The sequence below is a fragment of the Chelatococcus asaccharovorans genome, assembly GCF_003201475.1.
GTDB classification, from domain to species: Bacteria; Pseudomonadota; Alphaproteobacteria; order Rhizobiales; family Beijerinckiaceae; genus Chelatococcus; species Chelatococcus asaccharovorans.
In genome coordinates, this window is record NZ_QJJK01000006.1 from 55916 (window position 1) to 286601 (window position 230686).

200 protein-coding genes, 4 tRNA genes and 3 pseudogenes (1 of these 207 only partly in view) are annotated in these 230686 nt (G+C 63.6%); 109 read left to right on the forward strand and 98 right to left on the reverse strand.

Annotated elements, in window-relative coordinates; all coding sequences use genetic code 11:
• Positions 1 to 246 precede the first annotated feature (246 nt).
• From C7450_RS14690 to C7450_RS14705, 4 genes are all read left to right on the forward strand, one after another.
• Positions 247 to 477, forward strand: a complete 231-nt coding sequence (locus C7450_RS14690) for a hypothetical protein (RefSeq protein ID WP_110375223.1) — start codon at positions 247 to 249, stop codon at positions 475 to 477.
• A complete protein-coding gene (locus C7450_RS14695; RefSeq protein WP_110375224.1) occupies positions 474 to 1889 on the forward strand; it encodes an amidase in 1416 nt (471 codons plus the stop codon). Before C7450_RS14690 ends, C7450_RS14695 begins: the two co-directional genes overlap by 4 nt.
• A 135-nt stretch (positions 1890 to 2024) precedes the next feature.
• On the forward strand, positions 2025 to 2660 hold the full coding sequence (locus tag C7450_RS14700) for a helix-turn-helix domain-containing protein (RefSeq protein ID WP_110375225.1): 636 nt from the start codon (positions 2025 to 2027) through the stop codon (positions 2658 to 2660).
• Between the two features lie 23 nt (positions 2661 to 2683).
• On the forward strand, positions 2684 to 3751 hold the full coding sequence (locus C7450_RS14705; RefSeq protein ID WP_110375226.1) for a threonine aldolase family protein: 1068 nt from the start codon (positions 2684 to 2686) through the stop codon (positions 3749 to 3751).
• Here the strand turns inward: C7450_RS14705 and C7450_RS14710 are convergent.
• Together C7450_RS14710 and C7450_RS14715 are read right to left on the reverse strand one after the other, a co-directional pair.
• Positions 3748 to 4647: an NAD(P)-dependent oxidoreductase gene (locus C7450_RS14710; protein WP_170147255.1), complete on the reverse strand. Its 900-nt coding sequence runs from the start codon at positions 4645 to 4647 to the stop codon at positions 3748 to 3750. The genes C7450_RS14705 and C7450_RS14710 overlap by 4 nt on opposite strands.
• Positions 4638 to 6017, reverse strand: coding sequence for an MmgE/PrpD family protein (locus tag C7450_RS14715; protein WP_146227342.1), 1380 nt, complete (start codon positions 6015 to 6017; stop codon positions 4638 to 4640). Before C7450_RS14715 ends, C7450_RS14710 begins: the two co-directional genes overlap by 10 nt.
• Before the next feature lie 139 nt (positions 6018 to 6156).
• Here C7450_RS14715 and C7450_RS14720 point away from each other — a divergent pair, with 139 nt between their 5' ends.
• The 6 genes from C7450_RS14720 to C7450_RS14745 are packed head-to-tail and all read left to right on the forward strand — an operon-like array spanning position 6157 to position 13825.
• A complete protein-coding gene (locus C7450_RS14720; protein WP_110375229.1) occupies positions 6157 to 8331 on the forward strand; it encodes a N,N-dimethylformamidase beta subunit family domain-containing protein in 2175 nt (724 codons plus the stop codon).
• A gap of 1 nt (position 8332) precedes the next feature.
• Complete coding sequence (locus tag C7450_RS14725; RefSeq protein ID WP_170147256.1) at positions 8333 to 9892, forward strand: ABC transporter substrate-binding protein; 1560 nt, start codon at positions 8333 to 8335, stop codon at positions 9890 to 9892.
• A 31-nt stretch (positions 9893 to 9923) separates the two neighbouring features.
• Complete coding sequence (locus C7450_RS14730) at positions 9924 to 10907, forward strand: ABC transporter permease (RefSeq protein WP_110375231.1); 984 nt, start codon at positions 9924 to 9926, stop codon at positions 10905 to 10907.
• Position 10908: 1 nt separating this feature from the next.
• Positions 10909 to 11829, forward strand: coding sequence for an ABC transporter permease (locus C7450_RS14735; RefSeq protein ID WP_110375232.1), 921 nt, complete (start codon positions 10909 to 10911; stop codon positions 11827 to 11829).
• On the forward strand, positions 11802 to 12821 hold the full coding sequence (locus C7450_RS14740; protein WP_425351213.1) for an ABC transporter ATP-binding protein: 1020 nt from the start codon (positions 11802 to 11804) through the stop codon (positions 12819 to 12821). The genes C7450_RS14735 and C7450_RS14740 overlap by 28 nt, the downstream gene beginning before the upstream one ends.
• Positions 12818 to 13825, forward strand: a complete 1008-nt coding sequence (locus tag C7450_RS14745; protein ID WP_110375233.1) for an ABC transporter ATP-binding protein — start codon at positions 12818 to 12820, stop codon at positions 13823 to 13825. The genes C7450_RS14740 and C7450_RS14745 overlap by 4 nt, the downstream gene beginning before the upstream one ends.
• Here C7450_RS14745 and C7450_RS14750 read toward each other — a convergent pair.
• Both C7450_RS14750 and C7450_RS14755 read right to left on the reverse strand, forming a co-directional pair.
• Positions 13812 to 14309 (reverse strand): GNAT family N-acetyltransferase, encoded by a 498-nt coding sequence (locus tag C7450_RS14750; RefSeq protein ID WP_110375234.1) that lies wholly within the window; start codon positions 14307 to 14309, stop codon positions 13812 to 13814. The two genes, C7450_RS14745 and C7450_RS14750, sit on opposite strands and share 14 nt — an antisense overlap.
• Positions 14306 to 15424, reverse strand: coding sequence for a M24 family metallopeptidase (locus C7450_RS14755; RefSeq protein WP_110375235.1), 1119 nt, complete (start codon positions 15422 to 15424; stop codon positions 14306 to 14308). Before C7450_RS14755 ends, C7450_RS14750 begins: the two co-directional genes overlap by 4 nt.
• A gap of 325 nt (positions 15425 to 15749) precedes the next feature.
• On the opposite strand from C7450_RS14755, the pseudogene C7450_RS14760 reads away from it, so the two are divergent.
• Positions 15750 to 15902: pseudogene (locus C7450_RS14760) on the forward strand (IS5/IS1182 family transposase); the annotation flags it as partial.
• A gap of 181 nt (positions 15903 to 16083) precedes the next feature.
• On the opposite strand, the gene C7450_RS14765 reads toward C7450_RS14760, so the two are convergent.
• Positions 16084 to 17502 (reverse strand): ABC transporter ATP-binding protein, encoded by a 1419-nt coding sequence (locus C7450_RS14765; protein ID WP_245449761.1) that lies wholly within the window; start codon positions 17500 to 17502, stop codon positions 16084 to 16086.
• Between C7450_RS14765 and C7450_RS14770 the strand changes: the two genes are divergently transcribed.
• A complete protein-coding gene (locus C7450_RS14770; protein ID WP_245449763.1) occupies positions 17393 to 17851 on the forward strand; it encodes a YcnI family copper-binding membrane protein in 459 nt (152 codons plus the stop codon). The two genes, C7450_RS14765 and C7450_RS14770, sit on opposite strands and share 110 nt — an antisense overlap.
• A 71-nt stretch (positions 17852 to 17922) precedes the next feature.
• Positions 17923 to 19380, forward strand: a complete 1458-nt coding sequence (locus C7450_RS14775) for a copper resistance CopC/CopD family protein (RefSeq protein WP_245449765.1) — start codon at positions 17923 to 17925, stop codon at positions 19378 to 19380.
• 789 nt (positions 19381 to 20169) lie between these two features.
• On the opposite strand, the gene C7450_RS14780 is transcribed toward C7450_RS14775, so the two are convergent.
• The 7 genes from C7450_RS14780 to ehuB form a co-directional block, all read right to left on the reverse strand.
• Positions 20170 to 21351, reverse strand: coding sequence for a threonine synthase (locus C7450_RS14780; protein WP_110375236.1), 1182 nt, complete (start codon positions 21349 to 21351; stop codon positions 20170 to 20172).
• 8 nt (positions 21352 to 21359) lie between these two features.
• Complete coding sequence (locus C7450_RS14785; protein ID WP_110375237.1) at positions 21360 to 22376, reverse strand: succinylglutamate desuccinylase/aspartoacylase family protein; 1017 nt, start codon at positions 22374 to 22376, stop codon at positions 21360 to 21362.
• Positions 22377 to 22386: 10 nt separating this feature from the next.
• A complete protein-coding gene (locus tag C7450_RS14790) occupies positions 22387 to 23616 on the reverse strand; it encodes a M24 family metallopeptidase (RefSeq protein ID WP_210206454.1) in 1230 nt (409 codons plus the stop codon).
• Positions 23617 to 24177: 561 nt separating this feature from the next.
• On the reverse strand, positions 24178 to 24936 hold the full coding sequence (locus tag C7450_RS14795) for an amino acid ABC transporter ATP-binding protein (RefSeq protein ID WP_110375561.1): 759 nt from the start codon (positions 24934 to 24936) through the stop codon (positions 24178 to 24180).
• A gap of 65 nt (positions 24937 to 25001) precedes the next feature.
• On the reverse strand, positions 25002 to 25664 hold the full coding sequence (locus tag C7450_RS14800; protein ID WP_110375238.1) for an amino acid ABC transporter permease: 663 nt from the start codon (positions 25662 to 25664) through the stop codon (positions 25002 to 25004).
• Positions 25654 to 26313, reverse strand: a complete 660-nt coding sequence (locus tag C7450_RS14805; RefSeq protein WP_110375239.1) for an amino acid ABC transporter permease — start codon at positions 26311 to 26313, stop codon at positions 25654 to 25656. Before C7450_RS14805 ends, C7450_RS14800 begins: the two co-directional genes overlap by 11 nt.
• A 26-nt stretch (positions 26314 to 26339) precedes the next feature.
• On the reverse strand, positions 26340 to 27227 hold the full coding sequence (ehuB, locus tag C7450_RS14810; RefSeq protein WP_110375240.1) for an ectoine/hydroxyectoine ABC transporter substrate-binding protein EhuB: 888 nt from the start codon (positions 27225 to 27227) through the stop codon (positions 26340 to 26342).
• 141 nt (positions 27228 to 27368) lie between these two features.
• On the opposite strand from ehuB, the gene C7450_RS14815 reads away from it, so the two are divergent.
• The 3 genes from C7450_RS14815 (at position 27369) to C7450_RS14825 (ending at position 30897) form a co-directional block, all read left to right on the forward strand.
• Positions 27369 to 28145, forward strand: a complete 777-nt coding sequence (locus tag C7450_RS14815) for a GntR family transcriptional regulator (protein WP_210206455.1) — start codon at positions 27369 to 27371, stop codon at positions 28143 to 28145.
• A gap of 210 nt (positions 28146 to 28355) precedes the next feature.
• Complete coding sequence (locus C7450_RS34540) at positions 28356 to 28727, forward strand: hypothetical protein (protein WP_245449767.1); 372 nt, start codon at positions 28356 to 28358, stop codon at positions 28725 to 28727.
• A 712-nt stretch (positions 28728 to 29439) separates the two neighbouring features.
• Positions 29440 to 30897, forward strand: coding sequence for an MmgE/PrpD family protein (locus tag C7450_RS14825; protein WP_170147258.1), 1458 nt, complete (start codon positions 29440 to 29442; stop codon positions 30895 to 30897).
• A gap of 586 nt (positions 30898 to 31483) precedes the next feature.
• Here C7450_RS14825 and C7450_RS14830 read toward each other — a convergent pair.
• The 4 genes from C7450_RS14830 to C7450_RS14845 form a co-directional block, all read right to left on the reverse strand.
• On the reverse strand, positions 31484 to 31795 hold the full coding sequence (locus C7450_RS14830) for a helix-turn-helix transcriptional regulator (protein ID WP_342588517.1): 312 nt from the start codon (positions 31793 to 31795) through the stop codon (positions 31484 to 31486).
• Positions 31734 to 32216 carry a hypothetical protein gene (locus C7450_RS14835; protein ID WP_110375244.1) on the reverse strand — a complete coding sequence of 161 codons (483 nt, stop codon included), beginning with the start codon at positions 32214 to 32216 and terminating at the stop codon, positions 31734 to 31736. Before C7450_RS14835 ends, C7450_RS14830 begins: the two co-directional genes overlap by 62 nt.
• A gap of 27 nt (positions 32217 to 32243) precedes the next feature.
• Positions 32244 to 32447 (reverse strand): hypothetical protein, encoded by a 204-nt coding sequence (locus C7450_RS14840; RefSeq protein ID WP_110375245.1) that lies wholly within the window; start codon positions 32445 to 32447, stop codon positions 32244 to 32246.
• 265 nt (positions 32448 to 32712) lie between these two features.
• Complete coding sequence (locus C7450_RS14845; RefSeq protein ID WP_110375246.1) at positions 32713 to 33702, reverse strand: LysR family transcriptional regulator; 990 nt, start codon at positions 33700 to 33702, stop codon at positions 32713 to 32715.
• 147 nt (positions 33703 to 33849) lie between these two features.
• On the opposite strand from C7450_RS14845, the gene C7450_RS14850 reads away from it, so the two are divergent.
• The 6 genes from C7450_RS14850 to C7450_RS14875 all read left to right on the forward strand — a co-directional run bounded on the left by C7450_RS14850 (position 33850) and on the right by C7450_RS14875 (position 38989).
• Positions 33850 to 34623, forward strand: coding sequence for an SDR family oxidoreductase (locus tag C7450_RS14850; protein ID WP_110375247.1), 774 nt, complete (start codon positions 33850 to 33852; stop codon positions 34621 to 34623).
• Between the two features lie 78 nt (positions 34624 to 34701).
• Positions 34702 to 36078, forward strand: a complete 1377-nt coding sequence (locus C7450_RS14855) for an aldehyde dehydrogenase family protein (protein ID WP_110375248.1) — start codon at positions 34702 to 34704, stop codon at positions 36076 to 36078.
• A gap of 13 nt (positions 36079 to 36091) precedes the next feature.
• A complete protein-coding gene (locus C7450_RS14860; protein ID WP_110375249.1) occupies positions 36092 to 36358 on the forward strand; it encodes a hypothetical protein in 267 nt (88 codons plus the stop codon).
• A gap of 8 nt (positions 36359 to 36366) precedes the next feature.
• Positions 36367 to 37569, forward strand: coding sequence for a low temperature requirement protein A (locus C7450_RS14865; RefSeq protein WP_110375250.1), 1203 nt, complete (start codon positions 36367 to 36369; stop codon positions 37567 to 37569).
• Between the two features lie 13 nt (positions 37570 to 37582).
• Positions 37583 to 38164 (forward strand): DUF924 family protein, encoded by a 582-nt coding sequence (locus C7450_RS14870; protein ID WP_110375251.1) that lies wholly within the window; start codon positions 37583 to 37585, stop codon positions 38162 to 38164.
• A gap of 63 nt (positions 38165 to 38227) precedes the next feature.
• Positions 38228 to 38989: a type 1 glutamine amidotransferase domain-containing protein gene (locus C7450_RS14875; protein WP_110375252.1), complete on the forward strand. Its 762-nt coding sequence runs from the start codon at positions 38228 to 38230 to the stop codon at positions 38987 to 38989.
• A 625-nt stretch (positions 38990 to 39614) separates the two neighbouring features.
• Here the strand turns inward: C7450_RS14875 and C7450_RS14880 are convergent.
• From C7450_RS14880 to C7450_RS14895, 4 genes are all read right to left on the reverse strand, one after another.
• The gene (locus tag C7450_RS14880; RefSeq protein WP_110375253.1) at positions 39615 to 40949 is read right to left on the reverse strand and encodes an LLM class flavin-dependent oxidoreductase; all 1335 of its coding nucleotides are present in this window, start codon (positions 40947 to 40949) and stop codon (positions 39615 to 39617) included.
• A gap of 78 nt (positions 40950 to 41027) precedes the next feature.
• Positions 41028 to 42374, reverse strand: a complete 1347-nt coding sequence (locus C7450_RS14885; protein WP_110375254.1) for an LLM class flavin-dependent oxidoreductase — start codon at positions 42372 to 42374, stop codon at positions 41028 to 41030.
• Positions 42375 to 42395: 21 nt separating this feature from the next.
• Positions 42396 to 43490 (reverse strand): rhodanese-like domain-containing protein, encoded by a 1095-nt coding sequence (locus C7450_RS14890; RefSeq protein WP_110375255.1) that lies wholly within the window; start codon positions 43488 to 43490, stop codon positions 42396 to 42398.
• Between the two features lie 171 nt (positions 43491 to 43661).
• Positions 43662 to 45260 carry an ABC transporter substrate-binding protein gene (locus tag C7450_RS14895; RefSeq protein ID WP_110375256.1) on the reverse strand — a complete coding sequence of 533 codons (1599 nt, stop codon included), beginning with the start codon at positions 45258 to 45260 and terminating at the stop codon, positions 43662 to 43664.
• A gap of 203 nt (positions 45261 to 45463) precedes the next feature.
• Here C7450_RS14895 and C7450_RS14900 point away from each other — a divergent pair, with 203 nt between their 5' ends.
• The 18 genes from C7450_RS14900 to C7450_RS14985 all read left to right on the forward strand — a co-directional run bounded on the left by C7450_RS14900 (position 45464) and on the right by C7450_RS14985 (position 65539).
• Positions 45464 to 46798, forward strand: coding sequence for an LLM class flavin-dependent oxidoreductase (locus C7450_RS14900; RefSeq protein ID WP_110375257.1), 1335 nt, complete (start codon positions 45464 to 45466; stop codon positions 46796 to 46798).
• 23 nt (positions 46799 to 46821) lie between these two features.
• Positions 46822 to 48414 (forward strand): ABC transporter substrate-binding protein, encoded by a 1593-nt coding sequence (locus C7450_RS14905; RefSeq protein ID WP_110375258.1) that lies wholly within the window; start codon positions 46822 to 46824, stop codon positions 48412 to 48414.
• A 30-nt stretch (positions 48415 to 48444) separates the two neighbouring features.
• Positions 48445 to 49686 (forward strand): acyl-CoA dehydrogenase family protein, encoded by a 1242-nt coding sequence (locus C7450_RS14910; protein ID WP_110375259.1) that lies wholly within the window; start codon positions 48445 to 48447, stop codon positions 49684 to 49686.
• A 112-nt stretch (positions 49687 to 49798) separates the two neighbouring features.
• Positions 49799 to 51229: an NAD(P)-binding domain-containing protein gene (locus C7450_RS14915; protein WP_110375260.1), complete on the forward strand. Its 1431-nt coding sequence runs from the start codon at positions 49799 to 49801 to the stop codon at positions 51227 to 51229.
• A 146-nt stretch (positions 51230 to 51375) separates the two neighbouring features.
• Positions 51376 to 52170: an ABC transporter ATP-binding protein gene (locus C7450_RS14920; RefSeq protein WP_110375261.1), complete on the forward strand. Its 795-nt coding sequence runs from the start codon at positions 51376 to 51378 to the stop codon at positions 52168 to 52170.
• A gap of 23 nt (positions 52171 to 52193) precedes the next feature.
• Positions 52194 to 53267 (forward strand): ABC transporter substrate-binding protein, encoded by a 1074-nt coding sequence (locus C7450_RS14925; protein WP_110375262.1) that lies wholly within the window; start codon positions 52194 to 52196, stop codon positions 53265 to 53267.
• Between the two features lie 20 nt (positions 53268 to 53287).
• Positions 53288 to 54136 (forward strand): ABC transporter permease, encoded by an 849-nt coding sequence (locus tag C7450_RS14930; RefSeq protein WP_110375263.1) that lies wholly within the window; start codon positions 53288 to 53290, stop codon positions 54134 to 54136.
• A complete protein-coding gene (locus C7450_RS14935) occupies positions 54129 to 54908 on the forward strand; it encodes an ABC transporter permease (RefSeq protein ID WP_110375264.1) in 780 nt (259 codons plus the stop codon). The genes C7450_RS14930 and C7450_RS14935 overlap by 8 nt, the downstream gene beginning before the upstream one ends.
• Positions 54875 to 55291 (forward strand): DUF3088 domain-containing protein, encoded by a 417-nt coding sequence (locus tag C7450_RS14940; RefSeq protein ID WP_425351215.1) that lies wholly within the window; start codon positions 54875 to 54877, stop codon positions 55289 to 55291. Before C7450_RS14935 ends, C7450_RS14940 begins: the two co-directional genes overlap by 34 nt.
• 355 nt (positions 55292 to 55646) lie before the next feature.
• Entirely contained in the window at positions 55647 to 56648 is a 1002-nt protein-coding gene (locus tag C7450_RS14945; RefSeq protein WP_110375265.1) for an LLM class flavin-dependent oxidoreductase, read from the forward strand.
• Positions 56649 to 56670: 22 nt separating this feature from the next.
• A complete protein-coding gene (locus tag C7450_RS14950) occupies positions 56671 to 58011 on the forward strand; it encodes an LLM class flavin-dependent oxidoreductase (protein WP_110375266.1) in 1341 nt (446 codons plus the stop codon).
• Between the two features lie 7 nt (positions 58012 to 58018).
• Positions 58019 to 59194, forward strand: coding sequence for a M20 aminoacylase family protein (locus tag C7450_RS14955; RefSeq protein ID WP_110375267.1), 1176 nt, complete (start codon positions 58019 to 58021; stop codon positions 59192 to 59194).
• Positions 59195 to 59218: 24 nt separating this feature from the next.
• On the forward strand, positions 59219 to 59752 hold the full coding sequence (locus C7450_RS14960) for a GNAT family N-acetyltransferase (protein WP_110375268.1): 534 nt from the start codon (positions 59219 to 59221) through the stop codon (positions 59750 to 59752).
• A 16-nt stretch (positions 59753 to 59768) separates the two neighbouring features.
• On the forward strand, positions 59769 to 61562 hold the full coding sequence (locus tag C7450_RS34890; RefSeq protein ID WP_110375269.1) for an amino acid ABC transporter permease/ATP-binding protein: 1794 nt from the start codon (positions 59769 to 59771) through the stop codon (positions 61560 to 61562).
• Between the two features lie 73 nt (positions 61563 to 61635).
• Complete coding sequence (locus C7450_RS14970) at positions 61636 to 62577, forward strand: ABC transporter substrate-binding protein (RefSeq protein ID WP_110375270.1); 942 nt, start codon at positions 61636 to 61638, stop codon at positions 62575 to 62577.
• A 110-nt stretch (positions 62578 to 62687) separates the two neighbouring features.
• Positions 62688 to 63614: an ABC transporter substrate-binding protein gene (locus C7450_RS14975; protein WP_110375271.1), complete on the forward strand. Its 927-nt coding sequence runs from the start codon at positions 62688 to 62690 to the stop codon at positions 63612 to 63614.
• Positions 63615 to 63639: 25 nt separating this feature from the next.
• Positions 63640 to 64659, forward strand: a complete 1020-nt coding sequence (locus tag C7450_RS14980) for an LLM class flavin-dependent oxidoreductase (protein WP_110375272.1) — start codon at positions 63640 to 63642, stop codon at positions 64657 to 64659.
• 34 nt (positions 64660 to 64693) lie between these two features.
• On the forward strand, positions 64694 to 65539 hold the full coding sequence (locus C7450_RS14985) for an NADPH-dependent oxidoreductase (protein WP_110375273.1): 846 nt from the start codon (positions 64694 to 64696) through the stop codon (positions 65537 to 65539).
• Positions 65540 to 66360: 821 nt separating this feature from the next.
• Here C7450_RS14985 and C7450_RS14990 read toward each other — a convergent pair.
• Positions 66361 to 67032 (reverse strand): annotated as a pseudogene (locus C7450_RS14990) (type 1 glutamine amidotransferase domain-containing protein); the annotation flags it as partial.
• 606 nt (positions 67033 to 67638) lie between these two features.
• A complete protein-coding gene (locus C7450_RS34560) occupies positions 67639 to 67839 on the reverse strand; it encodes a hypothetical protein (RefSeq protein ID WP_245449844.1) in 201 nt (66 codons plus the stop codon).
• Here C7450_RS34560 and C7450_RS34565 point away from each other — a divergent pair.
• From C7450_RS34565 to C7450_RS34310, 5 genes are all read left to right on the forward strand, one after another.
• Positions 67771 to 67920 carry a winged helix-turn-helix domain-containing protein gene (locus tag C7450_RS34565; RefSeq protein WP_245449820.1) on the forward strand — a complete coding sequence of 50 codons (150 nt, stop codon included), beginning with the start codon at positions 67771 to 67773 and terminating at the stop codon, positions 67918 to 67920. The genes C7450_RS34560 and C7450_RS34565 overlap by 69 nt on opposite strands.
• Before the next feature lie 220 nt (positions 67921 to 68140).
• Positions 68141 to 68602 (forward strand): hypothetical protein, encoded by a 462-nt coding sequence (locus C7450_RS15000; RefSeq protein WP_210206456.1) that lies wholly within the window; start codon positions 68141 to 68143, stop codon positions 68600 to 68602.
• A gap of 2 nt (positions 68603 to 68604) precedes the next feature.
• The gene (locus tag C7450_RS15005) at positions 68605 to 69033 is read left to right on the forward strand and encodes a hypothetical protein (RefSeq protein ID WP_110375275.1); all 429 of its coding nucleotides are present in this window, start codon (positions 68605 to 68607) and stop codon (positions 69031 to 69033) included.
• 74 nt (positions 69034 to 69107) lie between these two features.
• On the forward strand, positions 69108 to 69527 hold the full coding sequence (locus C7450_RS15010) for a DUF8051 family protein (protein ID WP_483416410.1): 420 nt from the start codon (positions 69108 to 69110) through the stop codon (positions 69525 to 69527).
• A gap of 453 nt (positions 69528 to 69980) precedes the next feature.
• Complete coding sequence (locus tag C7450_RS34310; protein ID WP_210206458.1) at positions 69981 to 71939, forward strand: DUF262 domain-containing protein; 1959 nt, start codon at positions 69981 to 69983, stop codon at positions 71937 to 71939.
• A 400-nt stretch (positions 71940 to 72339) separates the two neighbouring features.
• Here C7450_RS34310 and C7450_RS15025 read toward each other — a convergent pair.
• The 3 genes and pseudogenes from C7450_RS15025 to C7450_RS15035 form a co-directional block, all read right to left on the reverse strand.
• A pseudogene (locus C7450_RS15025) lies at positions 72340 to 73108 on the reverse strand (tyrosine-type recombinase/integrase); the annotation flags it as partial.
• A gap of 111 nt (positions 73109 to 73219) precedes the next feature.
• Positions 73220 to 73309 (reverse strand) — tRNA-Ser (locus C7450_RS15030).
• 598 nt (positions 73310 to 73907) lie between these two features.
• Positions 73908 to 74291 (reverse strand): hypothetical protein, encoded by a 384-nt coding sequence (locus C7450_RS15035; RefSeq protein WP_110375277.1) that lies wholly within the window; start codon positions 74289 to 74291, stop codon positions 73908 to 73910.
• 167 nt (positions 74292 to 74458) lie between these two features.
• Here C7450_RS15035 and C7450_RS15040 point away from each other — a divergent pair, with 167 nt between their 5' ends.
• Both C7450_RS15040 and C7450_RS15045 read left to right on the forward strand, forming a co-directional pair.
• Positions 74459 to 75283: a helix-turn-helix domain-containing protein gene (locus tag C7450_RS15040; protein WP_110375278.1), complete on the forward strand. Its 825-nt coding sequence runs from the start codon at positions 74459 to 74461 to the stop codon at positions 75281 to 75283.
• 205 nt (positions 75284 to 75488) lie between these two features.
• Complete coding sequence (locus C7450_RS15045; protein ID WP_110375279.1) at positions 75489 to 76250, forward strand: sulfite exporter TauE/SafE family protein; 762 nt, start codon at positions 75489 to 75491, stop codon at positions 76248 to 76250.
• A 133-nt stretch (positions 76251 to 76383) separates the two neighbouring features.
• On the opposite strand, the gene nusB is transcribed toward C7450_RS15045, so the two are convergent.
• The 6 genes from nusB to glyA all read right to left on the reverse strand — a co-directional run bounded on the left by nusB (position 76384) and on the right by glyA (position 81244).
• The gene (gene nusB / locus C7450_RS15050) at positions 76384 to 76863 is read right to left on the reverse strand and encodes a transcription antitermination factor NusB (RefSeq protein ID WP_110375280.1); all 480 of its coding nucleotides are present in this window, start codon (positions 76861 to 76863) and stop codon (positions 76384 to 76386) included.
• Positions 76860 to 77360 carry a 6,7-dimethyl-8-ribityllumazine synthase gene (gene ribH, locus C7450_RS15055; RefSeq protein ID WP_110375281.1) on the reverse strand — a complete coding sequence of 167 codons (501 nt, stop codon included), beginning with the start codon at positions 77358 to 77360 and terminating at the stop codon, positions 76860 to 76862. Before ribH ends, nusB begins: the two co-directional genes overlap by 4 nt.
• 77 nt (positions 77361 to 77437) lie before the next feature.
• Positions 77438 to 78112, reverse strand: coding sequence for a riboflavin synthase (locus C7450_RS15060; protein ID WP_110375282.1), 675 nt, complete (start codon positions 78110 to 78112; stop codon positions 77438 to 77440).
• The gene (gene ribD / locus C7450_RS15065; RefSeq protein WP_281064272.1) at positions 78094 to 79323 is read right to left on the reverse strand and encodes a bifunctional diaminohydroxyphosphoribosylaminopyrimidine deaminase/5-amino-6-(5-phosphoribosylamino)uracil reductase RibD; all 1230 of its coding nucleotides are present in this window, start codon (positions 79321 to 79323) and stop codon (positions 78094 to 78096) included. Before ribD ends, C7450_RS15060 begins: the two co-directional genes overlap by 19 nt.
• Before the next feature lie 3 nt (positions 79324 to 79326).
• Entirely contained in the window at positions 79327 to 79851 is a 525-nt protein-coding gene (gene nrdR, locus C7450_RS15070; RefSeq protein ID WP_110375283.1) for a transcriptional regulator NrdR, read from the reverse strand.
• A gap of 85 nt (positions 79852 to 79936) precedes the next feature.
• Positions 79937 to 81244 carry a serine hydroxymethyltransferase gene (gene glyA, locus C7450_RS15075; protein WP_110375284.1) on the reverse strand — a complete coding sequence of 436 codons (1308 nt, stop codon included), beginning with the start codon at positions 81242 to 81244 and terminating at the stop codon, positions 79937 to 79939.
• 334 nt (positions 81245 to 81578) lie between these two features.
• Between glyA and C7450_RS15080 the strand changes: the two genes are divergently transcribed.
• A complete protein-coding gene (locus C7450_RS15080; protein ID WP_110375285.1) occupies positions 81579 to 82187 on the forward strand; it encodes a nucleotidyltransferase domain-containing protein in 609 nt (202 codons plus the stop codon).
• A gap of 97 nt (positions 82188 to 82284) precedes the next feature.
• Here the strand turns inward: C7450_RS15080 and C7450_RS15085 are convergent, their stop codons facing one another.
• The 3 genes from C7450_RS15085 to C7450_RS15095 all read right to left on the reverse strand — a co-directional run bounded on the left by C7450_RS15085 (position 82285) and on the right by C7450_RS15095 (position 85002).
• Positions 82285 to 83565 (reverse strand): L,D-transpeptidase family protein, encoded by a 1281-nt coding sequence (locus tag C7450_RS15085; protein WP_410369441.1) that lies wholly within the window; start codon positions 83563 to 83565, stop codon positions 82285 to 82287.
• 286 nt (positions 83566 to 83851) lie between these two features.
• Complete coding sequence (gene ldtR, locus C7450_RS15090; RefSeq protein ID WP_110375287.1) at positions 83852 to 84364, reverse strand: transcriptional regulator LdtR; 513 nt, start codon at positions 84362 to 84364, stop codon at positions 83852 to 83854.
• Positions 84365 to 84555: 191 nt separating this feature from the next.
• The gene (locus C7450_RS15095; RefSeq protein ID WP_110375288.1) at positions 84556 to 85002 is read right to left on the reverse strand and encodes a DUF6163 family protein; all 447 of its coding nucleotides are present in this window, start codon (positions 85000 to 85002) and stop codon (positions 84556 to 84558) included.
• Between the two features lie 425 nt (positions 85003 to 85427).
• On the opposite strand from C7450_RS15095, the gene hemB reads away from it, so the two are divergent.
• From hemB to C7450_RS15120, 5 genes are all read left to right on the forward strand, one after another.
• Positions 85428 to 86495, forward strand: a complete 1068-nt coding sequence (gene hemB, locus C7450_RS15100; RefSeq protein WP_110375566.1) for a porphobilinogen synthase — start codon at positions 85428 to 85430, stop codon at positions 86493 to 86495.
• Between the two features lie 123 nt (positions 86496 to 86618).
• Positions 86619 to 87971, forward strand: coding sequence for a branched-chain amino acid ABC transporter permease (locus C7450_RS15105; protein WP_110375289.1), 1353 nt, complete (start codon positions 86619 to 86621; stop codon positions 87969 to 87971).
• A gap of 241 nt (positions 87972 to 88212) precedes the next feature.
• On the forward strand, positions 88213 to 89463 hold the full coding sequence (locus tag C7450_RS15110; RefSeq protein WP_245449771.1) for a threonine ammonia-lyase: 1251 nt from the start codon (positions 88213 to 88215) through the stop codon (positions 89461 to 89463).
• A gap of 68 nt (positions 89464 to 89531) precedes the next feature.
• A complete protein-coding gene (locus tag C7450_RS15115) occupies positions 89532 to 90002 on the forward strand; it encodes an RDD family protein (protein WP_146227343.1) in 471 nt (156 codons plus the stop codon).
• 105 nt (positions 90003 to 90107) lie between these two features.
• On the forward strand, positions 90108 to 90854 hold the full coding sequence (locus tag C7450_RS15120; protein WP_110375292.1) for an arginyltransferase: 747 nt from the start codon (positions 90108 to 90110) through the stop codon (positions 90852 to 90854).
• 264 nt (positions 90855 to 91118) lie between these two features.
• On the opposite strand, the gene C7450_RS34570 is transcribed toward C7450_RS15120, so the two are convergent.
• The 6 genes from C7450_RS34570 to C7450_RS15150 form a co-directional block, all read right to left on the reverse strand.
• Complete coding sequence (locus C7450_RS34570) at positions 91119 to 91856, reverse strand: MerR family transcriptional regulator (protein WP_245449773.1); 738 nt, start codon at positions 91854 to 91856, stop codon at positions 91119 to 91121.
• A 419-nt stretch (positions 91857 to 92275) separates the two neighbouring features.
• Positions 92276 to 92587 carry an integration host factor subunit alpha gene (locus C7450_RS15130; protein WP_110375293.1) on the reverse strand — a complete coding sequence of 104 codons (312 nt, stop codon included), beginning with the start codon at positions 92585 to 92587 and terminating at the stop codon, positions 92276 to 92278.
• 173 nt (positions 92588 to 92760) lie between these two features.
• Positions 92761 to 93738, reverse strand: coding sequence for a beta-ketoacyl-ACP synthase III (locus C7450_RS15135; RefSeq protein ID WP_110375294.1), 978 nt, complete (start codon positions 93736 to 93738; stop codon positions 92761 to 92763).
• Positions 93739 to 93813: 75 nt separating this feature from the next.
• Entirely contained in the window at positions 93814 to 94854 is a 1041-nt protein-coding gene (gene plsX / locus C7450_RS15140) for a phosphate acyltransferase PlsX (protein ID WP_110375295.1), read from the reverse strand.
• Positions 94855 to 95028: 174 nt separating this feature from the next.
• Positions 95029 to 95697: a YceD family protein gene (locus C7450_RS15145; RefSeq protein ID WP_110375296.1), complete on the reverse strand. Its 669-nt coding sequence runs from the start codon at positions 95695 to 95697 to the stop codon at positions 95029 to 95031.
• A gap of 117 nt (positions 95698 to 95814) precedes the next feature.
• Positions 95815 to 96351, reverse strand: a complete 537-nt coding sequence (locus tag C7450_RS15150; protein ID WP_110375567.1) for a ubiquinol-cytochrome C chaperone family protein — start codon at positions 96349 to 96351, stop codon at positions 95815 to 95817.
• A 126-nt stretch (positions 96352 to 96477) separates the two neighbouring features.
• Between C7450_RS15150 and C7450_RS15155 the strand changes: the two genes are divergently transcribed.
• Complete coding sequence (locus tag C7450_RS15155) at positions 96478 to 96954, forward strand: outer membrane protein assembly factor BamE (protein WP_410369442.1); 477 nt, start codon at positions 96478 to 96480, stop codon at positions 96952 to 96954.
• A gap of 110 nt (positions 96955 to 97064) precedes the next feature.
• Here C7450_RS15155 and C7450_RS15160 read toward each other — a convergent pair whose 3' ends face one another.
• From C7450_RS15160 to parC, 3 genes are all read right to left on the reverse strand, one after another.
• Positions 97065 to 99188, reverse strand: coding sequence for a sodium-translocating pyrophosphatase (locus C7450_RS15160; protein ID WP_110375297.1), 2124 nt, complete (start codon positions 99186 to 99188; stop codon positions 97065 to 97067).
• Positions 99189 to 99344: 156 nt separating this feature from the next.
• A complete protein-coding gene (gene thiL / locus C7450_RS15165; RefSeq protein WP_110375298.1) occupies positions 99345 to 100355 on the reverse strand; it encodes a thiamine-phosphate kinase in 1011 nt (336 codons plus the stop codon).
• A 216-nt stretch (positions 100356 to 100571) separates the two neighbouring features.
• On the reverse strand, positions 100572 to 102818 hold the full coding sequence (gene parC, locus C7450_RS15170; protein ID WP_110375299.1) for a DNA topoisomerase IV subunit A: 2247 nt from the start codon (positions 102816 to 102818) through the stop codon (positions 100572 to 100574).
• A 484-nt stretch (positions 102819 to 103302) separates the two neighbouring features.
• Here parC and C7450_RS15175 point away from each other — a divergent pair, with 484 nt between their 5' ends.
• A complete protein-coding gene (locus C7450_RS15175; protein WP_110375300.1) occupies positions 103303 to 104937 on the forward strand; it encodes an MFS transporter in 1635 nt (544 codons plus the stop codon).
• An 18-nt stretch (positions 104938 to 104955) separates the two neighbouring features.
• Here C7450_RS15175 and recO read toward each other — a convergent pair whose 3' ends face one another.
• On the reverse strand, positions 104956 to 105678 hold the full coding sequence (recO, locus tag C7450_RS15180; RefSeq protein WP_110375301.1) for a DNA repair protein RecO: 723 nt from the start codon (positions 105676 to 105678) through the stop codon (positions 104956 to 104958).
• Between the two features lie 108 nt (positions 105679 to 105786).
• On the opposite strand from recO, the gene C7450_RS15185 reads away from it, so the two are divergent.
• Entirely contained in the window at positions 105787 to 106656 is an 870-nt protein-coding gene (locus C7450_RS15185; RefSeq protein WP_110375302.1) for a lytic murein transglycosylase, read from the forward strand.
• A gap of 22 nt (positions 106657 to 106678) precedes the next feature.
• Here C7450_RS15185 and C7450_RS15190 read toward each other — a convergent pair whose 3' ends face one another.
• The 5 genes from C7450_RS15190 to C7450_RS15210 all read right to left on the reverse strand — a co-directional run bounded on the left by C7450_RS15190 (position 106679) and on the right by C7450_RS15210 (position 112850).
• Positions 106679 to 107179, reverse strand: a complete 501-nt coding sequence (locus tag C7450_RS15190; RefSeq protein ID WP_110375303.1) for a hypothetical protein — start codon at positions 107177 to 107179, stop codon at positions 106679 to 106681.
• A 366-nt stretch (positions 107180 to 107545) separates the two neighbouring features.
• A complete protein-coding gene (locus C7450_RS15195) occupies positions 107546 to 108337 on the reverse strand; it encodes an amino acid ABC transporter ATP-binding protein (RefSeq protein WP_110375304.1) in 792 nt (263 codons plus the stop codon).
• Between the two features lie 8 nt (positions 108338 to 108345).
• Positions 108346 to 109488, reverse strand: a complete 1143-nt coding sequence (locus C7450_RS15200) for an amino acid ABC transporter permease (RefSeq protein ID WP_110375569.1) — start codon at positions 109486 to 109488, stop codon at positions 108346 to 108348.
• 13 nt (positions 109489 to 109501) lie between these two features.
• Positions 109502 to 110689: an amino acid ABC transporter permease gene (locus C7450_RS15205; RefSeq protein WP_245449775.1), complete on the reverse strand. Its 1188-nt coding sequence runs from the start codon at positions 110687 to 110689 to the stop codon at positions 109502 to 109504.
• A 1129-nt stretch (positions 110690 to 111818) separates the two neighbouring features.
• A complete protein-coding gene (locus C7450_RS15210) occupies positions 111819 to 112850 on the reverse strand; it encodes an amino acid ABC transporter substrate-binding protein (protein WP_110375305.1) in 1032 nt (343 codons plus the stop codon).
• A 253-nt stretch (positions 112851 to 113103) separates the two neighbouring features.
• Here C7450_RS15210 and metC point away from each other — a divergent pair, with 253 nt between their 5' ends.
• Positions 113104 to 114306: a cystathionine beta-lyase gene (gene metC, locus C7450_RS15215; RefSeq protein ID WP_110375306.1), complete on the forward strand. Its 1203-nt coding sequence runs from the start codon at positions 113104 to 113106 to the stop codon at positions 114304 to 114306.
• A gap of 7 nt (positions 114307 to 114313) precedes the next feature.
• Here the strand turns inward: metC and C7450_RS15220 are convergent, their stop codons facing one another.
• The 3 genes from C7450_RS15220 to C7450_RS15230 all read right to left on the reverse strand — a co-directional run bounded on the left by C7450_RS15220 (position 114314) and on the right by C7450_RS15230 (position 117224).
• The gene (locus C7450_RS15220) at positions 114314 to 114658 is read right to left on the reverse strand and encodes a lipid-A-disaccharide synthase N-terminal domain-containing protein (protein ID WP_110375307.1); all 345 of its coding nucleotides are present in this window, start codon (positions 114656 to 114658) and stop codon (positions 114314 to 114316) included.
• Positions 114652 to 115431: a glycosyltransferase family 2 protein gene (locus tag C7450_RS15225; protein WP_110375308.1), complete on the reverse strand. Its 780-nt coding sequence runs from the start codon at positions 115429 to 115431 to the stop codon at positions 114652 to 114654. Before C7450_RS15225 ends, C7450_RS15220 begins: the two co-directional genes overlap by 7 nt.
• A gap of 65 nt (positions 115432 to 115496) precedes the next feature.
• Entirely contained in the window at positions 115497 to 117224 is a 1728-nt protein-coding gene (locus C7450_RS15230; RefSeq protein WP_110375309.1) for an ArnT family glycosyltransferase, read from the reverse strand.
• 838 nt (positions 117225 to 118062) lie between these two features.
• On the opposite strand from C7450_RS15230, the gene C7450_RS15245 reads away from it, so the two are divergent.
• The 3 genes from C7450_RS15245 (at position 118063) to C7450_RS15255 (ending at position 120298) form a co-directional block, all read left to right on the forward strand.
• Positions 118063 to 118926: an outer membrane protein gene (locus C7450_RS15245; protein ID WP_110375312.1), complete on the forward strand. Its 864-nt coding sequence runs from the start codon at positions 118063 to 118065 to the stop codon at positions 118924 to 118926.
• A 665-nt stretch (positions 118927 to 119591) separates the two neighbouring features.
• The gene (locus C7450_RS33545; RefSeq protein WP_146227344.1) at positions 119592 to 119885 is read left to right on the forward strand and encodes a hypothetical protein; all 294 of its coding nucleotides are present in this window, start codon (positions 119592 to 119594) and stop codon (positions 119883 to 119885) included.
• Between the two features lie 191 nt (positions 119886 to 120076).
• Complete coding sequence (locus C7450_RS15255) at positions 120077 to 120298, forward strand: hypothetical protein (RefSeq protein WP_110375314.1); 222 nt, start codon at positions 120077 to 120079, stop codon at positions 120296 to 120298.
• Positions 120299 to 120347: 49 nt separating this feature from the next.
• Here the strand turns inward: C7450_RS15255 and C7450_RS15260 are convergent, their stop codons facing one another.
• From C7450_RS15260 to C7450_RS15310, 11 genes are all read right to left on the reverse strand, one after another.
• Complete coding sequence (locus tag C7450_RS15260) at positions 120348 to 121772, reverse strand: FAD-binding oxidoreductase (RefSeq protein WP_110375315.1); 1425 nt, start codon at positions 121770 to 121772, stop codon at positions 120348 to 120350.
• Positions 121772 to 122533, reverse strand: a complete 762-nt coding sequence (locus tag C7450_RS15265; RefSeq protein WP_110375316.1) for an SDR family NAD(P)-dependent oxidoreductase — start codon at positions 122531 to 122533, stop codon at positions 121772 to 121774. The genes C7450_RS15260 and C7450_RS15265 overlap by 1 nt, the downstream gene beginning before the upstream one ends.
• Before the next feature lie 25 nt (positions 122534 to 122558).
• The gene (locus C7450_RS15270; protein ID WP_245449777.1) at positions 122559 to 124286 is read right to left on the reverse strand and encodes an SMP-30/gluconolactonase/LRE family protein; all 1728 of its coding nucleotides are present in this window, start codon (positions 124284 to 124286) and stop codon (positions 122559 to 122561) included.
• Positions 124265 to 125245, reverse strand: a complete 981-nt coding sequence (locus C7450_RS15275) for an NAD-dependent epimerase/dehydratase family protein (protein ID WP_110375318.1) — start codon at positions 125243 to 125245, stop codon at positions 124265 to 124267. Before C7450_RS15275 ends, C7450_RS15270 begins: the two co-directional genes overlap by 22 nt.
• A gap of 275 nt (positions 125246 to 125520) precedes the next feature.
• Positions 125521 to 126651 (reverse strand): ABC transporter ATP-binding protein, encoded by a 1131-nt coding sequence (locus C7450_RS15280; RefSeq protein ID WP_110375319.1) that lies wholly within the window; start codon positions 126649 to 126651, stop codon positions 125521 to 125523.
• Positions 126652 to 126666: 15 nt separating this feature from the next.
• Positions 126667 to 127497, reverse strand: coding sequence for a carbohydrate ABC transporter permease (locus C7450_RS15285; protein WP_110375320.1), 831 nt, complete (start codon positions 127495 to 127497; stop codon positions 126667 to 126669).
• A gap of 12 nt (positions 127498 to 127509) precedes the next feature.
• Positions 127510 to 128469: a carbohydrate ABC transporter permease gene (locus C7450_RS15290; protein WP_110375321.1), complete on the reverse strand. Its 960-nt coding sequence runs from the start codon at positions 128467 to 128469 to the stop codon at positions 127510 to 127512.
• Entirely contained in the window at positions 128466 to 129518 is a 1053-nt protein-coding gene (locus C7450_RS15295) for a M14 family metallopeptidase (protein ID WP_110375322.1), read from the reverse strand. Before C7450_RS15295 ends, C7450_RS15290 begins: the two co-directional genes overlap by 4 nt.
• Before the next feature lie 227 nt (positions 129519 to 129745).
• Positions 129746 to 131038, reverse strand: coding sequence for an ABC transporter substrate-binding protein (locus tag C7450_RS15300; RefSeq protein WP_425351216.1), 1293 nt, complete (start codon positions 131036 to 131038; stop codon positions 129746 to 129748).
• A gap of 106 nt (positions 131039 to 131144) precedes the next feature.
• Entirely contained in the window at positions 131145 to 132314 is a 1170-nt protein-coding gene (locus tag C7450_RS15305; RefSeq protein ID WP_110375323.1) for a mandelate racemase/muconate lactonizing enzyme family protein, read from the reverse strand.
• Positions 132307 to 133230, reverse strand: coding sequence for a dihydrodipicolinate synthase family protein (locus C7450_RS15310; protein ID WP_425351217.1), 924 nt, complete (start codon positions 133228 to 133230; stop codon positions 132307 to 132309). The genes C7450_RS15305 and C7450_RS15310 overlap by 8 nt, the downstream gene beginning before the upstream one ends.
• 142 nt (positions 133231 to 133372) lie before the next feature.
• Here C7450_RS15310 and C7450_RS15315 point away from each other — a divergent pair, with 142 nt between their 5' ends.
• Positions 133373 to 134311: a DMT family transporter gene (locus C7450_RS15315; protein ID WP_170147259.1), complete on the forward strand. Its 939-nt coding sequence runs from the start codon at positions 133373 to 133375 to the stop codon at positions 134309 to 134311.
• Between the two features lie 196 nt (positions 134312 to 134507).
• Here the strand turns inward: C7450_RS15315 and C7450_RS15320 are convergent, their stop codons facing one another.
• Entirely contained in the window at positions 134508 to 136586 is a 2079-nt protein-coding gene (locus C7450_RS15320; RefSeq protein ID WP_110375326.1) for a M3 family metallopeptidase, read from the reverse strand.
• A gap of 938 nt (positions 136587 to 137524) precedes the next feature.
• Between C7450_RS15320 and C7450_RS15325 the strand changes: the two genes are divergently transcribed.
• The 5 genes from C7450_RS15325 (at position 137525) to xth (ending at position 141258) form a co-directional block, all read left to right on the forward strand.
• Positions 137525 to 137857: a hypothetical protein gene (locus C7450_RS15325; RefSeq protein ID WP_110375327.1), complete on the forward strand. Its 333-nt coding sequence runs from the start codon at positions 137525 to 137527 to the stop codon at positions 137855 to 137857.
• 207 nt (positions 137858 to 138064) lie between these two features.
• Entirely contained in the window at positions 138065 to 138439 is a 375-nt protein-coding gene (locus C7450_RS15330; RefSeq protein ID WP_110375328.1) for a hypothetical protein, read from the forward strand.
• A 254-nt stretch (positions 138440 to 138693) separates the two neighbouring features.
• Positions 138694 to 139791 carry an alkene reductase gene (locus C7450_RS15335; protein ID WP_110375329.1) on the forward strand — a complete coding sequence of 366 codons (1098 nt, stop codon included), beginning with the start codon at positions 138694 to 138696 and terminating at the stop codon, positions 139789 to 139791.
• A 172-nt stretch (positions 139792 to 139963) separates the two neighbouring features.
• Positions 139964 to 140320 (forward strand): hypothetical protein, encoded by a 357-nt coding sequence (locus C7450_RS15340; protein WP_210206459.1) that lies wholly within the window; start codon positions 139964 to 139966, stop codon positions 140318 to 140320.
• Positions 140321 to 140460: 140 nt separating this feature from the next.
• On the forward strand, positions 140461 to 141258 hold the full coding sequence (xth, locus tag C7450_RS15345; RefSeq protein ID WP_110375330.1) for an exodeoxyribonuclease III: 798 nt from the start codon (positions 140461 to 140463) through the stop codon (positions 141256 to 141258).
• On the opposite strand, the gene C7450_RS15350 is transcribed toward xth, so the two are convergent.
• The 7 genes from C7450_RS15350 to C7450_RS15380 form a co-directional block, all read right to left on the reverse strand.
• Positions 141248 to 141958, reverse strand: coding sequence for a ceramidase domain-containing protein (locus C7450_RS15350; protein ID WP_110375572.1), 711 nt, complete (start codon positions 141956 to 141958; stop codon positions 141248 to 141250). The genes xth and C7450_RS15350 overlap by 11 nt on opposite strands.
• Before the next feature lie 78 nt (positions 141959 to 142036).
• Positions 142037 to 142831: a tetratricopeptide repeat protein gene (locus C7450_RS15355; RefSeq protein WP_110375331.1), complete on the reverse strand. Its 795-nt coding sequence runs from the start codon at positions 142829 to 142831 to the stop codon at positions 142037 to 142039.
• A gap of 509 nt (positions 142832 to 143340) precedes the next feature.
• Positions 143341 to 146127 carry a valine--tRNA ligase gene (locus tag C7450_RS15360; RefSeq protein ID WP_110375332.1) on the reverse strand — a complete coding sequence of 929 codons (2787 nt, stop codon included), beginning with the start codon at positions 146125 to 146127 and terminating at the stop codon, positions 143341 to 143343.
• A gap of 257 nt (positions 146128 to 146384) precedes the next feature.
• Entirely contained in the window at positions 146385 to 147074 is a 690-nt protein-coding gene (locus C7450_RS15365) for a PopZ family protein (protein WP_245449779.1), read from the reverse strand.
• A 417-nt stretch (positions 147075 to 147491) separates the two neighbouring features.
• Positions 147492 to 148913, reverse strand: a complete 1422-nt coding sequence (locus C7450_RS15370; RefSeq protein ID WP_245449781.1) for a TolC family outer membrane protein — start codon at positions 148911 to 148913, stop codon at positions 147492 to 147494.
• A gap of 175 nt (positions 148914 to 149088) precedes the next feature.
• Positions 149089 to 149754 carry a protein-L-isoaspartate O-methyltransferase family protein gene (locus tag C7450_RS15375; protein ID WP_110375333.1) on the reverse strand — a complete coding sequence of 222 codons (666 nt, stop codon included), beginning with the start codon at positions 149752 to 149754 and terminating at the stop codon, positions 149089 to 149091.
• A gap of 150 nt (positions 149755 to 149904) precedes the next feature.
• Positions 149905 to 149978 (reverse strand) — tRNA-Cys (locus tag C7450_RS15380).
• 179 nt (positions 149979 to 150157) lie between these two features.
• Here C7450_RS15380 and C7450_RS15385 point away from each other — a divergent pair.
• The 4 genes from C7450_RS15385 (at position 150158) to C7450_RS15400 (ending at position 156746) form a co-directional block, all read left to right on the forward strand.
• Positions 150158 to 150233: transfer RNA gene (locus C7450_RS15385), tRNA-Asn, on the forward strand.
• Positions 150234 to 150998: 765 nt separating this feature from the next.
• Complete coding sequence (locus C7450_RS34575; protein WP_170147260.1) at positions 150999 to 151877, forward strand: ImuA family protein; 879 nt, start codon at positions 150999 to 151001, stop codon at positions 151875 to 151877.
• Positions 151846 to 153357, forward strand: a complete 1512-nt coding sequence (locus C7450_RS15395) for a Y-family DNA polymerase (protein WP_245449783.1) — start codon at positions 151846 to 151848, stop codon at positions 153355 to 153357. The genes C7450_RS34575 and C7450_RS15395 overlap by 32 nt, the downstream gene beginning before the upstream one ends.
• A gap of 122 nt (positions 153358 to 153479) precedes the next feature.
• Positions 153480 to 156746, forward strand: a complete 3267-nt coding sequence (locus C7450_RS15400) for an error-prone DNA polymerase (RefSeq protein ID WP_110375336.1) — start codon at positions 153480 to 153482, stop codon at positions 156744 to 156746.
• 678 nt (positions 156747 to 157424) lie between these two features.
• Here C7450_RS15400 and C7450_RS15405 read toward each other — a convergent pair.
• From C7450_RS15405 to ugpB, 4 genes are all read right to left on the reverse strand, one after another.
• Positions 157425 to 158513 carry a sn-glycerol-3-phosphate import ATP-binding protein UgpC gene (locus C7450_RS15405; protein ID WP_110375337.1) on the reverse strand — a complete coding sequence of 363 codons (1089 nt, stop codon included), beginning with the start codon at positions 158511 to 158513 and terminating at the stop codon, positions 157425 to 157427.
• A 1-nt stretch (position 158514) separates the two neighbouring features.
• Positions 158515 to 159387, reverse strand: coding sequence for a sn-glycerol-3-phosphate ABC transporter permease UgpE (ugpE, locus tag C7450_RS15410; protein WP_110375338.1), 873 nt, complete (start codon positions 159385 to 159387; stop codon positions 158515 to 158517).
• A complete protein-coding gene (ugpA, locus tag C7450_RS15415) occupies positions 159380 to 160264 on the reverse strand; it encodes a sn-glycerol-3-phosphate ABC transporter permease UgpA (RefSeq protein WP_110375339.1) in 885 nt (294 codons plus the stop codon). The genes ugpE and ugpA overlap by 8 nt, the downstream gene beginning before the upstream one ends.
• Positions 160265 to 160340: 76 nt before the next feature.
• Positions 160341 to 161651, reverse strand: a complete 1311-nt coding sequence (gene ugpB / locus C7450_RS15420) for a sn-glycerol-3-phosphate ABC transporter substrate-binding protein UgpB (protein ID WP_110375340.1) — start codon at positions 161649 to 161651, stop codon at positions 160341 to 160343.
• Between the two features lie 279 nt (positions 161652 to 161930).
• On the opposite strand from ugpB, the gene sseA reads away from it, so the two are divergent.
• Both sseA and C7450_RS15430 read left to right on the forward strand, forming a co-directional pair.
• Positions 161931 to 162788 carry a 3-mercaptopyruvate sulfurtransferase gene (gene sseA / locus C7450_RS15425; protein WP_110375341.1) on the forward strand — a complete coding sequence of 286 codons (858 nt, stop codon included), beginning with the start codon at positions 161931 to 161933 and terminating at the stop codon, positions 162786 to 162788.
• Between the two features lie 24 nt (positions 162789 to 162812).
• A complete protein-coding gene (locus C7450_RS15430) occupies positions 162813 to 163577 on the forward strand; it encodes a GNAT family N-acetyltransferase (protein ID WP_110375342.1) in 765 nt (254 codons plus the stop codon).
• Between the two features lie 276 nt (positions 163578 to 163853).
• Here C7450_RS15430 and era read toward each other — a convergent pair whose 3' ends face one another.
• The 6 genes from era to C7450_RS15460 all read right to left on the reverse strand — a co-directional run bounded on the left by era (position 163854) and on the right by C7450_RS15460 (position 168972).
• On the reverse strand, positions 163854 to 164771 hold the full coding sequence (era, locus tag C7450_RS15435; RefSeq protein WP_245449828.1) for a GTPase Era: 918 nt from the start codon (positions 164769 to 164771) through the stop codon (positions 163854 to 163856).
• A 52-nt stretch (positions 164772 to 164823) separates the two neighbouring features.
• Positions 164824 to 165540: a ribonuclease III gene (rnc, locus tag C7450_RS15440; RefSeq protein WP_110375344.1), complete on the reverse strand. Its 717-nt coding sequence runs from the start codon at positions 165538 to 165540 to the stop codon at positions 164824 to 164826.
• Positions 165540 to 166310, reverse strand: a complete 771-nt coding sequence (gene lepB / locus C7450_RS15445; RefSeq protein WP_110375345.1) for a signal peptidase I — start codon at positions 166308 to 166310, stop codon at positions 165540 to 165542. Before lepB ends, rnc begins: the two co-directional genes overlap by 1 nt.
• 278 nt (positions 166311 to 166588) lie before the next feature.
• Positions 166589 to 166993: a holo-ACP synthase gene (gene acpS, locus C7450_RS15450; RefSeq protein ID WP_110375346.1), complete on the reverse strand. Its 405-nt coding sequence runs from the start codon at positions 166991 to 166993 to the stop codon at positions 166589 to 166591.
• On the reverse strand, positions 166990 to 167757 hold the full coding sequence (locus C7450_RS15455; protein ID WP_110375347.1) for a pyridoxine 5'-phosphate synthase: 768 nt from the start codon (positions 167755 to 167757) through the stop codon (positions 166990 to 166992). Before C7450_RS15455 ends, acpS begins: the two co-directional genes overlap by 4 nt.
• Before the next feature lie 495 nt (positions 167758 to 168252).
• The gene (locus C7450_RS15460; protein WP_110375348.1) at positions 168253 to 168972 is read right to left on the reverse strand and encodes a DNA helicase; all 720 of its coding nucleotides are present in this window, start codon (positions 168970 to 168972) and stop codon (positions 168253 to 168255) included.
• A 411-nt stretch (positions 168973 to 169383) separates the two neighbouring features.
• Here C7450_RS15460 and rpsF point away from each other — a divergent pair, with 411 nt between their 5' ends.
• From rpsF to C7450_RS15515, 11 genes are all read left to right on the forward strand, one after another.
• Positions 169384 to 169848 (forward strand): 30S ribosomal protein S6, encoded by a 465-nt coding sequence (rpsF, locus tag C7450_RS15465; protein WP_110375349.1) that lies wholly within the window; start codon positions 169384 to 169386, stop codon positions 169846 to 169848.
• Positions 169849 to 169851: 3 nt separating this feature from the next.
• On the forward strand, positions 169852 to 170094 hold the full coding sequence (rpsR, locus tag C7450_RS15470) for a 30S ribosomal protein S18 (RefSeq protein WP_110375350.1): 243 nt from the start codon (positions 169852 to 169854) through the stop codon (positions 170092 to 170094).
• Positions 170095 to 170402: 308 nt separating this feature from the next.
• Positions 170403 to 171389, forward strand: a complete 987-nt coding sequence (locus C7450_RS15475; protein ID WP_110375351.1) for a DUF2232 domain-containing protein — start codon at positions 170403 to 170405, stop codon at positions 171387 to 171389.
• Between the two features lie 51 nt (positions 171390 to 171440).
• Complete coding sequence (rplI, locus tag C7450_RS15480) at positions 171441 to 172004, forward strand: 50S ribosomal protein L9 (RefSeq protein ID WP_110375352.1); 564 nt, start codon at positions 171441 to 171443, stop codon at positions 172002 to 172004.
• A 156-nt stretch (positions 172005 to 172160) separates the two neighbouring features.
• Positions 172161 to 173414, forward strand: a complete 1254-nt coding sequence (locus tag C7450_RS15485) for a cyclopropane fatty acid synthase (RefSeq protein WP_110375353.1) — start codon at positions 172161 to 172163, stop codon at positions 173412 to 173414.
• 212 nt (positions 173415 to 173626) lie between these two features.
• A complete protein-coding gene (locus C7450_RS15490) occupies positions 173627 to 175117 on the forward strand; it encodes a replicative DNA helicase (protein WP_110375354.1) in 1491 nt (496 codons plus the stop codon).
• A gap of 49 nt (positions 175118 to 175166) precedes the next feature.
• Complete coding sequence (gene alr, locus C7450_RS15495; protein WP_110375355.1) at positions 175167 to 176345, forward strand: alanine racemase; 1179 nt, start codon at positions 175167 to 175169, stop codon at positions 176343 to 176345.
• 244 nt (positions 176346 to 176589) lie between these two features.
• Complete coding sequence (radA, locus tag C7450_RS15500) at positions 176590 to 177999, forward strand: DNA repair protein RadA (protein ID WP_110375356.1); 1410 nt, start codon at positions 176590 to 176592, stop codon at positions 177997 to 177999.
• A gap of 120 nt (positions 178000 to 178119) precedes the next feature.
• Positions 178120 to 178773 carry a CvpA family protein gene (locus C7450_RS15505; RefSeq protein WP_110375357.1) on the forward strand — a complete coding sequence of 218 codons (654 nt, stop codon included), beginning with the start codon at positions 178120 to 178122 and terminating at the stop codon, positions 178771 to 178773.
• 41 nt (positions 178774 to 178814) lie between these two features.
• Complete coding sequence (gene purF / locus C7450_RS15510) at positions 178815 to 180287, forward strand: amidophosphoribosyltransferase (RefSeq protein ID WP_410369445.1); 1473 nt, start codon at positions 178815 to 178817, stop codon at positions 180285 to 180287.
• 31 nt (positions 180288 to 180318) lie between these two features.
• Positions 180319 to 181059 (forward strand): SDR family NAD(P)-dependent oxidoreductase, encoded by a 741-nt coding sequence (locus tag C7450_RS15515; RefSeq protein ID WP_110375359.1) that lies wholly within the window; start codon positions 180319 to 180321, stop codon positions 181057 to 181059.
• Between the two features lie 273 nt (positions 181060 to 181332).
• On the opposite strand, the gene der is transcribed toward C7450_RS15515, so the two are convergent.
• Complete coding sequence (der, locus tag C7450_RS15520) at positions 181333 to 182676, reverse strand: ribosome biogenesis GTPase Der (RefSeq protein ID WP_246573263.1); 1344 nt, start codon at positions 182674 to 182676, stop codon at positions 181333 to 181335.
• 48 nt (positions 182677 to 182724) lie between these two features.
• Positions 182725 to 183384, reverse strand: a complete 660-nt coding sequence (locus C7450_RS15525) for a tetratricopeptide repeat protein (protein WP_110375361.1) — start codon at positions 183382 to 183384, stop codon at positions 182725 to 182727.
• 495 nt (positions 183385 to 183879) lie between these two features.
• On the opposite strand from C7450_RS15525, the gene C7450_RS15530 reads away from it, so the two are divergent.
• The 3 genes from C7450_RS15530 (at position 183880) to C7450_RS15540 (ending at position 187725) form a co-directional block, all read left to right on the forward strand.
• Positions 183880 to 185412 carry a methyltransferase regulatory domain-containing protein gene (locus tag C7450_RS15530; RefSeq protein WP_110375362.1) on the forward strand — a complete coding sequence of 511 codons (1533 nt, stop codon included), beginning with the start codon at positions 183880 to 183882 and terminating at the stop codon, positions 185410 to 185412.
• Between the two features lie 58 nt (positions 185413 to 185470).
• Positions 185471 to 186433, forward strand: a complete 963-nt coding sequence (locus C7450_RS15535; protein WP_110375575.1) for a hydrogen peroxide-inducible genes activator — start codon at positions 185471 to 185473, stop codon at positions 186431 to 186433.
• A gap of 329 nt (positions 186434 to 186762) precedes the next feature.
• Positions 186763 to 187725, forward strand: coding sequence for an omptin family outer membrane protease (locus C7450_RS15540; RefSeq protein ID WP_110375363.1), 963 nt, complete (start codon positions 186763 to 186765; stop codon positions 187723 to 187725).
• Between the two features lie 169 nt (positions 187726 to 187894).
• Here the strand turns inward: C7450_RS15540 and C7450_RS15545 are convergent.
• Positions 187895 to 187971, reverse strand: a tRNA-Asp gene (locus C7450_RS15545).
• A gap of 502 nt (positions 187972 to 188473) precedes the next feature.
• Here C7450_RS15545 and C7450_RS15550 point away from each other — a divergent pair.
• From C7450_RS15550 to C7450_RS15555, 3 genes are all read left to right on the forward strand, one after another.
• Entirely contained in the window at positions 188474 to 188728 is a 255-nt protein-coding gene (locus tag C7450_RS15550) for a con-10 family general stress protein (protein WP_110375364.1), read from the forward strand.
• 145 nt (positions 188729 to 188873) lie between these two features.
• Positions 188874 to 189107: a hypothetical protein gene (locus tag C7450_RS33555; protein ID WP_146227347.1), complete on the forward strand. Its 234-nt coding sequence runs from the start codon at positions 188874 to 188876 to the stop codon at positions 189105 to 189107.
• Between the two features lie 283 nt (positions 189108 to 189390).
• Positions 189391 to 190170 (forward strand): outer membrane protein, encoded by a 780-nt coding sequence (locus C7450_RS15555; protein WP_245449785.1) that lies wholly within the window; start codon positions 189391 to 189393, stop codon positions 190168 to 190170.
• A gap of 156 nt (positions 190171 to 190326) precedes the next feature.
• Here the strand turns inward: C7450_RS15555 and gmk are convergent, their stop codons facing one another.
• From gmk to mltG, 3 genes are all read right to left on the reverse strand, one after another.
• A complete protein-coding gene (gmk, locus tag C7450_RS15560) occupies positions 190327 to 190968 on the reverse strand; it encodes a guanylate kinase (protein WP_110375366.1) in 642 nt (213 codons plus the stop codon).
• 4 nt (positions 190969 to 190972) lie between these two features.
• Complete coding sequence (locus C7450_RS15565) at positions 190973 to 191860, reverse strand: YicC/YloC family endoribonuclease (RefSeq protein ID WP_110375367.1); 888 nt, start codon at positions 191858 to 191860, stop codon at positions 190973 to 190975.
• A gap of 341 nt (positions 191861 to 192201) precedes the next feature.
• Positions 192202 to 193497 (reverse strand): endolytic transglycosylase MltG, encoded by a 1296-nt coding sequence (gene mltG / locus C7450_RS15570; RefSeq protein ID WP_110375368.1) that lies wholly within the window; start codon positions 193495 to 193497, stop codon positions 192202 to 192204.
• A 531-nt stretch (positions 193498 to 194028) separates the two neighbouring features.
• On the opposite strand from mltG, the gene C7450_RS15575 reads away from it, so the two are divergent.
• The 3 genes from C7450_RS15575 to C7450_RS35015 all read left to right on the forward strand — a co-directional run bounded on the left by C7450_RS15575 (position 194029) and on the right by C7450_RS35015 (position 197113).
• Positions 194029 to 194949, forward strand: coding sequence for an SMP-30/gluconolactonase/LRE family protein (locus tag C7450_RS15575; protein WP_110375369.1), 921 nt, complete (start codon positions 194029 to 194031; stop codon positions 194947 to 194949).
• 168 nt (positions 194950 to 195117) lie between these two features.
• A complete protein-coding gene (locus tag C7450_RS15580; protein ID WP_110375370.1) occupies positions 195118 to 195936 on the forward strand; it encodes a glucose 1-dehydrogenase in 819 nt (272 codons plus the stop codon).
• A gap of 613 nt (positions 195937 to 196549) precedes the next feature.
• The gene (locus C7450_RS35015) at positions 196550 to 197113 is read left to right on the forward strand and encodes a transcriptional regulator (protein ID WP_110375371.1); all 564 of its coding nucleotides are present in this window, start codon (positions 196550 to 196552) and stop codon (positions 197111 to 197113) included.
• 245 nt (positions 197114 to 197358) lie between these two features.
• On the opposite strand, the gene C7450_RS15590 is transcribed toward C7450_RS35015, so the two are convergent.
• From C7450_RS15590 to C7450_RS15610, 5 genes are all read right to left on the reverse strand, one after another.
• The gene (locus C7450_RS15590; protein WP_110375372.1) at positions 197359 to 198429 is read right to left on the reverse strand and encodes a BMP family ABC transporter substrate-binding protein; all 1071 of its coding nucleotides are present in this window, start codon (positions 198427 to 198429) and stop codon (positions 197359 to 197361) included.
• Positions 198430 to 198579: 150 nt separating this feature from the next.
• The gene (locus tag C7450_RS15595; RefSeq protein ID WP_110375373.1) at positions 198580 to 199497 is read right to left on the reverse strand and encodes an ABC transporter permease; all 918 of its coding nucleotides are present in this window, start codon (positions 199495 to 199497) and stop codon (positions 198580 to 198582) included.
• Positions 199494 to 200573: an ABC transporter permease gene (locus C7450_RS15600; RefSeq protein ID WP_110375374.1), complete on the reverse strand. Its 1080-nt coding sequence runs from the start codon at positions 200571 to 200573 to the stop codon at positions 199494 to 199496. Before C7450_RS15600 ends, C7450_RS15595 begins: the two co-directional genes overlap by 4 nt.
• On the reverse strand, positions 200563 to 202155 hold the full coding sequence (locus C7450_RS15605; protein WP_110375576.1) for an ABC transporter ATP-binding protein: 1593 nt from the start codon (positions 202153 to 202155) through the stop codon (positions 200563 to 200565). Before C7450_RS15605 ends, C7450_RS15600 begins: the two co-directional genes overlap by 11 nt.
• Positions 202155 to 203126 carry a quinone oxidoreductase family protein gene (locus C7450_RS15610; RefSeq protein WP_210206466.1) on the reverse strand — a complete coding sequence of 324 codons (972 nt, stop codon included), beginning with the start codon at positions 203124 to 203126 and terminating at the stop codon, positions 202155 to 202157. The genes C7450_RS15605 and C7450_RS15610 overlap by 1 nt, the downstream gene beginning before the upstream one ends.
• 108 nt (positions 203127 to 203234) lie before the next feature.
• Here C7450_RS15610 and C7450_RS15615 point away from each other — a divergent pair, with 108 nt between their 5' ends.
• The 3 genes from C7450_RS15615 to hspQ all read left to right on the forward strand — a co-directional run bounded on the left by C7450_RS15615 (position 203235) and on the right by hspQ (position 207314).
• On the forward strand, positions 203235 to 204962 hold the full coding sequence (locus C7450_RS15615) for a SulP family inorganic anion transporter (RefSeq protein WP_110375376.1): 1728 nt from the start codon (positions 203235 to 203237) through the stop codon (positions 204960 to 204962).
• A gap of 456 nt (positions 204963 to 205418) precedes the next feature.
• Positions 205419 to 206759, forward strand: coding sequence for a UbiH/UbiF family hydroxylase (locus C7450_RS15620; RefSeq protein ID WP_342588518.1), 1341 nt, complete (start codon positions 205419 to 205421; stop codon positions 206757 to 206759).
• Between the two features lie 225 nt (positions 206760 to 206984).
• Positions 206985 to 207314: a heat shock protein HspQ gene (hspQ, locus tag C7450_RS15625; protein ID WP_110375377.1), complete on the forward strand. Its 330-nt coding sequence runs from the start codon at positions 206985 to 206987 to the stop codon at positions 207312 to 207314.
• A gap of 207 nt (positions 207315 to 207521) precedes the next feature.
• On the opposite strand, the gene C7450_RS15630 is transcribed toward hspQ, so the two are convergent.
• The gene (locus tag C7450_RS15630; protein WP_110375378.1) at positions 207522 to 208322 is read right to left on the reverse strand and encodes an invasion associated locus B family protein; all 801 of its coding nucleotides are present in this window, start codon (positions 208320 to 208322) and stop codon (positions 207522 to 207524) included.
• A 419-nt stretch (positions 208323 to 208741) separates the two neighbouring features.
• Here C7450_RS15630 and C7450_RS15635 point away from each other — a divergent pair, with 419 nt between their 5' ends.
• On the forward strand, positions 208742 to 210544 hold the full coding sequence (locus tag C7450_RS15635) for an extracellular solute-binding protein (RefSeq protein WP_245449830.1): 1803 nt from the start codon (positions 208742 to 208744) through the stop codon (positions 210542 to 210544).
• Positions 210545 to 210593: 49 nt separating this feature from the next.
• On the forward strand, positions 210594 to 211874 hold the full coding sequence (locus tag C7450_RS15640; protein ID WP_146227348.1) for an AMP-binding protein: 1281 nt from the start codon (positions 210594 to 210596) through the stop codon (positions 211872 to 211874).
• A gap of 289 nt (positions 211875 to 212163) precedes the next feature.
• On the opposite strand, the gene glpK is transcribed toward C7450_RS15640, so the two are convergent.
• Complete coding sequence (gene glpK, locus C7450_RS15645) at positions 212164 to 213669, reverse strand: glycerol kinase GlpK (protein WP_110375381.1); 1506 nt, start codon at positions 213667 to 213669, stop codon at positions 212164 to 212166.
• A 440-nt stretch (positions 213670 to 214109) separates the two neighbouring features.
• Between glpK and C7450_RS15650 the strand changes: the two genes are divergently transcribed.
• The 4 genes from C7450_RS15650 (at position 214110) to C7450_RS15665 (ending at position 217139) form a co-directional block, all read left to right on the forward strand.
• Complete coding sequence (locus C7450_RS15650) at positions 214110 to 214382, forward strand: hypothetical protein (RefSeq protein ID WP_110375382.1); 273 nt, start codon at positions 214110 to 214112, stop codon at positions 214380 to 214382.
• An 848-nt stretch (positions 214383 to 215230) separates the two neighbouring features.
• On the forward strand, positions 215231 to 215971 hold the full coding sequence (locus C7450_RS15655; RefSeq protein ID WP_110375578.1) for an SIMPL domain-containing protein: 741 nt from the start codon (positions 215231 to 215233) through the stop codon (positions 215969 to 215971).
• A 590-nt stretch (positions 215972 to 216561) separates the two neighbouring features.
• On the forward strand, positions 216562 to 216717 hold the full coding sequence (locus C7450_RS15660) for a DUF3309 family protein (protein WP_210206467.1): 156 nt from the start codon (positions 216562 to 216564) through the stop codon (positions 216715 to 216717).
• A gap of 56 nt (positions 216718 to 216773) precedes the next feature.
• Positions 216774 to 217139, forward strand: a complete 366-nt coding sequence (locus tag C7450_RS15665; RefSeq protein ID WP_146227349.1) for a hypothetical protein — start codon at positions 216774 to 216776, stop codon at positions 217137 to 217139.
• 345 nt (positions 217140 to 217484) lie between these two features.
• On the opposite strand, the gene C7450_RS33980 is transcribed toward C7450_RS15665, so the two are convergent.
• Positions 217485 to 217718, reverse strand: a complete 234-nt coding sequence (locus tag C7450_RS33980) for a hypothetical protein (protein WP_170147261.1) — start codon at positions 217716 to 217718, stop codon at positions 217485 to 217487.
• Between C7450_RS33980 and C7450_RS33985 the strand changes: the two genes are divergently transcribed.
• Complete coding sequence (locus C7450_RS33985; RefSeq protein WP_170147262.1) at positions 217708 to 218238, forward strand: extensin family protein; 531 nt, start codon at positions 217708 to 217710, stop codon at positions 218236 to 218238. The genes C7450_RS33980 and C7450_RS33985 overlap by 11 nt on opposite strands.
• A 229-nt stretch (positions 218239 to 218467) precedes the next feature.
• The gene (locus C7450_RS15675; protein ID WP_110375386.1) at positions 218468 to 219391 is read left to right on the forward strand and encodes an NAD(P)-dependent oxidoreductase; all 924 of its coding nucleotides are present in this window, start codon (positions 218468 to 218470) and stop codon (positions 219389 to 219391) included.
• A gap of 245 nt (positions 219392 to 219636) precedes the next feature.
• On the opposite strand, the gene C7450_RS15680 is transcribed toward C7450_RS15675, so the two are convergent.
• Entirely contained in the window at positions 219637 to 220656 is a 1020-nt protein-coding gene (locus C7450_RS15680) for a glycosyltransferase family 4 protein (RefSeq protein ID WP_170147263.1), read from the reverse strand.
• Between the two features lie 457 nt (positions 220657 to 221113).
• Here C7450_RS15680 and C7450_RS15685 point away from each other — a divergent pair, with 457 nt between their 5' ends.
• Genes C7450_RS15685 through C7450_RS15695 form a run of 3 tightly spaced genes read left to right on the forward strand, consistent with a single transcriptional unit; the run spans position 221114 to position 225979 of the window.
• A complete protein-coding gene (locus C7450_RS15685; RefSeq protein WP_146227350.1) occupies positions 221114 to 222307 on the forward strand; it encodes a class I SAM-dependent methyltransferase in 1194 nt (397 codons plus the stop codon).
• A gap of 4 nt (positions 222308 to 222311) precedes the next feature.
• Entirely contained in the window at positions 222312 to 224669 is a 2358-nt protein-coding gene (locus C7450_RS33990) for a glycosyltransferase (RefSeq protein WP_170147264.1), read from the forward strand.
• The gene (locus tag C7450_RS15695) at positions 224669 to 225979 is read left to right on the forward strand and encodes a glycosyltransferase family protein (protein ID WP_146227351.1); all 1311 of its coding nucleotides are present in this window, start codon (positions 224669 to 224671) and stop codon (positions 225977 to 225979) included. The genes C7450_RS33990 and C7450_RS15695 overlap by 1 nt, the downstream gene beginning before the upstream one ends.
• A 186-nt stretch (positions 225980 to 226165) precedes the next feature.
• On the opposite strand, the gene gmd is transcribed toward C7450_RS15695, so the two are convergent.
• On the reverse strand, positions 226166 to 227200 hold the full coding sequence (gmd, locus tag C7450_RS15700; protein ID WP_110375390.1) for a GDP-mannose 4,6-dehydratase: 1035 nt from the start codon (positions 227198 to 227200) through the stop codon (positions 226166 to 226168).
• Between the two features lie 188 nt (positions 227201 to 227388).
• On the opposite strand from gmd, the gene C7450_RS15705 reads away from it, so the two are divergent.
• From C7450_RS15705 to C7450_RS15715, 3 genes are all read left to right on the forward strand, one after another.
• Complete coding sequence (locus C7450_RS15705) at positions 227389 to 228600, forward strand: glycosyltransferase family 4 protein (RefSeq protein WP_110375391.1); 1212 nt, start codon at positions 227389 to 227391, stop codon at positions 228598 to 228600.
• Positions 228597 to 229715, forward strand: coding sequence for a glycosyltransferase family 4 protein (locus tag C7450_RS15710; protein WP_110375392.1), 1119 nt, complete (start codon positions 228597 to 228599; stop codon positions 229713 to 229715). Before C7450_RS15705 ends, C7450_RS15710 begins: the two co-directional genes overlap by 4 nt.
• A 241-nt stretch (positions 229716 to 229956) precedes the next feature.
• Positions 229957 to 230370 carry a DUF4864 domain-containing protein gene (locus C7450_RS15715; RefSeq protein WP_110375393.1) on the forward strand — a complete coding sequence of 138 codons (414 nt, stop codon included), beginning with the start codon at positions 229957 to 229959 and terminating at the stop codon, positions 230368 to 230370.
• Here C7450_RS15715 and tgt read toward each other — a convergent pair.
• Positions 230358 to 230686 carry the 3' end of a tRNA guanosine(34) transglycosylase Tgt gene (tgt, locus tag C7450_RS15720; protein ID WP_110375394.1) on the reverse strand. The gene runs 823 nt beyond the window's last position, so the window shows 329 of its 1152 coding nt (coding positions 824-1152); its start codon lies beyond the right edge, outside the window; it ends in the stop codon at positions 230358 to 230360. The genes C7450_RS15715 and tgt overlap by 13 nt on opposite strands.

Consider the following 230686-nt stretch of genomic DNA (forward strand, 5'->3'; position numbering starts at 1 on the left):
CGCCGCAATTTCCTTCTGTCAATTAAATTTTTTAAGTGATACAAATTTTTTCAAGGGCCTATGGGGAGTCTCCCACCCCCCCAAGCGAAGGCGGGAACGCAAGGCCTCCACCTGCAGTCCATGCGAGTCCGGCGATTTGACGAGCTCCCCGATGCCCGCTCCAATCCAGTAAAGAAATCTCTTGGCAATAAAATTATTTAAGTTAGGTATTGGCGAAGCGCCAACTGCGATCACGGACAGGACAGGATGGAAAACGGTGAGGGCCACTCATGGACGGTCCAACACATTGAGGCACGCATCGAACTCGATCAGCAGCTGAATCGTGCTCAGGTCGTGGTCCCCGAGCCGATGATGTCCGCCTTGGTCGATGGCTATGTGGCGCTTCGCAGGCAGTTGCGCTCCCTTTACGCTCCGGAACCGGATCTGAAGGAACCCCTCTACAGCCTGGCCGATGCGAGCAGGTTCGAAACGAAGTGACGAAGCCTTTGCATGAACTGTCGATCGCCGAGGTCGGGACGAAACTTCGAAGCGGAGAGCTCACCTCCGAGGCTCTCACCCGCCACGCGCTCTCGCGCATCGACCAGCATGATCCGCAGGTTCGGGCATTCGTCTGCCTGACCCGCGACCTCGCCATCGCCCAGGCACGTTCTGCCGACGACGAATTGCGGCGCGGCAAAGTGCGCGGGGCGATGCATGGCGTTCCCTATGCCCTCAAGGATTTGTTCAACGTCGCCGGAGTGCCGACCACGTGCAACTCTCGTCTCCGCGAAGGCTTCGTTCCGACGACCGACAGTGCCGTTTTCGAGCGGATGTCGGAATCGGGAGCCGTGCTGCTGGGCAAGGTTCACATGCAGGAATTTGCGACCGGCGGCACCGGACCGGACCTGCCCTATCCGCCGCCCCGCAACCCATGGAATCGCGAACACATCACCGGCGGCTCCTCGTCGGGCGCGGCAGCGGCAGTCGCGGCGGGGTTCGTCAGGCTGGCGATAGGATCCGATACCGGCGGCTCGATCCGTCAGCCGGCAGCCTATTGCGGCATCGTCGGCCTCAAGCCAACATACGGTCGCGTCAGCCCTCGCGGGGCGTTTCCGTTGTCGTTCTCGCTCGACCACTGCGGTCCCATGGCGCGGTCGGTCGAGGATGCGGCCATCGCGCTGGAAGTGCTGACTGACGATACGGGCATTGATCGCCCCGCAAATGACTGTCGCGGTGCCCTGTCTGCCGGCGTAGCGGGGCTCCGTATCGGCATTCCCGCGGGCCACATGGGCCTCGAGAGCAGCTTCGACCCGGAAGTCGCGGGCTCGATGGAGGCCACGACCGAGGCCCTGCGGCGTGCTGGCGCCCACATCTCCGCCATCGCCCTGCCGGACTATGATGCGTTCTTTGCGAGCAACACGGCGATCATGCTCGCCGAAGCATTTGCACTGCATCAGCATGATCTACGGACGAAGCTCTCGAGCTATGCCGAAAATACGGCGCATCGTCTGCTGCTGGGCGCCGCAGTCAGCGGCCCCGACCTCGTGCAGGCCTTTCGTTTGCGCCGCAGCCTAACAGAGCAGCTCGATAGCTTGTTCAACACACATGACGTGATCCTGACTGCCAGCGCCATCTCCGGAGCGCCACACCTGCAGCGGGCCAACGACTTCTTCTCTACCCCCATGCAAATTCCCGCCCTGCCCTTCAACCTGACGGGTCATCCGGCAATTCACGTCCCAACGACCATGGACGGCCTCGGATTGCCGGTCGGACTGCAGCTGATTGCGTCGCGGCATGCAGAGGCCGTACTTTTGCGCTGTGCCTTCTTCATTGAGCAGGAGAGCGGCTGGGGCGAGCAGGACCTTCCGGAACTCGACCGAACTCTCGAGAGCGTGGGGCATTCCTCTTGAACGAATCGCCTCCACCAGAAAGAACTGGTAGCAAATGGATGCGTGAGATGACGCGAGGGGCGTCGGGTCCGGTAGCCACTCAGGGCGACCTGATCGCGTTACGCCTGCGCTACGACAATTGCCAGGATCGGTGACATGGAAGAAGTAGATGGCACCTCGGTGACCAAAGGCGCCGGCGGGTTAGAAGGAAGCGCTATGGTGTCCAACCTGGGCGCCATAATCCGCCGCGAACGGCAGAAGCGGGGCATGACGCTCGTTCAGCTCTGCGACGTGGCTATGATCTCGCCTGCCTTCCTGTCCCTCGTCGAACGGGGCAAATCGACACCGTCGCTCGGTACTATGGCAGGCATCGCCAAGGCGCTTGGCCTTTCCGTATCGTCGTTCCTTCAGATCGGACTGCCGCCGGAAGCCGTCACTCGCAAGGGCCATCGGGCCGCCTTCGCCGTCAGCGACTCGCGAGTGCGCTACGAGCGGATGTCGACGGTCTTCACCGGGCAGAACCTTGACGCGGTGCTGATGCACATCCCGCCAGGCTACAAGTCCAAGACGGTCACCAATATCGGCGAGGAGTGGATCTATATCCTCGAGGGTGAACTCCACCAGACCATCGACGACTCGACCGTGATCCTGAACGAAGGCGACACCTGCCATTTCCGCGGCGACAGCCCGCACTCCTACGTCAACAAGCGCAAGACGCCGGCCAAGGTGATCTGGGTCGGAACCGTATCGATCTTCGGCGACCTGCAACCAGCCGATCGACGGCGCGTCTGACGCGTCACCTAGCGGGAGCCATCATGACCTTTGCGCCCCGACCTGTGGCAACGACTGACAGACCTGCGGTCGCACTCTACTCCGACACCCTGACGCTTCCTTCGGAGGCGATGAAGCGCGCAATGTTCGACGCCGCGCTCGGCGATGAACAGGCGGGGCTCGACCCCACCGTCAACGAACTCTGCCGCCGGGTCGCCGCCCTGTTCGGCAAGGAAGACGCGGTGTTCCTGCCGAGCGGGACGATGTGCAACCAGATCGCGATGCTCGTTCATTGCCGGCCGGGCGATTTGGTGCTGGCGCACGAGGACGCGCACGTCCTTGCGCATGAGGCCGCCGCGGGCAGCGCGCTTGGGGGCGTGCTCATCGGGGGGCTACGCGGCGCGCGTGGCCAGTTCGATTCCGCGACGCTCACGGGTGCGATCCGCGCCCGCAGCCGCTACGCGCCGATACCACGTCTCCTCGTCATCGAGCAGACCTCCCACCTTGGCGGTGGCAGCGTGTGGCCGCTCGAGAGGCTCCGGGACGTCGCCGCATGCGCCAGGTCCAACGACATGGCCCTCCATATGGACGGGGCGCGCCTGATGAATGGCGTGATCAGTTCCGGCGTGTCCGCCAGCGACATGGCGCGCGATTTCGACAGCGTCTGGCTATGCTTCTCCAAGGGCCTCGGCGCACCGTTCGGAGCGGTGCTGGCCGGCTCGTCCGAATTCATCGACGTGGCATGGCGCTGGAAGCAGCGACTGGGCGGCGCGATGCGGCAGGTCGGCATGTATGCGGCAGCCTGCATCTTTGCCCTCGACCACAATGTGCAGCGATTGGTGGAGGACAACGCCAATGCGAGCCGCCTCGCGGCGGGCATCGCGGATCTCCCGGGCCTCGCCGTTCAGCAGCCCGATACGAACATCGTACTGTTCCGCACCGAAGGCACCGGCCTCACCTCCGCAGAACTGCGCGACCGGCTCGCAGCGGAGGGCGTATCGGTCACCGCCATGGACCACTTTCTCGGCCGTGCCGTCACGCATATGCACGTCGACCGCGATGGCATCGATCTCGCAATCGGTGCCTTTCGCAAGGTGCTGGGCGCGAACTAGCGCTCTGCCCGCCGCTCCAGGGTGACGCCGCCCCAGCCTTCGAACAGTTGCGCAATTGTGGTCATGTCCTCTGTCTCGCGACCGCGACGCCAGCCACGCAGGAGCTGAAGCATCTGCGTGGCGATCGGCACCGGCAGTGCCAGTTCTTCCGCGAGGCTTGCGAACAGCCCCAAATCCTTGTGACTGATCTCGTTGGTTGCGCCAAAATCGAAGTTGCGCGTGAGGACATGACTAGGAATCTTGCTGGCAGATGCCGAATTGCGGCCACTGCCAGCGTTGACTGCGGCAAGGACCCGCTCCGGATCGAGGCCGGCTGCCTTCCCCAGCACCAGTGCCTCGCTGGTCGCCGCGAGGGCCACATAGCTGAGCACGTTGTTGATGAGCTTGGCGATCTGCGCCTGCCCCGGCACGTCGCCCACGACGATGAGCTCCGCACCTATGGCCTTGAAGAACCCGCCCGCCGCCGTGAAGGCCGCCGGCGTGCCCGCGGCGATGACTGCGAGTGTACCGGCCAGCGCCTTCTCCCGCCCCCCGCTCACGGGCGCATCGATGAAATGGCCTCCGAGCTCACCGACCGCAGCGCCAAGACGCGCGGCCATCGCCGGCCCGCAGGTGGATAGATCGACGATACAAGCGGGCAAGGGCGCGCCAAGAAGGCCATCGATCGGGTGGTACACAGCATCGATTGCGGACTCGGAGCTGAGGCAGGTCACCACGATGTCGACCTCTGCCCCAACGGAGCCGACGTCACTACGCCTGCCGCCCTTACCGACGATCTCGTCAACGACGTCGGCCCGCGGATCGACCACAGCCACGCTATGTCCTGATGCCAGGAGATGCGCAGCGACGGCCCCGCCAATTGCTCCGGCACCGACGATACCAATCCTCAATTCCATTTCTCCATGAAATTCCATTTCTCCATGACGGCGCCGATGTCGACCGCCGCGCCAAATCCCGCAATGTCCGACATGATGCGTGCCGCTCTCTCCTCACCGATAACCGGGACGGCGAGGGTCACGAATTTGGCTTCCAGATCCTGCGGCGAGAGCATGCGCTGTCCGATCGCGACGTTCTTGCCGACCTCCCATTCCAGCACCCGACCATTGTGCAGCGTCACCGCGAGGCGCGCAGAATCTATGCTATGCGCCAAGTCTGCGACCAAACCGATGCGCGCGCGGAGGTCGGCCAGTCGTAGGTCGCTGATGGCGGCTTCCCCAAAGTCCTCGAGACGGGGTTGACCGTGTAGGAGAGTCGCTGCAAGCGCGTGCTGGGCGCTCAACTGTGCCTCGCCGCGAGACGAGATGTTCGGCCGGTTCGCTCGGATGAGCAGCAGAGGCGGGCCATGCGCAGCGATCGTCGCGATCTCGTCACTTCCAACCGCCTCGGCAACGGCCCTGCCGCACTCGACCAGCGGGTTGATGACGACGGCACAGGGATAGGGCTTGAGCTGCACGCTCTCCAGCTCCCAGCCCGGCCGGTCGATCCGGCGCGGCAAGTCGACGCTCGCATTCGCTCCAAACAAGTCGACGAATCCGAAAGGCGCCTCGATGGCGTTGGCCGGCGCCGTGAATCCGCGTTCAGCGAGGATCGCCGACAACAGGCCGTTACGCGCAGCACCGGCGACCGCAAGGCTCTTGGACATGGCCCCGAGGCTGACGACGAGACCACAAGCCTGAGTGGCCGCATGCGCCATCGCAACAGACGTGTGCTCTAGCGGCAGCCCCATCGCTCTCGCGGCCCCCGCAGCGGCGCCTACGACTCCCGTGGTGGCGGTGATATGCCATCCACGTGCATAATGCGCCGGCGTGAGCGACCGGCCCAGCCGGCAGGCGACCTCTACCCCAAGGATCAGCGACTGAAGCAGCACTGTCCCGCTCGTCGGACGCTGCTGCGACAGCGCCAACAGGGCAGACGCCACCGGTCCGATCGGATGCGCGACGGTCGGCAGGTGCGTGTCGTCGAAGTCGAGGACGTTCGCGCTCGCGGCGTTCAGATAGCTCGCGCTCAGCGGATTGGTCCGAATGCGGGTGCCCAGCACTGTCGATGGACCTGACTCTGCCCCAACGCCGATCGCTTCCGAGAGGATGGCCTGAGAGGGCTGTGTGCTGCCGCCGATTGCAGTTCCAACGAAGTTGAGAATTGCACGCGCCGCCGCAGCGAGAGCGGCGTCGCTGAACGCGCCGACCGGCGTTTCGGCAACCATGGCCGCAAGGCGGTTTGTAAAGCCCGACCGGGCCTCCTCCGTTACCGTAGAGCCCGCTTTCAACTGTCGTTCACCACCCAAGAAGCACACCCCGACCTCAATCGAATTTTTTTGTAGCACTTAATCTTTTTAATTGATAGGTAGGTATGAGTGGAATTCTGTACAGGCCGGAAACGGGCGGCGAACGCGTGGGGATTGGACTGTGGTTCTGCCGCTCATCGGATACGCGGACCGCTTCAGTGCGAAGCCCGGAGAAACAGTCCGGTTCATGGTGAGCAGCCTCGCCAGTGAGCCCTACGTCGCCACGCTCGTCCGCCTCGTGTGCGCGGATCCCAATCCCGACGGCCCCGGCTCGGTCGAAGTTGATCTTTCAGCAGTTTTCCGGTCACAGTTTCCATCACGTCCGCAGACGACAGACGTCGGCTCCCGCGCCAACGTAACAGCGACGACCTGCCCTTACAGCAGGGATGCAGGCGTCAGTGTGCTTGCGACTATCTGGCCAACGACGCCGCAGAAGGGCCTACAGGACATCATCAGTGTCCACGATGCCGCCGGGGGCTTTGCCCTCAGCCTCGGCGAGGGTGGCCGGCTACAGTTCCGCTGGGGGCGAGATGCCGTCGTACGTCTCCCGACAATACTGCGCCCACGGCGGTTCTACCGCGTTTGGGCGAGCTTCAGCCCGCTGCACGGTGTCCTGTCCATCGACCAACTCGATCTTGATACCGGCAAGAGCGAACACGCGGAGATCGGACTGAGAGACGCTGCCGGTGAAGCAAGCGATGGGGTCGCGATCTCCATCGCCGCGGCCGCCGGCGGCACACCGCGGCATCACTATAATGGCAAGATCGAACGCCCCGCCATCGCGTCCGGAGGACTCACCGACGCGGAGGTGGAGCACTTCTTCAACAGAGGCGAACTGCCCCCGGCCAAGACCGTCGCCTGCTGGGATTTCTCGAGGGATATCCCTGGCACCATCGCTTACGACACGGGCCCAAACGGGCTTGATGCGCAACTGGTCAACCTGCCGGCGCGCGCGATGCTGGGCTCGAACTGGTCAGGCCGCGAAATGAGCTGGCGCCACGCGCCCGACGAGTACGGCGCCATCCACTTTCACGACGACGATCTCGGCGACGCTGGGTGGGAAGCAGACTTTAGCTGGACGGTGCCGGCCGACCTGGCAAGCGGGATTTACGCCATGCGGCTCGACGGCGGCGGACATCGCGACCATTTGGTGTTCGCCATCCGCCCCGCCGCGCCGACCGCGACGCTGGCCCTGCTTCTGCCCACGCTCACCTATCAAACCTATGCGAATTTCGCGCGCCCCGAAAACCCCGAGCTGCGCGAGCGCATCAGCGTGTGGGGCGTGGCCCAGAACATCGTTGCGGAACATCCGGAATACGGCCTATCGATGTATAACAAGCACAGCGACACCAGTGGCGTGTGTCACGCATCGAGCAACAGGCCGTTGCTCGAACTGCGCCCCGGACAACTGCACACCTTCGATCCGAAGGGCTCCGGCCTGCTGCACTTCAATGCCGACCTGCACATCATCAAGTGGCTCGAAGACAACGGCATCGCCTATGACGTGCTGACCGACCACGACCTGCATCGCGAAGGCCCTGCGCTGCTCGCACCCTACCAGTGCGTGATGACGGGGTCGCACCCCGAGTATCACACGAGCGAGACGCTTGACGGGATCGAGCACTACGTGAAGGGTGGAGGCAATCTGATCTATATGGGGGCCAACGGCTTCTACTGGCGCGTGTGCTTCCACCGCGACTTGCCCGACGTCATCGAGCTGCGCCGGGCCGAGGGTGGCGTGCGCAGCTGGGCCTCAGAGCCGGGCGAGTACTATCACGCCTTCGACGGCACCTATGGCGGCCTGTGGCGTCGCCTCAACCGCCCGCCGCAACGCCTTGTTGGCGTGGGCTTCAGCAGCCAGGGCGACTACTCGAGCTCCTATTACCGCCGCTCGGGCGCCTCCTACGGCGCCGATGCTGCGTGGCTCATGGACGGCATCGAGGACGAGATCATTGGCGACTTCGGCTACTTCGCCGGTGGGGCCGCCGGGCTTGAGCTCGACCGCGCCGACCCGCTTCTCGGCACGCCCGACGGAGCCATCGTCATTGCCAGTTCAGAAGGTCATTCCGATGCCTTCAGGCCTGTCAACGAGGAGATGGAGACGCAGCATCCGCCGCGTCCGCTCCCCGAACTGATCCGTGCGGACGTCACCTACTCGCAGAATGGCGCGGGACAGGTGTTCGCCGTCGGCTCGATGAATTTCGCCGGAAGCCTGCTGTGGAATGGCGGGGACAACAACGTATCGCGGCTGCTGCTCAATGTGCTCGGCCGCTTCAATCAGGGGAAAGGACTCTGACGTGAGACTGAAGTCGCTCGTATTCGCTGTCCTACTCTGTGCCTTCAGCGGCCATTTGGCGGCCGCGCAGGACATCGCCGTCGCCGTACCGGTCGAGGCGGCATCCATCGATCCCAACTACGCCGTGCAGCCGCACACCGCCACCATCAGCCTTCATATCTTCGACGCGCTCATCCGCCGCAGCCTTGATGGCAAGCTGGAGCCGGGCCTTGCAACGTCGTGGACCTCCATCGGCGACAAGACGTGGGAATTCAAGCTGCGTGACGGCGTGACATTCCAGGATGGCTCGCCCTTAACGGCGGACGACGTTGTGGCCACGGTCAAGCGCATCGGTTCTCTGCCCTCGCCACTGCTGCGTTTCACCTTCTACACCGGCAAGATCGCCAACGCGGTCGCAGTCGATCCGACCACGGTGCGTTTCGAGACGACTGAGCCCGATCCGGTGCTGCCGACCAAGCTCAGCTTCGTGTACATCGTGAAGAAGGAATGCGAGGCGGTCCCCACCGAGGAGTTCGTCAAGAGCTGCATGGTCGGCACAGGCGCCTACTCCTTCGTCAAGCAGATCCCCGGCGAGTCCATCGAGGTTGCGCGCTACGACGGTCACTGGGCCGGCACGGGCGGCTTCGACAAGATCACCTTCCGCGTGATGGCGAACGGGTCGGCACGTACCGCGGCCATTCTGGGCGGCGACATTGATGTAAACTCCCGCCAGGACTCCATCGACATCCGGCGCGTCGAAGATGACAAGTGCTGCTCCGTGTTCACCGCGGGTGAAGACCGCAACATCTCGATCGCCTTCAACTTCTCGCCGGCGGCAACGGGCTTCGCCAAGAAGGACGGCTCGCCGCTTACCGTGAACCCGTTCCTTGACCTGCGCGTGCGTCAGGCCGTGGCCCTCGCCATCGACTCCAATGCAATCGTTTCGCGCATCCTCGACAATGTCGCGGTTCGCGAAGGTCAGCCCTACCCGTCCGAGTATCCGGGCGGCAGCGCCAATCTGCCACCAATCGAGCCCAATCTCGCCAAGGCGCGCCAACTGATGGCGGAAGCCGGATATCCCAACGGGTTTCAGACGCGCATGATCTGCACCTCGGGCGCCCAGGTTCGCGACGTCGATATCTGCCAGGCGGTAGCCTCCATGTCCGCACAGCTCGGTATCGCAGTGACCATCGAGGCCCTGCCCGCCAACCTGTACTCGGTCGAACGCGCCAAGGGCAATTTCGGCATGGCTTACTGGACGGTTGGCACGGGCATGGGAGAACTGCTGAACGCTGCTCTGTTCAGCATTCATACGCCGAACAAGGAGCGCGCGTATGGCGGTGTCAACTACACTGGCTACAGCAATCCCGACGTCGACGCTCTGCTCGAAAAGGCATCGGTGACGTTCGACGAGCAGACCCGCTACGGTCTTGTCGCCAAGGCGATCGAGACGGCCATGGCCGACCGGGTGGTTGTCCCCATTGCCCGCCAGATGATCATCTCCTCCGTACGCGGCGATCTACGTTACAGCCCCCGTGCGGATGGTATGTTCAACGCCCTCCACCTGGTCAAGGGCAAGTAACCCTCGCTTCCTCCCCAACGTCAGGGCCGAGATGATCTCGTTTCTAGCCAAACGCATCATGCAGGCCGTCGCCGTTGTTTTGGCGACGGCTAGCATGGTCTTCTTCGCAGTATTCATCATCGGCGATCCCGCCCAGCTGCTTTACAGCCAGAACGCCTCGGCGGCCGAGGTCGAGGCCGCGCGGCGGTATCTTGGTCTCGATCTGCCGCTCTATCAGCAGTACTTCAATTTCATGGGCGGGCTGCTGCACGGCGATCTTGGCCGCTCTTTCGTCTATGGGAAGCCGGCGCTGGGCGTCATCCTGCAGCGGCTTCCCGCGACTCTGGAGCTGGCCTTTGCATCCGTCGTACTCGCGGTCGTGGTGGGGCTGCCGCTGGGGCTCTATTGCGGGCTCAATCCTCGCACCATCCGCTCGCGCCTGATCATGGCAGTGTCTGCGCTTGGCGTCAGCCTTCCCACGTTCTGGATCGGCATCATCATCATGCTCGCCTTCGCGGTGAACCTTCGGCTGCTGCCGACCGGCGGTCGCGGCAACACGCTCACCGTGCTGGGCGTTCCGTGGAGCTTTCTGACGATAGACGGTCTGCGCCACCTGCTGCTGCCCGCCGCCAGCCTCGCCCTGTGGCAGGCGTCGCTGATACTCAGGCTCACGCGCGCCGGTACCGAGGAGGTGTTGCGCCAGGACTATGTCCGCTTCGCTCGGGCCAAGGGGATCGCACCCGGTCGCATCCTGTGGGTGCATGTACTCAAGAACGTATTGGCGCCCGTCGTCACCATGGTCGGCTTGTCACTGGGCGGGACGATCGCGTTTTCGATCGTCACCGAAAGCATCTTCAGTTGGCCCGGCGCGGGCAAGCTTTTGATCGACTCCATCTACGCGTTCGATCGCCCCATCGTGGTCGCTTATCTGATGCTTGCCGTCACGATCTTCGTGCTGATCAACACCTTCGTCGACCTGATCTACGCCGCGATCGACCCACGCGTCACACTGGGCGCTGCCGACTCGGGGAGCTGACATGATCGAGCAGACCGATACCGCAGCGCTCACGCTGCCGCCCAACCCGGCAAGACGGCCGGTCTACGAGGACCTGTTGGATTTCCTGAGGGACCCTGTCGCGGCCGTCGCTGCGTTCGTGTTCCTGGTGATCATCATGTTGGCGATCGCCGCGCCGTGGATCGCGCCACAGAATCCGTACGACCTCGCCTCGCTCAACATCCTCAATTCCGGCCTGCCGCCTGGCTCGAGCAGCCTGACGGGAGGCGTGTACCTGCTGGGCACGGACTCCCAGGGCCGCGATCTGCTTAGCGCAATGCTCTACGGCTTGGGGATCAGCCTGGCGGTGCCGTTCGCGAGCGTGTTGATCGCGCTCGTGGTGGGCGTAACCGTCGGCCTTGTCGCCGCCTATAGCGGTGGACGGCTCGACACGCTGCTGATGCGCCTCGTGGATTTCCAACTCGGATTTCCGCCCGTGCTGCTCGCGCTTGTCATCCTCGCTGTCTCCGGTCCTGGTCTCGGGAAGACGACACTGGCTCTCGCCACCGCGTACTGGGCGGTGTTCGCGCGGCTCGTACGGGGCGCGGCGCAGTCCGAACGACAGAAGGAGTATGTCGTTGCGGCCCGATGCCTGGCCATACCGGCGCACCGCATCATGTTCCGGCACATCCTGCCCAACGTCATCTCCCCGCTGATCGTCGTCGGCGCGCTCGAATGGGGAGCCTGCGTCTCGCTCGAGGCGACCTTGTCGTTCCTGGGGCTCGGGAGCCCCATCACGCGGCCGTCGCTCGGCATGCTCATCGCGAACGGCCTCTCCTACATCATGGCCGGGCGCTACTGGGTGAGCATCTATCCGGGGATCCTGCTCATGAGCGTGGTGCTGTGTATCAATATTCTCGGCGATCGGCTTCGCGAATGTCTCAATCCACGGTTCAAAGCGTGAGCGAACCTGATCCCATTCTGGTCGTCAGTGACCTGAATGTCTCCCTTGCCTCGGGCAAGCGGATGACCCCGATCCTGCGCGAGGTGAGCTTCGCGCTCAGGCCGGGAGAAATCCTGGGGATCGTCGGAGAGTCCGGCTCAGGCAAATCGCTGACCGCCTCCGCGATCATGGGCCTGCTCGAGCCGCCTGTCCGCATCGTTTCCGGCGCAGTCGCGTTCAAGGGGCGCGATCTTGCGGCGCTCGACGAAAAGGCTGTGCGCGCCATACGCGGCAATGAGATCGCGATGGTCTTCCAGGACCCCGCGATGTCGCTCAATCCGCTGTTGCGGATTGAAACCCAGATGGTGGAGTCGATTGTCGCGCATGATCGTGGCTGTTCCCGTCATGCAGCGCGCGAACGCGCGCGGGCCGCACTGGAGACCGTCGGCGTACCGGCCGCGGCCAAGCGGCTTCGCGCGTATCCGCATGAGCTATCGGGGGGCATGCGCCAACGTGTTTCTATCGCGATCGCCATGCTGCACAGTCCCGCCGTCATCATCGCTGACGAGCCGACGACTGCCCTCGACGTGACGATTCAGGCGCAGATCCTCGATGAGATGACGCAACTTTGCCGCAAGAACGGGACGGCATTGATCTGGATCAGCCACGACCTGTCGCTGCTGTCGAGCTTTGCCGACCGTATCTGCGTCATGTATGCGGGCCGAGTGATCGAAAGTGGGCCCTGTGGCGAGGTCATTGGCGCCCCCCGCCACCCCTACTCGCGCGGCCTCATACTCTCGGTGCCTGCAATGGCGCGCGCCGGAAAAGACATCGAGCCGATCCCTGGATATCCGCCCCGTGTGGGGATGGTCCCGTCAGGATGCGCCTTCCGGCCGCGCTGCCACCGGGCAAGCCCCGCCTGCGCGGTGCAGCCACCGCTGCAGACCGTTGCGTCGCAGCAATCTGCGGCGTGCTTTCACCCGTTCGATGACAAACTGCAGGTTCCCGCATGACGATGCAGATTTCAGCGACCGCCATCGTGAAGCGCTACGGATCGCAGCCAGGGCCCCTGACGCGTCTCGCTGGTCGCCTCAATTTTACGGTGGAGCCCAAGCTTGTGCAGGCCCTCAATGGCGTGTCGATCGACGTGCGTCCGGGAGAGGTGCTCGGCATTGTCGGCGAGTCCGGATGCGGAAAGTCTACCCTCGGCCGGGTTCTCGCCGGTCTGGAATCGCCTGATGAGGGCAGCCTCACATATGAAGGCCGGACGCTCGCCGAACTTGATCGGCGAGAACGCAAGACGGTGCAGCTGGCGAGCCAGGTGATCTTTCAGGATCCCTGGGCCAGCCTGAACCCGCGTTGGCGGATCAGACAGATCATAGGCGAGGCCCCGCTGGTGCATGGTCTGGTGGAGCGGCGCGATCTTGCGCGGCACGTCACGGCGATGCTGACACAGGTTGGCCTGACAGAGGACTACCTCGACCGCTTTCCGCATGAACTGTCGGGGGGACAGCGGCAGCGTGTCGGCATCGCACGCGCATTGGCCGTCTCGCCCCGAACGCTGATTTGCGACGAATCCGTCTCAGCGCTCGACGTTTCTATCCAGGCGCAGATCCTGAGACTGTTTCGCCGGCTGCGCAATGATTTGGGCATCTCGCTGGTCTTCATCAGTCACGACCTCAGCGTCGTGCACAATCTCTCGGATCGCATCGCGGTGATGTATCTTGGCAGGATCGTCGAGATCGGAACGGCGCAACAGATCTACGAGGCGCCCAGTCATCCGTACACGCAGGCGCTCATCGCCGACGCACCGCGACTGTCAACGCAGCGACGCTCGTTCTCGGTCATTCGCGGCGAGTTACCCTCGCCCTATGCTCCACCGAGTGGATGCGCGTTCCACACTCGCTGTCCCAAGGCGTTCGAGCGGTGCAGGCTGGACGTGCCGGCGACGATCGCCACGGAACCCGGGCGGACCGTCGCCTGCCACCTCTACGAGGAGGCCACTATTCCAGCCTGACGCGGGCCATCGTCAGCAGGTCCGCATAGGACCCGAGCTTCAGCGAGGCGGCTCGTGCCACGCCCTCGCGCTCGAAACCAAAACGCTCATAGAGTGCGATTGCGGATGGATTGTCGGTGAATACAGTCAATTCCAGGCGCACGATGTTGAGCCAGTTGTCGGTCAGTTCGAGCATGGCTGCGACAAGGGCCTTTCCGACGCCCTTGCCATGGTAATCCGAATGCACGCTGATGCCAAAACTGGCGACGTGCTTGCGTCGCGGCGAACTGTTGGTGAGGATGCCCAGGTGGCCGACCGTCCTTCCGTCGACTTCGGCTACGAGTTCGACGGAATTTGGATCGCGCTGCCGGTAGAACGTTCCCCAGAAGTTCGCCGTCCCGAACGGCAGCTGCGATGTCTGGAGGACCACGGCCGGATCGGCATAGATCTCTCCGATTGCGGGAAAGTCACTCTCGACGGGACGGCGAATGACGATGTCGCTCAACTCTTTGCCTCATGGACTGTTCGCGGCAGGGACGAGAGTATCTCCGCCCTGCCATTTCTGATGATGACGATTTCCTCCAGTCGGATGCCGAACCGATCTGGGAGATATATGCCCGGCTCGATCGAGAACACATTGCCCTCGGTCAGCACGGCGTCTGAAGTTGCAGCTATGTAAGGAGGCTCATGGAGGTCGAAGCCCATCCCATGTCCGGTGCGATGGGAAAAGTTCGGGCCGTAACCTGCCGCCTCGATGACTGCACGGGCGGCGCGATCGACATCGCGCGCCCGTGCACCGGCAACGGCCGCGTCGAGGGCTGCCCGGACTGCCCGATCTACGACAGCGTGAACATCCATGAAGCCCCGTGGTGCGGCACCGATCGTCGCAACGCGTGTCATGTCGCTGGGATACCAGTCGAGGCGGGCGCCAATGTCGATCAGGACGGCGCCGTTCGGTGCCAGCCTGCTGTGACCGGTGTAATGGTGCGGGAATGCTCCGTTGCCGTCGAAGCAGACACTGATGAATTCGGGGTGCGCTCCGTGTTCGATGAACGCTTGCCGAATGGCGTCCGCGACATCGAGTTCGCTGACCCCGACCGCCAGCGCCGCGAACCCGGCGCGCATGGCGGCGTCGTTCACGCATGCGCTGGCAACGAGCGCTGCGTATTCCGCCGCGTCTTTGACAGCCCGGAGCGCGCCCACCGTGTTGGCGGCGAATGTTCGGCGAATACCCGGCAATGCGTCGAGAACCAGCAAGGCATGATCGGCTCGCATGGACTCGTCGATCGCCATGGTCAGGCCGCAGCGCTTGGCCCCGACGTCTTCGAGAAGCGCGTTGAGCGCGTCATGCGGTCCTTCTTCGTCCGTCCATGTAAAGAACGGGAGCGATGTCTTGACGCGCGAGCTGTCGGCGTTGAGTGCCGGCATGAGAATTCCCGCACGCCTGGCCGACATGATGAGCATGACCGGCCGCTCGTCACCGTGAGGCGACAGTCCTAGTAGCCATTGCATGTGCGAGGATGGCCCGATGACGACAATGTCCGTGCCAACCTTTTCCATGCGGGCGGCAAGGCGCGCGAGCCGCGAATTAACAGGAAACGCCTCGCCCGGTGCGATCATGCGACCTTCCCTCATCAAAAGCTCGCGCTATCGCCGACCAATCAACAACCTGCGCCGCCTTGCAGCACTGGCACCTTTATAACCCACGTGGGCAGCACTTGATAGCGGCCATTTTATCCCAAGATTAAAAAATTTTACCTCCGCACGTCACTGCACCGCGTGACCGTGGCGCTCCCGTGAAGAATCTGGCCCATAGCGCATCCCTCTCTGACGGCGATAACGTTACGCCATCACACTGTGGGACTAAACACTTGCGGAAAGGGGCGGATGGGCCAACGTGAAGCCAATGCCCAATCGGAAGAACGTGCCAGCCTTCAGCCCCTTCCTCTATCGATATCGCAACCTCGTCGAGCGCTTCTTCAACAAGATCAAGCACTTTCGGGCAGTGGCAACCCGCTTCGAAAAGCACGATGCAAACTACCTCGCTCTTGTGAAGCTCGCGGCCGCCAGAATTTGGATGCGGGTTATGAGTCGATGACCTAATGCGCGAACTACTTCAAAGCCGCCGGATAAGAATCAGAATAAACCGGACCATCTCCAGCATAAGCGCTCGATAGTCCCATACTGAACTCGTTCATACAGGAAGCGTAAGTATTACGGAGAACGAATTCTTTCCGGCGACACTTTGTTCATCCAGGCGGAGGCAAAGGCCGGCCATTCTATCCCGGGGGCAGCCCTGTTCCGAGGTGGATCACCCGCGACGCAACGCGTTCGGCGAGGGCGGTTTCATGGGTCACGATCAACAGGGCAAGGCCTCGGCTGCGCACAGCATCAATGAGAATGGTGAACACATCCTGTTGGCTCACCGGGTCGAGCTGTGATGCCGCCTCGTCTGCGAACAAAAAGGCGGGGTCCAGCATCAGAGCGCGGAGTATGGCAAAGCGTTGAAGTTCGCCGCCGGACACTTCCGTGGGATACCGATCGAGCAGCACACGCTGCAACCAGAGCTGTCCCATGGTTTCTTCAGCCTGTCGCCACGGCAATCGGTGTCGCTTGAGCAGATCTTCCAGAGCCCGGCGAAAGGTCTGGTAAGGGGCGAAGGCTGCAGGCGGATCCTGATAGAGCTTCTGAAGCCGTAGTGGTGAGATATCTCGGTTCCGCTCAACAAACCCTTTATCTGGCATGATGACGCGTAGCAGAAGGTTGCCCACCGTCGTCTTTCCGCATCCGCTCGGCCCCGTAATCGCGACGACCTCACCGCGGCTGATACTGATGTCGAAGTCCGTGAAAAGTTGCTTGTCGCCAAAACGCTTGGCTAGCCCGCGGCCACGAAGCACCATGTCGGTGGGGGCCGGAAGGCCGGGTGCCGGCCAGCGGCTGGGATCTGCCGCGATCAGGGCGCGGGCATAGGTGTGCCGCGGCCTCTCGAGCACGTCCAACGCAGGCCCGAATTCAACCAATCTGCCGTCCAGCATGACACCGATCATACCGCCGAGCGCCTTGGCAACTGCGATATCATGCGTAATCGTCAGGAGCAGACGGCCTTTCTCGACCTCTTGCCGCAGTCGCGTCACGACATTGTCGCGCAGCACGGCATCCAAGCCTTTGGTCGGCTCGTCGGCGATGAGCAGCGCGGCACCGGCAGCATGCGTGACGGCGATCGCCGCGCGCTGACACATGCCGCCCGAGAGCTCGTGTGGATAGTCCTTCGTCCTATCGCCGAGACCGACCTCCTCGAGATCCGCGCGGGCGCGGGCGTAGGCATCGGTCCGACTCGCCCCATGCAGATGGCGATGGACTTCCATCACCTGACCACCGATCCGCATCGTCGGATCAAGGGCAAGCCAAGGCTCCTGCGGCAAGAGAGCGACAGTCCGCCCCCATCCCTTACGCACTGCATCAGGTCCGATGGCGAGCAGATCAGTTCCATCGAGATGTACGGAGCCAGTAACGGAAAGCCCGGCAGGGAGGCTTCCCATGATGGCATGGGCAACCAGCGATTTCCCCGACCCGCTGGCCCCGAGCAGCGTGAGCGGCAGACCCTGCGACAGCGTAAACGAGACATCGCGAACGATCGCCGTCGTCTCCGCGAAAACGTTGAGGCCGGATAAGGCGACGAACACGGTCCGCGTCCGCATCCCCGATGGCGTGATTGCGGTGAAGCCCCAGCCGAAGCCTGGCTGGAAACTCGAGAAGGTAAAGGGCAAATATGCCAAGTCCTACGACTACTACGGTACGCCGACGAGCGAAGGCGTGACCGAAGTCGTCTGGAGCGGCGGCAATCTCGCTGATGACGAATATGACGAGTTTGTCCTGCGCGGCTATCTGACTGGCGATTTGAAGGCGGACACGACACTCTATTTCCCCGTCGTCCAGGAATGCCCGGACGGCGCCGCCGCCCGTTGGATCGAGATCCCTGAGGAGGGCAAGAAGGCGGATGACTATGAAAAGCCAGCGCCCGGACTAAAGCTCGTTCCCAAGAAGTAATCGAGATCCAGGCGAGGGCGTATTGTGCCCGCGCCCCAACGTTTCCGGTAAACCCGCAGGCGAAGGCAACGATGACCCGCAACACCAGTACCCAACTATGCTTGCTCTTCGCCATGCTGCTGAGCGCTGCGGTCGGTCTGCTGATCCCGGCGGGGGAAGCCGCCGCCCACGCCTCGCTTGTACGCGTGGAGCCGGCCGACGGCGCAGTCATCGGAGCAGCGCCACCAACTATCTCGCTGACGTTCAGCGAGCCCACCTCGCCGCTCGTCCTGAAACTCATAAGGCCCGACGGCAGGACGACCAGCCTCGATCGCTTCGCGCTGCGCGATACCACCCTCGAGATCGAGGCGCCGACGGATCTGGGCAACGGGACGCATATCCTGAGCTGGCGAATTGTCTCCGAGGATGGACATCCGGTGGGCGGCTCCGCCGTATTCTCGATCGGCGGCCCGAGCCGTGGTTCGGCTCCCGTCGCGAGCGAAGCGATCGACTGGCCCGTTCGTATCGCCATCTGGACGGGCAAGGTTTTGATGTATGCCAGCCTCTTCCTTGGCATAGGCGGCATCTTCTTCATACGGTGGGTCGGTGATTGCTCTCCTGTGGCGAGGCGCGCGGCGCTCTGGGCCATTGCCGGCGCTTTGCTGGCCACCCCACTGACGGTGGGGCTGCAGGGGCTGGATGCGCTCGGCACGCCACTGACGGCCCTCGGCAACCCCATAACCTGGAAAACCGGGTTCTCCACGAGTTACGGCACGACTGTCCTCCTCGCGGTAGCGTCTGGGGGGCTTGCCCTCGTTGCGATCCTCACGCGGGGATGGGCCGGCAAGATCCTTTCGCTCCTTGCCTTTCTGGGCGTCGGAATGGCACTGGCCGCCAGCGGCCACGCAAGCGCCGCTCAACCTCAATGGCTGACGCGACCCGCGGTGTTCCTGCATGCGACGGGGATCGCCTTCTGGGCCGGTTCGCTCATTCCGCTCGTCGCGGCATTTGCCGCACGCAAGCCCGACGCCGTCCTGGCCTTGCGCCGCTTCGCGAATGCCATCCCATTCGCCGTTCTGCCGCTGGTGGCGGCGGGCATGGTCCTGGCGCTCATCCAGCTGGGCGGCCCGGCCGCTTTGTGGAGCACGGCCTATGGCCAAGTCTTGATGGCCAAGCTGCTCCTGCTCGTCATCTTGTTTTGTCTCGCGGCCTATAACCGCTTCTGGCTGACGAAGCCGACCGAGCAGGGCGATCCCGTGGCGACCCGGCAGCTCGTTCGCTCAATCCGTATTGAACTGGCGATCGTTGTCACGATCTTCGCCGTTGCCGCGTTCTGGCGATTCACACCCCCGCCCCGCGCCCTCGCCGAGGCCGCAGCGGCGCCGGCTTCCATTCATATCCATACCGCCAAGGCCATGGCGGACCTGACGGTCGCGCCGGGGCGCGTCGGCCCGTCGTTGGCGTCCATCGTCATCATGACAGGCGACTTCGGGCCCCTCGCCGCCAAGGACGTCACGCTCATCCTCGCCAACCCCTCGGCTGGCATTTAACCCATTCGCCGCCCCGCGAGGAGATCGGGCGATGGGACATGGCAGGTCGAGGCCCTGAACCTCCCGCTACCAGGTCGCTGGACCGCCCGCATCGACATTCTGATCTCGGATTTCGAGATTGTTAAACTCGAAGGCACCATAGAGATCCGACCATGAGCGAATAAGAGATGTTTGAAGCTTATAATATGTATCTCCAGATAAATTTACGATCAACGGACAACATATGAGAGATTATAGTGAACTCTAAGGAGTGGCGCATTTCATTAAAAGTACGATTTTGCGACAAACACACAGAGGCAGGTGACTAGCCCCACGGGATCAGACTAGAATAGCACCCCGGCCGACCCACTAGCCAGTCAATATAGTGTCAAGGGACGCCGGTGTTTACTGCGAAACTCTCCCCAGGTGCGCTAGTCTGAATATTGCGCATTGACCTGGATGCAGCGATATCGACCATTGACGCCCGCAATCATTATCACTAGTCTTATACACGCTCTGCGAAATCTTCACACTGGAATTCCTAGGAAGCACGATAAGCCGGAGAGGCTATCATTCAGCTTTTTCCTGCCGCTCCATGGCGAAACCCAAACCCCTGCATCAAACGAAAGCTGTCGTTGCAGCACTTCACCATCTCCTTTTGACGCACCCACGATTCAGCAGGCCGCAGAAAGCAAATGCACCCGAGGGGCCGAGCAGGGAAGCCAGCACCCACAGTTACCTGTTTCAGCTCGCGCCGCTCCAGTCTGCGCCTGCTTGAAGCCTCCGCTAGCGGACCTGTTTGATAGAAACCTAGATCTCAGTTTTACCGCCGTTTTGCAAATACAATTCGATCGGCTCCCGATACTGCTGAAATTCCTTGTAACCATGCGAAGTGGCGATACACACGATGGTTCTCGACTTGGCATCGCCCGTCAGACCAATTGAGCGAGCCGCGGTTAGAGCCGCCGCGCTCGACAGTTCTGTATAAAGACCGTTTTGGGCGAGGACTTCCTGGTCGCGCAGCACGTCCTGCTCATCAACGGGGATGGCGCTTCCGCCTGTCTTGCGGATTCCGTCAACTGCCTGAAAAGTAACTGTCGACCCGCCTAGGGATACCATGGCAGACTTGCCATCATAAATGTTCCTATAGTCCCCCTCCTCCAGTGCGCGCTTGATCCGCGCGAACGGCTCCACCGCATGAACGCGTGGGATTGCACGGATCAACCCAGCCTCGCGAAGATCCACGAATCCCTGCGCAATTCCCCAGAGAAGGTCGCCTCTGGATGTGGGGACAACGATGTCCGTAACGGACCTGTTCTTCGTCTGAAGGAACAGTTCCAATGCGATGGCCCTGAAGCCGTCGATCCCGATCGGATTGCTACCGACCGCTGGGATCATATAATTCGTCACGGGATACCACTCGCCTGACCTGGCCTTCTGTGCCACCAGCATCCATCTTTCATCGGGAGTGGGTGTGGCCACCAATCTGGCGCCATGCATCTCACAAGCGCGCCTCCAGTTCGGGCTCATTCCCGGCATCGTCACGACGACGCAGCCCAGTCCCGCATGAGCGGCATAGGCGGCGACCGAAGTTCCAGCATTGCCGCTGGATGCGACTGCTAGCGTGGGGGCGCCCGCTTCGCGCGCGCGCTGAACGATCAGCGCGCTCATACGATCCTTGTGAGACCCGGTAGGATTGGCCGCCTCATTCTTCACAAGCAAACCGGCTACACCTGCCTCATCCGCAAGCCCGGGAAAATCGACAAGTGGCGTATGCCCTTCTCCGAGACAGGGCCCTGGATATGCCAGCCAATTGTGAACGGTATCCATGCTTAGCTGGCCCGAAAAGCGGCCATAGCGCACCTTCAGACTAGCTGGCCACCCCTCCGCGAGGCAGGCGGGGCAGCCTTCGAAGAAATCATCGAAGGCGTAGTCGCGTTCGCAGCGGATGCACTGCATACCGACAATCGAAGAATTCCGGATGTTTTTCATTGTCGGTCCTAGCGAGCCGCTATCGGGCGCATGAGGTTGTAGAGGCAATCGCCACGGGTGGTCAGAGACGGATGCCGGCGGCAGGAGATCTGTCCCGACTGCGGAAAATATAGGTCCTGCGGCTTCTGCGTCGGGTTGTCGATCGTGTATAGTCGACCGGCGAACTGGCCTCTCTTGACATGATCACCGACTGCAAAGAACGGCTCGAATATTCCGTCACCGTCGGCATAGAGTGAGAATTCGCTGCCAGGATTCTCCATAAGCTCGCTGCCCGTGCTTGCCGGAACCTCTATCGTAGGTGCGATCCCGACATGTTTCAAAAGCCGCTTCGTGCCATTCTCTGCGATTTGAAGGCCTCTCAAGGAAAGGGTTGCTCCCCCGCCCATTTCCGTGGTGATGCAGGGGACGCCCATTTCTCGTGCGACCGCGTTCAGGGTGGTCGCGCCGCCGCCACTAGCTCCGCTGCTGATAAAGCTGACTGGTGCACCGAACACCTGGAGCAGTTCGAACAGCTTATTGGTCTCATCCGGTGTTCGTCCGGGTCTGATCAGCGCGCAATGAACGTAGTCGAGTGAAAACCCGCCCGAATGAAGATCAACTACGATATCCGCCATCGGCAGCATGAAATCGCTGACGTAGTGCGCGATCATCGCTGTAGGGGTTCCAAGAGCATTGCCAGGAAAGGATCGGTTGAGGTTGCCATCGTCCAACGGGGATACACGGATGCCAGCCTTGACGGCTGGATAATTTAGGGAAGGGATAATAATAACTCTTCCCTTGAGACTCTCCGGTTGAAGCTCACGTGCGATGTTCATTAACGCAAGTTGCCCCTCATATTCGTCACCGTGACTGCCTGCGATCAGGAGCGCGGTGGGGCCGTCGCCATTCTTAATGGATACGATCGGAACCGGGATCCAACCGTAGGCCGACCGGGTCGTCGAATGAGGCAATCGCAGACAATCGGCGAACTTGCCGTCCTCTGCGAAGTTGATAGGCGTCCAGATGCGTGACTGGATTCTTGTCATGTCGGTCGCCTTATTTGATTACGGGAATGGTCTCAGGCGAGACCTCGCTGAGGAATTCAACGCCATCCTCGCGAACGAAAACCACTTCTTCGAATTGGAAGACTGCGCCCTTCTTCTCAAGCTTAGGTTCAATGTGGAAGATCATTCCCGGTTTGATGAAGGTTTCATCGGTTGCTGAGATGGACGGGGGCTCGGTGACATCAAGTCCGCCGCCGTGGCCGATGCGGGTGACCCGCCCGTAAATCTCGCCGAGAGCGGCGTCAGCCCAAAGACGTTGGAATGTGTCGAAGATGTCGCAACAGCGAAGACCCGCTTTGACGGTCTTAGCCAGCTCGATAGTCAAAGAGCGGACGCCCGTGTAGGTGTCAATTTCCCACTGACTGGGATCGCCGCACCGCGCTATCCGGTTTCGATCGGCAGGATATCCGCCATAGGTCGCACGGAAGTCGGTCCAGATATAGTGGCCGCTGCGCAGCTTGCGTTCTGAGGGATGGCGCCCGTAGAAAAAATCGCCGTCCGCAAAGAGCATCGCGATCGGCGGAGCGCTTTCGGCCCCGTTGAGGTAGATCTGCGCCTGCATCATTTGGCAGAGCTCATACTCCGGAATTCCAACATAGGCCATCGCCACGGACTGGTCGAAAGCACGGTTGACGATACCGAAAGCAATCTTTTTCATCTCGGCTTCGTACTGGCTCTTGATCAGGCGCACACGCCAGAGAAGATCGACCGCGCTGACAGCCTCACCATCAGACGACAGGCGGTTGAGACTGCTGACAAGATGAAGCGAGCCGCGACCCAGCATGTCGGGCCCGTGATCGATTGAGATCCGCCGGCGAGAAGCTGGCATCGCGGCGATCTGGTCAGCGATGGCATCAATGGCTTCGGTGAGATAGCCGTCGTAGAGGATCGATGAGAACACCCGCGGTGCCGATTCGATCAGGTTGGCTTCGGTCAGACTGCCGAACACCACCAGGCGATCATGCGTGAGCATCGCGAGGATGGGACGCGCGTGATAAGCCCACGACATCGTCCTGTAGTCGGTAAAATAGTGGACGTTCTTCTGATCTGTGAGAACCATCACATCCAGACCCGCACGTTCCATCTCCGTCCGCGCCCGAGCGATACGATGTTCAAGCTCCTCAAGGGGGACTGGCGGAGCGGGCGGCAACCATCTCGCATCCATGGAAAGGTTACGGCGGCCGCGGGCATTAATCCGCGACGCGACAGATTGCTGGTTCATGATTTTCCCAATCCGCTCTATTGTACTTGCGACCCGCTTCCGCCGGCGTCGGAGACTGCTCCCATCACAGAATCCACCCGAGCTAAGCGTCCATTCAGCAATGATCTCAAATTCGCCATTACTGTCGAATAACGCTTACGACCACACGCGTCCTGACACCGATATCCTTCCAGCCTCGGATCGCGACTACGCGTCTATACGATCCCGCCGTCCTCGCCCGACGCAATCCCAGGCCAGCATATTACAGAGCGCGAAACACTGATGAGCGTTTGACTTCGCCCCAGTCTTGCCTCGAAACGAGGAGCGGAGCAACAAACCGGACTTGCCAGAGACCGCGGGACAGGCCTGACGGCTCCCGCGGGGCCATCAATCCTCTTGCAGCGATCGACCTGTCGATCAGGTCGCACAGCTATCCGCACAGCCTGCACGCGACTGCCAGGATTTTCGGGGTTCTCACGCTTCGACGCCCATCCTCCTGCAGCCACCTTTCTTACTGTCGACGTGTCCACCACACCGCCCCACGTCCGCGCCGCCTGGAGCCGGTTCTCTGCCCATCCGCAATCAATGCAGGAGCTGACTGAGGAACTGTCTCGTCCGCACCTGTACCGGATTGCTGAAGAACTCCGCCGGATTTGCCTGTTCGACAATCTCCCCGCCGTCCATGAAGATAACGCGGTCGGCCACCTCGCGGGCGAAACCCATCTCGTGCGTCACGCAGATCATCGTCATTCCTTCGTCGGCAAGACGGGTCATAACGTCGAGGACTTCCTTGATCATTTCTGGGTCGAGTGCAGATGTCGGCTCGTCAAAAAGCATGATCTTCGGTTTCATGCAAAGGGCACGTGCGATAGCGACGCGCTGCTGTTGTCCCCCTGAGAGCTGGGCTGGAAACTTCTTCGCCTGCTCCGGGATTCGGACACGCGTCAGATTCTCCATCGCAACTGCTTCGGCCGCATTTCTCGCCAGCTTCCGCGCCCGGACGAGGGCAAGGGTGCAGTTGTCGATGACGTTGAGGTGTGGAAAGAGGTTGAACTGCTGAAAAACCATCCCGACTTCGCGCCGGATCGCCGGCAGACCCTTCGTGCCAGGCCGCAGTTCGGTCCCATTCACCACAATCCTGCCTCGTTGATGCTTTTCCAATTGATTGACGCACCTGATCAAGGTCGACTTACCCGAACCCGAAGGGCCGCAGACAACGATCCGTTCACCCGTTGCGACGTGCAGATTTACATCGCGCAGCACTTGGAAGTTGCCATACCACTTCGAAACATTCTCGATGGAGACCGCCGTGCCGCCGCGCACTGTCTGGATGGAGCCCATCCCGGCCTGCTCGTCAGTTGGGTTTGAGGTCATATATTCCTCCACGAGGCTTGAGGTAATGCTGATCAGTGGGGAGGGGTCGTCACGCCGAGATACCGCTCAAGCCAGTTGACAAGGGTCACCGCAATCAGCGCAAGGCAAAGAAACAGAATGCCTGCAACAAACATCGGCTCAGCGTATCGATACGTTTCCGAAGCCACGTCAAACGCACTGCCCAGCATTTCCGGTACCGCGAGCACGGCGAGGTAAGGAGTTGCCTTAAGGATCGACACCGAGTACGCGCCCAACGGTGCCGCGACGTTTCTCAACATCTGCGGTGCGATGACGAAGATCACCGTGTGGATCCTGCTCAGCCCGAGGCTTTGCGCGGCCTCCCCCTGACCACGCGGCACCAAATCTATCCCCGCCTTGAACACCTCCGACAGGTACCCGGAGTAGTAAAAGCTCAAGCCGAACACCCCGACGACCAATGCTGGCAGCACTACGCCGTAGTACGGCAAGACGTAAAATAGAAAATACAGTTGCGCGAGGACCGGAGTCGACCGGATCGCGTCCACCACGAACTGCATCACGGGGCGGACATGCCGATTTGACCGACGCGCGATCTCCCACAGGAACCCGAGGGCGGATGCCCCCATAAAGCTGAGGATCGCGACAACCAACGTGTTTCCAATACCTTCGAGGACACGAGGAACTATCTTGAGAGCGAACGCAAAATCAAAACTCATGGGACGCTCCGCGTCCTTTGGCTGCGGACCTTTCGAGACGCCGACCAAAGATCGTCACCGGATAGCAAATGATAAGATAAGCGACCAGAAGACCGGAATAGACGCCAACCGGATTATAGCTCAGCTGCGCAATTTCTTTTGCCCTGAACGTCATGTCCGTGAGAGTCAAAAGAGAGACAAGCGATGTCCCCTTGATCAACTGAATGGCCTGGTTGATAAATGTAGGTGTCATCGCGGCGATGGCCTGCGGGAGCTCCACAAATCGGAGCACCTCGATGCGACTAAGCCCAAGAGCAAGCCCAGCCTCGCGCTGTCCCCGGTTAAGCGTCTGCAACGCCGCCCGAACCGATTGACTCCCATAGCCCCCGATGTTGAGACCGAGCACCATGGCGCCGACACTAATAGCAGAAAGATTAATTCCGAAAGCAGGCAGTGAGTAGTAGAATGCGTAAAGCAATACGATTACAGGTGAACTGCGCCAGAACTCGATGGTCGCCGTGACGACCCAGCGGGCCGCTCCGGTGGAAAAGTGCTGCAGAATACCTGCAAGAAGAGCAAATGGGATCGCATATAGAAGTCCCAGGACCGTGACGATGGCCGTTATCCCGAAGCCTTCGTATATGCCCAGGAGTATTTGAAGGAAGGTCATTCGCTCTGCTCCGCGGTCGAAAGACCTCAGCGATAATTACTCCCGCACAGATCACTCGCCTTCGCAGTATCCGGGGCGATCTCCCCATCGGAAAACCCGGACTTTGCCAAGATGGACTTGAGCTTGCCTTCCACCTTCATCTTCGCCAAGCCCTCATTATAAAGGTCCCGCAGATCGGCATCTTCGGGGCGGAACGCTATGGCGGCATAGTTGACGACAGGTTTGCCGCTGACGAGGAGGCCTGTGAAAGGCATCGCGCGCTCGATACCCCGGATATTCGGATCTTGAAGAATGCCGATTGCCGTTCCGGTGGAGAACGTAATCGCGTCGATCCTGCCGGCCATGAGCGCTGAAACGCCCGCTTGCACGTCGGGAAACTGCTGCACCCGCTCTTTCGAGATGCCTGCCTTGATGGCATTCTCCGTATTGGAACTTCCGCGTCCCCCTGCCATCCGGATGGAGGGGGTCTTGGCAATATCCTCGTAGCTATGGATGTTCAAGGGATTGCCGGCTTTTACGAGCACCCCATCGCCGATTGCCAGATCCGGCTCACTGAAGATTACCTGCTCGCAACGTTGTGGGGTGATCGCGAGGCCGGAAGCAACAGCATCTATCCGCTTGGAGATGAGGCTCGGAATGAGCGCACCAAACTCCACGACCACAAAGTCAATTTTCTTGACACCCAATGGCTCGAGCACGGCACGGATCATGTCCGGATGGACCCCTGCCACTCTGCCATCGGGAGTCTTGAAGCCCCACGGCACCTGATTGTGAATCCCGACCTTTAGCTCCGCGCCTGAAAGGACCTTTTCTTTCAGCGATAGGGCAAATGCGGCATTTGCGCCAAAGGCGCAGATAGCAACGATTGAAGCCACGAAGGCGGCCAAACGTCTGTTGGTGCCCGTTGCGGTCATGTCATTCCCCTTCCGATTGATTTTCGCATCGAAATATACTAGGTATACTAATCATGTCAACTCGTGCAGTCGCCGATTTTTCGGTAAGATTATCTGGCGGGAGAGCGACGATGGAGCACGTGGTGAGGAACGGGGTGAATCTTGAGTAACTTGCAACTGGGCGCTTCGGCGTCATCCCTGCATGAGCGCGTTCGAGAAGAGCTTATTCGGCGCGTCAAGGCGGGTGTCTACGGTCCCGGCGATCCAATTCCGTCGACGGCTCTGCTTAGCGAGGAGTTTGGCGTCAGCGCCATCACCGTCAAGCGAGCTCTGCGCGACCTGCAGGCGGCAGGAACTCTGACAGCTGTTCCGGGAAAGGGAACGTTCGTTAAGGAGCAGCGGCGCTTTCTACGAGAGCTCGATGTCTGGATGTCATCGATGGACAACGCGCGTCGACTTGGATTCATGCCAACACTCGAGCTGCTCTCGATTACGCGGGAAAAAATTACTGATCCAAGTATGGGCGTATTCAACCCGCCGGATAGCGCGATGCTGTGCGTACGCAAGACGATCTTCGCGGATGGCGTCCCTATTATGTATGACGCCGCTTATCTTTCATCAGACGTGAGCGACGATATTGTTGAAGAGTTTGGAGAACGCTTCGTAACCGATGCCCTCGAGCGCCACGCAATTATCATCAAGAACACGCGATTGGTCATTGACGCGGCTCCTGCGACTGGAAAAGCGGAGGAAATATTTGGCATCCCGAACGGTTATCCGATGCTGCGCCGCCTCTATATGATTACGACCTCCAATCCGGGAGTCACGGTCTTCGGTCTGGTCGTCTCACCCTTCGACCGCCTCGCATGTTCCATCAATCTTCCTGGGGAAGCCCAAAACCTAAACAGTTTACTCAAGAATAATGCCGCGGTCACTTGACCGAAATTGCAATTTCTCCCGGTGAACCGAGGCCGCTCCTAGAAGGAGCGGCCGCGCCCGGTTGATTTCGAAGGCAGCTTTAGTCCATTATCGAATGCTGCTTCCGCACAGTTCTTTCGCTGTCAAATCCTTTGGCGGGATACCACTATCGCTGATCGCAACGGGTGAGAATGAGACGTATAGATTCCCAGTCTTGATCTTGGTAAGCTCTTGATTAAAGAGATCGCGGAAATCGGAGTCGTCCCGACGAACGGCAATTCCGCCGTAATTGATCTTCTCACGGCCATTTGCTTCAATATGTCCTTTGAATGGCTGAGCGCGCTTAAGACCGGTGATCCGCTGGTCTCGCAAAAGTCCGTTCGCCGACGCCACGCCGAGAAAAAAGGCATCAATCCGGTCCGGCTTAAGGGCGGCAACATCAGCGCTTGTGTCAGGGAAGAGCTGGATGCGGCCCGCATCTGGGTGCAGGCTATAACGTTCGTATCTACTTCAACATCGTCGGCCAGCTTCGGGACCGCGTTCGAAATACTTGGCGGTGAGATGAATGGAGCATCGTCACCAATGAAGCCAGTGTCATTGTAAAATGCCACACAGGAAGGCATTTCGTGTCCGGACGTAACTATTTTGTCGACCATCCGCTCAGCGACAGCTCGAGGATATGGAGAGACGAAACCGATACGTCTTGCCCCGGTTACCTTGAGCGCGGCGAGGATAGCGGTGAATGGGTTCGTGACAGCGGCGCGCGGATGAACTTCGCGAACTCTCCTTTCAACTTCCATAGGCCTGATGACCATGGCCGCCGAAGTGCAACCCAGGGCAATGACGTCGGAAGAGCGCATTGCATTGATATCGCGTATCGCCACATTAAGCTTATTTGCTTGCTTTCTGAGACCTTCAACCGTCGCTGGTTAATTGCGCTTCCGCGATGTAGGAAGGCAGCTCTCGTAAAGCGCCTTCCCGGGTACCGCAAACATCGTACGCGCTTCGGCAGACAATGTCCGATCATTGGATATCACCACCATCCCGATATCGGCTCGCCATCCGATCCCGTTGTCTTTGTGATAGTTCATGCGCGACCACATGCGCGTAGGCGCCTCAGTCGATCCCTGCATCTCAATCTCCCAACGACCTTCGACAAACTCGCCCAAGCTGCCGCTTCCCTTGCCTGGCAAGCCGTGGTGCCGAGATTGGCCTCGAAATATGTTGATCACCTTCTATGGTATACCTAGTATATTTAATTGAGTCGTCAAGCGCTGGCTCTCCGGCTTTGGCGATGAGGACGAGAGGAGCGAAAATGGTTGACCGTGGAACCCAAAACGCTTGCGTAGCGCACTATGATGTGGGCATCGCGCAGCACATCCTGTTTCCGAGCGGTCCGGAACATCTCGATGCGGGGTTCCTGGCGAGATTTCTTTCCGGGCTGCGATTTGAGGTCCTCCCTCCGGAAGTTGTCCATAAAGCCAAACAGATCCTCCTCGATACGATCGGATGCATAGCTGCCGGAACAGACACTCCTTTGGGGAAACGGCTCCTCGATGCCTACAAGGCGGAAGCGTCCAACACGGGATGCGTGGTTCCTGGAAGTGGTATGGCCGCAGGTCCTTCAATAGCCACGAAATTGAATGCGTGGCTTTCCGACGTCCTCGACTACGAGGACGTCGCTGTAGGGCATCCCAGCGCAACGGTGATCCCTGCTGCGATGGCCATGGCCGAACATGTTCGTGCCACTCCCCGGCAATTTCTAACCGGAGTGGTTGGTGGGTACGAGGCGGGTATTCGGCTCCACGACTCGACCCAGGCGAGCCCAGAAGTCTACAAACGTTTCGCCGTCTATCATGCGTGGCACGGCTTTGCCGCAGGCGCCGCAGCAATGGGCGTTTCAGGTGGAACCGAGGAACAATTCAGGTCGGCCCTGGGCCATGCTGCCGCGAATACTTCCATACCGATTTGGTATGTGCAGTACGGCCGCCCCGCGCATGCTCTCAAAGCCAATTATGGTCAAATGGCCCTTGGAGGAATCGACGCCGCGCTGTGCGCTCGCCAGAATATCATCGGCCCGTTCGCGATGATCAGCGACCCCGAACGGGGCTTCGCACGTATCGTCGGTTCCGATAACTTCGACCCGTCGCGTCTCTCTCATGGCCTGGGCGATGTCTGGCGTATAAAAGAGTCTTCACTGAAGGCGTTCCCGGCCTGCGCCTTTCTCCACACAACAGCGGACGCAATAAACAATCTCATTGGGCGCAATTCGATCGACCACCGCAACGTCGAGAAGGTCTGGATAAGGTGCTTCTCGCGAATCCCGCACTGGTTTTCGGATATGGCGCCAGCGTCGGATATCGATGCTCAGCTTTCGATTCAGTATGTCTCGGCGATGGCCCTCTTGTCAGTGAAACCTGGAAGGGCGTGGTATGCGCCCTCACAGCTTGGTGACGCAACGGTGTCTGCGCTGATGAAAAGGATCCACATCGAAGTCGATCCCGTGGCTGAGCAGGGTTTCTGGAGAGAGCGAATGTATCGCTCCACCGTAACGGTGGCAACGAAGAACGGCCAATATTTTACAATGACTGTCGACTGGGCGCCAGGGCATTGGCGCAGGCCGTTCAGTGATGAGGACGTTTTAAAAAAATTCATCAACAACATTAAGGGCACCTCAATAGAAAAAAACGGGTCGCAAATCGCAGACATCATCGTTGGTATGGAGCGTTCGGATTCGCTGGAGAATCTCTGGAAATCGCTTCGAAACCGGTGAACACCCATGCAAGTCGACTAACATGGTCGGATTGAAAGACCGGCTGCCTTGCGCGGAAGAGAGGCCCCATGCGCCACTTCATGCATGCTGGGAATTACGCCAAGCCAAATCTGGGCTTGGCAGCTGAGTGAAGCGGATTGCGGCCAGGCATAGTGAGGGCATCGTAGTCGCAACGAAGTGGCTCGGTGTTTAGATGGGATATTCAGCTGGCAACTTTCATCTCGCGGCAAATTCTGACCATTTCGTCGGGAATGCACACCGAGGTATCTTTGACAGAAACATCTAATCCGGCAAAATGCGTCATCATGCGCCTCCTCTCTGAGTCCCGTGGCTGCGTCACACAGATCACGTTTGCCATCAGCTCAAAGCGCATAACCTCAACTCATCACCGCTAGATACGACGCCAGCCGAATGTCCCATCTGAACATCTAGGCTGGTCCGCCGATCGGCGGAATATGCCCTGCGTGTTAGTGTATTTTACGTAAAATGCACTGAAGCGAGATATCTTCGCCCACTACACAGGCAATATTCAATAGCGGCCCGGTATCAAGCACGGGGCTTTGAAGCCGGTTTTGCCAAGCGGGTGTCAGCGTTTTGTCTTCGTGGGCGGATTCCGCTTGTTGATGAGCTCCCAGATCTCTTCCGCACGCCAGGCTGTTGTTCCGCCCAGACGTACCGGCTGCGGAAACTCACCCGTCTTCACCTTTGCCCAAAACGTGGACTTGCTCAGGGGCAATGGGCCAGTTGGCGCCAGAATCTGCTTTAACCGGACCAAGCCAGTCCGTGGCATCTCCGTCTGCCTTGTTTGTTGGTCCGCAGTCTCGCCCGTTGGTCTCTCATCCGGAGTAAATTGAAGCGGTGCGGGCGATGCAACTGCGGTCGGCTTTTTCCCGTTCATTGCGCGCGGTGCCTTCTGCTCCCCACTTTGTCCAATCCTGCGGGCGTGGTTGCCCCTCGAAGCCTCCCAGGACGCGGCATCCCCCAGCCAATCCCAGCTTCTGCGGAATAACCATGCCGTCATGACCAACAAGGCCTATCGCCACCGCCCGACGGATTCGCTCATGCTGCTCCTTGAAGCTTCTGATCGTCGGCAACGCCTCGTCGGCTGCCAGCGATCCCTCATCGAGCAAACGTGGATCTTTGCCGAGAGACAAGGCCGCAGCCTCCGCCACTGTCCAGAACGGCATTGCCCGCCATTGGGACATATCGAACGAAGCGCCCGGTCGATTGCAGGGCAACAGTCGATCGCGGAGCTCAGGCATGGACAGCGGTTGCAACGTGGCATACAGCGCAGCGGCGGCGATGACCGCGCCCTCCACCTCGGTCCTCTCGTCGTCGCTCCACTCTTACGGATCCGAGAAAACCGCCGAGCCCGACAGAGTACGCCCTATTGCATCATCCGGCAGCGCGCCTTCAGACAGCGCACGCACGAGATCTCGCAGTTCGTTCGTGATCTGCGGAAAGCTGAGCTCCAGGATCGCCCGTGTATGGCCTTCGCGATCAGTCGCGTCAGGCTGATGCCGAAGCAGCTTCCGCAACGCGCGTGCCATACGCCCCCTTCCCCGCCCAGCAGAACCTTAGCAGGCAGGCCGGACCTTGCCGTCCTTCCATGCCACATTCCCAATGCGGGAGAGAGTATCCTTTTGATGATAGCGACCTATTGCGACTTGATCCAATAGCCGCTTAGCGCCCTCATTCCGGCCGTTCGACTGACACGCGAGACTTTCCGAAAGCCGACATTGCTTATGGAGCAGCCCAGCGCCAGCAGATTTCTTCGGCGTATGTGCTCGAATCCCTTTCGGCCCGCCAACTGGGCTAATTTTGCCATTTTAAAGAACCACTTAGCCGCCGATTTCCCTCTATTGCCGCATATGCGCTGTCGGCATTTACCTCTGTGATCGGTTCTTCCAGAAGTTTGCGCCTCAGCAGCTCTTCGAGCCAGTCGGCGAATACCTGTAACCGGCGAGACAGGTGCTGCCTGTGCGGATAGAGCAACGTCATCGGCATGGGTTCCGCACGGTGACAGGGCATCACTTCCAGGAGTTCGCCGGCGTCGAGATGACAACGCACGTCGTAAGCCGGGATCTGGATCAGGCCGAGGCCGGCGAGACAACAGGCGATGTAGGCCTCAGCACTGTTGACCGTCACGCGACCCCTTAGCGGCAGAGTGCGCAGGGCGCCGTCTTCGACCCACTCCCAATCCTCGACCCGGCCGTTGGAGGGCGACGCATAGTTGACGGCCCAATGGTCGCCCAGGTCATCCGGCGATTGTGGTGTTCCGTTCCGCTTCAGATAGGCAGGGCTTGCAACATTGATCAACGGCAACTTGCCGATGGGCCGCGCGATCAGGCCGGAATCGCTTAAGGGTCCGACGCGCAACACGCAGTCGATGCTGTCCTCGACCAGGTTGACCGCGCGGTCGGTCACGCCGAGATCGATGTCGATCTGCGGATAACGATCAAGGAACTCCGGCAACGCCGGCGCGATGATGAGCCGTCCGATCCGACCGGGGACGTCGATCCTCAGCCGGCCCGATGGTTGAGCGGCCGTCTGCCGGAACAGGTTCTCCGTATCCTCGACATCGGCAATGACCCGCTGGCAACGCGCATAAAAGGATGCGCCGTCCTGCGTCGGCGACACTTTGCGCGTGGTGCGATGAAGCAGCCGCGCGCCGACACGGCCTTCCAGTTCCTGAACTGCCGCCGAGACGGATGATCGGGGAATGCCAAGCGTGTCGGCCGCACGGGTAAAGCTCGCGCATTCCACGACGCGAGAGAAGATGCGGAACAGGTCTATGCGGTCCAAGTGGTCGACATCCCAATTGCACGGATTTTCTGACAAGTTATGTCAGAATGATCGTCTTTATCGTGCAATCCTAGACGGTATTGTCGTCTTCAGGAAGCGGTCCCGACATCGACGAGGCCGCGTAGCCGGCAAAAGGAGGCCGCCCCCATGACCGATCACAGCATCAAAGGCAAAACTGTCATCATTGCCGGTGGCGCAAAGAACCTCGGCGGGCTGATCGCTCGCGATCTCGCCGCGCATGGCGCAAAAGCGATCGCGATCCATTACAACAGTGCCGCGAGCAAAGCGGATGCCGACGCGACTGTCGCCGCGGTGAAGGCAGCCGGGGCCGAGGCCGTCGCCTTCCAGGCGAATCTGGTCACGGCTGGCGCGACCGAGAAGCTGTTCGCTGATGCCGTCGCAGCGATCGGCCGACCGGATATCGCCATCAACACCGTTGGCAAGGTGCTCAAGAAGCCGATGGTCGAGATTTCGGAAGCCGAATATGACGAGATGACCGCCGTCAATTCCAAGGTGGCTTTCTTCTTCCTCAAGGAGGCCGGCAAGCACGTCAACGACAATGGCAAGGTCTTGACCGTAGTCACCTCGCTGCTCGGCGCTTTCACGCCCTTCTACGCTGCCTATGCCGGCACCAAGGCGCCGGTCGAGCATTTCACGCGCGCGGCGTCGAAGGAGTTCGGCGAGCGCGGCATCTCGGTGACGGCGATCGGTCCCGGCCCGATGGACACGCCGTTCTTCTATCCGGCCGAGGGCGCGGATGCCGTCGCCTATCACAAGACGGCGGCAGCCTTGTCGAAATTCTCCAAGACCGGGCTGACCGACATCGAGGACATCGTCCCCTACATCCGCTTCATGGTTTCCGAAGGCTGGTGGATGACCGGTCAGACCATCCTCGTCAACGGCGGCTACACCACGAAATGAAGCTGCAGCGCCCCGGCAACGGCAGGCCTGCCATTGCCGGGGCGCTTCTCTTCACGTCGGAATTGAAGGGATGTCGCGATGACCAATCCGTTCCAGTCCATGCTCGACGCCCAGCGCGAACATTTCCTGAGCGATGCGACCAAGAGCTATGAATGGCGCATCGACCAGCTCGACCGCATGGAGCGGATGCCCACCGACAACAAGGATGCGCTCTGCGCGGCGCTTCACGAGGATTTCGGCAAGCCGCCCTTCGAGCAACTGTTCGAGATCACCGTCCCGATGGGCGTGATCCGCTATTATCGCGAGAACCTGAAGACGCTGATGGCACCGGAGCCGGTGAAGATTCCGGACGGCCTCGAGGCGACCGGCAATCGCGGCGTCATCTACAAGGAACCCTACGGCGTCACGCTGGTGATCGGCCCCTTCAACGCGCCGATCCTGCTGCTGCTCGACCCGGCGATCGCCGCGCTCGCCGCCGGCAACACGGTGATCCTGAAGCCCGCCAACACCACGCCGCGCACCGCCGCGCTGCTGGCCGATCTCGTGCCGCGCTATTTCGCGCCGGAGAACGTCAGCATCGTCACGGGCGGGCGCGAACAGATCTCGGCCCTGCTGGAATTGCCGTTCGACTTCATCTTCTTCACCGGCTCCTCGGCCGTCGGCAAGGTGGTGATGCGCGCAGCCGCCGAGCACCTGACGCCCGTCCTGCTCGAACTCGGCGGCCAGAATCCGACCATTGTCGATGCCACCGCCAATCTCGACATCGCCGCCGACCGCATCGCCTGGGGCCACAACGCGATCTCCGGCCAATGGTGCATCGCGCCGGGCTATGTCTGCGTGCATGAGAGCGTCGCCGACGCCTTCATCGCCAAGCTCAAGGCGTCGATCGTGAAGATGTATGGCGACGATCCGAGCCGGAGCCCGGATTTCGCGCGGATGATCAGCACGCATGACGCGGAGCGGGTCGCCTCCTACATCCTGCCCGAGAAGGTCGTGCATGGCGGGCGCTTCGATGTCGCGTCGCGCTATGTCGAGCCGACCATCCTCTATCCGTCCGAATGGAGCGATCCGGCGCTGCAACAGGAGGTGTTCGGCCCCGTCCTGCCAGTGCTGGTCTATTCCGACCTCAAGGCGACGATCGACATCATCAAGCGTAAGCCCAAGCCGCTCGCCGCCTATATCTTCAGCAAGGACCAGGGGACGATCGACCTGGTTCTGGCAAGCCTCTCCTTCGGCAGCGGCTGTATCAACCAGACCAACCTGCATTGCTGGATCGACAGCCTGCCCTTCGGTGGCGTCGGCAACAGCGGAATAGGCAAATATTACGGCAAGGCCGGCTTCGACGCGCTGAGCAACACCAAGGCCATGCTGATCGGCAGTCCCGATGTCGAGCTGGATGTCTTCCCGCCCTATGCGGGCAAGGACATCACGAAGAACCTGAGCGTGTTTTCCTGAGGGGGATCGATCGATGCACATGGCAATGGTGATCGGCGGCGGCATCGTCCTGCTCGGCCTGTTTCTTCTGTTCGGCAGGCTCTGGGGCGGTGTCGATCCGGATCTTGCCATGGCGGCCAAGCTCTTCATCCCGGCCTGGCTCATTGTCTCACTCGTCAATATGTGGGTGGGCGTGACGAAGGCCGGCTATTCGGTGCGCGACGAACTGCCGATCCTGCTCGTCGTTTTCCTCGTGCCGGCGGTGGTCGCCGGTCTCGCTGCCTGGCGGCTGGCGCGGTGAGGAACGCCATGTCCGATCATGCTCCCGCCCATCATCCGCTGCTGCGCCGCCGCGACGGCCATCATGCGAGAGTCAGCTTCGCCGAGCTGTTCTTCGACCTCGTCTATGTGTTCGCGGTCACCCAGCTCAGCCACGAGCTTCTGACCAACCTGACGCTGACCGGCGTCGTCGAGACGCTGATCCTGTGGTTCGCGGTCTGGCTCGGCTGGCAATATACCTGCTGGGTCACCAACTGGTTCGATCCCGAGACCCCGCGCATTCGCTCGCTGCTCTTCGCGGTGATGCTGGCGGGCCTCGTCATGGCCGCCGCCATCCCCGGTGCCTTCGGTGAAAGGGGACTCGTCTTCGCGCTCGCCTATGTCGCGATCCAGGTGGGGCGGACAGCCTATATCGTCTTCGCGCTCGGAAAGAACCATCCGCTCGCCGCCAACTATCGCCGCATGCTCGGATGGGTCACGATCGCGGCTGTGTTCTGGATCACGGGCGCCTTGCTGGAAGGCTGGTCCCGTGCGGCCCTGTGGGCGATCGCGGCGCTGTGCGAATACATCTCGCCGATGTTTGGCTTCGCACTTCCCGGTCTAGGCCGCTCCAGAACCAGCGATTGGACCATCGAGGGCGGACATCTGGCCGAACGCTGCCAGCTCTTCGTGATCGTCGCGCTCGGCGAGACCGTGCTCGCCACCGGGGCGACGCTCGCTCGAACGAACAACTGGGACGCTGCCATTCTATCCGCGACGCTCGCCACCTTCCTCGGCACGCTCGCCATGTGGTGGCTGTATTTCGGGACGTCGAGCGAGGACGCGACGGAGACCATCACGCGCTCCGACGATCCGGGACGCATCGGCGCCTATTTCCACTATCTCCATGCCATCCTGGTCGCCGGCATCATCGCCACCGCCGTCGGCAACGATCTCGTGCTCGCCCATCCGCACGATGCCGTGAAGACCTCCTATGCGCTGGTCCTGTCCGCCGGGCCGGCGATCTACCTGCTCGGCAGCGCCATCTACAAGAAGGTGGTCTACGGCGTCGTGCCCGCCTCGCATATCGCCGGCGTTGCCGTGCTGGCGGCTCTGGTTCCGCTCGCATCCCAGGTGGACCTGCTCACCATCGGCTGGGCGACCACCGTCGTCATGCTCGCGGTGAGCTTCTGGGAAGGGCGTCTGCTGCGCAAGCGCCGCGCAGACCGGGCCGAACGGCAGGTGGCGCATTGAGATGGGGAGCGTCATGCGAAACCTCGCGACCGCGGCAGGTCCGCAGTCGCTACCGGCCACCCCCGCCGATGCAAGCGCCGTCGTCGCGTTCTGGGCGGCTTCGTCGACGCACTGGTTCGACAAGGATGCCGGCTTCGATCATACGTTCCGCGAGCGTTTCCTCGGTCTGCACATGGACGTCGCGGCCCGCAAGCACGACGGCTGGATGGCGTCCTCCTACGGCGCGCTCGCTCTCCTGATCCTGACCGACCAGTACCCGCGCAACGCTTTTCGTGGCACCGGCCACATGTACGCTACCGATCCGTTGGCCCGGCTCTATGCCCATCAGGCGCTCGAAGCAGGGCATATGGACGATGTCGAGCCGAAGATGCGCTTGTTCTTCTCCCTGCCCTTCGCGCATTCGGAAGACATGGCCGATCAGGACATCTCCGTGCGCCTGAACGGACAACTCGGTCAGCCCTGGCTGGATCATGCGCAAGGCCACCGCGACATCATCCGCCGCTTCGGACGGTTTCCGCACCGCAATCCGATGCTCGGCCGTGTCACGACGCAGAAGGAGCAGGCCTTTTTGAATGGGGGCGGCTTCGCGGGGTAGCCGGCCAATCGCCGATCATGGCGCAACGACGCATCGACCCACACGAACTCAGAGGAACTACACATGCCCGCATCGGACCTGACAGTCGAAACCCGCATTGGAACGAAGCGCAAGCCGCGCCGTATCCTGTCCATCGTCTCCAACACGACCGAGCTGAAGGGCTTCCCGGTCGGCTTCTTCGCCGAGGAGATGACGCGGGCCTTCCTGATGTTCACGGAAGCCGGACATCATGTGGACCTCGCCTCGCCGAAAGGCGGCGAGGTGATGTTCGACACCCATAGCGATCCCCGCACGCCGGGCGGCGCCTATGCCGACGATCTCATCAGCCTGGGCTTCGTCCATCATGCAAAGTTCGGAGCACTGTTGAAGAACACGCTTCCGATCAGTGCAATCAATGTCGACGACTATGACGCGGTTTTGGTCGCCGGCGGTGGTGGCCCACTCCTGACCTTCAGGGATGACACCGCGCTGCATGCACTGATCGCGTCGTTTTACGAAAAGGGGAAGATCGTCACCCTGATCTGCCATGGCTCCTGCCTGTTGCTCTGGACCCGCCTTTCGGATGGAAAGCTTTTGGCCGAGGGCAAGAAATGGACCGGCTTCACCAACGAAGAGGAAGAGGCGGTGAATATCGCTTTCGGTATGACGTTGAACGAATACACCATCCAGAGCGAAGCGGCCCGAATTGAGGGCACCAGCTTCTTGTGTCGGAGTGCGAACGAACCGTTCGCCATTCGCGATGGCCGCCTTATTACGGGCCAGCAGCAGTACAGCAGCGGGCTTACTGCGGAACTCGTGCTGGAAGCGCTTGATGAATATGCGTGATCACATGGGCGGAAATGGAATGCGCGCGCTCGAATTGCCGCCCGCTTGCTCGAAAATCCCAGCGCGACCGCCGAACGTCCGAGATGGCCGCCATTAGTTACCCAAATGCCGCCGAAACCCGCCGATAGCCGCAGGGCACAGAGAATCTCATTAATTATCAAATGGTTACGATGATCTCATAGTGCTCATCTTCATCGGCGTGGCCCGCCAGATATTTCTATAAATCATTGATATTATTGATAATTTAGAGCGATGAAATGGCCATCCGCCATTTCGTACCACATTCGTGTTTGGCTATTCTCGGCCGCTGCCGGCTGCCGGCGTCCGATCCGCGAGCTCACGGCCCCGAAATCCTTGAGACCTTACGGCGCCTCGACGTGCGTGGTCGGTATGAAAGCGTGCAGGCTGCGCTCCACCATCGGCAGTGTGTTCCGCTAGGCCGTCGCCACGGCTCGTGCCGATAACGATCCAACCTTCGCGTTGCGCGGTGCCCTGACCGCACCGCAGACAAAGTGTGGGCCGCCTCGGCCGAGCCAAAGGCGGGGGGATTGGACCGTTCCGGAAGCGCGGATGAAGATGCGCCGTCCCCATCGGGTGCCGCTGCCCAAGCAGGCTGCACGATTTCCTATGCGGAGGCCCCCTCGGCAAAGAAGCCGTTCGCCGGGCGCGTCAGGCCGAGATGGTCGCGAAGCGTCGTGCCCTCGTAGTCCCGGCGATAGCGTCCCCGGCGTTGCAATTCAGGCACTACACGATGGACCACATCATCGAGCCCGTCGGGGAGATAGGGGAACATCACGTTGAAGCCGTCGGCGGCTTCGCCATCGATCCAGGCTTCCATTTCGTCGGCAATGGTCTGCGCCGTGCCGACAAAGGCCAGGCCGGCATAGCCTCCGAGGCGCTGTGCCAGCTGGCGCACCGTCAACCCCTCGCGCTGGGCGAGGTCGATCACCCGCTGCCGGCCGCTTTTGCTGGCATTGGTGTCGGGGATCTCGGGCAACGGCCCATCGGGATCGAAACCGGAGGCATCGTGACCGAGGGCAATGGAGAGCGAGGCGACGGCGCTGTCATAGTGCACGAGACTGTCGAGCCGGTCCCGCTTCGCCCGTGCCTCTTCGATTGTTTCCCCAACCACCACCAGGGCACCAGGAAGGATCCTCAGGCTGTCGCGCGGACGCCCGAGGACATCCATCCGAGCCTTGACGTCGGCATAGAAGCGCTTGCCGTCGCCGAGCGTCGAGGAGGCCGCGAAGACAACCTCGGCTGATTCCGCTGCGAGCTGACGCCCTGGTTCGGACGCTCCGGCCTGCACGATGACCGGCCAGCCCTGCGGCGGCCGGGCGATGTTCAGCGGCCCGCGCACCGACAGGAACTCGCCGCGATGGGCCAGCACGTGAAGCCGCTCGGGATCGAAGAACACGCCGCTCGCCTGATCGCGGATGAAGGCATCGTCAGCCCAGCTGTCCCAGAGCCCCTTGACCACGGAGATGAACTCCCGCGCCCGTCGGTAGCGGTCACCATGCTCCATGTGGTCCTCCCGGCCGAAGTTCAGGGCCGCATCCGGATTGGAGGTGGTCACCACGTTCCAGCCGGCCCGGCCGGCGGAGAGATGGTCGAGCGAGGCGAAGCGGCGGGCGATATGGAAGGGCTCGTCGAATGTCGTCGAGGCGGTCGCCACCAGTCCTATCCGTTCGGTCACCATCGCCAGCGCCGACAGAAGCGTGAACGGCTCGAACGACGTCGGCGTTTGGCTGCGCTTCAGAGCCTCGATCGGCATGTTGAGAACGGCCAGATGGTCGGCCATGAACAAGGCGTCGAACTTGCCAGCTTCAAGGGCGCGCGCGAAGCGCCGCATATGCGCCAGGTTGAAGTTCGCATCGGCATAGGCTCCCGGATAGCGCCAGGCGCCGGTATGGATGCTGATCGGACGGATGAAGGCGCCGAGATGGAGGTGTCGAGCCATGGAAGCCCCTCGCCAAAAACAATTGCCAGGGTCGGCGGTCGATCGCCGCCCTGGCCGGTCTACAAGATGCGGGTTTTCTCACGCGCTGGCGCGCGCTACGCCGGAAAAAATGCTGTCGGGACGCGGCAGATCGAAATGGTCGCGCAGGGTCCTTCCGGCATACTCCTCGCGGAAGAGGCCGCGCTTGCGCAGGAGCGGCAGGACTTCGCCTGCGAAGGCGTCGAAACCGCCCGTCAACCAGGGCGGCATGATGTTGAAGCCGTCGGCCGCGCCGGTCTCGAACCAAGTCTGGATCTCGTCGGCGATCTTCTCCGGCGTGCCGATCGAGACGTAGTGGCCACGCGCCCCGGCGAGACGATTGATCAACTGGCGGATGGTCGGCTTCTCGCGGTCGATGATGTCGACGACGAGTTGGAACCGGCTGGCGACGCCGTTCGGCCCGGATGTATCGATGAGGTGCCGAGGGAACGGCCCGTCGAGGTCATGCCCTGTGAGATCAAGGCCGGTCATGTTCCGGAGTTGTCCGAGAGAATAGGCCGGCTGGACGAGATGGTTGAACTCGTCGAACAGCCTTTGCGCCTCCGCCTCGGTGGAGCCGATATAGGGACTGATGCCCGGCAGGATCTTGATGTGATCGGGATTGCGCCCGAGCCCAGCGGCCTGATGCTTGATGTCGGCATAGAAGCGCTGGGCGCTGATGAGCGTCTGGTGCGCCGTGAAGATCGCCTCGGCATAGCGGGCGGCGAAGGAGCGACCATCGTCGGACGAACCGGCCTGCACATAGACCGGGCGGCCTTGCGGGCTGCGTGCGGTGTTGAAGGGCCCCTTGACGCGGAAATGCGGTCCGACATGGTCGATGGCGTGGATCTTCTCGTCATCGGCAAAGATGCCGGCGTCCTTGTCGATGACCAGCGCGTCATCCTCCCAGCTGTCCCAGAGCTTGGTGACGACATCGACGAACTCCGCCGCCTTGGCGTAGCGCTCCGCGTGGTTCGGCTGTTCGGGATAGCCGAAATTGGCGCTTGCCTGGGCGGCGCCGGTGGTAACGATATTCCAGCCGGCTCGCCCGCCGGACAGGTGGTCCAGCGAGGCGAAAAGGCGGGCGAGATTGTAAGGCTCGTAATAGGTTGTGGATGACGTGGCGATCAGACCGATCCGCGAGGTTGCCGCGGCGATGGCCGAAAGCCAGGTCAATGGCTCAAGACGGAAGCGCGAAGAGTATCGGATGTTGTCGGCGAGCACCGGGCCATCGGCAAAGAAGATCGCATCGAACTTGGCGGCTTCGGCTCGACGGGCGAGTTCCTGATAATAGGTGATGTCGAACGCACGCTCCGGGGCGGACGAGGGATAACGCCAGGCTGCCTCGTGGTGGCCGCCGGGATAGATGAATAGGTTGAGGCTTAGCTGGCGGTTGGAACTGGACATGTCGGTCTCCGGTCGGACGAACTAGGCAACGGCCCGCGAACGGGCGTCGGCGAAAGGATGGCGAAGGATGGCGATCTCGAAGCCGCGGCGACGCAGCCAATGGGCGGTCACGGCGGCACGCGCGCCCACCAGATCGTCGATGAGAACGACCCGGGCATGGCGAACCGCCAAGGTCCGGAAGGCGACACCGAGAAGCTGACCGCCGGGCGCCGACAGCGTCTCAGGCAGATGATCGAGGGAATATTCCTCGAGTGTCCGCACATCGAGCAGATAGGTGGTGCGCGCCTGATCGGCCTGCCAGGCGCGGGCCGCAGCGAGATTGACCTCCGGCGTCGCGTCACGGGCGGACAGCGCATCGGCCCGTTGCCGGGCGAGGCGCAAGGCTGCATCGGACACCTGCGGCGCGTAGCTGCGGGTCAGGCCGGTCTCCAGCGACCACCCGGCGTCTCGCCACGCCCGCGTTCCGTCATGCAGATAGGCGACGGGATTGGGCACGCCGGCATCGATGAGGGTCTGGGCGCCCAGAATGGCCCGCGGCAATCCGGCGCAGGAGATGACGACACGGGTGTCGGGAGAGGGCACGAGATCGGCGAAGCGCAGCACGAGTTCGGCGCCGGGCACGGCGATGGCGCCGGGGACGTGATCGATGGCAAATTCCTCGACAGTGCGACTGTCCAGCACCACGTGATCGTCGCCTGCGGCGCGCAGGGCCGCGAGATCGGCGACGGTGAGGACGGGCGTCCGCTCCGCATCCCGCACCCGCACCGAGAACGAGACGCCCGGCTCATCGAAGGTCGGTCGGACAACGCCGGTGCCCGCCAGCCAAGCCGGAATGCCGCCATCAAGGGCGTGGATATCCGTCCATCCCGCGGCCGCCAGTTGGCTGGTAAGACGCGCCGCGATACCGTCACCGCCGTCGACGAGGACGGTGCGGACCACGCGGCGCGGCACGAAGCGCGATATCTCGATGAGCAACCGAGCAGCCGGTATGTTGGTGGCATAGAGGGGCTCGCCCTTGCCGAATTCCTCGCTGTTGCGCAGATCGATGACAGCCAGTTCGCGACCGTCCCCAAGCCAGGCCGACAGGATCGCGGGATCGATGATGTGGATGGTCATGGTGCGTCCTTTCGTGGCGGCCGGTCTCCGAGGGGCCGTCAAAGGGAGAATGATCGGTCCTGCCGCGCGGCGGGACGTGTAATATTCTATATATTTTATCATTTTTATAATCTTTTCTGCGGCGCCCGCCACTGTGTCTGGCCGATGTGCCGCCTCCATTGCCCCGTCGGATCAGGCGTCTGGCGCGATCCAGAGGTCGGCGAAGCTGCCGTTGAGGCCCTCGGCGCCCGGCGCGAAATTGCGCACCTTCTTGGCGGCCACGATGATGCCGGCCGGCGCCACCAGATCGACCGAAGCGACTTCCTCGTGAATGATCTCCTGAAAGCGGAACCAGAGGTCGCGCCGCTTGGCCTCGTCCCGCTCGACAGCCGCCGCCTCCAGCAGGCGATCGACCTCGGGATTGTCGTAGTGGGCTGCGTTTGAGAACGGCAATCCGAGCTGGAAGTTCTTCGACCAGTAGGCGCGCTGCACGCCCAGCGTCGGATCGAACACGTTCGACAAGCTCTCGATCACCAAGTCGAAATTGCGATCCTTGTAGACCTTGGTCAGGTAGGTGGCGAGGTCGTAGCGCTGAAGATCGGCGTCGATGCCAATGCGGCGCAGCGCCTGTTTGACGAAATCGCCAAAGGCGGGAAGATGGAACGGATTGACGGTCAGGCGGGCCTTGAGCCGGATGCCGCCCTCGCCGCGGGTCAATCCCGCCTCGTCAAGCAGCCGTTCCGACAGGGCAGGATCAAAAGGCCAGGCCTCGATCTTCGGATTGTAGAATTTCGGCAGCACGACGCTGACCGGGCTCGGTGAGACCGATCCGTAGCCAAGATAGACCACATCGAGCAGGACCTTCAGGTCGAGCGCATGGGCGACAGCCAGCCGGACCCTGCGATCCTGGAAGACCTTGGTTTCCAGGTTGAAGAAGAGCTGCTGCTGCGGCCCGGAATAGGCGTAGGTCGTGGTGTCGACCACGAGTTGCGGATTGGCCTTGAGGCGTTCGAGATCGGCGAGCGGCACGGGGTTGGCGCCAATATCGACCTGACCGGTTTCCAGCGCCGCCGCGCGGGCGGACGGATCGGTGATGATGCGCATCACCAGGCGGTCGACATAGGGCTTGGGCGCATCCCAGTAGTTCGGGTTCTTGATGAAGAGGAGATGGCTGCCGGGCACCCATTCCTTGAGGATGAAGGGCCCGGTCCCGATCGTCTGCTCCAGCTTCGGCTGCTCGCTGGGCTTGAATGTCTCGTAGATATGTTTCGGCACAATGGGCGATTCCGCGCCCGACAGCGCCGTGATGAGGAACGGCGCCGGCTTTGAGAGAATGAGGATTGCCGTGAGCGGATCCGGCGTCTCGACGCGAACGACATTGGCGAATGTCGCCCGGCCGCGCGGATGCGCTTCGCGCAGGCGCAGGATCGAGAACGCCACGTCGTCCGACGTGAAGGGCTTGCCGTCATGCCATTTGACATTGGCGCGGAGCCGGAACGTGTAGGTCAATCCATCCGGACTGATCGTCCAGTTCGTGGCCAGCACCGGCTTTGGATTGAGGTCGTAGTCGTAGGTGAACAAGCCCTCATTGATCTTGGTGCCGATAGTCTGGCCCGTTCCCGAGGACGTGTTGATGGCGATGATCGCCGACGGCTCCGGAAAGAAGACCCAGTTGAGCGTGCCGCCAAACACCGGCTGATCGGAGGCGGGACGGGCCACCTCCGGCAGCAGGACCGAGGCAGCCGATGTGGCCAGAAGCATCTGATGAAATTGGCGGCGAGACAGGGACATGGTGCACCTCAAGGGTCTGTCGAAACATGGGAAACGGGTGAGGGCGGCGCTGGCGGTTGTGGCGCTGTGTCGTCTGCAGGCAGCAGCGGATCATGGGGGCAAATCTTAAAGTCTATAAAATCTATAGACAATGTATTTTTTTGAATTAATATCGCGACAAGGATCCGGATCGCTCCGCGATCACCCAAGCGCGGAGGCCCGCGATGTCCAGACGCCGGCTGCATCTCAACATCAACATTCTCAATGCCGGATTCTACGGCTCGGCCTGGCGTGCACCGCAGAGCGATCCGACGGCCTTTGTCGATGTCGGCCATTTCGTGAAGACGGCCCGGATCGCCGAACGCGGCACATTCGACGCGGTCTTCCTTGCCGACGTGCCAACCTTGTCCGATCGGCCGGAGCTGCGGCCGTATCAGGCTCTGGAGCCAACCATCGTCCTGGCGACGATTGCCGCCCATACCAGCCATATCGGGCTGATCGGCACGGCATCCAGCACCTACAACGATCCCTACAACATTGCCCGCCGCTTTGCGTCGCTCGATCTGGCATCGGGTGGCCGCGTCGGCTGGAACGTCGTCACCACCGCCGAGGCCAGTGCGTCCCGCAACTTTGGCTTCGATGCCGTCACCGCCCATGCCGCGCGCTACGAACGGGCCGCCGAATTCACCGAGGTGGTGACGCGACTCTGGGACAGCTGGGAGGACGGCGCGCTCGTCGCCGACAAGGCGTCGGGCCGCTTCGTCGACCTCGACCGCGTCCATGCGATTGATCACGTCGGACCGCATTTCCGGGTCAGTGGACCGCTCAATGTGCCGCGCTCGCCGCAGGGTCGGCCGGTCGTCATCCAGGCCGGCGGCAGCGATGACGGTCGCCAGTTGGCAGCAGCCCACGCCGAAGCCATCTTCTCCGTCGCGCACACGATCGCGGAGGCGACGGCCTTTGCCGCCGATATACGCGGCCGGGCCGCGCGGCTTGGGCGTGATCCCTCCGGCATCGTCTTTCTGCCCGGGCTCGGCACGCTCCTTGGCTCCACCGAGGCCGAGGCACGGCGGCGCGAGGACGAATTGTGGTCGCTCATTCCGGGCGACTACAGCCTGCGCCGACTGGCTGGGGTGCTGCAGCTCAATCCCGAATCGATCGATCTGGACACCCCCCTGCCCACGTCAATCCCGCTGCCGGCCGATGGCGGTCACACCTTCTTCCTCGCAACACTGCAGATCGCCCGACGCGACGGTCTCACCGTTCGTCAGCTGCTCCGCAAGCTCGGTGGCTCCACGGGGCATCGGCTGTTCATCGGGACCCCGAAGGCGCTGGCCGACGAGATCGAAGCCTGGTTCCTGGCCGGTGCCGCCGACGGGTTCAATCTCATGCCCGATGTCCTGCCCGACGGGCTGGAGATCTTCGTTGACGAGGTCGTCCCGATTCTGCGCCGCCGTGGGATTTTCCGGTCGACCTACGATACCCGCACCCTGCGCGGGCATTTCGGCCTTGTCGAACCCGACAATGTCTTCGCCCGGACTGCCCGCGCCGCTGTCTGAGACCAATTCGCGCGAGACCGCAAATGACCAAGTCGTCTTCCCATGTGTCCCGACGCCAGGCCCTTCTCCTCGGCACAGGCCTCCTGGCGCTGCCGGCGATCGCGCGTGGCGACACGCCGAAACGCGGCGGTACGCTGACCTATGTGTTTCGGGACGAATCGCCCGCCCTGGTAGCCGTCAACAACACCTCTTCGACAGCCTGGACGCTGGGCCCGAAGATCTTCGACGCCTTGCTCTCCTATGATGTCGACCTGAGCCCGAAGCCCCAGCTCGCGACGGAATGGACGATCTCGCCCGACGGCCTGCACTACACGTTCAAGCTTCGACCGAACGTCCAATGGCATGATGGAAACCCCTTCACGTCGGACGACGTGGCGTTCTCGATCCTGCACCTGAAGGTCGCGCATCCGCGCGGACGCGGCACATTCGCCAATGTCGAGCGCGTCGAGACGCCCGATCCGCTGACCGCGGTCATCAACCTGTCGAAACCGGCCCCGGCGCTCATCAGCGCGCTGGCCGCCACCGAGTCCCCGATCATCCCCAAGCATCTCTTCGAGGGGGCCGATCCCGCCGCGCCGCCGACACCGGCCCAGCTGGTCGGCACCGGTCCCTTCGTCTTCAAGGAATGGGTGAGGGGCAGCCATGTCGTGGTGGAGCGCAACCCCAATTACTGGGATGCGCCGCGCCCCTATCTGGACCGGATCATCTTCCGCTTCATTCCCGATGCGGCCGCCCGTTCGGCCGGCTTCCAGACCGGGGAGATCGATCTGGGAGGCAACAGCCCTGTACCTCTCGCCGATCTGGAGCGCCTGAAGACCCTTCCGCATGTCGGCGTGGATACCCGTAGCTTCGCCTATACGGGCGCCCAGCAGCAACTGATCTTCAACCTCGACAATACCTATCTGAAGGACCAGAAGGTCCGGCTCGCCATCGCCCATGCCATTGATCTCAAGGCCATCGTCGAGACCATCTTCTACGGCTACGCCACCGTGTCTCCCTCGCCGGTGAGCGTCGCGCTGCCGCAGTTCCACGACCGATCGATCCAGCCGCACGCTTTCGATGTCGCCTTGGCCAACCGGATCCTCGACGAGGCCGGTTATGCAAAGGGTCCCGACGGCAACCGCTTTTCCTCGCGCCTTCTGATCAATGCGGCTGTCGATCCGAGGCTCGCCGACTTCCACAAGCAGGCCCTCAAACGCATCGGCATCGATGCGGCGATCCAGCGCTTCGACTTCGCGACCTATGTGAAAACAGTCTATACCGACCGGGCCTTCGACCTGACATCGGAGACCCTCTCCAATGCCTTTGATCCGACGGTCGGCGTGCAGCGCGTCTACTGGTCGAAGAATTTCAAGGTCGGCCTGCCCTTCTCCAACGCGGCGCACTACCAGAGCGCCGAGGCGGATACCTTGCTCGAAGCGGGCGCGGTCGAACCCGATCCGGTGAAACGCCGCGAGATCTTCAACCGCTTCCAGGCCGAAATCGACCGCGATCTGCCCGCGATCAATCTCGTCGCGCCGCACGAGGTCATCGTCTTCAACAAGCGGGTTCGAAACTACGCGCCCGGCGGCGAAGGCCTCAACGGCAATTTCGCCGGCGTCTATCTCGACAGCTGACATCGACGCCCTCTCGACCGGACTGACCGCATGACCCAGATCGAACACGCCTGGGGCTCCGGCCCCAGCGCACGCTATGAAGCCCTCGCCACGCCGTTCCGCCCGATCCTCCAGCGCATCCGCGCGACGGCGGTCGAGCGTGACAACAACCGTATCCTGCCGTTCGACGAGATCGGCTGGTTGCGCGAGGCAGGGTTCCCCCGCCTTCGCCTGCCGGTCGAACACGGCGGCGCGGGCGCGACCCTGCCCGAACTGTTCGGCCTGATCATTGAACTCGGAGCGGCCGACACCAGCGTGACCAATGCTCTGCGCTCCCATCTCGGCTTCACCGAGGACATCCTCAATGCCGCCCCCTCCCTGGCTCGGGACGCATGGCTCAAACGGCTTGGCGGTGGCGAGACCATCGGCAGCGGCTTTTCAGAACTGGGCGAGGGCACCGTCGGGACCGTGGCGACGCGGCTCAGCCGGCGCGGCGACCACTGGGTGCTGAACGGCCGCAAGTTCTACACCAGCGGCTCGCTCTATGCCGACTGGATCAATCTCGGCGCCGTCACCGATACGGGCGAGACTGTGGGGGCTCTCGTGCCGACGAAGGCAGACGGCGTCACCATTCTCGACGACTGGGACGGCTTCGGCCAGATCCTGTCGGCGAGCGGCACCGCCATCTTCAGCGATGTCGCCTTGACCGACGACCATCTGAATCCGGTGCGCGAGCGCTTCCGCTATACCGGCGGTTTCTTCCAGCTGGTTCATCTTGCGACGCTGGCCGGCATCGGGCGCGCAGGGGCCGACGAAGTCGCGCAACTGGTGAAGGACCGCAAGCGCAGCTATCCCCACGCCAATGCCGATCTGCCGGCAGCCGATCCCCAGGTATTGCAGATCGTCGGCCGCGTGCGCGGCGCGGCCTACGCGGCCGGCGCCATCGTGCTGAAGGCGGCCGAGGCCCTGGAGCGGACCTATCAGGCCCGGCTCTCTGGAGATGCGGCCGCCGAGGAAGAAGCCGGGGCCCTCGCGGACCTGGAGGTGAGCCAGTCGGTGACTGTTGTCACCGATATCGTTCTGGAGGCCACCACGTTGCTCTTTGATGCGCTCGGGGCCTCGGCCGCGCGCAAGAGCTACGGTCTCGACCGTCACTGGCGCAACGCCCGCACCATCTCCTCGCACAATCCGCGCATCTATCACCATCGGGCAATCGGCGAGTTCGCCGTGAACGGCACGTGGCCGGAACGCAATTGGGGGCGGGCACTGCGTCCAGCCCCGGCGGGCAGCTGACGGCGCTCTCCCGCCGCCTGGCCACTCCCGCTCGGCAAGGAGGAAATGCCTGCCCCGGGATTCGGCCATCGGCCCGTCGCGCGCGAACACCAGAACAGAACGAGGTCTGGCCATGTCATCTGCTAATATCCACACGCTAGCCGCCCAAACCCTTCGGCTCCTCGGTCCGGACCCGGCTGACTGGGCGCCTCCGCGAGCCGGCATCGAGCACAATGTCGTCGTGGTGGGTGGGGGCCATTCCGGCATTGCCATCGCCTACGCGCTGCGCCGCGCCGGCATAGGTCGCGTGCGGGTCATCGATGCGGCTCCGACTGTCCGGGAGACAGGCATCTGGCGCTCGACCGCGCGCATGGTCCGACTTCGGACGCCGAAGTCCCTCGTGGGACCCGAACTCGCCCATGTCGGTCTCTCGTTCCAGGCCTGGTTCGAGGCGCAACACGGCGCGAAGGCCTATGCGGCCATCGACCGGATCGAGCGCACGGACTGGGCGGACTATATCGACTGGTATCGCGAGACATTGGGGATCTCGGTCGAAACGGGCGTTCATCTTGATCGCGTGGAACCGTCCGGCGCTCTGCTGCGCCTGCACCTGCACAACAACGGCGCCCCGGAAAGCGTGGTCACGCGAAAGCTTGTCCTGGCCAACGGCTTTCTCGGCGCCGGAGGCTCCTTCGTGCCGCCGGAACTGCGCTCACTGCCGGCCTCCCACCGCCTTCACACGGCGCAGCCGATCGATCCCACGTCCTTCTCCGGCAAGACCGTCGCCGTGGTCGGCGCGGCAGCATCGGCCTTCGATGCTGCGGCCGTCATTCTGGAGGCCGGTGCTGCGGCCGTTCACCTCCTCAGCCGCCGCCCAGAACTGGCCGCCACCGCTGTCAACAAGGTGCGCGCCTATCCCGGCGCCTATGACAACTACCCGGACCTGCCGGATTCCATCCGATGGCGGCAGGCGCTGCGCTATCGCCGTGCCGGGACGACGCCGCCACCGGATTCCGTCGAGCGGGTCCTGGCCTTTCCGCAGTTCCGCCTCCATCTCGGCGCGCCGGTTGTCGATGCCGCCCTGAAGGACGGGCAGGTGAGACTGGCGACCCCCGCTGGCTGGCTGGCTGTCGATGTGGTGATCGCGGCAACCGGATACGCTGTTGGTGCCGACCTGAGACCGGAACTGGCCGACATTGCCGACCAGATCCAGACCTGGAGCGATCGTCACACGCCGCAGCCGTCCGAGGCCGATGTCGCCCTCGGCGGCCACCCTTATCTCGGCCCGGCGCTGGAATATCGCGAGCGCCACCCCGGACGGGCGCCCTATCTCGGCAATATTCACGTCTTCAACCCCGCCGGCTTTGTCTCGCGCGGACTGCCCGTCGGCGACGTTCCCAGCCACAAGCGCGACATTCCGGCCGTGGTTGCCGGCATCAGCCGCGATCTCTTTCTGGATGACCTCGATGTGCACGAAGCTCGCATCTTCCAACCGGTCGCGCCGGATTTCGACCTTTCCTTCTATGCACGTGCCCTGCACGTCGCCGACGCCGCGGCCGAATGATCTGACCTCAAGGATGCGCGGCCTTCGAAGCGGAGCGAAATTTTCCCGTCGCGCGGAGAATAATAGACAACTATTTCTATCGAAATTATGTATTTTCCCTATTCTGAGGTGAAGGCTGTCCGGCGAGACCCGAGGAGACTGCAGTCATGACATCACCGCGCGGACAGATCGACATCTCGGGTGTGACCAAGCGATTTCGGATCAAGGATAGACCGCTCCTGGCGCTGGACCAGATCTCGCTGTCAGTGGCCCCCGGGGAATTCGTGTCCATCGTCGGTCCGTCCGGTTGCGGAAAATCGACGCTTCTGCGGCTGCTCGCGGGACTAGAGCGCGCGGACAGCGGCCGGCTCGTCAAGGATGGGACCGAGATCAGCGGGCCGTCGCTGGACCGTGGGCTGGTCTTTCAGGAACCTCGGCTCTTTCCCTGGCTGACCGTCGTTCAGAACATCACGCTCGGTCTCCAGAACCAGCGGATGAGCCGAGCCGAGCGGCGGCGAGGGGTGGCGGAGCACATAGATCTGGTCGGCCTCGCCGGCTTTGAGAACGCCTATCCGCACCAGCTGTCGGGCGGGATGGCACAGCGCGCCGCCATTGCTCGCGCCCTGGTGAACCGGCCCGAGGTGCTGCTGCTCGACGAGCCCTTTGGTGCCCTCGACGCGCTGACCCGCGCCCGGCTGCAGGGCGAGCTGCAGCGGATCTGGGCCCACGAAGGCATCACCATGCTGCTGGTCACCCACGATGTCGACGAGGCCGTCATCCTTGGGGACCGGGTCGTCGTCATGGCGCCGCGTCCCGGCCGGATCGCGCGCGGTGTCGAGGTCGATCTCCCGCACCCGCGCATCCGCGCCGATGACCGGCTGGTCCGACTGCGCAATGACATCATCCTCGGTCTGGAGGCCGACGAAGCGAGCACAAACGCGCAGCGCCCGGCAGCCGCCTGACCTCATTTTGATATGGAGCCCCCATGCCCCCCACACGACGCCTGCTGATCCGCGCGGCTTTCGCGGCTGCGACCCTGATCTCGGCACAAGCCGCCGGTGCCGATCCCGTCACCATCCGCATCGGCTACGCCGCGATTGGTGTCGACAATCGCCCCTTTGCCGAGGGCACCTCGGCCGCAACGGCGCGGGCCGGCAACTTTGTCGAGGACGAGTTCAAGGGCGCCCCCGATATCAAGGTGGAGTGGTACTTCTTCAAGGGCGCAGGCCCGGCCGTGAACGAGGCCATCGCCAACAACCAGCTCGACTTCGCCTATCAGGGCGACCTGCCCTCCATCATCGGCCGGGCAAACGGCCTCAAGACCAAGCTGCTGCTGGCCAGCGGCGCGCACAAGCCGACATATATCGCCTCACCGATCGACAGTGTCGTTGCCTCCATCAAGGACCTGAAGGGCCGCAAGGTCGCCGTGCAGCGCGGCACCAACGGACATCTGTCGCTGATCAAGGTTCTCGAGGCCAATGGGCTGGCCGAGCGCGACCTGCAGATCCTCAACATGGACAGTGCGACGGCCAATGCGGCACTCGCCGCCAAGGAAATCGACGCTGCCGTCGGGGATACCGGTCTCATCTCCCTTGCCGAGAAGAAGCTTGCCAAGATCGTCTACACCACCAAGGGAGACGATCCGCGCTTCGGCCGCTATGCGCATGTGCTGGTGACCGAGGCCTTCGAGACGGCCCATCCCGACCTGACGCAGCGCGTCACAAACGCCTTTGTGCGGGCAGCGCACTGGTCGTCGGAAGAAGCAAACCGGCAGGAGCTCCTCGAATTGTGGGGCAAGTCGGGCACATCGACGTCGGTGCTCGCGGAATTCTTCGCCGGTGAGACCCTGAAGTACCGCAACACGCCGCTGATTGATGAGTTGTTCATCGACCAGTATCGGCAAGCCGCCGCCAAGTCGAAGGAGTTCGGCCTCCTGCGCCGCGATGTTGATTTCAACGGCTGGTTCGAGACCAAATATCTCGATGCTGCCATCAAGGACCTGAAGCTGGAGGGCTACTGGACGCCCTATGACGCCAGCGGAAAGCCGCGCGCGAACTGAACCGGATCGGATGCACCGCCATGTCGATCGATGCCGTCGAAACCCCGCGCCGCCTGCTGTCCCTCCCGCGTCCGACCGCGCTCGCCGCGCCTCTGGCGGGCGCGCTGCGCCGCGCGGCGCCGACGGTCGCCTGGGGCCTGGTCCTGCCGGCCGTCGCGCTGCCTGGCTGGTATCTGGCGGCACGCTCCGGCGTCCTGCCCGAGCAGATCCTGCCAGCGCCGGCCTATGTCTGGTCGACATTCGTCGACATGGTCAGGAGTGGCGAGTTGGCGTCCCATGCGGGCATCAGCCTGCTGCGCGTCGTCGAAGGCTTCGGCCTTGGCATGATCATCGGCCTGGTTGCCGGAGCGGCGATGGGGCTGTCGCGCCGGGTCGACGACATGCTGCATCCGTTCTTCATCGCGTTGAGCCAGGTGCCGACGCTCGCCTGGATCCCCTTCCTGATGCTGCTGGTCGGCATCGGTGAACCGCTCAAGATCCTGGTCATCGTCAAGGCCACCTTGGTGCCGGTGGTCATCAACACGCGCGCCGGCATCCGGAACATCCCGAAGGGCCTTCTGGAGGTGGGTGACGTGCTGCGCTTCACGACCGGCCAGAAGCTCCGGCTTATCGTGTTGCCCGGAACCGTGCCGCCGGTCTTCACCGGAATCCGCTATGGCCTCACCCATGCCTGGATCGCACTGGTTAGCGTGGAGCTGCTCGCGTCATCCGAGGGCCTCGGCTATCTGCTGGTTTGGGGACGCCAGATGTTCTGGCTCGACACGGTTGTCGTGGGCATGATCGTCATCGGCCTGATCGGCTATGTGTCCGATCGTCTGCTGGCGAGCGTGGAAGCCCGCCTCCAGCGCTGGGCGCCGCGGCATGACTGACGTTGCCGCACCCAACGGGCCGAGAATCGCGCCGTCCGTCCACCGGGGACTGGTGCTTCCTGTCGCGCTTCTGGCAGCTTGGGAGCTGTCGAGCCGTCTGGGGCTGGCGGATCCCCGCTTCCTGCCGCCGTTGGAGATTATCGCGCGATCAGGCTGGCACGAGATGATGGAGGGGCGGCTCTGGGGCGATCTGCTGGCGAGCCTGCGCCGTGATCTCTCGGGCTTCGGGCTCGGTGCGACGATCGGCATCGCTCTTGGAACAGTGCTCGGGCTGTCACGCCTTGCGGATCGGATCCTGACACCCTGGTTCAACGGCCTGAAGCAGATTGCCCTTGTCGCCTGGATTCCGTTGATCTCCATGTGGTTTGGCTTCGACGAGGCGGCCAAGGTGGTGTTCGTCGCACTTGCTGCCTGCATTCCGGTGGTCCTGAACACCCAGGAGGGAGTGCGTGCGGCCCCCTTGCCACTCATCGAGGTCGGCCGGACATTGCGCTTCTCGCGGACGCAATTCCTGTTGCGCCTGCATCTGCCGGCTGCCCTGCCGTCGATCCTGACCGGCCTTCATCTTGGCCTGATCTACGCGTGGCTGGCCACGGTCGGCGCTGAGTATTTCATGGCCGTCGGTCCGGGCATTGGCGGCCTGATCATCGCCGGACGCGAGCGCTTCGACATGCCCCTTGTGCTGCTCGGAATCCTGATCCTCGGGTGCATCGGCTTCGCGATCGACCGCATGGCCGGATGGATCGAGCACCGTCTGATCCGCTGGCACTGATCCTCTCCGCTTCACCTTACAACGCCATGGACATCGACATGCCCCGCGACTGCATCTTCACCATTGAGCCCGGCTTCGAGGACCCGAAGCATCCCGGCAAACTCTGGTTCTGCCCCTTCTGCAATCAGATCGAGGGCATTCTGGCGACCTTTCCGGAGGTCGCCGCGCATTTCGCGGTGACGCGCCTGCCGTTTCCCCGCCCGCGCCAACCGGTCATCGACCTGATCGGCGCCGATCACCAGGGGCTTCCGGTGCTCGTCTTCGCTGATGCTGCAGCAGCACCCCCTGACGCCAAGACGGCAAACGGGTATCGCTTCGTCGATGACACCCGCCGCATCCTCGAGATTGTTGCCGAACGCAGCGGCATTCCGGCCCCGCACTAGTGGAGCGAATTTGACATTTGAGTCCCGCCTGACATGAGGCTCCAGATCAAATGTCAAATTCAAAAGCTCCACTAGAACCAATAACTTGCTAGTGGTTTTCTTGACTCCGACATTTGCTCCGAGGGTGCTATCGGGCGGATCCAAATGTCGGAGTCGAACCACTAGGATCTGTGGCCGAACCACGCCGCATGGGGCGCCGAAGCAGCCACACACCAACAACCCATGCTGGCATTTCGCCCGGGAAGGACAAAGCAGTTCCAGTTTGCCCTGGAGAGGGAAACGTTCTCTCTCTTTTAGTCTATAAAAATGATAGATTTTATGGGATAATGAACGGATCGACTGGTCAGGAACCCAAATGTCTTACAAGCTCTCCATCCTGGACAAGGCGCCCGTGCCCCCCGGCGCCAGCGCCGATGTCGCGCTCCGCAACACGATCGCGCTCGCGCGCCGCGCCGACCAGCTCGGCTACCACCGTTTCTGGGTGGCCGAGCACCACGGGTCATCCGCCCTTGCCAGTTCAGCGCCGGAAATCCTCGTCTCGCATATCCTCGCGCAGACCAGCCGGATTCGGGTCGGCTCCGGCGGCGTCATGCTCCAGCACTACAGCCCCTACAAGGTCGCCGAGGTGTTCCGTGTTCTCGAGAGCCTGGCGCCCGGCCGGGTCGATCTCGGCATCGGCAAGGCGCCGGGCGGCCTGCCTTTCGCCACCCGGGCGCTGCAAGCCTTTCACGATCCGGCGAAGAAGCCCGACTTCGAGGCCGCCTTCGCAGAACTCGACGGCTTCCTGACCGGCACGCTGGCGCCTGAACATCCGCTGGCTAGCGCCGTCGTTACGCCGGCCCCGTCGGCGACGCCTGCGCGCATTCTGCTGGGCGGCAGTCCCGCGAGCGCCGAACTGGCCGCCCGTCACGGCTGGGACTTCTCCTATGCCGGCCATTTCAATGGCGATCCGGCCAATATCGAGGCAACCTTCCGCACCTACCATGACCGGACGGGGCGGTCGCCGTCCCTGGCGCTCTACGCCTTTGCCGCCTCAAGCCGGGAAAGGGCAGAGAGCCTTGTCGGCGAGTTGCGGATCTACACCGCTCATCTGCCGGGCGGCCAGCGCGTCAACCTGCCATCGCTGGAAGCCGTCGCGGAGTTCACTCGCCAGGCCGGAACGACCGAATACCGGGTCGAGGAGAAGCGGCCGCACGTCATCGCCGGAACGCCCGAGACCGTGCGCGCCGAACTGGACGATCTCGCCCGGCGCTTCGGCGTGACCGAGTTCATCGTCGACAACCCGGTCGCGGCCTTTGCCGAACGCCTCGCCTCGATCGAATTGCTGGCCGGCTCGGTTTCGTCGCTCGCCGCCTGATCCCACGCGCAAGGAGAGTCTCATGACCAAAGCGTCCATCACGTTCGGCATCATGCTGCAGGGCCCGGGTGGCCACATGAATTCGTGGAAGCATCCGAGCGGGCCGGCGGATGCGTCCGTCAATCTCGACTTCTACGTCTCGACCGCGCGCAAGGCCGAGGCGGCCGGAATAGCCTTTGCCTTCGTCGCCGACGGCCTCTACATCAACGAGAAGACGATCCCGCACTTTCTCAATCGCTTCGAGCCGTTGACCATCCTTGCGGCGCTGGCCACGCAGACGTCGCACATCGGCCTCGCTGGCACGGCATCGACGTCCTATTCTGATCCCTTCACCGTCGCCCGGCAATTCGCCTCGCTCGACCTGATCTCGGGCGGACGGGCCGGATGGAACGTGGTCACGACGCCACTGGAGGGCTCCGCCGCCAATTTCGGCCGCCCCCATCCCGAGCACGCCCTGCGCTACGAGATCGCCGACGAATATCTTGAGGTGGCACAGGGCCTGTGGGACAGCTGGGATGACGATGCCATCCTGCGCGATCGCGAGACGGGCCAGTTCTTCGACCGCGACAAGCTCCACACGCTGAACCACCGGGGACGCTTCTTCCAGGTCGCCGGTCCGCTCAATATCGGTCGGTCACCGCAGGGGCAGCCAGTAATCTTCCAGGCGGGCTCATCGGATGCCGGCATCAAGCTCGCCGGGAAATACGCCGACGCCGTCTTCACCCATTCGCCATCGCTGGAGGAGACGCGGACCTTCCTCCGGCAGGTCAAGACCAGCGCCATCGCCCATAGCCGGACCGCCGACGACGTCAAGATCTTTCCCGGCATCGCACCCATCGTCGGTGCCACCGCCGCCGAGGCCGAGGCCAAGTACCAGGCGATCCGCAACCTGCTCACTGTCGAGGAGGCGCTCGCCTTCCTCGGCCGCTTCTTCGATCACCACGACTTCACCCAATATGAACTCGACGCACCATTCCCCGAGCTCGGCGACATCGGCAAGAACGCCTTCCGCTCCACCACGGATCGAATCAAGGCCGAGGCGCGCGACAAGAACCGGACGCTGCGCGACGTGGCCCTCGCGGTGGCGACACCACGGCCGAACTTCATCGGCACCGGTGCCGACGTCGCCGAGGAGATCATCCGCTGGATCGACGGCGGCGCTGCCGACGGCTTCATCCTCGGCTTCCAGGTGATCGCCGAAGGGCTCGACGACTTCGTGACCTTCGTCCTTCCGGAACTGGAGAAGCGGGGCCGCTACAGCCGCGCCTTCGACGGCAAGACGCTGCGGGATCATCTGGGCCTGGTGCGCAAGCCCAGCCGCTACGCGTCACTCGCCGAGACCACGATGGCGCGGCAGGGGTGAGGCACCCATGACCCGCGTCACCCCGCTGGCCCAGATCGTCGATCCGCGGATTGTCGCCGTGTTGCCGGAGTTCGTCGCCTTGCGTCGCGACCTGCACCGGCACCCGGAGCTGGCGTTCCGGGAGGACCGGACATCGACGATCGTGGCGGATCGATTGACCGCCTACGGCTTCGAGGTGGCGCGGGGAATCGGCGGCACCGGTGTGGTCGGCACGCTGAGGCGCGGAAACGGCCCTCGTGCCATCGGTATCCGCGCCGACATGGATGCTATGCCGATCCCCGAGGCCACGGGCCTTCCCTATGCCAGCGCCCACGACGGCGCCATGCACGCCTGCGGTCACGACGGCCACACGACGATCCTGCTTGCCGCTGCCCGGTATCTTGCCGAGCACGCCCGCTTTCGCGGCACGGTGCACCTGATCTTCCAGCCGGCCGAGGAGATCGGCGCCGGCGCCAAGACGATGCTCGCCGGGGGGCTTCTTGACCGGTTTCCCGTTGACGCGATCTTCGGACTGCACAATTGGCCCGGTATTCCCGCTGGACACTTTGGCTTCGTCGACGGCCCCGCCATGGCATCCGTTGACCTGGCCATCGTCCGTGTCGTCGGCAAGGGCGGGCACGGCGCGGCGCCGCACGAGACTGTCGACCCGGTGCTGGCGGCCGCCCACATCGTCACGGCGCTGCAGTCGGTGGTGTCGCGCAATGTCGATCCCCTGGAAATGGGCGTGGTGACGGTCGGCTCCATCCATGGCGGGACAGCGTCCAACATCATTCCCGATACGGTGGATCTGGCCGCGACCATCCGATCCTTCCGCCCCGAGATCCGCACGCTGCTCGGCGAGCGGGTTCCGGCGATCATTCGCGCCCAGGCCGAGAGCTTCGGTGCCCGTGCCGAGGTGACCTACAGGCTGGGGCTCCCCCCTGTCGTCAATCATCGCGCCGAAACGGGGTTGTTGCGCGAGGTCGCGGCAGACACATTCGGCCCCGACTGGGTCGTCTCGTTCCAGCCGCGCACGGCCAGCGAGGACTTCTCCTATTTTCTCGCCGAGCGACCGGGCAGCTTCCTGTTTGTCGGCAATGGCGACAGCGCCGCACTCCACAACCCTTCCTACGACTTCAACGACGACATCATCGGACCGGCCGCCACGCTGTGGGGTCGGCTGGTGGAGCGTGTCCTGATCTGAACCGGGCACCGGACGGGGTGAACCATGAGCGATCAATTCCTGTACACAACGCCACTCGATCCGCGCGCCAAGCCGTTGATCGACGATCTCATCCACGAATATGACAGCCGGTACGGCGACTTCTTCGACCGCGAGGGGGCGGTGGTGGAACTGAACCGCTATCCGCCGGAAGCCTTCGCCCCACCCCACGGCAATTTCCTGCTGCTCGTCCGCAACGGCGCGACCATCGCCGGCGGCGCCTTCAAGCGCTATGACGAGCAAACCGCCGAATTGAAGCGCGTCTGGACGCGCCGCGATCTTCGCCGCCAGGGGCTCGCTGCCCGCGTTCTGGTGGAACTGGAGCGGCGGGCTCAGCGGCAGGGCTATGCGCGCCTCTACCTGACCACGGGGTGTCGGCAGCCGGAGGCGAAGGGCCTCTACCTGACCAACGGCTACACCGCGCTCTTCGATGTCGACGGCGATCTGGAGGCCATCCGGCATCTGCCCTTTGAAAAGCTGCTCCTGTCGCCCCAGTGCGAGCAGGTCGACAGCGCCTCCGCCTCCGCGAGCCTGTCATGACGGAAGGACCATCGCCATGAGCGTCGCATCCGACTTTGTATCCGGCGTTTCGGCGCCCGCAGCGGCTCCGGCAGGCGCCGGCACCGAGACGGCCCATTTCCGCATCGTCCCGGCCCGCTATCCGGCGCGGATCTTCGGAACCGTCTTTTCCGTGATCATCATCGCGGCGGTCCTGAATTCGATCGTCGGCAATCCCCGCTGGGGGTGGCCGGTCTTTGCCGAGTGGTTTGTCTCCGAGCCGGTGCTGACCGGTCTCGGCCGCACCATCCTGCTCACCGCACTCGGGGCCTTCTTCGGTTTCGCGCTCGGCGGTGTGCTGGCCCTTGCCCGGGTCTCACGCTCGCCGCTCCTGGTGGCCCTGTCCTGGACCTATATCTGGATCTTTCGGTCGATCCCGCTCATCGTGCTGCTGCTGATCCTCAACAATCTCGGCTATCTCTACGAAAAGATCTGGCTCGGCATTCCCTATACCGACATCACCTTCTTCAGCTACTCGACCACCCAGCTGATCAGCCCGTTCACGGCGGCGGTGCTCGGGCTGACGCTCAACCAGGGGGCCTTTGCCGCCGAGATCATCCGCGGCGGCATCCTCTCGGTCGACCAGGGCCAGCACGAGGCGGCCGCCGCGCTCGGGCTGCCGAAGGGGCGCCAGACCTTCCGGATCATCCTGCCGCAGGCGATGCGTTCCATCCTGCCCGGCGCCTTCAACGACATCATCGGGCTGGCCAAGGGCACATCCAATGTCTACATCCTGGCGCTGCCGGAGCTCTTCTACACCGTCCAGGTCATCTTCCACCGCAATCTCGAGGTCATCCCCCTCCTGATGGTGGCCACCATCTGGTACCTCATCATCCTGACGGTGCTGTCGGCGATCCAGGCACAGATCGAACGCCATTTCGCCCGAGGAGCGCTGCGGACGCCGCCGAAGTCCCTCCTGTCGCGCCTCTGGTCGAGGACGCCGCCGCCTTCCGGCGTCGTTGCGGGCTCGGATCGCCCGGGTGCCGCCACGGCCAACGCCGGGCAGGTGGCGACATGGTCCGGTGGCGACCGGCGCGGCGCCGCCGTTTCCATCCACGGCGTCTCGAAGAGCTACGGCCAATTGAAGGTGCTGGACGATGTGACGCTCGACATTGCCGCGGGCAGCGTCACCGTCATTCTCGGACAGTCGGGCTCAGGCAAGTCGACGCTCCTGCGCACCATCAACCATCTGGAACGGGTCGACGAGGGCTTCATTTCCATCGACGGCCACTTCATCGGATACCGGCGGAATGGGGCCACACTCTATGAACTGAAGGAACGGGATGTCCTGGCGAGCCGCGTCGATGTCGGCATGGTCTTCCAGAGCTTCAATCTCTTCCCCCACCTCACCGTGTTGCAGAACCTCATCGAGGCTCCGCTGTCCCATGGCGTTGCCAAGGCCGAGGCGGTCTCCCTTGCCCGAGACCTTCTCGCCCGCATCGGCCTCTCGGACAAGGCCGCGGCCTATCCGCGCCAGCTCTCGGGCGGCCAGCAGCAGCGCATCGCCATCGCCCGCGCGCTGGCCCTGAAGCCGAAGGTCCTGCTGTTCGACGAGCCGACCTCCGCCCTCGACCCCGAACTGGTGGGCGAGGTGCTCGACGTCATCCGCGAACTCGCGCGCAGCGGCACCACACTCATCGTCGTGACCCACGAGATCGGCTTTGCCCGCGAGGTCGCCGACCGGGTGGTCTTCATGGAGGCCGGTCGGATCGTCGAGGTCGGGCCGCCGGACAAGATCTTCGGCCATGCCGACCAAGCGCGCGTGCGCGAATTCCTCGCCAAGGTACTTTGACGATGTTGGCGGTGCCACGGCAGCACGACCCCATCCCCCAAGACCCCGTACTTAACCGAACAGGACGACCCTCATGTCTCGTTTCTCACGTTGTGCTGTGCCTGTCGCCCAAGCCCTCGCCGCCGCCCTCATTCTCGTGCCGACCACGCTCTTTGCGCTGGACGTCGATCTCAGCCCCGAACAGGCGGCCCGCCCGCGCGCCGACAAGGTGCCGGAGGCGATCGCGGCGCTGCCCAAGGACTTCAAGTTCGTCAAGGATGGCACGTTCACGGTGGTCAGCCGCGCCGGCAGCCTGCCACTGGGGACCTATGCCAACGACACCAAGACGATCATCGGCAACGAGCCGGATATTGCCCAACTGGTCGCGGACAGTCTCGGTCTGAAGCTGGAACTCGTCAACGTCGCCTGGGCGGACTGGCCGCTCGGCCTCGTCTCCGGCAAATATGATGCCGTGATCTCGAACGTCACCGTCACCGAGGCACGCAAGGAGAAATTCGATTTCTCCACCTATCGGCAGGACGTTCTCGGCTTCTATGTGAAGGCTGACAACGACAAGATCAAAGCCATCGCCGAACCGAAGGACGTGGCCGGCCTGAAGGTCATTGTCTCATCGGGCACCAATCAAGAACTGATCCTGCTGGACTGGATCAAGAAGAACAAGGCAGCCGGCCTGCCGGCAACCGACGTGCAGTACTATGACGACCCGTCGGTCCGTCGTCTGGCCATTGAGTCCGGCCGCGCCGACGTGGACCTGGAACCGAATGCCTTCGAGGCCTTTTACGCCGCCCAGCACAAGACGACCAAACTGGTTGGCATCCTCAACGGCGGCTGGCCGCTGTCGGCCGAAATCGCCGTGACGACGAAGAAGGATGCCGGTCTGGCGAACGCCATCACCATCGCGCTCAACGCCCAGATCAAGAACGGCAACTACGCCAAGGTTCTCGCCCGCTGGGGCCTGACCGCCGAGGCCATTTCCGAATCCCGGACCAATCCGCCCGGCTTGCCCAAGACCTGATCCGTAAACCTGAGATCCCGGGGCGCCTGATCGGCCCCCGGGGTCGCGTCCCCCGCGCCGGTCGCCTCTAGATCGATCGGTCACCGCAAGATACCTCGATGGAGAGTCCCATGTTATCCCGCCGTTCCCTGACGCTGCTGCTCGCCAGCGGGTTCGCAGCCTTCTCGGTTGCCGCCAAGGCCGCCGATTTCGATTTTACCCCCGAGCAGAAGGGGCGTCCCCATGTCGGCGTGAACCAGAAGGCCGTCGATGCACTGCCCAAGGACTACAAATTCGTGCGTGACGGCTACCTGACGGTCGCGACATCGCCCTTCGGCGCCCCGATCGTGGTGCTGGCGACGGACACCCGTACGCCGGTCGGCGCGGATCCGGACATCGCCACTCTCATCGCCGAAAGCCTCGGCCTGAAGCTCGATTTCCTGCCGGTGGCCTGGCCGGACTGGCCGCTGGGGCTCACCTCGGGCAAGTACGACGCCGTCATTTCCAATGTCGGCGTCACCGAAGCGCGCAAGGAGAAGTTCGACTTCTCAACCTATCGCCTCGGCCTGCACGGGTTCTATGTCCGCGCCGACAGCCCGTTCACGGCCATCGGCAAGCCGGAGGACGTGGCGGGGCTCAAGATCATCACCGGATCGGGCACCAACCAGGAAAAGATCCTGCTGGAATGGGACAAGCGCAACAAGGCGGCGGGCCTCAGGCCCCTGGAGCTGCAGTACTATGACGACCAGTCGTCGAATGTCCTGGCGCTCCTGTCCGGCCGCGCCGACGCGATCTTCAATGCCAATGGGCCGCTCGCCTACGAGGCAGCGAAGAATGGCAAGATCCGCCTCGTCGGCACCGTCAATGCTGGCTGGCCGTTGAAGTCGGATGTGGGTGTGACCACGCGCAAGGGCTCCGGGTTGGCGCCGGCCATCACCATCGCCATCGACGACCTGATCAAGTCCGGCGTCTATGCCGACGTGCTGAAGCGCTGGGGGGTGCAGGCCGAGGCGCTGGAGGTGTCGGAGACCAACCCGCCCGGCCTGCCGAAATTCTGACGCTGCGAAAGCCTGCGAGGAGATCATGACGATCCGACATATCAGCTTCCTGACGCCGGGCAACTTCCCCGACGACGCCCCGCGCGAGGGGCTGGAGAAGTCCCTCCGCCTGTTCGAGGCGGGCGAACGGCTGGGCTTTGACGGCGGCTGGGTGCGCTCCCGGCATCTGGAGCGCGGCGTTGCCTCCGCGGCGACGTTTCTGGCCGCCGCCAGCCAGCGCACGAAGCAGATCGAGCTGGGGAGCGGCGTGATCCAGCTCGGCTACGAAAACCCGTTCCGTCTCGCCGAGGACCTGGCCACGGTGGATGTCCTGTCCGGCGGACGCCTTCAGGCCGGGATCAGCGCCGGGCCGCCTGGCCACGGGCCGCTGCTCGGCGAACGCCTCTTCGACTTCGACCCCTCGGGCATCGACTTCAGCCACGCCCGGGCGCTGAGACTGCGCGACAACCTCAAAGGCGAGATCTTCGGCCCAGAGGATGTGCTCGTGCCCTCGCCGGCGGGCAACCAGCGGCCGAGGCTCCACCCGGTCTCGCCGGGGCTGACCGAACGGCTGTGGTATGGCGGCGGCTCCTTGCGCTCGGCGGAATGGGCTGGCCGCAACGGCTTCCACATCCTGATCGGCAATGTTTGCCAGGGCGAGGAAACCGACGATTTCTTTGTCGCCCAGAAGGCCCAGCTCGACCGCTTCCATGCCCACTGGAGCGCGCCCTACGCCCCTCGTGTCGCTCTCGGCCGCGTCGTCGTACCGCTCGACAGCGCCTCCCCGCGGTCTCGCGAGAAACATCTCACCTTCGCCGCCGGACGTAACGACCGGACGCTGGAGCCGCAGGGCGACCGGCGGATCCTCTTCTCCCGCGATCTCGTGGGAAGCTCCGATCAGATCGTCGAATGGCTCGCCAAAGACCCGATCCTGCCTGATGTCTCCGAGTTCCGTCTCGAATTGCCCTATGACCTCGACCTTGAGGACTACGAACAGATCCTCGGCGACTTCGTCGGCAAGATTGCGCCTCGCCTGGGTTGGAAGCACGCCCTGAGCGCGGCCTGACGCCAGCACTTCCATCATCCGTCGGAAGAGTCACATGACAACGCACGTTCCGCCCCCCGCCGTCCAGAGCCCCGCCGCCGCCTTCGCGGCCCGCTATCGCGCGACCACGATTCCTCCGGTCGACCTTTGGTCACCGGTTCTCGATCGCGTCTTTGCCCATGCGACGGTGCGCAACTACCTGCCCGATCCCTTGCCCGACGGCACGCTCGAGGTGCTCGTCGGCGCCGCGCAATCGGCGGCATCCTCGTCGAACCTGCAGCTCTGGAGCGTCATCGCCGTCGAGGATCCGGCGCGCCGCGCCCGCCTTGCCGCGCTTGCCGGCAACCAGCAGCACATCGCCGTGGCGCCGCTCATCCTGCTGTTCGTCGCCGATCTCTCGCGCGCTGCCCGCGTCGCCACCCGCCACGGCCGTCCGCAGGAAGGGCTCGACTATCTCGACACCTTCCTCGTCGGCGCGCTCGATGCCGCGCTGGCCGCCCAGAATGCCGTCCTCGCCGCCGAGTCCCTCGGACTCGGCACGGTCTATATCGGCGCGTTGCGCAATCGCATCACCGAGGTGGCCGCCGAACTGAAGCTGCCGAGCCACGTGGCGCCGGTCTTCGGCCTCGTGGTCGGCCGGCCCGACCCACAGAAACCCGCCGGCATCAAGCCGCGCCTGCCGCAATCGGCGGTGCTGCATCGCGAAACCTACGGCGCGGACGGGGAGGCGGAGGCCATCGCGGCCTATGACGAGCAGTTCCACGCTTTCCAGAACGAACAAGGCCTGCCGCGGCAGGACTGGTCCTCGGTCCTGGCCGCCCGCATCGCGTCCGCCGCCTTCCTGAATGGCCGAGAGCGTCTCGCAGACGCCCTGCGCGCCTTCGGCTTCGCCCTGAAATGACGGCGTGATCGCGCGTATGGGCAGAGCGGGATCTCGTCCATCCCGCCAAAAGGACCTCGATGCCGAAAGACGCCGGAATGGCTGGGCGGCCGGAACTGAGATCAGGTCCCCGCCATCTTGCCTGTTTCACTCTGCCGGGCGGCCGCCAGGCTGCCCCGTGGTCTCAATCGCGCCTCATCTGTCGAGCCAGGGTTCGGTTCCCGCAGGTGCCGAAGACGAATTCAAGTCTGGGACGATGTACAACATGAAAATAACCGTAGGGTGTCTTCAGGGTCTGTACAAAGGTTGGGGGCGGGCGGGCATTCTTCTGGGCCGGTCAATGTCCTGTTCGCTGCCATCGCAACATCCTGCACAGTTCACTAGAACAGTCGGCGATACTGTGTGGCTATTGGGGAACACGCGGCTTGTGCCTGTTTCATGGTTGATGACACGGGAGCCCTTGGAAATCTCGTAGCAGTCTTCAGTGTCCTCGTTGAGCGATGAGCAGCTTGGTCCAGTACATGCCAAGGCACAATCCGTCGCGCGGACAAAACTTAGTCGAGCATAGTTTGCACGGGCAATTACTTGTGGTTGATTGCAAGGCGCTGCTCATGGCGATCCCAAGATTGTTACTGCCAGACGGCACTATCGCTGCCTATCGCCGCACAATGCTCCCGTTAGTCCGCCGCGGTGCTGGATGCCATACAGTTCGGGCCGCCAGTTCCATAAACACGGTCCGCCCAGTCTGCTTCCAACACAGGGCGAGGCCGGGCTTGCGGCGAGAGACCTTCCGGCGCCGTGCTTCGACATCTTCCGCTCGGAGGGCCTTTGCAGCCCTCCTGCGCCAGCTTCTTCAGGGCCGCGAGCAGCTCTTTCGCCAGCGGTCCTGCCGAGGCAGGGTTCTGACCTGTGATGAGACGGCCATCGACGACGACCTTCGGTTGCCAGTTGTCTGTCGAGGAGTAGTCCGCGCCCTCGGCCCGCAACGCGTCCTCCAGTTCGTAAGCCACGTCTTCGCGGGCGTAGTCATACTCTTCCTTCCTGGAAAACGCCGTGAGCTTCTTGCCGCGCACAAAGGGAACGCCGTCGCCGAGATCCACACCCAGCAGCGAGCACGGGCCGTGACAGACGGCCGTCACAAGCTTGCCGGTGCTCCACGCGCGCACGACGGCCTGCTGCACTTGCGGGTTGCGCGCAATGTCGACCATGGGCCCGAGACCGCCGGGCATCAGGATGGCGTCGTAGTCCGCCGCGTCCACTTCAGACAGCTTGCGGCTATGGTTCAATCGGCGAAATGCCTTGCTCCGGAGAAACGCCTCCTGGGCAGGGTCGTTCTCGTCATAGGCGTCATACGGCGTCCATCCACCGGCGGGCGATGCGAACTCGATTGCGACACCTGCCTTGTCGAGCACGTCGAAACGATGGGCGACCTCGGCGAAAAAGAAGCCGGTCTTGCGATTATGGGGGCCGATCACGGCTGCGTTGGTGACGATGAACAAGACATGTTGGGTCACGGTGCTCTCTTTTTTTTGAAATGCGCTCAGGATTGACCGGCGCGCATTTGCGCGGGCCGCACTGGCAGCGATTTCCAGTTCCGCGCTATCAGAATCTCACCCACAGCCGATGATGGACGCTGTCGCCGCCGACCTTCACCGGCGTCTCGTCTCATGGCCAACTCTCTCTTCAGCTCCGGCTTTCGGCGGCGGCGCGGCAAAAGGCATCGTGCTATCGCTGTTCATCCCGCCGTCGAGGCCGACATCGCGCGACGGCCTGACAACCTAACTAGTGGTTCGACTCCGACATTTGCATCCGCCTGATACGGGCCTCGGAGCAAATGTCGGAGTCAAGAGAACCACTAGCAAGTTATTGGTTCTAGTGGAGCTTTTGAATTTGACATTTGATCTGGAGCTTGATGTGAGACGGGACTCAAATGTCAAATTCGCTCCACTAGCAGCGATGGTTCCGGCCTGCCGGTTAAAAGAGGTAAATCCTTATCGCATTGCCCCGATGCGCAGGAGCGGATGGCGCCCGGGCGAAAGGAGTCTAAATTTGCCGATGGCAAACTTGGTGAGGTAACCCCGGGCTCCCTCTGGCGGGTCATTGCTGAGCGAATGGAACGGTCAGGCAGACTGGACGGCAAAACATACTGCTTTGGGGACGACCGGTTCATTCCGGACCGGCAACTGCTGATGCTTGGAGAAAAGCCGCTGCGGATGGGGACGCGGGCTCTCGATCTTCTTCACGTGCTCGTCATGCATGCGGGTGACCTGGTCGGCAAAGACCAATTGATGAGGTTTGCCTGGCCCGACACCTTCGTTCATGAAGCCAACCTCAAGGTCAACATCGCGGCCTTGCGTCGTTCCCTTCCTAGTGGTTCGACTCCGACATTTGCATCCGCCTGATAGCACCCTCGGAGCAAATGTCGGAGTCAAGAAAACCACTAGCAAGTTATTGGTTCTAGTGGAGCTTTTGAATTTGACATTTGATCTGGAGCTTGATGTCAGGCGGGACTCAAATGTCAAATTCGCTCCGCTAGAACCGCGGATGGACTGTCGTGCATTGCGACCGTGAGCGGCCGCGGTTATCGCTTCGTCGCGCCGCGTCGAGACACTGGCTTTCCCGATGGTTTCCGACAGGCGGTTTCATAGCTGGGCCGCGAGGACGCCATGGGCCGTTTTCCTGATCGCTCCCATTGTCGGTTATGGCGTGATCGTCGCGATTCTTGCCTTCGCATTGGCCTCGGCAACCTCTCCCGGCATGGCTCCCGCCTGGTTCGGCGCGGTGGGCCGGGCAACCGGGTATTTCGCGGCTTTCGTCGCGCGGTTGATCCTCGCTTGGACCTTGGCCTTTGTGGCGCGGCGTCAGCGTTCGCGCGCGATATGGCCTCTGATCGGGATGGGTCTCACGATCATCGCCGCGACTGTCATCGAGCTTCAGGTGAGGCTCGCCGGCCCGCAACAGGGCGGCGAGATCGCCATCGCGCTGACCATGCCTTCCGTCATGCAGATCGCCGCCCTTCTTCTGGCGGCGGCCGCACCGTTGCTTCTACTTAGAAAACACGATCAAGCCGTTTCTCGAGGATAACAATGTTTCGCTATGTCAGGAATTTCACATCCTTTGCTCTGGCCACTTTCATCGCGGCGACTCCCGCGATGGCCGAATCCCAGTCGAACGACCGCTTGGCCGAATTGGGACGTGGCATCTATCAAGAAGCGGCGGCTCAGACCGCCATCGCAGATCTACTCGAAGCTCTTCACACCCAATTTGAGCGACTGATCGAGGCCGGACAGCAGATCGGCGCCATCCGCTCGGACCTACTGCTCGCCTTGCTAACGGACATGGCTTTCGCTGCTGCGCGTGAACCGGACCGTTGGTTTGCCCTGAATACGCAAAATCTCGATCCACAGAGCACCCTCGCCCTCAACCACCGCGTCTTCAGCATGTTCACTGCAATGCTCGCGCCAAGCGAAGGTGGCGGCGAGTCAGCGAAGGTTTCCGAGCCATCCAAGGATTAGCCGTATGCCCACCTCCCGCCTCGTCATCACCATGCTTTTGGTCGCATCCGCACTGAATTTGGCGCTTATGGTTCCTGGGGGGATTCGTTGAAACGCGAGATTTCAGCGCCTATCCCCCCATTGTCCTCGGCGCATTCAACGTGTTTTTGACGGTGCTTGGTTTGGGCAGCCTTGTAATTGCCTATACGGTCACGAAAGCTGGCAGAGGATATCGCTGGTCCGCACTTGCCGGTCTCGGCTTCATCGGCGTCTATCTACTCGATCTCTGCCGTATTTTTCCTGTGCCGCCCAATCCGATGTCGACGCTCTTGGCGACGCTGGAATGGGTCGGTACAGCTCTGGGCGGCGCCTTGGTCATAATCTCGCTCGTTCTATCACAGCGCGCCGCGGCGACCTCAGCCGCGCCATCGTTGCCGAAGCCGGTCATGTTCGGCCTCGGGCTCGTGGCGCTGATCATTGTCGCCTTTGCGACAAAATCCGCAATGGGCATTTAAAGCCCATTCCGATCAGATGGCAGCTTGGGGCGCGGTTGGCTGCGTAGGTCAATTGCAACACCGAGCAGCATTAGAGTGCTATAGCGTAGATGTATTGCTCGTCATCGTCGGGCGTGGCCCGCCAAACACCGCCGATTACCGCATACAATAGCCTATGTGCCGCCGATCACCGCACGCCACCAAGTTGATGCGACCAACTACCATCCCGCGCTACAGCCGTATGAACCCGGAGGATGGAGATGATTGCGTCCCGCCCATAGCCGTCGGTCGAGGTTAGCCCTGGCGCTACCACTCTCACCTGTAGCCGCCTTCTAACTTTAAAACTGGATCACTTGATCGGGGCAGACCACCCGAGAAGGCGAACGGCGAAGCATAAACCCCGACAAACGCGTTGGAATCTCTCCCTGCGCTTGGTGTGTTTGCCGAGCAACAGGCGGTTAAGGATGGCGGGAATTGGCAGGGGCACAGCAGGAACTCACCGTCCGCGGCGAACAGGTGGAACGTGTCTTCATCAACTACCGGGACGACAAATATGTCGTGAACCGGAGGTATCAGCGCAAGTTGATCTGGACGATCGAGGAGAAGCAGAGCTTCATCGATTCCATCATAAGGGGATTCCCGGTCCCGATCATCTTGCTCGCTGAGCCGCTGGGGCGGCAGGACGGCACCCTCGAAATCATTGATGGAATGCAGCGAATGAACGCGATCACGTCGTTCATTGGCAACGACTACCCTGTCGATGGCGGCTACTTCGATCTAAACACCTTCGCGACGACCAAGGATCTGCTTGATCGACATGTGATCGAGCAGAAGACACCCGTGCTCGATCGGGAGAGATGCCTAGCGATCGCATCCTACCCGGTGCCCCTTTCAATCTACGAGGCCGCGCACGGGGAATCTGTGGAGGAGGTATTCCGGCGCATCAACTCGGGCGGTCGCCAACTCTCCCGCCAGGAACTTCGGGCCGCGGGTGCAACCGACGCCTTTGCCGACTGCGTTCGCCAAATATCGGCCCGGGTCCGGGGCGACACCTCGAACTCGGACCTGTTGCTGCTGGGCGAGATGCGCAAGATCAGCATCACCAACCGCGAACTTGACTACGGCATCAGCGCCGACGGTGTCTTCTGGGTCGCGCACGGGATCCTAACGAAGGATCAGCTACGCCAAAGCCGTGAAGAGGAAATGGTTGCCGATCTCGTCGCTTACATGGTCTCGGAAAGCCCGGTTGCCTCTAGTGGAGCGAATTTGACATTTGAGTCCCACCTGACATCAAGCTCCAGATCAAATGTCAAATTCAAAAGCTCCACTAGAACCAATAACTTGCTAGTGGTTCTCTTGACTCCGACATTTGCTCCAAGGGTGGTATCGGACGGATGCAAATGTCAGAGTCGAACCACTAGAACCGAACTCTTCGATGATTACTACGGCGCTACTTTCCCAATGTCGGAAGCCAGCGAGGCGCGTTTCGACGCCGTCGATCAAGCGGTGAGAAAGCGGAGCACTGAACTGGTTGATCTCGACTATCAGCGTGTGCAGGACACACTTATCCTATTGCTCGGACAAGCCAAGACCACGTTCTTGGGGCTTATTTTCCCGAACGGTAACGGCGGCAACCCCGTTCCCCGCTACTTCCAGGCCGTGTTCCTTGCCTTTTACGATCTGATCGTAAAGCGAGGAATGGTCGTGTCCGACAGCGCGGGCCTCATCAAGTGCCTGACCGACTGCGGCAAGAGCATCGAAATTCAGGACGGCGGCAGGTGGGGCGCAGACAACCGTGGCAAGACCGTCAATTCCGTCGTCGGATGGATCCAAGGTCACTTCGAGGAAGACAAAAACCCAGACCCGGCGAAGGTTCACTGGGTAACCAAATTCCAGAACCTCCTGACGAACTCGAAGACCGAGCAGGCGGCCTACGATTTCAAGCAGGGCTTCTGCACACTCGACCCCAAGCCTTCGTTCGATGCGGAGTCGTTCGACAAGATCATGGAAACTTGCGCTGCCATCGCCAACATCGGCAAGGGACACAAGGGCTACATCCTCGTAGGCGTTGCCGAGAACGCCGCGACGGCAGCTAGGGTGAACGACGTTTTCCGGAGCAGTCCGCTGACTTACGGCGGCTTCTACGTTACGGGAGTGGAACACGAGGCCCAACACCTTGGCAAGAGTCTGGATCAAATGTTCCAGGACATCTCGGACCGGATCGGGCGGTCCGATCTCTCGGAGCCACTGCGCCCCTACGTCAATTCCCACGTGAAGTGCGTCCAGTATTTCGACAAAACCATCTTCGTTTTCGAGATCGTCGGACAAAACGGCCCCTCTCACGTCGGAGGGAAATGGCTGGAACGCCAAGGTGCACAAGTGAAGGAAGTGGCCCCGGATCGGATGGGAGCCCTGTTCGACCGCTTCAAATAAGTCGCTGAAAGAGGCCCTAATCAATGGGGCCCGCTTCTACTTCAGGCCGCCCGGTTCGGCTTCCTCGGTGCCGCATGGTCTATGCCTGGGCAGCAGTGGTGGGTCAACAAGCCATGGCGGATTCCTGCGTTTAGTAGTCCGTCGACCCGACGAAGCGAAGGTCCGCTTTCCGCCCATAGCCCCAAATTTAGAGAGCTATAGCGTAGGTGTAGTTCTCCGATTCTTCGTCTTCGGCCCGCCGGAGGAGATTCGAATCGGTACTTCATGTTTCGAACGCACTGTGGATGTCTGCTTTATCGACCTTGCTCTTCGGAAGAGGACTGACAGCTTCCGGCCCCAAGTCTCCCATTTGGAAGCGGTTTCCAAAGTCGCGTTCAGCGGCACCTGGAGCAGAGCGCGATCACTTTAGGTTACCCGCGCGCAGCTCATCCAGACGGTCGGCCCACCAAGTCATCATCCGAACGCGCTCGTCCCAATGCTCGCCGCGAGCATAGGCGCGCCGGACGCTGTTTTCCTCCACATGCGCAAGCTGCCGCTCAATGGCATCCGGATGCCATAACCCACTCTCGTTGAGCATGGAGCTGGCACTCGCGCGGAACCCGTGCGAGGTCATCTCGTCCTTGGTGAAGCCCAAACGACGTAGCGCCGCATTCAATGTGTTTTCCGACATGGGACAGAGGACCGAGCGGATCGAGGGAAAGACAAGGGTGCCATGACCCGTGAGTTGCTGCACATCTTTGAGAATAGCGACCGCCTGCTTGGACAATGGCACCCGATGGGGACGGCGCATCTTCATCCGCGCTTCCGGAACGATCCATACCTCCTCGTCCAGCTTGAACTCGGACCAATGGGCCGCTCGCAACTCACCCGGCCGAGGAAAGAGCAGTGCCAAGAGCTTCAACGCGGCTGTCGTCGTGGCCTGACCCTCGAAGCCATCGATTGCCCGCAGGAGCGCCCCAAAGGCTTTTGGCTCGGTCAAGGCGGCCCAGGATTTCCTCTGCGGTGTGGTCAGAGCGCCTCGCAAGGCGAAGGTCGGGTCAGTATCGGCACGCGCGCTGCCTGTGGTGGAGCGCAGCCAGCGCGCATTCATTCCACCCCGCTCGTCTGCGCACTTCGACCCGCCGTAAGGTCTCGAGAATTTCGGGGGCCGTGATCTCGCGAATCGGACGACAGCACCGTGCAGCGTCCAGGATTGTCCAAATAGGAATGTGGTATGAAATGGCCGATGACCATCTCATCAACCTAAATTATTCAATTAAATCAATTACTTACAGAAAATCTGGCGGAGAGGGTGGGATTCGAACCCACGGTACGGTTGCCCGCACGGCGGTTTTCAAGACCGCTGCCTTAAACCACTCGGCCACCTCTCCCGCGCTTGAAAAATATAACAAATCTTCAAAAAAGCACGCGACAGACCGCTGTCTCTGTGCCCCCATTTCGTGACGCTGCGCCCTTGGCGTGGGATTGCTGCGCCGCGGTGAGGACGTCCAAATAAGGCTCGGTCATCGTCACCGAGCAAAAGCCTGGATGCCTCTGGATGTCATAGATCGAGCCGCCGCGCCTCACATAGTCCACTGCAGGACCAGAACGCAAGTCGCGAAAGCGAAATGGCCGTAACAGCACACCGGATTCTGACGCCATCGTTGTGTCGCGCGAGGGCGGCAGATGCCGACCCTATCGCTCGAGATCCGCCGTCGCGATGGGTCGGCTTCCAACCCCGGCCCTCGCAATATCGCGATATCCATAGAAATCGACAATGAGGGGCCTGGGAACCCCGGCAGGTGGAAAGCCCGCGCGACGGGATGGGATGGCAGGTCCGGCATGTCGCAAGCACGGCCTCGATTCGTCGCGCATCCTATGAGGCGTGACGCGATGCGAGGGAGAACGGGACATCGGCCGGGAGAAGGCGCCGCTCAGCCTGGGAACGTCTTTGCGGTCCAGCCATGCGAGCGCGGACGCGATACTCGGTCAGATCAGGCCGGCCTGCTTCGCCCACTTCATATGCGTGAAGGCCGTGACCTCATAGCGCGCCATATAGGTACAGCGCTGCCGCTCTCCCGGCATGAAGGTAAACCGCAAATCCCGCGCCAGCGCGCTCGCATCCCCACTATCGCCAAGCATCACCATCTGGGTGATGCCCCCCGCCCGGCTCTCCACTGCAAAATCGCCGCGCAGCCGGGGCGTCAGCCAGGCCACGGTGACTTCATTCGGCGTGGGAAAGAGCCGGCCATCCCCGAAGGCGGGCTTCTCGCGCGACCGCTTCCTCAGGGTCAGAAAATCCCGAAACTCGAAGACGATGCCGTGACTGAGCGCGTGAAGCGCGTAAAACTTGCCATTCGTCAACCGTGCCATTGTCTCCCCCAAGACTGATAGGCAAGGTCCCACGCAGTCTCTATACCGTGACTCAAAGGCAGATCAACCTACCCGTGAAGAGCTCTGGTTAGCCGGCCACTCTTGCTCTAGTATTGCGCAACCTCACCTTTGGCGAAGCTTTGCCTACATAATGCACCGTTGCTCCGATGGCTACCGAGACTTTGCGCAGCCCAGCGACCACGTTCATACAACACGAGCAAGCGGCTTCCGCCGGCTGGCGCTATCGGCTGGAAGCGCCGCGCTGTGAAATCGGCATCTGGCAGGGCGATCGCGCGCCGGCGCTCGGCACCCATTTCCACAGGGAGGATCAGTTGACGCTCGTATTGAGCGGCAGCCGCCATTTTGTCAGCGCCCGTGCGCAGTTCCACGTTCCCTCGGGCCACGCTATTCTGTTCCCGGCCGGCGTGCCACATAGCAGCCTGTCCCAATCGCACCCGGATACGCGGTGCCTGAATGCCTATATCACGCCGTCTCAGCCCGGCTATTGGCCTGTCGTCTTACAGATCCAGGAGAAAGAGCTGGCGGATATCGACGTTATGCGCCTCGCGGCCCGGCTGCAAGGCCAACCAGGCCCCGCCGATCATTCCGGCGCCTCGGGAGCCGCACGGCAGTGGCGAAGCGCAGCCTTGAGCGGCGCGCCCGTTGCGCTGCAGGCGCGGCAGCACGGTCTCGGGCGCGAGGCGTTCAGCCGCAAGTTCGAGCGCCTCGTTGGCATGCCACCCCATGCCTTTCGACTGATCCAGCGCTTGAATCTGGCACGGGATCGGCTGCGCGCCGGCCGGGAGATCGCCGATGTCGCCTGCGAATGCGGCTTCGCGGACCAGAGCCATTTCGGCCGCCATTTCCGCCGCGCCTTCGGCGTGACACCCCGCGCCTATCGCGATGGCCTGGCGCCGCATCCGTCCGCGGCGAACGCCAGCACGGCCCTCAAACAAACGCGCAAACTCACCGACCTTGATGGCACCGGTTGATTCAATCCGCGCCGGATTGGCTCGATAGCCCGCGACGCCGATCACAAACGTTCCAGACATCGAAGCGAAAGGGGCCTAGATCCGACTTGGAGGGAATCGTCCAAGACCATCCAAGGCGATGAATTGGCTCGTCTTTTCTCAAGCGGAGCGAATCCGCGACAGACGGATTGGCTCGACGCTATCTCGCTTCCGCGAAAGGCGTGTCATGGACTGGAGTGTCGTCGTTCTCCTCGCTCTCGCCGGAATGGCGGGGGGTATCATCAACGCCGTGGCGGGCGGGGCCACCCTCATCACCTTTCCGGCCATGCTGGCGGCCGGCATGCCGGCCGTCACGGCCAATGCGTCCAACGCGGTTGCCATCGCGCCGGGGCATCTGATCGCCGCCCTTGCGGACCGGGAAAAACTCCCCGCCTTCGACGCGGCGTTTTTCGTGTCGATCATGCTCTGTATCGGCGGCGGCATGACGGGCGCCTTGATCCTGCTCGCCCTTCCCGATCGCCTGTTCATCCTGCCCGTCCCCGCCCTGATCGGCTTCGCGACGCTGGTCTTCGCCTGTGCGCCGCGGATCAGCAGGTGGACAGCGCAGCGGCGCGGCACCGCGCAGCCCTCGCGACGGGCAGCCTCGGCAACGCTCGCCGCTGCATCGGTGTATGGCGGCTTCTTCGGCGCCGGCCTCGGCATCATACTCACCGCCGTTCTATCGATCGCCGACCCGGTCGACATTCGCCGTGTGAAGGTGCTCAAGAACCTCCTCGCCACCTGCGTCAGTCTGGCGGCAATCGCCATCTTCATCCTGCGCGACGCCGTCCAATGGCCGGAGACGCTCGTGATGCTCGCCGGCGCGCTCCTCGGCGGCTACGCCGGCGGTTTTCTCGTGCGTATTTTGCCAGCTGAATATGTGCGGCGCTGCGTGATCGTCGCCGGCGCCGCCATGAGCATCATCTATGCCTATCGGTACTGGCTTTAGAGCAAGTCCGTCTGTTGCGGATCGGCTCCGCTCAGGAATTGACGGGAAAATTCACCGCCTTGGATGCTATCAGACGGTTCCATCCAAGCCGGATTTGTTCTGGCGGGGATGGAGCGTCCGCCGTGGCCTTCGGTCAGGCGCGCGGTGCGAGTTCCCCGGGCCGGACCTCCCGGGCGACGGCATCCAGCACCGCATTGACGAAGCCCGGCTCGTCATCGCTGTAGAAGGCGCGCGACACGTCGACATATTCGGAGATGACGACACGGACCGGCACGTCCTTGCGGAACATCAGCTCGTAGCAGCCCGCACGCAAGACGGCACGCAGGACGATCTCCACCCGCGTCAGCGGCCAGCCCTTGGCGAGCGCCGCATCGACCTTGCGGTCGACGGACTTCTGCTCCCGCACGACACCGGCCACGATATCCCGGAAAAAGGCGGCCTCAGCCGGCTTGAAGGACACGCCGTCGATCTCCTGACCCATCCAATGGGCCTCAAACTGCGCGACGGCCTCGATAACCCCGGTCCCCGCCACATCCATCTCGTAGAGCGCCTGCACGGCGGCCAGCCGCGCCGCGCTGCGGCGTTCGCCCTTGGAAACAGCAGCCTCGCTCATCGGGCCGTATCCGCAGCCGACAATACGCGTTTGATGCGCAGGACCGCGAGTGCCGCCTGGGCTGCGCCGCCGCCCTTGTCCATCTCGCCGACGCGCGCACGCGCCCAGGCCTGCTCGTCGTTCTCGACCGTCAGAATGCCATTGCCGAAGGGCAGACGGCGACTCACGGCCAGATCCATGAGCGCGCGAGCGCTTTCGTTGGCGACGATGTCATAGTGGCCAGTCTCGCCCCGGATCACGCAGCCGAGCGCCACGGCCGCATCATAAGGCATGCCGCGCGCCTCGGCCGCGTCGAGGGCGATCGCCAGAACGGCCGGCAATTCCAATGCCCCCGGCACAGTGAGCACATCGACAGAGGCGCCAGCGGCTTCGCAGGCGCGACGTGCGCCACGCAGCAACTCGTCCGCCAGATCGTCGTAGAAGCGCGCCTCGACGATGAGGACGCGTGCTGGCCCCGAGGTGGTGGCGACAGGTGTGCTTTGGCGTGGAGCGGCCATGACAATGATCCGGACAAGACAATGGGACAGATGACAAAAGCGGCCCGACCGTAAAGATAGGACGAACCAGGCCAGTGTCAGTAACCCGCCCCCCGCGCCTCTGCAAGGCGTGCAGCATAGCGTGCCATGAGATCGACCTCGAGATTGAGGGGATCGCCGACGCCACGCTCGCCCCACGTGGTCACTTCGAGGGTATGGGGGATGAGGAGAATGGAGAACACGTCACCTTCGACGTGGTTCACCGTGAGCGAACAGCCATCGAGCGCAACGGAGCCCTTGGCCGCGATGAAAGCCGCGAGGGGTTTGGGCGCGCGAATATCAAACCGCGCGGTGGCTCCCCAGGCGCCTGTGTCGCGCTCGCCCCCGCCGCTCTCTCCCCCCTCGCCCACCGCGGTGATGTCTTCGCGCGCGATGATGGTGGCGATACCGTCGACATGGCCCGTGACGATATGTCCCCCGAGCTCGTCGCCGATCTTGAGCGAGCGCTCGAGATTGACGCGCGTCCCGATGGTCCACCCCCCGACGGTGGTCAAGGCGAGCGTCTCGGCCGCCGCATCGACCTCGAACCACGCGCCGCGCTCATGGGGGCCGACGGCGACGACCGTCAGGCACGGGCCGCCGCAGGCGATCGAAGCCCCGATGGCGATCGTGGCCGGATCATAGTGGGAGATAATACGGAGGCGGCGCAATGTGCCCTGGAAGTTCTCCGCGGCGGCAATCTCGCCGACATCCGTCACGATTCCGGTAAACATGAACTTGGCCTCTCAAGGATAGTGAACCGATCGACGGCTCCACCCGCCATGCCGGCCGTGTGACCTGCTGCGCGATCGTCATCGCAATCCGATGCGTCCCTAGCGGGGGCATCCCATGTGGCGACGGTTTTGACAATCCCGCCGCGCGCCAGTCCCGCGAGATGCGGTCCGAGCGCCGGGATGCCCGGCCGCGCCGAGAGCGCCCGGAGGGGGCGCGGACCCGACACGGTGACGAGCTCGTCGACGAGCCCAGCTGCCGCCAGCGCATCAGCCAGCCGCGGCCCCCCTTCGCAGAACACGCGCGTCACGCCGCGCGTCGCAAGAAGCCGCATGGCGGCGTGAAGATCGACCGTGCCGGTGGAGCCAAGCCGCATCACCTCGACGCCCCGCGCCACCAGCGCCCGTTCGGCCGCGACAGGAGCATCACGGCCGGCGATGATCCAGGTGGGATAGAGGCCCGCCGTCTCGGCGACAACCGCCCCCGGGGGAGTACGCAGCATCGTATCGATCACGACACGCACCGGTGAATAGGCTTCCATGCCCGGCAACCGCACGGTAAGGGCCGGATCGTCAGCCAGAATGGTGCCCACGCCGACCATGATCGCATCGGCGTGGGCGCGCATGAGATGGACATGGCCATTCGCGACAGGGCCGGTGATGCGCAGGCGCTCACCCGCGACCCCGGCGAAGCCGTCCGCCGTCATGGCAAGCTTCACCGTGACGGCGGGGCGCCCTTCCCGCACACGCAGGATATGGCCGCGATGCGTGCGCTCCGCCTCGGCGGCAAGAAGACCCGTGGTCACGTCGATTCCGGCCGCGCGAAGCCGCGCATGGCCTGTGCCCGCCACCCGCGGGTCCGGGTCCTCGAGCGCCGAGACGACGCGCGCGATCCCGGCGGCAATGATCGCATCGGCGCAGGGCGGCGTACGTCCCCAATGCGAGCAGGGTTCCAGGGTCACGTAAAGCGTCGCGCCGCGGGCCGCCGCACCCGCCGCAGCCAGCGCGACAGGCTCGCCATGCGGGCGGCCGCCGGATTGCGTCATGCCGCGGCCGAGGATGAGCCCCTCCGGCCCCGGCGCGACGACAAGCGCGCCAACCGAGGGGTTAGGCCAGGTCAGCCCGAGATGGCGGCGCCCGAGCGCCAGCGCATCAGCCATGAAGCGGCGATCCAGGGATGCCTGGCGCAGCGAAAGAAAATCGGTCGCGGGCAAGTTTCAGGTCTTCGTGTCGGCCGTATCGGCAGCAGCCCCATGGGCCGCATCGCCAACATCGGTCTCGACGGGCAACTCTTCAAGGGCCAGTTCGCCGATGAGCGCCTTGAAGTCCTGCGCCTCGCGGAAATTCCGATAAACGGACGCGAAGCGGACATAGGCGACGCTGTCGAGATTGCGGAGCGCTTTCATCACCACTTCGCCGATCATCTGGCTGGTGACTTCAGACTCGCCGGTGCTCTCGAGCTGGCGTACCACTCCGTTGATCAGCCGCTCCACCCGCTCGGGATCGACAGCCCGCTTGCGCAGCGAGACATTCACCGACCGCGTGAGCTTGTCGCGGTCGAACGGCACCCGTCGCCCCGACCGCTTCAAGACCATCAGCTCACGCAGCTGCACGCGCTCGAAGGTGGTGAACCGTCCGCCGCAATCCGGGCAGACACGCCGGCGGCGGATGGAGGAATGATCGTCTGTCGGCCGGGAGTCCTTCACCTGCGTGTCGAGACTGCCGCAGAACGGGCAACGCATGGCTTCACTCCGGTTTCAGGACGCAGCGCCCCCGCGCTGCGTCGACAAAACCATATCAGGGCCGAACAATGTCAAGCGATTCTTATCACCCGTAGATGGGGAAGCGCTTGGTCAAGGCATGGGTGCGCGCGAGGACGGCCGCCTCGGTCGCCGCGTTGCCCACGTCGCCTTGAGCCGCGAGGCCGTCCAGCACCTCGACGATCATCGCAGCGACCTGCTTGAACTCGGCGACGCCGAAGCCCCGCGATGTCGCCGCCGGCGTGCCGAGGCGAATGCCGGAGGTGATCGTCGGCTTCTCCGGGTCGAACGGCACGCCGTTCTTGTTGCAGGTGATTCCCGCCCGCCCGAGCGCGGCCTCGGCGGCCTTGCCCGTGAGCTTCTTCGGGCGGAGATCGACCAGCATGAGGTGGTTGTCGGTGCCGCCCGTGACGATGTCATAGCCGCCCGCCGCAATGCCTTCCGCCAGGACGGTCGCGTTCTCGACGACGGCGCGGGCATAGATCTTGAAGTCCGGCTTCAGCGCCTCGCCGAAGGAGACCGCCTTGGCCGCGATGACATGCATCAGCGGCCCGCCCTGGAGGCCGGGGAAGATCGCCGAATTGATCTTCTTGGCCAGATCCTCCTCATTGGTAAGGATCATGCCGCCGCGCGGACCGCGCAGGGTCTTGTGGGTGGTGGTGGTGACGACATGGGCATGCGGGAAGGGCGAGGGATGGGCGCCACCGGCCACCAGCCCTGCGAAATGGGCGATGTCGACCATGAAATAGGCGCCGACGGCATCCGCAATGGCCCGGAAACGCTCGAAATCCCAATGGCGGGCATAGGCCGAGCCGCCGGCCACGATCACCTTGGGCTTATGGGCATGCGCGAGGCGCTCCACCGCGTCCATGTCGACCCGGTGGTCGGTCTCGGACACAGGATAAGGAACAGGCTTGAACCACTTGCCCGACATATTGGGCGGAGCGCCGTGGGTCAGATGGCCGCCGGCGGCGAGATCGAGCCCCATGAAGGTGTCGCCGGGCTGCATCAGCGCCATGAACACCGCCTGATTCGCCTGTGAACCGGAATTCGGCTGCACATTGGCAAAGCGGCAATCGAACAGGCGGCAGGCGCGCTCGATGGCGAGATCCTCGGCGATATCGACGAACTGGCAACCGCCGTAGTAGCGCCGGCGCGGATAACCCTCCGCATATTTGTTCGTCATCACCGAGCCCTGGGCTTCCAGCACGGCGCGCGAGACGATATTCTCCGAGGCGATCAGCTCGATCTCATCGCGCTGGCGACCAAGCTCGAGCTCAATGGCGCGCGCGATCTCCGGATCGGCATCCGCCAGCGACGCGGAGAAAAAGCTGTTGGTCAAATGGCTTCCAGCCGCGACTTCATATGCGCTCATCGTCTCTACTCCCGTGCCAGAACGGTATCGACGGCGCGAAAGGGGCCACGCCGCCGCCAGCGGTGTCAAGGGCCGCCCGTGCTCCCGAACAAGACCGTCGGCTGACAGGCTCTCCACCGCGCCGTCCCCATATCATGGGCCACGATCGAGGCCAACACGGGACGGCCAAAACAAGCGCAGGCGGGCTATTGGACGCACCCCGGGGTACGCTTCGACGGCCTGGCGGCAGCTGATCGACGGGCATAGCGGCCGCCTGCTGCGCCAATTGCGCGATCGCGGCCTCACGTCATAAGGAACAGCCCGGCTCCCCCGAGAACCAACCTTGTGTGCAGATATGCCGAATCCACTGAATATCCCGGATCAGAATGCCTGGGCGTCGTGGCACCCAGCCGAGCTATCCCGGCGCATCGCCGGCGTATCCAGCCCGTGGTGCGTCGTTGGCGGCTGGGCGCTCGATCTCTGGCACGGGCATGAGACACGAGAGCACAGCGATCTCGAATTCACGGTCTTACGGGAAGATCTCGCCGCCTTTCGCCAAAGCCTGGCGACGCTGGAATTCTACACCGTCAGGAACGGCATGATCGAAAATCTGTCGCCCGGTGAGGAACCGGCCATGGATATTGTCCAGATCTGGTGCTTCGATCGCTCCAGGCAAAGCTGGCGGATCGACATGATGATCGAACATGGCACCCCCGAAACATGGGTCTACAAGCGAGATCCGGCTATCAGGCGTCCGCGGGCTGAGATGGTGGCGCTGACCGCCGACGGCATCCCCTACCTCCAGCCGTCCGCCGTCCTTCTGTTCAAGGCCAAATACAGGCGCCCGAAGGACGAGGAGGATTTCGCGCGAGCCCTTCCGCTCCTGCCTCCGGCAGAACGTCTATGGCTGAAGAACAGCCTTGATCGCGTCCACCCGGGCCATGACTGGGCACGAGCGCTGTAAGGACCAGGCTCCGGAGCCCCGGCGCCCTACGCGCCGGGCTCGACGTCCCCATAAAAAAAGCCCGCCGGAGGCGGGCTTTTCAGAGGAGCGGGATCGATCAGTTCGTCGCGTCGACATCTTCCTCGATCTGCGAGTAATTCATCACCTTCGCGATATTCAAGCCATCGCGATTGTAGATGTCGTCGCGGAACTGCACGGCGCCGTCAGACGTCGCCCAGCTCGTGATATAGGTCCAGTAGACCGGAACCGGCGATGTGATGGTCGCGTCGATACGGTCGCCCGAGGCAATCGCCGCCTCGATCCGCGAGCGGTCCCAGCCGGGCGTGTCCTTCAGGAGCCACGTGATATAGTCGCGCACGTTCTGCACGCGCACGCAGCCGGACGACACGAAGCGGAAATCATCCCCGAACACGCCCTTGGACGGGGTGTCGTGCATGTAAACGCCATGCGGGTTCGGGATATTGATGCGCACCATGCCCATCGAGTTCAGGTCCGCGCCGGGATCCTGCCGGAACATGAAGCGTGTCGCGTCATTCGAGTTCCAGTTGATGCTCTGGGGCGGGACTTCCTGCCCCTGTCCGTTGAACACGCGGATCTTCTGGTCCGAGAGGTAGCTCGGATCCGTCCGCATCTTCGGAATGAGGTCCTTGCGGATGATCGAGGCAGGGACCGTCCAGAAGGGATTGAAATTCACCTGGGTGATCTTGGCATTCATGATCGGCGACTGCCGATCGATCTTGCCGACGCCTGCCGCATGGCGCGTCGCGACGTGACCGTTCTCGACGGTCTCCACCTGGGCAGCCGGGATATTCACGATCACGTAGCGCTGGCCGAGGTTGCCGGAGAGCGAACGCAGGCGGACGAGGTTGGTCTCGAGCTGCTGCAGGCGCACCTGGGCGGGGACATTCATCGCCGCGATCGTGCTGGCGTTCACGACGCCCGTCGGGGCAAGGCCGTGGCGCCCCTGAAAGCGCTTGACGGCAGCCTCGACGTAGGAATCGAAGATATCCGTATCGCTGGACTGGACGGACAAGTCACCGCTGATGGTGAGGCGCTGCCGCAACGCGACCACGGCCGGGCTGCGCACGCCGACCTTCAGCGTCTGACGGCCCTGGATCTGGCCCCAGCCACCGCGGTTCACGATATCGCGATACTGCGCGATCGCGGCTTCCGTCGCCGCGACGGCCTCGGCCGACAGCGTCGGCGTATTGGAGCGACGCAGACGCATGCTCGACGCGGCATCGTAGCTCTGCACCCACTCGGCCTGGGAGCCGAGCGCCACCTGTTGCGCTTGCGCAAGTTCGACCGCAGCCACCGACGTTACGCCGAGCGTTGCGGCCAGCAATCCGACGTTCGATAAGGAGTAACGAAGGCTCACAGACCCAATCCCACTGTTGCACTCAACATGCCCGACACCCGTGCGGATTCGCGCGGGTAACAACCGCCGGGTCCGATCGGTCGAACTGTAAGCGGTAGTCCGTTAAACAACCATGAGCAGTCGGGCTAATTTGTGGCATCTAGCGGCACCTGTCCTGCGTCGTCAATCCTATGTTGCCGCGGCGCAACAAGCAGCAAGGCGATCCTGGAACCCGCCATCGGCGACCGGGGCCTTCGTCCGGACCCACCTTGCCGGCTTGTTGCAACGCCCTCGCCCTGGAGGCGTATCAGAGCTTGTAGCGGATCTGATCCGTCCAATAGCGCTCGAGCCGCAGCAGCGAGCGGTTCAGAAGCTTGAAGTCATCGGGCGATATGCCGCCGAGCGGCGCAATCGTCTGCATATGCTTCTCGTAGAGCGCCGTGATGACCTCGTGCACCGCCCTGCCCTTCGCAGTCAGCGTGATGCGCATCGAGCGGCGGTCGACGCGTGAGCGCGTCTGTTGCAGATAGCCCATCTCGACCAGCTTCTTCACATTGTACGAGACGTTGGCGCCGAGATAATAGCCGCGCGCGCGCAGCTCGCTCGCACTGAGCTCCTTGTCACCGATATTGTAGAGCAGGAGCGCCTGGACACTGTTCAACGCGTTGCCACCGCGCCGCTCGAATTCATCCTTGATGACATCGAGAAGGCGGCGGTGGAGACGCTCAACAAGCGTCAACGATTCCAGATAGAGCCCGCTGATCTCGTCCTCGACAGCCGCGGGAACACTTTTTCCAATCAATTGTGCTGCAATAGTCATCTGACGCCTCATCAATTATCTTTGCGATCCGTTGATCGGATCTGCAAACCATGAGACGGAGACTAAGCGAGATCTCTGAAAAGCGATTTAAGCAATAAAATGAACAAGATATTGCATCATCGCAGATCATTCCGATGCGACTCGCTCCATATCGCGCGCAACATCCAGCGCCGATCGATCGACGGCGGGAGCTAGTCGACTGTGCGTGCGGCGAGCCAGGAGATCACGAAATAGGTCGCGACGAGCGTGACCATGGCGGCGACGGTCACGAAACCGTGACCAATGATATGGGGAAAGAAGATCGCCAGAATCAGATCACTCATCACGGCGAGCAGCCACATCACGCCGCCCCAGGTGCTCGTCAGCCACAGGCCGACGGCCGCGACGAGATCGATGATCGCGAAATAGATCGTGGTCGCCTGATAGGACATCGGTCTGCCCTCGAAGGGCGCGTCGCCGGGAAACACACCAAGCAGGATGGCCCAGTGCCCGATCCCCGTCACCAGCCAGACCACCGCCATCGCCCGCAGGAACCAGACCAGCACCACGTCCCATTGCAAGCCCGCGGCTTCATCGCTCGTCAGGGCGTCGGCGAAGCCCTGCTGCGCTTCCGATCGGTCATCTCGTGCCCGTACCATCGCTTCTTCTCACCCATCGTCATCGTGTGCGCAAGCCGTCCCCTGGGAGCGAATCCCCTCCACACGCCGCATCCGGTATAGACGAAATGCGGCTGGTGCCTGTCCATTATGGCCAGGATTTCCGCGGAAATGCCGGGCCGCGGCCCTGTCAGTCCACGTCGCAACTGTCGCAACCAAAGTCCCGATCCTGGCCCGAGACTGCGAAAGACTGGCTGGACGGTGGTGCGCCGTCAATCGCAAGACCGCATCCCCTGCGACGTCATGGCCGGCAAGATCACCCGTCCGGCATTTCGATATCCATGCCGAGATGCTAAGCGAGAGAGTGTCACTTCAAGGCTGGACCGGATCCGATGTCTGTCAAGAACCTCTCCCCCGTCGCGGGTCACGTCAATGATCACGCCATGGATCACGCTATGGATCAGGCCATGGATCACGCCAAGCGCGAGGCGCCGCGCGTGAGGTCGCTTGGTGCGCCGTCACTTGGTGCGCCGTCACTTGCGGCGCCGTCACTTGGCCTCACCGTCCGGCCGCGCCGCAACCGGCAGAGCGAATGGGCACGCCGGCTGGTTCGCGAGAACACCTTGTCGACGAACGATCTGATCTGGCCGCTGTTCGTGATCGAAGGCAGCGAGGCCCGCGATGTGAAGTCGATGCCTGGCGTTCAGCGGCTGCCGATAGAGGGCATCGTCACCGAGGCGCGGCGCGCGCGCGATCTCGATATCCCGGCCATCGCGCTCTTCCCCTATACCGAGCCGGCATTGCGCGACCCCAACGGCACCGAGGCCGTGAACGCCGATAATCTCGTGTGTCGGACCGTCCGCGCCATCAAGGCCGCCGTTCCCGATATCGGCATCGTCACGGATGTCGCGCTCGATCCTTATACGAGTCACGGCCACGACGGGGTTATGGACGGCGACACCATCCTCAATGATGAAACCGTCGCGCTCCTGGTCGCGCAGGCCCTGACACTGGCCGCCGCCGGAGCGGATGTGATCGCCCCCTCGGACATGATGGACGGCCGGGTGGGCGCGATCCGGACCGCCCTGGACGAATCCGGCTATGGCCATGTGCAGATCATGGCCTATGCGGCGAAATACGCCTCCGCCTTCTACGGTCCCTTCCGCGATGCCGTCGGGAGCAACGCGACGCTGGTGGGCGACAAGCGCACCTACCAGATGGATCCGGCCAACAGCGACGAAGCGATCCGCGAGGTCGCGCTCGACCTCGAGGAGGGCGCGGACATGGTGATGATCAAGCCGGGCCTGCCCTATCTCGATATCATCTACCGGGTGAAGGAGACCTTCGGCGTGCCCACTTTCGCCTATCAGGTGTCCGGCGAATACGCGATGATCGAGGGGGCCGCCCGCAACGGCTGGATCGATGGCGACAAGGCCATGGTCGAAAGTCTCGTCGCCTTCAAGCGCGCCGGCGCCGACGGCATCCTGACCTATTTCGCACCGCGTGTCGCCGCGATGCTCAAGGCCGTGAAGTAACGAAGCGTCCTGGAAGGACCAGCCGGCCGCGACGATGGCCGGCCCCGCGTAAACCAGACGACCTGTGCCGTTCACAAGCCTGCCCGCCTCAGCAAGGCATTCACTCGCACCATTGGCCCGCTCATGCGCCGCCTTGTCGTCCTGTTCCTGATCGGCTTCAGCGTCATGGCGATGGCGGCCTGTACCAGGCTGGTGGATGCCGACCAGGAAAGGGTCTGTCGCGCCGTCCTGCCGGCGATCAATCTGGACAGCGAAATCGTCGATATCGCCGCGCCCCTGTCCGGCCCCCTGCCCAACAGCCTGCGTATCGACTACACCGTCAAGGATCCGTCCGGGCGATTGCGAGGGCGCGTGCTGCTCTGCCGCTTCGCGGGCACGGGCCTTGCCATCGACAAGGCGCTGCTGGTGGGCATCGCCACCGAGCGTGGACCTGTCGCCGATGCCAATTTCTATTTTCTGAAGCGCTTCTACCTCGACGCCCCCGACGGAGGACAGGGCGAGGTCACAGTGGCAGAGCCGCCCCCCCAGCTGTCGCGAACCGTCGGCATCGGGCTCCAGCAGGCGGTCTCAGCGCTGCCTTTGCTCGCCATCTACGGCCTGATCGCGGCAACCTATGCCCTGATCTTCGGCTTGATCGGCCGCATCAACCTCGCTTTCGGGCAATTTGCCGTTCTCGGCGGAACGGCAACGGCTCTTGGCGTCGCCATCGCGCTCGCCGGTGGTGTCTATTCGCCCTTCGTCGGCATCGGAATTGGCCTGGCATTCGCGCTCGCCACGTCCGGCCTGCACGGCGTGGTGCTCGGCCGCATGGCCATCGCCCCGCTTCGCAAGGCCAGCAGCCAACGGGTTCTCATTGCCAGCCTCGGACTATCGATCGCAATGGCGGAGTACCTGCGCCTCACCCAGGGCAGCTACGCCCAATGGTTGCCCCCCGTCTGGAACAACCCCCTGCCGCTTGCCCAGGCCGATGGCTTTGCGGTGACGATGACCCCCATCAACCTTGCCATCAGTGTGATTGGCTTTGGCGTCGCGATCACCCTCATCATGGCCATGCGCCTGACCGGCTTCGGCCGGGCGTGGCGCGCCTATGCCGACGACCCGGGCGCCGCCGCGCTATGCGGCATCGATGGTGGCCGACTGTTCGACAGGACATTCCTCACGGCCTGCATGCTGGCAGGTTTTGCCGGCTTCATCATGGCGATCTACTACGGCAACGTGGGCTATACGACCGGCATGTCGCTCGGCCTCAAGGCGCTGATCGCTGCCGTGCTCGGCGGTATCGGTTCTGTCGGCGGCGCGTTTCTCGGCGGCCTGATCGTCGGTGCGGCCGAGGTTCTCTGGTCGGCAACCATGCCGATCGAAACACGCGATATCGCGATCTATGCCCTCCTTGTCCTGATCCTGATCATTCGCCCGCAGGGCCTGTTCGGAACGGATCCACTTACGACGCTCGGCGAAAGATCAACAAAAACATGAGGCCCTCGTTTCAATATTCTGAAAAATAATAAAAATATCGAATTTCGCGGATAGCAGCAACTCGCCGCAGATGCACAAGGGAATTTATGCTAGAGCATTTTCGAGCGAAGTGGACACCGGTTCGCGTGAAGAAAATGCGCTGAAACAAAGACATGGAGCATTTTCGCGATTCGGAGAAACGCGAAAATGCTCTAAGCGGAGAAACCCCAGCAAGCCGATAGAGTCCCGTGGAGAGGTGGCCGTGCCGACAACAACCGATGTGATCCTGACCCTTGCCGACATCGAAAGGGCAGCCGGCATCCTGGGCAATGCCGTTGTCCGGTCGCCGCTTCTTCCCTCGCCCTCGCTGAGTGCGCTGACCGGCGCGGACGTCTACGTCAAATACGAGAACATGCAGGCCACCGGCTCGTTCAAGGAGCGGGGCGCCCTCGTCAAGCTTTCGAGCCTCACCCCGGCGGAGCGCCGGCGCGGCGTCATCGCCATGTCGGCCGGCAACCACGCGCAGGCTGTCGCCTATCACGCCAAGCGGCTCGGCATTCCGGCAACGATCGTCATGCCCGAGGCCACGCCGCTCGTGAAGATCGAGAATACCCGCGCCCATGGCGCGCATGTGGTGCTGGACGGCGAGACCCTGACCGAATCCGCCGTCCGGGCGGAGACCATCGCCATCGCCGAGAATCTGGTGTTCATCCACCCCTATGACGACAAGGCCATCATGGCCGGCCAGGGGACCGTCGGCCTTGAAATCCTGACCGACAACGCCGATCTCGATGTGCTCGTCATTCCGATCGGCGGCGGCGGCCTGTTCGCCGGCATCGCCACCGCCGCCAAGGCCCTCAAGCCGGAGATCGAGCTCATCGGCGTGGAGGCGGCTCTTTATCCCTCCTTCTCCAACGCGTTGACCGGACGCGATGCGCCGATCGGCGGCCCGACCATCGCCGAGGGCATCGCCGTGAAGAACGTCGGCAAGCTGACCTTGCCCGTGGTGCGCCAGCTCGCCAGCGATGTGGTCGTGGTCGACGAGACCGCGCTGGAGAGTGCCGTCAACGCTTATGCCACGCTCCAGCGCAGCATGGCGGAGGGCGCGGGCGCGGCCGCGCTTGCCGCCCTCATCGCCTATCCCGAGCGCTTCCGGGGGCGCAAGGTCGGGCTCGTCCTGAGCGGCGGCAATATCGACGCGCGGCTCCTGGCCTCGGTGATGGTGCGGGCCCTGGAACGGGCGGACCGCATCGTCTCCTTCCGGGTGATCACCAATGACGGGCCGGGGCTGCTCGGGCGCATCGCCAGCCGGCTCGGCGAACTCGGCGCCAATATCCTCGAAGTTTCACACGGTCGGCTGTTCCTCGATGTGCCGGCGAAGGGCGTATCCATCGATCTCACCATTGAGACCCGGGATGCCGAGCATTCGCGCCGCATTCTGAACGCCCTGGCGGAGGATGGCCTCGCCCCCACGCGCGTCGATGCCAGAAGTCGGGCCGAACAGGGCCATTGAGACCGGCGACGGAACATCCGGTTCGTATTATCATTCAACAAGCGTGGGAGTCGTACGGGAGTGAACACGTGAGCCAATTGCCGCCCCACCAGGCGCCCCAGCCGATGACGACGATCGACGACTATGCCGCGATCCGCGGGGTCATCACGCCCCGCTTCTTCGCCTATCTGATCGACCTCGTGGTGATCGCGCTGCTGATGCTCGTGCTGTTCATGGTGGTGGCCGTGCTGGGCGCCATTACCTTCGGCCTTGCGTGGTTCCTGTTTCCATTGGTCGGCGCCTGCACGGGCATCCTTTACAGCGCCGTGACCGTCAGCGGTGAACGCCAGTCGACCATCGGCATGCGCCTCATGGGCCTGAAGGTCATCGGTCCCTATGGCCGGCCTGATTTCATAACGGCGGCGATCCACGCCCTGTTCTTTTACGTCGCTGCCAGCACCGGCTTTTTGCTCGCCATCGATATCATCACGGGCTTCCTGCGGAGCGACCGGCGCATGTTGCACGATGTCCTCGCCCAACTCGCCGTGATCCGCGATTGAGCCGCGCCGGTCCTGCGGCGCGTATTGCATATTTGAGAGCCGTCAGCTCGGTGCTATCGTGATGACGGTGAAAGGATCACACCGAGTGAAAGAGCGGGCGCCAGCGTGACGACACAGCCGCGCGATACTCCGCAGTTTTACCTCACCGCTCCGTCGGCCTGCCCGTATCTGCCTGGCCGCGAGGAACGCAAGGTGTTTACGCATCTTGTGGGAAAGCGCGCGGCAGAGATCAACGATATCCTGACCCAAGGCGGCTTCAGACGCTCCCAGACGATCGCCTATCGCCCGGCCTGCGAGACCTGCCGGGCCTGCATATCCGTGCGCATCGTTGTCGACGAATTCTCGCCGTCGCGCAGTTTCCGGCGCATCCTCGCCGCCAATTCCGACCTCACGACCGAGGTGCGGAGCGCAACACCGACATCCGAGCAATATAGCCTTTTCCGTCAGTATCTCGACACGCGCCACGCGGACGGCGGCATGGCCGACATGACCGTGCTCGACTATGCCATGATGGTCGAGGACAGCCACGTCACGACGCGCCTGATCGAATACAGGAAGCCGGGAACAGGTCCCTATCTGGATCGCGCGAACCCGGGCGAGCTCATGGGCGTCGCCTTGACCGACATCCTCGCCGACGGGCTGTCGATGGTCTATTCCTTCTACGCCCCGGAGGAAGGCAGCCGCAGCCTCGGCAGCTATATCATTCTGGACCATATCGCCAAGGCCCGCGAATTCGGGCTGCCTTATGTCTATCTCGGCTATTGGGTCGAGGGCTCGCGAAAGATGCACTATAAGACGCGCTTTCGCCCTCAGGAGCGGCTGCTGCCGCACGGCTGGTCGCGCGTCGATTAGAAAACCTCATAATATCCAGGAACCTACCTGAATATCCAGGAACCTACCTGAGATATCTGGAGCATATTCGGTGAACTCCGGTTCACCGAATATGCTCCAGGCCTTTGTTTTTACGCATTGTCTTCACGCGAACCGGTGTCCACTTCGCTCGAAAATGCTCAAGAGCAAGTCCGTCTGTTGCGGACTTGGCGGCACTCAGAAATTAACTAGCAAATTCAACAGCTTGGATGATTATCAGACGATTCCATCGAAGCCGGATTTGCTCTAACGCTCGCCCTCATCATCGACGACACCACGCGCGATGGCGATCAAGCGACGGCATTCGCGCAGATCATCGAGAACCATGCTCAGACGCGTGAGAGAGGCCTCATCGAGGCCGCTGCGCTCCATGGCTGCGAAAGCCTCGCTGGATCGCGGGTCATCCGCGTCATTCAGCGTGGCCTCCTGCCGCTCACGCACGTCGCGGGGCGTATCCGGGCCGCGCAGAGCCTCATGGTTCTGGTGACGCAGCTGATAGGTGCGCGGGCCGGCCTGGGTCGCGCCGAGCAGGTCATCATCGGCGAGCGGCATCGTTGGCGTATTCTGCCATGCCGCCTCAAGATTCTGGCGGCCGTCGTGGTGGCCATGCGCATCCGGGGGGACGCGATCATCGCGAGCCTCGTCGGTCTCAGCAGCCTCTTCGAAATCATCGATGAACCGCTGACCGGCACCGAGCGATGAAAGCTGCTGTGGCTCCTGCCACACCTGCTGGACGAAGCGCACGCCCTCCTGCTTCAAGATGCGCTGGACGCCCTTGATCGTATAACCTTCGCCGTAAAGAAGATGGCGTATGCCGCGGAGAAGCTCGACATCATCAGGGCGATAATAGCGCCGCCCGCCGCCTCGCTTGAGCGGCTTGATCTGTGTGAACCGTGTTTCCCAAAATCGCAGGACGTGCTGCGGAACGTCGAGTTCTTCCCCGACTTCGCTGATGGTGCGAAAGGCGTCTGGGCCTTTGTCCACCGTCCACTCCTCCGTGTACTTGTTCTCGGTCCCGCCGGTTGCAGCCCTTCAAGCGGCCTGAAATCGTCCCCCCGCGCACCAACAACCTTTGCCCAGCCGGACCCGACCCACGATCAACGCCGACTCAGACGACGCGATCTCTCAAAGATAAGACGCGATGACGCTCGCATGCAAAATCTAATGACGAAACTGATGAAATCCTGGGCCTCGCGCCCAAGCGGACTGTGCAAGAGGACCGTGGATGCCTGCTTTCGCCAACTGTCCGTTTCGGCAGCACAGGCCACCTGCTCCACGACCGGAACGGCATCCTGTCGCTTCCGCCCTGCGAGACCGATGCCGGAACAGGCGCAAGGACAGGCGCAAGAACCGACGCGAAGACCCTATCGAAGGGCCGCAAGGCCGGAAGGCCCCTTGGCCTGTCAGGCCTCGTCCTCGACCTCGATGCCATTGATCCGGGCGCGCAGCACGTTCGACGGTTTGAAGACCATCACACGCCGCGGATCAATCGGCACCTCGATGCCGGTCTTGGGATTGCGCCCGACCCGCTCGCCCTTGTCGCGCACGATGAAGGAGCCGAAGGACGAGAGCTTCACGGTCTCGCCCCGCGCCAGGCAATCACACATTTCGCTGAGGACGAGCTCGACGAGCGCAGCGGATTCAGTCCGGGACAACCCGACCTTCTGATAGACCACCTCGCAGAGGTCCGCGCGCGTTACCGTCCGACCTGCCATGGCACCCTCTTGCAAGCAACCTTTAACAACAGAAGCATCTCACTGAATTACAACGATATTCAGTCGCGACGGGCTGGTCAATCGCAGAGGCATCCGTTCCACGACATATATTCGTCCGAATTCGCGAAAGCCAGACTGATCCAAGCCCTCGGGCAGAGCCCGCGCCGCTGTCTTCACCAGCGGACGAGCGCGCTACCCCAGGTAAAGCCACCGCCCATGGCTTCGAGAAGCACCAGATCCCCGCGCTTGATGCGCCCATCGGCCCGCGCCACGGCGAGCGCCAGGGGGATAGACGCTGCGGAGGTGTTGCCATGGCGATCGACGGTGATGACGACCTTCTCGGGTGCGATGCCGAGTTTCTGGGCACTGGCATCGATGATACGTTTATTGGCCTGGTGGGGCACGAACCAGTCTATATCCTGGGCAGTGAAGCCTGTGGCGCGGAAGGCGTCCTCGATGACGTCGGTGATCATGCCAACCGCATGGCGGAAGACCTCACGTCCCTCCATCCTCAGATGCCCCACGGTACGGGTCGAGCCGGGTCCCCCGTCCACGAACAGCTTTTGACGGTGCCGACCGTCGGAGCGCAAATGTGTGGTCAGGATACCCCGATCGTGGGTGGTTCCCGACGCTTCCCGCGCCTCCAGCACGACGGCCCCCGCTCCGTCACCGAAAAGCACGCAGGTCGTGCGGTCACTCCAGTCGAGCAGGCGCGAGAAGGTTTCGGCGCCGATGACGAGGGCACGGCGATGCGAGCCCGACGTCAGGAATTTGTCGGCCGTGGCCAGCGCGAAGACAAAACCCGAGCAGACCGCCTGAAGATCGAAGGCGACACCATGGGTGATGCCAAGCTCCGCCTGCACCTGCGTTGCCGTCGCCGGAAAGGTGAAGTCGGGCGTGGACGTCGCGCAGATGATGAGATCGATATCATCGGCGGCGAGACCCGCGTCGGCGAGTGCCGCCTGCGCGGCGCGCACGGCGAGCATCGACGTGGTTTCACCGTCCGCCGCGATATGACGGGCGCGAATGCCGGTGCGCTGCACGATCCATTCGTCGGAGGTCTCAACCAGGCCGGCGATGTCATTATTGGTCAGAATGCGTTCAGGCAGATAAGCCCCGTCGCCGCAGACGACTGATCTCAGCCGAGACACTTGTTTGCTCCTCAGTCCCTCGCCCGCCGTTTCGTGTGGCAGCAGGCCGCTCGTTGTCCGGTGCGCATCCGCGTCTCAGGCGTCGACGGCCGGCTCGAGCTGCAATTTCTCCAACATGGCGCGGATCTGATGGACCAAATCATGCCGAGCCATGTCATAGGCGAGTTCCACGGCGCTGGCAAAGCCGAGTGCGTCCGTACCGCCATGGCTCTTGATCACACTGCCCTGCAAGCCGAGGAAGATGCCGCCATTCGAGCGCCGCGGGTCAAGGGTTCTCCGGAGCGAATCGAAGGCCCCTTTGGCGAAGAGATAGCCGATACGCGACATCAAAGTCCGGCCCATCGCATTTTTGAGGAACGTGGCGATCTGGGTCGCCGTCCCCTCGGCCGTCTTGAGCGCGATATTGCCGGAAAACCCCTCGGTGACGACGACATCGACGCTGCCCCGGCCGATATCGCTGCCCTCGACGAAGCCCTTGTATTCGATCTGCGGCAGGTTGGCCTCCCGCAGGATCCGGCTCGCATCCTTGATCGCATCGAGCCCTTTGATTTCCTCGACGCCGACATTGAGCAACCCGACTGTAGGGCGCTCGATATCAAAGATGACATTGGCGAGCGTCGCGCCCATGACCGCGAGCTCGACGAGATGGCGGGCATCGGCACCGATTGTCGCGCCGACATCGAGCACGATGCTTTCTCCCCGAAGGGTCGGCCAGATTGCGGCAATCGCAGGTCGTTCGACCTGGGCGAGCGTCTTCAGGCAGAATGTGGCCATCGCCATGAGCGCGCCGGTGTTGCCCGCCGAGACGGCGACATCCGCCTCCCCTTTCTTGACCGCCTCGATGGCAAGCCACATGGAAGACTTGTAGCGGCCGGCCCTGAGGGCCTGGCTCGGCTTGTCATCCATGCGCACGGCAATTTCGGCGTGGCGGAATTCGCAGGCCCTGGCAAGCGCGGGGTGCTGGTCAATGAGCGGCCGGACCTGCGGCTCGTCACCATAAATGATGAACCGGATATCCGGCCGCCGCTCGAGAGCTTTGGCCGCTCCGGGAATGACGACGGCAGGCCCGTGATCGCCGCCCATGGCGTCGAGAGCGATCCTAATCGGTGAGGACATGATGCCTATGTTGATCTCCGCAACGCCGAGGGCCGCAATCGACGCGCGGCGGACAATAGCGCCTCGTCATACGCTCGCAACCTGTATTTCGCGTAGGCGCCAGTCATGGTTGAGTCGAAAAACGGTAACGACACCAGCCAAATTGATCGAGTGATGAAAAAATCAGCGCGAATGCTAGTTCCGCCCCCCGGATTTTGTCTTCAAGCGTGACAACGCGGCAAAAGGTGACGGTTTGTCAACCGGCACGGAGACCTCATCATCCTCAGATGGCGCATCGTCCCCAGCCTCCACCCCAGCGGCCTTCGGAACAAATAAGGCGCCCGGCTTGCGGGGATAGGGATCAAGCCCCAGGGCAAGATACTCCGCAGCCAGTTGGCCAAGATCGATCGTCCCGTCGACGATCGCGTCGGGAGGATCGGCATCCGTCAGCCGGATCTCCGCGCTGCGGCCCTCGGGGTCCTGTCCGCGGCGGCCTTGACGAGCGCGGTTCGCCTTCCCGGCCCCGTCCCAGTCCGCATCCCCATGGTCCGCAAGCGCACGGCTCGGTCGCTCGGCCGCGAAATCCACCTCGATCGTCTCGATCACCTCGCTTGGGAAGGGTTCAAGCGTCACGACACAGATCTGCTCGACGCGGGCGCGCACCTCGCCCACCACCTTAACGCGCTTCGGCGTCCCGGAGAGCCGAAATGACGCCTCGAGGCTGTGGATGGCTGAAATATCGAAACTGCGGGCCAAGGCCGCGCATTCCTCGGGCGTCGCGCTGCGCTGTAACGCGAGTCCCTGCGGCGGAATATCGACAACGGCGCAAGGCCAATGCAAAAGATGGTCTTCTCGTGCTGCCATGGCAGTTTCCCTCGATCACCCCGGACCAGCGCGAATCAGCTGAGCCGGTTACCTGTGATCAATCTCATCTTTCTATCAGGATTCGCGGCCGGAGCCGCAATTCCACGCGATTGGCGCTCACTTCAATACCGTCCTTAGGTCGGGAAAGAGTGAGGTCGAGGAGACGATCTCCGCGAACTCCAACGCGGCCAGATGCCGCTCGACAGCTCTCATATAGAGAGCCAGCTCAATTTGCACATCCGCGCCGGGCACACCGAGGTTGCGCTCCACCGCAGCACACAACGCCACGTTATCCTTCTCGGCCAGTGCCTCGTCATAGCTCGCCGCACGGCCGTAAAAGGCCTTGGCATAGGCCTTCATCCGTTTCGGCACGGCGAGGTCGCCGATCCCGATCTCCCGGAAGGCCCGCTCAATCTCCAGGAAAAGGCGGTCCACGAACTCCTGTGCGAGGTCCGGCGCAGGCGCCGGCAGAGCCCTCAGCCGCCGCAAAAGCAAGACAGCATGCAGGGTGAGCAACTCAAATCGGCCCTCGACGGTATCCACGACCCAACCATCGCGGTAAAGTTGTGGGGCGCGCGCAGCGGCATTCACCCGCTCGAACAGCGACGCGGCGACATCATCACGCGGTCGGGAACGAAATAACTTGAGAATCATGACGGGCAACGCCCTCCGCATCGCCTTGCCAAAGACATAACCGCGGGTTACGGCATCGGACTACGTTAGTGCAAGCGAGAATATGATAGCTGCAAAGACGGCATTGAAGCGACACGGATGGGCCGAATGAAACTGCGCGAGACCAGACTTCTCTCACGGCGTTCGATGACGTTGGCGCTCGGCGCCACGCTGCTGACCGGCTTGGCCGCCTGCTCTGGCCGCGAGACCATTTCCCGTGGCTATGTGCTGGACGAGCGCGCCTTGGCGGAGATCAAGCCGGGAACAAGCGTCGATACGGTCCTTGCCAAGCTTGGTACCCCCTCCACGGTCTCGACCGTCGGCAACAAGACCTTCTACTACATCAGCCAGACCCTGAAACGGACGGTGCAGTTCATCGAGCCGTCGATTGTCGACCAGCGGGTGATCGCGATCTACTTCAATTCGGCCTTCAAGGTCGAGCGCGTCGCCAATTACGGCATCCAGGACGGCCAGATTTTCGATTTCATCTCGCGCACCACCCCTTCGAGCGGTCAGGAGCACAGCTTCCTGCGTCAGATTCTCCGGGGTGCGGGCGGCAGCAGCTTCAATCCCTTCGGCAGCTGACGCCCACCTGTTCCGGCGAAGGCCGTCACGACGAACCATCCACACAAAAAAGCCCCGCGATCGCTCGCGGGGCTATTTTTTGGGATCCGTGATCGCTTTTGCACATTGCCCTAGAAGTGCGCGAGCACTGCAAGCAGCAGCAGCGCAACGATATTGGTGATCTTGATCATCGGATTGATGGCAGGCCCGGCGGTGTCCTTGTAGGGATCGCCCACGGTGTCACCGGTTACCGCCGCCTTGTGCGCGTCCGAGCCCTTGCCGCCGTGGTGGCCTTCCTCGATATATTTCTTGGCGTTGTCCCATGCCCCGCCGCCCGACGTCATCGAGATCGCGACGAAAAGTCCCGTGATGATGACGCCGAGCAGCATGGCGCCAACCGCGGCGAAAGCGTTGCTCTTGCCGGCCACCGCATAAATCACGCCATAGGCGACGATCGGCGACAGCACCGGAAGGAGCGAAGGGATCACCATTTCGCGGATGGCCGCCTTGGTCAGCATGTCGACCGCGCGGCCGTAATCCGGCCGATCCGTCCCCTTCATGATACCCGGCCGTTCGCGGAACTGCCGGCGCACTTCCTCGACGACAGCACCGGCAGCACGGCCGACCGCGGTCATGCCCATGCCGGCGAAGACGAAGGGCAGCAGGCCACCGAACAGGAGGCCGACGACGACATAGGGGTTCGACAGCGAGAAGTCGACCGTCACGCCAGCAAAATAAGGATAGTTGGCGCTGTTTGAGGTGAAATGCGCAAGGTCGGACGTGTAGGCCGCGAACAGCACGAGCGCGCCAAGGCCGGCCGAGCCGATCGCATAGCCCTTCGTAACGGCTTTGGTGGTGTTGCCGACGGCATCGAGCGCGTCGGTGGAAACGCGGACCTCCTTCGGCAATCCGGCCATCTCGGCGATGCCACCGGCATTGTCCGTCACCGGCCCGAAGGCATCGAGCGCCACCACGACACCCGCCAGCGCGAGCATGGCGGTGACGGCGATCGCAATGCCGAACAGGCCGGCGAAGCCATAGGTCACCAGGATGCCGGCGATGATGATCAAGGCCGGCAGCGCCGTTGATTCAAGCGAGACCGCGAGGCCCTGGATGACGTTGGTGCCGTGCCCCGTCACCGAGGCGGAGGCGATCGATGTCACCGGCCGATAGCCCGTGCCGGTGTAATACTCCGTCACGATCACGATCAGCGCTGTGACGACGAGACCCGCGCAGGCGCAGATGAACAGCGCACCTGACGTGAAGGTGACGCCGGTCGTCGTGGTCAGTACCGTCGAGAATCCGCCGAACACCAGCCATGTCACGATGGCGATGGCCACGATCGACAAAGCGCCGGCGCCGATGAAGCCCTTGTAGAGGGCGCCCATGATCGACTGGTTGGCGCCGAGCTTCACGAAATAGGTGCCGATGATCGATGTGACGATACAGGCCGCGCAGATGGCGAGCGGATAGATCAATACCGATTCCAGCAGCGGCCCACCGGCGAAGAAGATGGAGCCGAGCACCATCGTCGCGACCACGGTCACGGCATAGGTCTCGAACAGATCGGCCGCCATGCCGGCACAGTCGCCGACATTGTCACCGACATTATCCGCGATGGTCGCGGGATTACGCGGGTCATCCTCGGGGATGCCCGCCTCGACCTTGCCGACGAGGTCGCCGCCGACGTCTGCACCCTTGGTGAAGATGCCGCCGCCAAGCCGCGCGAAGATCGAGATGAGCGACGCGCCGAAGCCGAGCGCGACGAGACCGTCGATCACCAGCCGATCACCCGGCGCATGCCCCATCACCGCGACGAGCACGGTGTAGTAGATGACAACGCCGAGAAGGGCGAGGCCGGCAACCAGCATCCCGGTGACGGCGCCGGACTTGAAGGCAAGATCGAGCCCGGCCGCCAGCGAGTGCGTTGCGGCCTGGGCGGTGCGGACATTGGCCCGGACGGAAACATTCATGCCGATGAAGCCAGCGGCCGCCGACAGGACGGCACCGAGCGCGAAGCCCACGGCCACCACGATACCAAGAAACCACGCAAGCCCGATAAAGAGCACCACGCCGACGATCGCGACGGTGCTGTACTGGCGGCGCAAATAGGCCTGCGCCCCTTCCCTGATCGCTCCTGCGATCTCCTGCATACGTGCGGTGCCGGCATCAGCCGCCATGACAACCTGGATGGTATAAACGCCGTAGACGATGGATAGAGCGCCTGCCAGCATAATGAGAAGCAATGCGGTCATGTTTCCGTCCCTTGATCGACGGGGGTCTACGCACCCTCGGATAGTGCGATCCTGTGTTCTGAACGACGGATTCCCCCAGCCATTTTGGCGGTAGCCAGTGCATCAAAATTGCGGGAACAAAGCAAACGCCATTGCAGCCGAGGCGGCGAAATCGGCTCAAAAATGGCTGTAGGAGCGTCGCCCGAAGGCCAAAACCGCCCCATCGCGGCAGAATGCGACCGCATCGGTGCCGTCTCGCACCTCGCCGATCACCGACAGAGCGACCCCGGCGGTCTCCGCCTCCGCCTGTAAGCGCGCCATCGCAGCCGGCGCGGCCGTCAAGAGGATCTCGTAGTCGTCGCCGCCGGTCATTGCCGTCTCGAACAGCGCGGGTTCAACGGCGATCGCGTGGCGCGCCGCGTCGGACAGGGGCACGCGATCGAGCGCCACGCGCGCCGATACGCCGGAGACGCGCATCATCTTCTCGAGGTCGCCGACGAGGCCATCGGACACATCCATCCCCGCATGGCCCTCGATACGCAGGAGGCCCGCCAAGGCATTGCGCGGCTGCGGCACCAGGTAGCGCTGAACGAGATGCGCGCGCTCCGCCGGCGCCAATGCCGCAATCCACGGCGCCTGCGGTTCCAACCGGAGCCGCAACCCAAGCGCCGCATCGCCGATCGTGCCCGTGACCGCGATGAGATCACCCGGCCGCGCTGCGGTCCTCGCCACCATCCGACCGGTCGGAACCTGGCCGAAGGCCGTGACCGAGAGCGTGAGGGGACCCGGTGTCTTGACCGTATCGCCGCCGAGGAGAGGACAGCCATAGGCCGCAGCGTCCTCGCCGAGCGCGCGTGCAAAAGCCGCGAGCCAGACCGCCGGCGGCGTCAGTTGGTCCGGCCATGGCGCCGGCAGGGCGAGCGTCAGGAGAAAGCCGAGCGGTGCCGCACCCTTTGCGGCGAGATCCGAGAGATTGACCCGCAGCGCCTTGCGCGCGATGGCATCGGCCGGATCGTCGGCAAAGAAATGCACGCCGGCGACCAGGGCATCGACCGTCACCACGAGATCCGCTCCGGGCGGTGCAGCCATGCACGCCGCATCATCACGCAACCCGAGCGCCCCCGGCCCCGCCAGCGGCGCGAAAAACGTCGCGATCAGATCATCTTCCGACAGGGGCGCCTTGCTCATGGATGCCTCGGTCCGCCTCGCTCCACCAGGGGTCACCGCCCATCGACGTCAAGGCCATCCTGGGTCGAAGATCCAGAAGCCAAGATGCCCCATCGATACAATCAATACTCACAGGATGTGACGTCCCCGTCTCGCCCCCAACTGCGGAAACCATCCCTCGTCTTGGCGTGTCATCCAATGGAGAAGGAACACGACCTGCCGCCACGTCTGAACGGCTCAATCCCCGAACCGGTTGTTCTTGGGGAAGCCTTTGGGTGGCAGCCGTCCGGCCTCGGCCCGATTGCCGATCCAGTCGCGCAGGTCCTCCTCGCTGACCGTCCAGGTGCGACCTGAGGTGTCCTTCCAGGTCAGGCCGTCGGCGAGATTGAAGACCTTGCCGTCGGAAATGCCGCCATCGCGATATTTCTGCAGGCGAACCCCGCGGCCACGGGTCATCTCCGGCGCCTGCGTGATGGGGAAGACGATGAGCTTGCGGTTCTCACCGATGATCGCGACATGCGTCCCCTCGGCCTGTATCACCAGGGCAAGACGGCCGGTCGCGTCAAGATTGAGAAGTTGCTTGCCCTTGCGGGTGTTGCCGGTGAGATCCTCGCTGCGGACCAGAAAACCCCTGCCCTCGTGCGAGGCGACCAGGAGCTTGGTGTCCGGCTGGAAGGCAATCGCCGTCACGATATCCGCGCCATCGTCGAGATCGACCATCAGGCGGATCGGATCGCCATAGCCGCGACCGCCCGGCAGCTTCGCCGCATCCAGCGTGAAGACCTTGCCATTGGTGGCGAAGACGAGAATCTTTGCCGTCGTCTCGGTGGCGAGCGAGAGCTTGAGGCGATCGTCGCCCTTGAACTGCAGGCCGGACAGATCCGACACCACCCCTTTGAGCGCGCGAATCCAGCCCTTCTCGGAAATCACGACCGTGATGGGCTCGCGCTCGACCATCGCCTGCGTGAGATCAATGTCGCTCGCCGCCGGCGGCGCCGCGAAGGTCGTCCGCCGCCGCCCCAGCGGCGTCTCCGGGCCGAACGTCTTGCGAACCGCGCGGATTTCCTGCGTCACCCGCTTCCACTGCAGGGGCTCGGAGGCGAGCAGCGCCTCGATATCGGCCTTCTCTGTGGTCAGGCTATCGAGTTCGCGCTTCAGCTCCATCTCCTCGAGCCGGCGCAGGCTGCGCAGGCGCGTGTTGAGGATGGCCTCGGCCTGCACGTCAGTCAGCGTGAAGACCTTGATCAGTTCGGCCTTCGGCTCGTCCTCCTCGCGGATGATCTTGATCACCCGGTCGAGATCGAGATAGACGATCAGCAGGCCGTTGACGATCTCGAGCCGGCGCTCGATCACCCCATGCCGGTGGCGCGAACGCCGCTGCAGGACGTCGCGGCGGTGGTCCAGCCACTCGCGCAGCACTTCGGCCAGGCCCAGCACCTTCGGCACCTGCCCGCTCGTCAGCACGTTCATGTTCAACGAAACGCGCGCATCGAGCTCGGTGAGGCGGAACAGCGACTCCATCAGCAGCGTGTCGTCCACGGTGCGCGAGCGCGGCTCGAAGACCACGCGGATATCTTCCGCCGATTCATCGCGCACATCGGCAACGAGCGGCAGCTTCTTGTCCTGAAGGAGTTCGGCGATCTTCTCGATCAGCCGCGCCTTGGCGATGCCATAGGGGATCTCCGTGACGACAGCCACCCAACCGCCGCGTCCGAGCTCTTCGCGGTGCCAGCGCGCGCGGACGCGGAAGGAGCCGCGCCCGGTGCGATAGGCTTCGGCGATACTGGCGCGGTCATCGATGATGATGCCCCCCGTCGGCAGGTCCGGCCCCTGCACGAAGGTCAGCAACTGGTCAGAGCTCGCGTCCTTATGGGTGATGAGATAGAGCGCGGCGTCGCAGATCTCCGCCGCGTTATGCGGCGGAATCGATGTCGCCATGCCGACCGCGATGCCCTGGCTGCCATTGGCCAGGAGATTGGGGAAGGCCGCCGGCAGCACGACGGGCTCGCGATTGGCTTCATCATAGGTCTCGCGGAAGTCGACGGCATCCTCGTCGATATCCTGGAGCAGGAGCCGCGCGACTTCGGTCAGACGCGCCTCGGTATAGCGCATTGCCGCCGCGCTATCCCCGTCGATATTGCCGAAATTGCCCTGACCGTCGACAAGCGGATAGCGCTGCGAGAAATCCTGGGCGAGCCGCACCAGCGCATCATAGATCGCCTGGTCACCATGGGGATGGAACTGACCCATGACGTCACCCACGACGCGCGCCGACTTCTTGAAGGCGGCACCGGGCTCCAGCCGCAGGAGGCGCATGCCGTGCAGGATGCGGCGGTGCACGGGCTTCAGGCCGTCGCGCGCATCCGGCAAGGCACGGTGCATGATCGTGGACAAGGCATAGGCGAGGTAGCGCTCCTCGAGCGCATCCTTCAAACCGACGCTTTCGACGCCGTCATGATCCGGCGGGTCGACTGGCTTTCCCATACCTTGCTCCTTGGAGCAAATCCGACTTGGGTGGAATCGCTTGATACCATCCAAGCCGGTGAATTTGCTCGTCTATTGTTGAGCGGAGCCAATCCGCAAAAGACGGACTTGTCTAGAGCATGAACCGCAAAAGGCGGCTTTCAGCCCTCACGACACGCTCTCCACCCGGCCGGGCACGTCTCGCCCACCCGGCTTATCCCAAGCTCCATCACGACTTGCACCGCAGTGGGCACGCCCCATGGAGAACAGGTAGCGAACAAGCCACAGCAACGCAAGCATCCCCGCAGCCCGAGCCACAGCTATCCGCCACCTGCGTCCGATTTGCGCGTGCACGCGCGCACCATCAGGCCCGACCATGGCTCCGATGGCACAACCGGCGATAGAATCGACGATTTGCGATCGCAGGACTGGCATCCCCACCTTCGATGCTCTCTAATTAGCCAGCTTCGGCACTCTTGCCTTTTTTGTAGTCGAGACAGATCCTTTGACCGAGAAAATTTCGCCGCTGGCGCCGTTCCGGCATGAGACGTTCCGTGCCATATGGACTGCGAATCTCGCGTCGAACTTTGGCTCGCTGATCCAGGGTGTCGGCGCCGCCTGGATGATGACGACCATTTCGGATTCGGCCGACATGGTCGCCCTGGTGCAGGCGTCGGCGGCCCTGCCGATCATGCTGTTTTCGATTGCGGCCGGCGCCATCGCCGATAATTTCAACCGTCGCGACGTTATGCTCACCGCCCAGAGCCTGATGTTCATCGTCTCCATCGGGCTGGCCGTCACGACTTATCTCGGTGTCATCACGCCGTGGCTGCTCTTGACCTTCACCTTCCTGATCGGCTGCGGGACGGCCCTCAACAACCCGTCCTGGCAGGCGGCCGTCGGCGACATGGTCCCGCGCGACGATCTTCCGGCCGCCGTCGCGCTCAACAGCATGGGCTTCAACCTGACCCGCAGCGTGGGGCCGGCCATCGGCGGCGCCATCGTGGCGGCCGGCGGTGCCGCAGCCGCCTTCACCGTCAATGCCATGAGCTATCTCGCCCTGATCGTGGTGCTGTGGCGCTGGGATCTCAAACGGCCCGCGAGCACCCTGCCGCGCGAGACCATCGGCTCCGCCATCGGCGCCGGCCTGCGCTATGTCGCGATGTCGCCGAATATCGAAAAGGTCCTGCTGCGCGCCTGCGTCTTCGGCTTCACGGTCATCTCGGTCGTCGCGTTGCTGCCGCTGGTGGCGCGCGACATCGTCCGCGGTGGCCCCCTCCTCTACGGCATCTTTCTCGGAGCCTTCGGCGTGGGCGCGGTCGGCGGCGCGCTGATTGCGGAATGGCTGAGACAGACACTTTCGGCCGAGATCCGCATCCGCCTCGCCTTCACCGGCTTTGCCGTCTGCGCCTTCACGATCGCGCTGAGCACGGAAGCCTGGCTCACGGGAGCAGCCCTTCTCATCGGCGGCATGAGCTGGGTCACCGCCTTCTCGCTGTTCAACGTCGCCGTGCAATTGTCCACGCCGCGCTGGGTCGTTGGCCGTGCGCTGTCCCTCTATCAGACCGCGAGCTTCGGCGGCATGGCGCTGGGAAGCTGGATCTGGGGTACCGTCGCCCAGCAGTCCGGTCCCGCGACCGCGCTGATCATCGCATCCGCGCTGATGCTCGTGGGCGCCGCGCTGGGGTTGAAGCGCCTTGGCCTTCCCGAACAGACCGCGCTCAACCTCGATCCGCTCAATAGCTGGAAAGAGCCGCATCTCGCGCTTGATCTGCTGCCCCGCAGCGGACCGATCGTCATCATCATCGAATATGTCATCAAGGACGAGAACCTGCCGGCCTTTCTGAGCGCCATGGCCGAGCGACGCCGGATCCGCCGCCGCGACGGTGCCCGCTACTGGACACTGACGCGCAGCCTGGAAAAGCCTGACATCTGGTGGGAAAGCTACCAGACGCCGACCTGGATCGATTACATCAGGCACAACCAGCGCATTACCAAGGCCGATGCTGCTGTCGGCGAGCGCCTGCGCGCCTTGCATGACGGCCCCGAGCGTCCAAAAGTTCACCGCATGATCGAGCGCTCGCCGGAATGGCCGCCGCGCACGGCGCCGGGCAAGGAGATGATTGACCTGCACCAGTAGGATGCGCCGGGCACGTCCTCAATCCCGGATCTGCGCGACAAACAGATCGCGGGCATCCGGCCAGGCAAGGCCGCGCGGCATGAACACATGCCGTCGCAGAAAATAGCCCGTCAGCGCGAAGCCGGCCACGACCTCGGCGCTCGTTGGATGATCGTAGGAACGGTCGTCGCGCAGAAAGGCCGGCAAGGCGAGCAGCCGGCCGTGGAAGGGCGCACCCGCAGCGGCCGAGACGGCGCGTCCGGATTTCGGCGAGACATAGACGAGTTCGGCGGTGGCACCCGTCGCGGCGCAGGCGCCGAGATCGAGGCCGAAGCCGAGTTCGGCCAGCATGGCGAGCTCAAATCGCACGAGCAGCGCAGGCGCAATGCTCGTATCGTCGAGATGATCGACGAGCACCCCGAGAGCCTCGAACAGTCCGGGATGCGGGTCGCGCTCCGGCAACAGGCGCAGGAGGGCGGCGGCCGACGCCAGACCATAAAGAGCAACCGACACGCCCAGAAAGCGCGCCGTGTTGAGGGTCACGGCCTCCACGGCATAGGTGCCGAGCTGTTCCTCGATACGCGCGCGCCAAACCGCATCGACGCGATTGCCAGCCTGCAGCGTGGCCTGCTGGCGGGGCGAGCGGCCACCACGGACGAGCCCGAGATGCCGTCCATGGCCCTTCGTCATCAGCTCGAGGATGACACTGCCCTCGCCGTGACGCTTCACCCCGATGATGATACCTTCATCCTGCCACTGCATATGCGGTTCGCCGATCGCGCGCCATTGTGTAAACTACAGGTTGCGGCCTACCATCGCTACTGCCGTTTGGAAACGGCATCTCTTTGGAAACAACGCGAGAGCCCTGCCATGCCATCGGCCAACCTGCGTCGAGTTTCGCTTCCGCCCCGCCTCGGCTCCCTTCTTGCCGCTCTCCCGATACTCATCCTGTCGGCCCTCTCCCCCGCCCAGGCCCAATCAAACGCCGGCTGCCAGACGGCGGGCAGCTTCGAGGGCTTTATCGCGAGCTTCCGCCAGCAGGCGGCAGGCCAGGGCGTTTCGCCACGCGGTCTGGCGGCCCTTGACGGAATAACCTATGATCCGGCCGTCGTGCGGCAAGACCGGCGGCAGGGCCATTTCCGCCAGAGTTTCGAGCAGTTCTCCCAGCGCATGGTGCCGCCCTACCGCGTGCAGAAGGGCTCCAGCCTGATGAAGCGCCACGCCGGCCTGCTGCGCCAGATCGAGCAGCGATACGGCGTCCAGCCGCCGATCATCGTGGCGATCTGGGGTCTGGAGACCGACTTCGGCGGCAATATGGGCAAGCTTCCGGCCATTCGCTCCATCGCCACTCTGGCCTATGACTGCCGGCGCTCCGACATGTTTCGCGCGCAGCTTCTCGACGCGCTCCGCGTCGTCGATCGCGGCGATCTCCATCCCTCCGAGATGCGCGGCGCCTGGGCTGGCGAAATCGGCCAGACCCAGTTCATGGCCACGTCCTATTATCGCTATGCGGTGGATTTCGATGGCGATGGCCGCCGCGACCTGATTCGCAGCGTACCGGACGTGCTGGCCTCCACGGCCAATTTCCTGAAAGGCCATGGCTGGGTTGCAGGCGGCTCGTGGGAGCCGGGCTCCGCCAATGCCGAAGTGCTCAGGCAGTGGAACAAGGCGGCGGTCTATTCGCGCACGATCGGCTATTTCGCGTCCCGGCTCGAGGGGACGCGCGCCGCATCCAACTGATCCGGCCAATGCCGAGGCAGCCTCAGGCGGTCGGCAACTCCGGCCGTCGCCTGAGAGCCGCAATGAGAATGGCCAGCGTGACGATCGCCTCGGCCAGGAACCAGGGGCCCGCCCAGCGATCGAAGGCGACGGCCGACAATTCGGTGCTGACGAGGCCGAAAAGGCCCGCGCCGCAGGGGCAGCGGCCGTCGACCGTCGCGAACAGGATGACCCGGCTTGCCCACAGCACCTGCACCACCATGATGCCGCACAGACCGTAGAGCAGGGAACGCCGGCTCTCGACCATCTCGGCCTGCGCAAGCGCGATCCATCCGACAATGTAGAAAGGCGCCGAGAAAAACGCGCCCACCGGCAAGGCCGATGTCCAGCATTGCGAGCAGCTCGTGATGAAGACGGAGAGCAGGGCTATGCCGGCACCGATGAGCAAGGCGACCGTCGCGACATAGATGCCGCGGCGCCCGAGGATGAGCGAGACGGCGAAGGCAACGGCGATTGCGCCGAGCGCGACGATCAGGAAACGCATCACGAGCCTCCGGCGAAAAGCGGCCCCGTCAGGACGACAGCTGCCGCCGAGCCAACCCGGATGGTCTTAGAGTAAATCCGCCCCGGATGGAATCAGACGATATCGTTCAAATCGGGGAAAGCACGCGCCGATCTTCGAGGAGCGAATGTGGACTTGTCCTCGCAGGCTATCGAAAACCTGAGGCAGCCCGAGAGATGCCATGTCCGCGGTGTCATTCCCGGCCGAGGGCTGCAGGCCCGAGGGAAAGGGAATCCAGGGCAATGACATAAGCTTTCATTGGGCCTGGATCCCCTTCCCGCGATCGGCTTCGCCAATCGCGCCGGGGACGACACCTCAGTGGCTCGAAAACCTTATTGCAAGAGCCCGCTAATGCAGGATCTGGCTCAGGAACAGCTTCGTGCGCTCGTGCTGGGGATTGGCGAAGAATTCGTTGGGCGTGTTCATCTCGACGATCTGCCCGGCGTCCATGAAGATGACCCGGTTGGCGACCTGCCGGGCGAAACCCATCTCATGGGTGACGCAGAGCATGGTCATGCCTTCTTCGGCGAGCCCCACCATGGTGTCGAGCACCTCCTTGACCATCTCCGGGTCAAGCGCCGAGGTCGGCTCGTCGAACAGCATGATCTTCGGGTTCATGCACAGCGAACGGGCGATCGCCACACGCTGCTGCTGCCCGCCCGAGAGCTGACCGGGATATTTGTTGGCCTGCTCGGGGATCTTCACGCGCGTGAGGTAGTGCATCGCCACTTCCTCCGCCTGCTTTTTGGGCATCTTGCGCACCCAGATCGGCGCGAGCGTGCAGTTCTCGAGAATCGTCAGATGCGGGAACAGGTTGAAATGCTGAAACACCATCCCGACGTCGCGGCGCACTTCGTCGATGCGCTTGAGGTCGTTCGTCAGTTCAATCCCATCCACGACGATCGAACCGCGCTGATGCTCCTCCAGGCGGTTGATGCAACGGATCATCGTCGATTTGCCCGAGCCCGACGGGCCGCAGATCACGATGCGCTCGCCGCGGGTGACCTTGAGGTTGATATCCCTGAGCACGTGGAATTCACCATACCACTTGTGCACATCGATCATTTCGACCGCAACCTCACCTTTCAGCGGCGTGGGCTTCAGGCTGGCGGACGTCTGAGCGGCAGTTGCAGTGGCCATTGTCGCATTCACCTCTTGTGTCCCCGCGCGAAACGCCGTTCGATCGCGAGCGAATAACGAGACATACCGAAACAGAAGATAAAGTAAAACACGGCAGCGAAGGCATAGCCCGAGAAGCGTGTCGTGGGTGTGCTCCAGGTCGGATCCGTCAGCGTCGCTTCGACCGTGCGCAGAAGATCGAAGATGCCGACGATGGAAACCAGCGTCGTGTCCTTGAAGAGCGCGATGAACACGTTGACGATGCCTGGGATGACGATGCGCAGGGCCTGCGGAAGCACCACGAGACGCATCATCGTCCAGTAACCGAGGCCGAGCGACATTGCGCCTTCATATTGCCCCTTCGGAATGGCCTGCAGGCCGCCGCGCACCACCTCCGCCATATAGGCAGCGGCAAAGATCGCGACGCCGACCAGCGGACGCAGCAGCCGGTCCGGCGTCATGTTGCCGGGCAGGAACAGCGGCAGCATGGTGTTGGCCATGAACAGCACGGTGATGAGCGGCACGCCGCGGATCACCTCGATGAAGATGATGCTGGCGAGGCGGATCGCCGGCAGGGCTGAACGCCGGCCCAGCGCGAGCAAGACCCCGAAAGGCAGCGAGAACACGATGCCGACGATCGACACGATGATCGTGACGAGAATGCCGCCCCACAGCGACGTATCGACGGTGCTGAGGCCGATCGCGTTCCAGCCGCTGAGCAGGATGAAGGAGACGATCGGATAGATGATGAAGAAATAGAAGGCGCCAAGGCTGCGCCGCGGCGCGTCGAGCCACAGCATCCAGACCACACCGATCGCCGTGAGCGCGAAGAAGATATCGACACGCCAACGCAGGTCCCACGGATAGGAGCCGTAGGTGAAGTAGCTGAGCTTCGCCCTGACATAGGCCCAGCAGGCGCCGACCTCGCCGCCCGGGCCGGCGAGGCACGCCTCGCGGTCCTGACCGGTCCACACCGCGTCGATGAGCGCGAATTTGATCAGGGGCGTGAAGATCAGATAGCTCAGATACAGTGTCACCACCGTCATCGCGATATTGAGGGGCGACGACAGGAGATGGGCGCGAATCCAGGCGACCGGCCCGCTGACCAGCACCGGCGGCGGTTCCGGATCCACTTGCGTCTGACGCAGGTATGGCTCTTGGGTCACAAGCATCGACATCTGAGCCTCACCGTTCGACGATCGCCATGCGGCTGTTGTAGATGTTCATTATGAGCGACGTGATGATGCTGATGGTGAGATACACCGCCATCGTGATCGCGATCACCTCGACAGCCTGCCCCGTCTGGTTCAGCACGGTGCCCATGAAGACCTGGACAAGGTCGGGATAGCCGATCGCCACCGCCAGCGAGGAGTTCTTGACGAGATTGAGATACTGGTTGGTCAGCGGCGGGATGATCACCCGCATGGCCTGCGGCACCACCACCAGCCGCAGGGTCGGGCTGGCATGCAGACCAAGCGCATAGGCCGCCTCGGTCTGGCCGCGCGAGACGGACAGGATCCCTGCCCTGACGATCTCGGCGATGAACGCGGCGGTATAAGTCGTCAGACCGATCAAAAGCGCCACGAACTCGGGGAAAACCTGGATGCCGCCGGCAAAATTGAAGCCCCGCAGCTCGGGATAGTTGAAGGTCAGCGGCTGCCCGAGCAGGAAGAAGATGACAAGCGGCAACCCGATGATCAGGGCAAGGCCGACACGGATGACCGGATACTGCCGGCCCGTCGCCAGTTGCTCGCGCCGCGCCCAGCGATGGAACAGGTAGGCGCCCGCGATTGCCACCGCCAGGCCAACCCACACCCAGCCGAAACGTTCGCCGAACAGGGGCTGGGGAAAGAACAGCCCGCGGCTGTTCAGATAGGTCCCGGCGCCAAGGTCGAGAGACTGGCGCGGACCGGGTAGCGGCTTCAGGACCGCGTTGTACCAGATGAACAGCTGCAGCAGGAGCGGAACGTTACGGATGCATTCCACATAGACCGCGGCAAGCTTCGCGACGATCCAGTTCTGTGACAGCCGCGCCACGCCCACCGCAAAGCCGAGAAAGGTGGCGAGGACGACGGCGATGGCCGAGACGAGGAGGGTATTCAGCAGCCCGACCATGAAGGCTTCGCCATAGGTCGAACCCGACGAGGAGAAGGGAATGAGCTTCTGGTTGATGTCGAAGCCCGCCGCCTGCTCCAGGAAGCCGAAGCCCGAGGCGATACGCGCCGCCCGAAGGTTCTCGACGGCGTTGCTGGCCGCGCCATAGATGAGGAAGATGAGGAGAGCGACCAGTACGAACTGGTAGACAAGGCCCCTGATCTTCGGGTCGTTGATAAGCGACCCGCGTCTGGATCCGGAAACGTCAGCGCTGGACACGGCCACTCCCCGATTCTGTCGTTTTATGATCCGAGTTTCGCATCAATTTCATTGCAATCATGCCCGCAAGGGATAGGGGGCGAGCCGCAAACTCTCGGCTCTTTGCGCATGAAGTTTGGCCTGGAGCGCAATTGTCCTGAATGTCGCACGCTCATTCGGTCTCCTTGGCGCTACAATGTCTTTTTCCGGTACCTGCATTCCATACGAGGGGCGCTGTTGCCCATCCCCGCAACCGAGGATATGCGCTGTTCCGCGCGCCGCGCCCTTGTCCCCGCGCCGCGCTCTTGTCCCCGCGCCGCGCTCTTGTCCCCGCGCCGCGCCCTTGCCGTTTTCTGACGCCCGAGGCCTTTCACCTCATGCCCTGTCGGCGCGAGCCGTGGGCCCACCGATCACGTGAGGTCAGCAAGCCTCGTGCCAATGCCCGCGTAAGCTTTCAATCTGACAGCCGATGACGCTCCCGGTCTGGTGTTCGAGGCCGAACCGAGGCCCATCCGGATCGCCCGTTCGCTCACGAGCCTGCCGCTCCCAATGGCCTCAAGACCACGACCTCGAGATCTGCAAGACCGCATTTCGGCTCCTCGCTGGCCTCAACTCCGCCCTGTGTGCAAACACTAACAGACTGGCTGGCTTTGGCAATTTTGCAAACGCAGCAAATCACCGGTGATGTGCTAGCAAAATAGTCTGAGAGATCAGAGAACAAGCAACATCCCGGACCCTCGCACAGGAACCAGAGCCCGCCCGATCGAATTCCGGTCCGGGTCGCAGCAGAACGGTGTGAAGAAAATGATGGTCGCGTCGCAACACTGCCGGCGGCGAAGAACAGCACTCATCAGAATTTCTGATAATGCCGTGCTCACGCCGCAGGATCATAGATCCGATGCAGCAATTCCAGGGGAACGGAAGCCGGAATACCAAGCGCCCCAGGGCAACTGGATTGCCGCCGTCACATGTCGCCGGCCCGCGGAGCCGGCAAGGCTGACAACAGCGCCGGCGGCGGCCTTCCAACAAAAAGTCTGCCTCTGCGGCGACCCTGTCCATGATCGCCGCAAAGGTGGTTCCGGCGGCCGCCGGAACCAGGTTCAGCAGGTCTCAACCACCGGCCTGTGATGATAAAGCCGATGCGCCGCAATCAGCGGATCGGCGGCGCATACATCAGGCCGCCCTTGGTCCAGAGGGCATTCAGGCCACGCTTGATCTTGAGCGGGGTCTTCTCGCCCAGGTTGCGCTCGAACACATCGCCATAGTTGCCGACGTGCTTGACGATACGCACCACCCAATCCTTGGTCAGGCCGATGCTTTCGCCATAGTTGCCTTCAGCGCCGAGGAGGCGCTTCACTTCCGGGCTCTGCGACTGCAGCTGCTCGGTGACATTGGCCTGCGAGACGCCGAGGTCTTCGGCATTGACCATTGCAAACAGCGTCCAGTGCACGAGATCGTACCACTGATCGTCGCCATGACGGACGGCCGCGGCGAAGGGTTCCTTGGAAATGATCTCCGGAAGGACCATGCTCTCATCGGGATTGACGAGGCGCAGACGTTCCGCATAGAGCGCCGAGGCATCGGTGGTGAAGGCGTCGCAACGTCCGGAATCATAAGCCTTCACCGTCTCGGACGACGAGGCGAAAGCCACGACCTCGTATTTGATGTTATGCGACCGGAAGAAATCCGCCAGGTTGAGTTCGGTCGTCGTGCCTTGCTGCACGCAGATCGATGCGCCATTGAGCTCGAGCGCGGATTTCACGCCGAGCGCCTTGCGGACCATGAAGCCCTGGCCGTCGTAGTAGTTGACCGATGTAAAATTCAGGCCGAGCGACGTATCGCGCGACATGGTCCAGGTCGTATTGCGGATCAGGACATCCACTTCGCCCGATTGAAGCGCCGTAAAGCGATCCTTTGCCGTCAGCGGGACAAATTTCACCTTGGTCGGATCATCGAAGATCGCCGCAGCAATCGCACGGCACATATCGACGTCGAAGCCCGTCCATTGACCCTTGTCGTTCGGCACCCCGAAGCCGGCAAGGCCCGTATTCGAGCCACATTGCAGCACGCCGCGCTGCTTGACCTGATCAAGCGTTGCAGCCGCGGCAGAGGATATGGCAGCGGTCGCGCCAAGCGCAGCGATACCCAGCGCCGCTGCGAGCGCCGTCAATTTCGATGTCATTGCTGTTCTCCCACTCCGGTTCCGTTGCCCCGCCAACCGCGGATCTCTCTTGGCGCATGCCGATGCCCTCCTCCGGCATCTGCGGATCGATCCAGGTCGGCCCGAAACCTCGATCGTTGCATCACATTCGAGATTAACGCAGCGGTCAAGTGCCGCTCCATTGGGCTTTCGGGTGGCTTGACGGCGATGCCGTGCAGGGTGCAGTGAGCACGACGACTTTGACGCGAATGGCAGTGATCCTGGAGACGACCGCATGCGCAAGCTGACAACAAGCGACATCGAAGGCTTGGGCGAGAGCACGCGAATGGTCGTCGCCGGTCGCCACCCCGACGAGCATTTCGGATTTGTGAACCCGCCCGTCGTGCACGGGTCGACGGTGCTCAGCCCCACGATGGCCGATCTCACCGGCCACACCGGCCGCTACAGCTACGGACGCCGCGGCTCCCCCACCATGGGTGCGCTCGAGGAAGCGCTCATGGCGCTTGAGGGCAAGGAAAGCGCCGGCGTCGTCCTGTGTCCGTCCGGCCTCGCCGCGGTGAGCACCGCTCTCCTCTCCTGCCTGAAGGCGGGTGATCACCTTTTGATGACCGACAGCGTCTATGGCCCCACCCGCAATTTCTGCGATGGCGTGCTGCGCCGATTCGGCGTGGAGACCGCCTATTACGATCCGCAGGTTGGCGCGGATATCGCGCAGGTCCTGAAATCCAATACGCGCGCGGTCTTCACGGAATCGCCGGGCTCGCAGAGCTTCGAGATGCAGGACATCCCCGCCATCGCCGCCGTCGCCCATGCGCATGGCGCTCTCGTCCTCACCGACAACACCTGGGCAACCCCCCTCTTCTATGCCGCGCACGCGCACGGCGCCGACATCGCGATCCAGGCTGCCACGAAGTATCTCGGCGGCCATTCCGACGTCATGTCGGGCGCGGTCTCAGCCAATGCCGCCGCCTGGCCGGCGCTGAAGCGCACCTGGGGCGACCTCGGTGTCACGGTCGCGCCAGACGACGTGTTCCTGGTGCTGCGCGGCTTGCGCACGCTGCCGCTGCGGATGGCAAGGCACCATGAGGCCGGCCTTGAAATGGCGCGCTGGCTGTCAGGCCATCCCGAGGTCCAGCGGGTGCTCCATCCGGCCCTCCCGAGCGATCCGGGCCACGCGCTCTTCACCCGCGATTATCGCGGGGCATCGGGCCTGTTCTCCATCGTGCTGCAACCGGGCCCCGAGGAAGCGGTCGCCGCATTGCTCGACGGGCTCGCCCTGTTCGGCATGGGCTATTCCTGGGGCGGGTTTGAGAGCCTCGCCATTCCTTTCGATTGCGCGCCGCTGCGCACGGCGACGCAGTGGGCCCCGGGCGGACCGACGCTGCGTCTGCATATCGGCCTCGAAGACCTTGATGACCTGAAGGCGGATCTCGGCCAAGGCCTGGAGCGTTTTGCCGCAGCCCGCGGCAGGGCGTGAGCCATGCCTACCGCGAGGCGCTGTCCTTGCCGTCGCCGCGCCGCCTGGCGCGGCCGATCAGCATGAGATTGCGCACATAGATGAAGATGCTCAGCGCTTGCCCGAAAATGATGACAGGCTCGCGCTGGTGCAGGCCATAGGCCAGGGTGATCAACCCTCCACCAATCGAGAAGAACCAGAAGGCAAGGGGAATGACGCTGCGCCCCTCCTTCTCGCTCACCAGCCATTGCACGATGAAGCGTGCGCCGAACAGCATCTGGCCGAACAGGCCGAGCACAAGCCAGACGTCGAGCTTCTCGATGAAGACCTCATAGAGATAGCCGCCGATACTCTGGGACAGTGAAATCAACATGATGCGGCTTCCTCGACCACCGGCACGCGTTTGCGGCGCACGATCAGCCAGCGCACGCCCATCAGATCGACGATCCCCACCCAGAGGCGATCGAAGAACCCGTAGTTCGACACCCCCGCAAAGCGCGGCCTGTCGATGACGTCAACGAGCAGCACCTCATGGCCGTCCCGGCGCACCAGAGCCGGCATGAAGCGATGGAGCGCGTCGAAATAGGGCAGCGCGAGATACACATCGCGCCGGAAAAGCTTCAGTCCGCATCCCGTGTCGCGCGTGCCGTCGCGCAGCACGCGCCGTCGCACCGCATTGGCCACGCGCGATTGCAGTTTCTTGAAGCCGGTGTCCTTGCGGCCGACGCGCTGGCCCTGCACCAGCCCCGCGCCGGCGCCGCCGGCCTCGAGCGCGGCGAGCATGTCCGGGATAAAGGCCGGGTTGTTCTGCCCGTCGCCATCAAGGGTCACGACCAGAGCCGCCCGGGCGGCACGCACGCCCGTGCGCACCGCCGCGCTCTGGCCGCAGCTTGTCGCATGGCGCAGACGCCGGAGATAGGGGCGATCCGCCGCCAGCGCCTCAAGCTCGCCGGCCGTGCCGTCCGTGGACCCGTCATCGATATAGATGATCTCGAAGGGGCCAAGAGGGCCACAGGCGGCTTCGATCTCGGCCACGAGGGGGGCGATGTTTCCGGCTTCGTTCCGTACGGGCACGACGACGCTCAGAAGCGGTGGCACCGGCGCGTGCGCTCCTCGATCGACGGCGACGCTGGAAAGCTCAGACATTCAGGGCCCTTTGTAGCAAGACGCTGGAATAGCGCCGGGATGGATGCGCGCCAGCTGACCGCGGGTCAATCCCGCCTGAGCGCGTAGACCTCGACAACAAGGCGCCGTCCCCCATTGATATTGAATCCTGGCACACGTGTGACGAGGGCTGGAGAAAGGCCGAGCGCCGTGCTCGCTGCAACGAAGGCATCGCGCTCGCGGGCCTCAACCAGCGCCACGCGGCACCCCTCCCCGGCCATGAAATGTGCAGCCCCTACCCCGTCGGACATCGCGAGCTCCGTGCCGACCAGGAACACGAGGCTCGGTTCACGATAGCCCGCAGTGACCACGGCGGGCCTTTGGCAGTCGACAGCCGCCACCGCCTCCGCCAGACGCGGCGACAGCTTTAGCGAGCGCAGCAGCGGCTGCGCGAAGCCGAATGTGGTAGCCGACAGCGCGAGCGCCGCCACGAGCGAAATCAGCGCGCTGGCGATCACCTTGCCGCGCAGGAACAGGAGCCATGCGCCGACCGCGATGGCGACCGCCAGCACGAAGCCAGGCAGCGCGGCATAAGGCAGGACGCCGTCATAGGTCAGGCCGAACGCGCTGAGGCCGACACCAACGCAGAGCGGGATCAGGGGAATGAGCACCGTGGCGCTCTTGGCGAGCGGGCGATGCGGGCCGACCGCGCCGGCGAAGATGGCGCGCACCGTGAGCACGGCGATCGCCGCGTAGAGCGGCAGGACGTAGTGGGGAAGCTTGGTTGGCACCGCCTCGAAAACGAGCCATGACGGCAGGATCCAGGCGAGGCAGAAGACCACCCAGGGTTCGCGGCGATGGCGCCATACGAAAGGAACGGCGATCGCCGTCAGCACCGCCGCCGGCCAGAACGTGCCGAAGAAGGCCAGCAGATAGAATCCCGGCGGGGCCCCGTGCTTCTCCTGTCCGCTCGCCACCTTGCCGAGCATGTCGTTGCCGATTGCTTCGGTGAAGAAGGTGCCGCCGCTTTTCACCCAGATGGCGACAAACCAGGGTGCCACGACCAGCGCCACCAGAATCACGCCGAGGCCGGGGCGCAGCGCCAGCAGCCAGCGGCCGGACCGTTGATGCACGCACAGGATGATCGTGGCGAGGCCCGCGATCATCGGTGTGATGGGTCCCTTGACCAGCACCGCAAGCGCGACAGTCCCCCAGAAGGCGATGGCGCCCGGCAGGGAAAAGCGTTGCTGCGGCCGCAGGAAAGCCATGGCCAGGCCACCCATCACCGCCACCGAGCAGGCGGTCAGCACCGCATCGGTCTTGGCGAAGCGCGCCTCGACGCCGAGCAGGATCGATGAGGCCATGAAGGCGCCGGCCAGGAACGCCTCGCGGCGCGCCAGGCCGAGCATGAGGCCCGCCCAATAGGTCAGGAGAACCGTCGCCACCGCGCCGATGAGCGAGGGGATGCGGTAGAGGGCGATCGTCGTCCGCGCCTGCGGCACGCCGAGTGCGTCCGCCGTGGCGACGACCGCGCCTTGCAGCCAGTAAATGCCGATGGGCTTTTTGTGGCGGGCCTCGTCCTGAAAGCGGATATCGATGAAGTCGCCGCTCTCCAGCATCTGCTTAGTCGCCTGGGCAAACCGCGGCTCATCGCGATCCATGGGCTGCAAAGAGGCGAAGCCGGGCAGGAACGCCGCCAGGGCGATGAGCAGCAAAACGCTGACGGCGATCCAGTGACGTCTTCCGATCATGTCCAGGAAGCGGCCGGCAAGGCCGCCGCCTGCGATCGCGCCATGAGCCGGCGCTCTGCTATCCGTGTCGTTCAGGGCAGCCATCCGCTTCCTGCATCCCGCCATATCATGCATGGCGAAGCCGCGGCCACCGCCACGAATTTGCCTGCCTGCCAATGCGGACTTCCCCGGCGCCCCACCGGCAGTCCTTTCAAGGCGGCAGCCAGGCCGCCCACGTGACAGCGTCTATTATCGGGGGCGCGCCTCGCGCGCAATCACAGGCTGCGATTCTCCATCGCGACCGCGACACCTTGCATCAGCCTCCGCTGAGCCTCACCCAACCCCTGATCCGCCATGCCCCGCTCCGAACGGTGGACCAGCGCCGACCAGACGAGGGGGGCCGTCCGCTGTGCCTTGGCCTGAGGCAGCAGGGGGGGTACACAGGGGGCAACCTGCACCACAAGCCTTCAGACTCGAAAGGACTGCGCATGAAGCCTGCCAAATCTTTCCTTGCGGCCGCCCTTCTGCTTGGCGCATTCGCCGGTCTCAGCCCCCTAGCGGGCTGTTCCAAGAAACGCGCTCCGGGCGTCCTCGAGGACACGGTGGTGATTCCGCCGCCGCCATCCATGCAGGGAGCGGAATCACGCACGCCGCCCGCCGGGCGCTGACGGATGACCGGGCAAGAAGCCGTGAAGCCCCGCACCCCTGTCGCAAAAAAGATCTTATAATAGCAGCCGCATTACCAAGACCCGAAAACACGATAAGAAATAATTCGCCAATACAAAAACAAACTTAAGATGACGGAAGAATTCATAACCATTTTTATACAAGCAAAAAAGCAACATACACGACGAAATAATGGATAAGTCCTTAACCCCCCTCCCAATGGTCGGATTTCGCTGCTAGGTTCTGGCCAAGCTTCGACCATTGGAGGGATTTCCATATGAAGATGTTCAAGTCATCTTGCGTCGCGCTCACAGTAATTGCCGCAGGAAGCGCTTCAGCCCTGGCCGCGGACCTGCCCAGCCGCACCGTCGTACCGGTTGCCCCGATTGTCATTCCGCTGTTCACGTGGACCGGCTTCTATGCCGGCGTCAACGCGGGCTACGGCGGCAACACGAACGATAACAACGATCGCTACGATCCCTACGCGGGCACATACGGCAATAATGACTCGTCGGACGGTGGCTTCGTTGGCGGCGCACAGATCGGCTACAACTATCAGTTTGGCCAGTTTGTCGCGGGCATTGAAGCCGATATCCAATATGCGGACCTCGGATCGTCCCGCGACAACAATGAATGGTCCTATTATTACTATACGCAGAACAAGGGCGCATTGCCCTACTACGGTACGAATTCAGGTGGCAATTCTGTTGAATGGTTCGGAACCGTGCGTGCAAGGCTTGGCTTCGCCCTTGACCGCGCCCTCATCTACGCAACGGGCGGTTTTGCCTATGGCGGCGGCGGCAACGACAATAACAACGACGAATTGTATGCCTACTACGGCAGCAACGCCGCGGCCAACGGCTACCCTTGGTACTATGGCCGAAAAAATGGCAATGATTCGTCTGCGGGATGGGTTGTCGGTGGTGGTCTCGAATATGCTTTCACAGACAGCCTGACCGTCAAGCTCGAGGGTCTCTATGTCAACCTCGGCAGTGACAAGAACAATAACTACGACTACTCATATGCTTACGCCTACGCCAATTCCGCGAACTACCCTTATTATTATGGCAACAATCGCAAGAACGACAGAGAATTTGCCATCGCCAGGGTGGGACTGAACTACAAGTTCAGCGGATTTTAGACTTTATCGCCGCAGTAAAAAATATTGATGTAAATTATAAATTTGGTTATGAAGATCCGGAAGTTCTAATTGTCTAATTATCAACGCGCCATTTAAAATGTCTACAAAGTACAACCAGGAATCGAACAAGGCCGGCGGCCCTCCGCCGGCTTTCCCCTTCCCAAGCCCCTCGCTGTCCCAAGTCACTGACCGTCCCGAGCCCATCCGTTTCCAGCTTCGGGAATCGCTGCCATCGCGTGCCGGGATAAGTGTGGATCAATCCCCATTGTCCACACCCCCTGCAAACTTCAGTCCTAAAACACCGGCCGGTTGATTGCGGTGCGCACTGCGCAACATTTATTGAGCGGCTCGCCCTTTCCTCGCCCGGCGCGCCTCTTGAGGCAAAATGCTGCGAAAACAACGGGATTGCCCTATCTCCCGCTGGCTTCCGGCCGCTTTTTGACCCGTTTTGCACGCTTGAGGCCGCGCCCTAATACTTTAGTCTAATAGACTGCAAGTTGCACGGTTTGCCACAGTATTTTGGCGAGGCGGGGGAAATGCCGAGCGCCACGACGAATGCTAACGTTCGGATGAGATTGGGGGAAGGTCTCATGTACAACGCGCTAAATAGATATAATATATCGATTAGACCAAGCTTGGACGTCTACCTTCCATGGGAAGGGCATATGGCGCATATATGCAATATTCTTGATGCCATCATCGTCATTCAAAAACTAATGCGACACGATCCGGATCCTTGTTGGATCCATATTCTTGACGGCTTGCTCGCCGCTGATTCCAACGAAGCAGCAGAAGCCGCTCGGCGCGACCTGCGTACCGAATTCCTGCTGAGAGGGATGATGCTGCCGGAAGACGCGGGCGCCGCACCCCCATGCCAAAAGGCGCAGCCGTGGTGGCGAGGCGTGATCGACTCGTCGCATCAGCTGGAAATCGACCTTCCACATCCGTTGCACGCCTGAGCGGATATTCAGGCAGATCATCTCAAGGCGGGAACGACCACGGGTTCGTGGATTTCGTCGTGCGCCCCTGGAGCAAAATCGACCGCTGTGTCGCATCGTCACAAAGACGATGCGTACAGCGGGTTTTGTGTTCCATGCTGCTTCCGTGCTACCGCGGTCGCGACAGGACAACAGATCGAGAAGGAGTCGCTATGACGAACGAAGCGATTGAGCGTGTGGCACGCGCGTTGTGCGAGGCTGAGGGACAAGATCCCGACAAGCTTCTCGGCACTGGCTTGACGGAAACCATCCAGGTCGGCGACAGCACGACGGAGGTTCCGAAGACCAGGCCCAACTGGAGCGTATTCGAGAAGGACGCGCGGAAATTCCTCGCAGCCCTCGAAGCGGCGGCAGCGACTGAGGCTGTCAGCTAGAATCCGGACGGGGGCCGCATCTTTGCCGGCCCTCGTCGTTTCGGCCTGTTCAAGCGCGCGAAAGAACCTTGCCCGGATTGAGAATCCCCAGCGGATCATAGAGCTGCTTGATACCGCGCATCAGCCGATAGGCCGCGGGGTCCGTATGGCCGGGCAAATGGCCCGCAAGCGAGCGCCCGATTCCGTGCTCGGCGCTGATGCTGCCATTAAAGCGCTGCACCACCGCAAAGACGCAATCATTGACGGCGGAAGCCGTTGCCTCGAACGCCGCCGGACCTTGGAAGCCGTCGCGCGGGAAAAGAGCGACGACGTGAATATTGCCGTCCCCGACATGACCGACGAAAAGCGGGCGGGCGGGAGGAAAGCGATCCTTCAGCGCAGCCGACACCGCGGCGAGAAAGGCGGGCACGTCGGCGGTCGCCACCGACGTGTCATGCGAGACATTCGGACCGGCCCGGCGGTTCGCCTCCGAGACGGCAAAGCGCAGATGCCAAATGGCCTTGGCCTGCGCCTCGTTCTGGGCGATCGCAGCGTCGAGGATCGTCCCGTCCTCGAGGCAACGGCCGAGGACCGCCGTCAGGGCTTCGACCAGCACCGACTCGCCGCCACTGTCGGCCACCTCGATGAAGACATACCAGGGCGCCCGCGCGGCGACGGGCAGGCGCAGGCTGGCGTCTCCCGCGAGCACGAGGCCCATCTCGCCATCGCACATCAGCTCGAAGCTCGAGATGCGGCCGACCAGCCGCTCGCGCAACAGGGACAGGAGGTCTACCGCCTTCTGCGGGCTGGCCACGGCGCAGCACGCGCTCGCACTTGCGGCCGGACGAGGGAACAGCTTGAGCGCAGCCGCCGTGATCACCGCCAGCGTCCCCTCCGAGCCGATGAGGAGGTTCCGCAGGTCGTAGCCGGTGTTGTTCTTCGCCAGGCGCTTGAGGCCATGCACGATGGTCCCATCGGCCAGCACATAGTCGAGCCCAAGGACGAGCTCCCGGGTCGTGCCGTAGCGGATCACGTGGATCCCGCCCGCATTGGTGGCGATGATCCCGCCGATCTGGCAGCTTCCCTCGCTACCAAGGCTCATCGGGAACAGCCGCCCGGCATCCGCGGCCGCCTGCTGCACATTGGCGAGGATCGCCCCGGCCTCGACGACCAGGGTATTGCCGGCCGTGTCGATGTCCTGAATGCGATTGAGTCGCCCGAGCTCCAGAACAACGCCCGTGCCGCGCTCATCCGGAGTCGCGCCGCCCACGAGCCCCGTGTTTCCCCCTTGGGGGAAGACCGGCGTGAGCGTCGCGCTCGCCCACCGCAGGATGGCCGAGACCTCGCCGACGCTGTGCGGGCGCAGCACAGCCCGAGCCCGTCCGGCATAGCGTCCCCGCCAGTCGGCGAGATAGGGCGCCATATCCTCATCAGTCGTGAGGATAACGCTGGAATCGAGGACACCGGCCAGGCCGTCGAGCTTGTCCGCCGCCATCACACCACCCCGGCATCGACGATGTAGTTCTGCCCCGTGCACATGCGGGCCCCGTCGGAAGCCAGGAACAGGACCATGGCGGCGAGGTCGTCGGGCATGATCTCGCCCTTGAGCGCCTGCCGCTCCTGCGCCCTCGCGAGGCGCTCGGGCGTGGCGGCGGCGCGCTGGCGCTCCGTCATTACCCAGCCGGGGGTGACCGCATTGACGCGAATGCCGTCGGGGCCCAGTTCGCGCGCCAGCGACCGCGTGAAGCCAATCACGGCCGATTTCGCCGTGGTATAGGCGATGATGCCCGGCGAACCCTGCATCCAGGATGTCGAGCTGAGATTGATGACAACCCCTCCGCCGCGCGCGCGCATGTCCGGCACGACCGCCTGCGTGACGAACATCATGTGCCTGAGGTTCACCGCCATCCGGTCGTCCCAATAGGCCGGCGTGACATCGTCAAAGCGGTGTCGCTCGTCATGGCCGGCATTGTTGACGAGCACGGCAAAGGCGCCGAGCTTCACCGAGAGAGCAGCGATGGCCGCCCCGCTCGCCGCGATGTCACGCAGGTCGGCAGCCGCGAAGGCGACGGTCGCGCCCGCCGCAGCCAGTTCCGCAGCGAGCGCTTCGCCGCGACCGGCATCGATGTCGATGAAGCCGACAGAAGCGCCCTGATCCGCAAAGGCCGCGACGACGGCGCGGCCGATGCCGTCGGCGCCGCCGGTGACAAGAACGGGCTTGGCGTTGAGATCGGGATAGCGGGCAGTCGTGCTCATGACGTCCTCATAGCGACTTTAAGCGTCATCCCGCAAAGGCGTGCGCGGGCAGGCCCGGCACATCGACCGGCAGGGCGAACAGCCCGCCCGAGAAGGGCGCGTCGGTCAGCACGCGCGACGGCAGGCGGATGCGCGCGGAGGTGATGAACAGGGTTTTCAGGTCGGATCCACCGAAAGCGACGCTGGTCGGCCGCGGGACCGGCAAGCGCACCTCGCGGTCAAGGCTTCCGTCCGGCGCATAGCGCCTCACGCACCAGCCATCCCAGATGGCGCACCAGACATAGCCTTCGGCATCCACGGCGAGGCCGTCCGGGCGGCCCTCGTCCTTGTCGACGGAGGCGAAGATGCGCCTGGCGCCGACGGTGCCTCTATCGACATCGAAGTCATAGGCATAGATCCCGCCGGCGGAATCGGCGAAATAGAGCGTCTTGCCGTCGGGGCTCCAGTCGAGCCCGTTGGCGACGGTGAAGCCGGCATCGGCGCGTTGCCAGGACAGATCCGGCCGGATGACATAGAGGGCGCCGGCGGCGCGGCTCGCATCGAGGCGCATGGTGCCGGCCCACATGCGCCCCCGCGCATCGCATTTGCCGTCGTTGAAACGGTTGTCCGGAATGTCCGCCTCCGGATCGACGAGCCGCGTCAGCCGCCCGCTCGCGAAGTCAAAAGCTTCGAGGCCGTCCTGGGTCAGGGCGACGAGCCCGCCATCATGGCGCGGCGCGACAGCGCTGACGAGGCGCGGCATCACCACCTCCTCATTGGCGCGCGTCGCCGGATCGAAGCGATAGACGGCGGGTGCGAGGATATCGACCCAATAGAGGCGCTGATCCCGCGCCGACCACACCGGCCCCTCCGCGAGATGCGCGCCCCAGGGCAGCACGCATTCCACATCCGCGTCGGCCGCGCGCCCCGGCCGGACATAGGAGGTGATGTTGAGCTGGGACGCGCCGACATTGCCGGAGATCTGCCGCGCCGCGGCCATCAGGTCGCGCCCCGTGACATGGAGGCGATCATTGGACAGGCGCGAGCTCGGTCCGTAGACGCCGAGCGCCGCGACCGCCTTGCCCGTATGGTCGAAGACCGGGGCCGCCACCGAGGAGACGCCCGGCACATGTTCGGCGAGCGAAATCGCATAGCCGCGCGCGCGCGACAGGGCGAGATCCGCCACCAGCGCGCCCTCATCGGTGATCGTGCGTTCGGAGAAGCGCTCCAGCTTCAGCCCGTCGAGCAGGGCCCGCTGCTCGTGCGGAGCCGCGAAGGCGAGCAGCGCCTTGCCGCCGGCTGTACAGTGGAGCGGCGCGCGCCGCCCGATCTCGATGCGGAAGCCGAAGGCGCCGCCCCGCGAACGCTGGTCGATATAGAGCACCTCGCCGTTGTCGATGGCGCAGACCGCGACCGTCTCGCGCGTCTCATCGGCCAGCCGCTCGAGAACCGGCGCGGCAGCGCCCCTGAGATCGAAGGATTCCCAGACGCGATGCGCGAGCTCGAACAGCCGGTGGCCGAGCCGGTAGGTGTTGTCGCTGTCCTCGTGCCGCACCAGACGGAACAGCACGAGCGTGTTGAGCATGCGCGCGAGCGTGCCCTTCGGCAGCTTGGTCGCGGCCTGCAGGTCCTTGAAGCGCGGCGGCGAAGGATATTCGCCGATGACGTCGAGGAGATAGAGGCCCTTGGCGAGTGCCGCCGCGCCCGTCGGGACATCGCGCTCCCCAGGCGTCAGGACGCGCGCGTCGTGGTCTATGCGCGCGTCTTGGTCCATGCCTGTGCCGCCTCGCCGATCATGCGATCGATCGTCCATGTCGGTCGATATCCCAGTAGGTCGCGAATCTTGCCGTTGGAGGCGTGATAGTAGACACCCGCCCCCGGCAGATCGACGGTATGCAGCGGCAGGCCGGTCACGGCCGCCATCTGCGGCAGGGCGTCGGCGAAGTCAACGGGATCCGTCGCGCCAAGATTGAACGCCTCCCCGACCGCCTTGTCATGGTCGAGCCCGAGCAGGATGCCCGCCACCATGTCGCGCGTGTCGGTGATATGCATCTTGAACGGCCGGCCGTTCTCGTTGCGCGACAGGACAAGCGCCTCGCGGCCATCGTCGACACGCTTCAAGGCCTCGACGGCCGCGCTGTTGCCGAAGGCTTCCTGCTGCCGGATCTTCGGATAGAGGAAGAAGCGCGGCCCGGAAAAGAAACTGCCGGGATCGAGGAGTTCGCGCGCGTCCTGCGTATGCGAGAAGCGCAGGATGACAGAGGGAATGCCGGCTGTCCGCTCGGTGAAACGCACGAGATCCTCGCCGAGGAGCTTGGTCAGTCCATAGGGCGAGCGCGGATGAAGCGGATGATTCTCGTCGATCGGCTGATAGTCCGGCACGTTCTCGGGATAGACCTCGCCTGACGAGGCGAAGACGATGCGTCCGACCTTCGCGGCCGTGGCCGCCTCCAGGATGATCCGGGTGCCGTCGACATTGGCGCGGTGCAGCTTGTCAGCGTCGGCCGCCAGCCAGGACATGAAGGCGCCGAGATGCAGGACCGCGCTCGCACCTTCGAGAGCGCGCCCGGCCGCCGCGCGGTCATCGAACGGCGCCACCACCTCACGGTAGCTCTGATGCGCGAGCCCGAGCGGCCGCAGATCGAAACCCGCGACCTGCTCGCCACGATCAAGAAGCGCTTGCACCACCTTGGAGCCGATACGGCCCGCACTGCCGGTGACGACGATGGTCATGATTGTCCTCTATTCTGTCCAAATACGCAGGTCACAATGATGCATCGAACTCGGTCGCTCCCGTGCGAACCACGGGTGTCATCAACTCTGTTGGCTTCGTGCGTCGCGCAGCGACGGGAAGGGGATCCATGGCCACGGCGCTTGATCTTTGGATCCCCTTCCCGGGCTGCGCAGCAGCCCGCCGGGGATGACACGAACGGAGCGTCGCCGCCGACCTCTCCCACCGGGGAGAGGTAAAACACCTCCCGATGACCATCGCCTTGAGAAAAGCCCTCTCACCGCACCGCGCGGCCGGTCTCGGCGTCGAACACATGGAGCCGCGCCGGGTCGAAGCCGAGCTGCACGGGCCGGCCGAGAGCGATGTCGCCGGCGTTGATCAGGCGCGCGATCTGGGCATCGCCCCGCTCGTCATCGACGCCCGCCGCGCGTGCGATGTCGGTGCGGTTCGCTTCCGGGATATCGCAATAGACGTATTTCTCGCTGCCGAGGCTTTCGACGAGCCGCGGGCTGACGGTGAAGGTGACGGGGCTGTTGCCCTCGGTGATATGCTCAGGCCTCAAGCCGAGGATGACCTCACGGCCGTCGAGCGCCTTCAGAGGCTCGGCCGGCAGCGCTAGCTTCACGTCCTGCCCGTAGAGCGACACGGTTCCCGCCCCGCTCCCCATCGTCAGTTTCGACTTGAGGAAGTTCATCCCCGGCGAACCGATGAAGCCGGCGACGAACAGATTGGCCGGTTCTGCAAACATCGCGTCCGGTGCGGCGATCTGCTGGATCTCGCCGTCGCGCATGATGACGATGCGGTCCGCCATGGTCATCGCCTCGATCTGGTCGTGGGTCACATAGATCGTGGTGACGCCGAGCCGCTTGTGCAGGGCGCTGATCTCGGCGCGCATATGCACACGGAGCTTCGCGTCGAGGTTCGACAGCGGCTCGTCCATGAGGAAGGCCTGCGGCTCGCGCACGATGGCGCGCCCCAGCGCGACGCGCTGACGCTGGCCACCGGAAAGCGCCCGCGGACGGCGGTCGAGAAGGTGCTCGACACCAAGGATGCGGGCGGCGTCCTTGACGCGCCGGTCGATCTCGGCCGCCGGCGTCCCGCGCATCTTCAGGCCGAAGCCCATGTTCCTGGCGACGGTCAGATGCGGATAGAGCGCGTAGTTCTGGAAGACCATGGCGATGTCGCGATCGCCCGGCGCCAGGTCCGTCACCTCGCGGTCGCCGATGAGGACACGGCCGGATGTCGCCTCCTCGAGCCCGGCGAGGATCTTCAACATGGTCGACTTGCCACAGCCGGAGGGGCCGACGAAGACCACGAATTCCCCGTCGGTGATGTCGAGATTGAAGTCCTTCAGGACCGCCAGCGGGCCATAGGATTTCGTGACGTGTTCGATACGGATTCCCGCCATGCGTGTCTCACGGCCTCACTTTTCGGCGCCAGCGGTCAGCCCGCCGACAAGATGACGTTCAAGGAACAGGTAGATGACGATGATCGGCAGGGCGACGAGCACCGCCGCCGCCGAAATCTGGTTCCAGTTGGTGATGTACTCGCCCTTCATGGTCGTGATGCCGAGATTGGCCGTCCAATTGGTCTGCGCGTTCGTCAGGAAGGTGCGGGCATAGGCATAGTCCGACCAGGACAGCACAAACCCGTAGAGCGCAGTCGCCGCCAATCCCGGCGTCGCCACCGGCAGGATGACGCGGAACATCGCGCCGAGCGGCGAGCAGCCGTCGACCATGGCCGCCTGCTCGAGTTCGCGCGGAATGGTGTCGAAATAGCCCTTCAGCATCCAGGTGCTGAAGGGAACGATCAGCGTCGCATGGGCGAGGATGATCGACCACAGGCTGCCGATCAGCCCAAGCTGGCGGAAGATGCCGAACAAGGGAATGACGAGGAGGGTCGCCGGCAGCATCTTCGCCGTCAGGATGAACAGGCCGAGCGAAGGGCCGCCCCTGAGGCGGAAGCGCGACAGCGAATAGCCGGCGAAGACAGACACGAACATCGAGATGCCGACGGAGCCGAGCGCCGCGAGGATCGAGTTGCCGAGCCACAGCGGGATCGGCCGCTGTTCGATGATCTCGCGGAAGATGCCCCACTGGGGCACATCCGGCCAGAATTTCGGCGGCAGGTGATGGAGGGAATCGGCCGGCGAAAGCGCCGTGATCACCAACCAGTAGATGGGGAACAGCAAAACCCCGCAGGTGAGGACGACACCGAGATAGAGAAGAGCCTGACGGCTTGGACGGGCGCGCATCGCGATGCCTCCTCAGTAGATCGATTCGGCCGACCGCCCGACCATCAGGCGGCTGGCGATGACGCAGAGGATGAGGGTGACGACGCCGACCGCCGAGGCATAGCCCATCTTGAAGAAGCTGAAGGCCTGCTCGTAGGTCATGATCGACAAGGTCTGTGTCGCCCTGAGCGGGCCGCCGCCGGTGAGCACGTAGATGATGGAGAAATCGCGGAACACCCACAGGATCGTCAGCACCATGGTGACGCCGAGCACCGGCATCAGGCAGGGCAAGGTGATGTTGATGAAGCGCTGCCAGGCATTGGCGCCGTCAACGCGGGCCGCGTTGTAGAAATCCTCCGGGATGGATTGGAGGCCGGCCAGCGTCATGATGGATACGAAGGGATAGCCCTTCCACACCATGGTCACCGCCACCGCCGCGAAGGCCGCGGTCGGATCGGAGAACCAGTTGATGGTCGTGTTGACGAGGCCGAGCTTGATGAAGAACCAGTTCATCAGGCCGAAGGAGGAATCGAAGATCCAGGCAAAGATGACGACGGCGACGATCTCCGGCACGGCCCAGGGCAAGGCCACGAACAGCCGCGCGATCGCCCTGCCCCGGAACTTGTTGTTCACGAGCAGTCCCGTCCCGACGCCCAGCACGAAACAGGCGATCGTCACGACCACAATGAGCTTGAAAGTCACCCAGCAGGCCATCCAGAACTCGGGCGAGGTGATGAGCCGCTCGTAGTTGATCGTCGTGAAGGGACGCCGCGGCGCGCCGAGCCGCACGAGACCGACGTTCTGGAACGACATGTCGACCGAGACGAACAGCGGATAGATGATGATCAGGGCGATCAACAGCACGGCGGGTGCCAGCAGCAGGTAGCCCAGCCAGTGGCGGCGGCTCGGCCGGGCCAGATCGAGGCCGAACGTCCGGCGCGCCGGCGCTGAACGCGGCGTGAAGGACGGCGCGATGGTGCGGTGCTGGTTCATTGGCACTCCAGGCTTTGGCGGGCCCACATGAAGGCGGTGTCGCCGGCGACGAAGGTCTGCTTGACCCAGAGGGGAACGGCCCCGTCGAAGGGCGCGCGGATCGGCGCCTCACCGTCGAAGGCGGCGATTTCGCCTTTGGTGTAAGCGACGAAGTCGCCGGGGCGGCTGAGAAGGCGGACATCCGCGGTTTGAACCATCTGCGTCTCCTCGACCGTGATGAGCCGGCGCGCTGACGGATCCCGCCAGACGCTGAGCGAGGCGGCGGTCTCTTCGGAGATCAGGCCCTGAAGGGCAAGCAGTTTGGCGATGGTCGACAAGGCGACATCGGCGCTCGACCGCGCGAAGAACAGGCCGCATTCGACGGTCAGGCCGACAGCCGTTCCCGCGGGGTCGCTGAACTGCTTGTAGTTCGTCAGGGTCGGGCTATGGACGCTGCCCGTGTTGAAAACGAAGCGCGTATGCGGCTGGCCGATGCGGTCGGCGAGCGCAGCAGCGCGCGAGCCCGGCTTCAGGACGAAATAGGGTGTCGCCTCGTAGGGCGTCGCGTGGAGGTCGAGCAGCACGTCGGCGCTGGCGATGAGTGGCCTGAGCTGCCGCGCGCGATCGAGCTCGACGGAACGCCGGTCGCTGTCCAGGATCGCATCGTCCCACAGCCGGTTGAAGTCATCCTCAATGAAGCGGGTACCATAGGGGTCGACGCCATTGGTGGCCGCATGGGCGGCGACATTGCAGATGGCGAGCGACAAACGTCCGATCACCGGACGAATGCCCCGCTCGAGCAGTGTCACCACCGCCTCGAGCCCGCCCGGCTCGTTGCCATGGGCGAGGCACGTCACCAGCACATGCGGGCCGGCGCGGCCGCTGTCGAATGTGAAGGCGTAAGGGATGCCGCCCGCGCCTTGCGCGAAGGGGCTGAGATCCCGGCGCGGAATGCCGGCATGGCGACGCTCCGTCTCGATGCGGGCGCTGACGGCCGTCGCGCGGTCGCGCAAGGCGGCGAGGTCCTCGCGCGGTGCGGTGTCGGCGATGGTCGGGCTTTCAGCGGTCATGGGCGGTCCGGATCATTGTTCGGGCTTGGTCACGGGTCGACGTGAGGCGTGGTCATCTGAAGAAGGGCTGCGCCTCGCCCCCACCCCTTACCCCTCCCCGCAAGGGGGAGGGGGACGGCGCCGTGGCGAATAAATCCGACACCATGCCGCACACTGGGGAATAAGGCGCGCCGCCAACCGATGCCCCTCCCCCTTGCGGGGAGGGGTAAGGGGTGGGGGTTCTGCCCCTACTTCATGGCCTCGGCCTTGGCCTGCATGGTCTTGGCGACCTGGGCCGGGTCGAGGTCCTCGATGATCATGCGCTCCGATTCTTCCTTGATCATCTTGGCGAATTCATTGAACTGGATTTCCAGCCCGACCGGGATGCGGTCGACGCCCGCCTTCGCGGCCGCCTTCTGCGTCTCGATCAGGAGATCGAAATGCGGCGTCGTCTTCTTGGCCTCCGTCACGTCGGCGCGCGGGCTGGGCGGGGTCGAACTGGCCAGCGTTGCGAAGGTCGACTGGAACTGGTCCGACGTCGCGATCGCAATGAAATCCCACGCAAGCTGCTGGTTCTCCGGTGAAACCTCACTCGCGATGCCAAGCACGTTCGATGTGCCGCCCAGCGGCGGGTTGAACGGCGGCGCGGCGAGCTTCAGGTTGGGGCGCACCTCGGGCTTGGCCTTCTCGATGATCGGATAGAGCCAGGGGCCGTCGATGCGGATGGCGATGCGGCCATCGGCAAAGAGCTGGCGCACTTCACCCGCGGACAGGTCGCGCGGCGTGAGGTTCTCCTTCACCACCGTCTTCCAGCGACGGAGCCCCTCGACCATCTGCGGCGTGTCGATGGTGACATTGCCCTTGGCGTCGGTGAAGGAGGCCTTGGCGTCGAGGAGATAGCTGATCATCTCGGCGAGATATTGCCCGCCGCCGCCCTTGGTCTCATGGCCGGTGCCGAACTGGTCCATGATGCCGTCGCCGTTCGTGTCTTTCGTAGTCTTGCGCACGACTTCGATGAACTCGTCCCAGTTCTTCGGAACGCTGACGCCGGCCTTCTTAAGCATATCCTCATTATACGCCATGATGCCACCGTAATAGAGCATCATGATGCAGACGGTTTCACCGTCCCACTTGCACTTTTCCTGCCCGGCCCAGTTGTTGAGATCGAGCTTGGACTTCTTGATGAAGGGGTCGAGGTCGGCCAGCCAGCCGTTATCGGCGAATTTCTGGAACTCGAACGAGGCCAGATGCACGATGTCGGGCGGCGTTCCGCCGGCGAACAGCGTGGTCATGGTGTCGGCGAAGGCGCCGCGCTCAACCTTGGTCCATTCGATCTTGACGCCGGGGTGCTTGGCCTCAAATTCCTTGATGATCGAAGCCCACCAGTCGCCGACGCCGCGCTCGTCCTTCTGCCAGGACACGAATTTGAGCACCTTGTCGGCGGCGAAAGCCTGGCTCATGAAACCCAAGCCGGAACCCGCCATGAGAGCCGTCGCGGCCACCGCGCCGACCGCCCAGCGTTTCATCCCATTGAATGCCATTCTATGTCCCTCCCGAGGATCATTTCTTCGACGAAGATGGCCGTTGCCGGCCACCGGACTGGAGAATGCGTTCCGAGCGGGCGGCCTGGCGACGCCGCCACGCCTGTCAGTGCTTGTGCAACAACCCGAGCGCTTCCTCGGACGGCTTGACGCCGAGGCCTGCGCCCGTCGGCAGGCTGTAGAGACCGGCTTTGCAATCCATGTCGCTCTCGATCAGGCGCCGGTTCGGCTCGAAGACCGAATGCTGGTACTCGTGACATTCAACGACCGTCAGGGCCGCGCTCGCCTGCAGGCTCGCCGCCATGAACAGGCCGATGCCGATCGTCGCATGCGGAATGACCTTGAGGTGATGCGCCTCGGCATAGCGGCCGATGCGCATGAACTCGGTAATCCCCGTATGGCCCATCTCCGGCTGGATGATACCACAGGCGCGACGCGCCACCCGCGGCACGAGATCGAATACCGTTCGCCACTCCTCGCCCGCCGCAACCGTCGTGGACACGGAGCGCGCGACATGGGCGAGCCCGTCGATATCCTCCGGCTTCACGGGGGCTTCGGCGAACCACAGCCCGTGCGGCTCCATGGCGCGGATCAGCGCAACGGCCTCCTCGGCTGAATGGACCCAATGCATGTCGCAGGCGATGCGCGCCTTCGGCCCGAGCCGGCTGCGCAGGCTCTCCATCTCGGCCACCACGCCGTCATCGGCGACGGGCGCGGCAAATTTGAAGCTGTCGAAGCCCCTGCCCTGCCATTCCGCCGCGAAATCCGCGCGCTCGGCCAGCGTGCGCTTCGGCAATCCGGAAACATAAGCCGGCAAATGATCATGCCGCTGGCCACCCAGCATCTTGACGATCGGCAGGCCGGCGAGCTGGCCCGAGAGATCCCACAGGGCGATATCGATCGCGGCGAGCGCATCGAGATAGAAGCCGCCGGTATAGCCGCGCACCCGCATGAGATCGTAGAGATCCTCGTGGATCACGACCACGTCATGGGGGTCGCGCCCGACGACGAAGGGCCCGAGAAGATCCGAGATCAGGGCGATGACCGCGCCGGGCGCGACGATGCCGTAGGTCTCGCCCCAGCCGACTGCCCCGTCGCGGGTCTCGATACGCACGACGACGGTGCGGTCTGCGGTCGGGTAGACCGTGCGGTTGCCGAGCCGCACGATATAGCCTTTCTCGTTGACGCTCTCGCCGGGACGCAGCGCCCCGAGATAGGGCGTGTCGCGCGGGATGGTGATCGAGAAGACCTCGACCTTGGCGACCTGATCAACCATGCGCGCCCTCCCCGGTCAGGAGATCGCGCGCCAGATCGAGCCAGGCGTCAATCTCAGCCACGTCGTAATCGTCGAAGGTGAGCAGTTTCGCCCGCACGACGTCGTTGTCCATGACGCCGCGGCGGCTCAGCACATGCTTGGTGAAACGCATGCGGTAGTTCGCCTGGATCACGAGCAGCGGCAGCGTGCGCATATAGAGCTCGCGCGCCTTGGCGACATCGCCGGCGCGGAAGGCGCGATCGAGCGCGACATGGACATCGGTGATCTCGACGGCCGGCATAGCCGCACAGGCGCCGCGCTGATATTCATCGATGATATAGCGCGCGCCGCCACCGCCGATCACGCCCTTGAGATGGGCCGGCTTTCCCTTGAGGATCGCCGATATCGGCGGCCCGGACGGCAGCGTCTCTTCCTTGACATAGGTGATGGACGGGTTGCCGGCCACGATGGCGTGGATGGTTTCCGCATTGAGATCCGAGCCGCGCGGCGCGGGCGCGTTCTGCAGGACGATGCTGATCTCGGGAACGGCCTCAGCAATCGTCCGATAGAAAGCACCAACAGCCTCAGCCCCCACGCCGACGCTCTTCGGCGCCTGGATCATCACGGTGGTGACGCCCGCCGCCACCGCATCCCGGGAATGGGCAATCGCCTCCTCCGCGCTCGGCGCGCTGGCGCCCGCGATCACCGGAACGCGGCCGGCGACACGTGCCACCACCGTGCGCAGAAGCGTCGCGCGTTCATCGGCAGTCAGATCATCGACCTCGCTCGCGAAGCCCGGAAAGACGAGGCCATTGGCGCCGCAGGCGAGCGCGAAATCGACGACGCGCTCCATCGCCGGGAGATCGACAGCTCCATCGCCGCGAAAAGGCGTGGGCAGGACAGGCAGAATGCCGGTGAGCGAGAGGCCTTGGAGCAATCGATCCTCCTTTTTGATCCATATAATGGATCTAATGTTTTTCATTATGGACCTTATGCCGAACGCCTGTTACCGTCAAGCGGTCTGCGGCGGGGCCCGGACCTGTCCCACCAGCCCGATGCCAACTCGGCCAGTCCTTGCCATGTCGTCTTCCTCATCCGCTCCAGACGATCCCGGTCGCCCCGGCGAAGAGCCCGCGCCAACGCCTATTCCGGCCGACAGTCATGACCAGGAGCGGCTCGGGATCCTGCAGACCTTCGTTGCGGTCGCCGCCGGCGTCGGGAACAACTTTTTCTTCAAGCTGCTCGCTGCTCTGCCCGTCTCGGAAATCATTGTCCTGCGCTCAGGATCGGCATTGCTGCTGCTTCTGCCCTTGATCGCCTGGCGCAGCCGGCGCCAGCCGCCGCGACCGTCACCCTTCACGCGCGCGGTTCTCGTCCGCGCAGCCTGCGAGGCGACCGCCACGGCGTGCCTCATCTTCGCAGTGACGCGGATGCCGCTCGCGCTGGTCACCGCCATCCTGATGACCATTCCGATCATGACGGCGCTGATCGGCCGCTTCGTGCTGCAAGAGGCCACACCGGCAACGGCCTGGATCGCCATCGGCTTCGGGCTCGCCGGCACGCTGCTGCTGTTGCGACCCGGCCTCGACGCCTCACCGGCGGGCCTTGCGGCGGTGACGCTCAGTGCGCTCGCCTTTGCCCTGCGCGATGTGCTGACGCGCTCCATGCCGCGCCACTATGGGGCGCTGCGCATGACGGCGATGGCCAATGCGGCGACGTTCACGCTGGGGCTCACGCTCTCACTCGGGAGCAGCTGGAAACCGATCGATAGCAGCGACATCGGCATTCTCGCCGCCGCCGTAGGACTTTACATCGCCAGCAACGTCCTGATCGCACAGGGCATCCGCAATGCGCGGCTCGCGATCACGAGCCCGCTGCGCTACACCAGCGTGCCCTTGGCCCTGGCCCTCGATATCACGGTTCTCGGAATCATGCCCGACGCGCTCGCTCTCGCCGGCACGGCCCTCATCATTGCAAGCGGGCTCGCCATGCCGCTCTTGGCGGCCCGGCGGAGATAAGCGCGCCCTGATCCCTCCCCCTCGGGGAGGGTGGCCTCGCGTCAGCGAGGTCGGGTGGGGCCACAAGGCGGGAGACAGTGCTCTCCCGGCCAACATATGTGTCGCCGTCGTCTGGTCGAGAAGGCGTCGCGGGTAGACCCCGCCCGGCGCCTCCGGCGCCACCCTCCCCTGAGGGGAGGGATCGACGCGTCCCACCTCACACCTCAGCGAGGCCGCGTTTGCGCAACAACGCCGTCGGATCCGGATCGCGGCCGCGGAAGGCCCGGTAGGCCGCGTCCGGCGCCTGCCGGTAGCCGGCTGAATAAACGAATTGCTTCAGCCGCCGCGCAGTGGCGGGATCGAAGATGTCGCCGGCCTCCTCAAAGGCGCCGAAGCCGTCCGCATCGAGCACCTCGGACCAGAGATAGCTGTAATAGGCGGAGGAATAGCCGTCGCCGGCAAAGACATGGGTGAAATGCGCGGGCCGGTGGCGCATCACGATGGCCTCCGGCATGCCGATGCGTGCCAGGGAGGCCTTCTCGAAAGCCGCGACATCGAGGGTGTCTGCCGATGTCACGCTATGGAAATCGAGATCGACCAGCGCCGACGCGGCATATTCGACGGTCGCAAACCCCTGCCCGAAGGTGCGGCTCGCCAGAATGCGCGCGATCAACGCATCCGGCATCGGCTCGCCCGTGCGGTAGTTGAGGGCAAACCGCTTCAGAATCTCCGGCTGCTCCAGCCAATGTTCGAACAGCTGCGAGGGGAATTCGACGAAATCGCGCGCCACATTCGTACCGGCGATCGTCGGATAGTCCACATCGGACAGAAGTCCATGCAAGGCATGGCCGAATTCATGGAACAAGGTGCGCGCATCGTCGAAGGACAGCAGCGTCGGCTCGCCCTCCCGCGCCTTGGCGAAGTTCATCACGTTGACGATGATCGGCTTCACGTCACCGTCGAACTTCTCCTGCGTGCGAAACGAACTCATCCAGGCGCCGCTGCGCTTGGAGGCGCGGCTGAAGTAATCCCCCAGGAACAGGCCGACGACCTCTCCCGCCGCATTCTTCACGTCGAAGGCGCGCACGTCCCGATGGTAGAGGCTGAGGTCTCGGCGCTCGGCAAAGCTGAGGCCAAAGAGCTTATGGGCCACATGAAAGGCGGCGTCGATGATCGCGTCGAGCTGGAAATACGGCTTGGTCTCGCTCTCGTCGAGATCGAACTCCGCCTTTCTCACCTGCTCGGCATAATAGCGCCAGTCCCAGGGCTTGAGGGGTCCATTGACCCCGTCCGCTGCCATGCGCGCTTCGAGCGCCGCACGTTCCGCTTCGGCGCGCCGCAAGGCGGGCTTCCACACCGAATCGAGCAGCGCACGCGCCGCCGAAGGGGTCTTGGCCATGGAATCATCGAGACGAAAATCAGCAAAGGTCGGAAAGCCGAGAAGCTTCGCGCGCTCGGCGCGCAGTTGAACCATTTCGGCGATAAGCCCACGGTTGTCGGTCTCGCCCGCTTCACCGCGGGCGATCCAGGCCTTGAAGGCCTTCTCGCGCAGGTCCCGCCGCGCCGAGAACATCAGGAAGGGCTCGACGCTGGAGCGCGAGAGCGTGATGACATGCCGACCGTCATGGCCGCGCTCGCTCGCCGCCTGCGCCGCCGCATCGCGCAGGAAATCCGGCAAGCCCGCGAGATCCGCCTCGCCCTCGAGCACCAGGCTATAGGCCGATTCATCGGCGAGGACGTTCTGTGCGAACTCTGTCCCAATAAGGGCAAGCCGCTTGGCGATCTCCCCCAAACGCGCCTTCGCGGCGGGCTCGAGCCCGGCGCCGGCGCGCACGAAAGCCTTGCGATAGCGGTCGAGAACCTGCGCCTCCTCCGCCGACGTTACCCCTTTGGCGGTGGCTGCCACCGCCTCAAGACGCCGAAACAGCGCGGCATTCTGGTAGACGGCGTTCCGGTGGCCTGCGAGCATCGGTGAGATGGCGCGGTCGATCGCCTCCAGGTCCTTGTTCGTATGCGCGCCTGTCAAGTTGTAGAAGACCGCAGCGACCCGGGTCAGCCTGCGGCCGCTGCGCTCGAGCGCCGCGACCGTGTTGTCAAAATCGGCCTCGTCCGGGTTGGTGGCGATCCGGCCGATTTCGGCCTCGTGCTCGGCGAGAGCCGCCTGGAAGGCCGGCTCGAAATGCTCCGGCTTGATGCGCGCGAAGGGCGGCACGCCAAACGGCGTCTCCCAGGTCGCCAGCAAGGGATTGGCAGGCTCCACCTGTGCAACGGGCGTATCGGGCAGGCGATCGGTCATGAGTCACTCCATGTCAGACACGATATTAGTGGTTCGTCGTCGACATTTGCATCCGCCTGATACGAGCCTTTGAGCCAATGTCGGATTCAAGAGAACCACTAGCAAGTTATTGGTTCTAGTGGAGCTTTTGAATTTGACATTTGATCTGGAGCTTGATGTCAGGTGGGACTCAAATGTCAAATTCGCTCCACTAGCAGGCTGTTGAAAAACTGTTTCTCGAACCGCTCACGTGTCATCCCCGGCGCGATTGGCGAAGCCAATAGCGGGAAGGGGATCCAAAATCATCAAGGGCGTCATTGTCCTGGATTCCCTTCCCCTCGGGCCTTGCGACCCTCGGCCGGGAATGACACCGTCGCCAAATGACATCGCTCAGGCAAAGGCTGAGTTTTTCAACAGCCTGCTAGGTGACGGCAAGTGACGGGGGAACAAGCAGACGAGAGATCGAGTGGGAAAGCGACCGCGCGATTGCCTTGCCGCGCATGCGCGTTCACATTTGCCTGCAATATGAATACTCAAGAACCCGGATTCAAAAATTTGACGAAATTAAGTTTGATATCTGCGTTCATCGATTATTTCCATATATATGGAAAAGTAACTATATCCGCCACAAGCCAATTGTCCCCAAGCGATACGTATCACATTAAAGTTGCGTAACATTCTGAGGTGTTAATCTGCGGTTCATCTGAAAAATTCTTTACTTTCACCCATGAAACGGCAACGGACCTTGAGAATCCGCCAGTCCCGCGCGAAGGCTTTGGCCCTCGACCCGCCGCCTGCGACCGGGCATGCGCAGAAGGTTCGCGCTGGACGATCGTTCGACATGCCGTCATCCACCGTGAGATGATGGGATTCCATCCTCATCACCCGTGACGCCTCACCCCATGTGCGTGGGAACTGAAAGCAGGAGGCGAGACTTTGATCTACAGGAGGAGCATTTCATGCTGAATTCATTCGGTCGTCTTCTGGCCGCGGCCGGCCTGCTGGTCGGTGTCGGCCTTGCAGCGGTTCCGGCTTCGGCAGCCCCGGCGGGTATGCCGTTGGCCGCGCCCTCGTCCGCGCTCAATGTCGAGCCCGCGCAGTACTACCCACCCCCTCCCGGCTATCGCCACCCTCCGGGTTATCGCCCCGGCTACCGTCCGCCGCCTCCGGGATACCGCTACGGTTACCGTCCCGTGCCGCGCCGTGTCTGCCGCTGGGAAACGGTGCGGGTCCGCGGGCCCTACGGGGGCTGGGCAACCAAGCGCGTACAGCGCTGCTACCGCCGCTACTAACGGCAGACCCAGCGACATAAGACAGTCAGAATGGGTACGCGCGCCCCCCGGTCCTCACGACCGGGGGTTTTCTGTCTGAGACGGCCGTTTGAACGGTAGGCATTTTTTAAAACCCTGATATAGCGATCGCACTACGCCCGCCCAGCTCACGGTGGACGGTTGGGGGCGGGTCTAATAGCGTCGTGAAATATTTGTCAGGAGATCCGTATGGCTGTCGTTCGCTTGCACCACAATCCCGAGACGCAAACCGTCACTTTGTCGGACGAGAATAATCCCGCCGTCGCCCTCGAGATCGATGCCGCGCAGCTTGAGCAGGTCCTCCACGGATTGGGTGAGATGCGGTCGCGCCTCGAGCCGCGCGTCGAGCCGGAATGGCAGCCGGGCCGTCCGGTCCAGGCCATCACGAACCCGCGCTTTTCGGCAGAGCTTCCGAAGGATCGGGACTTTACGGTTCTCCACCTGCGCGATCCGCGCTTCGGCTGGCTGCACTACGCTGTCCCCTTCCCGGAATGCGGCCGTCTTGCCGAGTTCCTCGCGCGCGCCGTGAAGCGCAACGCCCCACCCCAGACGCCCCAGCACTAAGGGCGCCTCGAAAGGCGGTTCGGCTCTACCCAAACGGTGCTTCAACGGATGGATGTCCGCGCGTTCCGACCGGTTTCGCCGGACGGGGCATCGGGAAGGCATCCGCGCCGATGGCGCTGCTCGCGCGCCACACCGGCACGTGAAGCAGGGGTCGCATGCACGGGATGCATCAGCCGGCCCCTGCCCGCGCCTTGGGTTCTCCACCATATTGATTGGATAATTCTGTTATCCACATCAGCTGATTGGAGTTGCCCATGGCTGCCGACGCATCGATCCTGTTCTCCCCGTTTCGCCTGGGCGCCATCGACGTCGCAAACCGCCTCGTCATGGCGCCTTTGACGCGCAACCGGGCGGTTGCCGGCGACGTCCCGAGCGAGCTTGCCATCACCTATTATCGCCAGCGGGCGAGCGCCGGCTTGATCGTCTCGGAGGGGACGCAGATCTCAGCCCAGGGGCAGGGCTATATGGCAACGCCGGGCATCTATTCGCCGGCGCAGGTCGAGGGCTGGCGTAAGATCACGGATGCAGTGCACGAAGCCGGCGGCAAGATCGTCGCCCAGCTCTGGCATGTCGGCCGCGTTTCGAGCACCGAACTCCAGCCGGGCGGTGCAGTCCCCGTGGCGCCCTCCGCCATCCAGGCAAAAACCAAGACCTATCTCGCCGGCGGCTTCGCTGAGGTCTCTGCGCCCCGCGCCCTCGCGCTGGATGAGATCGAAGGCATCGTCGAAGACTATGCCGCCGCGACCCGCAATGCGCGCGAAGCGGGCTTCGACGGGATCGAACTGCATGGTGCCAATGGCTACCTGATCGACCAGTTTCTCAAGGACGGCACAAATCATCGCACCGACCGCTATGGCGGCTCCATCGAGAACCGCGTCCGTTTCGCGGTGGAGGTTGCGACCGCGGCCGTCAAGGCCTGGGACAAGGGCCGCGTCGGCATTCGGCTGTCCCCCGTTTCGCCGGCCAACGACATTTCCGACAGTGACCCGCAGCCCCTTTTCAACCATCTGGTCGCAGAGCTCGATACGCTTGCGCTTGCCTTCATCCATGTGGTCGAGGGCGCGACAGGCGGCCCACGCGATATTGCCCCCTTCGACTTTCAAGCCCTGCGCAAGGCCTTCCGTGGCGCCTATATCGCTAACAACGGCTATACGCGGGATCTCGCCATCAAGGCCCTTGAAGCGGGCGATGCCGATCTGATCGCCTTCGGCCGGGCCTTCATCGCCAATCCGGACCTGCCGGAACGGCTCCGTCGCGATGCGTCCCTGGCAGAGGTCAAGCGTGAAACGCTCTATGGCGGCGGGGCCGAGGGCTACACCGACTACCCCGCCCTCGCCGACGCCGCGGCCTGAGCGGGAACTAAGCCGTTCTCCGCGCGTTTTTCCGGGACAACAGTTCCGTTCGTGAACTGAAGCTGAACAGTTCGAACAGCCGGGGTTCAGTTGGGCCGCGGCATGGTGTGATGGTTGGGTTATCCTCATCGGGGGGGTGTGAGGTGGATCGGGGGCGTCAGGAGACGAAACGATGCACTTTTCCCTCAAAAGCGCTGTCCTGGCCGCCGTGATTACGGCTGGCGGACTGGGCATAGGCGCAATCGAACTGGCTGGTAGCGCTCAGGCCGCCGGCCCGGTAACAGCCGGCGCCGCGGCGGTGCCAGCGGCAAGCGCCGCCAACCTCGTGCAACAGGTGCAGTATTGGGGCTACGGTCCGCGGCGCGGCTACTACGGCCGACGCTATTACGGGCCGCCGCGCCGCTACTACAGGCCCAGGCCCTACTATGGCTATGGCTACGGTCCTCCGCGCTACCGGCCGCGGGTCGTCTGCGGCTGGCGCTGGCAGCCTTCGCCCTGGGGACCGCGCCGGGTGCGCGTGTGCTGGTAGGTCCGGTCGGCAGGTCCGGCTGGTTCTAGAGCCGATGGCTGGCACTGGCGCCGGTTCATAGGCATGAGTTCATAGGCATGACTCGACGGACATGATGTGGCAAAGGTGGCGCTGGGCTCTTCGATCAAATGTCGTGAAGCATGCGCATCGCCACCTGGAACATCAATTCCGTCAAGCAACGCCTTGGCCATCTCACGGCCTTCCTGAGCGAGCAGGCACCGGACGTGCTCTGCCTCCAGGAGATCAAATGCGTCGACGAGGCCTTCCCCGTCGCCGAGGTCGAGGCCGCCGGCTACAACGTCGCGGTGCACGGTCAGAAGACCTTCAACGGCGTCGCCATCCTCTCCCGCCTGCCGCTGGAGGATGTCCGGCGCGGGTTGCCCGGCCGGGACGGTCTGGACGAAGACGGCCCAGACCAGGCGCGCTATCTCGAAGCGACCATCTCGACCGCGACCGGGGTCGTTCGCGTTGCCTCGATCTATCTCCCCAATGGCAATCCGCCGGACACGGCCAAATATCCCTATAAGCTCCGCTGGATGGACCGCCTGTCGGCCCATGCCCGGGAACTTCTTGCCCTCGAAGAGCCGCTCGTTCTGGCGGGCGACTACAACGTGATCCCCGAACCGCGGGACGCGGCGCGCCCGGAAGCCTGGGTGCATGATGCCCTCTTCCTGCCCCAGACCCGCAGCGCCTTCCGCTCTCTCGTCGATCTCGGGCTGACGGATGCCTTGCGCGCCTGCAGCGACGAAAGCGGGCTCTATACCTTCTGGGACTATCAGGCCGGCGCCTGGCAGAAGAACAATGGCATCCGCATCGACCATCTCCTCCTCTCGCCGCAGGCGGCCGATCGCCTCGAGACGACGGTGATTCACAAGGCCATGCGCGCCCTGGAGAAGCCGTCCGACCACGTCCCCGTGTCGGTCGATCTCAAGCTGTAGGGGCGGGGCGGGTCGCCGTCGCGCTCCCGCTGTCGCGGAGAATCGCCGCGCGCATCAGGAGGAACAGCAGGGTGCCGTTCAGGATATGCCACAGGAAGTGGCTGCCAACCGGAACTGCATCGCAGATGCGCGCATCGAGCGCGCGGCACGCAAGCGACAGCACGAAGACCCCGCCGGCGATGAAAAGGCGCCGTGCTGTCTCAGGATCGCGTGGCATGGCCGCCACGCCCACGCCGATGATGGCGACCAGGGCCGGGAGGTAGCCGGCCGAGCCGTTGATGGGGTCGAAGCCAAGGGGTATCACGACAGCCGTTCGCCATAGCCAGGTGACGAGAACGGCAAATCCTTGGAAGCCAACCGTGGCGCTCGCCGCCCAGGCGACGGAGAGGCCAAGGAAACGGCGCATGGCCGTGAAGAAATAGACCAGGATGAAGACGCCGATCGGCACGACATCCGCCAGGGCCGACCAGCGATTGGCAAAGGTGTGAAAGAGGAAACTGCCGATGCCGATGAGAAGCGTCAATGCGATCAGCAGGATAGCCGGCCCGTCGCGGCGGTCGCGCGTGAGCATGAGTACGGCGGCGCCGATGCCGGCGATGAAGAAGGCGCCGTTGGTCAGGGCATTGACGGGCTCGGCCCAGAAACCCGGGTCCAGACGTTCGCAATAGGCATCGATCGGCGTGAACCAGGAGGTGTCCAAGGCCGCAGGCGCCAACGCGACAGCCTCACCGGACATCGTCTGGAGCGGCCGTGCTTCGCAAACACGCCGTCGCCACCATCAGCGGTCCTTCTTGAGATAGCCCTCAAGATATACCAAGGCCGCCTGGCGATCGCTCTCGCTGGCGTTGGCGAAGTCCTTCTGGTGCAGCTCGATGATCCACTCGTCCTTGTCGGGGTCGGCGGCTTCACGCGCCATCGTCAGCCACATCAGGCCGCGGGCGCTCTGCCGCGGCACGCCGAGCCCGTTGACCAGGATATGACCGAGCAGGGCCTGGGCCTGGTGATGGCCCTTTTCCGCGGAGAGATTCAGCCAGCGCGCGGCCTGCCGGGCATCCTTCGCCACGCCCTGACCATCAAGATAGAGGCGCGCCAGATCATACTGCGCGTTGGGATCGCCGTAGTAGGACGCCGCATATTGCAGGAGGTCGACCGCACGGCGCAAATCCGGCTTCACATAGGTATTCGGAATACCGTCGATGAAATAGCCGCCGAGCGCCGTAAAGGCACTCGCAACGAAGCGTGCATTCGGCGAATCCGGACTTTCGTCCGCATATTCGTCGGCAACCCTGGAGAAATATTCGAAGGCCTTGAGGTCGTCATGGGTAACCCCATCGCCCTCGGCATACATGCGGCCAAGCTTCCAGAGCGCAGGCGTGTGCCCCTGGGTCGCCGCATATTCCAAAGCCTGCACAGCGCTTCGCTTGTCGCCGGCGTTGTAGTTCTTCATGCCGCTCCGGAAAGCCTCCCGGACGGACTTGAAGGCCCCGGCAGACGCATTGGGGATAGCGGCTGATGGGGTGGACGGGCGCGGCCCGTCAAAAGCAACCGCCGGCAAAGTTCCCCCGAGGGACATTGCAGCAGAAAACCCCCACGCACAAAGCTTGCTGATCCGCATCGCTCTCAATTTCATCCCAAGAGCTGTTCAATCCCAAGAGCTGTTCAAACCCAAGAGCTGTTCGAACCCAAAACCATAGTCCTCGGCAGAGCCCACGGCTCTGCTCGACACTATGATCCGCCCCACCCCGGCCGACTAACACTCGCAATTGCAAGACGTGCCAAGCCCAGCACTTACAAGTCCAGCACTTACAAGCCCAGCTCTTCGCACATGTCCCGATCAGCATTACCAAATGACACGGAGCCATCAGGTTATGCAAATACCCTGCTGCCGATTGGCATGATGCCGACCCGTACAGCCGGACACCCGCAAGCATCGGCAAAAGGCAATGCTTTCAATAAGTTGCCTGTGAGCTTATCTAGCTACGGGTTTATGGCGGCATCGCGGCGAGCGTTGGTCCTCCTGAAGATCAACGCCGATTGCGGAAAGCCTGTTGCGTGTTCGCCACAGATTTGCGGGGGCGCGGCTTATCCTGCCGCGCGCGCCAGCCGTTCCGCAGCGTCGCGGATTTTCGCGAGGCGCGCCTCGGCCTCCTCGCGACGCTCGCGCTGCTCCTCGACCACCTCTTCGGGCGCGCGGGCCAGAAAGTCGGCGTTGCCGAGCTTGGCGTCGATCTTGGCCACATCGGCGGTGAGCCTGGCCGCTTCCTTGGCAAGGCGCTGCTGCTCGGCCGCGAGATCGACCACCCCCGCAAGCGGCATCGCCACGACCTCACCCCGGACGACGAGCTGCACCGAGCCAGGCGGCACCGCATCGGCGGTGCTCACATCGCCGAGCCGGGCAAGCCGCCGCAGGGTCTCGTCCCAGCGCGCTGCCCGCGCCGCGGTCTCCGCGCCCGGCTTGACCAGGACGAGGGACACCTGGGAGCCGGCCGGCACGTTGGTCTCGGCCCGCGCCGAGCGAATCTCGGACACGAGTTCCACCAGCCAGCCGATCTCCAGTTCCGCCTGGGCGTCCTCGACGGCCGTGGCCTGCGGCCAGCGGGCGAGCGCCAGCACCGATGAACGCGCAGGCCCCTCGCTCCCCTTGATGGTCCAGAGTTCCTCGGTGAGGAAGGGCATGAAGGGATGCAGGATCTTGCAGATCTCATCCAGGAGATAGGCAGTGGTCGCCCGCGTTTCGTCCTTGGCCGGACCATCCGCGCCCTGCAGGATCGGCTTGGCGAGTTCGAGGTACCAGTCGCAGAAGACGTTCCAGACAAAACGATAGGCCGCACCGGCCGCGTCATTGAAGCGGAAGGCCTCCAGCGCGGACGTCACTTCGCTCACCGCACGCGCGCATTCGCCGACGACCCATGTGTTCAGGGTCTCCGTCACCTTGGCCGGCGCATAGCCGGCGACCCGGACGCAGCCGTTCATTTCGGCGAAACGCGCGGCGTTCCACAGTTTCGTCGCGAAATTACGATAGCCTTCAACGCGTTGCGGTGAGAGCTTAATGTCGCGCCCTTGCGCCGCCATGGCCGCCAGGGTGAAGCGCACGGCATCCGCGCCGTAGCGGTCGACAAGCTCGATCGGGTCGATGACGTTGCCCTTCGACTTCGACATCTTGGCGCCCTTCTCGTCGCGGACGAGCGCATGCATGTAGACGGTCCGGAACGGCACCTCCTCCATGAAATGCAGGCCCATCATCATCATCCGGGCCACCCAGAAGAAGATGATGTCGAAACCGGTCACCAGCACGCTGGTCGGGTAATAGCGGCCGAGCTCCGGCGTGGCGTCCGGCCAGCCGAGCGTCGAGAAAGGCCACAGCGCCGACGAGAACCAGGTGTCGAGCACATCCTCGTCGCGCGTCAGGAAGGCCGCGCGCCTGTCGGCATCGGCCATGATCGCGGCCGCCTCAGCCTCGTCGATATTCCCGTCGGCGACGTTCTGGCCGAGCGCCGCGGCAAGCGCCTCCTCCTCGTCGTCGGCAACGTAGACATGGCCGAAGCCGTCATACCAGGCCGGGATCTGATGGCCCCACCAGAGCTGACGCGACACGCACCACGGCTCGATATTCTCGAGCCAGTCGAAGAACGTCTTCTCCCAGTTCTTCGGCACGAAGGATGTCTTGCCGTCCTTGACCGCGGTCATGGCCCTCTCGGCGAGCGGCTTGACGTCGACGTACCACTGGTCGGTCAGCCAGGGCTCGATCACGACGTTCGAGCGATCGCCATGCGGGACCATATGGACATGCGGCTCGATCGTCTCGAGCACGCCGCTCTCCTCAAACCGCGCGACGAGCCGCTTGCGTGCCTCGAACCGGTCGAGACCGTCGAGGCCGAGCACCCACTGGAGGTCCTCACCCTGTTCGGCGCCTTCGAGGAAGTCCTCGTTCCCCGCGAGCAGCATCTCGGCCTCCGGACCGAGAATGTTGATGGCCGAGAGGCCATGCCGCTTGCCGACGTCGAAATCGTTGAAATCATGCGCCGGCGTGATCTTGACCGCGCCGGTCCCCTTCTCCGGATCGGAATAGCTGTCCGTCACGATCGGGATGAGGCGACCGACGAGGGGCAGCCGCACGCGGCGGCCATGGAGATGCGCATAGCGCTCATCGTCCGGATGCACGGCGACCGCCGTATCCCCCAGCATCGTCTCCGGGCGGGTCGTGGCGACGACGATCACCTCGCCGGTCGGCTGGCCCGCATCATCGACCACGGGATAGCGCAGATGCCAGAGGTTACCCTTCACCTCGATCTGCTGGACCTCGATGTCGGAGATCGCCGTCTGGAATTTCGGATCCCAATTGACGAGCCGCTTGTCCTTGTAGATCAGGCCCTGCCGGTAGAGCGCAACGAACACCTTGCGCACCGCCAGCGACAAGCCCTCATCCATGGTGAAGCGCTCGCGCGACCAGTCACAGGACGCGCCGAGACGCTTGAGCTGCTGGACGATCGCCCCGCCCGATTCCGCCTTCCAGGCCCAGACCCGTTCCAGGAAGGCCTCGCGCCCCATCTCGCGCCGTCCGGGCTGCTGGCGCTCCGCAAGCTGGCGCTCGACAACCATCTGCGTGGCGATGCCCGCATGGTCCATGCCCGGCTGCCACAGCACATCCTTGCCCCGCATGCGCTCGAAGCGGCAGAGCACGTCCTGGAGCGTGTTGTTGAGAGCATGCCCCATATGGAGCGAGCCGGTTACATTCGGCGGCGGAATGACGATGCAATAAGGCTCAGCGCCCGCGCGCTCGGGGCGGCCGGCCTTGAAGGCCTCGGCCTCATCCCAAATCGCCGAGATCCGCGCCTCGACGAGGGAGGGTTCAAACGTCTTATCCATGATGCCAACCGCTATCGCGCCGAAACAATTGGCTTGAGGTAGACGACGAAGCGGGGGCTTGAGTCAATGCAAAGGAGGCGCCTAACCAGCGGCCACCGGCATTTTCCAGAGATGCATCTTTCAAAGAGAAGCATCCCCCCAAGGAAAACGTCTCCCAAGGTAAACGTCTCCCAAAGGAAATCTCTCTCAAGGGGAAACGCGTTCCGCGATGTGTCGCGCGGATATCAGAACCGGCGCGCGCCGTATCCTGTCTGCGGCGATCAGCGCGGGCCGCGCGCCACCCGCTCGATCTCCTGCCGTACGAGCTGCTCGACCAGCGCCGGCAGGTTCTCATCCAGCCACGATTTCAGCATCGGCCGGAGCATCTCGCGTACGAAATCCTCGAGAGAGGGGCTGACATGCTGGGCTGCCGACGACGCCAGCACATCGAAAGCCGTCGACACAGACGCATGGCTCTGCGGGGAGAGAAGGCGCTCCGCGATGTCGGCGCCCTCGCTGCGGCGAAGCTTCGGCGCCGATCCCAGAGGCTCGGCCGGGACCGCCTGGGCCCGCAGAACCGTCTCCGCCGGTGGAGGCTGGAAGGCCTGTGGCGGCGGCTGGCGCATGACGGGAGGCGGTGGCGGCGCCATCTCAGCCGCCTCGGCGAAGGTCTTCGGGGCTCGCGCCAGCCGGTCAGCATCCTCGAGCCGCATGTCGGGCGCTCCTTCAAGCGGTGGACGGGCTGGACGCCGCGGCTCGCCGCGGCCGTCGAGACGCGGATCCGGGCGTGGCTCGCCGCGTTCGACGGCATAGGCCTCCGGCGGTGGCGGATTACGTCGCGCCGGTCCGGCGATACCCTGGGCCTGATCGTCGGCGATGATACGGCGTATGGATGCCAGGATCTCATCCATCGAGGGCTCGGCACCGCGCGCCGCATCTGCATCATGGAGTTTGGGATTCGCTGAGCTCATGCCGCTCCACCGCCTTGAATGACAGGCGAGAATCAACCTGTCGATGATCCAACCATATTGGCCTCTGGCCGGATTCCTACCCGGCCGGCAGGCCATTGGCTTAGGAAACAATGCCCTTGCACAGAAAGCTTGAACGCGTCTCAAAGATCAATAGCGGAGCTTGCAACGGATCGAGTTATCATCAGGTCGCTGGCAAGGAAGCGAGCCGCTTCACGCCAATTCCCCACCCTCTCGTGGCGGGGCACCTCGCATGAAAACTCCGATCATCGCTGGAATGGGGCCCGAAGGCTCAGGCTGGCCCTCGACATGCGGCACGGCCAAGCCGCGGATCGGAAAGGCGCGGCCGCGGCACGACAGACGTGCCGACCGACACACGAGCATGGCGTCTAACGCCGCACGGGCACTCGCCCGACGCGATCAGCGGCCATCAGGTGTCTGGAGCCCGCCCCACTTGTCGCGCACCTGCTCATAGTGCTTCTTCGCGTTGTACTTCGTCACCCTGACGCCAAGCGTCGTGACCGAAAGCCGGCCGATGGAACCAAGTACGTTATAGGATGCCACGATACGGTCGCGCTGGGCGCGAACGAGCTGCACACGTGAGGAAAGCAGGGTCTGCTGGGCATTGAGCACGTCAAGCGTGGTGCGCTGGCCGACCTTCGCCTCTTCACGGACACCGGCGAGGGCGATCTCATTGGCCTGGACGGCCGACTGGGACGCCGCGATCTGCTGCTTCGCGGCATCGAGCGCTGCCCAGGACGCGATCACCTGCTGGCGAACCTGCTCGCGGGTGACGTCGACCTGCATGCGGGCCTGGCCCACCTGCTCCTTGGCCTGACGAACCTGCGAGTAGACCAGCCCGCCTTCATAGATCGGCACATTGAGCTGGGCGACGATGGATGCTGACGTCGACAGGTCGCGGCGGTAGTTGCTGTCATAGGTTCGCGATACGGAACCCGTCACGCCGAGCTGCGGAAGGAGCTGCGATTCCAGCACCTTCACCTGGAATTCCTGGGCATCGACATTATGCAGCCCGGCGAGGATCGCCGGATGCGCGCCAAGCGCCACCTTCACCGCAGAATCGACATTGCCCGGCAGGAATTTCTCAACCGGCTGACCGGGAGCGAGCTGGCGCGGATCATCGCCAATGATCTGACGATAGGTCGCGATGCTGGTCTTCAACTGCGCGGACGCAGCGGCTTCCTGGGCATGCCCCGTCGCCAGCGCCGCCTCGGACTGTGCCACGTCCGTGCGGGTCACCTCGCCGACGTTGAAGCGGTCACGCGTCTGCCGGAGCTGCTCCTCGAGCACCTCGACGTTGTTGCGCTGCAAGCTCAACACGGCGGTGTCGGCAAGCACATTCATATAGGCCTGCGCGCCGTCATACAGGATGGACTGCTCCTGGAAGCGCAGCTGTTCACGACCGGACTGCACCGAAGCCTCGGCCTGCCGGACCGAATTCATGGTCCGGCCGCCGGTGAAAATGTTCTGGTTGATCTGGAGCGTCAGGCCGCGGGGATAGAGCGTGCTCCAGGCCTCCTCACCCCCGCCCTGCCCTGTGCTTGGCTGGTAAGGAAACTGGTAATTGGAGCTCCGCACACCGGCGTTCGCCGATCCCGTGACCGTCGGGCGATAGCCTGACAAGGCCTGCGGCACACCTTCATCGGTCGCCCGCAACGATGCACGCTGCAGATTCAGTGTCGGATTGGCGGTATAGGCCTTGCCAAGCGCACCATAGAGCGTCTCCGCATGGGCACCCGACAGTGGAAACGCCCATGCGGCCCCCAGGAGAAGGCCAAGACGAAGCGCATGACTGCCTGTAGCTCGGATTGTTCCTGCCACGATCACCTTCCCAAAGCGGAGAAACACCGAACCGGTTTCCCTAATGCTGAACACCACTCACCTTGCCCCAGCTCTAGGCCGAAGATAGTCCGATGCATCTTCAGCGAAAACAGGCGCAAGCGCAGCATTACTATTCTATCAAGCTGTGCCGCAAAAATATGACACTTGACAAATGTCAAAAATCAAACGCAGCAGCTTTCACGAAACGCGGAAGGATAGGCGCAGACGCCTCGAACAGCGCTCGGCAACCAAACGACCCGCCGCTCCGCCCGTAGACAACAGCTTTACCAGCGCCGCTGGCACCGTCGATTCCGGCGAGCTGGCCGCCATCGGCCAGCTGCTCTTTCAAGGCGTCGGGCAATACTTCGAACGCTCCGTTGATGAGAATGGCATCATAGGGCGCGCGCGCTGCATGACCTGACGCGACGTCACCGACTACGACGTCGATTCCCGTGGCATGACAAGCCTCTAGCCGCTTGCGCGCCTCTTCCGCCAGCTCTTGTCCACCGGCAAGTGCAACGACATTGGCGCCAAGCAGGGACATGACCAGGGCACTATAACCAAAGCCTGAGCCCACATCGAGAACGCGGGCTCCGGGCCTGATATCGAGGGCCTGGATAAGGCGTGCCAGGATCATTGGCGCGAGCATGCAATAGCGGCCGCCGGCAGCATCCCCGAACACCAGATTTTGGTCGCTGTAGGCGAGGTCTTCCTGCCCCTCGGGCAGAAATAATTCGCGAGGCGCATCCTCGAGAGCGGCGAGCAGGCTGCGACTCGTGACATCATAGGTTCGGACCTGATTATCCACCATGGTCCGGCGTAACCGCGCGAAGTCATTCATCGGCTACTCCACCGTAGGCAAGCGGGAGATGCGCAAAGCGCCTTCCGCAGGCACTCGGCAGAATCTCTAAATATTTGAAAACTCGTCGATTTCCGCCCTCAGGCGGACCTATTCCGCCTGACACGTCCACCGAGCACGTGGTCTAATATGTGGAGGCCTCGCCCGGAATCGAACCGGGGTGCAAGGATTTGCAGTCCTCTGCGTAACCACTCCGCCACGAGGCCTCGCGAGGGTTCATAGCAAAGCTCTACCGTCCGCGGCAACACCACAAAGTGCGCTAAATTGGTCCACCCCGCTCCCATTCACAAAAACTCAGAACGGCTTGCACAAAAACATCAAGTGACCCGCGAAAGGGGGTTGCAGTCCTCACGGACATACTGTACCCACTGCCCTGCGTTAGCGATCCCCGATAGCTCAGTTGGTAGAGCAAGCGGCTGTTAACCGCTTTGTCGCAGGTTCGAGTCCTGCTCGGGGAGCCAAACAATCCATAGCGCATTCACAGACAATCCTTAGCTCGATCATATGACGGCAAGCTTACAGGCCTGTCGGCAAGCTGGATTGGCGAATGGCGAGCGGTTCTCGCCGCAATGCGTTGTTCTCCCCTCGTTTAGCATCATGCGCTTCGGGCTAACGCCTTGCGTCGGACCCTCGCTTTGCGGCTTGCCTATCGGTGGCCCGATGCCGATAGGCCTCAAAATCCAAGGCACGTCCCAGGGATGTCCGAAGATCGGCCTGGTACGCGGTCCGCTTTTGCGGGCTTTAAACGCGCTGGGAAACCCCGCGATGCGATGATGCGAAGCCATAGGGGGCAGCCGAGAATGCCTTGTCCTGACACCCATGGTGCGCCCGCGTCAGCAATGGGTGAATGCGGGACATCCGGAACCACACAGGGGAACCACACGGGGGAACCACACAGGGGAACCACGCTGGGGAACCACGCTGGGGTGAAAGTCCCCGCGCCGCATGCGGCCATTTCAACATCTTACTAACCATAAGATCAAACGGCGCATGAGACTACAATGGCTTGACATGGTTAACGATTCATTGCGCGGGCCGGCTGATGCCTCAGCTTTCTCCCGTGCGGGAGCCGGCGCATGCACCGGGAAAAGGCAGTGGCCCGCCCTATAGCGGAATCACCCGGCGGACAGACATCCGGTAGGCATCCGATTCGGCGTGTTGACTCCTTCAGGATCGGGCGGTAGTTTAGAACAAAGCAGGAACATCATACAACAGGGATCATTCCTATGGGCACCGCGGGGGATTCTCTCGCCGGGCTACGGCGGGATATTGCCGCCATCGTCACAGCCGACAGGGCCACCGAGGCCATTTCCGCGCAGGCCCTGGAGGAAGAGCGTTTCCCGCTGGGCCTGCCTGCCCTCGACAGGGCCATCGGCGGCGGGCTACGGCGGGCTGCCTTGCATGAAGTCTTCGCTGATCAGCCAGGCGATGCGGCGGCAGCCCGTGGTTTCAGCCTTGCCCTCACGGCCTGCGCGGCTTTCGATCGTCCGGTCATCTGGATCCGTCAGGACATGATCGCCCGGGAGCATGGCGAGTTGCATGCGCCAGGGCTCATGGAATTCGGCCTGCCACCGGAATCCGTCGTGCTGCTGCGCATGGGCGATGCCCTGCAATCCTTGCGGGCCGGACATGAAGCGCTGCGCTGCCCGGCGCTCGGCGCGGTCGTCGTGGAACTCTGGGGAACCCCCAGGGCGCTCGACCTCACGGCCAGTCAGCGCCTCGGCCGTGCCGCGACCAAAGCCGGCGTCACCGCCTTCCTCATCCGTACCGGCATGGGAGCCGCGCCGCAGCCCAGCGCTGCCCTGACCCGCTGGAGCGTCCGCGCGGTGCCCTCCGCTCATCTCGCAGCCGGGGCTCCCGGCGCGCCGGCTTTCGAGATCGGCCTGCTGCTGCACAGGGAGGGCTATCCACCACAGACTGTCCGCGTGGAGTGGAATCGCGATGACCGTGCCTTCCGAAAAGCGGCGCTATCTCGCCCTGTGGCTGCCTCTTCTGGCGACAGACCGCTTGCATCGCCTGGCCGCGAGAACAGGCCGCCCGGCTGGAATGTCGTCCCCATCCATGGCGATCGCCATGAACGGACGGGATGGCGGAAAGCCGGCTGAGCCTGGCTCGCCTTCAGCCCCTCTCGTGGTCGTCGCCAGGATCAAGAGCGCCCTGCGCATCGTCCAGGCCGATGCCCATGCCCGCAGGCTTGGGCTGCGCCCCGGCCTCACCCTGGCCGATGCCCGCGCGCGCGTGCCGCATCTTGCCCTGGCCGATGAAGATCAGGCGGCGGATCTCGCCCTGCGCGATCACATCGCCGACTGGTGCGATCGCTATACGCCGCTCGTCGGCGTCGATGGCGAGGATGGCCTCCAGTTCGATATCACCGGATGCGCCCATCTGTTCGGGGGCGAAGCGGAGCTGCGCGACGATCTCATGGCGCGCCTCGCAGGTCAGGGCTTCACCGTCCTGAGCGCCGTCGCCGACACGCCCGATGCGGCGCGCGCCGTCGCCCGCCACGGCCGGGGCGGGCTTGTCCCCTCAGGCACGGAAAGGGAAGCCGTCCGGCCCCTGCCCGTCGCCGCGCTCGACCTCGAGGGGCAGAAGCTCCGCGCCCTCACCCGCGCCGGTCTCACCACCATCGGTGATCTCGCCAGCCGGCCGCGGGCGCCGCTCGCCGCACGATTTGGCGCGGATCTCGTCGACCGGCTCGCCCGCACCCTCGGCGAGGCCGTGCATCCCATTTCACCGCGCCGGCCCGTGCCGGAATTGCTCGCGACACGGCGCTTCGCCGAGCCGATCGCCCTCATGGATACGGTGCTGGCGACCTTGCGCGGCCTGGCCCAGGAGCTGGACGCCATGCTGGCGCAGCGCGGCGCCGGCGGGCGGCGATTCGAGGCCTCGCTCTATCGGGCGGACGGCGCCATCCGCCGCATCCGGATCGAGACCGGGCGTCCCCTGCGTGACGCAGCTATCGTGATCAGGCTCTTGTCCGAGCGGATCGCCGCCCTCGCCGACCCGATCGATCCGGGTTTCGGCTTCGACATGATACGCCTTGACGTTCTCGCGGCCGAGACGATGACCACGGTCCAGAGCGGCCTCGACGGCCGCCAGCACGACGCGGAAAGCCTGGCCGATCTCATCGACCGGCTGAGCGTGCGCTATGGCCAGGCGCGGGTTCTGCGCTTCACGCGCGAGGACAGCCATGTCCCGGAGCGCATGGCGCGCCTCGTTCCGGCGATCGCGCCAGAGGGCAGGCCGGATAGGGCCGGGGGAACCTGGCTCCAGGGGCAGGCCGGCGATCCTCCGGCCCAGCCGTTCTGCCTGTTCGATCCGCCGCAGCCCATCGAGACTCTGGCCGAGGTGCCGGACGGGCCGCCGCTGCGCTTCCTGTGGCGGCGGGTGCTGCACGAGATTGCGGCCGCCGAGGGGCCGGAACGCATCGCACCGGAATGGTGGCGCGGGGCCGAGGGCGCGCTGACCCGCGACTATTTCCGTGTCGAAGACCGCAACGGCCACCGCTTCTGGCTGTTCCGCGAGGGCCTCTATGCGGTGGAGATCAAGCATCCCCGCTGGTTCCTGCACGGCCTGTTTGCCTAGAGCATTTTCGCGTTTCTCCGAATCGCGGAAATGCTCCATGTTTTTGTTTTAGCGCATTTTCTTCACGCGAACCGGTGTCCACTTCGCTCGAAAATGCTCTAAGGTCGCATCGAGACACCGCCATGTCGGACGACATCATCCCGCCCCCTCTTCTTTATGGCGATCCGGTCGCCGCCACGCATTTTTCCTTCCTGCGCGGCACATCGCATCCGGCCGAGATGGTCCGGCGCGCCGCCGAACTCGGCCAGAACGGCATCGGCATCGCCGACCGCAACACGGTGGCCGGCGTGGTGCGCGCCTATGTGCCGGTGCGTGACGCCGCGCGCGCCTATACCAAAGAGAATGCTGGCGCCGCCCTGCCCTTCAAGCTTCTGGTCGGCGCCCGGCTTGCCTTCACGGACGGCACGCCGGACATCGTCGCCTATCCCGCCGATCGTGATGGTTGGGGTAGGCTCTGCCGCCTGCTCACGCTCGGCAACCGGCGCGGCCTCAAGGGCGAATGCCTCCTCACCCGCGATGATCTCATCGCCGACACCAGCAATCTCCTCCTCATCCTGATGCCGCCACGCGACATCCGTCTCTGCGCCGATCTCCTTCCCGTCCTGGCGGAGGCCGCCCCCGGGGCGCTATGGCTCGGGGCCACCATGCCTCGTGGCGGGGCGGACCGGCGCCGTCTCATGGCCCTGAAAGCATTGGCCGAGGCCCATGACGTGCCGCTGATCGCCACCAGCGACGCCCTCTATGCAACGCCGGAGGAACGCCCCCTGCAGGACGTGGTCACCTGCATTCGCGAGGGCCTGAAGATCGCCAGCGCCGGGCGCATCCTGGAGGCCAATGCCGAGCGCCATCTGAAGGCGCCGGAGGAAATGGCACGCCTGTTCCGGGATGTCCCGGAAGCCATCGCCGAGACCCAGCATCTGTTCGCCCGCTCCGATTTCTGCCTGTCGCAGCTCAAATACGATTATCCCGAGGAGCCGGTTCCCCCGGGCAAGACGGCCCAGCACCATCTGGAGGATCTGGTGTGGCGGCGGGTGGCGCTGCGCTATCCCAAGGGCACGCCCGCGAAGGTCGACGCGTTGCTCAGGCAGGAACTCGCCTTCATCGCCGAGCAGGACTACGCCCGCTACTTCCTGACCATCCACGACATCGTGCGCTTCGCCGACGACAGGGGCATCCTCTGCCAGGGGCGCGGCTCGGCCGCCAATTCGGTGGTCTGCTTCATCCTCGGCATCACCAATGTCGACCCCGAACAGATCAACGTGCTCTTCGCGCGCTTCCTGTCCAAGGAACGCGACGAGCCCCCGGATATCGACGTCGATTTCGAGCATGAGCGGCGCGAGGAGGTCATCCAGCACATCTACGCGCGCTATGGCCGCGAACGCGCCGGCATTGCCGCGACCGTCATCTGCTATCGCCCGCGCAGCGCCATCCGCGAGGTCGGCAAGGTCTTCGGCCTGAGCGAGGACGTGACATCGGCGCTCGCCTCGACCGTCTGGGGCAGCCATGGGGATGAGCTGCCGGAAGGTCATGTGCGCCAGGCCGGGCACCAGCCTCTCAATCCGGAGATCGCGCGGGCCGTCGATTTCGCCAACCGGCTCATGGGCGCCCCCCGCCACCTCTCCCAGCATGTGGGCGGCTTCATTCTCACCCGCGGCCGGCTCGACGAGACCGTCCCCATCGGCAATGCGGCCATGCCGGAGCGCACCTTCATCGAATGGGACCGCGACGACATCGACGTGCTCGGCCTGATGAAGGTCGACGTGCTGGCGCTCGGCATGCTCACCTGTATCCGCAAGGCGCTGGCGCTGTTGAAGGATGAGAAGGGCATCGAGCAATCGCTGTCCTCGATCGAGGCTGACGACCAAGAGGTCTACGACATGCTGTGCCGGGGCGATTCCATCGGCCTCTTCCAGGTGGAGAGCCGCGCCCAGATGAGCATGCTGCCGCGCCTGAAGCCGCGGAAATTCTATGATCTCGTCATCCAGGTGGCGATCGTCCGGCCCGGCCCCATCCAGGGCAACATGGTCCATCCCTATCTGCGCCGGCGTGCCGAGAAGGAAGCCGTCGTCTTTCCCTCGCCAGGGCCGGACTATCCGCAGGACGAACTGCAGCAGGTGCTCGGCGACACCCTCGGCGTGCCGCTGTTCCAGGAACAGGCGATGCGGCTTGCCATCGTCGCGGCCGCCTTCACGGACGACGAGGCCAATGGTCTGCGCCGCGCCATGGCCACCTTTCGCCATGTCGGGACCATCAACAGTTTCAAGGCCAAGATGGTCGAGGGCATGGTGCGGCGCGGCTATGCGCGCGACTTCGCCGAGCGGTGCTTTGCGCAGATCGAGGGCTTTGGCAGCTACGGCTTCCCGGAAAGCCATGCCGCCGCCTTTGCCCATCTCGTCTATATCTCGGCCTGGATCAAATGCTATCACCCGGACGTCTTCGCCTGCGCGCTGCTCAATTCCCAGCCCATGGGCTTCTATGCCCCGGCGCAGATCGTGCGGGACGCCGCAGAGCACGGCATTGAGGTCCGCGCCGCCGATATCAATGCGAGCCATTGGGACAATACGCTGGAACCCTGCGCGGGGGGAAAACACGCCTTGCGCCTCGGCCTGCGCCAGCTCGACGGCTTCCAGAAGGCCTGGGCCGAGGCGCTCGCCCGCCACCGCGGCATGGGCTTTCCCGATCTCGAGGCGCTCGCCCGGCGCACGGCCCTGCCCCGCCGCGCCCTTGAAATCCTGGCCGATGCCGATTCCTGCCGCTCGATAGGCCTCGACCGGCGCGAGGCGGCCTGGGCCGTGCGTCGCCTGCCCGACAGCCAGCCGCTGCCGTTGTTCGCCGCCGCGGATGCCGCCGAGCTTGCGGCGGAGCCGGACGTGCATCTGCCGGCCATGCCGCTGGCCGAACATGTCATCACCGACTATCAGACCGCCCGGCTGTCCCTGAAGGCCCACCCGGTCCATTTCCTGCGCCCGCTCTATCGGCGCGAGGGCCTCCTCTCCTGCGAGGAGGTGCGGCAGAGCCGCAACGGCCTCTGGGCGCGGACGGCCGGCATCGTGCTGGTGCGCCAGCGCCCCGGCAAGGGCAATGTGGTGTTCATGACCATCGAGGACGAAACCGGCATCGCCAATATCGTGGTCTGGGCCAATCTCTTCGCGCGCTTTCGCGGCGAGGTCATGGGGGCGCGCATCATCGAGATCGCCGGACAGATCCAGCGCAGCGAGGACGATGTCGTCCATGTCATCGCCCGCCGCCTCACCGACCGCAGCCGCGACCTCGGCCATCTCCGTGAGGGAGAGGGCCTTCAGGACGACGGCGCTGCGAGACGCGCGGCGCGCACGGGCGGCCATCCGCGCAATGTCCGGATCCTGCCGCGCTCACGCGACTTCCATTGATGCGGGCGCGACATCTCACCGGTCATCCCGGAAGCCGCCCAGCGGCTGTCCGGGATCCATGAACACCGCGCATCTTCATGGATCACCGACAATGTTCATGGGTCCCGGGCTCAAGCCTGCGGCTTGCCCCGGGATGACCGGCGCTTGACCCTGCACCCCGCATCCCCTCATCCGGCTCTGCGAGCCGACCTCTCCCGTCCGGGAGAGGTAAGCGGTGGAGGTGGTCGTGTCTCATCACGTCAGTCGCGCCGCGCCGATCCCTCCCCTCAGGGGAGGGTGGCGCCGCAGGCGCCGGGTGGGGTCCACCTGATGCTGACCCGACCGGGAGACGGCAAGATGTGCTGGCCAGTGGAGCAGGTTCTGCAGCCTCGTGCCCCACCCGACCTCGCTCACGCGAGGCCACCCTCCCCGACGGAGAGAGGTGGGCGGTGGAGGTGGTCGTGTCTCATCACGTCAGTCGCGCCGCGCCGATCCCTCCCCTCAGGGGAGGGTGGCGCCGCAGGCGCCGGGTGGGGTCCACCTGATGCTGACCCGACCGGGAGACGGCAAGATGTGCTGGCCAGTGGAGCAGGTTCTGCAGCCTCGTGCCCCACCCGACCTCGCTCACGCGAGGCCACCCTCCCCGACGGGGAGGGATCGCGGCGATGGTTCCCGCCTTGTCATCCCAAGCGCTTCTTGTCATCCTAGGCGTCGCGCAGCGACGGGAACGGGATCCACCCTCTTGCCGTGCGTGTCGAAGAAATGCAGCTTATCGACGGGGGCCGCGACCTTGAGCTTGCCGGTCTCCGGCACGGCCGCACGGCCGGGCAGGCGCACGACGACGGACGCGTCCTGCACGCGGGCGTAGAGATAGCTCTCCGCCCCGACAGGCTCCAGCACATCGATCGTCACGTCGAAGGTGATGAGGCCTGCAGACCCGGCCTCAGCCGATTTGGCTTCGACGGTGCCGAGATCCTCGGGGCGGATGCCGACCGTCACGGCGTCGGCCGGCAGAAGGCCCTCGAGCACCGCTCCGACGGCCGAAAGGTGATCGGGTGTCAGGAGATTCATGGGCGGCGCACCGATGAAGCTCGCCACGAAGGTCGTCGCCGGCTCCTCATAGACATCGAGCGGCGCCCCCACCTGCTCGATCCGGCCGCTGTTCATGACGACGAGGACATCGGCGAGCGTCATCGCCTCGAGCTGGTCGTGGGTGACATAGATGCTGGTGACGCCGAGATCGCGCTGCAACTTGCGGATCTCGACGCGCATCTGGCCGCGCAGCTTGGCATCGAGGTTGGACAAGGGCTCATCGAAGAGAAAGACCTTGGGATCGCGGACGATGGCACGGCCCATGGCGACGCGCTGGCGCTGCCCGCCCGAGAGCTGGCGCGGCCGGCGATCGAGCAGCGAGCCGAGCTCCAGCATCCGCGCCGCTTCGCGCACCTTGCGCTCGATCTCGGGTTTCGGCGTGCCGCGGTTGCGCAGGCCATAGGCCATGTTGTCGTAGACGCTCATATGCGGATAGAGCGCGTAGTTCTGGAACACCATGGCGATGTCCCGCTCCGCCGGCTCCAGCGCATTCACGACGCGGCCGTCGATCTCGATGGTGCCGCTGGATATCTCCTCGAGCCCGGCAATCATGCGCAGCAGGGTGGACTTGCCGCAGCCGGACGGGCCGACGAGCACACATAAGGCGCCATCCGGCACGGTGAGGTCGATCCCCTTCACCGCTTCCATGCCGCCGGCATAGACCTTGCGCACTGTCTTCAGAGCAACTGTCGCCATCTTACTTTTCCGTCTCGACAAGGCCCTTGACGAACCAGCGCTGCATCAGCACGACGACGGCCACCGGTGGCAGGATCGCGAAGATCGTCGTCACCATCACGAGATGCCACTGGGTGTCGGCGTCGGCATAGGAGATCATCTTGCGGAGCGCGATGATGATCGTGTTCATGTCGTTGCTGTTGGTGACCAGAAGCGGCCACAGATACTGCGTCCATCCGTAGATGAAGAGGATGACGAAGAGCGCCGCGATATTCGTCTTCGACAGGGGCAGCACGAAGTCGAAGAAGAAGCGCCACGGGCCGGCGCCATCGACGCGGGCGGCCTCGAGAAGCTCGCCCGGGATGGTCATGAAGAACTGGCGGAACAACAGCGTCGCCGTGGCCGAGGCCATCAGCGGCAGGGTGAGGCCCGTGTAGGTATCGATGAGGCCGAGATCCACCATGACCTTGTAGGTCGGCAGGATGCGCACTTCGACCGGCAGCATCAGGGTGATGAAGATCACCCAGAAGAACGTCATCCGGAAGGGAAAGCGGAAAAAGACGATCGCATAGGCCGAGAGGATCGAGATCACGATCTTTCCGACTGCCACGGAAAGCGCGACGATCGAGGTATTGAGGAGCAGCGTCCACACATTGATGCCGCCGACGCGGCCGAGCCCGCCGAACAGGGCTTCGTAGTAGTTGTCGAGGAAGTGGCTGCCGGGCAGGAGCTGCAGCGGCGGCCGCAGGATCTGCTGCAGGGACAGCGTGGAGGCCACGAAGGTATAATAGATCGGGAAGACGACGATCAGGATGCCGGCGATCAGGACCGCGTGGCTGACCCAGGGGGATCTGCGGGATCTGCTGGTCGTCCCCGCCTCTGTGCGCTCAGGCATAATGCACCTTGCGCTCGACATAGCGGAACTGGATGGCGGTCAGGGCGATGACGATCCCCATCAGGATGACCGACTGGGCAGCCGAGCTGCCGAGCATGAGATTGACGAAGCCATCGTTGTAGACCTTGTAGACGAGCGTCTCCGTCGCCTTGCCCGGCCCGCCGCTGGTGACGGCGTGGATGATCCCGAAGGTGTCGAAGAAGGCATAGACGGTGTTGACCACGAGCAGGAAGAAGCTCGTCGGTGCGAGCAGCGGAAAGACGATGGTCCAGAAGCGCTTCACCTCGCGGGCACCATCCACGGCCGCCGCCTCGAGGAGACTCTTCGGAATGGCCTGTAACCCCGCGACAAAGAACAGGAAATTGTAGCTGATCTGCTTCCAGGCGGCCGCCATGATGATCATCAGCATGGCCTGGTTGCCGTTGAGCAGCGGATCCCAGTCATAGCCGGCCCGGCGCAGCATATAGGCGAAGGTGCCGATGGTCGGGTTGAACAGGAACAGCCACAGCATGCCGGCGATGGCCGGCGCGACCGCATAGGGCCAGATCATGAGCGTGCGGTAGAAGCCCCTGCCCTTGATCACCTTGTCGGCCATGACAGCCAGCACGAGCGCGATCGCCATGGGGATCAAGGCTGTCGCGGCGGAGAAGATGATCGTCGTCTGGACCGAGCCGATATAGTCGGGATCGCTGAGGACCTGCCGGAAATTGCCCAAGCCGACGAAGGTGGTGACGAGACCGAACGGGTCTTCGCGCAGCGTCGACTGGCGCAGCGCCTGGGAGGCCGGCCAGTAGAAGAAGACGAGCGTGATGGCGATCTGCGGCACAAGCAGCAGATACGGCAGCACCTTGTGGGGAAAGATGACCCGTGATGTCACGCGGGCTCCATGGTCGGCAGATCCAGACGAGGATCCGCCCGCGACAGGGTCGCGGGCGGGACTGAACAGGCCGGATTTACTGGCCGATCGCCTGCTTGATGGCGGCGTTGCCGCGCTTCACGGCATTGTCGAGCGCCTGCTGCGCGGTCTGCTGGCCGGCGAGCATCTTCTCGAATTCCTCGTTCTCGATGTCGCGGACCTGCGGCAGGTTGACGAGGCGCACGCCCTTGGAATTTTCCGTCGGCGCCTTGCCCATCATCTGCAGGATCGGCGTCTCGCGGCCGGGGTTCTTCTCATAGAAGCCCGACTTCTTGGTCGCGTCATAGGCCGCCAGCGTCACCGGCAGATAGCCCGAGACCTGGTGGAGCCGGGACTGGATATCCGTCTGCGACAGGAACTTGAAGAAGGCCGCGACGCCCTTGTACTCGTCAGGCTTGTGACCGGCGAAGACCCAGAGGCTCGCGCCCCCCGGGATGGTGTTCTGCGGCGCGCCCTGCGCCGTGGAATCATAGGGCAGCTGGCCGGTGCCGAAATTCAGGCCCGACTTCAGCACGTCGCCGAGACCGCCGGATGATTCCGTCATGATCGCGCATTCACCGGACAGGAAGAGGTTCTTGGCCTCCGAGGTGCGGCCGCCATAGCGGAACACGCCGTCCTTGGCGAGATCGGCAATCGCCTGGAAATGGTTGACGAAGATCGGGGCGTTGATCTTCAGCTCGACGTCGAGGCCGGCAAGCCCGTTCTCCTTGGTGCCGTAGGGCACATTGTTCCACGCCGAAAAGGTCTCGAGCTGGATCCAGGTGAGCCAGGTGGAGGTGAGGCCGCAGGGGGCCGCGCCGCTCTGCTTGATCTTGCGGGCCGCCTCGAACACCTCTTTCCAGGTCTTCGGCGGGGCGTTGACGTCGAGACCCGCCTTCTGGAAGGCGTCCTTGTTGTAGTAGAGGATCGACGAGGAGGAGTTATAGGGGAACGACAGCATGGTGCCGTCGGGTTTGGAATAATAGGCGACGATGCCGGGCAGGTACTGGCTCTTGTCGAACGTCGCGCCAGCCTCGGTCAGCACGTCGGCCACCGGCTTGATGGCGCCCTGCGCGCCCATCATGACGCCTGTACCGGCATCGAAAACCTGCATGATGTGGGGCGGCTGCTTGGCGCGGAAGGCGGCAATGCCGGCGTTCAGCGTCTCGGGATAGGTGCCCTTGAACACGGGCACCACCTTGTACTCGCTCTGGCTTGCGTTGAATTCCTTGGCAAGCGTCTCGACGACGTCATTGTTGGCGCCGGTCATGGCGTGCCACCATGAAATCTCGGTCGCCGCGAGCGCCGGGGCCGATACGGACAGCGCGAGCGCTGTCACGAAGCCCGGAATGAAACCGCGCAATGTCATGTTAATCTCCCTTGATCGGCCGCGCAGATATCCCGCCGGCCGCGCCACTGTTCCGTGGTTCTGGACATGACGTTATTTCGATTTCAGTTTTGCGACAATCCGAACCCGCCCCCTGGCACGGCGTTGGGCCGTTAGACTTTTGCACGAGAACAGGCTGGCCAAACGGCCGTCGGCGCGCGGCCGGAACGCCGCGTAGCGCACCTCACGGGGTCCGTGCTACGGATGCTCCGGCAATCAGCGAGGCATGGGCGAGCGGCGCAGCGCCCCTTATAACAGGAGATGTTCGTGAGTGATTTTCCGGCTCTTGTCAGCACCCTATGGCTCGCCGACAACCTCGCCGCCCCCGATCTCGTGGTCATAGACGGCTCCTGGTATTTGCCGACGGAGGGCCGCGACGCGGATGCTGAATATCAGGCCGGCCACATCCCCGGCGCGGTGCGCTTCGACGTCGATGCCATCAGCGACACCACCTCGACCCTGCCGCATATGCTGCCGACACCGGAGAATTTCGCCGCAGCAATGGGCGCCCTCGGCGTCTCCGATACGGCGCGCATCGTCGTTTATGACGGCGCCGGCCTGTTCTCCGCCGCGCGCGTCCGCTGGACACTGAAGATCTTTGGCGCGGACAAGGTCGCGGTCCTCGATGGCGGCCTCCCGCAATGGAAAGCGGAGAATAGGCCGCTCGAAACCGGCGTCGCCAAGCGGGTGGCCGCCACCTTCCAGGCCACCCTCGCTGCAGATCAGGTCGCCGACGCGTCACGCGTTCTCGACAGCCTCGCGAACAAGACCGCGCAGGTGGTGGATGCCCGCGCCGCCGCCCGTTTTCGCGGCGATGCGCCGGAGCCGCGCCCGGGTGTGCGTGCCGGCCATATGCCGGGGGCGCGCAACGTGCCATTCGGCGATCTCCTCGAAAACGGCCGGCTGAAAACGCCGGAGGCCATTACCGCCACCTTCGCCGAAGCCGGCGTCGATCTCGACAAGCCGGTGATCACGAGCTGCGGCTCGGGCGTCACGGCGGCCGTGCTGGCGCTGGCGCTGGAAACCGCCGGCAAGCCGGTCGCGGCGCTCTATGACGGCTCCTGGTCGGAATGGGGCAGCCGCGCGGACCTGCCGATCGCCACCGGCGAGGCCGACTAGCCCCAAGGAACGACGGAGCGGCGCTTGAAGCTGACCTTGCACGATATCGAGGCGCTCGAGCAGCGCGCGTTCAACGCCTGGCCCGCACGCCAATCCGTTATCTCAGGCGGCTGGCTGCTTCGTCTCACCGACGGCTATACCAAACGAGCCAACTCCTCCAACGCGCTCGTCGCGGGCGCACCCTTCGCGGGCGTGTTGGAGGAAGCGGAAGCGCTCTACGGCCGGCACGGCCTGCCTGCGATTTTCCGCCTGTCGCCGCTGGCGCCGCCGGAGGTCGACAGGCAGCTCGATGACGCGGGTTATCGGTATTTCGATCCCTCGCTCGTCCTGCAGACGGACCTGGTGGGCGGCACGTGGATCGCCCGACACGGCTGCGGCGACGGCGTCGCCATCGACGAACGGCCGTCCGACGCATGGCTTGCCGGCTTCGCCGCGGCCAATGGCGTGGCTTCCGCGCAGCGCCAGACCCATGACAGCATCATCGGCTCGATCGCCATGCCGGCGGCCTTCGCGACCCTCCATGATCACGGAGAGCCGATCGGTTTCGGGCTGGCGGTCTATGAACGCGCGGCGGTGGGGTTGTTCGACATCGTCGTCGCGCCCGCACACCGCGGGCGCGGCTTCGGGCAGAGGCTCGTCGCGGCGCTGATGGCCTGGGGGAAGAATCGCGGCGCCGATCGCGCCTATCTGCAGGTCCGCGCCGAAAATGTTGGCGCGCAACGCCTTTACGATCGCCTCGGCTTTCGCGAAGCCTATCGCTACCACTACCGGGTGCCAGGTTCGACCTAAGGGCAATCGACATTCGAGTATTGCCAAAGCGATACCACCGTCATCACCGGGCTTGTCCCAAGATCGGATTTATCCGATCTCGGCTACTAGCCTGGAACTCGGTTGTTGCCGAGTTCCGGTGATCCCGATAGGAGAGGCGTCTCGATTCATCGGGATGGCAACGGAACTCGGCTGCAGCCGAGTTCCGTGTTGGACAAGTTGAAGTCGGGCAAGCCCGAGTTCAATGACGAGCCCGGCCATGACGACCGAGAATGCTCTGGCCAAGGCTCCCAGGCCTCAGCCGCCGCGCGGGAATTCCAGCCCCATCTCGCGATAGCGCTCCGGGTCGTCGCCCCAGTTCTCGCGCACCTTCACGAACAGGAAGAGGTGGACCTTGGTTTCCGCCGCCTCCGTGATGTCGTGGCGCGCCGCCGAGCCGATTGCCTTGATGGTCTGGCCGCCCTTGCCGAGCACGATCTTGCGCTGGCTCTCGCGCTCCACGAAGATCGTCTGCTCGATGCGCGCCGATCCGTCCTTCTGCACCTTCCACTGGTCGGTCTCGACGGTCACCGCATAGGGCAGTTCGTCATGCAGGCGCTCGAACAGCTTCTCGCGCGTGATCTCGGCGGCGAGCATCCGGAGCGGCGCATCCGAGATCTGGTCCTCGGGATAGAGCCAGGGGCCGGGCGGCATCCGCTTGCCAAGGCTTTCCCTGAGATGCGCGACGCCATCGCCCGTCAGCGCCGAGATCATGAAGGTCTCGTCGAACTTGACCCGGGCGTTGAGATCGGCGGCGAGCGCCAACAGCGATTGCCGGGCGATCAGGTCGATCTTGTTGAGAATCAGCACCTTGGGCTGCCTGAGCTCCGGCAGCTTCTCGAGGATCGCCGCGCTCTCCTCGTCGAGCCCCTTGCGCGCGTCGATGAGGAGGGCGAGCACATCCGCGTCGCCCGCCCCGCCCCAGGCCGAGGTCACCATCGCGCGGTCGAGGCGGCGCTTCGGCTTGAAGATGCCGGGCGTGTCGACGAAGATGAGCTGAGCGGCGCCGTCGATGGTGATGCCACGCACCAGCGCGCGCGTCGTCTGCACCTTGCGCGACACGATCGACACCTTGGCGCCGACAAGCTGGTTGATCAGCGTCGACTTGCCCGAATTGGGCGAGCCGATGAGGGCGACGAAGCCGCACCGCGTCGCCTCCTGTGTCGCCCCCTGCATCGCCTCCTGGCCCGTATCGTCCGGGCCGGCGTCCGGTGCGCCGCTCTTGTTCTCAGTTGCCATCCGCGGTCCAGATCTGTTCACGCACGAGAAACTCCCGTGCCGCGGCCTGTTCGGCCACACGTTTTGAGGTGCCGGCCCCCTCGGCCGGCGTCATGCCGCGCACCGCCACTGCAATGCGGAAATGCGGCGCATGGTCGGGGCCGGAGCGATGGGCGACCGTATAAGCCGGTGTCGGCAGCCCCCGTCCCTGCGCCCATTCCTGCAGGGCCGTCTTGGCGTCCCGCAGCGGCCGGCGCGGCGCGTGCAGGCGCTCCCGAAAAGCCCGTTCGACGATGCCCTGCGCCGCCGCCGTGCCGCCGTCGACGAAGGCCGCGCCGACGATCGCCTCGCAGATATCGGCGAGGATCGCGGCGTTCTCCCGCGCGCCGGCGGCGATCTCACCGTCACCGAGCCGGACGTGATCGCCGACGCCCCAGGCCGCGGCGACTTCAGCGCAGCTTTCGCGACGCACGAGTTCGGCCAAGCGCCGGGACAACTCGCCCTCCTCCGCATCGGGAAAGGCGCGGAACAGCATGTCCGACACCGCAAGGCCGAGCACCCTGTCGCCGAGGAACTCGAGACGCTGATAAGTCTGCGCCTTGTCCGACGGCACCGCGCTGATATGCGTCAGCGCCTGCATCAGAAGATCGCGGTCGCGGAAGCGATAGCCGATGCGATCCTCGATGGCGGCCTGCATGCCAGCCTGGTTGGACGTGCCTCTCTTCATCACTTGACGGGCGTGAACAGCCGGTTCCACCGGACGGTCCAGGGCCATTCCCAGAATTTCCAGCCGGAGGCGCCTTCTTCCACCGAGAAGAAGATGACCTCTGCCCGGCCGACGAAATTCTCGAACGGCACGAAGCCCACGACATTCTCGTCACGCGAGTCGGTGGAATTGTCGCGGTTGTCGCCCATCATGAAGAAATGCCCGGGCGGCACCTTGTAGACATAGGTGTTGTCCCAGTAGCCGGTATCGCCCTCGCGCTCGATGACCACATGGCTGACGCCGTTGGGCAGGGTCTCCATGTAGCGCGGCACCGAGACCTCGCGTCCCCACAAGTCCTGGGATTTATAATCCGGCAGCGGCTCACGCGGCACGATCTTGCCGTTGATATAGAGCCGCCCCGAGATCATCTGCACGGTATCGCCGGGCAATCCGATGACGCGCTTGATGTAGTCCGTCGAATTGTCCTTCGGCAATTTGAACACGGCGACGTCACCGCGCTGCGGATCCGACGCAAAGACGCGGCCGGAGAAGGGGGCGAGGCCGAAGGGGAAGGAATAGCGCGAATAGCCGTAAGCGTATTTCGAAACGAACAGGTAATCGCCGATCAGAAGCGTCGGGATGAGTGATCCCGAGGGAATATTGAACGGCTGAAAGAGGAAAGTGCGGACCACGAGCGCAATCAGCAGGGCCTGTATGATAACCTTGACGGTATCCCAGATTCCGCCATCGGCCCGCTTGTTCTCCGCTTGCTTCACTGTGCCCTGATCCATGTCTGGCCTTTCCGCCGATCGGAGCCGGCACGCCGTGTGGTCTACCTTACTGTTCCCAATCCCGCAACGCGACGCATCGATGTCCCGTCGTGAGGCCAAAATATGCCGATGAAGCGCCGTTCACGCCAACGTGTCCCCGAGCGCTTGCCCCGGATTCACGGCCTGCACGATCCCCGGCCGCGGTTGCCTCATGCGACTGCCCACGCAACACCTGGGCTCCGGCCATATGGGAAAGGCATCGCTGTGATTCCAGCCATGCGCGGTGGGCGCAATCAACCCTATCCATCGACCGGACGCGCTTCGATGATGACGAAAGCCTGGGCCATGGGCGGGTCGTCAGACAATGACACGTGGATGTAAGCGGCATGCCCCGCCGGCAGGATCGCCGCCAGCCGCTGGGCTGCACCACCGGTGAGACGCATGGTCGGCTGGCCGCTCGGCAGGTTGACCACCTCCATGTCCCGCCAGAACACGCCGCGTGACATTCCGGTGCCAAGAGCCTTGGCACAGGCCTCCTTGGCGGCGAAGCGCCGCGCGTAGGTCGGTGCGCGCGCCCTGCGCGCATCGGCCTTGGCCCGTTCGCCCGCCGTGAAGATGCGGTGCGTGAAGCGGTCCCCGAAGCGCGCGAGCGAACGACTGATGCGATTGACATCGCAGAGATCGGAGCCGATGCCGATGATCATGACGGGGGACGCGCCGCGTCCATGGCCGCGCGCATGGTGCGAATGGCCTGGTCGAGGCCGACGAAGATGGCATCGGAAATCAGCGAATGGCCGATGTTCAGCTCGGCGATTTCCGGCAGGGCCGCGACGGGTGCGACCGATGCCACCGTGAGGCCGTGGCCCGCGTGAATTTCGAGGCCGAGCGAGGCACCGTAGGTCGCCGCCGCGGCGAGCCGCTTGATTTCGGCCGCGATGCGCCCCGGAGCTTCGTCGATGACGGCATGGCAATAGGTACCGGTATGCAGTTCGACGACGGGCGCACCGAGTGCGGCGGCCGCCTCCATCACCGCCCGCTCGGGCTCGACGAACAGCGAGACGCGAATGCCGGCGGCCTTGAGCGCGGCGATCACCGGGGCGAGATGCGCCCGGCCCGCGATGATGTCGAGCCCGCCCTCGGTCGTCCGCTCCTCGCGCTTCTCCGGGACGAGGCAGACGGCATGCGGCTTCACCTTGAGCGCAATCGCGACCATCTCTGAGGTCGCCGCCATCTCGAAATTGAGCGGAAGCGCCACGGCAGCGCGCAGTTCGACGATGTCCTCGTCGCGGATATGGCGGCGGTCCTCGCGCAGATGGGCCGTGATGCCATCCGCCCCGGCGGCAGCAGCAACCTTTGCGGCGGCAACGGGACTGGGATAGGAGCCGCCACGCGCATTGCGCAGGGTCGCGACGTGGTCGATATTGACACCAAGCCGCAGGCTGGATCGGGCCGAAGATTGTATGGACATGGATGGATAGGTCTCACGCGTGAAGGTCTGCGCGCGAATCCATCGCGCCCTAGTGGATTGAATTTGACGTTTGAAACTCGGCCGACATACAGACTGCTTCAAACGTCAAATTCGAAAATCCACGCGATTCATGAATTTGCTAGGGGTCTGATTCCGACATTGGCTCGGCGTCTGTGACTGGGGGGTGCAAATGTCGGAATCAGACCCCTAGCCTCGTCACCTCAGACATGTACCCCAGTCGCGCGGGAACGCCAAAGCCGGAAGGCCATTTCACCGCAAGAGGAGGGCACCAGCCCGATCGAGACGGAGACGTATCGCGAGCTTTGGGGGCCAAGCACGCGCCCCCGAGCGTTAGAGCAAGTCCGTCTTTGCGGACTTGCTCCGCTCAAAGGTTAACGGGCAAATTCACCGGCTTAGGTGGCATCAGACGTTTCCATCCAAGTCGGATTTGCCCGAGCCGCCCCCGGTGATCGAAACCGGAGGCGGTCGGATGTATCAGGTCGCGACCTGGAAGCAGACGTCACCGCTCTGCAGGAAGCAAGTCTTGTTAAAGAGGGACAGATCCAGCGGGTTGGGCAGCCGAACATCGCTGATGTCCGGACAAGGCTTCATCGCAGGATCGTACGACCGGTCAATCTGGGAGATGAAGAGCAGGATCAGCCCCTGCTCCTCAGCAAAGGACTTGAGCTTGCGAACCTGCGCCACCAACGCAGGCGTCTCCCGCTTCTGATCGAGCAGCTGGAGGTAGTCGATAACGACGAGCGTGCCGCGCGACGCCGTCCTCAACGCATCCACGATATAGTCGGCACTGATGGCATCCGAGGCATCGAGCACGAAGCGGTCACGGAACAGCGTCCAGTCCACACCGAGCACCCGAAATCGATCGAGGACATCTCTTTCCGTATATTCAAGCGTGAAAAAGACACCATGATTGCCGAACTTTATGGCTTCGATCGCAAGCTTGAGACTCATCAGGGTCTTGCCCTGCCCCGGGCGCGCGCCGACCAGAATGAGGTCGCCCGGAGAGAGCCGGGCGTAGAGTTCACCGACGGGCAAGGGAATTGTCTTGGGCACCTTCGCCGCAAGCAGGCTCCAGGCCTTGAACCCTTCACCGGCCGCGATCCGGTCGAGGGCCGTGTGCAGCGGAATTCTCTCGCGCCGCGACAGGAGCTTCGCCTTGCGCTTCAACTGAGGGATAGGAGCAGATAATTTCATCACAAAACCTTCTGTTGCGGACAGTGGTCGCAATCCCTCCTTATGCGCCGCACGCGAACAGTCGGTTCGATGGTCGACAGCCCGACACGAATGATGCTTTCCCGGAGGGAGGGTGGGAGGCACGGGCCATGCCAGAATCAAATCATAGCCCAATCCTTGTGATCGGGAAATGTGGGCCGCGGATCGATCCAGCGGCGTCATGCCTTGCGTTTCCCGCCCTGATGCGCTAACGAGCTGCCTTCGCGTTCGCCTGGCCGGGGGCTGAACGGACGGTGTGGCCTTGGATGAGGTCATGCAAGGGGCTTGCCCCAGCGTCCCGTGTTCCCGCCTTCGAACATTCCGCTCGGGCCTTGGCAGGCTCGAAGGGCTTGGCGCCGGCGGCAACGCGAGGGATGAAGAGAAAGGCCAGTCATGCCACTTTACGAGCACGTTTTCCTGGCGCGCCAGGATGTGACGTCGCAGCAGGTCGAGGCCCTTGTCGAGCAGTACAAGGGTATCATCGAAGCCGGCGGCGGTTCGGTTCCCAAGGTCGAGCCGTGGGGCATCAAGTCCCTCGCCTTCCGGATCAAGAAGAACCGCAAGGCGCATTTCACGCTGCTGAACATCGATGCGCCCCCGGCCGCCGTCGCCGAGATGGAGCGCCAGATGGGCCTCAGCGAGGACGTCCTGCGCTTCATGACGCTGCGCGTCGAGGCGCTGGAGGAAGGCCAGTCGGTCATGCTGCAGAAGCGTGATCGCGACGACCGCCGCGAGGGCGGTGGCCGCTTCGACCGTGAAGGCGGTGGCCGCTTCGATCGTGGTGACCGTGGAGACCGCGGTGATCGTGGCCCACGCCGCGACCGCGCCACTGACGACGACGCTTCTGACGAGGCCTGATCCATGAGCACCACATCCTCCCCCCGCCGTCCGTTCTTCCGCCGCCGCAAGACCTGCCCGTTCTCGGGCGTCAATGCGCCGAAGATCGACTACAAGGACACGCGCCTCCTTTCGCGCTACATCTCCGAGCGCGGCAAGATCGTGCCGTCGCGCATCACGGCCGTGTCTGCCAAGAAGCAGCGCGAATTGGCCCAGGCCATCAAGCGCGCCCGCTTCCTCGGCCTTCTGCCTTACGTGATCAAGTAAGATCCGCCTCTAGAGCAAGTCCGTCTGTTGCGGACTTGGCGTTGCTCGAAAATTGACGAGCAAATTCACCGTCTTGGATGGCATCAGACGATTCCATCCAAGACGGATTTGCTCTAACGGTCATGGCGTCCCGATCGCCATGGCCGTGGACTGCCCGCCGGAGGTGACCCGGGCCTGCGATATGCAAGGCTCCCCAAGCTCCGGCTTCGTCGTGAATCATCACCCCGAACAGACCTGTCCGGGGACATTCCGTTGGGTTGGACGTTGATCCTTCCCTAACCCTGCAGGACGCAGCGGGACAGCAGACGATGGCCATATCCATCCTGGTCGGCCTTGGTGCCGGCATCGTATCGGCCCTGCTCTTTGCAGTCGTGATCTCCGGATCCGTGCTGGCATTGCTGCTGTCCTATATCGCCCCCCTGCCCATTCTCGTCGCCGCCCTCGGCTGGAATCACCGGGCCGGCCTCGTCGCCGTCGTCACGGGCGCCGCGAGCCTCGCCATCATCTTCGCGCCTCCAAGCGGCATCGCCTACGCCATCGGCATCGCCCTGCCCGCATGGTGGCTGGGCTATCTCGCTCTTCTTGCCCGTCCTGGCGAAAACGGCCCTGAATGGTACCCCATCGGGCGCGTGCTGGCCTGGTCCGCAGCCATCGCTGCCGGCGTCACACTCGCCGGCGCCTGGGGCATCGGCGGCAGCTACGCCGACTTTGAAGCAACCATGGGCCGGGCTATCCGTGCCTTCCTCACGATGGAAGGTGCGCCGGCCGGGTCAGGAGCGCCTTCTCCCGCGCCCTCCGCGGATGCCCTCGGCCTGCCCGCGGGGATCGCGCTGGATGACCTGGTCGATGCCATCATCACGGCGGTTCCACCGCTGGCGGCCGCCTCCTTCGTCCTCATGCTGATCTTGAATCTGTGGCTCGCGGCGAAGACGGTCGCGATCTCGCAGCGTCTGCCGCGCCCCTGGCCGGTCATCGCCGACACGACGATGCCGCGGACGATGCTTCCGGCGCTGGTGGTGGCCGCCGTGCTTTCCGTGCTGGGAAGCGGCTTCATCGGCTTGACCGCCACAGCCCTGGCCGGCGCCCTGATATGCGCCTACGCCCTGCAGGGCCTGGCGGCGCTTCATGCCCTCACGCGCGGCAAGCCCGGGCGCCCGTTCATCCTCGGGCTCACCTACGCCATCCTGGTGATCTTCCTCGTGTGGATTCTGCCAGTCCTCGCCCTCTTCGGAATCATCGACACGCTCCTGGGACTGCGGGCGCGCCGAGCAGGTATCGCGGGTTCGCCCCCTTAAGTCCCGTTTCGTTTGATCCAACGCATTCAAAGTTTCGACAAGGAGACTGACATGGAAGTTATTTTGCTTGAGCGCGTCGCCAAGCTCGGCCAGATGGGCCAGACCGTTCGCGTCCGCGACGGCTATGCCCGCAACTACCTCCTGCCCCAGGGCAAGGCCCTGCGCGCCACCAAGGCCAATGCCTCGCGCTTCGAAGCGCAGCGCGCCCAGCTCGAAGCCCGCAACCTCGAACTGAAGACCGAGGCGGAAGCCGTCGGCGCGAAGCTCGACGGGGAGAGCGTGCTCGTCGTGCGCCAGGCCGGCGAGTCCGGCGTGCTCTACGGCTCGGTGTCGCCGCGGGACATCGCCGAGGCCCTCACGGCCGCTGGCTTCAGCGTCAACCGCCAGCAGATCGTGCTGCACAACCCGATCAAGTCGCTTGGCCTGCACACGGTTCCGGTTGCGCTCCATCCGGAAGTCGAAGTCAGCGTCACTGTCAACGTCGCCCGCAGCCCGGAGGAAGCCGAGCGTCAGGCGCGCGGCGAGACCGTCACGACCCGTGAAGAGACCAACCTCGACGACCTCGGGCTCGAAGTCGGCGCTGCGCTGGCTGAGGCCGCGGGCGACGAAGAATAAGAATCGATTTCGTCATCCTTAACAGGCGCTTGGCATGCGCTGAGGTAAAGGGTGCCAGTCCGCTGACACCCGTTGCGCTTTTTCCCATTGCTTCTTAGCTTACCCTTATCTGATCACGGTGGCCGGAAGCGCCGCCTTGGTACGACGAGGCGAGTAATGGAAGCATTACTGCGATTTGTGCTTGGTCGTCTCATCAAGCAGGGGTCCCTGACCCTGACGGTGAGCGATGGGCCAACCGTTGTTTTTGGCGATGGAACGGGAGAGCCCCTCCACATTCGCCTGACCGACCGCCGTGCCGCGGTTCACCTTCTCCTTGATCCCGACACGGCGCTCGGCGAACTTTATATGGATGGCCGCCTCGTCATGGAACGAGGCGACATCGCCGATCTGCTCGCCCTCGGGATGATCAACCTGCAGACGCACGGCGAGAATCTGCCCATCCGCCTCCTGCGCGGCTGGCGTACCCTGATGCGCGGGTTGACCCAGCGCAACATCGCATCGCGATCCCAGCGCAATGTCGCCCACCACTACGATCTCGACGGCCGGCTCTATGCGCTGTTCCTCGATTCGGACAGGCAATATTCCTGTGCCTATTTCGAGGAGCCGGGCTATTCGCTCGACGATGCCCAGCTGGCCAAGAAGCGGCATCTGGCGGCCAAGCTCCTGGTGGATCGCGGCCAGACAGTGCTCGATATCGGCTCCGGCTGGGGCGGGCTCGCGCTTTATCTCGCGGAGCGCTGCGGGGCGAGTGTCACCGGCGTCACCCTCTCGCAGGAGCAGTTGGCCGTTGCCCGTAACCGCGCCACCGAAAGCGGTCTCGGCCAGCAGGTGGAATTCCGCCTGCAGGACTATCGCTCCCTGACCGAGACTTTCGACCGCATCGTCTCCGTCGGCATGTTCGAACATGTGGGCGTGCCCTATTACAGGACCTATTTCGAGACGATCAAGGCGCGCCTGGCCGATGACGGCGTGGCGGTCATCCACTCGATCGGACGCATGGGACCGCCGGGCAGCACCAACTCCTGGATCGACAAGTATATTTTCCCGGGCGGCTATATCCCTGCACTGTCGGAGGTCCTGCCCCATATCGAAAAGGCCGGGCTCGTCGTCACGGATATCGAGATCCTGCGCCTGCACTATGCGGAGACGCTGAAGGCCTGGCGCCAGCGCTTTCATGCGCGTCGGGAGGAGGTCCTCGCTCTCTATGACGAGCGCTTCCTGCGCATGTGGGATTTCTACCTCGCCGGTTCGGAGATGTCCTTCCGACACGACGGCATGATGATCTTCCAGATCCAGATCGCCAAGAATCAGGAGACCGTGCCTTTGACCCGCGATTATATCGCCCGCCGCGAGACGGCGCTGCGGGGACGGGAGGGCAAACCCCGCGATCTGCGCCTCGCCGGTGAATAAGGCGGCTCCGGCCCGGCAGAGGCTGTCCCGCCTCCGCCGTGCTTGTGCCGATCCCTTCGCAACGGGATTGGTCAACTGGCAATCCGGCAACAGTGGACAATATTGATCAGCCGCTTGTGAATCGAGTGAGTTGCGGGACTTCAACAGCGGTCGCATGGGCCCGCCCGCCGTCCGTGCTAGAGTGAGCCGTTCGACTCAGATGGTTAGGCGGCATGGTGGCGGTGAATTCTCTGGTAGCGCGGCTTGAGACGGCGAGTGAGGCACAGTTCCGCCTTGCGCCGCATAATATCGATGCCGAGCAGGCGCTCCTTGGGGCCATTCTCGTCAACAACGACGCCTATTTCCGCGTATCGGACTTCCTGGAGGCGGACCACTTCCAGGAGGAAGTCCACAGGCGGATCTATGAGATCGCGACCAGCCTCATCAAGGCCGGCAAGATCGCGACGCCGATCACCCTGAAAACCTTTCTCGGCGACCAGGACCTCGGCGGCGTCACCATTCCGCAATATCTGGCGCGCCTCGCCGCGGAAGCGACCACCATCATCAACGCCGAGGACTATGGCCGCACCATCCATGACCTCGCCGTCCGCCGCCGCCTGATCGAGATCGGCGAGGACATGGTCAACGAGGCCTATGATTCGGCCGTGGATGTCTCGCCGCGCGATCAGATCGAGGAAGCGGAGCGACGTCTCTACGAGCTGGCGGAAACGGGCCGCTACGACGGGGGGTTCCAGAATTTCGCATGGGCGCTGACCGCGGCCGTCGATGTCGCGGCCGCCGCCTACAAGCGGGAGGGCAAGCTCTCGGGCATCGCTACCGGCCTGCATGACCTCGATCGCATGATGGGTGGACTGCAGCCGTCGGATCTCGTGATTCTCGCCGGCCGCCCGGCGATGGGCAAGACCTCGCTCGCCACCAACATCGCCTTCAACGTGGCCAAGGCCTACCGTGGCGAGAAACAGCCGGACGGCGCGGTGAAGACGGTCAACGGCGGTATCGTCGGCTTCTTCTCGCTCGAAATGTCCGCCGAGCAGCTCGCCAACCGTATCATCGCCGAACAGGCCGGCATCCCCTCCTACAAGATCCGCCGCGGCGACATCCGCGAGGACGAGTTCTACAAGATCAGCGACGTCGCACGCGAGATGCAGACCATCCCGTTCTACATCGATCAGACCGGCGGCCTGTCGATTGCCCAGCTCGCCGCCCGCGCGCGTCGTCTCAAACGCCAGCGCGGGCTCGACCTTCTGGTGGTCGACTATCTGCAGCTGCTCTCCGGCTCGTCGAAGAAGGGCGAGAATCGCGTGCAGGAGCTCACCGAGATCACCACGGGCATGAAGGCGCTGGCCAAGGAACTGGCGGTGCCGATCGTCGCGCTGTCGCAGCTCTCGCGTCAGGTCGAGTCGCGCGACGACAAGCGGCCCCAGCTCTCGGACCTGCGTGAGTCCGGATCGATCGAGCAGGATGCCGACGTCGTGATGTTCGTCTATCGTGACGAGTATTACCTCAAGAACAAGGAGCCCAAGATGGGCACCGAGGAGCATTTCAAGTGGCAGGCCGAGATGGACCTGGCCTATGGCAAGGCTGAAGTGATCATCGGCAAGCAGCGCCACGGGCCTACCGGCACGGTCCAGCTCTCGTTCCAGGCCGATGTCACCCGCTTCGGCAATCTGGCGCAGGAAGACCACCTGCCGGAGCAGTACTGAACGATGGGCTCGTCGCGCCATCGCCCTCTGAGATGAGGTTCCCCTCATTGTGACCGCATACGCTTCGCCCACCGCGCCCTTTGCCAGTCCCCAGGAGGCGGACGCCGGCGCCCTCTTGACCATCGATCTCTCCGCGTTGGTGAAGAACTGGCATACGCTCGCCGGTGAGGCACCCGAGGCGGAATGCGCCGCGGTCATCAAGGCGGACGCCTATGGCATAGGCCTTGAGCCGGCGGCCAGCGCCCTCTCGGATGCGGGCTGCACGACGTTCTTCGTCGCGCACCTCTGCGAAGCCGAGCGCTTCCGCGCGGTGAACAGCACGGCCACCCTCTATGTGCTCAATGGCCTGCTGCCGGGGACGGCCGCGCATTTTGCCGCGATCGGCGCGCGCCCGGTTCTGGGTTCGCGTGAGGAGATCGCGGACTGGGCGACCTATTGTGCCGGCATCGGCAAGAAGCTGCCGGCGGCGATCCATATCGACACCGGCATGAACAGGCTCGGTCTCAGGCTCGAGAGCGCGACGAAGCTTGTCAGCGAGGCGGGCCTGATGGAGGCCTTCACGCCGTCGCTCGTGATGAGCCATCTCGTGTCCGCCGAAACCCCGGGACTGCCGATCAACGCCAAGCAGATCAAGGCATTTGAGGCCGTCCGCGCCCTGTTTCCCGGCGTCCCCGCCTCGCTCTGCAACTCCTCCGGCATCTACCTGCCGGAACGGCCGCATTACGATCTGCTGCGGCCGGGCTACGCGCTCTATGGCGGTAATCCCCGCCCGGGCCGGGACAACCCCATGGCGCCGGTCGTCCGCCTCGCGGCCAGGATCATCCAGATTCGCACGGTGCCCGATGCGGAAACCGTCGGCTACAGCGGCCATTGGACGGCTGAAGGCCGCCGGCGGATCGCCACCGTCAGCCTCGGCTATGCCGACGGCTTCCTGCGCAGCCTCAGCGGCACGAATCTCAAACCCGGCGGAGAAGCCGTGGTCGGCGGCGTCCGCTGCCCGATTGCCGGCCGCATCTCCATGGATCTCATCACGCTCGATATCTCGGGCCTTGCCGAGGATGCCGTAAAGCGGGGCGACTTCGCCACCTTCATCGGGGATGGCATCAGCCTCGACGAGGTCGGCACGCGCGCAGGCTCGATCGGCTATGAAATCCTGACGAGCCTCGGCCATCGGTTTGCGCGCCGCTACAAGGGTTCGGACCGCCAGGGTCAGGACCCATTCATATGATGGAAATGGCGCCTGAAACGGCAAAGAGATGCCAGGAGAGACGCGAAGGTCGATGGGGTTCCATCGGCCGAGTGGCTCGACGCCGCAGGTCGCAGCCGTTTCGGCGTCCTTCGGATGTGGTCCATTTGGCCGGCAACAGCGTCGCGGAGGGCTCGAAAGCCGAAAGGCTTCCTTCGCCTCCGCTTCTTCAATCCGGTCAAATGGCCTCACACCATTTCAACCAGATGAATGGGTCCTGACCCTAGTGGCGCGAGGGTCAGTCAGCTACATCTGCCAGAGCTGCGGCGCGGTGTACAACCGCTGGCAGGGCAAATGCGATGCCTGCGGCGCCTGGAACACCCTGGCGCAGGAGGCCTCGGGTCCGCCCGTGCCCGTGCCGGGCGCAAGCCGCGCCGCCGCGCGCGGCAAGGGCCGGATCTTTCCCCTGGAGGGCCTCCAGGGTGCGAGCATGGATGCGCCGCGCGTGCCCTCCGGCATCGGCGAACTCGATCGGGTCACGGGCGGTGGCTTCGTTCCCGGCTCGGTCATTCTCATCGGCGGCGATCCCGGCATCGGCAAGTCGACGCTCCTGACCCAGGCCGGGGCGGTGATGGCGCGGGCCGGCCACCGCGTCGCCTATATCTCCGGCGAGGAGGCCGTGGCGCAGGTGCGGCTGCGCGCCGAGCGGCTCGGCCTCAACGACGCAGCGGTCGAGCTCGCGGCCGAGACGCATGTCGAGGACATTGTCGCCACGCTGTCGCACGGCGTGGTGCCGCGCCTGGCCATCATCGATTCGATCCAGACTATGTGGACATCGAGCGTCGAGGCCGCGCCCGGCACGGTGACCCAGGTCCGCGGCAGCGCGCAGGCGCTCATTCGCTTCGCCAAGACCACCGGCACTACCGTCATCCTTGTCGGCCACGTCACCAAGGACGGCCAGATTGCCGGTCCCCGCGTCGTGGAGCACATGGTCGACGCCGTCGTCTCCTTCGAAGGCGACAGCGGCTACCACTTCCGCATCCTGCGCGCCGTCAAGAACCGCTTCGGCCCGACGGACGAGATCGGCGTGTTCGAGATGACGGGGCGGGGACTTGCGGAGGTCTCCAACCCCTCCGCGCTCTTTCTGTCCGGCCGGGATCTCTCGGCGGCGGGCACGGCGGTCTTCGCCGGCATGGAAGGCACCCGGCCCCTGCTCGTCGAAATCCAGGCGCTCGTTGCGCCCTCGAGCCTCGGCACGCCGCGGCGCGCCGTCGTCGGCTGGGACCCGAGCCGGCTGTCGATGGTGCTTGCGGTGCTGGAGGCGCATGGCGGGTTGAAGCTCGGCCAGCACGATGTCTATCTCAATGTCGCCGGCGGCCTGAAGATCACAGAGCCGGCCGCCGATCTCGCGGCCGCCGCCGCACTGGTCTCCTCGCTCGCGGGCGTCGCCCTGCCGGCCGATACGGTGCATTTCGGCGAGATCGGCCTGTCGGGCGCGGTGCGGCCGGTCGCCCAGGCCCAGGCCCGGCTCAAGGAGGCCGCCAAGCTCGGCTTCAACCGCGCTGTCACCCCTCCGCCCGCCCGCGACCAGGGCGAGAAGACACCGCTTGCCGTCACCACGGCGAGCCATATCGCCGATCTCGTGGCCCGGATCGCCGCGGGCGGGCGACGCAATCCGCGCCCGTCCAATGGTTAACAAGTTTTATGGGACGGTGCTTTGCGAGAGGTGACGACTGCCGTAACGCGAGCTATACCAACCTGAGAGTACGCTACCGCCCTCGTACACCTGCCCGATTCGCGGTTTCCAGGCTTGATCATGCCCGTCGCACTTCTTGACCTCATCGTTATCGGCGTCGTGCTGCTGTCTGCCCTTCTGGCAGCGGTCAGAGGCTTTACCCGCGAGGTTCTCGCCATCGCCTCGTGGATCGCCGCAGCGGTGGCCGCCTTGTTCCTGCATGCCCAGGTGCTGCCTTATGTGAAGCCGCATATCGCCAATCCGACGATCGCATTGGTCGTTGCCATCGCAGCGGTCTTCCTGGTCACGCTGATCATCGTCTCTTTCATCACGGTCCAGCTGTCGGATCTGGTCCTGGATTCGCGCATCGGCGCCGTGGACCGCTCGCTCGGCTTCATTTTCGGTGCGGCTCGCGGATTCCTGATTTGCGTTGTCGGCTTCCTTTTCTTCAATTGGCTCGTGAAACCGGACCAGCAGCCCGACTGGGTGCAGCAGGCCAGAACCCGGCCTCTTCTGCAGACAACGGGTGATCGTCTGGTGGCGATGTTGCCGGATGACCCGGAAAGCACCATCTTGCAGAAGTTGCGCCGTCCGAGCCAGGACGGAGATGCCGATGTCCCGGCCGAACCCGAGACATCACCGCAGACGCCGGCGACTGGACAGCCTGCGCCGCAACGCCGCAGTGAAGCACCGCCCAGAAGCGGTGCTGCAGGTGCTACAGGTGCGTCCCGGTAAGCCGCGATTGCGGTCGCGTTCAGTTACCGGCGGGAGACAGAATGATGGAAGATAGCCGCGGATTCGACGATTTCGATTCCGAAGCTGACACCCTGCATGAGGAATGCGGGGTGTTCGGCATTTATGGCCACCCTGATGCCGCCGCGATCACCGCGCTCGGGATGCATGCTCTGCAACACCGTGGTCAGGAGGCGGCCGGCATCGTGTCCTTCGACGGCACCCGCTTCCAGTCGGAGCGGCATCTTGGACTCGTCGGCGACAATTTCTCCGATCCCGCGACGATCGAACGGCTGAAGGGCCATATCGCGATCGGCCATACCCGCTATTCCACGACGGGCGCCACCATCCTGCGCAATGTGCAGCCGCTCTTCGCGGAGCTCGCGAGCGGCGGTTTCGCCGTGGCGCATAACGGCAACCTCACGAACGGCCTGACACTGCGTCGCCGCCTCGTCGCGGAAGGGGCAATCTGCCAGTCCACATCCGATACCGAAGCGATCCTCCACCTCGTGGCACGCTCGCGCCGCACGCGCTTCCTCGAGCGCTTCATCGATGCGCTGCGCCAGATCGAAGGTGGATATGCGCTCGTCAGCCTGACCAACAAGAAGCTCATCGGCGCGCGTGACCCGCTCGGCATCCGCCCGCTCGTGCTCGGAGAGCTCGACGGCCACTATATCCTGGCCTCAGAGACCTGTGCGCTCGACATCATCGGCGCCCGGTTCGTCCGCGATATCGAGAATGGCGAAGTGGTCGTCATTTCCGAGGCGGGCATCGAGAGCCATCGGCCTTTCCCGGCCCAGCCCGCACGGCCTTGCATCTTCGAATATGTCTATTTCTCCCGGCCGGACTCGGTCGTCAACGGCCGTTCCGTCTACGGTGTCCGCAAGGCCATCGGCGCGACACTCGCGGAGGAAGCCCCCGTTGATGCCGATATCGTCGTGCCCGTGCCGGATTCCGGCGTGCCGGCGGCGCTCGGCTTCGCCCAGGCCGCGGGCCTCCCCTATGAGCTCGGCATCATTCGCAATCACTATGTCGGCCGCACCTTCATCGAGCCGACCCAGGCTATCCGGGCGCTAGGCGTGCGCTTGAAGCATTCGGCCAACCGCGCCGTCGTCAAGGGCAAGCGCATCGTGCTGATCGACGATTCGATCGTGCGCGGCACGACATCGGTGAAGATCGTGCAGATGATGCGCGATGCCGGCGCCACCGAGGTCCATTTCCGCATCGCCTCGCCGCCCATCATGTATCCCGACTATTACGGCATCGACATGCCCGACCGCGAGAAGCTGCTCGCCGCGCGCATGAGCCTGGAAGAAATGCGGCAGTTCACGGGCGTCGACAGCCTCGCCTTCGTCTCCGTCGACGGCCTCTACCGCTCGCTCGGTGAGAAAAACGGTCGCAACGCGGCCCAACCGCAGTTCACCGACCATTATTTCACCGGCGATTATCCGACCACGCTCACCGACCTGATGGGCGAGCGCACGGCACAGCTCTCGCTGCTGGCCGAGGCCGGCTGACTCCCGACCCGACATCGAGAACGGATCCCGCATGCCTCGTCCGCTCGACACCCGCATCGCACTGGTCACCGGCGCCTCGCGGGGCATCGGCCGCGCGGCCGCCCTCGCCTTTGCCCGGGCCGGCGCCCATGTGGTGGCGCTCGCCCGCACGGTCGGCGCACTCGAGGAACTCGACGACGAGATCCAGGCGGCGGGCGGCCATGCGACCCTCGTTCCCGTGGATCTCAATGATTACGAGGCGCTCGACCGCCTCGGCGCGGCACTGCATGAGCGCTGGGGCAAGCTCGACATCCTCCTGGCCAATGCCGGCGTCCTCGGTGTGCTCTCACCCCTCGGCCATGTCGAGCCGAAGGTGTGGGACAATGTCATGGCGATCAATGTCACCGCCAACTGGCGGCTGATCCGCTCGCTCGATCCGCTGCTGCGCGCCTCCGACGCCGGCCGCGCCATCTTTCTGTCATCGGGGGCCGCCCATTCATGCCGCGCCTTCTGGGGCCCCTATGCGGCCTCCAAGGCTGCCGTCGAGGCGATGGCCCGCAGCTATGCCGCCGAGACGGAGAACTCCGCGCTGCGGGTGATGCTGGTCAATCCCGGGCCGCTGCGCACCGCCATGCGCCGTGCCGCCATGCCCGGTGAGGACCCGGAAACGCTCAAGACGCCGGGGGATCTCGCGCCGCATCTGGTCGAGCTTGCGTCGCCGAGCTGGACCGAGACCGGCAAGATCTTCGATTTTCCACAAGGCCGGGTCCTCACGCCCCGGATGCCGGACTGAGCATCGCCGCTGTCATTCCGGGGCCTCGCATCAGCGAGGAGCCCGGAATCCATGAACACGAGGTCTGAGAAGAAGACGCATCGGACTGTGCCTCACCGGTTAGGCGCCGTGTTCATGGGTTCCGGGCTCGGGCCTTTCGGCCCGCCCCGGAATGACGCGGCGTTTCGGTGCGAGATCAGCTTGTTCCCAAGACTTGGTTTTTTCCCAAGACCTGGCTTGTTCCCAAGACAGCGCAGCAATCTGGCTGCGCCTTTGGTTCGTCCGAAGCGACGTTCACCGCTTCTTCTTGTCGAAGGGGTTGTCGCCCTGGCGCAGCGAGAGACGGATCGGCGTACCCGGAAGATCAAAGGTCTCGCGCAAGCCATTGACGAGATAGCGCGAATAGGACGTCGGCAAGGACGCGAGCTGGTTGCCGAAGACCGCGAAATGCGGCGGCCGGCTCTTCACCTGGGTCATGTAGCGGATCTTGATCCGTCGGCCCGAGACGGCCGGCGGCGGATGCGCTGCCGTCGCATCGGCGAGCCAGCGATTGAGCTGTGCCGTCGATATGCGGCTGTTCCAGACCTCGTGCGCCGCCACGACCGCTTCCATGAGCTGGTCGATGCCACGCCCGGCGAGGCCTGACAGAGGGACGACGGTCACGCCCTTCACCTGGGACAGAAGCCGCGCCGCCTCCTCCTTCAGCTTTTTCAGGAGGCCCGCCTGGTCGGCGACCAGATCCCATTTGTTGAGCCCGATGACCAGCGCCCGCCCCTCGCGCTCGATGAGGTCGACGATGGTGAGATCCTGCTTCTCGAAGGGAATGGTGGCATCGAGCAGCACGACCACGACTTCGGCGAACCGGGCAGCCCGGAGGCCGTCCGCCACGGAGAGCTTCTCGAGCTTGTCATCGATGCGCGCGCGCTTGCGCAATCCGGCCGTGTCGAACAGCTTGATGGGGCGACCGCGCCATTCCCAGTCGAGCGAGATGGAATCGCGCGTAATCCCGGCTTCGGGACCGGTGAGCAGGCGATCCTCGCCGACCATGCGGTTGATGAGCGTGGACTTGCCCGCATTGGGGCGGCCGACGATGGCGATGCGGATGGACCACGAGGCCTCGTCTTCGTCATCCTCCTCCTCGGGAGCCGGCAGATGGGCCGCGAGCGCATCATAGAGGTCGCTCGTGCCTTCGCCATGCTCGGCCGAGATCGGCACGGGATCGCCGAGGCCGAGCGTGAAGGCCTCGTAGGAAGCTTCAAGGCCGCTGCGCCCTTCGGCCTTGTTGGCGAGGAGCACGACGGGCTTGCCGGACTTGCGGACGAGATCGGCGAACTGCCGATCCGATGGCGTAATTCCGCTGCGCACATCGATCACGAAAAGAATGACGTCGGCCGCCACCAGCGCGGCCTCGGTCTGGGCGCGCATACGACCGGTCAGGCTGTCGGCATCGGCCTCCTCAAGTCCCGCCGTGTCGACGACGGTGAAGGTCAGGTCGCCAAGCTGCGCCTCGCCCTCGCGCCGATCCCGGGTGACGCCCGGACGATCGTCGACGAGCGCGAGCTTCTTGCCGACAAGCCGGTTGAAGAGGGTCGACTTGCCCACATTGGGGCGACCGACGATTGCGACTGTGGCGACCATGATCTCGACTGACAGAAACGAACAAGGAAGGAGCAGGCCGGTTGGGGCCTATTTGACGGTGACGGGACCGCCCTGGACGAGCGCAAGATAGATTTCGGCGCGCTGGCGCGACGCGCGCGGCGCCTCCATATCGGCAGCGATCTGATCGAACCACCGCCCGGCTGCTTCGTAGTTGCCCGCCTTCAGAGCAGCGAGACCGAGGAGTTCGCGGGCCGAGTTCCGCCAAGCCTGGCCAGGTGCGGCAAGCGAGGTCAGCTTCGCCTCGAACGTCGACGTGTCGCCGGCGTTGAGACGCAGCATCGCCGCGCGCAGCATCGCAAGCTGTTGCATCGTCTGAGGCACGCTCGCATCGCTGGAAAGCGCATCGAAGGCGTTGGCGCCGGCGGTTGCATCGCGGCGGCCGATCTCGGCTGCAAGGCGGAAACGCGCGAGGTCGCGGTAGCCAACGGGAGCCGTTTTGGCGAGGTCCTGCAGGATCGCCTCGGACTCCGCCTCCTTGGCGTCGCGCGACAGATCGATCGCCTGCTCGAACTGGCCGCCGGCGGCCTTCGCCGCCTCGTCCTGACGGTAGCGCCAGAAGCTCCATCCCCCTGCGGCCACTGCAACGAGGACGGCCAGGACCACCAGCAGCGGGCCGAAGCGCCCCCACAGTTTGAGATACTTCTCGCGCTTCAGATCGTCTTCGATCTCACGGAAAATGTCGGTCATGAATTAGTGGCCGTCCCAAGCTCGCTCTTAACCCGCGCCAATCGCAGCAGGCACAACGGTCGCCTAGCACAGTCGCCGCCTCCTGTCCCGGAAAAGTCGTCTTCCGGCCTCAAGAGCGCGTGTTCCGTGTGATCTTGAGGCTGCGGTCACGGACACTCAGCGCGGGTTGCAGGCCTCAGAGCCCGATAGCGTGCCAAGGAGTCCTCCAAGCCAGCGCAAAATGCGTCATCCACTGATCGGCAGGGCATGATTGTTCAGCGTGGCAACGTCATGATCTCCACCTTCCCGTCAGCGGCCAGTCATGACTTAGTTTATGATTCGTAAACACTTACGGACTGTGCAATCATTCCTGCGCACAATGCCAGCCGAGATGGGTTCGGGGAAGGGGATAAACGGTAGGCGCAAGCTTGCCATAGTCTGAGATTTCTGATGACTTACACGCATTGGTTGAGTTTGATTTTCATTATCTAATTTTAAGCATGGAGCTTTTGGCGCATGCACTGGACCCGAGGTTATGTAACCGACATCGGTTACACCGCGCATTTCTATAGAGAAATGGCGCCCGCACATCTCGCATTTGCTGCCCTGATATCTGGCCGCTCACCCGGCAGAGCCTTGAATCCGCAGCGCGTTGTCGAATTGGGATGCGGACAGGGCTTCGGTCTTGCCTTGTTGGCAGCGGCCAATCCGCAGATCGACTTCGAGGGCTATGACTTCAATCCCGAGCACGTGGCACACGCGTCGCGGCTGATAGCCAATGCGGAGCTCAGCAATATCGAGGTCGTTGAAGCGAGCTTCGAGGAGCTGGCGGCGGCAGGCCGCCGCGATCCAGCCGACCTTATCTCCCTGCACGGCATCTGGAGCTGGGTTTCGCCCGATGCGCGTGATGCCATCATGTCAATCATCCGGCAACGCCTGCAGCCTGACGGCTGTGTCTATATCTCCTACAATTGTCAGCCGGGATGGGCCTCTCTTATGCCCATGCGGCAGTTCATGGGTGACACGCGCCGGCGCAACCCCGGCCATTCGGATATGCAGATCAGCCTTGCGCTCGACCAGTTGACGCAATTGCGCAACGGTGGTGCGGCTTATTTCACGGCCAATCCACCGGCTGCTGCCCATCTCGACCATATGCTGAAGCAGGAGCGAAGCTATCTCGCACATGAGTATTTCGGGGCCGATTGGGAAATCATGCCCTTCTCAAGGGTCGCCGCGATATTGGGCGAAGCCAAGCTCGGCTATGTCGGCTCGGCGACCGTCGCGGAAAACCTCGATCAATATGCAGTGCCGCAGGCCCTGCATGAGATGGTGGCGAGCGCCAATGATATCGCACTCAGGGAGACGATACGCGATTATGCCGCCAACAAGCGCTTCCGCCGCGACATCTTCGCCCGCGGGTTGACGCCTCTCACCAAGGCGGAGCATCGCGGTCTCCTCGAACGCATACGCTTCGTCGGGGTGAGGCCACGCGAAGACTTCAAGTTCACCTTCCAAGGACCTCTTGGGGAACTGACCGGCAAGGAGGAGCTCTACCAGCCTGTGGCCGACCTCGTCACGCAGAAGCCCGTGACGCTGGAGGAACTGCGTGCCCTGCCGGCTTTCCGCAATGAGAGCCTCGGAACCTTGCTCGATTGCCTGGCACTGCTCATCCATGCGCATCAGGTCTTCGCCCTGGCACCCGGACAGCCTGTCGACCCTGCTCCCGCGCAGCGCTTCAACCGCTGGATCACGGAGCGGCTGAAGATCGGACGTGTCTATCACTCGATTGCCTCGCCGGTTCTCGGCAGCGGATTGCCCGTCGATGACTTCGACCTTCTGGCCCTGAGCGCTGTCTTCGACGGCCGCAACGAGGAACTCTCGAGCATCACCATGCATGCCTTGAATATATTCAAGCAGCTGGAACGACGCCCTCAGCTCGACGGGAAGCCCCTCACCGATGATGGCGAAGCCACCCGCTTCCTGGACGACCAGATACGACCGATAATGGAGAAAAAATTCCCGCTATGGCGGCGACTTGGTGTCATTTGAAGACCATTGCCAGTGATTAATTTTCCGAATTTCCTTACAGAAGAAATGAATTGCCATGATGATCACGTTTAGACATCTTCGCTACTTTGAGGCTCTTTCGCGGCACAGGCATTTTGGACGCGCCGCCGAAGAATGTTCCGTGACCCAGCCCGCGCTCTCGATGCAGATGCGTGAACTGGAGACCTTGCTGGGGACGCCGCTGATCGAGCGCCGGCGCGGCGATGTCCAATTGACGGAGGTCGGCCACGAGGTGGCGCGGCGCGCCCGTGACATTCTGGCGACTGTGCTCGATCTCACGGAGTTCACGCGACGGACGAGTGGCCCTCTGTCCGGCCCCTTCGTCCTCGGCGCTGAGCCCTCCATCGCCCAATATCTCATTCCCGGCACCCTGCCCCATATCAAAGCCGGCTTTCCGTCGCTGGAGCTGACATTCCGCGAGACGCTGACGGGCGCCCTCGTTGGCGAATTGATTGCGGGCCGAATCGACGCGATCCTCGTCTCCCTGCCACTCGACCACGCCGATGTCGAGACGCTGCCGCTGTTCGACGAGCACCTTCTCTATGTGGCTCCGACACAGAGCCACCTGAACCTGCCGTCTCACATGCTTACGCCGAGCCTGGTGGCCGCCGACCAGCTCGTCCTCCTGGAAGACGGCCACGGTCTGCGCGAACAGGTGCTGAGCTACTGCAACGTTCCGCCCGCGCTCGTGCGCCAGCAGAACGGCGCCAGCAGCCTTTCGACATTGGTCCAACTCATTGCCAATGGCTATGGCGTGACACTGCTACCCGAGATGGCGGCGGCCATCGACGTGGACGAGGAGACCCCGGTCAGCCTGTCGCGCTTCCGCGAGCCGGCACCCCTGCGTACCATCGGGCTCGCCTGGCGGCGCAGTTCGCCGCGCATCGAAGATTTCCGTGCCCTCGGCGAAATCATCGCCGCCGCCGGGCAACGGCTGATCGAACAGTGCCGTCGACGCCTGCCGCTCGTCGAGGAACTGCCGCCTGCGCGCATCGCATCATAGAGCAAATCCGGCTTAGATGGAAGCGCCTTATGCCATCTAGGATATTGAATTTGCTCGTTAATTTTCGAACGATGCCAAGTCCGCAAAAGACTCACTTGCTCTAGCCCGGGCGCGCCCGACAAAGCGCCCTCCGCCTGGCCGGAGGGCGTTTGCCCCATAGGGGTGCCGCACCCGCAAGATGCCGTCTCACGGCAACCATTCGCGCCAGACTGCCGTTAGACGGGCCGGAACGACATCGCCTTTGCGATGCGATCAACACGCACTGCTTAGACGGCCTCACTTCGACGAGATCTTTTCACTCTCAATTGAGTAGAGGGGATCTCCGAATAATGTCGATGGTGCGAAACGCCGCCTTGGCCGTATGGCTCGTCGGGAGCGGCGCTGCCGAGGCGCGCGATGTGGAAACCACCCGCCAGGCCGGCTTCACAAGTGTCCGTTGGGATGTCTCGGTCTATTCCGGCTACTTGACCGGACAGGCGACGGAACTGGTGTACAGAACCGCAACGGGAGAGAAACTTAGTCAGCTTAACTGGCAGATCGACAGGGCGCTTGTTCTGGGCGGTTCGGCGGGCTTTCATCCGCTCGACTGGCTCACCCTGCGACTCGGCGGGTGGAGCAATATAGCAGCCGCCGCCGCCATGGATGATTTCGATTGGTTCGCGGATTATCAGGGCTTCCAGTCCTGGACCCATTGGTCGCACCACGACACCGGGATGACCCGTGCCGTTCAATTCGACCTGAACCTCACGGCGCGGCTTTGGCAGCACGAGGGCTTCCGGCTGTCCGCCCTGGGCGGCTACAGGGCGCTTCATTTCAAATGGAAAGCGTATGGCGGCCCGTTCATCCAAAGCGTGTATGATTTTCGTGATGTTGTGGGAACGTTCCCGCATGCCCTCGGGATAACCTATCGGCAGGACTGGCATAGTCCCTATGTCGGCTTGCGCGCGCAATATGACGGGGCGCAGTGGAGCCTGACGGCCGAGGCCACGGGCAGCCTGTTCGGACGGGCATCGGGTATCGATCACCATCTCTGGCGTGCCACCCTGTTCAATGATGACTTCCGCAATGTCCGGATGGTCGGGGCGACCCTAGCCGCCGAATACCACATCGCGGATAGCCTGTCCTTGATGGCCAGGGCGGACTATCAGCGCCTCGGTGAAGCGCGCGGCTCTGTAACGGAGAACAACTACGCATCCACAATGGGGGCCATAGTCCAGCGCCACTGGCGCACAGGCGCCGGTGCGTCCCTCGAAATGGCAATCGTCTCGCTTGGTCTTAAAGCGCGATGGTGAGCGGTTTTCGGACGGAGCCTGAAGCCGATCATCGGCGGCGTCACAGAGGCGCGCAAAAAGGGTCGCCGTAGACTGCGAGACGAGAACAAATGAAGGGCGAAAGTTGGAACACCCGGCCCGAAAAAATTGGAACACACTTTTCGGGGGTCTGCTAAGCCATTGAAACCAATGGCGGGAGTGACGGGGCTCGAACCCGCGACCTCCGGCGTGACAGGCCGGCGCTCTAACCAACTGAGCTACACCCCCGTGGCAAGCCAGCAGCTCGCTGCGGTGTGAAGGGGTGATTAATGGGGCCCCTGCCCGCTGTCAAGCGGCTCTGTGGATATCTCGTCACGGATTGCGAGGCCGGGACGTGCGACAATTCATGAGCAACCTCGCGTTTGATCGAAAAATTGGCAGTTGAAGGGCGCAAACAAGAGTTGGCGACGCGCCGTCACCGGGGCGCCCTACGCCCGTGTCCGCGAATCCCCATGCGGGGTAGCGCGCCGCGGCCAGAGCCATATCCCGGCGCAGCGCATGAGCCGGACTGAAAATGCCCGCCAAACGCCTGATCAAGCTCATATTACCTATAGTTGCACACAGTCAGAAATAAATCCGAAAGTAGAATCCGCGGAGACCCTTTCCATCAAACGGCTCCCCGCCTCACGCTGAAGTCTTGCAAACGTCATCCCGACGGGAACCCCGACCTCTCCAGCGCGTTTACACCGTAACGTCGCCAAGCGCAGGGATTAACGCTGAGGAGAGGCGTATGCCAAAAGAGAAATCATCGACCCGAGGCTTTGCCTCTATGGACGAGGCGAAGCAGCGCGCAATTGCGTCGAAAGGCGGTCAAAGCGTGCCCAATGAGAAGCGCAGCTTTTCCCAGAATCGCGAACTCGCCGCCAAGGCGGGGCGCAAGGGGGGCCGCAGCGTGCCGGACGAGAAGCGTAGCTTCTCCCAGAACCCGGATCTCGCAGCTCAGGCTGGGCGCAAGGGCGGCCAGGCGTCGCACAGCACGCGATAGCCACCGCCGGCTGAGATGAAGGCTGGACGGCCCCAAGGCATGGCCCCAAGGCACGGCCGCAAGACATCGTCCTTCGGAACGCACCGCGCCGGGCCGGAGGAGATAGGGATGGAAACGAGCAAAGAGCAATCAACGGGAGAAACGGATGCGCCAGCAGCCAACCCCTAATACCGCTCCGCGAAAGGAAACGACGCGCAAGGAAAAGGAAGCGGCACGCGCCGTCGAAGACAAGCTTGACCAAAGTCTCGAGGACAGCTTCCCGGCAAGCGATCCGCCAAGTATGACGCGGGCGCCCGCGGACAAGTCTTCGACCAAATTTCCCCCACCGACGGGGGCCAGTCGCAAGACACCAGCCCGCGATGATTTGAAACGTCACTGAACACGCATCCATCGCGGGTGCGATCGTGCCCCAAATGCATCACTTGTTACAGATGCATCATTAAGGCCGATTTTCCTGATCGCGCCATTCCCTTGCCGCTTTTTGCCCTTCTTTTGGCACATAAGGATAGCTCATAAGCAATTCTGTGAGGGTCAGGATTGCTTATATCGATCGACAGCATTCGATCCTTGGCTCATCGGCAGCGATCGATCTTGGCTGTTGGTCTCTTCTGCATCGGGAAAGAAGCCTGACCCGTGCGCTTAAAATATAGATGGAGTTGATCATGAAAGGCGCCACTTTTCTCGCAGCAGTCGCGGCATCCGCGGTTATAGCGAGCGCTGGGCTTGCGACCGGAGCCCTCGCTGCGGATCTACCGTCGCGTACGGTCGCCCCTGTGGCCCCTGCGCCCATCGTTCCCATATTCACGTGGACCGGCTTCTATGTCGGTGTGAACGCGGGTTACGGCTGGAACACGAATAGTAACAACAACAACGCCGCCTATGTGCCGGGCGTCGGCTATATCGGCAGCGGCAGCAGTGGCAGCGACGGCGGCTTCGTTGGTGGTGGCCAGATCGGCTACAACTATCAGTTCGGTCAGTTCGTCGCGGGTGTCGAGGCCGACATTCAATATGCCGATATGCAGTCGAACAACAATGGTGGCGCCTATTATGCTGGAACCGGCTATATCGGTTCACAGAGCAACGGCGTTGATTGGTTCGGCACCTTGCGCGCCCGTCTCGGCTTCGCCGTCGACCGGGCCCTGATCTACGCGACCGGCGGTTTCGCCTATGGCGGCGGCGGTGGCAACAATGGCTATTACTACAATGGCTTGTACTACAAGAATGGCGACGATACCAGCACTGGCTGGACGGTCGGCGGCGGCGTTGAATACGCCTTCACCGACAATATCACCGCCCGTATCGAGGGTCTTTATGTGAACCTCGGCAAGAGCGGCAGCAACGCCTATGTGTATGACGCCAGCACCTTCGGTGGCAGCAATCGCAAGGATACGGAGTTCGGCGTGGTTCGGGCCGGCCTGAACTACAAGTTCTCGAGCTTCTGATCGCTATTGCGCCCGGGTACTGCGCGCCGCGAGACAGGAGCACCCGGGACACCAAGACCAGATCCGACCAGGATGGAATCGTTCGATACCATCCTGGTCGGTGAATTTGCTCGTCTATTGTTGAGCGTTGCCAAGTCCGCAAGAGACGGGCTTGCTCTAGCGCTCGCCGAGCAGATGATCAACATAGGCTTCCAGCCCGATCCGGCGTTGGCGCTTCAGGCGCTCGGCGGTCAGGATCGCCACAAGCTGGTTGAAGGCCTGATTCAGGTCGTCATTGATCAGCACATAATCATAGGCCTCCCACCGCGCGATTTCCGTGCGGGCATTGTCGAGGCGTTTGGCGATGACATCGGCCGCGTCCTCGGCACGTCGGTCAAGCCGGTTACGCAATTCGGCGAGCGACGGTGGCAGGATGAACACCGTCACCACGTCCTCACGCATCTTCTCGACGATCTGCTGGGTGCCCTGCCAATCGATGTCGAACACCATGTCGCGCCCTTCAGACAGGGCTTTTTCGACCGGCTGCCGCGGCGTGCCATAGAAATTGCCGTGCACCTCGGCCCATTCGAGCAGGTCGCCGCGATCGCGCCGGAAGAGAAACTGGTCCTTCTCGATGAAATGGTAATGGACGTCCCCCACCTCGGACGGCCTGCGCGCACGCGTCGTCACGGAGATCGAGAGCTGCAGTTCGAGCTCCTTCTGCTCGATCAGGGTGCGGGTCAAGGTGGTCTTGCCGGCGCCCGACGGCGACGACAGGATGAGCATCAAACCACGGCGGGCAATTTCAACGGGAGCCATCGGCCTACTCGACGTTTTGGGACTGTTCACGGAACTGATCGATTGTCGCCTTGAGATCAAGCCCGATCGCCGTGAGCGAAACGTCATTGGCCTTGGCGCACAGGGTATTGGCTTCGCGACCGAACTCCTGGGCGAGAAAATCGAGCTTGCGCCCGCAGGCGCCTCCCTCCGCCAACAGGCTGCGCGCAGCCGCCACGTGAGCCACCAGCCGATCGAGCTCTTCGCGAATATCGGCCTTGGCGGCGAGCAGCGCGGCCTCCTGATGCAGACGTTGGGGGTCGAGCGCCTGGGACGCCCCGAGCAGAAGCGCGACCTGCTCGGCGAGCCGCGCGCGGATGGCCTCCGGCTGTCGCGCGGGATTAGCTGCCGCCGCGGCGCTCGAGGCACTGATTCGATCAAGCTGCTCGCCCAGAACCGCAGCGAGCGCCTCGCCCTCCGCTGTCCTGGCAGCCGAAAGCCCGGCGACGGCCCGAGCGAGCCCGGCCTTGAGGTCGGCCGCCAGCGCCTCCTGCACCTCGGGTGCGTCGAGCTCGACGCTCGCTTCCACGATGCCGCGCAGACCGAGCAGTCCGTCGAGCGAAGCCGGACGGACACCATCCGGCAGGTCCACCCGGCCTATGGCGGCGAGGACGGCCGCAAGCGCGGCTTCATTGATCCGCACGGTCGGCTCGGCGTCGACCTGGCTGACGACGAGGCCGACATGGCAGGTGCCGCGCGTCACCGCCTTGGACAGCGCAACCCGCGCCTCCTCCCCGAAGACCTCGTAGCCTGGCGTTGTCTTGAGGCGAATGTCGAGGCCGCGTCCGTTGACACTGCGGATTTCCCAGGCCCAGCGAAATGGCCCGCTGACGCCCGTCTCGCGGGCAAATCCCGTCATGCTCGCAATTGTCATCGAACGATCCCGCCTTTCCTCAGCCCATCAACGCAGTCTGCGCAGGCGGCACCTTACTCCATCGGCGGACGATGTGGAGGAGGCGTGCGAAAAATACGATGCTTTGGCAACAGGATAGACCATCCGCCCGCACGACTCGCATGCCGGCGCGGCCTTCCCGACGGCGGTCGCCAGGCACAATGGGCCTAACCATGCCGGGGGGATCGTGAGCGAGCCCTCTTCCGCCCGCACACCAGGCCTTGCGCCGATCCGACTTCGATGGAATCGTCCGCCACGATCCAAGTCATTGACTTTACTCGTCTATTATCGAGCGGAGGCAATCCGCAGAAGACGGACATGCGCTAGCGTTTCAGCAGCGCAGGCGGCACCGTCTGTGGCGAGTTCAGATCATAAGTCTTGTTGAGCAGGGGGTCGAAGGGCTTGCCTTCCGAAGCATCGAAGCCCGGACCGTTGGCCCCTTGAGCCAGTGCCTTCTGCGGCTCGCCCGGGCCGGCTCGCGTTGCATCGCCGCGAGTCTCGTCTTTTGGCGGCTCGATGTGATCCACAGCCGGCGTCGTCGCGCGCCCGCTCGCCTCGATCTGGCGCCAGCGCGCCACGTTGCGATTATGCTGATCGAGCGTCTCGGCGAAGGCATGCCCCCCCGTGCCATCGGCCACGAAATAAAGGTCCTTGCCCGGCAAGGGCCGGGCGACAGCCTCAAGCGCGGCGCGGCCGGGGTTGGCGATCGGCCCGGGCGGGAGCCCGTCGATGACATAGGTATTGTAGGGCGTCGCCTGGGTGATTTCGCTACGCTGGATCGGGCGCCCCAGCGTGCCCTTGCCGCCGACGAGACCGTAGACGATCGTCGGATCGGATTGCAGGCGCATCTTCTTCTGCAGGCGATTGAGGAAGACACCGGCCACACGCGGGCGTTCATCGGCCTGCCCGGTCTCCTTCTCGACGATCGACGCCAGGACGACGAGCTGGTCGGGCGATGTGAACAGGGGGTTTGGTGTGCGGGCGAGCCACACCTCCTGCAGCACCCGCTGCTGATCGGCCATCATCTTGTCGAGAACCTGCCGGCGCGATGTGCCGCGCGGCACGCGATACGTCTCCGGCAGAAGGCTGCCCTCCGGAGGGATGGTCTTGATCTCACCGGTCAGGAGATCGTTCTCCATCAGCCGCGCGACGATCTGCTCGCTCGTCAATCCCTCGGGAATCGTGACGGGATGCAGCACGCTCTTACCCGAGACCATCACATCCATGACGTCCTTGAGACTGGAGCGCTGCTTGAACAGATATTCGCCGGCCTTGATGTCGTCCTTCACGCCATAGAGATGCAGGCCGATGACAAACATCAGGGGATTGGAAATGACCCCTTCCCGTTCGAGCGTCTGGGCTACCGTCTGGCTGCCGCCGCGCACGGTCACGATCTTGTCGTCCTGCAGCGGCCCGGGGAGCTGGTATTCGAGCCGCCCGATATAGAAGGCTCCGCCGATGACCACTGCGGCGACGAGAAGGAAGGTCAAAGCTCCGCTGAGACGGGATATGAGGCCGCCGCGGCGGCGCTCACGTCGGATCTGCGGCGGAGGTGGAGGTGCGGCCATAGGCTTGATCGATTCGCTTGGGCTACGGGGAGCGATGCGCAGAGCCCGCATCGGAGCGGACAAAGGTTTGGACCGAGGCTGGCGGTCGTCTCGGGGCGGGCGACCGTCTCTGCGATCATCGCTGTTCATGCGGAGGCTCTGCTCTTCCTCAAGCGACGGGCCTCACGCCCGACGACCAAACTACCGAAAATTGTGGCGAAAGCGCGCCTGTCCCTCACCTTTGGCGGCGGCAAGGGCGATGGGATCACCTCTTAGCCGGACCCATAAGTCCCGACTCCGAACCACCATCGATCCCCAAATAGTACCTGTCCTTGCCGCGACGATCAATTCCGTTGGCCGATCGCGTCATCCTGCAGGCATCCGACGCAGATCTTTCGACCGAGACGGCCCACGCGTGCAGAAGGAGTTGCGCCGCGCGGCAATGGCCGCGATACCTGGAGCAAGTCCGTCCGTTGCGGACTTGATCTGCTCAACGATAGTCACGCACATTCGCCTCAGAGCTTGGTGTGACATCGATGACCCGCTCAGACCGCCACCCGGCCGATGCCGCGCTGCACGGACACGACAAGATCAGGGGGAAACATGCTGACCGCCGCCTTTGAAGTTCTCGACGAGCGTTTCGAATCCCTCGTCTTTGGCAATGTGCATCTGGAAAAACTGTGGACCGGCAGCCGCTGGGCCGAGGGCCCGGCCTATTTCCCGGCTGGCCGCTATCTTGTCTGGTCCGATATCCCGAACGACCGCTTGATGCGCTATGACGAAACGGACGGTTCTGTATCGGTCTTCCGGGCACCCGCCAATAATGAGAACGGCCACACCGTCGACCGCGAGGGACGCCTCGTCTCTTGCGAACATCGGGGGCGCTGCGTGTCGCGCACGGAGCATGACGGCCGCCGCACGGTGCTGGCGAGCCACTATGATGGCAAACGCCTGAACTCCCCCAACGATGTGGTCGTGAAATCGGACGGCAGCGTCTGGTTCACGGATCCGACCTACGGCATCGATTCCGACTATGAGGGCGATGCCGCGCCGTCCGAGATCGGCGCCTCCTATGTGTACCGGCTATCGCGGGAGGGCGAGCTCGCGGCTGTCGCCACCGACTTCGTGAAGCCGAACGGCCTTGCCTTCTCCCCTGACGAGCGCGCGCTTTATGTCGTCGACACCGGCGCCACGCATGTCAAGAACGGCCCGCGCCACATCAGGCGCTTTGCCGTCTCACCGCACGGGGCGCTCTCCGGCGGCGAAGTCTTCGCAACCGCGACCGTCGGGCTGTTCGACGGCCTGCGCCTCGATACCGCCGGCCATATCTGGACGAGCGCGGGCGACGGCGTCCACTGCTATCATCCCGACGGCACCCTCATCGGCAAGATCAACGTGCCGGAAGTCGTGGCCAATCTGTGCTTCGGCGGGCCAAAACGCAATCGGCTCTATATTTGCGCCACAACCTCGCTCTACGCTGTCTATCTCAGGTCCCAGGGCGCGTTGCGGCCAGACCCGGCGTGACGGCCGCCGCGCGCGATCGCGCCGACACATCGGGTGCAGCCTGCAATACATCAGGCGCAAGTCCCTCGCATGCCCAATTCAAGTCCTTCGCATGCCTAGTTCAAGTCCTTCGCATGCCCAATCATTGGCTAATATTGGCGCCACAGGCGCAACACAACATGGACCGCTATGACCCCGACATCCCAACGCCTCAAGGACCGTTTTGCCCTGATAACCGGGTCGTCGCGCGGCATAGGCCGCGCGGTCGCCGTTCAGTATGCTCGCGAGGGTGCGACCGTCGCTATCAACGCCGTCTCCGATAGCCAGGCCGCAGAAGACGCCCTTGCCGCCGTGCATGCGGCGAGCGCGGAAGCGGGTTTCGGAACGCGCGACCATCGCGTGGTGCTGGCCGACGTCTCATCGAGCAGCGCGGTCGAATCAATGATCACATCCCTGGTCGACGGCTGGGGACGTCTCGACATACTCGTCAACAATGCAGGCATCCAGGCGTCGGCGGACAGCAACACGGTCAGTGATGAGGACCTTCAGCGAATCCTTGGCGTCAATCTCCTGGGGGCGGCTTATTGCGTGCGTAGCGCCATACACCATTTCCTGTCCAGGCCGGGCGGCGGCGTCGTCATCAACACCTCAAGCGTGCATCAAATTATCCCAAAGCCGACCTATCTTGCTTATTCGATGAGCAAGGGCGGCTTGGCCAATCTCACGCGTACCCTTGCTCTCGAATTCGCCGACAGGAACGTCCGTGTCAATGCGGTGGCGCCCGGGGCCATCACCACCGATATCAATGAAGCCTGGGTCGACGATCCTCAGAAGAGAGCGGACGTCGAGCGCCATATCCCGATGGGCTACGCCGCGAGCTCTGAGGAAATCGCCCCGATCTTCGCGTTTCTGGCCTCTGACGAGGCCCGTTACATCACGGGCCAGACCCTTTACGCCTGCGGCGGTCTGACACTATTTGCCGAATTCAAGACCAACTGGTCGTCCTAGAGCAAGTCCGTCTGCTGCGGACTTGCTCCAGACAAAAATTGACGAGCAAATCCAAAAGCTTAAATGGAAGATGGCGATTCCATGTATGCCGGATTTGCTCCAGGTCTTTGTTTCTACGCATCGTCTTCACGCGAACCGGTGTCCACTTCGCTCGAGAATGCTCTGGACGTGGGAACAATCGCGCACGAGGCAGGCGGACGCCCGCGCCCGGCAAGACAGCCATGCGTTCCGGGCGTGCCACGCCGGAGACGCACGGCACCCAACGGCCATGCCGGGAAGGCCAAGCTGTTAGGATAGGCACTTTTTTATCCACCGATGCGAAGCTGCCTCCGCTCCGCTCGCGGCGGGAAGCCAGCATGTCCGAATCGATTGAGAATATCGGCAAAACGGTATCATAGTAATCAGAAGTAACGGCCATCTGGATCCATAGTGCGTTTGCACGACGTCCGGCCCCGACTTGCCACGACACATTCATCGCTATATGAAACACTCATTCAGCTGGTTCAGCTGGTTTCACTAGCGCTTGAATTTGCTGGTATATTCCCGGAGCTTAATCTGGACTCATTTGTCTCGGGGGGAGGAACACGCGTAAGTAAACAATGGATTCCCGTGAATGGCTGGCAATAAAAGCCTGAATGACGAGGCTCTTGAACTGCGACGTCGGGGCGGACGTTGGCTAAGGTCGCTTCGTGAAAACGCTGGTCTCTCGCAGCGGGATCTCGCGCGACTGATCGATGTCGAATATTATACATTCATATCACAGATCGAGATCGGTCGTGGACGCATTCCGACCGAGAAATATGCCGCCTGGGCAAAGGCGCTCAATATCGATGTCAATGCCTTCATAGTGCATGTTTTGCAGTATTATGAGCCACTTATCCATAAGCATCTGTTTGCGGATGCCGGCACCAGCGCGCCGGCGGCCGCCCCTCGCGAGACGCAGATCGACCAGGACCACTACCTCGCCTTGAAAAGTGAAATTCGTGAATTGCAGCGTCTTTTGGGGAAGAAGACCTTGGAGAACGAGCTGCTGCGCGAGAAACTCTCCCAGCGCAACATCAGCTTGCCGCAGATGGTGAGCGCGGCGCCGGCGATCGCGATCGCCGACAACGATGCCGCGAAGCTCCTGGATGACGAGCAGGCCACGAAACAGCGCTTCGAAGATACGAGCGCGTAGAGCCGTCCGGCCTGGATCGTATCGTCAGATACCATCTGAGCAGGTGCATTTGCTCGTCAATTTTTGAGCGGTGCCAAGTCCGCAACAGACAGACCTGCTCCAGTGGGTGTGGACAGTTGCCGGGATGAAGCCACCGGAGCCACCGTCGTCATTCCGGGGCGGGCCGTGAGGCCCCGGAATGACCACGACCTTCGGCAAGGCCGACGCGAGCAACTGGCCTCACCACCTCGGGAGCTGTGGCGGGCTTATTGCGGCAGCTTGTCGTCGATGCCCTTGACGAAGAAGTTCATGCTGAGGATCTGCTCGTCGGACAGGGCCTTGCCGCCCTTGCACTCCACTTCCGAGCCGTCCTGCTTGTAGACCGGGCAGGCGAAGGGATGGATGGCGCCGGATTTGATGCCCTCTTCCGTGTCCTTGGCGAGCTTCACCACATCCTCGGGCATGTTGGCGTAAGGTGCCATCCACACCATGCCTTCCTTCATGCCGCCCCAGGTGTCCTGCGACTTCCAGGTCCCGTCGAGCACCGCCTTGACCCGGTCGATGTAATAATCGTCCCAGTGATCGACGACAGCCGTCAGCTGCGTCTTGGGTGCGAAGCGCGCCATGTCGGAGGCTTGGCCGAAACCAAGCTTGCCACGCGCTTCGGCGGCCTGCAGGGGCGCCGGGCTGTCCGTATGCTGCGTGATGACATCCACGCCCTGATCGAGCAGCGCCTTGGCGGCGTCGGCTTCCTTGCCCGGATCGTACCAGGTGTTGGCGAAGACGACCTTGAGCTTGATGTCGGGATTGACGGACTTGGCGCCCAGATAATAGGCATTCATGCCCGCAACGACCTCAGGGATCGGATAGGCGCCGACATAGCCGATCATCCCCGATTTGGACATCTTGGCGGCGATTTTGCCCTGGACGTAGCGGCCCTCGTGGAACTTGGCGCCGTAGGTCGACAGATTGTCGGCGCGCTTGTAGCCCGTCGCGTGTTCGAAGCGCACTTTCGGATATTTCCGGGCGACCTTCAGGGTCGGCTCCATGAAGCCGAAGGAGGTCGTGAAAATCAGACCATGGCCCGTGCGCGCCAGCTGCTCGATGGCCCGCTCGGAATCGGCTTCCGGAACGCTCTCCACATAGGTCGTCTCGACCTTGTCGCCGAAGGCCTTCTCGACCGCCTTGCGGCCGACATCATGCTGGTAGGTCCAGCCGTGATCGCCGACGGGTCCCACATAGATGAACCCGACTTTGAGCTTCTCCTGCGCCGAGGAGGAAACTGGCGAAAGGCCAAGCGCGAGCGCCGCCAAGGCCAATGACATCAATTGCTTCATGAAGGAACCGTCCCCGTGATCCCGAGCTGGAAATGATCGCGGGACACTACATGCGAGCCCCGTGCCACACAATTATTGTTCGGCGCACAGGCCTCACCGGCGCCCCCGTGACAGCCGCTTCGGCGAGCACCCTGGGCGCAATCGCGCGTCTCAGCGATCCGGCGCGAAGGGCTGCCCGAGCGAGCCGGGTGCAACGGAGGCTCCCTTGCGCCCGAGTGACAGCAGCACGAGCGCGACGATCGTCGCGAGATAGGGCAAGGCGGCGAGCGCCTGGGACGGCAGGCCGAAGCCGGCGGCCTGGGCGTGCAACTGCAGCACCGTTGCCGCGCCGAACAAATAGGCACCGATGAGGAGGACGCCGGGGCGCCAGCCGGCGAAAACGACCAGGGCAACGGCGATCCACCCGCGCCCTGCCGTCATGCCCGGCGACCAGAAGCGGGTATAGACGAGCGAGAGATAGACCCCGGCGAGCCCCGCCATCGCCCCACCGAACAGGATGGCGAGGAGGCGCGTCTTCAGGACCGGCAGACCGAGCGCATGGGCCGAGCCGTGGTTCTCGCCGACGGCGCGCAGCGTCAGGCCGGCGCGGCTCCGCGCCAAAAACCAGGCCACGGTGGCGGTCGCGGCAAGCGAGATATAAACGAAGGCATCCTCGCCGAAGACAAGGCGGCCGACCACGGGAAGGTCGCTCAGCACGGGCAGGCTGAGATGCGCGATCACCTCCCGCTGGGCGCCGACGAACGGCTGGCCGATCAGGCCGGAAAGCCCGAGCCCGAGGATCGTCAGCGCCAGCCCGGCCGCGACCTGGTTGACCGCCAGCCCGAGCACGGCGATCGCGAAGACAAGCGCCAGCACCATGCCGGCGAGGATGCCGCACAGGATCCCCGCGAGCGTGGAATCGAACGTCACCGCGCCCGCGAAGCCGCAGGCGGCGCCCATCACCATCATGCCTTCGACGCCGAGGTTGAGCACCCCCGCCCGCTCCACGACGAGTTCGCCAAGCGCGGCGAGCAAGAGCGGGGTCGATGCCGTGACGATGGTGAGAAGGATGGCCTCGAAGATGGTCATGCGGCAGCCCGACGGCCTGCCGAAATGCGCAGGCGATACGTGACGAGGGAATCGGCGACGAGGATGGCGATCAACAGGATACCCTGGAACGCCCGCGTGAAGTCGAACGGGACGCGCAAGGCGATCTGGGCCGCCTCGCCGCCGAGAATGGTCAGCGCCATGGCGAGGCTCGCGATGAGGATGCCGATCGGATCGAGGCGGCCGAGAAAGGCGACGATGATCGCCGTGAAGCCATAGCCCGGAGAGATGCTCGGCTTGAGCTGGCCGATCGAGCCGCTCACCTCGATGACGCCGGCCAGGCCCGCAAGCCCCCCTGATATGGCGAAAACCGCCAGGGTGGTGGCCACCGGCGAGAAGCCCGCGAAACGCGCGGCGCGCGGCGCCTCGCCGGTCACGCGCAGCCGGTAGCCGAACAGGCTGAAACGCAGGATGAAGGCCGCAACCAGGACGACGACGATGGCGATCACGACGCCCGCATGCACCGTGAGTTCCCCGCCCAGCATCGGCAGGGTGGCGGAGGGATCGAAGGTCACGGTCTGGGGAAAGTTGAAGCCCTTGGGATCGCGCCATGGGCCGCGGACGAGGTAGTCGAGCCAGTATTCCGCGACATAGACCAGCATGAGGCTCGTCAGGATCTCGCTGACGCCGAAGACCACTTTCAGGCCCGCGGCGACCAGGGCCCAGAGCGCGCCGCCGACGATGCCGGCGAGGAGCATGGCCGGCAGCACCCAGGCCCCCGCGTCGCTGCCGTGGGTGATCAGGGCGATCCACCCGCCGCACAACGCGCCCACGATATATTGCCCCTCGGCGCCGATGTTCCAGAGATTGGCGCGGAAGCAGAAGGACAGGCCGACGGCGATGATGGCGAGAGGTGTTGCCTTGAGCGCCAGTTGCTGGAGTGCCCAGCCATCCGACAGGGATTGCACGACATAGACGTCAAAGGCGCTCGCCGGCGAGCGGCCCATCGCGGCCAGGATGAGGCCGCCGATGACGAAGGAGACCGCAAGCGCCGCGAGCGGCGCAAGAATGCGCGCCGCGAGCGAGACGTTGCGCCGCGGCAAAAGTTCAATGCGCATGGGTCGCACCCCGCTCAACCTTGCCGCTCTCGCCCGTATGTTCGCGGGCTCCCGCCATGGCAAGGCCGACCGCCTCGCGCGACAGGCGTGACGTTGGCTCGGCCGCCGTGAGTTCGCCGGCATGGATGACGGCGATGCGATCGGCGATCTCGAACAATTCATCGAGATCCTGGCTGATGACGACAACCGCGGAGCCCTTGGCGGCCAGGTCGATCAGCGCCTGACGCAGGGTCGTCGCCGCGCCGGCGTCCACACCCCACGTCGGCTGGTTGACCACGAGCACGGCCGGATCGCGCAGGATCTCGCGGCCCACAACGAATTTCTGCAGATTGCCACCCGAGAGCGTCTCAGCACGGGGATCCGCCCCCTCCTTGCGGACGTCGAAGGTCTTGACGATGCGCGCCGCCCAACGGCGCGCGAGCCCCGGGTGGATCAGCCCCCCGCTCACGAAGCCGCTGGTCCCGTGGAGGGACAGAAGCGTATTCTCGCCGAGACGATGTGATGGAACGGAACCGTGACCGAGCCGCTCTTCCGGCACGAAAGCCCCGCCCCGCTCACGCCGCGCCGTGATGTCGCAATGCCCGACCGGCTCGCCGTCGAGAAGGATGGCGCGGTCCCCGCAGAGACGCTCGCCCGACAGCGCCGCAAAGAGTTCGCTCTGCCCATTGCCGGCCACCCCGGCAATGCCGACGATCTCGCCGCCGCGCACGGTGAGTGCGACATCCCTGAGATCGATGCCATGCGGCTCCTCGGAACGCAGCGACAGGCTTGTCACCACCAGGCGCTCGATCCCCATCGCATGCGCTGGCGCGGGCTTCACGTCGCCGATTTCGGCGCCGACCATCAGCCCTGCGAGATGCCGGGCGGAGACCGTGGACGGATCGAGCGTCGCCACCACGCGGCCGGCGCGCAGCACCGTGGCCCGGTGGCAGTGCCGCCGCACCTCTTCCAGGCGGTGGGAAATGTAGAGAATGGCACAGCCGCGGGCGGCCAGGCGCTGCAACGTGCCAAAAAGATCCTCGGCCTCCTGCGGCGTAAGCACCGAGGTCGGCTCGTCGAGGATCAGGAGGTCGGGATCCTGCAACAGGCAGCGCACGATCTCGATGCGCTGCCGCTCACCGGCGGACAGGGTCCAGACGGGCCGGTCGAGATCGAGCGCGAGGTCGAACGTGTCCGCGAGTTCGCGGATCCGGCGCGCGATGGTGTCGAGCGTGATATCCGCCGACAAGGCCACGGCCACATTCTCGATGACACTGAGATTGTCGAAGAGCGAGAAATGCTGGAACACCATGCCGATGCCGAGCGCGCGCGCCGCCATCGGCCCGTCGAGCGCAACGATGTCGCCCTTCCAGCGGATTTCGCCTTCGGTCGGTTCGATCAGCCCGTAGAGAATTTTGACGAGCGTTGATTTTCCCGCGCCGTTCTCGCCAAGCAGCGCATGGATCTCGCCCGGCCCGATGGCGAGATCAACGGCATCATTCGCCAGGAGATCGCCGAAACGCTTGGTGATGCGCTCCAGCGAGACGAGCGAGGACGCTGGAGATTGCGGCAGGCCGTCGGTGAGCGACGACGCGTCCTCCATCACGGCAACAGCACTGTGGCGCCGGTCGTCGCCCGGCTCTCGAGCGCCCGGTGGGCGGCCTCCGCATCGGCGAGCGCATAACGCTTCTCAATCTTCACCTTGACCGCTCCGCTCTGCACCACATGGAACAGATCCGCCGCCATGTCGACGAGGTCGGCGCGCTCGGCGATATAGGTATTGAGCGTGGGGCGTGTCGCGAAGAGCGAGCCCTTTTGCGCAAGGATATTGATGTTGAAGGCGTCGATCTGTCCCGAGGACGAGCCGAAGCTCACGAACATGCCGAGCGGCGCGAGACAATCGAGCGACGCCGGGAAGGTCGCCTTGCCGACGCCGTCATAGACCACCGCGCATCCCCTGCCGTGCGTGATCTCCTTGACGCGCTTGGCGAAATCCTCATCGCGGTAGAGGATGACGTGATCGCAGCCATGGGCCTTTGCAATCTCGGCCTTCTCCGGCGACCCGACCGTACCGATGACGGTGGCGCCGAGATGCTTGGCCCATTGCGTGGCGATGAGGCCGACGCCCCCCGCCGCCGCATGAAACAGAATGGTCTGCCCCTCCTCCACCCTGAACGTGCGCCGCAACAGATATTGCGCCGTCAGCCCCTTCAGCATGATGGCAGCGGCCGTCTCGAAATCGATCGACCCCGGCAGCTTCACCAGATGCGCGGCGGGAACCAGGCGCTCTTCCGCATAAGCGCCGATCGCAGACGCATAGGCGACACGATCGCCCGGCAGGACATCGTCGACGCCCTCGCCCACGGACACGACCTCCCCGGCCCCCTCGGAACCGGGAATGAAAGGCGTGGGCAGCGGATACAATCCTGTGCGATGGTAGACGTCGATGAAATTGAGGCCGATGGCGAACTGGCGGATGCGCACCTCTCCCGGGCCGGGTTGGCCGACCTCGACATCCTCAAAGCGCAGGGTCTCGGGCCCGCCCGGGGCGTGAACACGTATGGCCTTCATGATCAACTCCTTATGGCGCGCGCATGTTAGCTATGCAAGGGGCGCCGGAGCAACGACTTCGCAATTGGGATATAATACAAACCCGCCCTGTAATTTACCCCTTGAAGCGCCATGACCTTGCCCTCTTCCCCCGCGGCTCCGCAATCCAGCCTCTTCACGCCCAAGCTCGTTACTGTCTTGCGCGAAGGCTATACGCTCGCGCGTTTTCGTGCGGATGCGGTGGCCGGGCTCACGGTTGCGGTCGTGGCCCTGCCCTTGTCCATGGCCATCGCCATCGCCAGCGGCACATCGCCGGATCGCGGCCTGGTGACGGCCATCATCGGCGGCTTCATCATTTCAGCCTTGGGGGGCAGCCGGTTCCAGATCGGCGGACCGGCCGGTGCCTTCATCGTGCTCGTGGCCGCGACCATCGTCCGCCACGGCTACGACGGCTTCCTGCTCGCCACCATCATGGCCGGCCTCGTTCTCATCCTTGTCGGCGCCCTGCGGCTCGGCACCTATATCAAGTTCATTCCGCATCCGGTGACCGTGGGCTTCACCAGCGGCATCGCCATCATCATTTTCGCAAGTCAGATCCGCGACCTCCTGGGCCTGACGCTCGCCGGCCCGGAGCCGGCCGCGCTCATCCCCAAGCTCGAGGCCCTGGGCCAGAGCATCAACACGATCAACCCGGCCGCCGCGATACTGTCCGTCAGTGCGATCGCCCTGATCGTCGGCCTGCGCCGCATCCGCCCGAACTGGCCCGGCTTCCTGATCGCCGTGGTTCTGGCCGCCGCCGCCACGACGCTGCTCGGCCTTCCCATCGAGACCATCGGCACGCGCTTCGGCGCCATTCCGGACGGCCTGCCGGCACCGCGCCTGCCCGACATCTCCCTTGATACCGTCATCGCCGTGATGCCGGATGCCCTCGCCATGGCGCTGCTCGGCGGCATCGAGTCGCTGCTGTCGGCCGTCGTCGCCGACACGATGACCGGACGCCGGCATCGCTCCAACTGCGAATTGGTGGCGCAGGGCATCGCCAACGTCGCCGCCGCGCTGTTCGGAGGGCTCGTCGCCACCGGCACCATCGCGCGCACGGCCACCAACATCCGCGCCGGCGCGACGAGCCCCGTATCCGGAATACTGCATTCGGTCTTCCTGTTTCTGTTTCTCCTCTTCGCCGCCTCGCTAATCGCCTATGTGCCGTTGGCGGTGCTCGCCGCCGTGCTCGCGGTCGTCTGCTGGAACATGGCTGAACGCCATGTCTTCGTGCAGATCCTCAGGCAATCGCGTGGGGAAGCGCTGGTGCTGCTGGCGACCTTCCTGGTCACGATCCTTCATGATCTCGCCATGGGCATCGCCGTCGGCGTCGTCATGGGCAGCTTCCTGTTCATGCACAGGATGGCCGATCTCGTCTCCGTATCGACCGGCGGCGCCAGTATCGCCGCCGGCAGCGCCGACGTCCCCGACAGCGAGGTGGAAGCCCCCACCTATAGCGCCTCGGAAAACGGCGACATCCTGGTCTACCAGATCTCCGGCCCCCTCTTTTTCGGCGCGGCCTCGACCATCGGTGCGGTGCTCGAGCGGATCGGTGTCTTTCCGAAGGCGGTGGTGCTCGACCTGTCGCGGGTCCCCCTCGCCGATTCCACCGCGGCGCTGTCGCTGAAACTCGCCGTCGATACGATCAGGAGTAACGGCGCCGCCGTCGTGGTCTGTGGGGCAAGGCCCGAGGTTCGCCATATCCTGAAACAGGAAGGGGTGAAGCCGCCGATCGTCTCCTATGCCTCCGACGTCGACCGCGCCCGTACCCTCGCGAGACGCAAGATCGGCGTGCCGGTGGCGCCGGAGCCCGTCTCCTGATCACGCAAGGCCTGCAGCGCGTGACTGTCCCCGCACCCGGATCAGACATCCCCGCAAACATGGCCGATGCTCCATGACTGCGAGGATATCGGACTGCGGGGATATCACGATCATTTCTGAGGCAATTCAGAAACGATGTCATCGTTATCCAGTTTTCCAGAACGCAAAAGAACAAACCCCGATAAAGCCTCCTCTCATCTCCGATGGCAAAGAGATGCCGAGAGAGACGACATGAATGGATGGGCGGGTCGGATCTTTTCCGCCGATCTGCGAGGCCGTAGAGGCATTGTCCAGACACGTGATCGTCTTCAAGACGGCGAACAATTTTCCGGAATCGCGCTTCGGCAGTATGATGCATTGCGATAAAGTTCGAACTGGCGCTGCGCCGGGGAGAGCGCTACCACCACAGCGCCCGATGAGACTCAAGGTTTACGCGGCGTGGTTGGATTGACCGAGATGAACGCAGACATCGCCGAGACCAAAGACCAAGTCGCCCCCAAAGAGATGGTCGCCCCCAAAGAGATGGCCGCCCCCAAAGAGAGGGCCGAGACGCGGGCCACACGATCATTCGATATAGTCGTCGTTGGCGCCGGACCCATTGGCCTCGCGGCGGGAATGGCCTTTGCCCATGCGGGATTATCGGTCGCCGCCATCGGCCCGACGCAGCCACCGGCCGCCCCGGGCCGCACAACCGCGCTCCTCGACGGATCGGTGCGCTTTCTCGAGGCGATCGGCGCCTGGGATGAAGACGCGCTTGGGCAGGCGCCGCTGGCTGAGCTTGCCATCATCGACGATACGGGAAGCCTGTTCCGGATACCGCCGGTCATCTTCCACGCAGGCGAGCTTGAGCTGCCGGCCTTCGGCTATAATGTGGAGAACACCGATCTCGTCGCAGTCCTCGCCGACAGAGCCTCTCGCACCCCGGGGCTGACGCTTCTCCCGCAGTTCGCGGTGGATCTCCATGTCGGCGACGACGTCGCCCGCGTCACCCTCGACGACGGATCCTCGGTCGAGGCCAAGCTCGTCGTGGCGGCGGACGGTCGCCTGTCCCGGATGCGGGATGCGGCTGGCATAGCCTGCCATGAGCGTTCCTATCCGCAGATTGCGATCACCGCGATCCTGAGCCATGACCGATCCCATCGCGACCGGTCCACCGAATTCCATACCCGTCAGGGGCCGTTCACCCTCGTGCCGTTGCCCGGCCGCCGTTCCAGCCTCGTCTGGGTTTGTGCGGAAAAGGAGGCAGAGGCGCTCCAGGCGCTCGACGCGGCCGCCTTCGGCCGCGCCGTCGAACGGCAGGCCCAATCGATGCTCGGCGCCATGCGGCTGGAGGGGCAGCGCGGAGCCTTCCCGCTCGCGATGCTGACGGCCGATCGCCTTGTATCGCCCCGGCTGGCGCTGGTGGGGGAGACAGCCCATGTTCTGCCTCCCATAGGGGCACAGGGCCTGAACCTCGGACTGCGCGATGTCGCCGCGCTCCGCGATGCCGTTGTCGAGGCGCACAAGCAAGGCGCCGATTTCGGCGCGGCGGCCGTACTTGCCCGCTATGCCCGCGACCGCAAGACGGATATCGCGCTGCGGGTCGGGGCGATCGATCTCATGAACAGGTCGCTCATGACCGACCTCCTGCCTGTCGACGGCCTGCGCGGTGCCGCTCTGCTCGCGCTCGCCAGCGTCACGCCGATCCGACGGCTCGCCATGCGCGAGGGGCTGCGGCCCTCGCTTTTTCCCCCGCGGCTCGCGCATGGGGTCGCGAAATCCAGGTGGGATAAAACTGCCTTGGAAAACGGTTTGTAAGGCTGAACGCACATCACATCATCGGTATCCATTGACACCGCTGATTGAAAGGAGCCCGCATCTCGCCCAAAAAGTCACAATCATGGCTATGGATCAGGCGAACCAGACCCGTGATCGTGTCTCAATTGGAGCCCTGAAGCCTTAGTCCCTGGGAAAGCGTGCCGCGAACCTCCGGAACGCGTCCGTTTCCAAACGAGGCCACAGAATTTCGGAACGACCAGCCTGATGAAACACCATATCGCCAAATTCTCGATCGGCCAGGTCGTCAAGCATCGCATCTATCCGTTTCGCGGTGTCATCTTCGACGTCGACCCCACGTTCAACAACACCGAGGAATGGTGGCAGGCCATTCCGGAAGATCGCCGGCCGTCGAAGGACCAACCGTTCTACCACCTCTATGCCGAGAATGCTGATTCGGAATATGTGGCCTATGTGTCCGAGCAGAATCTGGTGCTCGACACCTCGGGCGACCCGGTCCGCCACCCGCAGGTCGACGCGACCTTTGAACGCGACAATACGGGCCTCTACCATATGCGCCGCAGCCATCGGAACTAACGCGCTCTCGCGCCACGCCCATCCCGTCTCGCGTGGGGAATATCCGACACATCAATACGCTTCGGGAAACCACGTGCCGGGCGGCGCGAGCGTTCGTCCTGCACGGGATGCGTCCGCCTTGCAAAGGAAAATGGCCGCCGCATCGCTGCGACGGCCATTATTAAAGGCGGCGACCGGCGACAAGCCGCCGGTCTCTCGATGGCCCGGTCAGCGCGCCGGGGCGGCAGGCGCAGCCGGTGTGGCCGGCGCAGGCGCGGCACCCGGAGCCGGAACGGCACCGGTGGCAGCCCCCTGCTGCTGCATGTTCTTGCGCATCTCCTCGGAGCGCTTCTGCAGCTCTTCCTGCAGCTTGCGCTGCTGCTCCTCAAGGATCTTCGGGTCGATCGGCGCGCCGTCGAAGGCCTTCGTGAAGCCGGCGAGCGGCACCTGGAAGGTGACTTCGTTGCCGACCTGGTTCTGGACGCTGACGTTAAGCGCATTGCCCTTCTTCAGCGAGTTGATCACATCGTCCTTCACCTGGGCTTCGGCGAAACAACCGTTCGGGAAGCAAATGGCATAGGCGCCCGGTGTCGGCTGTCCCTGGTCGACCGTAAAACGGATGCCAGGACGCAGCAAGAGGCCGAGCGGCATCAGGAAGCGCACGATGCGGGTCTGGTCGCCCTTCACATCATAGACCGCGAGCGCCAGAACCGGCTGGCCCTGATCCGACACGAAGTCGCGGGTCGTGTAGCAGATTTCCTTGTTGTTGCCGGGATCCTTGCCGCAGACCTTCGTCCAGTCGGTCTGCGAGGGCTCCGGCTTCACCTGCACCAGCGTCGGCCCGCCTTGCTGCGCTTGCGGGGCCTGCGCAGGCTGCTGTTGCTGCTGCTGTTGCTGGGCCTGTGGCCGCTGCTGCTGCCGGGCCTGAGCAAAAGCCGCGACGGGGGCGAGCGCAGTGATGCCGGCCAGCAGTGTCGCTGTGACGCTGACCGACAACCGGACCGGCGTCGATTTTCTCACGCGGGGCATCAAATAATCCTCTTTAGCGTTGACCAAACTCGATACGCAAACAGCGGCTCTCGCGCATATCCCATCGATCCGGCTCCGATCCGGTCCGATGAAGCAGTCTGCTGCTTCGGCGTCGAATGCGGCTATTGAATGACTGTCCCGCTGTCTCTTTAGCGGGTCCGCGAGGATGTTTCCAGAGCGCGGAGGCCTCACGTCGCACTGAAAATGCGCATCCCGTACAAAGCAAGGACACCATTCCCCAACAAGTCGGTCGCCGATTGCCGCGCTTTGCGCGAACGGCATCGGCTAATGTGGCGCGGGGCGGGTATACCCGATGAATCCGCATACATTAGTATAAGGCCGAATCGGATCACACGAGCCTGCGAGTAACCAGTTCGATCATGAGTGGTACGCCTAACCGCTGCTTGAAGCGAATCGTGATGATCGTGACCCTTCTGGCCGCGGCACTCGTCTCCGATATAGTTTTGGCAGGCGCGCGGCGCACAGCCGTCTCGGCTTATGGCGAGCCGGCCCTTGCAGCGGACTTCAAGGCGTTTCCCTACGCCAATCCCGAGGCGCCAAAGGGCGGTACCCTGCACCTGAGCATTCTCGGCACCTTCGACAATCTCAATCCCTTTGTTTATAAGGGAATTGTCGCGCAGGGCATCTGGCTGGGGAACCGGCAGATCGGCGCGCCGGTGATGCTCGTCTACCAACCGCTCATGGCACGGTCGCTCGACGAGACCTTCTCGCTCTACGGCCTGATCGCCCAGAGCGTCGAATTGCCCGAGGATCGCAGCTTCATCGTTTTCCATCTCGATCCGCGCGCCCGCTTTTCCGACGGAGTGCCGGTCACGGCCGCCGATGTGGAATTCTCCTGGGCGCTTCTGAAAGAGAAGGGGCGTTTGTACGGCGACAGCACGACGGCCACCATCACGGATCCGCACACGATCCGCTTCGATCTCTCGCCCGACAATCGTGAATTGGCGCTCCTTCTCGCGCAGATGCCGGTCCTGCCGAAACACGCGGTCGATCCGGACACCTTTGACACGGCGACCTTCACCACGCCGATCGGCTCGGGCCCCTATGTGGTCGCCGCTGTCGATGCAGGTCGCAGCATCACCTTCCGCCGCAATCCGGATTTCTGGGCCAAGGACCTGCCGGTCACCCGCGGGCTCTATAACTTCAACGAGATCAAGCTGAACTATTTCCGGGACGTCAACACGCAGTTCGAGGCGTTCAAGGCGGGCACCTATGATCTGCGCCTGGAGCAGAGCGCCAGCCGCTGGGCGACGGGCTACGACTTCCCGGCGCTGCGGGATGGCCGCGTCATCCGCGAGCAGGTGCCGACGGGCACGCCGAAGCCCATGTCCGGCTTTGTCTTCAACACGCGCCGGCCGATATTCGCAGACATCAGGGTCAGGGAAGCCCTCACCCAGGTCCTCGATTTCGCATGGATCAATCAGAACCTGTTTTTCGGCCTTTACAAACGCAGCGACAGTTTTTTTGCGGCCTCCGAGCTTTCCGCCCATGATCGGCCGGCCAGCGCGCGCGAACGCGCGTTGCTCGCCCCGTTTCCGGGCGCCGTTACGCCCGACGTCATGGAGGGCCGCTGGTCCCCACCGCAATCCGACGGCTCCGGAAGCGACCGTCGGAACGCCCGCCTTGCCATCGACCTCATGGCTCAGGCGGGCTATCAGCTCGCGGCTTCCCGCATGGTGGCCAAAACCGACGGCGGGACGGTGGGCCAGGATTTCGATTTCGAAATCATGGTGGTATCCCGCGACCAGGAAAAACTCGCCCTCAATTACGCGAGTTCGCTCCGGCGGATCGGCGTGACCGCGAGCGTCCGCCTCGTCGACGAGGCGCAGTACTGGAAACGCCTCAGGTCGTTTGATTTCGACATGATCCTGAATATCTGGAACGTGGTTGCCTCGCCGGGCAGTGAACAGATGAATCGCTGGAGCGTGGCGGCGGCGGATCGCGAGGGCTCGCTCAACTATGCGGGCGTGCGCGAGCCGGCGGCGGAAGCCATGATCAACGCCATGCTCGCGGCAAAGTCGAAGGAAGACTATGTCGCGGCGGTGCGCGCGCTCGACCGCGTTCTCATCTCCGGAAACTATGTGGTGCCGCTCTTCTACGCGCCCGATCAGTGGGTTGCGCGGCGTGCCGAGGTCAATCGTCCAAATTATACCCCGCTAACCGGCATCGCGATCGAAAGCTGGTGGCACGCGGTGCCCTGACAGGGCAAACTCGCAAGATCCGAATCGCAACAAGGAGTTGAGGTTGGTCGTGCCCCATGCGCCCCTCGATGCGGGCCGGCCGAACGTGCCGACACCACAGTTACGGCTGGGCAGGCTCCTCGCCGGTGCTGCCGCGCGCGAGCCGGGCCGCATGGCCTTTTCGTCGCCGCCGGTGGACATGGTGACGGCCTGGTCCCGTCACGGGTTGACGACCTCGGCGGCCGATGGGCAGGTGCGGCGGCTTGCGTCCTTCCTGCAGCACCTGCCGCTTGAACCCGGTGATCCGCTTGGCATTCTGCTGCCCAATGGCGCCGAGGCCTGCGTGACCATTCTCGCGGCGCTGCGCGCGGGCTATGTGCCCTGCCTGCTTTCGCTCGGCTGGCGGAGTGATGAACTGGTGGCAGCCGTCGAGGCCGCCAAGGTGCCCGCCATCATCACGCTCGATCGTCTCGGCGAGGTGCGACCGGCCGACCTCGCCTGCACAATCGCTGCCGATTATCTCGGCCTGCGCTTCATATGCTCCTTTGGCCACGATATTCCCGATGGGGTCATCTCGCTGGATCAGGCGCTCAACGATCAGGTTCTCCGGGATTTCGAAGAGTTGGGCGACATCGGTGGTCCGCCCCCCTCACCCGGGCTGATCACCTTCGAGCGGCATGGTGACGGCGTCCTGCCGCTGCTGAGGCCGGAGGCGACGCTGATCGCCGCGACATTGCCCCTCGTGCTCGCGGCCCGGCTCGGCAGCGAGAGCCGTATCGTCAGCCTCCTCCCGCCGGACGACCTCGGCGGCCTCGCAAGCGGCCTTGTCGCGGCGCTCGCCGCCGACTGCCCGCTGACCATGCAGGCCCTGTTCGACGGCGATGAGCTTGTGCGCGACCTCGGCGCCGATCCGCCGGCCACCCTGATCGCGCCCGGCTGGATCGAGGACCTTCTCGCCGAGGCCGGGCTTCTGGATAACGACCAGCTCACCTGCGTCCTGGTGCACAAGGCGCCGGTCCGGCTGCCGGTCGGCAGGAGTCACAACGCCCGTATCGTCGATGTGCTGACGGTTGGCGAGGTCGCTCTCATGGCCGCGGCGCGCGACGCGCAGGGGCCGGCGCTCAGGCTCGGCGCCTTCGGCGCGCTGGCTCCCGGAGGGATCCCCCTGCTTGAGGTCGAAGCCGGCCAGGATGGCGCCATCATGGCACGCGGCGCGGCAACCGGGTCGATCCCGCTGCTGGACGGCGCCGCGCCTCAAACCTCGGATGCGCCGGAGAGCGACTGGCACCACCTGCCCTACCGGATAACCCTGTCCGACGGCCTGATCGCGGCGCTCGATCCGATCCCTTGAGGAACCTTCCGGGCCGCCTCGCCCCTCTTTCCTGCTAGCCGATCCGGCCGGTCCATGGGCGCGAGCGAAATGGCATCCTCGCCGGTCATCCCGGGGCGAGCCGCAGGCTCGAGCCCGGGATCCAGAACCGATGCGCTTGCCGGCTCGCATTGTCCGAGGCGCCTCTATCTTTGACCTGATCGGTTATGGATCCCGGACACGATCTGACGATCGTTCCGGGATGACACGGTGTCATTTCCACGCGCACTCCGGCCGACGAGCCGTCAATCGAGCAACCGGGCCAAAGCCCCTATTCCACCCAGCCCAGGGATCGCTCCAGCGCCTTGCGCCAGGCGCCGAGCAGTTTCTCCCGCTCATGAACCGGCATGGTCGGCTCCCAGCGCCGGTCGACGCCCCAGTTGCGCTTGAGATCCTCCGCGCTCGTCCAGTAGCCCGTCGCCAATCCCGCCGCATAGGCGGCGCCGAGCGCCGTCGTCTCCACGACCTTGGGGCGCACCACCGGCACCCCGAGCACGTCGGACTGGAACTGCATCAGGAGCTCGTTGGCGGCCATGCCGCCGTCGGCCCTGAGCTCCGTGATCGCGATGCCGGAATCCGCCACCATCGCCTTCAGAACATCGTAGGTCTGATACGCCGAAGCCTCGAGCGCAGCGCGCGCGATATGTCCCTTGTTCGCGAAACGCGTCAGCCCGCAGATCACGCCGCGCGCATCGGGACGCCAATGGGGCGCATAGAGGCCGGAAAACGCCGGCACGATATAGACATCGCCGTTGTTCTCGACGGAGCGCGCCAAGGGCTCGATCTCGCCGCTGGATGGGATGAGCCCCAGATTGTCGCGCAACCATTGCACGAGCGCGCCCGTCACCGCGATGGAGCCTTCGAGCGCATAGACGGCCTTGGCCGCGCCGAACTGATAGGCAACCGTGGTGATCAGCCCGCAGGTCGACTGGAAGGGCGTCTCGCCGGTATTGATCAGCGTGAACGAGCCGGTGCCGTAGGTGTTTTTGGCCTCCCCCGGCGTGAAACAGGCCTGGCCGACAAGCGCCGCCTGCTGGTCGCCGAGGATGCCGGCCACCGGCACGCCGGCCAGAACGTCATGCGCCTCGCCGTAGATCTCGCTCGATGACACGAGACGCGGCAGCATCACGGCCGGAATGGCGAACAGGTCCAGAATGTCCTCGTCCCAGGCCAGGCGATTGATATCGAGGAGTTGGGTGCGGCTGGCATTGGTGACATCGGTGACATGGCGCCCGCCCTCGGGGCCACCGGTCAGGTTCCAGACGATCCAGCTGTCGACGGTGCCGAACAGGGCCTCGCCCGCCTCGGCCTTCGCCCGGAGCCCCGGCACATGCTCGAGGAGCCACTTGAGCTTCAGCCCGGAGAAATAGGACGCAAGCGGCAAGCCGGTCCTCGCCCGCAGGCGGTCGCGGCCGCCGGCCCCGGCTTCGCTCGCGAGCCTGTTGGCCATGGCATCGACGCGCGTGTCCTGCCAGACGAGCGCATTGTGCAGCGGGGCGCCGGTCCGGCGATCCCATACCAACGTGGTTTCGCGCTGGTTGGCGATGCCGACGCCCACAATATCCGCTGGCACGAGCCCTGCCAGAGCCAGCCCGTCGCCTATGACAGCCTGAATGTTGCGCCAGATCTCCACCGCATCATGCTCGACCCAGCCAGGCCGCGGATAGATCTGCGCATGCTCCTTCTGTGCCTGCGCGACGATATCGCCCCGCCGGTCGAAAACGATGAAGCGGGAACTCGTGGTCCCCTGGTCGATGGCCCCAACGTAGCGCCCCATCCCGTTTCCTCATTGTTCTCGACCGCCCTGCGCACCAATACCGCAAGGACTGCAAGCTTGCCATTCGGCGTATGGATGTAAAGATCCGTCATATCATCGGAGCGCGCGGCGATCGCCGCGGCATGCAGTCCGTCAACAATAATAAGGACTGATGCTCACGGCAAAGCGCCGACAGTCTCGCTGATCCGCCATCCCCTGGGCAAAGACGGACGCGCCAATCTCTTATCACGGCAGAACGAATTCTTTGCTTATTTTTTCTTTTTCGAATCACTACGTTACCGACGTTTCATCATGCAGTTTATCGCCTTTTGGAGGGCGCGCCCGATAACAATTCAAATGCGGCGAAGATCATCGCAATGATTGCTCACAAATCGTATCGCCTGCTGACATCTAATCTGTTATCGTTACGTCATTGCCTCTAAATTTATTGGAGAGTTTCATTGTCCGATGATGAGATTGCCGGCCGACTGGCCGTGCTGGAGGTTATTGCGCGTGGCGCCATGTGGATGCTCTGCGGCCGGGCCGTGGAGGAAGGGCGGACGGACCTCGCCGTGGTCTTTCTCGCCGAAATGCGCCGACAGGCCTATGAAAAGAGTGGCGAATTGTCCGGCACGGCAGCGCTCGCGGGACGTCGCTATGCCGACAGCGTGATCTGGACATTGGCCGATGATGTCGAGACAATGTCGCCGGCCTTGAGCGCCAGCGCCCATTGAGCGACCACGCGCTGGTCTGTTCCGAGCGGAGACGTGGGTCCGGTCATGCAGACTGGCCCGCCATGGAGAGGCAAGTGGAGCGAATTTGACATGTGCGTCCCGCCTGACATCAGGCTCTAGATCAAATGTCAAAGTCAAAAGCTCCACTAAAGCCAATAACTTGCTAGAGTATGCTGTATTTGGATGGAATCCCACGGTCATCCCGGGGCGTTGCGCAGCAATGAGCCCGGGATCCATGAACACGCGGCCCGAGAAAAGACGCATCGGACTGTGCCTCTCTGGTAGACCATGGTGTTCATGGGTCCCGGGCTCGGGCCTTTCGGCCCGCCCCGGAATGACACCACGGTTCCGTATGAAGTCAGCATGCTCTAGTGGTTCTCGTCACTCCGGCATTGGCTCCGAGGCCCGTATCAGGCGGATGCAAATGTCGACGACGAACCACGAGCGTCTGGCGGCGACTTGGCATGTCCACAGTCGTACCGCGCCGTCGTGCAAGACAATCCAGGCCGAGGCGAATTTTGCCAGGCCGAGGCGAATTTTGCACGTCGCCGGCACCCAAGACTGCCGCCGAGTAAAGCGTGGTCGCTCGACATAACTGGCCACGAAGCTGGGTCGTGTCCGGTCGTGATGTGAACGGGGTATCAAGATCATCTTTGGGCGATGGGGGATCGCGCCGTCGCCGCTTGGGTCAATCGAGCATCGCGTCGATGCCGCTCATGCGTTGGATCACGTCTCATCAGGAGGCTCGCCTCACGCTTGTCGCAATTCTTGCGTCAAGCTCGCGCGACATTTCTCTTGTGTCGGGCATTTCTCTTGTGTCAGGCATCTCTCTTGTTCAGGACGATCTCATGCATATCCCCGCTCGCCTTGTCTTTGCTCTGGCCCTCATCGGCGCGGTCAGCACTGCGAATGCACAGGATATGGGAGCGAACGCCGGGCAGACACGGTCCGGCCAGATCACCATCGTCGGCGAAGGCCGCGTCTCCGCGGCGCCGGACATGGCGACGCTCTCGACCAATGTGGTGACCGCCGCGAAATCCGCGCGTGAGGCGACGGATGCCAATACCAAGGCGATGACCGCGGTGATCGAGCGCTTCAAGGCCGCAGGCATCGAGCCGCGTGACATCACGACCTCAGGCTTTTCCGTGCAGCCGCGCTATGTCCAGCCCAAGCAGCAGGACGGAACGATCGCCGCGCCGCGCATCGACGGCTATGAGGTCCGCAACGGCATGACGGTGCGTGTCCGGGACCTGACCAAGCTCGGGGCTGTCCTCGACACGGCGATCACCGCCGGCGCCAACCAGATCGACGGCATCAGCTTTGACGTGGCCGATCCCACCGACCTACTGGACAAGGCCGGCACAGCTGCGGTGAAGGATGCCCGCCGCCGCGCTGAACTCTACGCCGAGGCGGCAGGCGTCAAGCTCGGCCGGGTGCTCGTCATTGCCGAGCCATCCCTGGAGGGACCGCGCCCCATGATGATGGCTGCCCCGCGCGCCGACTTTGCGAAGGCGTCAGCTGTGCCGATCGAGAGCGGCGAGCGTGATTTCAGCGTACGCATCCGCGTGACCTATGCGATCGCGCAGTAGCGCAACCTCCCTGCACGCCGGCTGAAATCAAGCTGGAAGAAATCAAGCTGGAAGACTTCAAGCTGGACGGCTTCGGGTCGGACGGCTTCAGGTTGCAGCATGTCCGATGAACTCCGGTTCACTGGACATGCTCCAGGTCATTGTTTCCAAGCATTGTCTTCACGCAGACCGGTGTCCGCTTCGCGCGAAAATGCTCTGGACGTGAGCAAAGTGGGCGGACCGCGAGAGTGAAGCCGCTGGTCACCGGCGTGCCGAGCCCGCGGCCAAGCGCCTGTTCATGCCGTTGCAGGGCTTGCCCCCGCCCCTTGCTTCCCCGTCGGTATCGATCATCCCCGGCAAGGAGCCGCGTTGAGGATCGCCCGCGTCTTCGTCGGTGCTTTCGCACCGACGACATCCGCCGGAACCTTCAATCGCGGCGAAGACAATCTCCGATGGCAAAATGTTACCGTACAAAATGTTACCGCAACGGAAACAAAATCTCTTGATCGCGCGTTGTACCGGGAACGCCCACCCTGCGATCGACTTTCTGACAAAGAAAGCCGGCCGCCGCGTGACTGAAAAAACCAGAACTTTCGACAAAATGTGAGTATATTATGTCAACCATACTCCTCATTATACTCATTCTGCTAGTCATCGGTGCGCTGCCCACGTGGCCATATAGCTCAGGTTGGGGCTATTATCCGAGTGGAGGATTAGGACTGATCCTAATCGTACTGCTCATTCTCCTGCTCATGGGGCGGCTATAAAGTCCAAACCGCAAGAGGTGGAGCGATAGTCTGGCAAACTGCCGAGGAGGGCCCAGATGTTCACCGACATAAGACCATCGCTGAGATGGCGGCCCGTAGGCCTCCTGTTGGGCTTTCTCACCCTGTCCTCGGTGACGCAGGCACAGTCACCCCCGCCCGGCGCGGGGTTCCCGCCTGCGCCCGAGGTGCCTGCGCCTGGAGCTATCATCCCGGCCCCCTCACCCTCGGGCGAGCAGATCGGCAGGCTGACGCAGAGCGAGGTCGCCAACCGCGGGGCATCGGCATCCGCGCAGAACGCCTTCAACCCCACCGCCCAGAGCATCGCCGAGGGACGCGTGATTGAGGATCGCGCCGCCATCCTTGAAGAGCGCCTGAACAAGAGCAGTCGCCGGGCGATCAACAGCATCTGTCGCGGATGCTGATCAAGACCGCGCGATTGGCATGATGCGGGATGGGTTCCTTGTGTTCTCGCTGGTGTTCGCTGCCACATGCGGCAGCCTGACCGGCTCTTACGCGGCCCCTCTCGATCTCGCGTCACAAGCCCAGAACTGGCTAACCAAGAACCTGGGACTGAAAAAATCCCGGGCGCAGCATTCGCCGCCCGCGCCTGCCGCAGCGAGACTCGCGCGTCAGTCCCGGCCCGAACGTTTAACGGCAACGCCTCCGTTGCCCCCGCGGCGCCCGCCTCAAGAACCCGCCGCGGCGCTTCATCCGCCCGGCGGAACGCCGCAAGCCCCTGACCGGCCATCCGCGGAGGGGACGCCTTCTCACCGCGCATCGACGATCGTCTTGCCGCCACGGCGGCCGCCCGACCTGGGTCCCAGCCCCGGCGCAGCCGCATCCGTCGCCAATACTGGGCTTCCCACCGGCGATTTGCCCGCCGCTTCATCGGTGATGCCGACGTCGCCCGGACCGGCTGGACCGCCCGCGCCGGCTGAACCGCCCGCAGCGACTGATGCGGCGCAGACATGCGATGGCGCGCCGGCCCAGATGGTGGTCACGCCGGCTGTCGGGGTTCCGCAGGAAGGCGTCTGCGCCGTCGCGCGCCCCGTTCGCCTGGAAGCCGTCCTGATCGGCCACGACAGGCGCATCGCGCTCAACCCGCCTGCCGTCCTCTCCTGCTCCACCGCGGCCGCCATCGCCGCCTGGATCAGGGAGGATCTCGTCCCGCTCGCCGATGCAACGGGATCGCCGCTCGTCTCGATCACGGTCGCCGATTCCTACAGCTGCCGGCCGCGCAACCGGCTTGCCGGCGCGAAGCCTTCCGCACATGGCAATGGCCTTGCCTTCGACCTCGGCGCGATGGAACTCGCGGACAAGCGCATCCTGACGATGCAAAGCGACAGCCTGACGCCGGCCGCGCGGCAGTCGCTGAAGGCGAGCGCCTGCGAGCGCTTCGGCACGGTGCTCGGCCAGGGATCGGACGGCTACCACGAAGACCACCTGCATGTGGATCTCATCCCGCGGCGACCCGGGCGCGCGATCTGCCAGTGGACGCTGCCCCGCGACAGCAAGGGATAGCGGCCCTCTCCCGCGCGGTCATTTTGCGAATGGCAAAACAGGACCCGCGCCAGCACAAATGCGCGCAGGAGCCAGCAAAAGCGGTTCATGCTGCTGCCCCCAATGTCCTAGAGTGACGAGGTCCGATCTCATCGGAGCAGCCCGCGCGGCGGCAATCCGTGCCGCCTTGGCGTTCTCGTTGCGGTCGAACCGGGTGTCCGTCCCTCGCCTCTGCAAAGGATCCAACCGCGTGAAGGCCGTTTTTGTCGATGCCAGCCCTACCCTCGCCGCTGTCGCCGAGCGACTTCATCGTCCCGATGACGTCCCGCTGCGCATCAATTGCCAACCGGACATCCGCCCGCCCGCGCTTCCGGCGGTGATCGATGACGCCGCAATCGCGCTGATCGACCATACGCACCTGCCGACGGACATTGCCCGCCAATGTGCGGGGCTCAGGCATGTGGTCTTCCTCGGCACCGGCGCCCGCTCCTACATGGATGTGGAGGAATTGGCCGCCCTCGGCATCACGGTGCATCTCATCCGCGGCTACGGTGACACGGCGGTCGCCGAATGCGCCTTCGCCCTCATGTGGGCGGCGGCCAAGGGCTTCGCTTTCATGGATCGCGGCATCCGTGCCGGCCAATGGCGCCTGACGAACGGCCTGCAACTCACGGGCAAGACGCTGGGACTGATCGGCTTCGGCGGAATCGGCGCGGAGATGGCACGTCTCTCGGCCGGTGCGGGAATGCGTGTGCTCGCCTGGAACCGCAGTGCCAGGAGCGCCCCGGGTGTCACCTTTGTCGACATCGATACCCTGCTTGCCGAGAGCCACGTGCTCTCGCTGCATCTTCTGCTCAATGACGAGACCCGCGGTTTCCTGTCGCGCGCGCGGCTGGCGCGGGTGCGGGACGGTGCCATCCTGGTGAATACGGCGCGTGGCGCGCTCGTCGACGAGGCGGCGATGATCGACGCGCTCAAGTCCGGCAAGCTCGCCCATGCCGCCCTCGACGTCTACGAGGCGGAGCCGCTGCCCGGCGACCACCCGCTCACCCGCCTCGACAATGTGACGTTATCCGCCCATTCGGCCTTCCGGACGCCGGAGGCCAGCGACAGCCTGATCGAGGCAGCGCTCAACCATTGCCGCCGCATTTCCGGTGTCGGCACGCCGTCATGAGCGAGTTATCCCCGTCATAATTTTTATGACCATCGAAAGCCGTTAGAGCATTTTCAAGCGAAGCGGCTACCGGTTCGCGAAAAGAAAATGCGACAAAACAAAGATGTAGAGCAAATTGCGATCCAGTCAGATCAAAATTTGCTCTAGAGCATAATCCGACCGGAGTGAAACGAGGATCGATAAGATTATGCTTGAAATAAAGGAAGTTAGAGCGCCGATCTGATGCAATCAGATCGAAACGCGCTCTAGAAGGCTGCGGCCTCGAGATAGACATCCCGCGTGATACGGGCCGTCTCCTGCCAATTGCGCGTCGCCGCGGCCGCGCGGCGCGCATCCCGCCTCGCCTCGGTCTCGCTTGCCGCCTCATCGATGACCTGCTCGAAAGCCCGTGTCCAGGCCGGCGTATCGAGCGGATCGACCAGAAGCCCCTGGCCGAGCGCCGCCTCCTCCGGAGCGCCGCCGCTGGCGACGACCACCTGGGCGCCGCAGGCGAGCGCTTCCGTCACCGGCATGCCGTAGCCCTCATAGATCGAGGGATAGAAGAAGCCCGCGGCTCCCCGATAGAGCGTGCGCAGCACCCCATCATCCACATAGCCGGTAAAGCGGATCTGTCCATCGCGGACCAAGGCCTCGGTGGCGGCCGGCCAGTTCATCTCGCCCCAGCCGGAGCCCCCGACCAGCACCAGCGGCATTGCGGCGCGGCGTTCCGCCGGCAGGCGGCCATAGGCATCGACGAGGGTGCGCAGGTTCTTCCGCGGCTCGAGCGTCGACACGCTCAACGCATAGCGCCCCTTCGTGAGCCCAAAGCGCGACAGGGCGGCCTCATCGTCCACCCGCGCACGTTCGAAGAAACGCGTATCGACGCCTGGATAGGCGACGCGGATGCGCTCCGCCGGGACGCCGACCAGATCCGTGATCTCATGGGCCGAGAACTGCGAAATCGTGAGCACGCGCGGCGCCGATGCGATTGACGCGAGCCGGCTGTTGAACCAGCGCACGCGCTCCGCCGGATGAAGGGTCGGATGGCGCAGAACCGACATGTCGTAGATCTCGGGGATGGTGACCCGCCCCAGCGGTGCCGGCGCGAAGAAGTTCATCGCATGGAAAACATCGTAGCCGCCGCGGCCGACACGGCCGTGGTAGCGCCGCGCCAACGCTCCGCCATAACGCTCGAATACAGCGCGTGCGTGGATACCTACGTGTTTCTCCAGCCTATCACCCCAATATTGGGCATATCCACTCTCACGCTCCTGTGAAAAAGACACGAACATCTCGATGGGACGTACCCGAAAGCCGTCGAAAACATCGATTCTTACTTCTTCATTATTCGTTCCGCGTGACGGGTCAGAACGAGATACATCGAGAAGTGCCTTGACGACCTCAAGCGTATAGTGGCCAATTCCGGTCAGGCGGGATCGTACCGGGGTCACATCTACGCAGACTGAAACAACCATGAGAATCTCGATATCCCTGTCGCCGCGGCTCGTATGGAGGTTCTTAACAAAACAGTGTCAAAGCGGGGTAAATACTCACCCTTGCGTTGATGGTATGGCCCATATCGGGCGTTGCCTAGGCAAGCGCGGTCATATAGCTAGGCCAGATGACGCCTCATGCTGGAGACTGGGCAGGTTGTGCAATGTCCGGGATGCGGTGTGGATATGGACCCGGTCTTTCTATCGCGGATCCATTGTCAGGATCGAGTGGCAGTCGAGGTAGCAATACGTGTCCCTACTCTTGAAATTTAAGATCGGTATCGCGCGTGTTCCGTTCTTGGGCCCCTTCATTCGCCAGACCTACCAGCTTGCCACCGCACCGTTAGCATTGGCGCGCTCCGCACGGACGGAATTGCCGCGCCTCGGCAATGACCTCAGCGATGTCGCAGAGCGCCTGACCCGCGTCGAGTATGAACTCCGCGACCTCAAAGCCATGATCGACAGCGAGATCCGGTCCGTGATCGATCCCCGGATCATCGACCAACGTTTTGCGGAACTGCGGGCCCACGCGGACGCAAGCGTCCAGACGTCAGTGGGCCAAACGGTACAACGGCTCGATCTGCGCATGCAGGGGCTCGAGCAGCGCACTGCCGAAGTGATGGATCGCGGCGACCATGAATGGGGAGCGTCGCGACGCTCCTATACGGAGCTCGCCCATCGTCTGTCGCTGCTGCTCGAAGACGTCCGCAAACTGCCGGCCGGCAGTTCACGGCCGGAGCTCCAGGAGAAGATGGCCGGAACGCCGGACCCTCTCCTGACAACCTTCTACGCCACGTTCGAGGATCGCTTCCGGGGCTCGCGCGAAGACATTCGCGAGCGCGTTTCCGTCTTCCTGCCCGAAGCCCAGGAAGCCGTGAAGATTGCCGCCGGTGCGGGTCCGATCGTGGACCTCGGCTGCGGCCGCGGCGAATGGCTGGAAGTTCTGTCGCGGGCGGGGATCCGCTGCCTTGGCGTCGACAACAACGAGGCGCAGCTCGCGAGCGCCCGCGCGCACGGACTGCCGGTGCTGAATGCTGATGCCCTGGCGTGGCTGAAAGAGCAGCCGCCGGCATCGGTGCCGATGATCTCCGCCTTCCATCTCATCGAACACCTGCCTTTCCCGGTCCTGACCGAATTCGCCTCGGAAGTCATGCGGGTTCTGACACCCGGCGGGCTTGCGCTGTTCGAGACGCCCAATCCCGAGAGCCTTCTGGTTGGCGCCTTCTCCTTTCATCTCGACCCGACGCACATCAAGCCGCTGCCCCCCGAGCTCACGACCTGCCTGATGGAAGTCCTCGGCTTCACGCCCGTGACGATCCGCCCGCTCCACCCTCACCCCTGGCGCGACCGCTATCTGCGCGAGAAGTCCTTGCCTCCGGACGTGGCGCGCCTGCTCTTCGGGCCGCGTGACTACGCCGTTCTCGCGCGCAAGCCGGGGGTCTGAGCCGATGCGTATCGCCCTCATCACCGCGCAGGTTCCCTTCGTCCGCGGCGGCGCCGAACTCCTCGCCGACAGGCTGCGCGACCACTTGCGCCTCTATGGCCACAATGCCGAAATCGTATCGCTGCCCTTCAAGTGGTATCCGCCGTCGACCCTGCTGGATCATATGGTCGCGGCAACGCTGACCGATTTCAGCAATTACAATGCGGTGCCGGTCGATCTCGCCATCGGGCTCAAGTTTCCGGCCTATCTCGGGCAGCATCCCAACATGGTCATGTGGCTGCTGCATCAGTATCGCGGCGCCTATGACGAGTGGGACACCGGGCACGGGGATCTCCTGTTCCACGAGGATGGGAAGCTCGCGCGCGACGCCATCCGCCAGGCCGACAACCTCGCCATGCGACGGGCCAAGGCGGTTTTCACCATTTCGGAAAATGTCACCCAGCGGCTGCAGAAGTACAATGGCGTCGCATCGACAGCGCTCTATCACCCGCCGCCGCTCGCCGAGCGTCACGATTGCCGGGGCTATGAGGACTATCTCTACTTTCCAAGCCGACTTTCCCTGCCGAAGCGCCAATCCCTCGTGGTGGAGGCACTGGCGCGCACACGCGCACCGGTCAAGGTCATGTTCGCGGGAGCTGCCGACAATCCGCAGCAGGAGGAGGAGCTTCACGCGCTGGCCAGGACGCTTGGCGTCGACGACCGCGTGATCTGGAGCGGACCTGTCGATGACGACACCATGGTCGATGCCTATGCCCGTGCGCGTGCCGTCGTCTATCCGCCGCGCGACGAGGACTACGGCTATGTGACACTCGAGGCGATGCTGTCCCGCAAGGCCGTCATCACTTGTGCCGATTCGGGAGGCCCCCTCGAATTCATCGAAGATGGCGTGAGCGGCTTCGTCACGGCGTCGGATCCGGCCTCCCTCGCCGCTGCAATGGATGAAATCTGGGAAGACCCGGCCCAGGCCGAGCGCATGGGAACCGCCGCTTGGGACCGCTATCAGTCGATGGGCATCTCCTGGCAGAATGTCATCGCGCAGCTCACCAGCGAGCCGACCGGGGCCGCATCGCCGAGTGAGACGCCCGCAAGGCTGCAACGGCCTTCACCGCGGGCCATCGTGGCCAATGCCGTCACGCCACGGATCGAGCCGGTCATCGCCCGCACCGGGATCAACAGCGTCAAGGAGCTCAGCACGATCTTCGAGCTCGATGACGCCTTCAGCACGCCGGACGCGGTCACCTATTACGAGCGCCACTTCGCCCGTTTTCTCACGTCGCTCGCGATGCTTGATCCGAAGCCTGGCACGCGCGTGCTCGATATCGGAGCGTCTGAACCCTACGTCTTCGCGGCCTTGCTGAAGCGCTATGCGCCCGATGTCTGGATATCAGCGGTCGAAGAGCGCGGTTCGGCGTCGGCGATCAATTACAAGATCAAGAGCAAAGTGCCGGGCGTCCAGGATTTCGAGGTTCACCGCGTCAAATGCAATGTCGAACGGGAGCGCCTCCCCTTCCCCGATGCGAGCTTTGATCTTGTCCTGGCGATGGAGATCCTCGAGCATCTGCCGGTCAACCCTGCCTTCTTCGCCGAGGAGATTGCCCGCGTCACCCGCCCCGGCGGCCAGGTCCTTGTGACGACGCCCAATATCGCCTCGCATGAGGCGACCGCGCGCCTCCTCAACGGTCATTCACCCTACTCCTTCGGCATCTTCATGCCGTTGATGGGAATTCATGGGCGCCACCAGCGCGAATGGACGCCCCATGAAGTCGAGTTGCTGATGCGCTCGGCGGGCTTCGACACGGACCGTCTCTCAACCGCGGACGTCTATGGCCAGACCGTGGAATCGAAAGCCGCCGACGTGCTCATGACCTGGCGGCGCGACCCCGTCCTTTTGGGCGAGACCACGCTCTACCTCGGTACGCGCAGCCTGCGCCAGTCCGACGCGCCGCTCGATCTGTACATTTCCGATCCACGGCAGTATCGCGGGGGAATCCTCGCCACCCGCCGCCGGCCGACCGATGCGAATGTGCAGGTTGCGCTGACCAACAAGAGCCCCGTGTCCTGGGCCCACGATGGCCCGGATCCGGTTCAGCTCGAGATCCGTTGGCTCAACGACGATGGAGAGCTCTCCCAGGAGTTCGTACGCTTGCCACTGCCGCGCACCATCGATCCGGGCGAGACGCTCAATACCCTGTTGCGCCTGGGCGAGGAGCCCGACCGCTACGAAGGTGCGGTTAGCATCCGGCTGTTCCACCTCGGCTATGGCTGGTTTGACATTCTCAACACGACGAATTCGGTCCTGCTGCCGCTCAAACGTGCAACCTTCGAAGCCTTCATGGCCTCGCCCGAACTCCGGGAGGCCTGATGCCTACCGAGCCTGCTCGCCCTCTGGTGGATTGGTTCTCGCCACTGCCGCCGGCGCGGAGCGATATCGCCCATTTTTCGGCACGCATATTGCCCGCCCTGTCAGCGCGCGCCGACGTGCGCCTCTGGACCGACCAGAGGGACTCGGATCCCGCGCTGGCCAAACATGCCGAGGTCATTGTTTACGATCCGCGCAGTATCGATTTGCGCAGACTGAACAAGAGCAACCTCATTTTTTACAACATGGGCAACGACGGGCGCTTCCACGCGGCGATCCGTGAAGTCATGTTCAAGGCCCCTGGGATACTCATCGCCCATGAGCTGAGCTACCATCACTCGATGTACTGGGACTATATGGTCCGCAGGCAAGATCCCGCCGGCTATCTCGCGCTTGTCGAACAGCGCTATGGCACCGCCGCCCTGCGCGCCGCAAAGCAGCACATGGACAAGGGAAAGCCGCATATCGACGAACTCGCCCGGCAATATCCGTTCATCGACTATCTGGCGGATGCCGCGCTGGCCGTCATCTGCCACACCCGCGCGGTCGAAGAAGCCGTGACGGCGCGCGGCATCGGCGCGCTGAGGCTGCCGCTCGCCTACCAGGCCCCGGCAAACCCGCCGTCACGATCCCGCACGTCGAGCGTCCTGGAGTTCGTGCAGTTCGGCTACATCGGCCCCCAGCGCCGCCTGTTCAGCATTCTGTCCGCCCTCAGCCGTTTCCGTGACAAGCATCCCTTCAGACTGCGCATCTTTGGTGAGTTGTGGGATGAGAACGCGGTGCGCGCTGAAATTCGCAACCTCAGGCTGGATGATTGCGTATCGATCGTCGGTTTCGTGGCGGAGCCCGTCCTCGATGGTGCCATCGCGAAGGCCGACCTCGTCTTCAACCTGCGCTATCCGTCGATTGGCGAAGCCTCAGGCAGCCAGATGCGCATCTGGGCGGCGGCAGCCCCGTCGATCGTGACCAATACGGGCTGGTACGGCGATCTCCCCGACAATACCGTCGTCAAGATCGAGCAGGAGACAGAGGCCGATGACATCGACCGCGTGCTCGCGGCGCTTGCCGCGGATCGGTTCGCCTATGCGCAGACCGGCCTGAACGGCTTCGCACACCTCGCCAAGGAGCACAGCCCGGAAAGCTATGTCGACCAGCTCCTGAAGATCGAGGAGATGGCCGAGGCGCGGCGCGGTGTCATGGCCTATCGCCATCTGTCGTTACGCGCAGATGCCATGATTGAAAGGCTGTTCGGCCGTGACAGGGCCGCCAGGATGAAGGCGGTCATGAACTACAAGCAGAAATTCGACGCGTGAAGGTGTGAATTCTTGGTCGACCTGATGTCCATGGCTTCCGGGCGCCTCGCTGAGGCGAGGCCCCGGAATGACGGCGGCATTCCATAAAGACGCATAGCCACCCAAAAAAGCGCCGGGCGGAAACCACCCGGCGCAACGCCGCCTGTCACCGTCTCCCGAAAGCCGAACGGCGTTCCGGGACCTTGCTCAAATACCCGCCCTGCCCTCGCGAACCCTGCGCAGATCGGCTTCCACCATCATGTCGACGAGCTCCTGCAGGCTCGTCTTGGCTTCCCAGCCGAGATTGGTCCTGGCGCGCTCGGGATTGCCGATGAGCAGATCCACTTCCGCCGGTCGGAAGAACCGCGGACTAATCGCAACGATGACCTTGCCCGTCGCCGTATCGATGCCTTCTTCCTCGATCCCGGCGCCGCGCCAAGCCAGAGTGAAGCCAGCCGCCTTGGCCGCCATCTCGACGAAAGCGCGCACCGACGTGGTGCGACCGGTTGCCAGCACGTAGTCCAGAGCCTCGTCCTGCTGCAGCATGCGCCACATGCCGTCGACATAGTCGCCGGCAAAACCCCAGTCGCGCTGAGAATCGAGATTGCCGAGCTCGATACGCGCGATCTCGCCGGCACGGATACGGGCAAGCCCATGCGTGATCTTGCGGGTGACGAACTCGCGGCCGCGTAGCGGCGATTCATGATTGAAGAGAATGCCGGAGGTCGCGTGGAGGCCGTAGCTCTCGCGATAGTTCACCGTCATCCAATGGGCGTAGAGCTTGGCGACGGCATAGGGACTGCGCGGATAGAACGGCGTGATCTCCCGCTGTGGCGTCTCCTGGACTTTGCCGAACATTTCCGAGGTCGACGCCTGGTAGAAGCGGGCGGTCGGAACGACCGAGCGGATCGCTTCCAAAAGGCGGGCGACGCCAATGCCGTCGATCTCGCTGGTATAGAGCGGCTGCTCAAAAGACAGGCCCACGAAGCTTTGGGCGGCGAGATTGTAGATCTCGTCTGGCTTCACGCGCTCCAATGCGCGGGCGATATTGCCATATTCGAACAGATCGATGTCGCATAGCTCGACAGAATCAGCGATGCCAAGCTCGATGAGGCGCAGCGGCGACGCCACTGTGGTCCGGCGCATGGAGCCGACGACATGATAGCCCTTCTCGAGAAGCAGCTTCGCGAGATACGCCCCGTCCTGCCCCGTGATCCCCGTAACCAGTGCCCGTTTTGCCATTCGCCTCGATCCTTCTGAGAAAACGCGGGCATTCCATGCGATCATGGTCGCGTTAAGGCGGAACACCCGAACGGACGCTTTAGACTGCTTCGAAATGCGGCCCTGAGCGGACTATACCAACATTGCTGGCAACTCAAGTTTAGCCTATAGGCGGGCAGCGCTCCCCCGCGCTCATCGGCACGGACACCATGAATTTATACGCCGTCGGCCATGCCATCTGGCGCCGCTTGCCCAAAGGCCCCCGTCAAGCAGCCTATGCGCGCCTTGCAGCCCTCATCAGTCCGCGACCGGATCCCACCGCGCCTCAACAGGCCACGGCCCCCTGGATCGTCGCAGGGGTGCTGCGCGCCCCGACCGGTCTCGGCCAGGCGGCCCGCCTCGCCTTCGAGGCCCTCAAGGCGAGTGGCGAACCCGTCTTCGCAGCCGATGTCACCGCGGCGCTGCGGCAGCCGCTGGCGCTGCCGCCCATCGACAGCCCGCCCATTCCCGAGGGGTCGGGCACCGTCATCCTCTTCGGCGTGCCGCCGACCACGGGCCATGCGCTCAGGGCCATCGGCAAGCGTGCGCTCGCCGGCAAGCGTGTCATCGGCTGCTGGTTCTGGGAGCTGGAGCGCGCTCCGGACTTCTGGAAGCGGGATGCAAGCCTCCTGCATGAGGTCGTCTCCACCTCGCAGTTCAGCTGTGCGGCCATCGCCGCGACCCTCGGTCAGCCCGTGCGCCAGATCGTGCATCCGCTCACCGCCGAGCCGCTGCCGGAGATCACCCGCACCGGCCATCTGCTGCCGGGCCACCACTTCCGGGTGGGCTTCGCCTGCGACTTCGGCTCGACGACCGCCCGCAAGAACCCGCTCGCCGTGGTCGCCGCCTTCGAGAAAGCTTTCGCGAGCAAGCCGGACACAACACTGTCACTGAAAGTGCGCGATCCCTCCGCCTCTCCCGCCGTTGAGGCGAAATTGCGCGAGGTCGCCCGGCGCCTCGGGCCGCGTTTCGAGCTCGTCACCGGTGATCTGTCGCGGGAGGAAAGCCTCAACTGGCTCGCCAACCTCGACCTGTATCTCTCCCTCCACCGCTCCGAGGGCTTCGGCCTTCCCATTGCGGAGGCCATGCGGCTCGGCGTTCCCGTTGCGGTCACGGACTGGTCGGCGCCCACCGAGTTCGTCGACGACAGCTGCGGCTTTCCCATTCCCTATACGCTCATCCCGGTGGAGGACACCTCGGGCCTCTATGCCCTGCCCGGCGCGCGTTGGGCGGACGCGGATGTGGACGCGGCGGTGGCGATTCTGCGCTATGTCAGACGCTCGCCGGTGGCGCGCGCAACCCTGGCGGTCGCCGCGCGCGAGCGGATCGAGGAACTCTACAACATCAGGCGTTTCCTCGAGCAGCTGCGTGGCGACGCATGACCGGGGCGCGCGCCATCGATACCTTCGTCTGGTTCTGGGGACGTCGGGGCGGAGGCCCGGTCTTCGCCCTGAAATTCGCCCAGTGGCTCGCCGAGACGCGGCCCGACGAGACGCTCCTTCTGTCCTTTTCGGAAACCAGCGAGGAGCTGGACGCCGCCCGCAGCTGTGGACTGCCTCTGACCGTCGAGCCGGACCCGCGTGTCGCCGGTTCCCCTTTCGCCAAGGCGCGGGCGGTCCTCGGCATGGCCCGCCGCTTCCGCCGCGACATGAAGCGGCTCAAGCCGCGGCGCGTCGTCATCCCGATGAACTTCGCCTTCGCCTGGCCCCTGGTCTATCTCGTTCCGCGGAGCAGCCGGGTCATCTACGTCGTCCATGACGACACCCCGCATCCCGGCGACTACGCACGCCTGTGGCAGGAAAGCACGCAGAAGCGGCTCGTCGCCAAGGCGGACCGCGTGCTCGCCCTGTCGGCGGCCGTCGGCGCGGACGTGCTCGCCCACCATCGCGGCGTCAAGGACAGGCTGCGCATCGTTCCGATCAATGCATTCTATGCCGATGCCCTGCAGCCGGCAGCCGCGGCCCGGCGGCCCGCGCCGGTTGGCCGCCCGCTGCAACTCCTCTTCGTCGGCCGGCTGATCGCCTACAAGGGTCTGAGCCTGCTGCGCGCCGCGCTTGAGCCCCTGAAGACCCGTGACGACTGGCGCCTGACAATCGCCGGCAACGGGCCCGACAAGGCCTATGCGGATGACGCCTTCAGGGACCTGCCCCAGGTCACGCTGCGCACGGAATGGCTGGCGCAGCAGGACTTGCAGGCCTTGATCGCGGCCGCCGACGTGCTGGTCTGCCCCTATGTGGAAGCGAGCCAGTCCGCCATCATCCCGGAAGGGCTTGCCTTGGGAACGCCCTCCGTCGTGACGCCGGTCGGCGCGCTGCCGGAACAGGTGGGACAGGGAGAAGTCGGCGAGGTGGTAGCACAGGTGACCGCCGCAGCCCTGGCGGCGGCCATCGCGCGGCTCATCGATGATCGCGGTCATGTGGCGGCGCTGCAGGCAAGGGCCCCCGTCTTCATGCAGGCCGGCCGGGCATCCGCCGATCTCGGCAGCGCGCTCGACTAGGACCAACCGACTTGCGCTGCCCCATGGGCATCGACGGCGCTCATTGGCTCGGACGCGTCCGCCTGACGCCGTAGCGGAGAAATTTCACGATTCTTTTAACGCGATGGTTACCGAAGTGTAAGCGCGCGATGGAACCGGAAGCGCTGCGGCGCCGTTGTTGTCATGTCCCGATTGTGGACGGTCCCCGCGAAATCCTGTCGTGAGGACCGGGCCAGCCGGGGAAGACAAAAGGATCGCTTGTATGCGTGCCCTGCTATTGGCTTCGATGATTGCTCTCGGCGTCTCGCCAGCCGTGGCCCTGGATCGCACGGAGGTCACGGCCGTTCGCCTGACGATTTCGCAACAGATGGATGCCTTGAAAAAGGAAGATGCGACCGCCGCCTTCGCGATCGTGTCACCGAAGCTCAAGGCCCGCTTCACGGACAGCAAGAGCTTCATGACGATGGTGCGGGAGCAGTTTCCCGTGATCATCAATCCGCAGCTCGTGTCCTTTGACGATATTCAGCAGACCTCCTACGGCCTCACCCAGCTTCTGCGGCTGGTGGATGCCCGCGGCGAACCGTGGCTCGCCTTCTTCGTCATGGAACGCGACAAGAAGGGCCGCTGGGGCGTCGCGAATGTGGTGACCGTGCGCCTGCCGTCCTACGAGGCCTGATCGGCCTCGCCGGGGGCATCGGCAGCGCCCGCGCCCCAGTCGGCCCGGATGGCCGCTGACACGTCGGCCAGCGTATTGTCGACAATGGCCTTGCGCAGGCTCGCCATCAGATCCTGATAATAGGCGAGATTGGCCCAGGTCAGCAGCATCATGCCGAGAATCTCGCCCGATTTGACGAGATGATGAAGATAGGCGCGGCTGTAGCTGTTGGCCGCGGGGCAGCTCGACGTCGGATCGAGCGGTGCCGGATCATCGGCGTGCCGCGCGTTCTTCAGATTGATCTTGCCGAAGCGCGTATAGGCCAGGCCATGCCGCC

Bases quoted from the DNA above. Each gene is read 5' to 3' on its own strand.
- C7450_RS15305 (WP_110375323.1), bottom strand. From the start codon at position 132,314: ATGGTTGATCAGGTCGCCAAGGTCGAGGTCTTCTCGATCACCATCCCG.
- C7450_RS14740 (WP_425351213.1), top strand. From the start codon at position 11,802: ATGTCTCAATCCACGGTTCAAAGCGTGAGCGAACCTGATCCCATTCTG.
- C7450_RS15040 (WP_110375278.1), top strand. From the start codon at position 74,459: ATGGCTACCGAGACTTTGCGCAGCCCAGCGACCACGTTCATACAACAC.
- mltG (WP_110375368.1), bottom strand. From the start codon at position 193,497: ATGCGGGCTCTGCGCATCGCTCCCCGTAGCCCAAGCGAATCGATCAAG.
- C7450_RS14840 (WP_110375245.1), bottom strand. From the start codon at position 32,447: ATGGCACGCGCGTTGCGGAAGCTGCTTCGGCATCAGCCTGACGCGACT.
- C7450_RS15130 (WP_110375293.1), bottom strand. From the start codon at position 92,587: ATGGCAGGTCGGACGGTAACGCGCGCGGACCTCTGCGAGGTGGTCTAT.
- C7450_RS15395 (WP_245449783.1), top strand. From the start codon at position 151,846: ATGAACGGACGGGATGGCGGAAAGCCGGCTGAGCCTGGCTCGCCTTCA.
- C7450_RS14765 (WP_245449761.1), bottom strand. From the start codon at position 17,502: ATGCGGACGCGGACCGTGTTCGTCGCCTTATCCGGCCTCAACGTTTTC.
- C7450_RS34890 (WP_110375269.1), top strand. From the start codon at position 59,769: ATGAGCGTCGCATCCGACTTTGTATCCGGCGTTTCGGCGCCCGCAGCG.
- purF (WP_410369445.1), top strand. From the start codon at position 178,815: ATGATGGAAGATAGCCGCGGATTCGACGATTTCGATTCCGAAGCTGAC.
- C7450_RS14945 (WP_110375265.1), top strand. From the start codon at position 55,647: ATGTCTTACAAGCTCTCCATCCTGGACAAGGCGCCCGTGCCCCCCGGC.
- C7450_RS33545 (WP_146227344.1), top strand. From the start codon at position 119,592: ATGGCGCATATATGCAATATTCTTGATGCCATCATCGTCATTCAAAAA.
- C7450_RS14805 (WP_110375239.1), bottom strand. From the start codon at position 26,313: ATGACCTTCCTTCAAATACTCCTGGGCATATACGAAGGCTTCGGGATA.
- C7450_RS15295 (WP_110375322.1), bottom strand. From the start codon at position 129,518: ATGACCGCTGAAAGCCCGACCATCGCCGACACCGCACCGCGCGAGGAC.
- C7450_RS14875 (WP_110375252.1), top strand. From the start codon at position 38,228: ATGCCCGCATCGGACCTGACAGTCGAAACCCGCATTGGAACGAAGCGC.
- C7450_RS15200 (WP_110375569.1), bottom strand. From the start codon at position 109,488: ATGCTTGTGACCCAAGAGCCATACCTGCGTCAGACGCAAGTGGATCCG.
- C7450_RS14960 (WP_110375268.1), top strand. From the start codon at position 59,219: ATGAGCGATCAATTCCTGTACACAACGCCACTCGATCCGCGCGCCAAG.
- C7450_RS15320 (WP_110375326.1), bottom strand. From the start codon at position 136,586: ATGACCGATCGCCTGCCCGATACGCCCGTTGCACAGGTGGAGCCTGCC.
- lepB (WP_110375345.1), bottom strand. From the start codon at position 166,310: ATGGATCAGGGCACAGTGAAGCAAGCGGAGAACAAGCGGGCCGATGGC.
- C7450_RS15255 (WP_110375314.1), top strand. From the start codon at position 120,077: ATGACGAACGAAGCGATTGAGCGTGTGGCACGCGCGTTGTGCGAGGCT.
- C7450_RS15245 (WP_110375312.1), top strand. From the start codon at position 118,063: ATGAAGATGTTCAAGTCATCTTGCGTCGCGCTCACAGTAATTGCCGCA.
- C7450_RS33990 (WP_170147264.1), top strand. From the start codon at position 222,312: ATGCGTATCGCCCTCATCACCGCGCAGGTTCCCTTCGTCCGCGGCGGC.
- sseA (WP_110375341.1), top strand. From the start codon at position 161,931: ATGTTCGTGAGTGATTTTCCGGCTCTTGTCAGCACCCTATGGCTCGCC.
- rplI (WP_110375352.1), top strand. From the start codon at position 171,441: ATGGAAGTTATTTTGCTTGAGCGCGTCGCCAAGCTCGGCCAGATGGGC.
- ugpE (WP_110375338.1), bottom strand. From the start codon at position 159,387: ATGCCTGAGCGCACAGAGGCGGGGACGACCAGCAGATCCCGCAGATCC.
- C7450_RS14795 (WP_110375561.1), bottom strand. From the start codon at position 24,936: ATGGGCTCCATCCAGACAGTGCGCGGCGGCACGGCGGTCTCCATCGAG.
- C7450_RS14785 (WP_110375237.1), bottom strand. From the start codon at position 22,376: ATGACAAGAATCCAGTCACGCATCTGGACGCCTATCAACTTCGCAGAG.
- C7450_RS15490 (WP_110375354.1), top strand. From the start codon at position 173,627: ATGGTGGCGGTGAATTCTCTGGTAGCGCGGCTTGAGACGGCGAGTGAG.
- C7450_RS14745 (WP_110375233.1), top strand. From the start codon at position 12,818: ATGACGATGCAGATTTCAGCGACCGCCATCGTGAAGCGCTACGGATCG.
- C7450_RS15105 (WP_110375289.1), top strand. From the start codon at position 86,619: ATGCGCCGCCTTGTCGTCCTGTTCCTGATCGGCTTCAGCGTCATGGCG.
- C7450_RS15400 (WP_110375336.1), top strand. From the start codon at position 153,480: ATGTCGGACGACATCATCCCGCCCCCTCTTCTTTATGGCGATCCGGTC.
- C7450_RS15005 (WP_110375275.1), top strand. From the start codon at position 68,605: ATGTTTCGCTATGTCAGGAATTTCACATCCTTTGCTCTGGCCACTTTC.
- C7450_RS14920 (WP_110375261.1), top strand. From the start codon at position 51,376: ATGACATCACCGCGCGGACAGATCGACATCTCGGGTGTGACCAAGCGA.
- rpsR (WP_110375350.1), top strand. From the start codon at position 169,852: ATGAGCACCACATCCTCCCCCCGCCGTCCGTTCTTCCGCCGCCGCAAG.
- C7450_RS15375 (WP_110375333.1), bottom strand. From the start codon at position 149,754: ATGAATGACTTCGCGCGGTTACGCCGGACCATGGTGGATAATCAGGTC.
- C7450_RS14710 (WP_170147255.1), bottom strand. From the start codon at position 4,647: ATGGAATTGAGGATTGGTATCGTCGGTGCCGGAGCAATTGGCGGGGCC.
- C7450_RS34560 (WP_245449844.1), bottom strand. From the start codon at position 67,839: ATGAACGAAGGTGTCGGGCCAGGCAAACCTCATCAATTGGTCTTTGCC.
- ribH (WP_110375281.1), bottom strand. From the start codon at position 77,360: ATGGCCGCTCCACGCCAAAGCACACCTGTCGCCACCACCTCGGGGCCA.
- C7450_RS14930 (WP_110375263.1), top strand. From the start codon at position 53,288: ATGTCGATCGATGCCGTCGAAACCCCGCGCCGCCTGCTGTCCCTCCCG.
- era (WP_245449828.1), bottom strand. From the start codon at position 164,771: ATGCAGGGGGCGACACAGGAGGCGACGCGGTGCGGCTTCGTCGCCCTC.
- ehuB (WP_110375240.1), bottom strand. From the start codon at position 27,227: ATGACCGCAACGGGCACCAACAGACGTTTGGCCGCCTTCGTGGCTTCA.
- C7450_RS15260 (WP_110375315.1), bottom strand. From the start codon at position 121,772: ATGGCGGCGGACAAGCTCGACGGCCTGGCCGGTGTCCTCGATTCCAGC.
- C7450_RS15275 (WP_110375318.1), bottom strand. From the start codon at position 125,245: ATGACCATCGTCGTCACCGGCAGTGCGGGCCGTATCGGCTCCAAGGTG.
- C7450_RS15605 (WP_110375576.1), bottom strand. From the start codon at position 202,155: ATGGAGGACGCGTCGTCGCTCACCGACGGCCTGCCGCAATCTCCAGCG.
- C7450_RS15155 (WP_410369442.1), top strand. From the start codon at position 96,478: ATGAAACTGCGCGAGACCAGACTTCTCTCACGGCGTTCGATGACGTTG.
- C7450_RS15095 (WP_110375288.1), bottom strand. From the start codon at position 85,002: ATGGTACGGGCACGAGATGACCGATCGGAAGCGCAGCAGGGCTTCGCC.
- hemB (WP_110375566.1), top strand. From the start codon at position 85,428: ATGGATCACGCCAAGCGCGAGGCGCCGCGCGTGAGGTCGCTTGGTGCG.
- C7450_RS14775 (WP_245449765.1), top strand. From the start codon at position 17,923: ATGACCCGCAACACCAGTACCCAACTATGCTTGCTCTTCGCCATGCTG.
- C7450_RS34575 (WP_170147260.1), top strand. From the start codon at position 150,999: ATGGGCACCGCGGGGGATTCTCTCGCCGGGCTACGGCGGGATATTGCC.
- C7450_RS15220 (WP_110375307.1), bottom strand. From the start codon at position 114,658: ATGTTGATTTCACTGTCCCAGAGTATCGGCGGCTATCTCTATGAGGTC.
- C7450_RS15330 (WP_110375328.1), top strand. From the start codon at position 138,065: ATGGCTGTCGTTCGCTTGCACCACAATCCCGAGACGCAAACCGTCACT.
- gmd (WP_110375390.1), bottom strand. From the start codon at position 227,200: ATGGCAAAACGGGCACTGGTTACGGGGATCACGGGGCAGGACGGGGCG.
- C7450_RS15325 (WP_110375327.1), top strand. From the start codon at position 137,525: ATGCTGAATTCATTCGGTCGTCTTCTGGCCGCGGCCGGCCTGCTGGTC.
- C7450_RS14690 (WP_110375223.1), top strand. From the start codon at position 247: ATGGAAAACGGTGAGGGCCACTCATGGACGGTCCAACACATTGAGGCA.
- C7450_RS15455 (WP_110375347.1), bottom strand. From the start codon at position 167,757: ATGTCCATACAATCTTCGGCCCGATCCAGCCTGCGGCTTGGTGTCAAT.
- C7450_RS15265 (WP_110375316.1), bottom strand. From the start codon at position 122,533: ATGAGCACGACTGCCCGCTATCCCGATCTCAACGCCAAGCCCGTTCTT.
- C7450_RS15045 (WP_110375279.1), top strand. From the start codon at position 75,489: ATGGACTGGAGTGTCGTCGTTCTCCTCGCTCTCGCCGGAATGGCGGGG.
- C7450_RS14985 (WP_110375273.1), top strand. From the start codon at position 64,694: ATGACAACGCACGTTCCGCCCCCCGCCGTCCAGAGCCCCGCCGCCGCC.
- glyA (WP_110375284.1), bottom strand. From the start codon at position 81,244: ATGAGCGCATATGAAGTCGCGGCTGGAAGCCATTTGACCAACAGCTTT.
- gmk (WP_110375366.1), bottom strand. From the start codon at position 190,968: ATGGCTCCCGTTGAAATTGCCCGCCGTGGTTTGATGCTCATCCTGTCG.
- C7450_RS14890 (WP_110375255.1), bottom strand. From the start codon at position 43,490: ATGACCATCCACATCATCGATCCCGCGATCCTGTCGGCCTGGCTTGGG.
- C7450_RS15340 (WP_210206459.1), top strand. From the start codon at position 139,964: ATGCACTTTTCCCTCAAAAGCGCTGTCCTGGCCGCCGTGATTACGGCT.
- C7450_RS14865 (WP_110375250.1), top strand. From the start codon at position 36,367: ATGTCCGATCATGCTCCCGCCCATCATCCGCTGCTGCGCCGCCGCGAC.
- hspQ (WP_110375377.1), top strand. From the start codon at position 206,985: ATGAAACACCATATCGCCAAATTCTCGATCGGCCAGGTCGTCAAGCAT.
- C7450_RS14855 (WP_110375248.1), top strand. From the start codon at position 34,702: ATGACCAATCCGTTCCAGTCCATGCTCGACGCCCAGCGCGAACATTTC.
- C7450_RS34565 (WP_245449820.1), top strand. From the start codon at position 67,771: ATGCATGCGGGTGACCTGGTCGGCAAAGACCAATTGATGAGGTTTGCC.
- recO (WP_110375301.1), bottom strand. From the start codon at position 105,678: ATGCAGTGGCAGGATGAAGGTATCATCATCGGGGTGAAGCGTCACGGC.
- C7450_RS15150 (WP_110375567.1), bottom strand. From the start codon at position 96,351: ATGATTCTCAAGTTATTTCGTTCCCGACCGCGTGATGATGTCGCCGCG.
- C7450_RS15460 (WP_110375348.1), bottom strand. From the start codon at position 168,972: ATGAAATTATCTGCTCCTATCCCTCAGTTGAAGCGCAAGGCGAAGCTC.
- C7450_RS14800 (WP_110375238.1), bottom strand. From the start codon at position 25,664: ATGAGTTTTGATTTTGCGTTCGCTCTCAAGATAGTTCCTCGTGTCCTC.
- C7450_RS15530 (WP_110375362.1), top strand. From the start codon at position 183,880: ATGCACTGGACCCGAGGTTATGTAACCGACATCGGTTACACCGCGCAT.
- acpS (WP_110375346.1), bottom strand. From the start codon at position 166,993: ATGATCATCGGCATCGGCTCCGATCTCTGCGATGTCAATCGCATCAGT.
- C7450_RS14955 (WP_110375267.1), top strand. From the start codon at position 58,019: ATGACCCGCGTCACCCCGCTGGCCCAGATCGTCGATCCGCGGATTGTC.
- der (WP_246573263.1), bottom strand. From the start codon at position 182,676: ATGGTCGCCACAGTCGCAATCGTCGGTCGCCCCAATGTGGGCAAGTCG.
- C7450_RS15335 (WP_110375329.1), top strand. From the start codon at position 138,694: ATGGCTGCCGACGCATCGATCCTGTTCTCCCCGTTTCGCCTGGGCGCC.
- plsX (WP_110375295.1), bottom strand. From the start codon at position 94,854: ATGTCCTCACCGATTAGGATCGCTCTCGACGCCATGGGCGGCGATCAC.
- C7450_RS15160 (WP_110375297.1), bottom strand. From the start codon at position 99,188: ATGACCGCATTGCTTCTCATTATGCTGGCAGGCGCTCTATCCATCGTC.
- glpK (WP_110375381.1), bottom strand. From the start codon at position 213,669: ATGGGGCGCTACGTTGGGGCCATCGACCAGGGGACCACGAGTTCCCGC.
- xth (WP_110375330.1), top strand. From the start codon at position 140,461: ATGCGCATCGCCACCTGGAACATCAATTCCGTCAAGCAACGCCTTGGC.
- C7450_RS15580 (WP_110375370.1), top strand. From the start codon at position 195,118: ATGACCCCGACATCCCAACGCCTCAAGGACCGTTTTGCCCTGATAACC.
- C7450_RS15705 (WP_110375391.1), top strand. From the start codon at position 227,389: ATGAATTTATACGCCGTCGGCCATGCCATCTGGCGCCGCTTGCCCAAA.
- C7450_RS15225 (WP_110375308.1), bottom strand. From the start codon at position 115,431: ATGTCTGAGCTTTCCAGCGTCGCCGTCGATCGAGGAGCGCACGCGCCG.
- C7450_RS14870 (WP_110375251.1), top strand. From the start codon at position 37,583: ATGCGAAACCTCGCGACCGCGGCAGGTCCGCAGTCGCTACCGGCCACC.
- C7450_RS14970 (WP_110375270.1), top strand. From the start codon at position 61,636: ATGTCTCGTTTCTCACGTTGTGCTGTGCCTGTCGCCCAAGCCCTCGCC.
- C7450_RS15505 (WP_110375357.1), top strand. From the start codon at position 178,120: ATGCCCGTCGCACTTCTTGACCTCATCGTTATCGGCGTCGTGCTGCTG.
- C7450_RS15270 (WP_245449777.1), bottom strand. From the start codon at position 124,286: ATGGACCAAGACGCGCGCATAGACCACGACGCGCGCGTCCTGACGCCT.
- C7450_RS14910 (WP_110375259.1), top strand. From the start codon at position 48,445: ATGACCCAGATCGAACACGCCTGGGGCTCCGGCCCCAGCGCACGCTAT.
- rpsF (WP_110375349.1), top strand. From the start codon at position 169,384: ATGCCACTTTACGAGCACGTTTTCCTGGCGCGCCAGGATGTGACGTCG.
- ugpB (WP_110375340.1), bottom strand. From the start codon at position 161,651: ATGACATTGCGCGGTTTCATTCCGGGCTTCGTGACAGCGCTCGCGCTG.
- C7450_RS15285 (WP_110375320.1), bottom strand. From the start codon at position 127,497: ATGCGCGCCCGTCCAAGCCGTCAGGCTCTTCTCTATCTCGGTGTCGTC.
- C7450_RS15300 (WP_425351216.1), bottom strand. From the start codon at position 131,038: ATGGCATTCAATGGGATGAAACGCTGGGCGGTCGGCGCGGTGGCCGCG.
- C7450_RS15145 (WP_110375296.1), bottom strand. From the start codon at position 95,697: ATGGCAGCACGAGAAGACCATCTTTTGCATTGGCCTTGCGCCGTTGTC.
- ldtR (WP_110375287.1), bottom strand. From the start codon at position 84,364: ATGACTATTGCAGCACAATTGATTGGAAAAAGTGTTCCCGCGGCTGTC.
- parC (WP_110375299.1), bottom strand. From the start codon at position 102,818: ATGGGAAAGCCAGTCGACCCGCCGGATCATGACGGCGTCGAAAGCGTC.
- C7450_RS15595 (WP_110375373.1), bottom strand. From the start codon at position 199,497: ATGACCATCTTCGAGGCCATCCTTCTCACCATCGTCACGGCATCGACC.
- C7450_RS14755 (WP_110375235.1), bottom strand. From the start codon at position 15,424: ATGATCGCACCGGGCGAGGCGTTTCCTGTTAATTCGCGGCTCGCGCGC.
- C7450_RS14895 (WP_110375256.1), bottom strand. From the start codon at position 45,260: ATGTCCCTGTCTCGCCGCCAATTTCATCAGATGCTTCTGGCCACATCG.
- C7450_RS15655 (WP_110375578.1), top strand. From the start codon at position 215,231: ATGCATATCCCCGCTCGCCTTGTCTTTGCTCTGGCCCTCATCGGCGCG.
- C7450_RS14885 (WP_110375254.1), bottom strand. From the start codon at position 42,374: ATGTCCAGTTCCAACCGCCAGCTAAGCCTCAACCTATTCATCTATCCC.
- nrdR (WP_110375283.1), bottom strand. From the start codon at position 79,851: ATGCGTTGCCCGTTCTGCGGCAGTCTCGACACGCAGGTGAAGGACTCC.
- C7450_RS14705 (WP_110375226.1), top strand. From the start codon at position 2,684: ATGACCTTTGCGCCCCGACCTGTGGCAACGACTGACAGACCTGCGGTC.
- C7450_RS14980 (WP_110375272.1), top strand. From the start codon at position 63,640: ATGACGATCCGACATATCAGCTTCCTGACGCCGGGCAACTTCCCCGAC.
- C7450_RS14925 (WP_110375262.1), top strand. From the start codon at position 52,194: ATGCCCCCCACACGACGCCTGCTGATCCGCGCGGCTTTCGCGGCTGCG.
- C7450_RS14790 (WP_210206454.1), bottom strand. From the start codon at position 23,616: ATGAACCAGCAATCTGTCGCGTCGCGGATTAATGCCCGCGGCCGCCGT.
- C7450_RS15355 (WP_110375331.1), bottom strand. From the start codon at position 142,831: ATGTCCCTCGGGGGAACTTTGCCGGCGGTTGCTTTTGACGGGCCGCGC.
- C7450_RS14905 (WP_110375258.1), top strand. From the start codon at position 46,822: ATGACCAAGTCGTCTTCCCATGTGTCCCGACGCCAGGCCCTTCTCCTC.
- C7450_RS14780 (WP_110375236.1), bottom strand. From the start codon at position 21,351: ATGAAAAACATCCGGAATTCTTCGATTGTCGGTATGCAGTGCATCCGC.
- C7450_RS15550 (WP_110375364.1), top strand. From the start codon at position 188,474: ATGCCAAAAGAGAAATCATCGACCCGAGGCTTTGCCTCTATGGACGAG.
- C7450_RS15590 (WP_110375372.1), bottom strand. From the start codon at position 198,429: ATGAAGCAATTGATGTCATTGGCCTTGGCGGCGCTCGCGCTTGGCCTT.
- C7450_RS15515 (WP_110375359.1), top strand. From the start codon at position 180,319: ATGCCTCGTCCGCTCGACACCCGCATCGCACTGGTCACCGGCGCCTCG.
- C7450_RS15230 (WP_110375309.1), bottom strand. From the start codon at position 117,224: ATGGCTGCCCTGAACGACACGGATAGCAGAGCGCCGGCTCATGGCGCG.
- C7450_RS15615 (WP_110375376.1), top strand. From the start codon at position 203,235: ATGACCTTGCCCTCTTCCCCCGCGGCTCCGCAATCCAGCCTCTTCACG.
- C7450_RS15485 (WP_110375353.1), top strand. From the start codon at position 172,161: ATGGAAGCATTACTGCGATTTGTGCTTGGTCGTCTCATCAAGCAGGGG.
- C7450_RS33985 (WP_170147262.1), top strand. From the start codon at position 217,708: ATGGTGGTCACGCCGGCTGTCGGGGTTCCGCAGGAAGGCGTCTGCGCC.
- C7450_RS14935 (WP_110375264.1), top strand. From the start codon at position 54,129: ATGACTGACGTTGCCGCACCCAACGGGCCGAGAATCGCGCCGTCCGTC.
- C7450_RS15555 (WP_245449785.1), top strand. From the start codon at position 189,391: ATGAAAGGCGCCACTTTTCTCGCAGCAGTCGCGGCATCCGCGGTTATA.
- C7450_RS15365 (WP_245449779.1), bottom strand. From the start codon at position 147,074: ATGAGCTCAGCGAATCCCAAACTCCATGATGCAGATGCGGCGCGCGGT.
- C7450_RS14860 (WP_110375249.1), top strand. From the start codon at position 36,092: ATGCACATGGCAATGGTGATCGGCGGCGGCATCGTCCTGCTCGGCCTG.
- C7450_RS15080 (WP_110375285.1), top strand. From the start codon at position 81,579: ATGCCGAATCCACTGAATATCCCGGATCAGAATGCCTGGGCGTCGTGG.
- rnc (WP_110375344.1), bottom strand. From the start codon at position 165,540: ATGAAGAGAGGCACGTCCAACCAGGCTGGCATGCAGGCCGCCATCGAG.
- C7450_RS15280 (WP_110375319.1), bottom strand. From the start codon at position 126,651: ATGGCGGGAATCCGTATCGAACACGTCACGAAATCCTATGGCCCGCTG.
- C7450_RS14915 (WP_110375260.1), top strand. From the start codon at position 49,799: ATGTCATCTGCTAATATCCACACGCTAGCCGCCCAAACCCTTCGGCTC.
- C7450_RS15000 (WP_210206456.1), top strand. From the start codon at position 68,141: ATGGTTTCCGACAGGCGGTTTCATAGCTGGGCCGCGAGGACGCCATGG.
- C7450_RS33555 (WP_146227347.1), top strand. From the start codon at position 188,874: ATGCGCCAGCAGCCAACCCCTAATACCGCTCCGCGAAAGGAAACGACG.
- C7450_RS15405 (WP_110375337.1), bottom strand. From the start codon at position 158,513: ATGGCGACAGTTGCTCTGAAGACAGTGCGCAAGGTCTATGCCGGCGGC.
- C7450_RS15185 (WP_110375302.1), top strand. From the start codon at position 105,787: ATGCCATCGGCCAACCTGCGTCGAGTTTCGCTTCCGCCCCGCCTCGGC.
- C7450_RS14950 (WP_110375266.1), top strand. From the start codon at position 56,671: ATGACCAAAGCGTCCATCACGTTCGGCATCATGCTGCAGGGCCCGGGT.
- C7450_RS15620 (WP_342588518.1), top strand. From the start codon at position 205,419: ATGAACGCAGACATCGCCGAGACCAAAGACCAAGTCGCCCCCAAAGAG.
- C7450_RS15600 (WP_110375374.1), bottom strand. From the start codon at position 200,573: ATGCGCATTGAACTTTTGCCGCGGCGCAACGTCTCGCTCGCGGCGCGC.
- C7450_RS14735 (WP_110375232.1), top strand. From the start codon at position 10,909: ATGATCGAGCAGACCGATACCGCAGCGCTCACGCTGCCGCCCAACCCG.
- C7450_RS15540 (WP_110375363.1), top strand. From the start codon at position 186,763: ATGTCGATGGTGCGAAACGCCGCCTTGGCCGTATGGCTCGTCGGGAGC.
- C7450_RS15535 (WP_110375575.1), top strand. From the start codon at position 185,471: ATGATCACGTTTAGACATCTTCGCTACTTTGAGGCTCTTTCGCGGCAC.
- C7450_RS14850 (WP_110375247.1), top strand. From the start codon at position 33,850: ATGACCGATCACAGCATCAAAGGCAAAACTGTCATCATTGCCGGTGGC.
- C7450_RS15290 (WP_110375321.1), bottom strand. From the start codon at position 128,469: ATGAACCAGCACCGCACCATCGCGCCGTCCTTCACGCCGCGTTCAGCG.
- C7450_RS15475 (WP_110375351.1), top strand. From the start codon at position 170,403: ATGGCCATATCCATCCTGGTCGGCCTTGGTGCCGGCATCGTATCGGCC.
- C7450_RS15315 (WP_170147259.1), top strand. From the start codon at position 133,373: ATGTCGTCTTCCTCATCCGCTCCAGACGATCCCGGTCGCCCCGGCGAA.
- C7450_RS15565 (WP_110375367.1), bottom strand. From the start codon at position 191,860: ATGACAATTGCGAGCATGACGGGATTTGCCCGCGAGACGGGCGTCAGC.
- C7450_RS14975 (WP_110375271.1), top strand. From the start codon at position 62,688: ATGTTATCCCGCCGTTCCCTGACGCTGCTGCTCGCCAGCGGGTTCGCA.
- C7450_RS15710 (WP_110375392.1), top strand. From the start codon at position 228,597: ATGACCGGGGCGCGCGCCATCGATACCTTCGTCTGGTTCTGGGGACGT.
- C7450_RS15635 (WP_245449830.1), top strand. From the start codon at position 208,742: ATGATCGTGACCCTTCTGGCCGCGGCACTCGTCTCCGATATAGTTTTG.
- C7450_RS15060 (WP_110375282.1), bottom strand. From the start codon at position 78,112: ATGTTTACCGGAATCGTGACGGATGTCGGCGAGATTGCCGCCGCGGAG.
- C7450_RS15695 (WP_146227351.1), top strand. From the start codon at position 224,669: ATGCCTACCGAGCCTGCTCGCCCTCTGGTGGATTGGTTCTCGCCACTG.
- C7450_RS15195 (WP_110375304.1), bottom strand. From the start codon at position 108,337: ATGGCCACTGCAACTGCCGCTCAGACGTCCGCCAGCCTGAAGCCCACG.
- C7450_RS14880 (WP_110375253.1), bottom strand. From the start codon at position 40,949: ATGGCTCGACACCTCCATCTCGGCGCCTTCATCCGTCCGATCAGCATC.
- metC (WP_110375306.1), top strand. From the start codon at position 113,104: ATGCGCAAGCTGACAACAAGCGACATCGAAGGCTTGGGCGAGAGCACG.
- thiL (WP_110375298.1), bottom strand. From the start codon at position 100,355: ATGAGCAAGGCGCCCCTGTCGGAAGATGATCTGATCGCGACGTTTTTC.
- C7450_RS35015 (WP_110375371.1), top strand. From the start codon at position 196,550: ATGGCTGGCAATAAAAGCCTGAATGACGAGGCTCTTGAACTGCGACGT.
- C7450_RS15665 (WP_146227349.1), top strand. From the start codon at position 216,774: ATGTTCACCGACATAAGACCATCGCTGAGATGGCGGCCCGTAGGCCTC.
- C7450_RS15210 (WP_110375305.1), bottom strand. From the start codon at position 112,850: ATGACATCGAAATTGACGGCGCTCGCAGCGGCGCTGGGTATCGCTGCG.
- C7450_RS14700 (WP_110375225.1), top strand. From the start codon at position 2,025: ATGGAAGAAGTAGATGGCACCTCGGTGACCAAAGGCGCCGGCGGGTTA.
- C7450_RS14730 (WP_110375231.1), top strand. From the start codon at position 9,924: ATGATCTCGTTTCTAGCCAAACGCATCATGCAGGCCGTCGCCGTTGTT.
- C7450_RS15525 (WP_110375361.1), bottom strand. From the start codon at position 183,384: ATGACCGACATTTTCCGTGAGATCGAAGACGATCTGAAGCGCGAGAAG.
- C7450_RS15575 (WP_110375369.1), top strand. From the start codon at position 194,029: ATGCTGACCGCCGCCTTTGAAGTTCTCGACGAGCGTTTCGAATCCCTC.
- C7450_RS14940 (WP_425351215.1), top strand. From the start codon at position 54,875: ATGGATCGAGCACCGTCTGATCCGCTGGCACTGATCCTCTCCGCTTCA.
- C7450_RS15715 (WP_110375393.1), top strand. From the start codon at position 229,957: ATGCGTGCCCTGCTATTGGCTTCGATGATTGCTCTCGGCGTCTCGCCA.
- C7450_RS15630 (WP_110375378.1), bottom strand. From the start codon at position 208,322: ATGCCCCGCGTGAGAAAATCGACGCCGGTCCGGTTGTCGGTCAGCGTC.
- C7450_RS14825 (WP_170147258.1), top strand. From the start codon at position 29,440: ATGGTTGACCGTGGAACCCAAAACGCTTGCGTAGCGCACTATGATGTG.
- C7450_RS14830 (WP_342588517.1), bottom strand. From the start codon at position 31,795: ATGAACGGGAAAAAGCCGACCGCAGTTGCATCGCCCGCACCGCTTCAA.
- C7450_RS15035 (WP_110375277.1), bottom strand. From the start codon at position 74,291: ATGGCACGGTTGACGAATGGCAAGTTTTACGCGCTTCACGCGCTCAGT.
- C7450_RS15190 (WP_110375303.1), bottom strand. From the start codon at position 107,179: ATGCGTTTCCTGATCGTCGCGCTCGGCGCAATCGCCGTTGCCTTCGCC.
- C7450_RS14900 (WP_110375257.1), top strand. From the start codon at position 45,464: ATGTCCAGACGCCGGCTGCATCTCAACATCAACATTCTCAATGCCGGA.
- nusB (WP_110375280.1), bottom strand. From the start codon at position 76,863: ATGAGCGAGGCTGCTGTTTCCAAGGGCGAACGCCGCAGCGCGGCGCGG.